The sequence below is a fragment of the Actinoalloteichus caeruleus DSM 43889 genome (assembly GCF_000429185.2).
In the GTDB taxonomy this organism is placed as follows: Bacteria; Actinomycetota; Actinomycetes; order Mycobacteriales; family Pseudonocardiaceae; genus Actinoalloteichus_B; species Actinoalloteichus_B caeruleus.
The window spans coordinates 1,613,957-1,844,642 of the sequence record NZ_AUBJ02000001.1 but is presented as its reverse complement, the minus strand read 5'-3'; the positions used below and the strand labels follow the sequence as shown (position 1 = coordinate 1,844,642).

At 73.3% G+C, this 230,686-nt stretch carries 150 protein-coding genes, 9 pseudogenes and 2 CRISPR repeat arrays (2 of these 161 cut by a window edge); of the genes and pseudogenes, 98 read left to right on the top strand and 61 right to left on the bottom strand.

Annotated features, from left to right (window positions below):
- The 3 genes in view from G443_RS06250 to G443_RS06240 are tightly spaced (at most 26 nt apart) and all read right to left on the bottom strand, a layout consistent with a single transcriptional unit that may run on beyond the window.
- Nucleotides 1-181 carry the beginning of an aldehyde dehydrogenase family protein gene (locus tag G443_RS06250; protein ID WP_253860159.1) on the bottom strand. Its footprint begins 725 nt before the window's first position, so only the first 181 of its 906 coding nucleotides appear in the window; its start codon is at nucleotides 179-181; its stop codon lies beyond the left edge, outside the window.
- The gene (locus G443_RS06245; protein ID WP_253860158.1) at nucleotides 88-645 is read right to left on the bottom strand and encodes a hypothetical protein; all 558 of its coding nucleotides are present in this window, start codon (nucleotides 643-645) and stop codon (nucleotides 88-90) included. The genes G443_RS06250 and G443_RS06245 overlap by 94 nt, the downstream gene beginning before the upstream one ends.
- 26 nt (nucleotides 646-671) lie before the next feature.
- The gene (locus tag G443_RS06240) at nucleotides 672-1,781 is read right to left on the bottom strand and encodes a phenazine antibiotic biosynthesis protein (RefSeq protein ID WP_051314330.1); all 1,110 of its coding nucleotides are present in this window, start codon (nucleotides 1,779-1,781) and stop codon (nucleotides 672-674) included.
- A gap of 1,486 nt (nucleotides 1,782-3,267) precedes the next feature.
- On the opposite strand from G443_RS06240, the gene G443_RS06235 reads away from it, so the two are divergent.
- On the top strand, nucleotides 3,268-4,374 hold the full coding sequence (locus G443_RS06235; protein WP_245588945.1) for a metal-dependent hydrolase family protein: 1,107 nt from the start codon (nucleotides 3,268-3,270) through the stop codon (nucleotides 4,372-4,374).
- A gap of 17 nt (nucleotides 4,375-4,391) precedes the next feature.
- Complete coding sequence (locus tag G443_RS06230; RefSeq protein WP_211237612.1) at nucleotides 4,392-4,922, top strand: helix-turn-helix transcriptional regulator; 531 nt, start codon at nucleotides 4,392-4,394, stop codon at nucleotides 4,920-4,922.
- A gap of 489 nt (nucleotides 4,923-5,411) precedes the next feature.
- On the opposite strand, the gene G443_RS06225 is transcribed toward G443_RS06230, so the two are convergent.
- From G443_RS06225 to G443_RS06200, 6 genes are read right to left on the bottom strand one after another with little or no spacing between them, the layout of a single operon-like run.
- Nucleotides 5,412-6,128 carry a thioesterase II family protein gene (locus G443_RS06225; RefSeq protein WP_035293029.1) on the bottom strand — a complete coding sequence of 239 codons (717 nt, stop codon included), beginning with the start codon at nucleotides 6,126-6,128 and terminating at the stop codon, nucleotides 5,412-5,414.
- Nucleotides 6,125-7,300, bottom strand: coding sequence for an acyl-CoA dehydrogenase family protein (locus tag G443_RS25365; protein WP_081715694.1), 1,176 nt, complete (start codon nucleotides 7,298-7,300; stop codon nucleotides 6,125-6,127). Before G443_RS25365 ends, G443_RS06225 begins: the two co-directional genes overlap by 4 nt.
- Entirely contained in the window at nucleotides 7,297-10,449 is a 3,153-nt protein-coding gene (locus G443_RS06215) for a non-ribosomal peptide synthetase (RefSeq protein WP_026420397.1), read from the bottom strand. Before G443_RS06215 ends, G443_RS25365 begins: the two co-directional genes overlap by 4 nt.
- 9 nt (nucleotides 10,450-10,458) lie before the next feature.
- The gene (locus G443_RS06210) at nucleotides 10,459-17,913 is read right to left on the bottom strand and encodes a hybrid non-ribosomal peptide synthetase/type I polyketide synthase (RefSeq protein WP_026420396.1); all 7,455 of its coding nucleotides are present in this window, start codon (nucleotides 17,911-17,913) and stop codon (nucleotides 10,459-10,461) included.
- Entirely contained in the window at nucleotides 17,910-19,097 is a 1,188-nt protein-coding gene (locus G443_RS06205; RefSeq protein WP_026420395.1) for an FAD-dependent oxidoreductase, read from the bottom strand. The genes G443_RS06210 and G443_RS06205 overlap by 4 nt, the downstream gene beginning before the upstream one ends.
- Before the next feature lie 28 nt (nucleotides 19,098-19,125).
- On the bottom strand, nucleotides 19,126-20,376 hold the full coding sequence (locus G443_RS06200) for a DegT/DnrJ/EryC1/StrS aminotransferase family protein (protein ID WP_030107170.1): 1,251 nt from the start codon (nucleotides 20,374-20,376) through the stop codon (nucleotides 19,126-19,128).
- A 230-nt stretch (nucleotides 20,377-20,606) separates the two neighbouring features.
- Here G443_RS06200 and G443_RS06195 point away from each other — a divergent pair, with 230 nt between their 5' ends.
- Nucleotides 20,607-22,559 carry an AMP-binding protein gene (locus G443_RS06195; RefSeq protein ID WP_026420393.1) on the top strand — a complete coding sequence of 651 codons (1,953 nt, stop codon included), beginning with the start codon at nucleotides 20,607-20,609 and terminating at the stop codon, nucleotides 22,557-22,559.
- A gap of 359 nt (nucleotides 22,560-22,918) precedes the next feature.
- Here G443_RS06195 and G443_RS06190 read toward each other — a convergent pair whose 3' ends face one another.
- A complete protein-coding gene (locus tag G443_RS06190; protein ID WP_245588944.1) occupies nucleotides 22,919-24,034 on the bottom strand; it encodes an FAD-dependent oxidoreductase in 1,116 nt (371 codons plus the stop codon).
- Between the two features lie 275 nt (nucleotides 24,035-24,309).
- Here G443_RS06190 and G443_RS06185 point away from each other — a divergent pair, with 275 nt between their 5' ends.
- The gene (locus tag G443_RS06185; protein ID WP_026420392.1) at nucleotides 24,310-25,881 is read left to right on the top strand and encodes an aspartate aminotransferase family protein; all 1,572 of its coding nucleotides are present in this window, start codon (nucleotides 24,310-24,312) and stop codon (nucleotides 25,879-25,881) included.
- Nucleotides 25,882-25,999: 118 nt separating this feature from the next.
- Here G443_RS06185 and G443_RS06180 read toward each other — a convergent pair whose 3' ends face one another.
- The 5 genes from G443_RS06180 to G443_RS06160 all read right to left on the bottom strand — a co-directional run bounded on the left by G443_RS06180 (nucleotide 26,000) and on the right by G443_RS06160 (nucleotide 34,105).
- Nucleotides 26,000-27,052, bottom strand: coding sequence for a methyltransferase (locus tag G443_RS06180; RefSeq protein WP_245588943.1), 1,053 nt, complete (start codon nucleotides 27,050-27,052; stop codon nucleotides 26,000-26,002).
- 463 nt (nucleotides 27,053-27,515) lie between these two features.
- Nucleotides 27,516-28,739: an acyl-CoA dehydrogenase family protein gene (locus tag G443_RS06175; protein ID WP_051314328.1), complete on the bottom strand. Its 1,224-nt coding sequence runs from the start codon at nucleotides 28,737-28,739 to the stop codon at nucleotides 27,516-27,518.
- A gap of 856 nt (nucleotides 28,740-29,595) precedes the next feature.
- Nucleotides 29,596-31,341, bottom strand: a complete 1,746-nt coding sequence (locus tag G443_RS06170; protein WP_026420389.1) for an ABC transporter ATP-binding protein — start codon at nucleotides 31,339-31,341, stop codon at nucleotides 29,596-29,598.
- Nucleotides 31,338-33,164 carry an ABC transporter ATP-binding protein gene (locus G443_RS06165; protein WP_026420388.1) on the bottom strand — a complete coding sequence of 609 codons (1,827 nt, stop codon included), beginning with the start codon at nucleotides 33,162-33,164 and terminating at the stop codon, nucleotides 31,338-31,340. Before G443_RS06165 ends, G443_RS06170 begins: the two co-directional genes overlap by 4 nt.
- A 389-nt stretch (nucleotides 33,165-33,553) precedes the next feature.
- Nucleotides 33,554-34,105: a TetR/AcrR family transcriptional regulator gene (locus G443_RS06160; protein ID WP_162147338.1), complete on the bottom strand. Its 552-nt coding sequence runs from the start codon at nucleotides 34,103-34,105 to the stop codon at nucleotides 33,554-33,556.
- 124 nt (nucleotides 34,106-34,229) lie between these two features.
- On the opposite strand from G443_RS06160, the gene G443_RS06155 reads away from it, so the two are divergent.
- Complete coding sequence (locus G443_RS06155; protein ID WP_026420387.1) at nucleotides 34,230-35,522, top strand: MFS transporter; 1,293 nt, start codon at nucleotides 34,230-34,232, stop codon at nucleotides 35,520-35,522.
- Between the two features lie 326 nt (nucleotides 35,523-35,848).
- Here G443_RS06155 and G443_RS06150 read toward each other — a convergent pair whose 3' ends face one another.
- Complete coding sequence (locus tag G443_RS06150) at nucleotides 35,849-36,658, bottom strand: class I SAM-dependent methyltransferase (RefSeq protein WP_035293026.1); 810 nt, start codon at nucleotides 36,656-36,658, stop codon at nucleotides 35,849-35,851.
- A 346-nt stretch (nucleotides 36,659-37,004) separates the two neighbouring features.
- Here G443_RS06150 and ykgO point away from each other — a divergent pair, with 346 nt between their 5' ends.
- Nucleotides 37,005-37,127 carry a type B 50S ribosomal protein L36 gene (gene ykgO / locus G443_RS06145; protein ID WP_016698990.1) on the top strand — a complete coding sequence of 41 codons (123 nt, stop codon included), beginning with the start codon at nucleotides 37,005-37,007 and terminating at the stop codon, nucleotides 37,125-37,127.
- Between the two features lie 753 nt (nucleotides 37,128-37,880).
- Here the strand turns inward: ykgO and G443_RS06140 are convergent.
- The 4 genes from G443_RS06140 to G443_RS06125 form a co-directional block, all read right to left on the bottom strand.
- Nucleotides 37,881-41,831: a Dyp-type peroxidase gene (locus G443_RS06140; protein WP_245588942.1), complete on the bottom strand. Its 3,951-nt coding sequence runs from the start codon at nucleotides 41,829-41,831 to the stop codon at nucleotides 37,881-37,883.
- A gap of 799 nt (nucleotides 41,832-42,630) precedes the next feature.
- Nucleotides 42,631-43,806 (bottom strand): bifunctional 2-methylcitrate synthase/citrate synthase, encoded by a 1,176-nt coding sequence (locus G443_RS06135; RefSeq protein ID WP_051314326.1) that lies wholly within the window; start codon nucleotides 43,804-43,806, stop codon nucleotides 42,631-42,633.
- A 54-nt stretch (nucleotides 43,807-43,860) separates the two neighbouring features.
- A complete protein-coding gene (gene prpB, locus G443_RS06130; protein ID WP_026420385.1) occupies nucleotides 43,861-44,754 on the bottom strand; it encodes a methylisocitrate lyase in 894 nt (297 codons plus the stop codon).
- Nucleotides 44,754-46,235: an MmgE/PrpD family protein gene (locus G443_RS06125; RefSeq protein WP_026420384.1), complete on the bottom strand. Its 1,482-nt coding sequence runs from the start codon at nucleotides 46,233-46,235 to the stop codon at nucleotides 44,754-44,756. The genes prpB and G443_RS06125 overlap by 1 nt, the downstream gene beginning before the upstream one ends.
- Nucleotides 46,236-46,514: 279 nt before the next feature.
- On the opposite strand from G443_RS06125, the gene G443_RS06120 reads away from it, so the two are divergent.
- From G443_RS06120 to G443_RS06045, 15 genes are all read left to right on the top strand, one after another.
- Entirely contained in the window at nucleotides 46,515-47,921 is a 1,407-nt protein-coding gene (locus tag G443_RS06120; protein WP_026420383.1) for a short-chain fatty acyl-CoA regulator family protein, read from the top strand.
- Between the two features lie 108 nt (nucleotides 47,922-48,029).
- Nucleotides 48,030-48,308: a hypothetical protein gene (locus G443_RS06115; RefSeq protein ID WP_026420382.1), complete on the top strand. Its 279-nt coding sequence runs from the start codon at nucleotides 48,030-48,032 to the stop codon at nucleotides 48,306-48,308.
- A 495-nt stretch (nucleotides 48,309-48,803) separates the two neighbouring features.
- Nucleotides 48,804-49,115, top strand: coding sequence for a hypothetical protein (locus G443_RS06110; RefSeq protein ID WP_026420381.1), 312 nt, complete (start codon nucleotides 48,804-48,806; stop codon nucleotides 49,113-49,115).
- 274 nt (nucleotides 49,116-49,389) lie between these two features.
- On the top strand, nucleotides 49,390-50,721 hold the full coding sequence (locus G443_RS06105; RefSeq protein ID WP_026420380.1) for a UDP-glucose dehydrogenase family protein: 1,332 nt from the start codon (nucleotides 49,390-49,392) through the stop codon (nucleotides 50,719-50,721).
- Between the two features lie 35 nt (nucleotides 50,722-50,756).
- Nucleotides 50,757-51,950 (top strand): glycosyltransferase, encoded by a 1,194-nt coding sequence (locus G443_RS06100; RefSeq protein WP_026420379.1) that lies wholly within the window; start codon nucleotides 50,757-50,759, stop codon nucleotides 51,948-51,950.
- A complete protein-coding gene (locus G443_RS06095; RefSeq protein ID WP_155886265.1) occupies nucleotides 51,950-53,428 on the top strand; it encodes a glycosyltransferase in 1,479 nt (492 codons plus the stop codon). Before G443_RS06100 ends, G443_RS06095 begins: the two co-directional genes overlap by 1 nt.
- 26 nt (nucleotides 53,429-53,454) lie before the next feature.
- Entirely contained in the window at nucleotides 53,455-54,255 is an 801-nt protein-coding gene (locus tag G443_RS06090) for a GMC family oxidoreductase (protein WP_253860157.1), read from the top strand.
- Between the two features lie 89 nt (nucleotides 54,256-54,344).
- A complete protein-coding gene (locus tag G443_RS06085) occupies nucleotides 54,345-54,884 on the top strand; it encodes a GMC oxidoreductase (protein ID WP_253860156.1) in 540 nt (179 codons plus the stop codon).
- On the top strand, nucleotides 54,884-55,918 hold the full coding sequence (locus tag G443_RS06080) for a Gfo/Idh/MocA family protein (protein ID WP_026420377.1): 1,035 nt from the start codon (nucleotides 54,884-54,886) through the stop codon (nucleotides 55,916-55,918). Before G443_RS06085 ends, G443_RS06080 begins: the two co-directional genes overlap by 1 nt.
- A complete protein-coding gene (locus G443_RS06075) occupies nucleotides 55,915-56,685 on the top strand; it encodes a hypothetical protein (protein ID WP_026420376.1) in 771 nt (256 codons plus the stop codon). Before G443_RS06080 ends, G443_RS06075 begins: the two co-directional genes overlap by 4 nt.
- A 332-nt stretch (nucleotides 56,686-57,017) precedes the next feature.
- A complete protein-coding gene (locus tag G443_RS06070) occupies nucleotides 57,018-57,725 on the top strand; it encodes a helix-turn-helix transcriptional regulator (RefSeq protein ID WP_081715691.1) in 708 nt (235 codons plus the stop codon).
- Complete coding sequence (locus G443_RS06065; protein WP_162147337.1) at nucleotides 57,722-60,493, top strand: helix-turn-helix transcriptional regulator; 2,772 nt, start codon at nucleotides 57,722-57,724, stop codon at nucleotides 60,491-60,493. The genes G443_RS06070 and G443_RS06065 overlap by 4 nt, the downstream gene beginning before the upstream one ends.
- Complete coding sequence (locus tag G443_RS06060) at nucleotides 60,490-62,415, top strand: AAA family ATPase (RefSeq protein ID WP_253860155.1); 1,926 nt, start codon at nucleotides 60,490-60,492, stop codon at nucleotides 62,413-62,415. Before G443_RS06065 ends, G443_RS06060 begins: the two co-directional genes overlap by 4 nt.
- A gap of 592 nt (nucleotides 62,416-63,007) precedes the next feature.
- Nucleotides 63,008-65,914: an AAA family ATPase gene (locus G443_RS06055; RefSeq protein WP_155886262.1), complete on the top strand. Its 2,907-nt coding sequence runs from the start codon at nucleotides 63,008-63,010 to the stop codon at nucleotides 65,912-65,914.
- Between the two features lie 173 nt (nucleotides 65,915-66,087).
- Entirely contained in the window at nucleotides 66,088-66,348 is a 261-nt protein-coding gene (locus G443_RS06045) for a DUF397 domain-containing protein (protein ID WP_245588941.1), read from the top strand.
- 291 nt (nucleotides 66,349-66,639) lie between these two features.
- On the opposite strand, the gene G443_RS06040 is transcribed toward G443_RS06045, so the two are convergent.
- From G443_RS06040 to G443_RS06030, 3 genes are read right to left on the bottom strand one after another with little or no spacing between them, the layout of a single operon-like run.
- A complete protein-coding gene (locus G443_RS06040) occupies nucleotides 66,640-67,089 on the bottom strand; it encodes an NUDIX hydrolase (RefSeq protein WP_026420372.1) in 450 nt (149 codons plus the stop codon).
- A gap of 5 nt (nucleotides 67,090-67,094) precedes the next feature.
- The gene (locus G443_RS06035; RefSeq protein WP_026420371.1) at nucleotides 67,095-68,351 is read right to left on the bottom strand and encodes a DegT/DnrJ/EryC1/StrS family aminotransferase; all 1,257 of its coding nucleotides are present in this window, start codon (nucleotides 68,349-68,351) and stop codon (nucleotides 67,095-67,097) included.
- Complete coding sequence (locus tag G443_RS06030; protein WP_035293017.1) at nucleotides 68,348-69,397, bottom strand: Gfo/Idh/MocA family protein; 1,050 nt, start codon at nucleotides 69,395-69,397, stop codon at nucleotides 68,348-68,350. Before G443_RS06030 ends, G443_RS06035 begins: the two co-directional genes overlap by 4 nt.
- 564 nt (nucleotides 69,398-69,961) lie before the next feature.
- Between G443_RS06030 and G443_RS06025 the strand changes: the two genes are divergently transcribed.
- From G443_RS06025 to G443_RS06015, 3 genes are all read left to right on the top strand, one after another.
- Nucleotides 69,962-70,111: a hypothetical protein gene (locus G443_RS06025; RefSeq protein WP_155886261.1), complete on the top strand. Its 150-nt coding sequence runs from the start codon at nucleotides 69,962-69,964 to the stop codon at nucleotides 70,109-70,111.
- Nucleotides 70,112-70,405: 294 nt separating this feature from the next.
- Nucleotides 70,406-71,851 carry an NsdA family TPR-like regulatory protein gene (locus G443_RS06020; protein WP_155886260.1) on the top strand — a complete coding sequence of 482 codons (1,446 nt, stop codon included), beginning with the start codon at nucleotides 70,406-70,408 and terminating at the stop codon, nucleotides 71,849-71,851.
- Nucleotides 71,851-72,846 carry an o-succinylbenzoate synthase gene (locus tag G443_RS06015; protein WP_026420369.1) on the top strand — a complete coding sequence of 332 codons (996 nt, stop codon included), beginning with the start codon at nucleotides 71,851-71,853 and terminating at the stop codon, nucleotides 72,844-72,846. Before G443_RS06020 ends, G443_RS06015 begins: the two co-directional genes overlap by 1 nt.
- A 393-nt stretch (nucleotides 72,847-73,239) precedes the next feature.
- Here the strand turns inward: G443_RS06015 and G443_RS06010 are convergent, their stop codons facing one another.
- The gene (locus G443_RS06010; protein ID WP_155886259.1) at nucleotides 73,240-73,977 is read right to left on the bottom strand and encodes a VC0807 family protein; all 738 of its coding nucleotides are present in this window, start codon (nucleotides 73,975-73,977) and stop codon (nucleotides 73,240-73,242) included.
- A 381-nt stretch (nucleotides 73,978-74,358) separates the two neighbouring features.
- Here G443_RS06010 and G443_RS24900 point away from each other — a divergent pair, with 381 nt between their 5' ends.
- Nucleotides 74,359-75,357 carry an AfsR/SARP family transcriptional regulator gene (locus G443_RS24900; RefSeq protein ID WP_026420368.1) on the top strand — a complete coding sequence of 333 codons (999 nt, stop codon included), beginning with the start codon at nucleotides 74,359-74,361 and terminating at the stop codon, nucleotides 75,355-75,357.
- Between the two features lie 1,005 nt (nucleotides 75,358-76,362).
- Here G443_RS24900 and G443_RS06000 read toward each other — a convergent pair.
- A complete protein-coding gene (locus tag G443_RS06000) occupies nucleotides 76,363-77,214 on the bottom strand; it encodes an IS3 family transposase (RefSeq protein WP_081715524.1) in 852 nt (283 codons plus the stop codon).
- A gap of 35 nt (nucleotides 77,215-77,249) precedes the next feature.
- Nucleotides 77,250-77,582: a transposase gene (locus tag G443_RS05995; RefSeq protein ID WP_026419258.1), complete on the bottom strand. Its 333-nt coding sequence runs from the start codon at nucleotides 77,580-77,582 to the stop codon at nucleotides 77,250-77,252.
- A 74-nt stretch (nucleotides 77,583-77,656) separates the two neighbouring features.
- A CRISPR array of direct repeats spans nucleotides 77,657-77,931; the repeat unit is 28 nt; unit sequence GTCCTCCCCGCGCACGCGGGGCTGTTCC.
- A gap of 250 nt (nucleotides 77,932-78,181) precedes the next feature.
- On the opposite strand from G443_RS05995, the gene G443_RS05990 reads away from it, so the two are divergent.
- Both G443_RS05990 and G443_RS05985 read left to right on the top strand, forming a co-directional pair.
- Nucleotides 78,182-79,156, top strand: a complete 975-nt coding sequence (locus tag G443_RS05990) for an AfsR/SARP family transcriptional regulator (protein ID WP_272500012.1) — start codon at nucleotides 78,182-78,184, stop codon at nucleotides 79,154-79,156.
- Nucleotides 79,153-80,370, top strand: coding sequence for an ATP-binding protein (locus G443_RS05985; RefSeq protein ID WP_253860154.1), 1,218 nt, complete (start codon nucleotides 79,153-79,155; stop codon nucleotides 80,368-80,370). Before G443_RS05990 ends, G443_RS05985 begins: the two co-directional genes overlap by 4 nt.
- A gap of 15 nt (nucleotides 80,371-80,385) precedes the next feature.
- Here G443_RS05985 and G443_RS05980 read toward each other — a convergent pair whose 3' ends face one another.
- Together G443_RS05980 and G443_RS05975 are read right to left on the bottom strand one after the other, a co-directional pair.
- On the bottom strand, nucleotides 80,386-81,609 hold the full coding sequence (locus tag G443_RS05980; RefSeq protein ID WP_026419198.1) for a 3-deoxy-7-phosphoheptulonate synthase: 1,224 nt from the start codon (nucleotides 81,607-81,609) through the stop codon (nucleotides 80,386-80,388).
- Nucleotides 81,606-82,622, bottom strand: coding sequence for an FkbO/Hyg5 family chorismatase (locus G443_RS05975; protein WP_162147312.1), 1,017 nt, complete (start codon nucleotides 82,620-82,622; stop codon nucleotides 81,606-81,608). The genes G443_RS05980 and G443_RS05975 overlap by 4 nt, the downstream gene beginning before the upstream one ends.
- Before the next feature lie 253 nt (nucleotides 82,623-82,875).
- Here G443_RS05975 and G443_RS05970 point away from each other — a divergent pair.
- The 34 genes and pseudogenes from G443_RS05970 to G443_RS05825 form a co-directional block, all read left to right on the top strand.
- Nucleotides 82,876-84,666, top strand: a pseudogene (locus G443_RS05970) (AMP-binding protein); the annotation flags it as partial.
- A gap of 185 nt (nucleotides 84,667-84,851) precedes the next feature.
- Nucleotides 84,852-89,072 (top strand): annotated as a pseudogene (locus tag G443_RS25990) (type I polyketide synthase); the annotation flags it as partial.
- Entirely contained in the window at nucleotides 89,067-95,222 is a 6,156-nt protein-coding gene (locus G443_RS25985) for a type I polyketide synthase (protein ID WP_443612874.1), read from the top strand. The pseudogene G443_RS25990 and the gene G443_RS25985, both read left to right, overlap by 6 nt.
- 16 nt (nucleotides 95,223-95,238) lie before the next feature.
- Complete coding sequence (locus G443_RS05960; protein ID WP_051314062.1) at nucleotides 95,239-101,499, top strand: type I polyketide synthase; 6,261 nt, start codon at nucleotides 95,239-95,241, stop codon at nucleotides 101,497-101,499.
- A gap of 35 nt (nucleotides 101,500-101,534) precedes the next feature.
- Nucleotides 101,535-104,585 (top strand): annotated as a pseudogene (locus G443_RS05955) (type I polyketide synthase); the annotation flags it as partial.
- A gap of 77 nt (nucleotides 104,586-104,662) precedes the next feature.
- A pseudogene (locus G443_RS26025) lies at nucleotides 104,663-105,073 on the top strand (polyketide synthase dehydratase domain-containing protein); the annotation flags it as partial.
- Nucleotides 104,980-109,539: pseudogene (locus G443_RS05945) on the top strand (type I polyketide synthase); the annotation flags it as partial. The pseudogenes G443_RS26025 and G443_RS05945, both read left to right, overlap by 94 nt.
- Before the next feature lie 187 nt (nucleotides 109,540-109,726).
- A pseudogene (locus tag G443_RS25745) lies at nucleotides 109,727-110,494 on the top strand (SpnB-like Rossmann fold domain-containing protein); the annotation flags it as partial.
- 57 nt (nucleotides 110,495-110,551) lie between these two features.
- Nucleotides 110,552-112,825, top strand: a complete 2,274-nt coding sequence (locus G443_RS05940; protein ID WP_272500011.1) for a type I polyketide synthase — start codon at nucleotides 110,552-110,554, stop codon at nucleotides 112,823-112,825.
- Nucleotides 112,826-112,882: 57 nt separating this feature from the next.
- Nucleotides 112,883-117,550, top strand: a complete 4,668-nt coding sequence (locus tag G443_RS05935) for a beta-ketoacyl synthase N-terminal-like domain-containing protein (RefSeq protein WP_443612873.1) — start codon at nucleotides 112,883-112,885, stop codon at nucleotides 117,548-117,550.
- Nucleotides 117,490-119,220, top strand: a complete 1,731-nt coding sequence (locus G443_RS05930) for an SDR family NAD(P)-dependent oxidoreductase (RefSeq protein WP_253860150.1) — start codon at nucleotides 117,490-117,492, stop codon at nucleotides 119,218-119,220. The genes G443_RS05935 and G443_RS05930 overlap by 61 nt, the downstream gene beginning before the upstream one ends.
- A 32-nt stretch (nucleotides 119,221-119,252) precedes the next feature.
- On the top strand, nucleotides 119,253-125,858 hold the full coding sequence (locus G443_RS05925) for a type I polyketide synthase (RefSeq protein WP_051314271.1): 6,606 nt from the start codon (nucleotides 119,253-119,255) through the stop codon (nucleotides 125,856-125,858).
- Between the two features lie 10 nt (nucleotides 125,859-125,868).
- Nucleotides 125,869-128,439, top strand: a pseudogene (locus tag G443_RS25980) (type I polyketide synthase); the annotation flags it as partial.
- Between the two features lie 160 nt (nucleotides 128,440-128,599).
- Nucleotides 128,600-128,992 (top strand): annotated as a pseudogene (locus G443_RS25975) (KR prefix domain-containing protein); the annotation flags it as partial.
- A 383-nt stretch (nucleotides 128,993-129,375) separates the two neighbouring features.
- Entirely contained in the window at nucleotides 129,376-135,294 is a 5,919-nt protein-coding gene (locus tag G443_RS25970; protein ID WP_443612872.1) for an SDR family NAD(P)-dependent oxidoreductase, read from the top strand.
- A complete protein-coding gene (locus G443_RS05915; RefSeq protein WP_211237594.1) occupies nucleotides 135,291-138,881 on the top strand; it encodes an SDR family oxidoreductase in 3,591 nt (1,196 codons plus the stop codon). Before G443_RS25970 ends, G443_RS05915 begins: the two co-directional genes overlap by 4 nt.
- Entirely contained in the window at nucleotides 138,878-139,744 is an 867-nt protein-coding gene (locus G443_RS05905; protein WP_026420148.1) for a 3-hydroxyacyl-CoA dehydrogenase family protein, read from the top strand. Before G443_RS05915 ends, G443_RS05905 begins: the two co-directional genes overlap by 4 nt.
- Nucleotides 139,745-139,771: 27 nt before the next feature.
- On the top strand, nucleotides 139,772-140,032 hold the full coding sequence (locus G443_RS05900) for an acyl carrier protein (protein WP_026420149.1): 261 nt from the start codon (nucleotides 139,772-139,774) through the stop codon (nucleotides 140,030-140,032).
- Nucleotides 140,033-140,035: 3 nt separating this feature from the next.
- A complete protein-coding gene (locus G443_RS05895; RefSeq protein ID WP_253860148.1) occupies nucleotides 140,036-140,734 on the top strand; it encodes an acyl-CoA dehydrogenase family protein in 699 nt (232 codons plus the stop codon).
- Nucleotides 140,650-141,186, top strand: a complete 537-nt coding sequence (locus G443_RS05890) for an acyl-CoA dehydrogenase family protein (RefSeq protein WP_253860147.1) — start codon at nucleotides 140,650-140,652, stop codon at nucleotides 141,184-141,186. The genes G443_RS05895 and G443_RS05890 overlap by 85 nt, the downstream gene beginning before the upstream one ends.
- The gene (locus G443_RS05885) at nucleotides 141,183-142,259 is read left to right on the top strand and encodes an HAD-IIIC family phosphatase (RefSeq protein ID WP_026420151.1); all 1,077 of its coding nucleotides are present in this window, start codon (nucleotides 141,183-141,185) and stop codon (nucleotides 142,257-142,259) included. Before G443_RS05890 ends, G443_RS05885 begins: the two co-directional genes overlap by 4 nt.
- Nucleotides 142,256-142,993, top strand: coding sequence for a thioesterase II family protein (locus G443_RS05880; RefSeq protein WP_026420152.1), 738 nt, complete (start codon nucleotides 142,256-142,258; stop codon nucleotides 142,991-142,993). Before G443_RS05885 ends, G443_RS05880 begins: the two co-directional genes overlap by 4 nt.
- A 1,031-nt stretch (nucleotides 142,994-144,024) precedes the next feature.
- The gene (locus tag G443_RS05875) at nucleotides 144,025-145,524 is read left to right on the top strand and encodes a CoA-acylating methylmalonate-semialdehyde dehydrogenase (RefSeq protein ID WP_026420153.1); all 1,500 of its coding nucleotides are present in this window, start codon (nucleotides 144,025-144,027) and stop codon (nucleotides 145,522-145,524) included.
- A 9-nt stretch (nucleotides 145,525-145,533) separates the two neighbouring features.
- A complete protein-coding gene (locus G443_RS05870; RefSeq protein WP_026420154.1) occupies nucleotides 145,534-146,673 on the top strand; it encodes an acyl-CoA dehydrogenase family protein in 1,140 nt (379 codons plus the stop codon).
- On the top strand, nucleotides 146,673-147,716 hold the full coding sequence (locus tag G443_RS05865; RefSeq protein ID WP_026420155.1) for an enoyl-CoA hydratase/isomerase family protein: 1,044 nt from the start codon (nucleotides 146,673-146,675) through the stop codon (nucleotides 147,714-147,716). The genes G443_RS05870 and G443_RS05865 overlap by 1 nt, the downstream gene beginning before the upstream one ends.
- Nucleotides 147,713-148,660 (top strand): 3-hydroxyisobutyrate dehydrogenase, encoded by a 948-nt coding sequence (mmsB, locus tag G443_RS05860; protein WP_030107139.1) that lies wholly within the window; start codon nucleotides 147,713-147,715, stop codon nucleotides 148,658-148,660. Before G443_RS05865 ends, mmsB begins: the two co-directional genes overlap by 4 nt.
- Nucleotides 148,657-149,436, top strand: a complete 780-nt coding sequence (locus G443_RS05855; RefSeq protein WP_026420156.1) for an enoyl-CoA hydratase — start codon at nucleotides 148,657-148,659, stop codon at nucleotides 149,434-149,436. The genes mmsB and G443_RS05855 overlap by 4 nt, the downstream gene beginning before the upstream one ends.
- Nucleotides 149,437-150,311: 875 nt before the next feature.
- Nucleotides 150,312-151,940 (top strand): type I-E CRISPR-associated protein Cse1/CasA, encoded by a 1,629-nt coding sequence (gene casA / locus G443_RS05850; protein WP_035292871.1) that lies wholly within the window; start codon nucleotides 150,312-150,314, stop codon nucleotides 151,938-151,940.
- Entirely contained in the window at nucleotides 151,937-152,521 is a 585-nt protein-coding gene (gene casB / locus G443_RS25740) for a type I-E CRISPR-associated protein Cse2/CasB (RefSeq protein WP_081715654.1), read from the top strand. Before casA ends, casB begins: the two co-directional genes overlap by 4 nt.
- A gap of 42 nt (nucleotides 152,522-152,563) precedes the next feature.
- Entirely contained in the window at nucleotides 152,564-153,700 is a 1,137-nt protein-coding gene (cas7e, locus tag G443_RS05845) for a type I-E CRISPR-associated protein Cas7/Cse4/CasC (RefSeq protein ID WP_026420158.1), read from the top strand.
- Complete coding sequence (gene cas5e / locus G443_RS05840; protein WP_026420159.1) at nucleotides 153,697-154,413, top strand: type I-E CRISPR-associated protein Cas5/CasD; 717 nt, start codon at nucleotides 153,697-153,699, stop codon at nucleotides 154,411-154,413. The genes cas7e and cas5e overlap by 4 nt, the downstream gene beginning before the upstream one ends.
- Nucleotides 154,413-155,078 (top strand): type I-E CRISPR-associated protein Cas6/Cse3/CasE, encoded by a 666-nt coding sequence (gene cas6e / locus G443_RS05835; protein WP_081715655.1) that lies wholly within the window; start codon nucleotides 154,413-154,415, stop codon nucleotides 155,076-155,078. The genes cas5e and cas6e overlap by 1 nt, the downstream gene beginning before the upstream one ends.
- A gap of 1,352 nt (nucleotides 155,079-156,430) precedes the next feature.
- Entirely contained in the window at nucleotides 156,431-157,102 is a 672-nt protein-coding gene (locus G443_RS05830; RefSeq protein WP_026420161.1) for a winged helix-turn-helix transcriptional regulator, read from the top strand.
- The gene (locus G443_RS05825) at nucleotides 157,099-157,719 is read left to right on the top strand and encodes a dihydrofolate reductase family protein (RefSeq protein ID WP_026420162.1); all 621 of its coding nucleotides are present in this window, start codon (nucleotides 157,099-157,101) and stop codon (nucleotides 157,717-157,719) included. The genes G443_RS05830 and G443_RS05825 overlap by 4 nt, the downstream gene beginning before the upstream one ends.
- A 120-nt stretch (nucleotides 157,720-157,839) precedes the next feature.
- Here the strand turns inward: G443_RS05825 and G443_RS05820 are convergent, their stop codons facing one another.
- Nucleotides 157,840-158,364 carry a pyridoxamine 5'-phosphate oxidase family protein gene (locus G443_RS05820; protein ID WP_051314272.1) on the bottom strand — a complete coding sequence of 175 codons (525 nt, stop codon included), beginning with the start codon at nucleotides 158,362-158,364 and terminating at the stop codon, nucleotides 157,840-157,842.
- Nucleotides 158,361-158,831: a winged helix-turn-helix transcriptional regulator gene (locus G443_RS05815; RefSeq protein ID WP_026420163.1), complete on the bottom strand. Its 471-nt coding sequence runs from the start codon at nucleotides 158,829-158,831 to the stop codon at nucleotides 158,361-158,363. The genes G443_RS05820 and G443_RS05815 overlap by 4 nt, the downstream gene beginning before the upstream one ends.
- Nucleotides 158,832-158,890: 59 nt before the next feature.
- On the opposite strand from G443_RS05815, the gene G443_RS05810 reads away from it, so the two are divergent.
- Both G443_RS05810 and G443_RS05805 read left to right on the top strand, forming a co-directional pair.
- A complete protein-coding gene (locus G443_RS05810; protein WP_081715656.1) occupies nucleotides 158,891-159,457 on the top strand; it encodes a pyridoxamine 5'-phosphate oxidase family protein in 567 nt (188 codons plus the stop codon).
- 301 nt (nucleotides 159,458-159,758) lie between these two features.
- Complete coding sequence (locus tag G443_RS05805) at nucleotides 159,759-160,376, top strand: SRPBCC domain-containing protein (protein ID WP_026420165.1); 618 nt, start codon at nucleotides 159,759-159,761, stop codon at nucleotides 160,374-160,376.
- A gap of 112 nt (nucleotides 160,377-160,488) precedes the next feature.
- Here the strand turns inward: G443_RS05805 and G443_RS05800 are convergent, their stop codons facing one another.
- Entirely contained in the window at nucleotides 160,489-160,707 is a 219-nt protein-coding gene (locus G443_RS05800) for a hypothetical protein (RefSeq protein ID WP_155886242.1), read from the bottom strand.
- A 667-nt stretch (nucleotides 160,708-161,374) separates the two neighbouring features.
- Here G443_RS05800 and G443_RS05795 point away from each other — a divergent pair.
- A complete protein-coding gene (locus G443_RS05795) occupies nucleotides 161,375-161,830 on the top strand; it encodes a VOC family protein (protein ID WP_026420166.1) in 456 nt (151 codons plus the stop codon).
- A 109-nt stretch (nucleotides 161,831-161,939) separates the two neighbouring features.
- Here the strand turns inward: G443_RS05795 and G443_RS05790 are convergent, their stop codons facing one another.
- Nucleotides 161,940-162,347: a pyridoxamine 5'-phosphate oxidase family protein gene (locus tag G443_RS05790; RefSeq protein WP_030107123.1), complete on the bottom strand. Its 408-nt coding sequence runs from the start codon at nucleotides 162,345-162,347 to the stop codon at nucleotides 161,940-161,942.
- 270 nt (nucleotides 162,348-162,617) lie between these two features.
- Nucleotides 162,618-163,196: direct repeats of the CRISPR family, unit length 28 nt; unit sequence GTCCTCCCCGCGCACGCGGGGCTGTTCC.
- 306 nt (nucleotides 163,197-163,502) lie between these two features.
- On the opposite strand from G443_RS05790, the gene G443_RS05785 reads away from it, so the two are divergent.
- Nucleotides 163,503-163,724, top strand: a complete 222-nt coding sequence (locus tag G443_RS05785; protein WP_155886243.1) for a hypothetical protein — start codon at nucleotides 163,503-163,505, stop codon at nucleotides 163,722-163,724.
- A gap of 259 nt (nucleotides 163,725-163,983) precedes the next feature.
- On the opposite strand, the gene G443_RS05780 is transcribed toward G443_RS05785, so the two are convergent.
- From G443_RS05780 to G443_RS05770, 3 genes are all read right to left on the bottom strand, one after another.
- Complete coding sequence (locus tag G443_RS05780; RefSeq protein WP_026420169.1) at nucleotides 163,984-164,271, bottom strand: GIY-YIG nuclease family protein; 288 nt, start codon at nucleotides 164,269-164,271, stop codon at nucleotides 163,984-163,986.
- 159 nt (nucleotides 164,272-164,430) lie between these two features.
- Nucleotides 164,431-166,275 carry an ABC transporter ATP-binding protein gene (locus G443_RS05775; protein ID WP_026420170.1) on the bottom strand — a complete coding sequence of 615 codons (1,845 nt, stop codon included), beginning with the start codon at nucleotides 166,273-166,275 and terminating at the stop codon, nucleotides 164,431-164,433.
- Nucleotides 166,272-168,005: an ABC transporter ATP-binding protein gene (locus G443_RS05770; RefSeq protein WP_026420171.1), complete on the bottom strand. Its 1,734-nt coding sequence runs from the start codon at nucleotides 168,003-168,005 to the stop codon at nucleotides 166,272-166,274. The genes G443_RS05775 and G443_RS05770 overlap by 4 nt, the downstream gene beginning before the upstream one ends.
- 125 nt (nucleotides 168,006-168,130) lie before the next feature.
- Here G443_RS05770 and G443_RS05765 point away from each other — a divergent pair, with 125 nt between their 5' ends.
- From G443_RS05765 to G443_RS05740, 5 genes and pseudogenes are all read left to right on the top strand, one after another.
- A complete protein-coding gene (locus G443_RS05765) occupies nucleotides 168,131-168,556 on the top strand; it encodes a MarR family transcriptional regulator (protein WP_026420172.1) in 426 nt (141 codons plus the stop codon).
- Between the two features lie 424 nt (nucleotides 168,557-168,980).
- Nucleotides 168,981-170,233 (top strand): annotated as a pseudogene (locus G443_RS25735) (MFS transporter).
- Between the two features lie 488 nt (nucleotides 170,234-170,721).
- Nucleotides 170,722-171,855: a FecCD family ABC transporter permease gene (locus tag G443_RS05750; RefSeq protein ID WP_245588926.1), complete on the top strand. Its 1,134-nt coding sequence runs from the start codon at nucleotides 170,722-170,724 to the stop codon at nucleotides 171,853-171,855.
- 3 nt (nucleotides 171,856-171,858) lie between these two features.
- On the top strand, nucleotides 171,859-172,650 hold the full coding sequence (locus G443_RS05745; RefSeq protein ID WP_026420175.1) for an ABC transporter ATP-binding protein: 792 nt from the start codon (nucleotides 171,859-171,861) through the stop codon (nucleotides 172,648-172,650).
- Nucleotides 172,647-173,666 carry an ABC transporter substrate-binding protein gene (locus tag G443_RS05740; RefSeq protein WP_026420176.1) on the top strand — a complete coding sequence of 340 codons (1,020 nt, stop codon included), beginning with the start codon at nucleotides 172,647-172,649 and terminating at the stop codon, nucleotides 173,664-173,666. The genes G443_RS05745 and G443_RS05740 overlap by 4 nt, the downstream gene beginning before the upstream one ends.
- Before the next feature lie 112 nt (nucleotides 173,667-173,778).
- On the opposite strand, the gene G443_RS05735 is transcribed toward G443_RS05740, so the two are convergent.
- From G443_RS05735 to G443_RS05725, 3 genes are read right to left on the bottom strand one after another with little or no spacing between them, the layout of a single operon-like run.
- Entirely contained in the window at nucleotides 173,779-174,489 is a 711-nt protein-coding gene (locus tag G443_RS05735; RefSeq protein WP_035292873.1) for a glycosyltransferase family 2 protein, read from the bottom strand.
- Nucleotides 174,486-175,772 carry a bifunctional PIG-L family deacetylase/class I SAM-dependent methyltransferase gene (locus tag G443_RS05730; RefSeq protein ID WP_026420177.1) on the bottom strand — a complete coding sequence of 429 codons (1,287 nt, stop codon included), beginning with the start codon at nucleotides 175,770-175,772 and terminating at the stop codon, nucleotides 174,486-174,488. The genes G443_RS05735 and G443_RS05730 overlap by 4 nt, the downstream gene beginning before the upstream one ends.
- Nucleotides 175,769-176,779 carry an acyl-CoA dehydrogenase family protein gene (locus G443_RS05725; RefSeq protein ID WP_245588927.1) on the bottom strand — a complete coding sequence of 337 codons (1,011 nt, stop codon included), beginning with the start codon at nucleotides 176,777-176,779 and terminating at the stop codon, nucleotides 175,769-175,771. The genes G443_RS05730 and G443_RS05725 overlap by 4 nt, the downstream gene beginning before the upstream one ends.
- A gap of 317 nt (nucleotides 176,780-177,096) precedes the next feature.
- On the opposite strand from G443_RS05725, the gene G443_RS05720 reads away from it, so the two are divergent.
- Nucleotides 177,097-178,146 (top strand): uroporphyrinogen decarboxylase/cobalamine-independent methonine synthase family protein, encoded by a 1,050-nt coding sequence (locus G443_RS05720; protein ID WP_026420179.1) that lies wholly within the window; start codon nucleotides 177,097-177,099, stop codon nucleotides 178,144-178,146.
- Between the two features lie 500 nt (nucleotides 178,147-178,646).
- Here G443_RS05720 and G443_RS05715 read toward each other — a convergent pair whose 3' ends face one another.
- From G443_RS05715 to G443_RS05705, 3 genes are all read right to left on the bottom strand, one after another.
- Nucleotides 178,647-179,483, bottom strand: a complete 837-nt coding sequence (locus tag G443_RS05715) for an aldo/keto reductase (protein WP_026420180.1) — start codon at nucleotides 179,481-179,483, stop codon at nucleotides 178,647-178,649.
- A 197-nt stretch (nucleotides 179,484-179,680) separates the two neighbouring features.
- Nucleotides 179,681-180,328: a response regulator gene (locus G443_RS05710; protein WP_026420181.1), complete on the bottom strand. Its 648-nt coding sequence runs from the start codon at nucleotides 180,326-180,328 to the stop codon at nucleotides 179,681-179,683.
- On the bottom strand, nucleotides 180,325-181,446 hold the full coding sequence (locus G443_RS05705; RefSeq protein ID WP_026420182.1) for a histidine kinase: 1,122 nt from the start codon (nucleotides 181,444-181,446) through the stop codon (nucleotides 180,325-180,327). The genes G443_RS05710 and G443_RS05705 overlap by 4 nt, the downstream gene beginning before the upstream one ends.
- Nucleotides 181,447-181,602: 156 nt before the next feature.
- On the opposite strand from G443_RS05705, the gene G443_RS05700 reads away from it, so the two are divergent.
- The 5 genes from G443_RS05700 to G443_RS05680 all read left to right on the top strand — a co-directional run bounded on the left by G443_RS05700 (nucleotide 181,603) and on the right by G443_RS05680 (nucleotide 188,237).
- Entirely contained in the window at nucleotides 181,603-182,535 is a 933-nt protein-coding gene (locus G443_RS05700; protein ID WP_026065685.1) for an ABC transporter ATP-binding protein, read from the top strand.
- Nucleotides 182,532-183,320: an ABC transporter permease gene (locus tag G443_RS05695; protein ID WP_016697019.1), complete on the top strand. Its 789-nt coding sequence runs from the start codon at nucleotides 182,532-182,534 to the stop codon at nucleotides 183,318-183,320. The genes G443_RS05700 and G443_RS05695 overlap by 4 nt, the downstream gene beginning before the upstream one ends.
- A gap of 216 nt (nucleotides 183,321-183,536) precedes the next feature.
- Nucleotides 183,537-184,280, top strand: a complete 744-nt coding sequence (locus G443_RS05690) for an ABC transporter ATP-binding protein (RefSeq protein ID WP_030107101.1) — start codon at nucleotides 183,537-183,539, stop codon at nucleotides 184,278-184,280.
- A gap of 1 nt (nucleotide 184,281) precedes the next feature.
- Nucleotides 184,282-186,834: an FtsX-like permease family protein gene (locus G443_RS05685; protein WP_035292876.1), complete on the top strand. Its 2,553-nt coding sequence runs from the start codon at nucleotides 184,282-184,284 to the stop codon at nucleotides 186,832-186,834.
- Nucleotides 186,831-188,237, top strand: a complete 1,407-nt coding sequence (locus G443_RS05680) for a sensor histidine kinase (protein ID WP_245588928.1) — start codon at nucleotides 186,831-186,833, stop codon at nucleotides 188,235-188,237. Before G443_RS05685 ends, G443_RS05680 begins: the two co-directional genes overlap by 4 nt.
- A gap of 166 nt (nucleotides 188,238-188,403) precedes the next feature.
- Here the strand turns inward: G443_RS05680 and G443_RS05675 are convergent, their stop codons facing one another.
- A complete protein-coding gene (locus G443_RS05675) occupies nucleotides 188,404-189,261 on the bottom strand; it encodes a DUF4097 family beta strand repeat-containing protein (RefSeq protein ID WP_155886244.1) in 858 nt (285 codons plus the stop codon).
- A 734-nt stretch (nucleotides 189,262-189,995) separates the two neighbouring features.
- Here G443_RS05675 and G443_RS05670 point away from each other — a divergent pair.
- On the top strand, nucleotides 189,996-190,664 hold the full coding sequence (locus G443_RS05670) for a response regulator transcription factor (RefSeq protein WP_026420185.1): 669 nt from the start codon (nucleotides 189,996-189,998) through the stop codon (nucleotides 190,662-190,664).
- A gap of 175 nt (nucleotides 190,665-190,839) precedes the next feature.
- Here the strand turns inward: G443_RS05670 and G443_RS05665 are convergent, their stop codons facing one another.
- The 4 genes from G443_RS05665 to G443_RS05650 all read right to left on the bottom strand — a co-directional run bounded on the left by G443_RS05665 (nucleotide 190,840) and on the right by G443_RS05650 (nucleotide 194,728).
- Nucleotides 190,840-191,232 (bottom strand): hypothetical protein, encoded by a 393-nt coding sequence (locus G443_RS05665; RefSeq protein ID WP_026420186.1) that lies wholly within the window; start codon nucleotides 191,230-191,232, stop codon nucleotides 190,840-190,842.
- Nucleotides 191,232-192,314 (bottom strand): serine hydrolase domain-containing protein, encoded by a 1,083-nt coding sequence (locus G443_RS05660; protein WP_081715658.1) that lies wholly within the window; start codon nucleotides 192,312-192,314, stop codon nucleotides 191,232-191,234. Before G443_RS05660 ends, G443_RS05665 begins: the two co-directional genes overlap by 1 nt.
- A 76-nt stretch (nucleotides 192,315-192,390) precedes the next feature.
- Nucleotides 192,391-192,918 carry a winged helix-turn-helix domain-containing protein gene (locus G443_RS05655; protein ID WP_030107093.1) on the bottom strand — a complete coding sequence of 176 codons (528 nt, stop codon included), beginning with the start codon at nucleotides 192,916-192,918 and terminating at the stop codon, nucleotides 192,391-192,393.
- A 355-nt stretch (nucleotides 192,919-193,273) separates the two neighbouring features.
- A complete protein-coding gene (locus G443_RS05650) occupies nucleotides 193,274-194,728 on the bottom strand; it encodes an MFS transporter (RefSeq protein ID WP_026420188.1) in 1,455 nt (484 codons plus the stop codon).
- 207 nt (nucleotides 194,729-194,935) lie between these two features.
- On the opposite strand from G443_RS05650, the gene G443_RS05645 reads away from it, so the two are divergent.
- From G443_RS05645 to G443_RS05620, 6 genes are all read left to right on the top strand, one after another.
- Nucleotides 194,936-195,625, top strand: coding sequence for a TetR/AcrR family transcriptional regulator (locus tag G443_RS05645; RefSeq protein ID WP_030225923.1), 690 nt, complete (start codon nucleotides 194,936-194,938; stop codon nucleotides 195,623-195,625).
- A gap of 399 nt (nucleotides 195,626-196,024) precedes the next feature.
- On the top strand, nucleotides 196,025-197,293 hold the full coding sequence (locus tag G443_RS05640; RefSeq protein WP_051314274.1) for a cytochrome P450: 1,269 nt from the start codon (nucleotides 196,025-196,027) through the stop codon (nucleotides 197,291-197,293).
- Nucleotides 197,287-197,940: a TetR/AcrR family transcriptional regulator gene (locus tag G443_RS05635; protein WP_026420190.1), complete on the top strand. Its 654-nt coding sequence runs from the start codon at nucleotides 197,287-197,289 to the stop codon at nucleotides 197,938-197,940. Before G443_RS05640 ends, G443_RS05635 begins: the two co-directional genes overlap by 7 nt.
- A gap of 41 nt (nucleotides 197,941-197,981) precedes the next feature.
- Nucleotides 197,982-198,182: a ferredoxin gene (locus G443_RS05630; protein ID WP_026420191.1), complete on the top strand. Its 201-nt coding sequence runs from the start codon at nucleotides 197,982-197,984 to the stop codon at nucleotides 198,180-198,182.
- Nucleotides 198,179-199,408 carry an NAD(P)/FAD-dependent oxidoreductase gene (locus G443_RS05625; protein WP_026420192.1) on the top strand — a complete coding sequence of 410 codons (1,230 nt, stop codon included), beginning with the start codon at nucleotides 198,179-198,181 and terminating at the stop codon, nucleotides 199,406-199,408. The genes G443_RS05630 and G443_RS05625 overlap by 4 nt, the downstream gene beginning before the upstream one ends.
- A 69-nt stretch (nucleotides 199,409-199,477) precedes the next feature.
- Nucleotides 199,478-200,701 (top strand): cytochrome P450, encoded by a 1,224-nt coding sequence (locus tag G443_RS05620; protein ID WP_026420193.1) that lies wholly within the window; start codon nucleotides 199,478-199,480, stop codon nucleotides 200,699-200,701.
- A 469-nt stretch (nucleotides 200,702-201,170) separates the two neighbouring features.
- On the opposite strand, the gene G443_RS05615 is transcribed toward G443_RS05620, so the two are convergent.
- Nucleotides 201,171-201,440, bottom strand: coding sequence for a helix-turn-helix transcriptional regulator (locus tag G443_RS05615; protein WP_026420194.1), 270 nt, complete (start codon nucleotides 201,438-201,440; stop codon nucleotides 201,171-201,173).
- Nucleotides 201,441-201,527: 87 nt separating this feature from the next.
- Here G443_RS05615 and map point away from each other — a divergent pair, with 87 nt between their 5' ends.
- A complete protein-coding gene (map, locus tag G443_RS05610; RefSeq protein ID WP_026420195.1) occupies nucleotides 201,528-202,352 on the top strand; it encodes a type I methionyl aminopeptidase in 825 nt (274 codons plus the stop codon).
- Between the two features lie 215 nt (nucleotides 202,353-202,567).
- Here the strand turns inward: map and G443_RS05605 are convergent, their stop codons facing one another.
- Nucleotides 202,568-203,218: a TetR/AcrR family transcriptional regulator gene (locus G443_RS05605; protein ID WP_051314275.1), complete on the bottom strand. Its 651-nt coding sequence runs from the start codon at nucleotides 203,216-203,218 to the stop codon at nucleotides 202,568-202,570.
- Between the two features lie 48 nt (nucleotides 203,219-203,266).
- Here G443_RS05605 and G443_RS05600 point away from each other — a divergent pair, with 48 nt between their 5' ends.
- Both G443_RS05600 and G443_RS05595 read left to right on the top strand, forming a co-directional pair.
- Nucleotides 203,267-203,641, top strand: a complete 375-nt coding sequence (locus tag G443_RS05600; protein ID WP_026420196.1) for a hypothetical protein — start codon at nucleotides 203,267-203,269, stop codon at nucleotides 203,639-203,641.
- Entirely contained in the window at nucleotides 203,638-204,183 is a 546-nt protein-coding gene (locus G443_RS05595) for a hypothetical protein (RefSeq protein ID WP_051314276.1), read from the top strand. The genes G443_RS05600 and G443_RS05595 overlap by 4 nt, the downstream gene beginning before the upstream one ends.
- A 299-nt stretch (nucleotides 204,184-204,482) precedes the next feature.
- Here the strand turns inward: G443_RS05595 and G443_RS05590 are convergent, their stop codons facing one another.
- Complete coding sequence (locus G443_RS05590) at nucleotides 204,483-205,340, bottom strand: NmrA family NAD(P)-binding protein (protein ID WP_308208834.1); 858 nt, start codon at nucleotides 205,338-205,340, stop codon at nucleotides 204,483-204,485.
- 194 nt (nucleotides 205,341-205,534) lie between these two features.
- Between G443_RS05590 and G443_RS05585 the strand changes: the two genes are divergently transcribed.
- Nucleotides 205,535-206,101 carry a TetR/AcrR family transcriptional regulator gene (locus G443_RS05585; protein WP_026420198.1) on the top strand — a complete coding sequence of 189 codons (567 nt, stop codon included), beginning with the start codon at nucleotides 205,535-205,537 and terminating at the stop codon, nucleotides 206,099-206,101.
- A 510-nt stretch (nucleotides 206,102-206,611) separates the two neighbouring features.
- On the opposite strand, the gene G443_RS05580 is transcribed toward G443_RS05585, so the two are convergent.
- Entirely contained in the window at nucleotides 206,612-207,646 is a 1,035-nt protein-coding gene (locus G443_RS05580; RefSeq protein ID WP_026420199.1) for a COG1361 family protein, read from the bottom strand.
- Nucleotides 207,647-207,775: 129 nt separating this feature from the next.
- The gene (locus G443_RS05575) at nucleotides 207,776-209,629 is read right to left on the bottom strand and encodes an alkaline phosphatase (RefSeq protein WP_026420200.1); all 1,854 of its coding nucleotides are present in this window, start codon (nucleotides 209,627-209,629) and stop codon (nucleotides 207,776-207,778) included.
- A gap of 564 nt (nucleotides 209,630-210,193) precedes the next feature.
- On the opposite strand from G443_RS05575, the gene G443_RS05570 reads away from it, so the two are divergent.
- Together G443_RS05570 and G443_RS05565 are read left to right on the top strand one after the other, a co-directional pair.
- A complete protein-coding gene (locus tag G443_RS05570) occupies nucleotides 210,194-211,042 on the top strand; it encodes an SAM-dependent methyltransferase (RefSeq protein ID WP_035292879.1) in 849 nt (282 codons plus the stop codon).
- Nucleotides 211,043-211,527: 485 nt separating this feature from the next.
- Nucleotides 211,528-212,394 (top strand): GNAT family N-acetyltransferase, encoded by an 867-nt coding sequence (locus tag G443_RS05565; protein WP_035292931.1) that lies wholly within the window; start codon nucleotides 211,528-211,530, stop codon nucleotides 212,392-212,394.
- 321 nt (nucleotides 212,395-212,715) lie between these two features.
- Here G443_RS05565 and G443_RS05560 read toward each other — a convergent pair whose 3' ends face one another.
- A complete protein-coding gene (locus G443_RS05560; protein ID WP_026420203.1) occupies nucleotides 212,716-215,175 on the bottom strand; it encodes an MMPL family transporter in 2,460 nt (819 codons plus the stop codon).
- Nucleotides 215,176-215,296: 121 nt separating this feature from the next.
- On the opposite strand from G443_RS05560, the gene G443_RS05555 reads away from it, so the two are divergent.
- On the top strand, nucleotides 215,297-215,875 hold the full coding sequence (locus G443_RS05555) for a TetR/AcrR family transcriptional regulator (protein WP_051314277.1): 579 nt from the start codon (nucleotides 215,297-215,299) through the stop codon (nucleotides 215,873-215,875).
- A 50-nt stretch (nucleotides 215,876-215,925) separates the two neighbouring features.
- On the opposite strand, the gene G443_RS05550 is transcribed toward G443_RS05555, so the two are convergent.
- On the bottom strand, nucleotides 215,926-216,945 hold the full coding sequence (locus tag G443_RS05550) for a DMT family transporter (RefSeq protein ID WP_026420204.1): 1,020 nt from the start codon (nucleotides 216,943-216,945) through the stop codon (nucleotides 215,926-215,928).
- 36 nt (nucleotides 216,946-216,981) lie between these two features.
- On the opposite strand from G443_RS05550, the gene G443_RS05545 reads away from it, so the two are divergent.
- Entirely contained in the window at nucleotides 216,982-217,554 is a 573-nt protein-coding gene (locus G443_RS05545; protein WP_035292881.1) for a TetR/AcrR family transcriptional regulator, read from the top strand.
- A gap of 195 nt (nucleotides 217,555-217,749) precedes the next feature.
- On the opposite strand, the gene G443_RS05540 is transcribed toward G443_RS05545, so the two are convergent.
- The gene (locus tag G443_RS05540; protein ID WP_026420205.1) at nucleotides 217,750-218,352 is read right to left on the bottom strand and encodes a response regulator transcription factor; all 603 of its coding nucleotides are present in this window, start codon (nucleotides 218,350-218,352) and stop codon (nucleotides 217,750-217,752) included.
- Complete coding sequence (locus G443_RS05535) at nucleotides 218,349-219,512, bottom strand: sensor histidine kinase (protein ID WP_051314278.1); 1,164 nt, start codon at nucleotides 219,510-219,512, stop codon at nucleotides 218,349-218,351. The genes G443_RS05540 and G443_RS05535 overlap by 4 nt, the downstream gene beginning before the upstream one ends.
- 317 nt (nucleotides 219,513-219,829) lie before the next feature.
- Here G443_RS05535 and G443_RS05530 point away from each other — a divergent pair, with 317 nt between their 5' ends.
- The 4 genes from G443_RS05530 (at nucleotide 219,830) to G443_RS05515 (ending at nucleotide 223,171) form a co-directional block, all read left to right on the top strand.
- Nucleotides 219,830-220,714: an ABC transporter ATP-binding protein gene (locus tag G443_RS05530; protein ID WP_026420206.1), complete on the top strand. Its 885-nt coding sequence runs from the start codon at nucleotides 219,830-219,832 to the stop codon at nucleotides 220,712-220,714.
- Between the two features lie 38 nt (nucleotides 220,715-220,752).
- A complete protein-coding gene (locus G443_RS05525; protein WP_026420207.1) occupies nucleotides 220,753-221,469 on the top strand; it encodes an ABC transporter permease in 717 nt (238 codons plus the stop codon).
- 180 nt (nucleotides 221,470-221,649) lie between these two features.
- Nucleotides 221,650-222,615: a ketopantoate reductase family protein gene (locus G443_RS05520; RefSeq protein ID WP_026420208.1), complete on the top strand. Its 966-nt coding sequence runs from the start codon at nucleotides 221,650-221,652 to the stop codon at nucleotides 222,613-222,615.
- A 1-nt stretch (nucleotide 222,616) separates the two neighbouring features.
- Nucleotides 222,617-223,171 carry a CGNR zinc finger domain-containing protein gene (locus G443_RS05515; RefSeq protein ID WP_026420209.1) on the top strand — a complete coding sequence of 185 codons (555 nt, stop codon included), beginning with the start codon at nucleotides 222,617-222,619 and terminating at the stop codon, nucleotides 223,169-223,171.
- A 90-nt stretch (nucleotides 223,172-223,261) separates the two neighbouring features.
- Here the strand turns inward: G443_RS05515 and G443_RS05510 are convergent, their stop codons facing one another.
- Together G443_RS05510 and G443_RS05505 are read right to left on the bottom strand one after the other, a co-directional pair.
- The gene (locus G443_RS05510) at nucleotides 223,262-223,579 is read right to left on the bottom strand and encodes a DMT family transporter (RefSeq protein ID WP_026420210.1); all 318 of its coding nucleotides are present in this window, start codon (nucleotides 223,577-223,579) and stop codon (nucleotides 223,262-223,264) included.
- 46 nt (nucleotides 223,580-223,625) lie between these two features.
- Complete coding sequence (locus G443_RS05505) at nucleotides 223,626-224,363, bottom strand: SDR family NAD(P)-dependent oxidoreductase (protein ID WP_026420211.1); 738 nt, start codon at nucleotides 224,361-224,363, stop codon at nucleotides 223,626-223,628.
- Nucleotides 224,364-224,420: 57 nt separating this feature from the next.
- Here G443_RS05505 and G443_RS05500 point away from each other — a divergent pair, with 57 nt between their 5' ends.
- Nucleotides 224,421-225,077 carry a TetR/AcrR family transcriptional regulator gene (locus G443_RS05500; protein WP_026420212.1) on the top strand — a complete coding sequence of 219 codons (657 nt, stop codon included), beginning with the start codon at nucleotides 224,421-224,423 and terminating at the stop codon, nucleotides 225,075-225,077.
- 733 nt (nucleotides 225,078-225,810) lie between these two features.
- Here the strand turns inward: G443_RS05500 and G443_RS05495 are convergent.
- The 3 genes from G443_RS05495 to G443_RS05485 are packed head-to-tail and all read right to left on the bottom strand — an operon-like array spanning nucleotide 225,811 to nucleotide 228,715.
- On the bottom strand, nucleotides 225,811-226,821 hold the full coding sequence (locus G443_RS05495; RefSeq protein WP_026420213.1) for an ABC transporter substrate-binding protein: 1,011 nt from the start codon (nucleotides 226,819-226,821) through the stop codon (nucleotides 225,811-225,813).
- Nucleotides 226,818-227,654: a heme ABC transporter ATP-binding protein gene (locus tag G443_RS05490; protein ID WP_026420214.1), complete on the bottom strand. Its 837-nt coding sequence runs from the start codon at nucleotides 227,652-227,654 to the stop codon at nucleotides 226,818-226,820. Before G443_RS05490 ends, G443_RS05495 begins: the two co-directional genes overlap by 4 nt.
- The gene (locus tag G443_RS05485; RefSeq protein ID WP_026420215.1) at nucleotides 227,651-228,715 is read right to left on the bottom strand and encodes a FecCD family ABC transporter permease; all 1,065 of its coding nucleotides are present in this window, start codon (nucleotides 228,713-228,715) and stop codon (nucleotides 227,651-227,653) included. Before G443_RS05485 ends, G443_RS05490 begins: the two co-directional genes overlap by 4 nt.
- 555 nt (nucleotides 228,716-229,270) lie before the next feature.
- Between G443_RS05485 and G443_RS05480 the strand changes: the two genes are divergently transcribed.
- Nucleotides 229,271-229,813 carry a GNAT family N-acetyltransferase gene (locus tag G443_RS05480; RefSeq protein ID WP_245588929.1) on the top strand — a complete coding sequence of 181 codons (543 nt, stop codon included), beginning with the start codon at nucleotides 229,271-229,273 and terminating at the stop codon, nucleotides 229,811-229,813.
- Between the two features lie 18 nt (nucleotides 229,814-229,831).
- Here the strand turns inward: G443_RS05480 and G443_RS05475 are convergent, their stop codons facing one another.
- Nucleotides 229,832-230,569, bottom strand: coding sequence for a TetR/AcrR family transcriptional regulator (locus G443_RS05475; RefSeq protein WP_051314279.1), 738 nt, complete (start codon nucleotides 230,567-230,569; stop codon nucleotides 229,832-229,834).
- Nucleotides 230,570-230,629: 60 nt separating this feature from the next.
- Here G443_RS05475 and G443_RS05470 point away from each other — a divergent pair, with 60 nt between their 5' ends.
- Nucleotides 230,630-230,686, top strand: partial view of an ATP-binding cassette domain-containing protein gene (locus G443_RS05470; RefSeq protein WP_051314280.1) — the 5' end (the start) only. Its footprint extends 897 nt past the window's final position; 57 of the gene's 954 nt are visible here — the first part of the coding sequence; the start codon lies at nucleotides 230,630-230,632; its stop codon lies beyond the right edge, outside the window.

Sequence of the window (230,686 nt, the reverse complement as noted above, 5' to 3'; positions counted from 1 at the left end):
CCTCGGCGATGATGCCGTCCGCGGCGGCGTGGTCGGTCGGCAACAACAGGAGCTGGTCCGGTCCGAACCCGCTCTCCCGCAGCGCGGTCACCAGTCGGTGCGGCGTGAACGGCTCCCGGCGGGACGGTCGCACCGCCACCCGGTAGCCCAACGCCAGGGCGTCGAGCCACGCGCTGTGCACGGCGGGCGTGTTGGCCGGGGCGTGCACGGCGAGCACGTCACCCCGTCGCACCCACACCGCCGCCCCGGATCGGGCCGCCGGGCCCGCCATCCGCTCACCGCGCCGACGGGGCGGGCCATCCGCGCGGCGTCGAACGCGGCCGCCGCGTAGTCGCCCACCCCCTGGGACGCGGTGCGCACGAAGGTGATCGGCATTCCCGAGGCGGCGGCGACCGCCCGGTGGTACTCCTCGGCGCTCACCCCGCCCACGACCCCCGTGCTGAACAGCGGACCGGCCTGGGTGAGCGCCGCCTCGCGGTCGGACTCACCCGGGCTCTCCGCCTTCGACAGCGTCCGCATCGCGCGTTGGACGAACAGCGCGGGGACCAGGCTGAGTTCGGCGAGTGGACCGCCGCGCACGTCGGCGACCAGCTCGCGGTTGCGGGACACGTAGGGGCCGCGTGGCCCGAGCGCGGCCAGTTCCATCAGGGCAGGGGATGCGGTGGGCACTGTCAGTAGACCCCCTCGATCACCTTCGCCGAACCGAACTCCTCGACGGGCCGCACCTCGGAGAGGGCGTCGCCGGCGTAGCCCAGGCCGTGCTCGTGGCGGATGGCGGTGTCCCGTTCCAGGTTGTTCGGCAGGAACAGGTTCCTGGTCATGTGGTGGGAGACCAGTTGGCCCCGTTCCCCGTAGGGCACGCTGCCGCCGGTCTCCGGGTCGAGGAGGCCGAACATCGAGAACGGCGAGGGCGGGTCGAAGATCGCCGGGTCGGTGCGTCCGCCGCCTGGCCGCTGCGGGATGCCGCAGAAGATCATCGCGCTGCCGTAGATCCCGATGATGTTGACCTCGGGGAACACCTCGGTGGCCATCAGCTCCGCGGTGTCGGCGTCCATCGACGCGCCGCTCCAGGTGATGGTGTGGACCCGCTCGTTGATGATGTCGACCAGGTGTTCCCTGGTGCAGATGGCCTGCAGCAGGGGTGGGGTCGCGGCGATCAGCCCGATGTCCTGGGTGGTGAGGATCCACTCGACCTGGTCCACCAGGTGGTTCACGTACCCCTTCACCGCCTCGGCCGACCCCGACGCCACGCAGCGCTTGGCCCAGCGGGGGTCCAGGTCGAGGGGGAAGTAGATACCGCCGAACTCGGCCGCCGCGTCCTGTGTCAGGGTGCCGATCATGTGCGGCCCCATCGGGACCACGCCGAGCCAGTTCCGGCCGGTGGGCATGTCGTGTTCCCGCAACCGCGACCAGTACCAGCGCCAGGAGGAGTTCAGGACGTCGGGGAGGCTGTAGATCCGCTTGGGACGTCCGGTGGTGCCCCCGCTCTCACCCACGAGGGGGCGCGCGGTGATTCCCGCGATCGAGGCGTAACCCTGGGGGACCATGTCCTCCACGGGGATGTGCCGCAGCTCGTCGACGACGTTCGGGAACAGCGTCAGGTCCTCGACCGTGTGGACGTCGGTCAGCGGGTTGAAGTCCAGTGTCCTGGCCCGCTCGAGCCAGAACCGGGACCCGGTTTTCGGGTTGAAGTGCCACTCGACCGCCTCCCGCACCAGGTCCTGCGCGTCCGGCGGTGTCTGCCACGGAGTGTCCAGCGGTGATGGGGCAGGTGTCGTCAACGTACGTCTCCTTGCCGGCTCGTGCTGATCAGGAGAAGAGGAACCAGCTGCGGGAAAAGTCGGATGTCCCGGCGGCGGCACCGGAGACTTTACCGAAACGGCGATGCCCTGTCTGGAATCCGCGAGGCGCAGAACGGTGTAGTACGCGTGGGGGAGTTCTGGCGGGGAATTCGGCGCGGAACCGCCGTACGGGTGACGGGTGCGGTCGTTTCGGGTGGCCGTCCGGGGCGCGCCTGGCAAGGGGAATTCCCGCTTCCATCGGGTGGCGCGCGTACTGGGTCACCTGGCCCAGTGATCGTTGGGCCCGGGGTGGCGCGCGGCTGACCGTGTGGAACGGTGGCCGGGAACTCGTCAGGACGACGGGAGGTTCTTTCGGGAACTCGGGAAACGGGAGCCACCGGGTCGGGTCGGACTCGGACACCGCTCTATTTCCGCTGGCGGGAAAAGGTGTTGGCCGGGTCGGTGGCGACGGTGCGTCCCGGCCGGGGGCGGTGTTCCGTCCCGGAACGTCCGGTTCGCTCGGTGTCGCGGTCGGTCCGCTCCATTTCCGACGGGAGTGGAACGGACCGGTGTCAGCGGCGTTCCCCGGTTCCGCTTGGCGGGTGGTTCGGGATCTGGCGCCGGGGTTCGGGGTGGTGCGCCCGCACGGGCGGCGGTTCCTGACCGGCGGGCGGGCCGCGCGGCCGCCGTGAACTCGGATCGGCGTGCGGCCCGGGTTCTCGTGCCCCTGGTCGTGGCCTCGACGCCAGGTCACCGGCCCACTACGACCGGCCCTGACCAGCGCGAACGGGTGCCGCATCGGAGGTGGGGTGGCGGTCGGGTTCCGCCGGGGTGACGGCGCGGCTGGGGCTGTGCTCGGCGGGCGCGGGGTGCGGGGCCACCAGGGGACGGGCGCGGGTCACGGGGGCGGGCCTGGAGTCGGCGGGTGGCCTCCGGTGGGTGGCCTCCGTTCGTCGCTCCGCTTCCGTGAGATACCCGCGCAATATCGTCGTGATCGTGTCGTTTCCCGTCCGTCGGCCCGTGGAGCGGTGGCGAACCCCGCGACGCGGGATGCTGTGACAGACTGTGAATGCCCGCCCCGAACTGGTTCGCGGTCCACTCCGGGTGGGGGTGGGGCGTTGTGAAATTCAGGTATGTGACCAGTGTATTTCCGCCGGGAACCGGACAGGGGGTGGACAGGGTGACTGACCGACAGTCATTGACCCTTGCCGCACGGTCACGGTTGGGTTATATTCGATCGAGGATCTGGGGGTGTCCCAGTTTAATCAGGAACCATATCATCGTGTTAAGTGATGGTCAACGGGGGGCCTGAGATGAAGGATTTGTCGTGTACCGCATCCACGCGGGTCTACTGATTCCAGGGCGAGGCGAACCTGTTCCGAACGGCGTTGTGCTGTTCGAGGGTGACCGGATTGGCTATTCCGGCTCCGCTGCGGCCGCGCCACCTCCGAATCCCGACGACGAGATCCACGAGGTCGACGTCGTCATGCCCGGGCTCTGGGACTGCCACACCCATTTCACGGGGCTTCGAGGACCGGTCGGCACCGAACAACTGATGCTGAACCAGGCCGAGGTCGCCGTCGCGCGATCGGTCCGCGACGCCCAGCTCGCCCTCGACGCCGGGTTCACCAGCGTGCGGGAGGTCGGCGGGTACGGGGTCTACCTCGCCAGGGTCATCGACGAGGGCACCGTTCCCGGTCCGACCGTCTACCCCGCCGGCAGTGTGATCAGCCCCACCGGTGGGCACTCCGACGCCCACGGCCTGCCCCACGCCTGGGTCGTGGACCCGCAACGGCGGAACGGGATGCTCCAGGTCGCGGACGGGGTCGACGACTGCCTGCGCGCCACCCGGCTCCAACTGAGGCTCGGCGCCAGGGTCATCAAGGTCTGCGCGTCGGGGGGAGTCCTCAGCGAACTCGACCACCCCGCCCACCAGCAGTTCAGCGACGCCGAGCTCCGGGCGATCGTCGAGGAGGCAGCCAGGTCCGATCGGGTCGTCGCGGCGCACTGCCACGGCAAGGCCGGGATCATGGCCGCGTTGCGGGCTGGTTGCCGGACCATCGAACACGGCACCGACGTCGACGAGGAGGTCGCCGCCGCGATGCGGGAGTGCGGGGCGATCCTGGTGCCCACCCGAACCATCTACGAGGCGATCCTCTCCAGAGCCGACCAGGTGTCGCCCGCCGCCCGCAGGAAGCTGCACGAACTCCAGGAACGGCACCGGGCCGCGATGGCCCTCGCGCACGGTGCCGGAGTCCGCATCGCCATGGGAACCGACCTGGGCACCAGCATGCCCGAGACACCGTTCGGCTGGGGGCACAACGGTGAGGAGTTCGGTTACCTGGTGGCCGCGGGCCTGAGCCCGCTCCAGGCGATCGCCGCCGGCACGGCCGACGCCCCCGCCACGCTCGGTCCACAGGCACCACTGTCCGGGCAGCTGGCGAAGGGATACGACGCCGACGTGATCGCGTTGGCCTCCGACCCGCTCCAGGACATCTCCGTCCTGGCCCGACCAGACACCGTGACCCACGTCTGGAAGGCCGGAACGCTCGTCAAGTGTCCCAACCACACAGGAGGGCGGCTCACCCGGTGATCGACCGTACGAATGTCATGCCAGCGTCCGAGCGACGAGAACCAGCGCTCGAACGACGAGACGAGGACGGTGTCCAGACCGCCCTCGCGGTGATCCACGAAGTGCTCGCCCGATTACAGGAACTCGGGGACTTCGCCCGTCGGGCACGCAGCAGCCTGCCGACGCCCCGCGACTACCGCGAACCGGAGGGAGCGGGACGGGACCTCCCCGAGGGGGCGGCCCAGCCGGAGCGACCTCGTCCCTCCCCCACCACGGACCGGGACGCGGGGGAGACGCCGTCGGAGGCGCCGAACGGGCGCAAACTCCAACTCACCCGACGTCAACAGCAGGTCCTCGACCTGCTCATGCAGGGTTCCTCCAACCGCCGCATCGGACGGTCCCTGCACATCACCGAGCAGACGGTCAAGGCGCACCTCCACATGATCTACCACAAGCTCGGCGCTGCCGACAGAACCGAAGCCGTGGTGATCGCGATGCACCACGGGCTGGTGCCCGAGAGCACCAGCAACGGACCGGTGCGGTCCTGCACGCGGTCCTGCTCGCTCTGACGGCGGCGGGCTGGGCGGCTGGGCCGAGTACCTCACCCTCCTTGAGGACCGGTTGTCCGTGGCGGGAGGACCTCCCTCCCGGACAACCCGGCACCGCCCCACCCCGCGGTGCGCCGGACGTCCCACCTCCGGTCACCCGGTCACCTGGAGCACGTCGGGGGCCAGTCTCGGTACCGACCGGACGACAACGTCGTCGTCCGCCTCCGCCCGCACCCACGTCTCCTGTCGTTCCCGATCCCCGGACCGGTCCCGCTCGGCGCGGGCCGGTCGTTCCCGCTGCCCTCCGCCGGGCGCCCCACCTCCGGCGCTCCACCCGCCCGGGTGGACCGGCGGATCGCCCGTCCACCGCTCACCGGACGTCCGTCGGCGGTCACAGCCCGGGAACCGCCGACGGACGTCGGTGTTTCGCGCCGGGGCGTCGGCGCGTCCAGGGGGAGACCGGCGGACCCCGGACCGGGGTCGCCGTCGGCCTCCGTCGCCGTCCCCGCTTCAGGGGGACGACCGCTGCGGCGAGGTCACCGAGCCCAACTCGGCCGCCACCACCGCCAGCACCGCATCCCGTTCCGAGGACAGGAAGAAGTGCCCACCGGGGAACATCGTCCTGCGGCACGGCCCTCGGGTGTGGCGCTGCCACTCCGCCAGCTCCGTGCCATCGACGTCGGGGTCCTCCTTCCCGCCCAGCGCGACGACCGGGCAGTCCAAGGCCGGGCGGTCCCGGTAGCGGTAGGTCTCCGAGATGGTGAAGTCGGCCCGCAGCACCGGCAGGAGGACCCGGAGGAACGCCGGGCTCTCCAACACCACCGGCGGCGTGCCGTTGAGCTCACGCAGCCGTTCGATGAACTGGTCGTCGGGCAGGTGGTGGATCACCGCCTCCCGCAACGGCAGGTGCGGGGCGCGGTGCCCGGAGACGAACAGGCACCGGGGGCCGGGCAGTCCGGCGTCCCGCAGCCTGCCCGCGGCCTCGAACGCGAGGATCGCGCCCAGGCTGTGCCCGAACAGCGCGTAGGGCACGTCGGTGTCCACTGAGGACAGCACGTCGTCCAACACGGTCGACAGGTCGTCGACCAGCGGATCCCGCAGCCGGTCACCGCGCCCGGGCAACTGCACCGGGCGCACCTCCACCTCCGGGGCCAGCGCCGCCGACCACGACCTGAACATCCGCGCGTCTCCGCCGGCGTGGGCCAGGCAGTACAACCGGGTCGTCACAGCGACCCCGCGATGCTCCGGAGCAGCATGTTCGAGGTCCCCTCGTAGATCTTGCCCGCCTTGACGTCCCGGTAGAACCGCTCCAGCGGGTACTCCCGGGTGAAGCCGTTGCCGCCGAGCACCTCCAAGGCCCGGGAGGCGGCCCGTTCGGCCACCTGGGAGGCGAAGTACTTGGCCATCGCGGTCAGCCGGAGGCGTTCCGCGATGTCCGTCCCCGCCGCCACCGTCCTGGTCACGTCGTAGAGCAGGGCTCGCGCGGCCGCGACCTCGGTGGCGATGTCGGCCAGGGTGAACCGCACCCCCTGGTAGGAGCCGATCGGCTGCCCGAACTGCTCCCGGGTCCTGCTGTAGGCCACCGCCTCGTCCAGGGCGCCCTGGGCCAGTCCCACCATCTGCGCGGCGATGCCGATCCGGCCGATGTCGAGCGCGCCGATCGCCACCCCCTCGCCGCCGCCCGGCCCGCCCACGCAGTCCTGGCGGCGGACGCGCACATCGGTGAGCACCACGTCCGCGGTGGCAGCCGCCCGCACCCCCATCTGCTCGGTGCGGGGGTCGATGCTCAGCCCCTCAGCCGTCCGGTCCACCAGGAACGCCGAGGAACCGTGCCCCTCGGTCCTGGCGAACACCAGGAACACGTCGGCCTGGCCGGCGTTGCTCGTCCACCGCTTCCGGCCGTTGATGCGGTACCCGCCGTCGGAGGTGGGCACCGCCGTGGTCGTGCCCGCGAAGGCGTCGGACCCGGCGTTCTCCTCGGACAACGCGAACGCCCCCACCTGGCGGGTGGCCAGCAGCGGCAACCGGCGCCGCTTCTGGTCCCCGGTGCCCTGCCGGAGCAGGGTCGCCACGACCAGGGCGTTGTGCACGTCGACACCCACCGCCACGCCGGGGTCGACCCGGGCGACCTCCTCGATCGTCAGCACGACCTGGAACAGCGAGCCACCTCGGCCGCCGTAGCGGGCCGGGGCCTCCACCGCCATCAGACCGGCGGAGAACAGCTTCTCCCGCAGCCCCGGGTCGAGGGTGGCGTCCCGGTCCATCCGGTCGGACAACGGGGCGATGTGCTCCTCGGCGAACGCCCGCACATGGGCCCGCCACGCCTCGTCCTCCGGGGAGAGCCGGGTGAGGGGCGGCGGGGCAGCCCCGTTGCCCGTGGTCACCGTCGGTGCGCTCACGCCCGCTCCCTCTCCACGAGCCTGGCCAGGTCCTCCAGGGTGTTGGACACGTACAGCTCCCGCAGCGGGACGGACACGTTCCACCGAGAACGCAGCGTCGTCATCAGCCGCATCATGTGCGCCGAGTGCAGGCCGAGGTCGGCGAACTCCTCCCGCCGTCCCACCGCCGGCAGCGACACCAGACCGGAGAGGACCTCCGCCAGCTCCCGTTCCAGGTCGGTGCGCGGGGCCTCGCCGCGGTCCCCACCGGCGGTGGTCTCCAGCTCGGGCAGCGCGCGCACGTCGATCTTGCCGCCCACCGTGGTGGGCAACGCGTCCAACCAACCGAACGCGGTGGGCACCATGTGCGCCGGCAACCGGCGGGCCGCGAAGTCCCGCACCTCGGACTCCGGTGCGCGGTCGCCGTCGCCCGGCACGCCGTAGCACAGGATCCGCTCCCCGCCCGCGTCCGCGCGGGCGACGGCGACCGAGGAGGCCACCGACGGGTGCGAGCGGAGCACCGCCTCGATCTCGCCCAGTTCGACCCGGTAGCCCCGGATCTTGACCTGCGAGTCGTCCCGGCCCAGGTACTCCAGGGTGCCGTCCGGCAGCGCCCTGGCCTGGTCCCCGGTCCGGTACATCCGCTCAGCGGGGGCCACCGGCTCGACGCCGAACCGGCGGGCGGTCAACTCCTCCCGCGCGTGGTAGCCGGCGGCGACGGCCGGACCGGCCAGGCACAGCTCACCCCGCGACCCGGGCGGTACCGGGCGGCCCCGGTCGTCCAGCAGGTACGCCCGCTGGTTGGGCAGGGCGCGACCGATGGGCAGCGGCGCGTCGGTGCTGACGTTCTCCGAGGTCAGGCGGTGGCAGGTCGACACGACCGCCGCTTCCGTCACCCCGTAGAGGTTGTGCAGCTGGGGCACGTCGTCGCCGTGCCGGGCCAACCACGGCCGCACCGTCGCCGCGTGCAACCGGTCGCCGCCGATGAAGATGTGCCGGAGCGCCAGCGCGGGCTCGCCGTCCGCCGGCGTCGCCGCCTCGTCCGCGGCGGCGAAGTGCTCGAACAGGATCGGCGTCTGGCTGCACACCGTGACCGCCTCCGACCGGAGGAGGGCGTGGAACTCGTCGGGGGAGCGGACCGTCCAGGACGGGACGACGACCAGCCGGCCGCCGTTGCCCAACGCCCCCCAGATCTCCCACACCGAGTAGTCGAAGGAGAAGGAGTGGCTGAACGTCCACGTGTCGCCCGCGCCGAACCCGAACAGCTCCCGCCCGGCGGCGAGCAGGCTCTGCGCGTTGCGGTGGGTCACCACGACGGCCTTCGGGAGACCGGTGGAGCCCGAGGTGTACAGCACGTAGGCGGGCGCGTCGGCACCCACCTCGGGCAGCGGTCGGCCGGTGGGGGACGAGGGCAGCTCCTCGGCCAACGTGAGCACCGGCCCGGTGAAGCCCTCGGTCCGCTCGGCGAGGTCCGGCCCCCGGACCAGCGCGGTGATGCCGGCGTCGTCGATCATCGACAGCAGCCGCTCCGCCGGGTACTCGGGATCGAGGGGGACGTAGGCCGCTCCTGCCTTGAACACGCCGATCATCGCGGCGACCAGGGCGTCGGAGCGTTCCAGGCACAGACCCACCCGGTCCCCGGGCGCCACCCCGCGTTCGACGAGTTCCTCGGCGATGGCGTCGCTGTGCGCGGCCAGCTGACCGTAGGTGAGGCGGCGGTCCCCGAAGACCACGGCCTCGGCGTCGGGGTTGGCGGCGGCCAGGTCGGAGAACGTGGCGTGCAGGGGCCGTTCGTCCAGCGGGGCGGGCGTGTCCCCGGTCGCACCGGGCAGCGGCCCGACGGCCTCGGCCGGCAGCAGTTCGCCCACCGTCAGCTCGGGGGACTCCACGAGCCGGGTGAGGACGGTGCGCAGGTGGTCGCAGAACCGGTGCGCCGCCTCGGGCGAGAACCGGCTCCGGTCGTAGATCACCCGCAGCGGCATGCCCTCACCCGGCATGATCACCATCGTGATCGGGTAGTGCGGCCGCCCGTCGTAACGCATCTCAGTGAGCTTCATCCCGGTCTCGGCGAGCGCGAAGTCGGGCATGGGCATGTTCTCGTAGGACACGCTGCTCTCCAGCAGCGGCACGTCCAACGGCAGGTTCAGCACCCGCTGCACCTCGAACAGGGGGCTGCTGGTGTTCTCCCGCACCGCCGTGATGTGGATCTGGAAGTCCCGCAGCCAGGACAGCGCCGCCCGGGTCGGTTCGAGTCGTTCCCGCACCGGCATCGTGGAGATCAACGGCCCGAGGATGTTCTCACTGCCCCGCAGCTCCGCCGGCCGGTGCGCCATGGTGAAACCGCAGGCCACGTCGGTGGTGCCGTAGTGGTGCGACAACACCACCAGCCAGGCCCCCTGGACGAGGGTGTTCAGCGTCAGCTGGTTCGTCCTGCCGAGGTCGCGGAGCCCGGCCTCCAGCTCGGCCATGCTCAGTTCCACGAACCCGTGGCTGGGTTCCCCGGGAGCCGGGGGAGTGCCGCCCATCCGCAGCTGCTCCGGCGGGGTGAACCCCGCCAGCTCCGAACGCCAGAACGGCAGGCTGCCCTCCGGGTCCCGCTGGCTCCACCAGGCCACGTAGTCGCGGTAGGGCCGCATCGGCCGGCGCTCCGGCTCGTACCCCAGGCACTGGGCCCGGTAGCAGTCGATGAAGTCGCTGACCGCCAACCCGAACGACCAGCCGTCCATCAGCAGGTGCGACAGCCGCCAGGCGAAGATCCACGTCTCGGGTTCGCTGTGGATGACGCTGAGCCGCATGACCGGGGCCTGGGTCACGTCGAAACCCTCGACGCGTTCCCGGTCCAGCCACTCGGTGATCTTCTCCTTCTGCTCGGCGACCGGGATGTGCCGCCAGTCCAGGACCTCCAGTGGCAGCTCGGCGTGCTGGTGCACCACCTGGAGCGGCAGGCCCTCCGGCCGCCAGTGGAAGGAGGTCCGCAGGATCGGGTGGCGGTCGACGACCATCTGCCACGCCCGTTGGAACTCCTCGGGGTGCAGCGTTCCGTCGAAGGTCAGCAGCAGCTGCTCGATGTAGACGCCGGCGTCTCCGTTGGCGAGCTGTTCGAACAGCAGGCCCTGCTGGATCGGGGTGAGTTCGTAGACATCCTCGATGCCCTTTTTCAACTGGCTCATGGACCGGCCTTACTTCTCAAGGGTGGACAGCAGGGCGCTGAGCTCGTCGGGGTCGACACCGGCCAGGGGGAAGTCCGACGGCTCGTAGCTACCGGAACCCGCCTGCCGGCAGTGCTCGGTGATGGTCTCGACCGCCTCGGTGAACGCCTCGGCGAGCGCGGTGGCCTCGGCCGCGTCGGTGGTGTGCCGCCACCGCAGCACCAGCTCCCCTCCGACGACCGCGGCGCCGACCTCGGCGAGCACCTCGGGAGTGGTCGCGGTGGACACGGGTGAGGACAACCCGGCCGGGGACAGTGGCCCGGAGGTGGGACGCCAGTCACCGGACCGCACGTCCCGCAGGTGCACGCGCGGCTGGGCCGGCGCCGGCCGGACCACGTCCCGGTAGGCCCGCTTCACCCCGGTCAGGGTGTCGGCGACGGCCTCGGCCGCCACGTCCAGCGTGGTCACCTCGGTGAACCGGCCCAGCGCCTCGTCGGTCGTCGCGGTCCGCAGCGACCGTTCCACCGTCACCGCCGGTTCCCGCCCAGGCCAGGCCCGAGCGGCCACGGTCAGCGCCGCGGCGACCGCCTCACCCAGCTCCAGGTGGTAGGCGCCGAACGTGGCCTCGGCGAACGCGGTGGTCACGTCCGCGTCCAGCACGGTGCGCAGTTCCCCGGTGAAGGCCACCGTCTCCACCGAGGGGGGCGGTGCCGCGCCCTCCTGGGTGGCGACCCAGCCCAGGACGCTCTCCGGCATCCCGGTCCAGTCGATGGAACCCCGCTCGGCCAGTTGCTGGTAGGCCCGGCCGAACTCGGCCAACAGCAGCCGCCACGACGTGTCGTCCAGGGCGGCACCGGCCGCCAACCACAGCAGCCGCACGTCGTCGGCGCCGGCGCGGACCACGGCCAACTTCACCGGTTCCCGTTCCGCCAGGCCCACCTCCTCCGACATCTCCGCGACGATCTCGGCGAGCGCGTCGTCCCGGGCGTCCTCAGCCAGCCCGCTGAGGTCGATCTCGGAGAACAGGCCGTCCCCCGGGGATCCGCCGTCGTACTGCCCTGGCGTCCCGTCGTCCCGGGTCCCCGACCGCAGTCGCAGCGCGGGGTGCCGGTCGGCGATCTCCCGCAGCGCGCGTTCGGCCAACGCCGGGTCGAGGTCGGAGGCGGCCGCCTCGACCGTGATCCAGTCCACGGCCCCCTCGGCGACCAGGGCCGCCTGGTGCGGGGTGAACGGCGCGACCGTCCCGTCCGCCTCCTGCTCGGAGGTGGCGGTGACCCTGCGGGCCAGGTCGAGGAAGGTGTCGCTCTCGAAGAGGTCCTGCGGGCCGACCTGGAGTCCCTCCGCGGCGGCACGGCTGACGAACTGGATACCCATGATCGAGTCGCCGCCGAGGGAGAAGAAGTTGTCCTCGGCGCCGGCCGCCTCCACCGACAGGCTCTCCGCGGCCAGGGCGAGCAGCCGCTCCAGGGTGTCGGCGAGCCGTTCGTCGACGATCCCGTCGCCGCCGCCGGCGTGCCCGACGCGGTCCGGCGCGGGAAGCGCCGCCCGGTCGACCTTGCCGTTGGCGCTGAGCGGGAGTTCGTCGAGGACCACGATGTCGGCCGGCACCAGGTAGTTGGGGACCGTCCCCGCCAGGTGTTCCCGAACCGACTCGATGAGGTCCTCCGCGGGTTCGGCCGGCACCACGTAGGCCACCAGCCGCTGCTGCGTGCGGGAGCCCAGTGCCGCCGCCACCGCGTTGGCGACCTTCGGGTGCCGTTCGATCGCGTGTTCCACCTCGCCGAGCTCCACCCGGAACCCGCCGATCTTGACCTGGAAGTCCTCCCGGCCCAGGAACTCGATCACCCCGCCCGGCAGGTACCGGCCCAGGTCACCGGTGCGGTAGAGCCGTTCACCGGTGGTGGGGTGGGTGACGAACGACTCGGCGGTGCGCTGCTCGTCGTTCCAGTAGCAGGACGCCAGGCCCACGCCGCCGATGTGCAGGTGCCCGGCCGTCCACACCGGAGCCGGTTCCATCCGGTCGTTGAGCACGTGGAAGGACTGGTTGCGCAGCGGGTAGCCGTAGGGGATCGAGGTCCACTCCCGAGGAACCTCCTCGACGGGGAAGTGGATCGACCAGATCGCCGCCTCCGTGGCACCACCGAGGCTGACCACCCGCAGGTCCCGTGCCTGGGCCCGGGCCCGGTCCGGCAGGCTCACCGGGATCCAGTCGCCGCTGAGCATCGCCAGTCGCAGCGCGACCCCGGTGTCCTCCTCCCGCCCGTTCTCCAGGTAGGTCACCAGCATCTCGAACAGCGCTGGCACCGAGTTCCACACCGTCACGTGGTGTTCGCGGAGCAGGTCCACCCACCGCGCCGGGTCCCGCCGCGCCTCCGGTTCCGGCAGCACCAGGGCCGCCCCCGCGCCGAGGATCCCGAAGACGTCGAAGACGGACAGGTCGAAGCTCAGCGAGGACAGGCCCAACACCGCGTCGGTCTCGGTCAGCCCGAACCGTTCCTGGACGTCCACCAGCGTGTTCAACGCCGCGGTGTGGGTGACGGCCACCCCCTTCGGCGTGCCCGTCGATCCCGAGGTGTAGATGACGTAGGCGATGTCGCCCGGGTCTCCGAGGCACCGCCAGTCGGCGGCCTCGGCGGGCGGGGCGGTGGACCCGTCGGGGACCACCAGCGTCGGGACGCCCTCGGGCCACTCGGTGCCGCCCGCGCCGTCCACCAGCAGGCACTGGACGCCCGCGTGTTCGACGAGCCAGCGCCGCCGCGACTCCGGGAGCTCCGGGTCGACCGGCACGTAGGTGCACCCGGCGGCGGAGGCACCGACCGCGGCGACGACCTGCCGCCACCCCTTGCTCAGGCCGACGCCCACCACGCTGCCCCTGCCGTGGCCCGCCTCGACGAGCCGTCCGGCGAGGTCCCCGGCGCGGGCGGCGAGCTCGGCGTGGGTGAGCACCCGGTCGCCGGCCACCACCGCGGGCCGCCCGGCGGTCACCGGGTCGCGGCCGGCGGCCAACACCCGGTCGGCGAGCAGCCCCTCGGGCACGGGACCGGAGGTGTCGTTGGCCTGGACCCTGGCCCGCAGCTGCTCCTCGGGCAGCGCGACCAGCGGCGGCCGGTCCCACCCCTCCCGGGTCGCGAGGCTCACCAGCAGTTCCTGGTAGGCCTCGAACATCTCGGCCATCATCCCGTCGGGGAACAGCTCGTCGACGGCGTGCCAGGCCAGCTCCAGGCGACCACCCAACTCCAACACGAAGTGGTCGATGGTGACCTGCGGGGTCTGGGAGATGAACCCGGCCTGCTCGCCCAGCCAGTCCAACGGGGAGGGCACCGACGCCGGGTCGGTCTCGGTGGACAGCGCGCTGGTGAACACGATCGGCATCAGCCCACCGGTGGTGTCCCGCCGCAGCCGGTTCAGCTCCCGCAGGATGCGCACCCCGCTGACGTAGCGGTGTTCGAAGTCCTCCCAGCTGCGCCGCTGCACCTGCGTCACCAGTTCGGCGAAGGTGTCCAGCTCGCGGACGTCCACCTCCAGCAGCTCGAAGGAGGCGAACTCCCCGACCGTGGTGTCGACGTCCGGGTGGAACGGCAGCCGGTTGACCGCGGTGAAGTTCAACGTGAAGTGCTGGCTCTTGCTCCACCGGCCCACCGCGGCCGCGTAGGCGGCCAACAGCACGCTGGAGGGGGTGACGCCGTGCTCACCGGCGCGTTCCTTGATGCCCGCCCACACCCGGGGGTCCAGGCTGCCGTGCCGGCGCACGAACTCCGGCGTGACCAGCTCGCCGGGCGCGACCACGGTGGGCAGCTCCGGCGCGGGCGGCAACTGCGCCACCCGTTCCCGCCAGTACTCCAGAGACCGCTCGTACAGCGGCGAGTCGTGCAGGGCCTCCTCCGCCAGCACGTAGTCCCGGAAGGACAGCTCCGGGGGCTCCGAGGACAGCTCCGGGTTCTCGTGGAACTCCCGCCACGACGGCAGGATCTGGTAGAAGAAGCTGGCCACGTCGGCGCACAACAGGTCGAAGCTGATGTGGGTGCGCAGCCGCCCGTCACCCAGCCTCGACACCCGCACCTCCCACAACGGCCAGGTGTCGGCGGGCCGGACCTCGGTGGACATCCGGTCGGACACCTCGGCCAGCAGCGCGCGCGCCTCCTCCGGGTCCACGCCCCGCAGGTCCAGTTCCTCGAACTCGTAGTCGGGAACGTTGTCGAGGATGCGCTGCCGGCCGTCGGCCAACACGACGATGCGCAGCATCTCGTGGCGGCGAACCACCTGCTGCCAGGCCCGTTGCAACCGCGCCGCGTCGAGGGTGTCGCTGTCGAACTCCAGGTACAGGTGCGGCGCCACCCCGCCCATGTCGAAGCTGCCGAGCCGGCCGATCCACTGCGCCTGCTGCATCTCGTTCAGCGGGAACGGCTGGTGCCGGCGCTCGGGGTCGGGCACCAGCACCGGGAGCTTCAGCGCCGGCGCGTCGCTGTCCTCCTGCTCGGCCAGCAGCTCGGCGAGCCCGGCCACGCTCGGCCGGGACAGCAGCTGGCTCGGGGCCACCGAGTGGCCCAGCCGCGACCCCAGCCGGTTGAGGATCTGCGTGGCCAACAGCGAGTGCCCGCCGAGTTCGAAGAAGTTGTCGTGCACGCCGATCGGGGAGAAACCGAAGAACTCCTCCCACAGCTCCACCAGGGTCCGCTCGGCGTCGTCCCGGGGTGCCACGTAGGTGGTGAGCAGGTGCGCCGGCCGACCACCGGCGGTGGCCTCGCCCTCGGCGTCCTCACCCCCGGTGGGGGTGTCGATGACCAGCTCCCCGCTCGCGCCCCCGCCCCGCGGTTCCACCCAGTAGCGCTGCCGCTGGAACGGGTACCCGGGCAGCGCGACCCGCGCCCGCCCAGGCTCCGACCGCGTCCAGTCCACCTCGACCCCGGCGAGCCACAGCCCGGCCAGCGCCGACAGCAACACCTCCACGTCCGGCCCGTCCTGGTCGGCGCGGCGCATCCCGCTGACGACGGACACCGTCGCCGCCGAGTCGACGGCCTGCCGGGCCAGGGTGCCCAGCGTGTTGCCCGGTCCGACCTCGACGAGGACGCACTGCCCGAGGTCGGCCACCGCCTCCCGCACCGCCTGGCCGAAACGCACCGGCTCCCGCATGTGCGTGCCCCAGTAGCCGTGGTCGGTGGCGCCCTCGGCCTCCAGCCACCCACCGGTCACCGTGGACCGGATCGGCAGCTCCGGCGCCCGCAGCGACACCTCCCGCACCTGGTCGGTGAAGGTCGGCACGACCGGGTCGACCATCGCCGAGTGGAAGGCGTGCGAGGTCCGCAGCAGCCGGGTGCTGACCTCCCGGCCCTCCAGGGACTCCCGGAACTCCGCGACCGCCTCGCTGGGCCCGGACACCACGCACAGCGCCGGTCCGTTGACGGCGGCGACCGACAGCTCGGCCGGCAACAGCTCCCGCAGCTCCTCCTCGGGCAGCCCGACGGAGAGCATGTCCCCACCGGGCAGGTCCTGCATCAACCGTCCACGCGAGGCGACCAGCCGCAGCGCGTCGCCGAGGTCCATCACCCCGGCCAGGCAGGCCGCGACGAACTCGCCGAGGCTGTGCCCCACCATCGCGTCCGGCGTGACACCCCAGCTCAGCAACTGCCGGGCCAGGGCGTACTCGGTGACGAACAACGCCGGCTGGGCCAGGCCCGTCTGTTCCACGGCCGTGGCCGCCGCCTCGTCACCCTCCTCCGCCTCGTACAGCGCGGTGCGCACGTCGAGGTCCAACAACGGCAGCAGGATCTCGGCGCACTCGTCCACGGCGGCCCGGAACACCGGCTCCGCCTCGTACAGGCCACGACCCATCCCCGGGTGCTGGGTCCCCTGCCCGGGGAAGAGGAAGACCACCTTGGGCGCGGCCGGGCGGGCCACCGCGCTGGCCACCCGCGACGGGTCCGACCCGCGCAGCAGGTCCACGGCGGTGCCCACCTCGTCGGCCACCAGCGCCCGCCGGAACCGCAGGGAGCCCCGACCCAGGCGGGTCGTGGAGGCCACGTCGGCGAGCCGGGCCGCGTCGGCGGTGTCCCGCTCGGCGTCGAGGTGGTCGGCGAGGTCGGCGGTGGCCTGGTCCAGGGCCTGCGGCGACTTCGCGGACAGCAGCACGACCTGCGGGCGCCGCACCGGCTCCGGTGAGGGACGGCGCGCCGGCGCCTCCTCCAGGATGGCGTGCGCGTTGGTGCCGCCGATGCCGAAGGAACTGACCCCGATCCGACGGGGGTGCGTGCCGTTGCGCCACTCGCTCAGCTCGGTGTTCACGAAGAACGGGGTCTGCCCGAAGTCGATCCGGGGGTTGGGGCTGCGGAAGTGCGGGTCCCCGACCAGTTCCCGGTGCCGCAGCTGGAGCACCGCCTTGATCAGGCTCGCGACACCCGCCGCCGACTCCAGGTGGCCGATGTTCGCCTTCACCGACCCCAACGCGCAGAACCCGGTCTTGGTGGTGTGCTCGCCGAACGCCCGGCTCAACGCGCTGATCTCGATGGGGTCGCCCACCTGGGTTCCGGTGCCGTGCGCCTCCATCGCGGTGATCGTGTGCGCCTCCACCTGGCTGGCGGCCAGGGCACTGGCGATCAACCGCTGCTGCCCGGCCACCGACGGCGCCGTGTAGCCGACCTTGTCGTTGCCGTCGTTGTTGACCGCCGTCGCCCGGATCACGGCCAGCACGTCGTCACCGTCGGCGAGCGCGTCCTCCAACCGGCGCAGCACCACCGCGCCGACACCGTTGCCGAACACGGTGCCCCTGGCGTCGGCGTCGAAGGGACGGCAGTGCCCGTCGGGCGAGTAGATCAACCCCTCCTCGTAGAGGTAGCCGACCTTGTGCGGCACCCGGACGCAGACACCACCGGCCACCGCGGTACCGCAGTCCCCGCTCACCAGGGCCCGCACCGCCTGGTGCACCGCCACCAGCGAGCTGGAACAGGCGGTCTGCACCGACACGGCCGGCCCGTTCAGCCCGAGCAGGTACGCCGTCCGGCTGGCCAGGTAGTCCTTGTCGTTGTGGATCTGGAGCTCGAAGACCGTCGGGCTCATCACGATCCTGCTGCCACCCAGCAGGTTCGACATCAGGTACGCCGACATGCCCGCCCCACCGAACACCCCGACGTCGCTGTCGGTCCCGGGGCCACGGCCGGCGTTCTCCAACGCGTGCCACACCGTCTCCAGGAACAACCGCTGCTGGGGGTCGAGCAGCGCCGCCTCCCGCGCGTTGACGTTGAAGAACGACGCGTCGAACAGGTCCACCCCGTCCAACACCGAGGCGGCCCGGACGTACTCGGGGCGGGAGAACACCTCGCGGGGCACGCCCTCGGCCAACAGCTCCTCGTCGCTGAGCGGGGCGACCGACTCCACACCCCCGCGCAGGTTGCGCCAGAAGGCGTCGAGGTCCGGCGCTCCGGGGAACCGGCCCGCCATGCCGACGACGGCGACGCTCCCCTCGGACGACTCGACGGTGTCATGACCGGTCACTGGGACTCCTCCTGGGGGGCTGTGGGGCTGAGACGGGAGATGTCGTGCGCGGTGCGGCCGTCCAACGCGAGGTCGACGCAGATCTGGCCCAGCAGGGGCACGAACTTGAAGCCCCAGCCGGCGCTGTAGAGCACCAGGTGCTCGCCGTGGTCGACCAGGCCCTGCGCGGTGCCGAGGAAGAACTGGCGACGCGGGTCGCCGGGCAGCACCGCCAGGCAGGTGCCGGTGCGCACCGGTTCCGGGTCGAGCGCCGGCAGGTGCCGGCCGATGAACTCACCGATGCGGCTGATGTGCCGGGGGTTGGGCGTGTTGGTGGCCAGGTCGGCGTGCTCCAGCGCGTCGACCTCGAACACCGGTCCCAGCCGGACCAGTTCGCTGGGCGACCACGGGTTCCGGCCGAACCCGTAGAACAGGTTCGTGTCCTCGGGAGTGGGTTCCTGGAAGACGAACCAGAACGGGAAGTCCACGTCCTCCGAGCGGCGCCGCATCGTCACCAGCGCCATCTCGTACAGCCGGATGTCGATCGACGCGCCCAGCGGCGCGAGGAGGTCGTTGGCGTGGGCCCCGTTGGCCAACACCACCTTCGACGCCCGGTAGCGGCCCCGGTCGGTGCGCAGGCTCACCCCGTCGGCGTCCGGGACGAGTTCCAGCACCCGCTCCCCGCCACGCAGGTCGCAGCCCTCCTCCTGCGCCAGGCCGTAGAGCGCCGCGATGGTGCCCCGCACGTCGATCGTGCCGCCCTGGGGCTGGAGGAAGCCCGCGAAGTGGTCCGGCAGGTTGGTGAACCCGAACCGGCTCTCGATCTCGCGGGCCGTCAGCCAGTCGTAGCCCACGCCGAGCTTGTCCATCATGCGGGCGGTGCCCGCGATCTGACCCTCGTTGGTCTCGACCTCGACATCCCCGAACCACAGGCTGCCGATCTCGTGGATCAGCGTCCGCTCGGCGAGGTCCTCCAACCGGCGCCACTGCGGCAGCGCGGCCAGCGTCAGCTGGAACAGGTCCTCCTGGGTGTACTGGAGCCGCCAGTGCCGCTCCGCCCCGCTGGTCCCCAACCGTTCGTTGAAGAACCCGACGCGGTCCAGTACCAGGGTGCGGCTGCCCCGTGCCGCGGCCTGCCAGCCGCAGGACAGCCCCACGGGGCCACCCCCGATCACGACGACGTCGTACTCGGTCTGCTCACTCACTGCTCAGCGCCTTCCTGCCCGGTGGGCGTCAAGTCCGCGCCAACGCGCGGATGCCGTTCTCCGCCTCGGCCAACGTCCGGTCCAGCACCTCCAGCAGGTGGGAGACCTGCGCGTCGGAGAGACTCGGCTGGCAGGGCAGGTTGATCTGCCGTTCGAACCACAGGCGTTCGACGACCGGGCACTCACCCAGCTCGTGCCCCCTGGCTCGCCACTCGGGCAGCAGGTGCAGCGGGAAGTACCGCAGCCGCATCTCGACCCCCCGCTGGTCGAGGCTGTCGACCACGGCGTCGCGCGCCTGGCCGTCCTCGGTCTCCAGCAGGAACGTGTAGAGGTGGTAGGCGCTCACCACACCGGGTGGCTCCTGGACGGGGCGTGCGAACGAGTAGCGTTCCAGCACGGCGTTGATCTTCGCCGCGATCGCCCGCCTCCGGGAGATCAGCCGGTCCAGCCGGTCCAACTGGGCCAGGCCCATGGCCGCGCCCGGTTCGCACAACGTCGCGTTCGTCCCCGGGTGCCGGATCTCCACGCAGTCATGGGTGAAGGCGTTACCGGGGTGCAACATCCACGCCGAGGCCCGCTTGCGGTCGCCGATGAGCCTGGGGGCGTCGGCGTACACGCTGTCGGACTCGTTGGAGCGCATCAGGTCCAGCCGCTCCGCCCAGTCGTCCCGGTTGACCGTCACCATGCCGCCCTCGCCGAGGGTGGTGATGTTCTTGCTGGAGTGGAAGCTGAAGCACCCGATGTCGGCGAGCGTCCCGGGCCGCCGCCCGTGGTAGACGCTGCCCAGCGCGTGCGCGCAGTCCTCCAGCACCAGGAGGTCGTGCGCGCGGGCGATGCGCATGATCTCGTTCATGTCCGCGACCAGCCCGCCGTAGTGCACCAGCAGGATCGCCCGGGTCCGGTCGGTGATCAACGCCTCGACGCTCCGGGGGTCGGCGTTGAGGGTGTGCGGGTCCACGTCGCAGAACCGCACCGTCACCGGCGCGTCCAACAGGGGTTGCACCGTGGCCTTGTACGTCTGGGGGGTCGCGATCACCTCGTCCCCGGGGCGCAGGCCGAGCAGCGCGATGCCGAGTTGCACCGCCACCGTGCCGCTGGTGACCGACACCGCGTGCCGACTGCCCACCAGATCGGCGAACCGCCGCTCGAAGGCCTCGCGATAACCACCCGCGGACAGAGTCTGGTCTGACCGCAGCGCCTCGCTCACGGCACCGAGCTCCGTGTCGCCGAGCACCGTGCCGCGCGAAGGATAGGGAACCATGTACCGGTCTGCTGGCATACCGCCGTCACTTCTCCGTAGTTCCGGGAACCGCCGTCGCCGCGTTCCGCACACGCGGTCGGTCAATTCACCTGGGCCCGCGATTTCGATCCTCCGGGCCCGTGCCTGGTATGGCTACTGGCCGTTCGGTACTGAAGGTTCTACGACCAGAGTCGGATTTCTCCGGAGCGCCGTCGGCAATACCTTGATCAGGTGTCGGACAATTCCTGCTGCGCGGTGAGGGCGACGTCGTGGAAGAACTGCGAAGGATTCTGACCGAACTCGGTGTCGAGGAGCAGGAGATCGCGCCCGACCTGCGGTTGCGCGCCCACCTCGCGCTCGATTCCACCGAGACCGTGGAACTGGAGGCCCGGCTCGGCCGTGACTACGGCATCGTGGTCGACCTGTGGGACGCACACGACTACACCCTGGGTGAGCTCAGCGCGCGCATCGAGGCCGCCGGCGCCACCCCCGCGGCCGGGGACGAGCACGCCGCCCCCGCGGTCAACGGCGGTGGGGCCCCGGCCACCGACACCGCGGCCCCCGGCGGGGACGCTTCCCGAACCGGCGAGGACGGGCTGGTGCGCATCTCACCGGCGCGGGCGGCCGAGTACCGGTCGGCCGGCTACTGGATCCCCCGCCGCGTCGACCAGATCGTGCTCGACGACGCCCCCGCCGAAGCCGACCAGGTCGCCCTCGTCGCCGGCGAACGCCGGCTGACCCGCGGCGAGCTCCGCTCGGCGGTGAGCGCGACCGCGGCACGGCTGACCGCGCTCGGGGTGCGCGCGGGCGACATGGTCGTCGTGCAACTGCCCAACGAGCCCGAACTCGTCGTGCTGGCGCTCGCGCTGTCCCGCATCGGCGCCACCCCGATCATGACGCCGATCGCCCTCCGGCACTACGAACTCGACCACGTCGTCCGCACGGCCCGCCCGGTGGCGATCGCGGTCCCCCGCCGGCACGCGCGGTTCGACCACCTCGCCATGGCCCAGCGGCTGCGGGAGGAACACGCCTGCCTGGGCACCGTGTTGCTCAGCGGAGAGCCCGACCCCTCCTGCGTCGACCTGGCCGCGCTGTGCGCCCCCGCCGAGGACGGCGCCGGGGGACCGGCGGTCCAGGACACCGCCGAGCCCGCGCCCGACCTCGACCGGGCCGCGTTGTGCCTGCTCTCCAGCGGCACCACCGGACCCCCCAAGGTCATCCCCCGGCTCCAGGAGGCCTACGGCTACCAGCTGCGCCACACCCCCGCCCTGGCCGGTGTCGGACCCGAGTCGGTGTACCTGGCCGTCATGCCAGCCACCCACGGGTTCGTCCTGGGCTGCCCGGGGGTGCTGGGCACCCTCGCCGCCGGGGGACGCGTCGTCCTGGGAGCCAGCACCGAACCGGAACAGGCCTTCGCCCTCGTCGAACGGGAACGGGTCACCCACACCACCCTCGTCCCCGCCCTGGTCGAACGGTGGGTCGACGCGGGCCGCGCCACCACCCACGACCTGTCGAGCCTGCGTGTCCTGCAGGTGGGCGGCGCCCGCCCACGCCGAGGCCAGGTGGAGGAGGTGCCCGCCGTGCTCGGGTGCCAGGTCCAGCAGTGCTACGGCATGAGTGAGGGACTGCTCTGCTACACGGCCCTCGACGACACCGACGAGGTCGTGTTCGACACCCAGGGCCGGCCGGCGTCCCCGGCCGACGAGATCCGGGTCGTCGACGACGCCGGCGACCCGGTGCCACCGGGGGAACTCGGCGCGCTGCTGACCCGGGGCCCCTACACCGTCGCCGGGTACTACGGCGACGAGGAGTCCAACGCGAGCACCTTCACCGCCGACGGCTTCTACCGGACGGGGGACCTGGTCCGGGTGCACCCCTCCGGCTCCCTGATCGTCGAGGGGCGCAACCGGGACGTCATCAACCGGGGCGGCGAGAAGATCTCGGCGGTCGAACTCGAACTGATGGCGGCCGAGCACCCCTCGATCGCGGCGGCGGCGGCCGTCGCCGGCCCCCACCCCCGCTACGGGGAGGAGGTGTGCCTCTTCGTGGTGGCCGACGGGACCCCGCCCACGCTCGTCGACGTCCGCCGGTACCTCGTCCACCGCGGCCTGGCCCGCTACAAGCTCCCGGAGCGCCTGGAGTTCGTCGACGCGCTGCCCTACCTGGGCATCGGCAAGGTGGACAAGAAGCGGTTGCGCGCCCTCGCCGCCGAGGACCGGTAGCGGCGGGGAGGGCCACCCCGCATCCGCACCCCGCCGGGTGGCCAGCGACCACCGGGTTGCCCGCCGCCGACCGAGCGGCCGCCCCGTCGACCGTCGGCCGCGGCGCGGTCGGGGTTGGCCCGGCGGTGCCGACCCCGAACCTCCGGCGGGGCGGGAGCGGCGCGGGCCCCCGGGGATGACGGACCACCGCGCCGACGGAGCGGGACACCACGGAACTCGACCGCCGTCCCCTACCGCCGGACGACGAGGGGGGAGGGGCACGGGCCACCCATCGCGCCACCCGAAACGCCGGGCCATCCCCGGCTCGCCACGCGGCGACGGCGCGATCCGGGCGACCAGCGCCCCCCACCACCGCCGGTTCACCCGCCGCGACGCGGTGGCACCCGGTGGGCGGCGATGTCGAACGCGCTCCCCGGCCACCCGTCCAGCCCAGGGGACCCCGGCCCCGGGTACATGTACGACACACCCCGCACCGACTCCTCCAGGGTCAGGTCCACCATCGGCCGCTGCGCCGCCTCCCACGAGCGCAACCCCGCCTGGACATCCCCCGACCCGTCCACCGAACGCGCCAGGGCCAGCGAGTTCGACAGCGCCGTGCCCGCGCCCTGCCCCAGCGTGGGTGGCATGGCGTGCGCCGCGTCCCCGACCAGACCCACCCGGCCCACCGACCAGGTGGTGAGCCGCAGCGCCTCGTACCGGTCGAACCGAGGCCTCGGCGGCAGCTCGGACAACAGCGACCGCAGCGGGGGGAAGGTCGCGCACCACGGCCCCGGGTCGAGCGGGCGGCGCAACGCCGGATCGGTCTCCTCCGCCCCGAGCAGCAGGTACACGACCTCGTTCCCGCACGGCACGTACAACACGCGCCGCCGGGACCGGGAGTCGCTGAAGTTGACGTACTGGCGCCACATGTCCCCACCACCCGGAACCCGGCCCCAGGGCACCAACAACCGGCACGCTCCAGCGGAGAACACCACGTGCTCGGTCGGCACGCCCAGACTGACCCGCAGCGCGGAGCGGATGCCCTCGGCGCTCACCACCAGGTCCGCCTCCCACCGGTGCCCACCGGCGGTCAGCAACGCGCCGTCGGGGTCCGCGCCCACCGCCCTGGACCTCGTCCGCACCCGCACTCCCGCCTCGCCCGCGGCCGAGAGCAGCGACGTCATGAGACGGTGGCGGGGCAGGGTCACCAGGCGCAGCCCGCCCCGCGCGGCCAGGGGGCGCACGCCGATCCGCTCGCCGGTGGCCGTCCGCTCCTCCCACAGCACGGCCTCGTGGCAGCCCGCCAGCACCCGGTCGACGACCCCGAGCTCCCGCAGGACGTGCAGGCCGTTGTCCCAGAGGAAGATCCCCGCGCCGAAGGTGCGCGGCCGATCGGCGGATTCGTGGACCTGGACCCGCCACCCGAGACGGGCGAGTTCGGTGGCGACCGTCAGTCCCGCGAAGCCGGCGCCCGCGATTTCCGCTGATTTTCGCACCGTACCACTATTCCAGGGAAAATTATGGCGGAACAATATGGCGGTGGTAGGAGTCGCGTTCTATGCCATGCGATGTAGACCCGTTGTACCCGTGGCGGAGAACGACTCTAATGAAGAGGTCGGCACGGCGGAGAATGGTCACGTGACCAGTCCCCCCACGCGTCGCACCGCCGGTTCCGGCATGGTGGGCGACGCGATGCCGAGAACCCCAGCGCCGGCCGTTCCCGGTACCGGTCGGCGGCACGGACGTTCCCCGCACAGGAAAGAGGTTGGTGATGACCCATCCATCCGGTGAGCCCGTCTACGCGGACGCCGTACTGAACGGCTGGCTGACGAGCATGGGACTCGGAGTCGAGTACGTCCGCGCCGAGGGGAACACGGTCTACTACCTCGACGACGAGGGCAGGGAGGTCCCGGTCCTCGACCACGCCTGCGGTTTCGGATCCCTCATCTTCGGGCACAACCACCCCGAGATCATCGCCCACGCCAAGGCCGCCCTGGACGCCGGCACAGTCGTCCACGCCCAGCTCTCCCGACAGCCCCGCGCCAACCAGATCAGCCGCATCCTCAACGACATCATGCGGCGCGAGACCGGCCGTGACGACCGCTACAACGCCATCTTCGCCAACAGCGGAGCCGAGGCCAACGAGATCTGCATGAAGCACGCGGAGCTCGAACGGCAGGAGCGGATCACCGCGCTGTTCGCCGAGATCGATACCGAACTCGACACCGCCAGGGAAGCCCTCACCACCGGAACGGCCACCCTGGACACCGCCTCCCTCCCCCTCGTCGGTGGCGGGGCGGGCGACGTCGACGGCGTCATCGCCGAGATCCACCGCCACAACGACGAACGCCGCGCCGAACGGCCGCTGTTCCTCACCCTGGACGGCTCCTTCCACGGCAAACTCGTCGGCAGCATCCAGCTCACCCAGAACGAACCCTGGCGGACCCCGTTCACCGCGTTGTCGTCACCGGCGCGTTTCCTGCCCGCCGACGAGCCGGAGCTCATCGGCAAGATCGTCGAGGACGAGCGTCGGAGCGTGCTCACCCTGTCCCTCGACAAGGACACCGTCCGGGTCGTCGAACGGGACTTCCCCGTCGTCGCCGCCATCTTCGTCGAACCCGTGCGCGGGGGATCCGGGATGAAGACGGTGACACCGGAACTGGCCGAGGAACTCCACCGGCTCCGCGACACCCTCGGCTGCCCGCTGGTCGTCGACGAGGTGCAGACCGGCATCGGTCGCACCGGGGCGTTCTTCGGCAGCGCGCTCCTGGGCATCCGAGGCGACTACTACACGCTGGCCAAGGCCATCGGGGGCGGGATCGTCAAGAACTCGGTGGCCCTGATCCGCCAGGACCGCTTCCTGCCGGCGATGGAGGTCATCCACAGCTCGACCTTCGCCAAGGACGGTCTCTCCGCCTCCATCGCGCTCAAGGTGCTGGAGATGGTCGAAGCCGACGGCGGGCGCGTCTACCAGCGGGTGCGGGAGCGCGGGCAGCGGTTGGAGGCCATGCTGGAGTCGGTGCGCGCCGACCACTCCGACGTGGTCAGCGCGGTCTGGGGGACCGGGCTCATGCTGGCCCTGGAACTGCGGGACCAGTCGAACGCCACCTCCCAGGCGATCCGGGAGAAGGCGGCCCACGGGTTCCTCGGCTACGTCCTCGCCGGCTTCCTGCTCCGCGAGCACCACATCCGGGTGTTGCCGGCCGGCCCGCGCAGCGGCTTCCTCCGCTTCTCGCCTTCCCTGTACATCACCGACGAGGAGATCGACCGCACGGAGACGGCGTTGCGTTCGCTGTTCACCGCCCTGCGCGACCAGGACGGGGACCGACTGGTGCTGTCGTGACCACCCCGTCCGGGGGCGGCGCCGTGCGCGGTGCCGCCCCCGGACGGCGGTGAACCCCGCCCGAGTGTCGGTGCGACCTCCCCGCGTGCTCGGTACTCGGCGGTGGGTCGCGAACCGGTCAGACCGGGCGGGCCTCCACCAGGCTGAAGTCCACGTCGGCCGGCAGGTCGATGACGCGTTCGACGGCGAAACCGGAGTCGCCGCACAACTTCTCGAAGTCCGTGCGGGTCCGTTCCCGGCCGCCGATGAGGACCATCATGTTCAGATCACTCATGTACGGGTCCTCGGCCGCCTCGATCCGGGCCGTGTCCGAGCTGACGACCTCGGGGAGAACCGGCTCGATGATCAACAACCGGCCCTCCGGCGGGATGCCGGCCCTGACGCGCCGGAGGATCTCGACGCACCGCTCGTCATCCCAGTTGTGCAGCACGCTCTTGATCATGTACAGGTCGGAGCCCGAGGGGACCGAGTCGAAGAAGTCACCGCCCACCACGCCACAGCGGTCACTCAACCCGGCGCCGTCGAGGGTGGCCTTGGCCTCGGCCACCCCCTGCGGGGTGTCGAACAGGACACCCTTCAACGTGGGGAACTCGGCGAGCACCGCGGCGAGCAGGGTGCCGTCCCCGCCACCGATGTCGGTCAGCGAGGTGAACCGGGCGAAGTCGTAGTGCTCGGGCAGCGACCCCGCCACCCCGTCGGACCTGGTGCGCTGGCTCATCGCCGCGTTGAACAACTGCGACAACTCCGGCTTGTTGGCCATGTACTGGAACACCGGCTCGTCGAAGAGGTCCTCGAACGCCGTCCGACCGGTTCGCACGCTCGTTCCCAGGTTCAGCCACGCCTCCTGCATGACCGGCTCGGTGAGCAGCAGCACCAGGTAGTGCAGCGACCGGGGCGTGTCCCGGCGCAGCAGGGAGCCGGCGTCGTTGAGCGCGAAACTCCCCGGGCTCCGCTCCTCGCAGAGCCCCAGGGCGGCCAGCGCTCGCAGCAGCCTGTTCAACCGCTCCGCCGGGATGTCGTAGGCCTTGGCCAGGTCGTCGACGTGTGCCTCCTCGTCACCGATGGCCTCGGCCAGGTTCAACCTGGCGGACACGCCCACGACCTGCGTCGCCATCGTGCCGAACAGCCACTGCATCACCTTGCGACGAGCCGCTACCTCCGCGGCGGTCATTTCCGACATGGTGTCCTCTCTCAGCGGTTGGGGGTGAGCAAAGCCGGAACGCGTCAACGGCCGGATCCGAGCCGCCGCGAACGCCGGGAACACCGGGGCGCTCCGGAGGTCGTACCGGCCGGCCGGCCCTCCGGCTCCCCGCTGACCCGCGCCGCGTTCTCGGGCCGGGCCAGGGGGAGCAGGACCGTGCGGTAGGAGGGACGGGACGAGGGCAGCCTGGGTGACCGCCGGCGGGTCGGTGCTGCCGCACCACACGCCGACCTCCCACCCGAGCGGGACGGCGGAGGGGGGACGACCGGGGGAGCGGCTTCCTGGCGCGAGGGCCACACCGGCGCACGGCACCGGCTGGACCACCACACCGCCGGGGCGAGCGTGCCCGGGCCCGGCCACCGGGGCACGGGCTCGGCCGGCGACCCGATCACCGTCCGCCCCGTACGGGGCGGGGGGAAACCCGCCTGGTCCACTAGTCGGTCGGACGCTCGGCCAGTTCGAAGCTCCACGGCAGGTTCAGCGCCCACCTCCCGAGCGCCTGCCGGGTGACGAACCGTGTCGGTGGGTGGAAGCGCACCGCGTGCACGTCCCGGATGAGGCGCGACGCCGTCCCGCTCGACGAGTAGGAGGCCACCCCCACCAGCTCGGAGGCCATCTCGACCGCGCGGATGGCGATCTCCACCGACTGGTGCTTGAGCGCCATCAGGGCCGGCGCCAGGGTACGAGGGTCCACCCTGTCCTCGTCCAGCTGGCGGGCCAGGCCCACGCAGGCCGCCTCCAACGGCAACACCTCCGCGTAGATGTCACCGAGCGCGGCCTGGAACGACGGCAACGCCGACCTCGACGCGCTCAGGTGGCTGATCGGCGACTTGGCCAGGGCGGCCCGGGCCTGGTCGATCGACGCGGACACCGCACCCAGGTACAGCGCGGTCGCCGTGGTGCAGAACCAGCCGAGCCCCGCGGCGAACACCTCGTCACCCATCGACCCCGGCTCGCTGCGGTGGATCACCATGTCCGAGGTGATCTCGCACTCGGTCAGCCGGACCGCGTCCGACTCGGACGCCCGCATCCCCAGGGTGTCCCAGGTCCGGTCGATCGACACCCCCGGGCTGTTGGTGGGCAACAGCGCCACGACCAGGCTCTCCGGCCCGCCTGCCTCGTCGACCACCTGGAGGCACAGGACGTCGCTCCGCTCGGCCAGCGAGCAGGGCACCTTCACGCCGTTGGCGATCCAGCTGTCACCCACCCTGCGGGCCGGGCAGTTGGACCGGGTGAGCGCGCCGCCCAGCCCCGGTTCGGCGAACGCCGAACCGATCACCAGGTTGTCCCGGGCCACGTCCCGGAGCAGTTGGGCCGACTCGTCCTGGTGTCGACGCCAGTGCTCCACCATGAAACCCAGCGAGAACAGGTGCATGTTCGCGCCGACCGCCAGCGCCGGATCGGCCGCGCCCACCGCCCGCTGCACGGCACAGCACTCCGCCAACGAGGCCCCACTCCCACCGAACTCGGTCGGAATCGGCAGGCCGAAATACCCGGCGGACCGCAGGATGTCCACACTGCGATCCGACAACCGTCCGTTCCTGTCGTTTTCCTCCGCCTCCTCCGACAGTTCCGCGAAAACGGACTTCGGGATCAGGTGGTCAATCTCCGGCCAGATCACGTCGGCGCCGCGCTCGTAAGTGTAAGCCTCATCCATGATTACTTATTCACTTATCATGGGAACGAATTGTCAAGACGTGCGGGAGGTGTACACCTCGTCTCTTCGGTGTAGAACCGGTGCCGCCAGCCAGCGGAGCGATCGGCAGCGCGAGGAGACCACCATCGGCTGCCCGGCCCCTCGACGGCCGGCCGTCCCCCGAGCGGGCCCGACCACTGGTCGGAACGGCCGCATCCGCTCGGTCCGAGTGGAGCCATCCCGGTCACCCCCCATCGTCATTCGTTGACCTGGGATTACCCCCGCTCCAAGCCCTGCGGGCGCCGGACGTCGCCAGCCCGGCCGTGGGCACCTCGCCCGGCACGGGTGTGCCCGGTGATCCCCCGACACGCCCCCTTGGAGGAGGGCGCGTCCCTCGACCCGACGCCGGCCCGAACATGACACGGCCCGCCGACAGTGGGGGCGGCGGCACCCGAAAAGGCGAGCCCTCCGCGTCGCATCCCGCCCACGGTGACGACCCGGGATCGAGTATTCCGCGAGAGTTCGGGTGAGATCCGCGCGAAATCCGGAATGGGTGCCCGTCGAACCCCGCCGCCGGGGCGAGGACCGCCATTTCCCGTTGGCCCACCGACTCGCCCCGGCGACGCGCTTTCCCGCACACGGGCCCGGGAGTGCCCGAGAAAGGGGATGCCGCTCACGCGTCGCCCTTCCCGAACACCAGCCGCCCCATCCCGCAGGCGCGCGCCAGCCGGCACACCGGGCGAGCCGGAGCGCACCGATCCGCCGGACACCCGAGGGGAGATCCGCCGCGTACCACCCCGGTGCGCATCGCGCGGGCACGGGACGGACCCGTCCCGGCCGGGCTGACCTCCCCGGCCGGGACGTCGGCGGTGGCGGATCAGGGGGCCGGTGCCGCCCCGATGTGCCAGCTCCGCGCGTGCTCGTACTGGTTGTACAACCGGGCGAAGGTGCCCCCGGTCGCCCGCAGCTCGCTGGGGGTCCCCGCCTCGGAGACCCGGCCGCCGTCCAGCGCGATCACGTGGTCGGCGGTGGCCAGCGTCGCCGGCCGGTGCGCGATCACGATCACCGTCCGGTTCGGGTCCTGCGACAGGTTCGCGATCGCCTCGCTGATCGCGCCCTCGTTCTCCGGGTCCAGCGCCGACCCGGCCTCGTCGAGCAGCACCACCCGCGCCTTCTTGAGGAACGCGCGGGCGATGGACACCCGCTGCCGCTCGCCTCCCGACAGCTGGGCGCCCCCCTCCCCGACCTTCGTCTGCCAACCCTGCGGCAACCGGGCCACGACCTCGTTGAGCCGGGCCGCCCGCGCCGCCGCCATCAGCTCCTCGTGGGTCGCGTCCGGCTGGGCGATCCGCAGGTTCTCCTCGATCGTCGTGTCGAACAGGTACACGTCCTGGAACACGATGGCCACGTCGCTGAGCAGCACCTGGTGGTCGAGTTCCCGGACGTCCACGCCGCCGACCCGTACGCTGCCGGAGTCGACGTCGAAGAACCGGGCGATCAGCCGGGTGACCGTGGTCTTGCCCGACCCGGACGGCCCGACCAGCGCGGTGGTCGTGCCGGGCCGGCACCGGAAGGACACCCCGGACAACGCCGGCGTCCCTCCGTAGGAGTAGGTGACGTCGGAGAACTCGATCGTCGCGTCCTTCAACTCGCGCACCGGCTTCGGGTGGTGCTTCAACGCCGGGGTGTACAGGATGTTCTCGACCCGGGTCACGGAGTTGTCCATCGCGTGCAGGGTGCCCAGCAGCTCCGTCAGGGTGCCGAGCGGCTCCAGGAACCGCACCGCCAGCACCAGCAACGCGACCGCGTCGGCGACCTGGAGGGTGCCGCTGAGCAGGAACTGCGCACCCAGCACCATCACCGCGACGAACCCCACCATCACCACGGCGGTGTAGGTCAGGTCGGGGACCAGCGAACGACGCAGGCCCTTGCGGTACCGCGTGCGGTGTTCGTCCAGCGCGTGCCGCATCCGGGCGGTGCCGGTGGTGCCGTGACCGGCCGCCCGCAGCACCGGCTGGGCCTGCCCCATCTCGATCGCCCGGCCCGCGATCTCCGTGGCCGCCTCGTCGAGCTCGCGGTCCGCCTCGGCGGTGATCCGCCCGGCGCGCCGCAGGGCGAGGAAGGCCACCGGCAGGATCGCCAGGAACAGCAGCGCCAACCGCCAGTCGACGAAGAAGGTCACCACCACGACCGTCGCCGGCACGACGGTGCCGGTGATCGCCGGTGGTCCGAACGTGGAGGCCAGCTGGGCCACGTTGCCGGCCGACGTGGTCACCGTGCGGGACAGCTTCGCCTTGTTCCCCCCGGTGAACCAGCCCAGCGGCAGGGTCGCGGCGTGCCGCATCAGGCGGTGCCGCAGCTGGGCTGCCAGGCTCATGCTCGCGGCGAAGCCCACCGGGGTGGCGATCATCTTCAACACCCCGTACACGGCGGCGCCCACCGCCCCGGCGACCAGCCACGGCGTGGCGGCGGCGAGATCCGGTTCCGGACGCAGCAGCGCCCGCAGGATCGGCACCAACATGCCGAGCAGCACGCCCTGGAGGATCGCCAGGACCAGGTGCAGCAGTCCCATCCGCACCAGCACCCCGGGATGCGGGTACAGGCGGTACAGGTGGCGGATCATGCCGTGTCTCCGTTCTGCTGGGCCCGCCACATCCGCGCGTACAGGCCGTTGCGGGCGAGGAGGACGGGGTGCGACCCGACCTCGGCGACCCGACCACCCTCCAGGACCAGGATCTGGTCGGCGCTGGCGATGGTGTGCAGCCGGTGGGCGATCACGATCACCGTCTTACCGGCGATCAGGGTGGCCAGCGCGTCCTGGACGGCGGCCTCCCCGTCCGGGTCGAGGGCGGCGGTGGCCTCGTCCAACACCACCACCGGAGCGGCGGCCAGGATCGCGCGCGCGATGGTCAGCCGCTGCCGTTCACCTCCGGACAGCCCGCCACCCACCGCGTCGAGCACGGTGTCGTAGCCCTGCGGGAGGCGTTCGATCACGTCGTGGATCTGGGCCGCCCGCGCCGCCTCGCGCACCTGCTCGTCGGAGGCGCCCGGACGACCGATCCTGATGTTCTCCGTCACCGTGTCCCGCAGCAGCGCCACGTCCTGGAAGACCAGCGTCATCGAGGACAGCAGGGTCTCGGAGGACATGTCCCGGACGTCGACCCCGCCGATGCGGATCGCTCCGCCGGTCACGTCGTAGAACCGGGGGAGCAGGCTGGCCAGCGTGGTCTTGCCCGCGCCGGACGGCCCGACCAGCGCGGTCACGGTGCCCGGCTGGCAGCGCACGCTGACGTCCTCCACCGCGTTGGTGGCCCCGTCGTAGGAGAAGGTGACCCGGTCGAGCTCGATGTCGTGCCCGGTCGGGGTCCTGGGCTCGGCGGGCTCCGGCAGGGCCTCCCGGTTGAGCAGGGCGTCGATGCGCCCCGCCGCCATCCGTGCCTTGCGCAGACCCTGGTTGCCCTGGATCAACGGGGTGAGGGAGGTCGGCAGACCCACGCCCACCACCAGGAACGGCAGGATGTCGACGAAGGTGAGCTCCCCGGCCGTGACGAAACCGAGCCCCGCCGCGAAGACGACCGCGAGGACCGTGACCTCGGAGTTGAAGAGCTGGCACAACGCCGAGCTGTACCGGACCTCGGAGACCCAGGTGCGCATCGCCGCGGTGTGCTCCCGCACGGCGGCGCCGAACCGGTCGAGCAGTCGGCCGTTGATGCCGAAGGCCTTCACGACGCTGATCCCGTCGGCGTACTCGACGCTGGCCGCGCTGATCCGCCCCTCGGCCGCGAGCAGCCGAGCCATGTGGGCGGGCATCGAACGCATCGAGACGCGGTAGGCGAGCAGCATCATCGCCGGGACGGCCAGCGTGATCAGCGCCATCCGCCAGTCCACGAACAGCAGGTACCCGAACCCGACGAGGATCGCCGTCGCCCCGGCGGTGATCTCACCGAGGGCGTGCGCGATCAGCTGGTGCATCTCCTCCAGGTCGTCGGTCATGGTCTTCTTCACCTGGCCGGAGCCGGCCGAGCGGAACCAGCCGAGGGGGATCACCCCCAGCCGCCGCACCAGCCGGACCCGGATGTCCCTGAGCATCTCGGCGTCCGCGTAGTGGCCCACGTGGGAGGAGAAGCCCAGCAGCACCAGGCGCAGCATCGCCCCCAGGCCACCGATCGCGACCCAGGTCCAGACCGTGGGGGCGGCGGCGGCAGCGCTGGGTGCGGTGAGCACCGCACGGGCGATCTCGGCGATGGCCAGGTAGGGGAGGAATCCCGCCGCGGCGGCGAGCGCGGACAGCACCCCGCAGGTGATGAAGTGGCGACGGACCGGCCGGAGGAGGCGAGCCGCCGCGCCGACCCGGACCAGGGTGGGGTTGTCCTCCTCGGCGGGGCCGCGTGGGGGGTTGTCGAGTGGGGCGGTGCGCTCCGCCGTGGTCGTGTCCGTCGTTGTCATGAGCCTTCCTCGTCGTGGAGGTCATGTCGCGTCGCCGCGTGGTCAGGGCGCGGTCGGCGTGCCTGGTCGGCTGCCTGTGTGGCGCCGGGACCGGCCCCGGGGCGACGGAATGACTGGCAGTCAGTCACCACTCAAGGCTAGGCTAACCTAATCGGAAAGGTCGAACCAGGGTCGTCCGCCGGACCGGGCGTTGGGTACCCCGGCGGAGGCCGTGCACACCAACGGGCGAACCACGGGAGCCGGGAGGTGACTTCCGGAGCGAGGCGGTGAGGGCGTTGCGAGACGGCGTGGTGCCGGGTGCCCGACGACGGGTGGGGGCGCGCGCGAGCCCCCGTGGACACCCCGAGGCCCGGCCGGGGCGGGCGGGTCAGGCCCCGGGGCCCGGGTGCTCAGGTCGCGGGCGCGAGCAGGATCCGGCAGAGCCGGGTCACCTCGGCGAGCATGCGGTCCTCGTCCGCCGGTGTGTGCAGGATGTGGTCGGCCGTCCCGTGCATCGCGTGGTAGAGGATCACCGCCGTCGCCGTGGGGTCGGGGATCGTCGCCCCGATCTCGACCAGCAGGTCGCGCAGCGCGTCCACCGCCGGGTTGTCCTCGGGGCCCTCTGGCCGGGACGGGTGGTGGAACAGCAGGTCGTGCAGCCGGACGTCACGCCGGTACTCGTCGATCCCGCTGAGGATCCACCGTTCGATCTTGTCGACACCCCCGCTGGGCTCGGCAGCCTGCCGCTGGTTGCTCACGAACCGCTGGACGTACCGGTCCCGCAGGGCACCGAGAAGATCGTCCTTGTTCGTGAAATGGAGGTAGAAGGTCCCCTTCGCGACGCCGGCACCAACGGTGATGTCATCGACCGTGAGGGAGTCGATGCCGTCCTGAAGCACGCGTGATTCGGCGGCGTCGAGCAATTCACTGCGACGCTGCTCGCCCGGTTTCGTGCGTGCCACCTCATCCCCTTTCGGTCCGGAACAGCGTATACAACGCGATCCCGTGCCGCACACAGCGCTGTTTGCGCGAACTGTTGTATTCACCGTGACTGCCGGTCAGTCATGCCAATTGTAGGGAGAGACGATGCGGGGCACTGAACACGGTGTCGTACCGGAGACCACGACCGGCCCACCCGGGCGGGCCGGTCGATCGGAACCCGGCCAGCTGGGGCGAGCGCACCGGCTCGGCGTCATCACCGCGCTGTTCCTGGTCGCCGACATCGGCTACTCGTTCTTCTTCGGAGCGCTCGGCACGATCCTGCTCGGCCGGGGGGTCTCCCTGGGCACGGTGGCGCTGATCAACCTGCTCGGCGTCGTCTACTTCAGCCGCTTCCTCATCGGTCCGGTGATCGACCGGTTCGGCTCGGTCCGGTTCGGCCACTACCGCACGTGGCTGCTGTCGACGCAGGTCGTGCTCGTCCTGTTACTCGTCGTCCTCGCCGGACTCGATCCCGTGGACAACCTGGGGCCCACCCTGGTGCTGATGACGCTGCTCCTGGTCATCTCGGCCTTCCACGACACCGCGATCAACGGCATGGCGGTCCGCCTGCTGCCGCCGAGCGACTACGGCGTCGCCAACGGCATCCAGGTCGCGGCGGCGAGCCTGTCCATCCTCATCGGCTCCGGCGGCGCCCTGTTCCTCTACTCCCACGCGGGTTGGACGACGACCCTGCTGGCCCTGGCGGCGGTCTTCCTCATCCCCCTCGCCGTGCTGGCGCGGCTCGTCGAGCCGGTCGTGCGGCCCGCCAACCGGTCGGAGCCCTGGCGGGCGCTGCTCAGCTTCTTCCGCCAGCGGCGGACCGCCGTCTGGACGCTGCTGGTGATCCCCGTCTTCCTGCTCGGTGACTGGCTCGCGTCCGCTCCGCAGTCCGCGATGCTGCTGGCGGTCGACTGGTCGCTCGACGAGATCGCGCTGGTCCAGTACACGCTGGCGGTCGCGGCGCAGGCCGCCGTCGCCCTGGTGGCGGGCGCCCTGATCACCCGGTTCGGCCGTTCCGCTCCCGTCGTGGTGACCGGGGTGGTGGGGGCGGTCGCGACGGCATGCCTGCTGCCCCTGGCGTTCGGCGGCGGCGGGTACGGGCTGACGGCCGGGGCGTTGGTGGTCATGGCCGTCGCCTACGGGGCCAAGATGACGTGGGTGTCGACCATCTCGATGGAGCTGGCCAGGAAGAGTTCGGCCGCGACCGACTACACGATCCCGATGTCCATGATCGGGATGTGCCGGATCGTCCTCAGTTCGGTCGGGCTGGGGCTGGCGGGCGTCACCGGGTACCCGGTCATGATCGCCAGCTCCGTCCTGGTCACGCTCGCCGGTGCCGCCGTCGCGCTCGCCTGGACGAGGCGGCACGTGTCCGGCGGAACCACGGCGGGCGGCTGAGCTACCTCGGGGGCGGCGGTCGGCTCAGGTCCGCCCCCGCCGCCCCCGGCGCCGGGATGGAGCGGGCGGACGCTCCCGGCGCCGGTGGTGTCGGCCTCTCCCGGGAAATGCGCCGGGAACATTGTCGGTCGCGGTGGGGAAGGGGAGTTCCGCGCGAGCCGCGCGGCGACAGCCCCGAAACCGGCTTCGCGGCGGGCGCGGGCGAATAGGATGTCGCATCCCGTTTCCGGCTCATGACTCTCGGTGCGGGAATGGTGATTCCTGGAAATGGTTTTCGCACCCGGCCGAGTCCACCGACTTCCTCGGGTGGCGACCGTCATCCGGCCTCAGCGCCGACTCCCGGTGCCCACCAGGGTTGTCGCGTCCAGCTCGGTCACGTCGTCCTCGGCGAGGAGCTCCAGGTAGCGGCCGCGGACCGCCTCGATCCCCTCCTCGTCGAGGGGGTCGAGGGCCGCGCGGAAGCCGGAGCCGAGGACCACGAGCCAGGCGATGTCGGGCGTCATGGGCAGCCGGTGTTCGTGGACCCGCACCACGACGTCGTGCAGGCCCCGGTCCCGCAGCCAGTCCGTGAAGCCCTCGACCGTCCGGATGTCCCGGGCCGGCGGCGGGGACGGGGGCGGCCCGGAGGGCGGGGTCCCGAGCACCTCGGACACGGCCCTGCCCAGGCGCGCGCCCGCCGCCTCCATCGCCCCGCGCCGCCAGACGGTCAACCCCACGCGGCCCCCGACCCGTGCCCGGCTGACGAGGTGATCGGTGCCGGCAGCCATGTCGGGGAAGAAGAAGATGCCGAGCACGGCCTGGACGACGTCGTACCCCGAGGGCTCCCAGGTGGTGACGTCGGCCGAGGAGGCGCGGAGCTGGGGCAGGTCGGAGGCATGCCGCCGCAGGCGGTCGATCATCGGATCCGAGATGTCGACGGCGTCCACGGCGCCGTCCGGTCCCACCAGTCGGGCGCTGGGCAGTGCCGAGGCCCCGGTCCCGCAGCAGGCGTCCAGGACCCGTTCCCCGGGGCGGAGCGCCAGGGCGGCCACCGTGGCCGCCCCGATCGGTTCCCACAGGTGACGTCCGAGTTCGTCGAAGTGGGCCGTCGCCGTGTCGAAGGAGGGGCGGTCCACCGGAAGTCGATGCGCGGTCATGTCGAGAATGATAATCATTTCAGCCCGAAGGCGGGTGTGGCTCCAGTGGGCCAGGGTTCCCGGCCTCCTCCGGCGGTCCGGCGCCGGGTGTTCGCCCCGTCTCGCGCCCGACCCTGGGTGTCGTCGGCCGGGAATGATGAGCATGGATGAAAATGAAAATCGTTGTCGTGTACGGTGTCCGGGGATGCCCTCCCATCCACGACGGTGGTGCCCCGCCCAGGGGCACCACCCGGGGCGCCGCACGGGGACGCCTCCCTCCGCCCCGCAGGGCGGACGAGGGCTCCGCCCCACCGGGTCCCGGTGCCGGGGCACCGCCACGAGGGCCGTCGACACGAAGGAGAAGCTCATGAAGGTCCGCAGGTCACTGCGATCGCTGAAGAAGAAGCCCGGGGCCCAGGTCGTGCGGCGCCGGGGCAAGGTGTACGTGATCAACAAGCGGGATCCCCGCAACAAGGCCCGCCAGGCGTGAACCGCGCCCCGGGGGCGGGAACTCCCGGTCCGTGAAAGGCCGCTCCGGCGGCGGAGGCCGCACCGCCTCCGCCGCACGCGACCCGGTGCCTTCCCCGGGAGGAGCGGCCCGGGGAGGCCCGCGTCTCATGTCGGCCCGGCCCACGACCGCGTCACCACTCGCCAGCGGCGCCCCATCCCGCGATGGCTCGGTGAGGGGCGCCGCCGAGCTGGTGGTGACGCGGGAGCACCCCGAGCGCGGTCGAGCGAACCTGGTCCACGGGCGGCGGGTGGCCGCGACGGAGGTGCCGGCGTCCCGAGTCAGGGACCGAGTCCGCCGCGGTTCCACCCTCGCGCCGCGCCCGTCCTCGCCGGGCCGGAGTGGACGACATCCCACCCGGCGCGAGGCACTCCACGCCAGCCAAGCCCGCCGCCGGACCCCGGGCGACGGCCAGGGGAGACCCAGGCCGGCACCAGGCCCGCCGGCGTTCGCGGCCCAGCCCGCCCTGCAACGACCAGGGCGAGGTGGCCGGGGCACCGGCGCGCGGGGCTCGCCCACCAGCCAGCGATCGTCCGGGCGGCCGCGAACCCGCGACCGCCCCGTTCCTCGCGGTCGCCCCGCCCGGTGGGGCGACGGGACGCCGGGCATCACCGGTCGCGGCTGACCGCCGCACAGCCGGCGACCGGCCGGCGACCGGCCAGCCCACCACCGGAGTGGTGGAGCCAGCCGGCACGCTCGATCCGGTGCCGCCGTCGGCGGCCCGCTGTCCCTTCCTCAGCCCTCCGTCATCACGCTGATCGGACGGCGCTGGTGGGTGCGCTGGTGGGCCGGGAACATCGAGATGAAGAACTCCGACCAGCCGCCCATCCGCACGCGCACCACGTCGTACTTCTCGGGGTCGCGGCACGCGCCCTCGAAGGTCTCCGGGTTGGCGCACGTCACCGTCAGCAGGTTGGACCCCTCACCCGAGGCGAACTCGCGGATGACGCGGGTCAGCGCGTCCAGCCCGAAGTCCTCCCGGATGTTGTAGTCGGTCGGGGCGATGTCCCAGAACGACTCGCTGCCCGCCCCGGTCATCCCGCGCAGCGTGGTCAGGAAGTCGGCCTCCTGGTGGTCCACCGGCCGGTCGGCGGGACTGGGGGTCGGGCTCAGGTCGGTGGCCAACGGTTCGCCGGCCCGCCGCCCCTCGGCGGAGGCACCGCACATCGCACCGAACTCCAGGTAGTTCTCGAAGGTCCCCACCCCCGGCTGGAGCTGGATCCCGAACGGGTGCTCCGGGCTCCCGTACCGCTCCGCCAGCTCGACCAGCGTCCGCGCGGTCGGCTGGGCCGGGTCGGTGAGGGTGCTCATCACGGTGGCGGACACCCGCTGGAGGAACTCGTCGCCGAAGGCGTCGACCTCCTGGTCCCCCCGGCCGTACCGGGGCAGGGCCAGCGCGGCGGCCCGCAGGTCGCGGAACCGCTCCGCCCGCGCGGCGATGCGGCCCTCCCCGGCCAGCGTGCTCACGAAGGGTTCGACCATCGACTCGCCCCAGTCGCACATCAGCGCCTCGACGAGCTCGGGCAGCGAGGTCACGGCGGTCGTCTCGTCGAAGACCAGCTTCCGCACCGCCCACAACGAGTTGATCGTGTTCGGCAACGCCGTGAAGCACGGCCCGATCACGTTGTAGCGGGCCCCGCCGGCGTAGTAGTCCATGCCCTTCTCCAGGCAGTCGTCGACGAAGACCGACAGCAGCGGGGACGGGCAGACCGCGCTCATCTTCCCGTAGACGCCGAGCTGGCCGTCCACCTGCTTGGCGTACGACCAGGACAGGTGCCTGAAGAAGATGTCCAGCACCTCCTCGAAGGAGCCGATGTCGTTCGGCTTCGGCGAGGTGAACGAGACCCGCTGCCCCCGGAACCACATCGGTCCGGCGGTCAACCACGACTTGCCCCGGTTGAGGGTGGCCTCCAGCAGCTGGAGGGTGTTGAGCCCGCCGAGGGTGAACCAGTTCTTGCCGACGAACTGGGGTTCGTAGCACCCGTCGCAGGCGTAGTCGCGGGCGACCTCGAGGGGCACCTCGCTGCTCCAGGAGTCGCCGGCCCTCTCCCGCACCGGGGTGTACTCGCCGGTGTCCGGCCCGTCGCCGATCTCCTCGCCGCTGCGGACCAGACCGGGGATGACCTTCTCGTCGTTGATCAGGATCGGGTGCGCGCCACCGCTGAGCAGGGCCTTGGCCGCCTCCTCCGCGTACTCCGCCGGCATGTCCCGGCGCACCCGCAGGGACAGGCAGGGCGCGTTCAGCGGCAGCCGGCGGGCGGCGCGCAGGCACAGCATGGTCATGCGGTTGTAGGCCGGGTCACCGCTGCCCGGGGAGTCGTTGGCCACCGTGCCACCCACGGTGATCTGCTGCACCCACTGGTTGTTGGCCGCGCCCTGGGGGTAGTTGCCGGCCATCCCGCCCATCGCCATGTTCCCGTCGGGCTGGTGGTCGTCGACGAACATGCGGTTCCACAGCACGTTCCCGCCCAGCTTGACCCACAGGCAGTCGAGGATCTCCTGGGCCTGCTCGTCCTCGTTGGCGGGGCTGAGCACGCCCGAGGCGATGTCGGACTCGTAGAAGGGCTGCAACAGCTGGTCCAGCCGCCCGATCGCCGTCGGCTCCCCGATGAGGTGCAGGCAGGAGTGCATGGTGAAGATCAGCTGGGCCGCCTCCAGCAGCGTCTCCGGGGCGTCGGTGGACAACCGCCGCATCCGTGACTCGACCTCGGCGAGGTTGGCGCGCTCGACCTCCCGCGTGGCCGGCAGGGCGTCCGCCGTGGCCGCCGCGAGCTCCGCGAAGGCCAGGCAGTGGGCGCGGACCCCCTCCAGGGCCAGGTGCACGGCGGTGTAGAACAGCCGGGTGTCCTCGTCCTCGGCGGCGTCCCGCAGGGCGGCGACGTCCTCGGCGAGCCCGCCGAGGCCCCGCCTCAGCAGCTTCTCGTAGCCGGGGACCACGTGGCCCACCCCCGAGGCCGGGCCGAGGTTCTGGAAGAAGTTGGCGAGCTTCTCGTCGTCCCGGGTGTAGTCGATGACGTACTTGCCCTGGCCCAACCCGAGGGTGGGCATGCCGCCGACGATCAGTTCGAGCGGTTCGATGTGGTAGGTGTCGGCGCCGTTGACCCAGTTGCCCTCGGCGTCGCGCCGCCGCCCCCGGAACCCGTACTCCTCGCTGGCGAAGACGCTGCCGAGGCCGAGGCGCACCGTCCACCCCATGCGTTCCATCACCGGCCGCGCCATGATCTCCTCGGCCGCCTCCGCGCCGAGTTCGCGAGTGAGGTAGTACGACAGGTGCTCGGGTTCCTGCTGGACGCGGTCGAAGTACCAGTTGTCCTGCCAGCGGGAGAACGCCGCCGCGACCAGCCGGAGCACCCGCTTGGTGGGGGGCAGGTAGTGGTCGCGGTCCTCACCGGCGGCGGTGCTCATCTGGTAGAGCCAGTCGCGGTGGTTGTAGAACATCAGGCCGTTGGTGGACCGCTCGGTGAAGTGCCGGTCGAGTCGACTCCAGTCCATGCCGGGGAAGTCGTCCCACCCGACCTCGTCGAGGTCGTCCAGGTCGGGCAGGTCCAGCCCCAGCACGGTGGCGCTGGGCACGAAGTAGACGCCGCCGAGGTTGGAGTGGACGGTGGAGAGCAACCGGTCCGCCATGTGACCCTCGTGCGAGCCCACCTGCCGGTCCATGATGGTCTCCAGGATGCCGGCGCGTCGCGCGTAGCCGGCGAAGTAGACCCCCTGCTCGTCGCGGAGGCTGGCGCCCTTGAACCGGAGGTCGTTGTTGGTGGTGGCGTCGCTGCGCCCGTAGGGGAGCCCGAGCCGGAGTATCCGCATCGTGTCGCCCTGGGCGTCCTGCGCCCGGGCGCACTTGATGTGGCTGCGTTCATCCCTGGTGGGGACGATGATGTCCTCCGCGGTGCGCCCGACGAGGTCCTCGATCTGGTCGGGGCCCATGTTGAGGATGTGTTCCCAGTTGAACGCGAACCGCTGGGCCAGTACGAACGAGGACCCGGCGTAGGCCGGGTCCTCGTTGCCGACGATCGTGTGGGTCTCCAGGGTCACCGGATCGGTCGGGTTGTTGAGGTTCTCGGAGAACCGGCAGCCCAGGACCTTGCCGCCCAGCTTCTTCTCACCCGTCGCCTTGGTGTCGGCCCGCTGCTGCTCCCGGTGCCGGGCGACGCACCCCTCCTCGTCGAGGAGACGCTCCAACTCCTGGTAGACCCCGTCGCAGTGCCCCTCCTCGTCGGACTTGAGGTGGAACCACAGGTCGGCGTCGGAGTCGACGAGGGTCCCGCCGGACCGCTCGAACACCGTGGACGTGGGCGACCCGTCCTTCCGTTTCGCGGGCAGGTCGAAGCGCATCCCGGTCGGGGGTTCCATGCCCTCCGCGGCGCAGATCTCGTTCCACAGGCAGAACCCCACGCCGACCACGGCGGTGGTGTTGGCGTCACCGAAGCGGGAGTGGATGATGTCCCGGAGCGAGGACATGACCCGCCGCAGCAGCGCCAGGGTGATCTTGGTGCCCTCCGGCGCTCGCCAGAACGTCGCGAAGAGGGCGTGCGGGGACGGGTAGACCAGACCGCGCTGGACGTGGCGCCACACCTCGTTGCCGCCGAGGACGTCACCGGGGGGAACCGGGCGCGCGAGGGGAACGTTCCTGGGTGCGGGGACCGTCGTTTCCGTGGACTCGGTACTGGTCGTTGAATCGGGCACTGTTTCCCTTTCCGTGGGGAATTCGGAACTGAGGTACTGCTCGGCCGTGTGCGTGTCACCCGTCCGGACGCATCACGGTTCTTCGTGGTGGAGGAAATCTCGCCGCGCGCCACCCGGGTGCGGTGTGAGAACGGGACCCGCGCTCGCGCATGCCGGCCGGTGGCCGATCACCACGCGGCTGACCAGGGGAGACGGGGGTCCCGAAGAGCGAGAACCGTCCTCCGGTTCGTTGGTCCGGAGCGCGGGGAGGAACAGGCAATGCGGCCGTTTCTGTCGTGTGACGGCGGGGTGGGAGGCGGAGAACGGAAATCGTGGATGGTGCGCGCCACCGTCCCGGCGGGCACCCGACAAGATAGCGACGAGGTAACGCGTCAACAATCACTCGACAGTGGGAAAGAATGGGGAAACCCGGGTGACATAGCCCGGTGGTTCCCCTGAAGGGCCGCCACCTTGAGGAGGAATTCGGTGGGGGAGGGCCGGCCGGCGACGGCGTGACCCGCATCAGGAGCCGCGCCACCAGCGATGGGGGAGGACACCGACGACAACCGCGCCGCGCGGGCGGCCCAGCACGCGGTCGAAGGCCCTGCGCCGTTCCGGCCCGTGGCGGTCCCGGTGGCGCGGACCCGGGAACGGTGCTTCGGACCCGTCGCCAGCGGGCCCGGACTCCCCGGGCAGCGGAAGGCCCCGGTCCCGGCGGGGCCAGGACCGGGGCGGGTCGCGGTCGGCGGCGACTACCCGGCGGAGGTGCCGCCCCGACGTCGCCGCACCCGGGGGACCCGGGCGGGTGCGGCGGGCCGGCTCAGCGAACGCGACGGGCGGGGGAGCCGTCCTCCGCGGCCGCCCTCGGCGCGGGCGGCGCACCTCGGCCCACCCGCCGCTCGGCCGGCCCGGTGTAGAGGCTCGTCGGGCGGATCAGGCTGTTGCGGGCCAACTGCTCGGCGATGTGCGCCGTCCACCCGGTGATCCGGGCGGCCACGAAGATCGGCGTGAACGTCGGGGTGTCGAACCCCATCAGGTGGTAGGCCGGCCCCGCCGGGTAGTCGAGGTTGGGGTGCAACCCCTTCTCCCGCAGCATCGCCGAGGCCAGTGCCTCGTACATCGCCAGCAGGTCCTCCCCACCCCGCGCCTCGACGACCTCGCCCAGCGCCGCCCGCATCGTCGGCACCCGGGAGTCGCCGTGCTTGTAGACGCGGTGGCCGAACCCCATGATCCGCCGCTTCTCCGCCAACGCCCGCGACAACCAGCCCTCCACCCGGTCGGCGCTCCCGATCTCGGCGAGGGTCGCCATCACCGCCTCGTTCGCCCCGCCGTGCAACGGGCCCTTGAGCGCCCCCACCGCCGCGGTCACCGCGCTGTAGAGGTCGGAGAGCGTGGAGGTGACCACCCGCGAGGTGAAGGTGGAGGCGTTGAAGCTGTGCTCGGCGTAGAGCACGAGGGAGATCTCGAAGGCACGGACGATCGCCGGTTCCGGCACCTCCCCGAAGGTCATGTACAGGAAGTTCTCCGCGTAGCCCAGGTCAGCCCTCGGCTCCAGCGGCAGCAGGCCCCGGCGCCGCCGCTGGGTGAGCGCGACGGCGGCGGGGAGCGCGGCGAACAACCGGAGGGACTTGGCGTGGTTGGCCGCCGGGGAGTTGTCGTCCTCCCCGGGGTCGTTCGCGCCGAGCACGCTCACGGCGGTCCGCAACGAGTCCATCGGATGGGCGGTCGGGGGCAGCGCGAGCAGGAGCCCGACGAGGTCCGGCGGCAGCGCGCGCAGCCCGCGTTCCTCCGCGTCCTGCGCCGCGAGCTGCTCGGCGGTGGGCAGCTCGCCGTGCCAGAGCAGGTGGGCGACCTCCTCGAACCGACAGTGCTCGGCGAGGTCCTGCACGGCGTAGCCGCGGTAGGTGAGCGAGTTGGTGTCGGGGTTCACCGAGGAGATGCCCGTCGTGTCGGCCACGACGCCGGCGAGTCCCCGGTGGACGGTGGGAGTGGACATCGGTGTCCCCCTTCGGCTGGGGCGCGGCGCCCGGCGGGCAGCCGCGACGAGGGCTCAGACGCGGAAGTCGTGCACGGAGGAGTCGAAGGTCCCGTACCCCGCGTAGTCCACGAGGTCGTACAGCTCCCGGCGGTGCTGCATCCGGTCGAGCAGTTCCGCCTGACCGCCCTGGTCGGCGATGGTCGTCAGGCCGTCCTCCGCCGCGCGCATCGCCAGCCGCAGCAGCGTCACCGGGTAGATGACCAGGTTCACCCCGAGCGATTCCAGGGTGCTGGTGCTCAGCAGCTCGCTCTTGCCGAACTCGGTCATGTTCGCCAGGATCGGGACGTCCACGGCCGAGCGGATGCGCTCGAACTCGGATGCGCCGGCCATCGCCTCCGGGAAGATCAGGTCCGCCCCGGCGTCCTGGTAGGCCCGGGCCCGTTCCACGGCCTCGGTCATCCCGAGCACCCCCCGCGCGTCGGTCCGCGCGGCGATGACGAAGTTCGGATCGCGCCGAGCGGTCACCGCCGCCGAGATCCGCCGCACCGCGGTGTCCCGGTCCACGACCTCCTTGCCGTCGAGGTGCCCGCAGCGTTTCGGGTTGACCTGGTCCTCCAGGTGCAACCCGGCCACCCCGGCGTCCTCCAACGCCTGCACCGTGCGGGCCACGTTCATCGGCTCCCCGAACCCGGTGTCGGCGTCCACCAGCGCGGGCAGGTCCGTCATCCGCGCGATCTGCTGGGACCGGCCGGCGACCTCCGTCAGCGTCGTCAGACCGATGTCGGGCAACCCGAGGTCGGCGGCCAGGACCGCGCCCGAGACGTACACCCCCTCGAAACCGGCCCGCTGGATCAGCCGCGCGGACAACGGGTTGAAGGCGCCGGGGTACCGGAGCAGCCGCCCCGACGCCAGGTCGGCGCGGAACGCCGACCGCTTCTCGGCCGCCGAGGTCGTCGAGTACAGCATCAGAAGATCCCCTTCGTCGCGGGCGCCGGGTCGGAGAGCGAGGGGAGCGCGAGGGCCGCCACCTCCGCCGCGTCGAGCTCCGGCAACCGGGTGACCGCGTCGAGGAAGCGGTCCTGGTCCTCCGAGGGCACCACCCCGTCGGCGAGCTCCCGGAACTTCGCCACGTACTGCTCCCTGGCGAAGGGGCGGGCGCCCGCCGGGTGCGCGTCGGCCACCGCGATCTCGTCGGCGAGCACCGTGCCGTCGGCGAGTTCGACCTCGACCCGACCCCCGAACGCGGGTTCCGGGGCGTGGTAGCGCCGGGTCCACTCCGGGTCCTCCACGGTGCTCACCCGACGCCACAACTCGACGGTGTCCGGGCGGGTGGCGCGGGAGCGTTCGTAGGAGCGCTGGTGGTGCCAGCTGCCGTCCTGCAGGGCGACGGCGAAGATGTAGGGGATCGAGTGGTCGAGGGTTTCCCGGCTGGCGTTCGGGTCGTACTTCTGCGGGTCTCCGGAGCCGGAACCGATGACGTGGTGGGTGTGGTGGCTGGTGCGGATCAGCACCCGGACCACCTTGTCGGTGTCGCCGATCCTCGGACCCAGCCGGCGGGCGAGGTCGATCAACGCCTGGCTCTGGTACTCGGCGGAGTGCTCCTTGGTGTAGGTGGCGAGGATGGCCCGCTTCGGTTCGCCGGGGGCGGGCAGCGGGACCGTGTACCGGGCCTCGGGACCGCCGAGCAGCCAGGCGATGACCCCGTCCTCACCCTCGTAGACCGGGCTGGGCGCGCCCTCACCGCGCATCGCCCGGTCCACCGCCTCCACGGCGACCTTGCCGGCGAAGGCGGGCGCGTAGGCCTTCCACGAGGAGATCTCCCCCTTGCGGGACTGCCGGGTGGTCGTGGTCGTGTGCAGGGCCTGCCCGATCGCCTGGTGGGCGGTGGCGGTGTCCAGGCCGAGCAGGGCGCCGATCCCGCCGGCGGCGGAGGGGCCCAGGTGGGCGATGTGGTCGATCTTGTGCTCGTGCAGGCAGATGCCGCGCACCAGGTTGACCTGGAGTTCGTAGCCGGCGGCGATCCCCCGGACGAGGTCCGCCCCGGTGGCCCCGGTGTGCTGGGCGACCGCGAGCACGGGCGGGATGTTGTCCCCCGGGTGGGAGTAGTCGGCGGCGAGGAACGTGTCGTGGAAGTCCAGCTCCCGGACCGCCACCCCGTTCGCCCAGGCCGCCCACTCCGGCGAGTACCGGCCGGCCGTGCCGAACACCACCGCCCCCGGCGAGGCGGGGTGCCGGGTGGCCTGGTCCCGGGCCGCGAGCACGGGGCGACGCGCCAGGGACGCCGCGGCCACCGCCGCGTTGTCGATGACCCGGTTGATCACCATCTCGGTGACCTCGGGCTCGACGGCCACCGGGTCGGTGGCCACGGCCGCCAGCTTCCAGGCCAGCTGTTCCTCCCTGGGCAGGGGCTCGGCTGACGGGTAGGTGCGCACCACGTGGTCGATCATCACTCTCCCTGAGGTCCCTCGAGTGGGCGGCGGGCGCCGGGCGGTTCGGCGCGGCCACCACCTCGCCGGCCGGTGGCGGAACGCCTCCGAGGAGGACGAGTTCCCCGGCCGGGGCTTCCGGTGGGGGCCCGCTCCTCGGCTGGTTCCCGTCCCTTCCTGTGAAGCTTGTGACGCCCTCACCGAAATCGTGGCACCGCGAACCGGCCGCTGCTACCTCTCCTGGCTGCCAAGTGTTGTGAAAACTTCGCCCTGATCTGTGAAGCTTGTTAACGTCCTCGGGTGGAGAAGATCTACGCGGGAGCCCGGCTCCGGCAACTGCGGCGGGACCGGGGCCTCAGCCAGGTCGCCCTGGCCAGGTCGCTCGACGTCTCGCCGAGCTACGTCAGCCAGCTGGAACACGACACCCGACCGCTGACCGTCCCGGTCCTGCTCCGGCTGACCGAGACGTTCGGGCTGGACGCCGAGTTCTTCGCCCCCCAGGACACGGTGCGCCTGGTCGCCGACGTCCGGGAGGTCTTCGCCGACGCGGCGGTGGCCGACACCCTCTCCGCCGGCGAACTCGACGAGCTCACCGCCAACCTCCCCGGGGTCGCCCGCGCGCTCGTCGGCCTGCACCGCCGCTACCGGGAGGCCACCGAGAACCTCGCGGCGATCACGGGCGGCCGCGATCCGGAGCGGGTCGCCGGCCCCATGCCGCACGAGGAGATCCGCGACTACTTCTACCAACGCCAGAACTACGTCGCCGAGCTCGACGAACCCGCCGAACGCCTGGCGGTGGAGCTCCGCCTGCGGCCAGGGGAGGTGCGCCCCGCCCTCGTCGCCGCCCTCGCCGACCGCCACGGGGTCGAGGTGACCACGCGGGGTATCGAACCCGGATCGGACCAGCACCGCTACGAGCCCGACCGGCGGGTCCTGCACCTCGCGCCGACGCTGCGGCCGGGTCAGGCCGCTTTCCGGCTCGCCTCCCAACTGGCGCTCCTGGAGGTGGGGGAGGTCATCGACCGGCTCGTCGCGTCCTGGGCCTTCGGCAGCGGCACCGCCCGCCGCCTGGCCCGGATCGGACTGGCCAACTACTTCGCCGGCGCCCTGGTGCTGCCCTACCGCACCTTCCTCGGGGTCGCGGAACGGTACCGGTACGACATCGCCAGGATCTGCGACCACTTCGGGGTCGGCTTCGAGACGGTGTGCCACCGGCTGTCGACCCTCCAACGGCGCAACGCGCGTGGCGTGCCGTTCTCGTTCGTGCGGGTCGACCGGGCGGGCAACATCTCCAAACGGCAGTCGGCGACCGGGTTCCACTTCTCCCGCGTCGGGGGTTCCTGCCCGTTGTGGGTCATCTACGAGGCCTTCGGCTCCCCCGGTCGGGTGCTCACGCAGATCGCCGAACTGCCCGACGGCAAGAAGTACTTCTGGATCGCCCGCACGGTGTCCAGGACCACCGGCGGCCACGGCGACCCGGGGAAGACCTTCGTCGTGGGCCTGGGCTGCGAACTCCCGCACGCCCGGCGACTCGTCTACTCCGACGGGTTGGCGCTGGGGGAGGAGGCCCGGGTCACGCCGATCGGTATGGGATGTCGGGTGTGCGAACGCCCCGCCTGCCCGCAGCGGGCGTTCCCGTTGCTGGGCCGGCCGCTGCGGGTGGACGAGAACAGCAGCACCACCCTGCCCTACCCGCCGGCTGGCTGATCCGTCGCCGGAGGACGTGCGCGCCTCCCGTCAGGAGGCCTGCCGCAGCCGGCGACTCTCCCTGGCCCGCAGCCGCCCCGAGTCCACCCTCCGCGGGACCCGGTCGTCGTGGGCGCCGACGACCGCCCACCCGAGATCCCCTACCGACCCCGAGGGCACTGCGCCCAGATCATGGAACCCGACCTGTTCGCCGCCCTCGCCGCCCTCGTCTTTCCCGGCCACACCGCCGCCCACCTCACCCGGGGCCGCACCGACGTGGACGTGTGGACCGCCTGCGGGATCCGGGCACCGGCGGCCGACACCGAACCGCTCAGCCTGCTCACCCCCGGCCTGGAGCTCCGCCTGGCCTGCTGGCTGCCCCGCCACGAGGAGGCGGGACCGTGGTGAACCCCCACGCCCCGCCACCCGGCTCACCCACGCGCTACGCGGGACACCTCGACCCGTCGGCCCCGGTCAGGGTGCTCACCGCCACCGCCTGCCGGGTGCACGACCTGACCGTGTCGGGCGCGGCCGTGCTCGAAGTCGTCGCCGACGGTCCCACCACGGCCAGCGCGGTCCGCCACCAGGTGGGGCTGTCGCACCCGGCGTGGGAGACGGTCCGCAGGCACCTCCAGTGCCGCCACCTGCTGCTGCGGGGCGTGGTCCGTACCAGCCCCGCCCCCGGGGCGCCCGTGCCACGCCGGCACCAGCTCACGGAAGGGGGGTCGGGAGTTGGTGGGCCGGCTGACTCCGCTGCTGATGATCGTGCTGGATCACGTCGAGTTCCGGGACCAGGGCAGCCGTCGTCCCTCCCACGGCAGGGTGTTCGTCCGCCGTCCTCCGCGTTTACCCGCGAGTGGGTGTCCGGTAGCCGCCCGCCATTTTCCGGCGTGGTCGGGCGCGGTGACCATGGCCCACGACGTGACCGGCGCCCGCCGTTCGGTCCTCGCGGAGTTCACGGCCGAGGGAGGGAACCCGATGCGCGCGCTTCCCCCAGCGCCGGACCTCCCGGTCCAGGTTCGCGGACCGCTCACCTGTCACCCGGGTGCGCGACGTCCCGCCGGGGAGGGGCCCTCCACCTGCGTGCGTCGTGACGAGGTCCTCGGCCTGCTCGGATCGGGTGGCACCACGAGCGTCGGCGTGGGCACCACCCGGGTGCTGCGCACCGCCGGTGAGGTCACGACGTCGCGTTCGCGGTGGCCGTGGTGCCGATGACCTCCACCGGTCCGCCCCAGGTCCCCCCGCCGCCGTCCGGTGACCTCCCCGTCGGGCAGGCGGTGTGCGCGCTCACCCCGCTCACCTACGCCAGCGAGCCTCCGCGGGCGGTGACCGCGCTGCCCGTCCCGCGCCTCCCGCTGCCCGTCGCCGCCGCCGTGCTCGCGGCCGCCGCCGTGCTCGCGGACCGCGCGGCGCCCACGGGCTGGGCCGGTGTCCGCGCCACCCGCCGCCGGGCCCTCCAGCAGGCAGTTCCGAGGCAAGGAGAAGCCCCGTGTACCGCTACACCGTCGCCGTCATCGGGAGCGGCTACGTCGGACTCACCACCGGAGCGTGCCTGGCCTCGCTGGGACATCGCGTGCGGTGCGCCGACATCGACTCCGCCAAGGTCGACCGCCTCCGCCGGGGCGAGGTCGACATCCTCGAACCGGGGCTGCCCGAGCTGATCCGGCAGGGCCAGGCCTCCGGGCTGCTCGCCTTCGAGGTCGGGTCGGCCGGGGCGGTCCGCGACGCCGAGGTGGTCATCCTCTGCCTGCCCACCCCGATGGGGCCGGACGGGACGGCCGACCTCACGGCGGTGTCGGCGGTCCTGGCGGAGACCGGAGCACTGCTGGCCCCGGGCTGCGTCCTGGTGAACAAGTCCACCGTCCCGGTGGGGACGGCGCGTGGGATGGCGGAGATCCTGGGCCGCGACGACGTCCACGTCGTCAGCAACCCCGAGTTCCTCCGCGAGGGCAGCGCGGTGGCGGACTTCCTCTCACCCGACCGGATCGTCGTCGGTTCCGACAGCCGCCGCGCGGCCGAACGGGTCCTCGCCCTCTACGCGCGGCTCGGGGCGCCGGCCGTGCTCACCGACGCCACCAGCGCCGAACTGGTCAAGTACGCGGCGAACTGCTTCCTCGCCACGAAGCTGTCCTACGTCAACTCCATCGCCGAGCTGTCCGAACGCCTCGGCGGGAACATCGCCGACATCCTCACCGGCATGGGCTACGACCAGCGGATCGGCCAGTCCTACCTGCGGCCGGGGCCGGGGTGGGGCGGGTCCTGCCTGCCGAAGGACACGATGGCGCTGCTGCGGGTCTCGGAGTCGGTGGGTTTCGACTTCCCCCTCCTCGCCGAGGCCGTCCGCACCAACGAGCGGCAGCGGGAGCGGGTGGTGGACAGGGTCGAGGCCGCCTGCGGTGGGTCCCTCGACGGGCTCCGGCTCGGGCTGTTGGGCCTCACCTTCAAGGCCGGAACGGACGACCTGCGTGACTCGCCCGCGCTGGCGATCGCGGAACTGCTGGTGCGCCGGGGTGCCGAGCTCGTCGCCCACGACCCGGCGGTCGCGGTGACCCGGGAGATCCCCGGTGACGCGGTGGCGGTCACCGACGACCCCTACCAGGCGGCGAAAGGCGCGGACGGGTTGGTGCTGCTCACCGAGTGGCCGTCGTTCCGGGCACTGGACTGGTCGCGGGTGGCCGGGCTGCTGGCCCGGCCCGTCGTCGTCGACACCCGCAACCACCTCGATCCCGACGTGCTCGCCGGCGCGGGGATCACGTTGACCGGTTTCGGTGCCGCCCCCGGGGCGGCCCGTGCCGAGCCCGACCTGGTCCCCGAACCCTGACCGGGTCGACCATCCGAGAAGAGAAGGACACCGCGATGCGCGTGCTCTGCACGATCACCGGAACCCCCTCCCACGCCAGGGCGCTGCTGCCCCTCGCGCGGGGCCTCGTCGCGGCCGGGCACGAGCTCCTGGTCGTCGCGCCGCCGAAACCGGCAGCCGTGTTCGACGGTGAACCGGTCCGCGTCGAACCGGTCCTGTCCGAACTGGCCGACCTGGTGATGCGGGCCCTGGCCGACGGCACCTCCACGGTGCCGGCGGACGTCGACCGGCACCACCAGGCGCTGTGGGTGATGACCGGCTGCGGCCCCCACATCGCAGCCAACCACGAGGCGATCCTGCCCCTGGCCCGGGACTTCGACCCCGACCTGGTGTTGCGGGACGGCACCGACTTCGCTGGCGCCCTGGTCGCGGAGGCGCTCGGAGTCCCCTCGGTGCCCGCGCCGTCGGGGACCGGCCAGTTCCTCGACCCCGCGTTGGTGCACGCCGAGCTCAACGGGCGCCGCGCCGAGCTGGGGCTGGCACCCCTGGACGACCCGCTGGCCATGTACCCGCACGGCCGCCTGGACTGCGTGCCCGCCGAACTCTCCTTCGCCCGGTCGGACGCCGCACCGGCCTTCGCCTACCAGCAGCCGGCGGCGGTGACCCGCGCCGAACGGCTCCCGGACTGGGTCGCCGACCTGCCGGCGGACCGACCGCTGGTCATCGCCTCGGCCGGCACCATGCTCCCCGGGTTCACCCCGGAGCCTGGGCAGCTCCCCGACTCCGTCACCGAGCACCCGTTCGCGGTGGTCCCCGAGTCCTTCATCGCCGGCCTGTCCGAACTGGACTGCGTGGGCGTGGTCGCCACAGGGGGGATCCCCGTCGACCCGGACCTCGCCGGGGAGAACGTGCACGTGGTCGACCACATCCCCCAGCCGTCGCTGTTGCAGTGCGCGCAGCTGTTCGTCACCCACGGCGGCTACAACAGCATCCGCGAGTCGATGCGCGCGGCGGTGCCGATGGCGGTGCTGCCCCTGTTCGGCGACCAGGAGCACAACAGCGACCGGCTGATCGAGCTCGGCCTGGGGGTGCGGGTCGCCGACCCCGAGGGCCACCACGTCGCCGAGGCCTGCCGGACCCTGCTGGACGATCCCGGGTACGAAGCGCGGCTTCGCGGCGCGCAGCGGCGGATGCTGGCCCTGCCGCCGGTGGAGTCGGCCGTGGCCCACCTGGAAGGGCTGGTGCGGTGATGGCCCGTCCCCGCATCCGGCACAACGACCACGGGGTGCTCCACCCACCGGACCCGGGCGGGTGGACGCCGGAGCTGCCCGTGAGCGTCGTCATCCCCGCGCACGACTACCACGACCGGCTGGACCTCACCCTGGCCGCGTTGGCGGCCCAGTCCTACCCGGCTGAACTGCTGGAGGTCGTCGTGGTCGACGACGGCAGCACCCCGCCGGTCCGGTTGCCGGAGATCAGGCCGGAGCGCACCCGGCTGGTGACGGCGGGTCCCGACGGGTGGGGGCCGGGGCACGCGCTGCGGCGGGGCGTCGACGTCGCCGAGGGCACGGTCATCCACCGGCTCGACGCGGACATGATCGCCTGCCGGGAGGAGGTGGAGCTGCACCTGCGGTGGCACCACCTCGCCGACTACCTCGTCGTGCTCGGCCACCGGCTGATGGTGGACTTCACCAGCGGCGACCTCACCCCGGAGCAGGTGCGGGCCTCGGTCGCGGAGGGCCGTTCCGGTGAGCTGTACGACCCGGCCGGCGCCACGCCCAACCACTGGATCGACGCGGTCAGCGGGGAGACCGACGGGCTGCGGGAGGCCGGGCCGAGCGTGGGCACCACCCTGGTGGGCGCCAGCATGTCCGTCCCCGCCGACCTGCTGCGGGCCGCCGGGGGCGTCGACCCGCGCCTGACGCACGGCGAGGACACCGAGCTGGGCTACCGGCTGTCGCAGGCCGGTGCGGTGTTCGTGCCGGAGGCGGGCGCGACGTCCTGGCACCTCGGCGCCTCCGGTCTGCTCCGCGACCCCGAGAGCACGGTCCGGCACAACCGCCCCTACCTGGCGGATCTCGTGCCGACGCTGCGGCTGGCCCGCCGGGGCGTGGCGCGGCAGTGGACGGTGCCCTACGTCGACGTCGTGATCGACACCCGGGGCGCCGGGCACGAGGCGGTGTGCGCGAGCGTGGACGCGGCCCTGGCCGGCGGGGTGCCCGACGTGCGGGTCACGCTGCTGGGGCCGTGGGACGAGTTGGGCGGGGAACGGCGGGACGTGCTCGCCGAGGAGTTCGTCGACGCCCGGCTCACCCGGGTCCACTACCGGGGGGAGGGCCGGGTCCGGTTCGCCACCTCGGCCGGGCGCGACTCGTTCCCCGTCCCGTTCCGGTTCACCTGCCCGGCCGGGTGGCGCCTCCACCCCGGGGCGCTGGCCCGGCTGGTGCGGTGGTCGGACGTCCGGCGCCTCGCGGTCGTCCCGCTCGGCCTCCCCGAAGGGGGCGAGCTCGGCCGGCTCGAACGGACGGCCCTGGTGCGGCGGGCCGCCCTGCTGTCCCCGGATGCGTCCGACCTCGACGGCGTCCTGGACGAGATCGGCGGGGTGGAGGGGGTGGACGCGGCCGAGTGGGGCACCGGGGAACCTCCCGGCCCCGACGACCTGTCCATCGACAACCTGCTGACCCTGCTGGAGGAGCAGGGTCTCCGACCGCCCCGGGCCACGCCGTGACCGACCCACCGGAGGGACCCTCCACCGTGGACCTGCTGGTGGTCGGCAGCGGACCCGTCGGCGCGACCGTCGCCCGCCGCGTCCGGGACCTCGTCCCCGGGGCCTCGGTGCTCGTCGTCGACGCGGGCCCCGCCGTGACCGGGCCACCCGGCCGCAACGTGCACAACCTCCCGGCCGCCGACCGGGCCGAACCCCGCCACCGCTCCGCCGGGCGGTACCCGGCGGTCGGAGCCGGCGCGGTCACGCCCCGGTTCGGGACCGGGCTGCTGCGCCCGGCCGACCCGGAGGGCGACGAGCAGGACGGGATGCCCGCCGCCGCGCTGTCCACCTGCGTCGGCGGCATGGGCGGCCACTGGACCTGCGCCACCCCCCGCCCGGGGCCGGCGGAGCGGTCCCCGTTCGTCGGTTCCGACGACCTCGCCGTCGCCGAGCGGCTGCTGGGGGTGCGCGCCCGGCCCTACGCCGACACCGCCGCCGGCACCCGGTTGCTCGCCGGGCTCCGGGACGCCCTGCCCGGTCAGGACGTCGGGTGGATGCCGATGGCGGGCGGGCCGGGGGAGTGGGGCGGTGTCGACACCGTGCTCGGCGACCTCGACCGCCAGCCGGGGTTCCTGCTGCGCCCCGAGACCCTGTGCCGCCGGCTGCTCCTCGACGACGGCCGGGTGGTCGGCGCGGAACTGGAGTGCCTGCGCGGTGGCCGGCGGTGGGTGGTGCGGTCCGCGCGGTGGCCGTGGCGGCCGACGCGTTCCGAGGACCGCAGCTGTTGTGGGCGTCGGGGTTGCGACCACCAGCCCTGGGCCGGTACCTCAACGACCACCTGGCGGTGATGGCGTGGGCGTTGCTGGACCTCGACGACCCTCCCCGTCACCCCGAACCGGCCGAACCGTTCGACGGGAGTGGCGGGACCTGGTGACCGGTGTCCTGCGGGTCCCCTGGACCAGCGGGCACCCCTTCCACGGGCAGGTCATGCTCGCCGACCTCGGCCCGCTGGGCCCGGGTCGCCGACCCACGGCCCCTGCTGAGCCTGACCTGGTACGCGGCCAAGGAGATCCGTGCCCGGGACCGCGTCACCTTCTCGGCGGAGCGGCTCGACGCCTACGGGATGCCGGCGCCCCGCGTGGAGTACGGGCTCACCCGGGCCGACCGGGCCATCGCCGCCCGCGCCGCCGAACTCGTGTCCACGGTGGCCGCCTCGCTCGGGGAGGCGACCCCCGGGGGTGAGCCCCGGCTGTTGCCGGCGGGCAGCTCCCTGCACTACCAGGGCACGGTGCGGATGGGCGACGACCCGCGCACCTCGGTCTGCGACCGGGACGGCCGGGTGTGGGGTGTGGACAACCTCGTCGTCGGCGGCAACGGGGTCATCGGCTGGCCCACGGCGGCGAACCCGACGCTCACCAGCGCGGCCCTCGCCGTGCGCTCGGCGGCGGCGGTGGCGCGGATGATCCAGGGGGTGTGATGGCGGGAGTCGGCATCATCGGGACCGGTCGTGTTGTACGGAGCGTGCACCTCCCGGTGCTGCGGGAGCTGGCTGACCGGCTCCCCGTGGTCCACGCCGTGGCCGCGACACCCGACTCCGCCAGAACCGCCCTGGAGGGCGCTCAGATGAGCGCTCGGGCGGGGGTGGACGTGGCCGCCCTGCTCGACGACGAGGCGGTCGACGTCGTCGCGGTCTGCGGTCCGCACTGGACGCACGCCGATCACGTCGTCGCGGCCTGCGAGGCCGGCAAGCGGGTCGTGCTGTGCGAGAAGCCGCTCGCGCTGGGCGTCGAGGACGCCCGGCGGATCGCCACCGCCGCCGACCGCGCCGGCACCCGGGTGCTGGTCGGGACCATGCACTCCTACGACCCCGCGTGGCGGGCGGCCCTGGGGCACGCGCGCCCCCGGCTGGGAGGAGCCCGGCGGGTGCGGGTCCGCGCCTGGGTGCCGCGCACCGAGGTGCTGGTCGCCCTGGCGTCCGGCGCCGCACCTCCACCCGCGCCGCCGGCGCCACCGCCCATCACCGACCCCTCGGCCCGCGCCGTCGTGCTCCGGTTCGCCCTGTTGGGGTTGGGTGTCCACACCGCGACCCACCTGCGGGCGCTCCTCCCGGAGGTGGACCGGGTGACCCACGCCAGGCTGCTGCCCTCCGGCGGCTACCTGCTGGGGCTGGCCGGCCCGGGCGGCACCGCCGTCCTCTCCGGGTTCTCCGCCGGGGACTGGCGGCGGCCGGACTGGCATGTGGACGCCCGAGGCGAGGGAGGCCGGCTGCGGGTCGACCTGCCCTCCTCCTACCTGCGCGCCGGGTCCGCCACGGCGCGCTGGACGGCGGCGGGGGAGACCCGGCGCTGGTCCACCCCGCTCGACGGGTACCGGGCGATGTGGGAGAACGTGGCCGAGGTCGCCGCCGGCACCGCCGAACCGGTGCTGCCCCTGGACGAGGCCGTCGCGGACCTGGACTACCTGCTCGGGATCGCCGACGCGGCCGCGCCCCTGCTCGGGGACCCGTCGTGACCGGCCCGGTCACGGTGGCGCTGGGCGGCGACCCTGGCGCGGACGAGTGGCACCGGCGGGCCCTGGCCGGCCTCGGTGGCGCGTTCCGGGTGGTGGCGGGACCGGCCGGGGCCGAGGTCCTGCTGGTCGACTGCGGCGTCCCCGGCTGGTCCGACCGGCTCCGGGAGCGCTCCGACCGCACCCGTGTGGTCGTCCTCTCCCGGCCCGTCGCCGCCGTCCTGCCCCTCGTCGAGGGCCTGACGGCCAGGTCGGTGCGCTGCGTGCTCGACGCTCCCCGGCCCACCCTCCCGGGCTGGGCCGCCCGTGCTCCGGGCGGTCGGCTCCCGCTGGCCGGTGCGGAACTGCTCGACCTCGACATCCGCCTCCCGGCAGGCGATGCGCACACGGCCCTGGCGACCCAGCTCGCCGTGGCGCGCGGGCTGGTCCCGGGCCTCGGCGCGCTGGCACCCGTCGAACTCCGACCCGACGGGTACTCCCTGGTGTCCCACCGGGCGGACCACGACGTCCTGCTCACCGGCGGCGTCGACGGGGACGGGCCGGTGCTCGTGCTCGACGCCGTCGGGTCCGCCGTGCGCTGGTCGGTGACCCTCGGCCCCCGCTCGACCCTGGTCCGGCACGACCCCGCCGGTGTCCGGTGCGACGCGCTGCCCGAGGTCAACGACCGTCGCGGCCTGTGGGAGGCGGTCCGGGCGGTCCTCGCCTCCGGGGCGCCGAGCCCCCTCGACACCCTCCCCGTCCTCCAGGAGACCGCCGCGCTGCTCAGATGAGCGGCTCACGGCGCGGCGCTCGGCGGGCCGCGACGGCGCGGGTACGGCCATCTCCCAGAACCAGTTGCTCCGTTCGGAGTCCGGCATTGCTCCGTTGGGGCCCGTACGAATGCGGGAGCAGGTGGTTGAGGACCGAACCAAAGGGGGACGGGACCACAAGGTTAGGCAACGGGAACGTGCTCGCGTTGCCGCTCTCCGTGATCGCTTCATAGGATCGGCGCAACGATCACCGGTGATCTTGGAGCCCGTTCCGACTCCCTGACCCCGGCTCGTGAAGCTCCGACGGCGAGGGGGAATCGCGGGTTCGCGTGCTGGCGGGAAAAGGAGGCAGTGTGTCCGAGACCGATGTCCGCACCCCGGACCTGGCCGAGCTGGACGCCACCGGCACCCACCCCGAGGTGGACCCGCCGCCCGACCGCACCGACGTTCCCCCCGGCCTCTTCCACACCCTCCTGGAATCCTCCACCCTCTGCATCGCCTGGTCCGACCTCACCCTGCGGGTGCTCGGCGTCAGCCACGAGTTCTCCCAGGTGGTGCGACGACCTCCCGGCCAGGTGCGGGGCCACGACATCGCCGCCCTCGTCGAGCCCGGCTTCGCCGTCGACATCCGCCGCCGCGCCGAACACCTCGCCGACGGCAGCGCCACCCGCTTCACCGAGAACGTGCTGATCCGCCGCGCCGACGGCGCCCTCGTCCCCGGCCACCTCACCGGCACCGCCCTGTGCGGGGCCGACGACCAACCCCGCATGCTCGTCGTCGTGTTCACCCCGGAACGGGGCGAGCGGCCCGGCGGACGGGGGGAACCGCGGCTCAGCCGCGCCGGCAGCCGCGTGCTCGAGGCCGTCGCCGCCGGCCAGTCCACGGCGTGGATGTCGGCCCACCTCTACCTCAGCCGGCAGGGCGTCGACTACCACGTCCGCACCCTGATGCGGAAGCTGGACGTGCCCAACCGGCCGGCGCTGGTCTCCAAGGCCTACAGCCTCGGCATGTTGCGCCCGGGAGCCTGGCCACCCCGAGTCGCCCCGGAATGGGTCCGGTGATCGTCGGGCGCGAGCGGGAGTTCGACCAGCTCGCCGCCCACACCGACCACGTCCGCGCCGGCCTGGCCCGGCTCGTCGTCGTCACGGGAGCCGCCGGCACCGGCCGCACCGTCGTCCTCGACACCCTCCGCCGGCGACTCGCCGCCGACTTCACCGTCCTCCGGGCGGCCTGCCGACCCTCCTCCGCCACCCGCCACCGCGGCACCGTCCACGCGCTGCTCGCCCCCCTCGGACACCACCCGGGGCCCGCCGACGCCGGCGACGACACCCACGAGGCCCTGCACGCCCCCTACCGGCGGGTCAGCCAGCTGATGCGCCACCGCCCGCTCGCCCTCGTCATCGACGACGCCCAGTGGTGCGATGCCGCGTCGCTGCGCTGGCTGGACTTCCTCCTCCGGCGGACCACCCGGGGACCGCTGCTGGTCGTCCTCGGCTGGCACGACGCCGTCCGCGCCCCGGCCGACCCGGTGCTCACCCGCCTGCTGCGCGGCCCCGGCGCCGCTGGCCTGCCCCTCCCACCGCTGACCGAACCCGCCGTGGCCGAACTGGTCCGCGAGGCGTTCGACGGCCCCGGCACCCCGAGCTTCGTGCGCCGCTGCCACGACCTCACCGGAGGCAACCCGGCACTGCTGCGGCGGCTGCTCGACGAACTCCACACGGCCGGGATCACCCCGGACGACCGCGACGCGCACCGGGTGACCGAGCTGGGAGCCGAGGTCCGTCGGCGATCAGCCCTGATCCGCCTCGACACCCTGCCCGACCACGTCCGGGTGGTCGCGAGGGCCCTGGCCGTGCTGGAGGACCCCGGACCCGGGGCCACCCCCGGGATCGGGCTGGTGGCCGCGCTCGCCGGCGTCCCGGAACACGTCGCCAGCCATGCCATGACCGCACTGGCGCGGGCCGGGCTCGTCACCGGCGGCCGGTTCACCCACACCACCGGCCGGCTGGCCGTGTTGACCGCGCACCCCGCCGACGAACTGCCACGCCTGCGGGACCGGGCCGCCCGCCTGCTCAACGACGCCGGCCGCCCCGCCGAGGAGGTCGCCCTGCGACTGCTCGAACGGAACGGCCCCCTCGAACCGTGGATGACCGGGGTGTTCCGGGAGGCCGCCGACGCGGCCCGCCGCCGCGGCGCCCCCGAGGACGCCGCCAGCTACCTCGCCAGGGTGCTGGCCGCCGGCGGGCCGCTCACCCCACCGGTGCAACTGCGCATCGAGCTGGCCCGCCCGCTGGCCCAGGTGGACCCCGCCGCCGCCCTCGCCCACCTCGCCCCCGCCCTCGCCGGAACCACCGGGGCGCGGGACCGCGCCAGCCTCGCCGTCCAGGTAGGACTGACGGCCGTCAGCGCGCAACGCGCCCCGGAGGGGACCCGGGTGCTCGCCGACGCACGAGCCGAACTCATCGCCGCGGTGGGCGACAACCCGGGACCCACCGACCGGGAGCTGCGCGCCCAGGTGGAGTCCACCCTCCTGCTCACCGGCATCCAGGAGGCCAGCACCCTGGCGGAGACCCGGGCACTGGCCCGGAGCATCCCCGCCCCGCCGGGGCGCACCCCCGGGGAACGCCAGCTCCTGGGAGTCCTGGCCGCCCTCGACGCGGGCGGGGGAACCGACCTGCCGCGCAGCCTCGACCTCGCCGAACGGGCCGTGCGGGTCCCCGAGGGCACCGGGGACTGGGCACTGGTCAGCGCCACCTTCGCCCTGCACCTCGCCGACGAGCTGCCCACCGCGCTGACCGTGCTCGACCGGCTCACCGACCCCGCCCGCAGACGGACCCACTCCGGAACCCTCAGCGTCGCCCTCGCCAACCGGGCCCACGTGCTCTTCGCCGCCGGACGCGTCCGGGACGCCGTCGCCGACGCCCGCGACGCGGCCGAGGCGGCCGCCCGCAACCCCCGGCGCACCAGGGCCGCCTGGCCGAACACCATGCTCGCCGTGACCCTCGTCGCCCACGGCGACCTCCCCGGAGCCGAACGCGCGCTGCTGCTCGCCCGCCGCCCCGGGGCCGACCGGGTCGTGTGGAACCACCCCTACCACCTGCTGGCCCGGGGACGAGCCCGCTGGCAGAGCGGCGACACCGAAGGCGCCCTGCACCACCTGCGGCGCTGCGGCGACCACCTCGACCGGACCGGCATCACCAACCCCCTGTTCGCGACCTGGTGGGTGGACGCCACCGCGATCCTCGTCGAACTCGGCCGGCGCACCGAGGCCGGTGAACTGGCCCACCGGCAGCACGAGCGGGCCCTGCGCTGGGGCGCGCCCCGCGCCATCGGCCTCGGGCTGACCGCCCTCGGACTGGCCGAGTCCGGGCGCCGCGCGGTGGCCCTGCTGTCCGACGCGGTGGACCTGCTCGCCACCTCCCCGGCGCGGCTGTGCCTGGCCAACGCCCGCTTCCGGCTGGGGGAGGCGCTGCTGCGGGTCGGCCGGAACCGGCAGGCCCGCGAACACCTGCGCGCCGCCCTCGACCTGTCCACCCAGTGCGGGTCCCAGGCGCTGTTCCTCGCCGCGAGCCGCCGCCACGCCGCCGCCGGCGGCCGCCGGCGCTCCACCGGACCCGCCGCCGTGGACCTCCTCACCGGCGCCGAACGGCGGGTCGCCGCCCTGGCCTCCGCCGGCCACACCAACCGCGAGATCGCCGACGCGCTGTTCGTGACGGTCCGGACCGTCGAGGTGCACCTCACCAACACCTACCGCAAGCTCGACGTGCCAGGGCGGGCCGCGCTGCGCGCCGTCCTCCCCGAACCCGACCCGACCGGCCAACACCGATGAACCCAGACCAGCCCGCCGCGCCGCCGGCGACCTCCGCCGCGTCCGTGCTCACCGGACGGCGCCACTGGCAGGACCAGGCCGCCAGGGCGCACCTGCTCGACCGCGCCCCCCAACTGGCGATCCTGCGCCGGATCGTCTCCCAACTCCTCGCCTCCACCCCGTCGGTCGGGGTCGTCGAGGGAACCCCCGGCAGCGGGCGCTCCGCGCTGCTGCTGCACGCGGCCGCCGCCGCCGAACGGCGCGGCGCCAGGGTCGTGCTCGCCAGGGGGACACCCGCCGAGACCCGGCTCCGGCACGGCATCACCTCCCAACTGCTCGGCGCGCTCACCCCACCCGGCAGTTCCCTGTGGACCTCGCCGGTGTGGACCGACCCCGACCGCGACGCCGAACTCGTCCCGCTGCTGTGCCGGGACTTCCTCTCCGTCGCACGCCAACAACCCCTGCTGGTCGTGGTGGACGACGCCCACTGGGCCGACCGGTGGTCGGTGGGCTGGCTCGGCGCGCTCCGCAGGCGCCTGCGGGACGTCCCACTGGCACTGCTGCTCGCCGGCGACACCGGAGCCGTGCCGCTGTCCCCCCGCGCCGAGGGCGCGCCGCACGGCCCGGACCGGGTCACCGCGCCACACCTGCTCGCCGTGGGTCCGCTGACCCCCGAGAGCGTCCGGACCGCCCTCGGGCGGGCCGGTGCGCCCGCGCCCGAGACGCTCGCGCGGGCGGCGACCGACGCCACCGGCGGCAACCCCTGGTTGCTCGACGTCCTCCGCCGCCACCTCGGATCCGCCAGCGTCCCCCCGGAGGACCTCGCGGCCACCGACGTGTGGCGTGTCGTCGCGGCCGCCCACGGCGACCGCGTCACCCGGCTCGCCGCGACCCTGGAGGCCGAACCGGCGGGACTGCTCCGCGCGCTCGCCGCCACCGGGGGCCGCCTGCCGTTCCGGCTCGTCGCCGCACTCGCCGGCCTCCGCGACGTCTCCGAGCGCGTCGTCCTCGACCGGCTCGCCGGAATGGGCCTCGTCCGGGGGCGCGGCGGCCCCGACGACCGCCCCGACGTGGTCGGACCGATCGTCCGCGACCGCGTGCTCGCCGAGATGCCCACCCACGACCGGGAGGACCTGTACGCGCGGGCCGCCGACCTCGGCCACCGGTCCGCCGTGGACGACGTCGACGTCGCCGAACTCCTGATGCGCGCCCCATCCGGCGGCGGGGGCTGGGCCGTCGGGGTGCTGCGACGCGCCGCCCACCAGGCCCGCGCGACCGGCCACCCCGACGACGCCGCCCGCTACCTCGACCGGGCGCTGCGGGAACCCCTGGCCCCGACGACGCGGGTCAACACCCTGATCGAACGGGCGGCGGTCAGCGCCACGGCGGACACGGGAGAGCGCTACCTCGCCGACGTCCTCGCCGACGCCGGCGGTGGACGAGCCCCCGGCGAGGCGACCCTGCGCGCGGCCGACCTGCTGCTGGCCGGGGGACGCGGACGCACCGCCTACTGGCAGCTGTCCGCGCTCGCCGACGCCCACCACGCCGACACCACCCCCGAGGAGATCCACGCGCCGTTCACGGCGTTGTGCCAGCTCGCCCACGCCACCCAACGCGGTGAACCCGGCGGGCTCGTCGAGCTCGCCCCACCCCCGCTGCCACCGGACCCCGGCGACCCCGCGCGGAGCGCGGCGCTCGCCCACGCCCTCGCCGTGGCCGGAGTGGACCTGACCAGGACGGTGGACCTCGCCCGCAGGGCACTGTCCCCCGACGGGCAGCCGGCCACCAGCGCACCCCTCACCGCCGCCCTGACCGCCCCCGGTTGGCCGCCGCCCGCGCGCTGTCCCTCGCGGGCCGGGACGAGGAGGCCCTCGACGCCATCGACACCGTCCTGGCCGAGGCCCGCCGCCAGGCCCCGTCCTGGGTGGTCGCCCGGGTGCTGACCGTCCGAGCCGGAACCGCGCTGCGCGCCGCACTGCCCGCCGAGGTCGACCGGACGCTGGCCCTGATCAGCGACGCCCTGCCGGCCGTGCGACGGTCGAGGAGCCTCGCCGCCCAGGTGGCCTCGGTGCGGGCCCTCCACCACCTCGACGTGGGTGACGTGGCCGACGCGGAGCGGGCGCTCCGCACCTGTCCCCCCGACGTAACGATCGGCGGGGAGATCGGAGCCAGGGTGCTCTACACCCGAGGTCGGCTCAGCCTCGCCCTCGGCGAGCCGGGGAAGGCGCTCGCCGACCTCCGCCAGTGCGGCTGGCGGCTGTTGGCCCGCCAGGAACCCAACCCGGCGCTGCTGCCGTGGCGCGGACACACCGCCACCGCCTGCCTGGCCACCGGCGACGTCGCGCAGGCCACCCGGCTCTTCGACGAGGAACGGGAGCTGGCCGGCAGGTGGGGAGCGCCGGCGCCGCTGCGGCGCACCGAGGAGCTCGCCGCACGGGCGTGGTCGACGCTGCACCGCACGCGACGCCGTGACCTCGTCGAACCCGGGTACCCACTCGGTCGCCGCTCGGGGGAACCGGGGCGGGAGGACGTGCGGTGACCCCCGACGGGCACGTCGTATCGTCCAGCGGGAGGCGAGAGGCGATGCGGCTGTGCGAGCGCGAGGGTGAGGTCGCGGCGATCCGCGCCGCCGTCCGCGCCGCCCACGCCGGCCACGGTTCCCTGACCGCCGTCGTCGGCCCGCTCGGCATCGGCCGGACCGCCCTGCTGCGCTCGGTCGCCGACCAGCTGGAGGAGACCGCCGACACCCGGGTGGTGCTGGCCAGCGGGGCACCGCTGGAACGGGAGTTCGCGCACGGCGTCACCCGGCAACTGTTCGAACCCGCCATCTGGTCGGCCGACCCGGAGCGCCGGTCCCGCTGGTTCGCCGGAGCCGCCGCCCCCGCCGCCCCGCTCCTCGACGCCGACCCCGGCCCACCCGACCCCGGCCCACCCGAGCCCGTCCCACCGGCGACGCTGTGGCCGGCGCTGCGCGCGCTGGCCGCGAACCTGGCGGCGGAACGGCCGCTGCTGGTCGTCGTCGACGACCTCCAGTGGGTCGACACCGAGTCCCTGCGCTGGCTGGGTTACCTGGCCCGCCGGTTGGCCGGTGTCCCGGTGACCGTCGTGGCCGCCGCCTGGGACGTCGGCTGCTGGTCGGAACGCCCCGACGTCCAGGACGTCCTCGCCGCCGCCACCCGCACCCTCCGGCCCCGACCGCTGGGCGTCGACGCCGCCCGCACCCTGGCCAGGGACCGCTTCGGCGCACCGGTCGAGGAGGAGTTCGTCACCCGGGCCCACGCCGCGTCGGGGGGCAACCCGATGTTCCTCACCGGAATCCTCGACGCGGTCGCGTCCTCGGGGGCACCCGCCACCGCCGACCAGCTCACGGCGGAGGACAGCCCGTGGTCCGGGCTGCTCGGCGACCGGCTGACCACCTGGTTGGACGCCGTCGTCGCGCCCGTGCGGGACGTGGGCCGCGCGGTGCTGGTGCTCGGCGAGGAGGCGACCCCCGAACTCGTCGCCGACCTCGTCGGACTCGACCAACTCACCTGCGACCGCTCGCTGCACGTCCTGGGCCAGCTGGGACTGGTCCACGTCGACGGCACCTGCTCCTTCCGCCACCCCTGCGCCAGCGCCGCCGTCGACCGCGCGATGGGCGTCGCCGAACGGGAACGCCTGCGCCAGGCCGCTGCCCTCCTGCTGCACCAGCGGGGCCGACCCCCCGAACGCGTGGCCGAACACCTCCTCGCCGTCACCACCCCCCAACACGCCTGGGCCACCAGGGTCCTGCGGGAGGCGGCGGACACCGCGCTCCGGCGGGGAGCGCCGAGAAAGGCGGCCGACTACCTGCGGCGGCTGCTGCTCGACGTGGACGACGGGGTGGTGCGCGCCCGGCTGCTGGTGGAACTCGCCCTCGCCGAACGCGAGTTCGACCGGGCCGCCGCGCGACGACACCTCACCCAGGCCGTCCCCCTGCTGCCCCACCCCAGGGAACGCGCGGTCGCGGCCACCCGACTCGCCCCGGAACTCCTCGACGAGGTGACGCCCGCCGTCCGCGAACTGCTGGGCCGCGCCGAGGCGGACCTGCGGTCAGGGGAACCGCTGACCGGGCAGGACCCGGAGATCGCGCTGCGGGTGGAGTGCCGGGTCCGCCGCGCCGGACTGGCACCCGACACCGAGGACTCCGTCCTCGACCGGCTCCGCGACCTCGACGTCGTGCCAGGCGGCCGCACCCCGGCCGAACGGGAACTGGTGTCGGTGCTGCTGCACCAGGCCACCGGCGGACTCCTGCTGTCCTCCGACGCCGTGGGGCGGATCGGCCGGGCCGTGCTCGCCGGCGAACCCGCCGCCGCCCGGCATGTCCACACCGGACTGGTGCTGCTGCCACCCACCCTGGTGGCCGCCGACGCCGCCGAGGACGTCGGCACCTGGCTCGACATCGCCCTCGACCAGGCGCGGCGGCAGAACTCCGTCGTCGCCCGCGTCCTCGTGTCGGTCGGCCTGGTCAGCGTGCGGCTCGGAGCGGGCGACGTCACCGGGGCCCGGACGTGCGGGCTGGACGCGGTCGCGCTCGCCGAGTCGGAGTGGCCGGACGGCCTACCGCTGTGCCTGGCGGCGCTGGTGCCGACGGCGTTGCTGCCCCGCGACGCGCGCATGGCGCGCTGGCTGCTCGACCGGTTGGAGCGGCACGCCACCGGTTCGGAGGGCGCGGCCTACCACCACGACGCGCTGCTGCCGCTGCGCGGGTTCCTCCGCTCCCACGCCGGGGACCTGCCGGGAGCCCTCCACCACGTCCAGGAGTGCGGCCAGCTGCTGGCCCGCGCCGGGCGCCGCAACCCGGCGCTCAGCCCGTGGCGGCACTGGGCCACCTCCCTGCACCTGCGGATGGGGGACCCGGCGGCGGCCAGGGCGGTGGCCGCCGAGGAGTACGACCTCGCCGTCCGGTGGGGTGCCCCCGCCACGCTGGGCGCCGCGCTGCGGTTGCTGGGGACTGTCACCGACGGCAGGAGGGGCATCGAACTGCTCAGGGAGTCCCGGCGGGTGCTCGCCGGTTCGGGGAACCGCCTCGAACTCGGCCGCACCCTGGCGGAACTCGGCAGGGCACTGCTGCGGGCGGGCGACCCGGCGGCGGAACCGGTGTTGCGGGAGGGCCACGACCTGACCGCCGACCGAGGGATCGACTGGCTCACCGACCGTTTCCGGTTCGACCTGGCCGCCTGCTCCCGGGCGTCGGGGGTGGACCTGGTGCTCACCAGGGCCGAACTGCGGGTGGCGGTGCTGGCCGCCGAGGGCAGGACGAACAAGGAGATCGCCGACACCCTCACCGTGAGCGTGCGCGCCGTGGAGAAGCACCTCACCCGGGTGTACCGCAAGCTGGCCGTCGACGGCCGTTCCGGGCTCGCCGCCGCACTCGTCCCCGTCTCCACCGGCCCCGGCGACCCGAGCACCCGAGCCTGCTGACTCCCGCCACCCGCCCCGGATTTCGGCTACGCCGAGGGATCCGGCGGAGCGGCGTACATCGAGGACCGTGACGCGGTCCGCGCTTGTATTCTGAAGTGGGCTGTCCTCACCGAGCGAGCGCTTCCCCACACCGACTCGGTGGATCTGGTCAGGAAAGCCGTGAAGGAGTACCAGTGATCCACGACGAAGGGGGACGCCAAGTGGTGGACAACGACGCCTTGGCTCACGCCGCGTGGCGCAAGAGCAGCTTCTCGGGCAGCGGTGGCCCAGGGGGCGGCAACTGCGTCGAGGTCGCCCCGCTCGCCAACGGCACCATCGCGATGCGCAACAGCAAGCACCCCGACGCGGGCGTCGTGTTCTTCACCCGCGCCGAGATGGCCGCGTGGATCAAGGGCTGCAAGGCCGGCGAGTTCGACGACCTCGACACCCAGTGACCTGGAGCAGGCGCACCGGGACACGGTGCGCCTGTCCCCAGCGAGCCCACCGTGACCGCCACCGGGAGCGGGAGCACGACCACCAACGGCCCCCGCAGCGCGGCCTCCGGGACGAAACTGATGCCACGCGGTAGCTGCCCGTGCGCGGGTTCGTGATGTGGGTTCCGTCTCGTTGAGCCGTTTTACTTGGATCTTTCCGAGAGTCGTGGCTTGGGGTGCCAGCTTCCTCGTCTCCGGATAGCCCATGCTCCCCGCGTCCTTGAGGCGACGTGGGGAGCATGGAGAGCGGCCTCAGACAGCACGCAGCTGCTTGTACTTGTCGAACACTCCCTTGACGGCGTCGGTCACGGGCAGGTCCTCGTTCAGTGCAGCCCACACGTAGGCGTCGTGTTCGCTGAGCCTGACCTCATCGGCATCAGCCACGACGACGGCGAAGTTGAACTGCCTGCTCTTCTTTCCGCTGCCCGAGGTGTAGTCGAAGCTGCCGATGTAATCGGTGATATCAGTGGTGGCGAGACCGGTTTCCTCCTGGACCTCGCGGACGGTAGCAGTGTCAAGGTTCTCGCCACTCTCCACCTTGCCGCTGGGCAGCTCGAAGATGCCGCCCATGAAGTCGTCTGCGGGACGCTTGAGAAGCAGCACCTTGTTGTGATTCTGTACGATCGCGCCGACGACGAGTTGCTGAACGCCGTCCTCAGCGGCCTGAGTGGTGAGTTGAGCGAGCACGGAAGCGTCGATCATGGAACCTACCCTAGTAGTTCGGTGTGGTGTTCGATCACCTTGCGCAGTCCATCGATGTAGCGATCTACCAGCGGCAAGTCCTCCTCCCGGTGCCAGACGGGCAGCTTCAGGGTGTGCTGCCAGATCTGCTCGGCCACGGGAAACTGCCCCTCGCGGTATGCCACCCGTTTCCGGTGCGGGTAGTGCGGGAACACCGGCGCGGGGTCGCGGAACAGCGGGAACCGACTGAGTGGGCAGATTGAACCGGGCTGATCAACCTCCTTGAGTCCTTCCGCGAGCAGCGCTTCATGAAAGCGCTTGACCGGGAGGCCTCCCAGTTCCTCTGGAACGTAGGTCAGCGGTAGGCCGTACCAGGCGGGCCGTACGCCGTCCGGGGTCCTCGGCACGGCGATGCCGGGGAGCTCGCCGAGCTGGTTGCACAGGTAACGGGCGACGTTCTCCCTTCCGTTGAGGTAGTCGTCCAGCGAACCGAGCTGGTCGAGAGCGATGGCCGCGGCCAGTGGGTGGATGCGGAACTTCAGCCCCATACCGGTTACGGCGTAGGGGTGCATCGGGCTGGTGGCGGGGATCTCGTTTCGGCACCGCTTGTTGTAGTGACCGTGTAGCAGGACGCGGTGGTACACATCGTCGTCATCGGTCAGCACGAAGCCGCCTTCGCCTGCCGACAGGGGCTTCGGACCGTTCATCGAGAAGGCGGCTGTGTGACCGAACGTGCCAACCTTCTGGCCGTGGACGGTGGCGCCGTGGGCGTGCGAGGCGTCCTCTAGCAGGGCTAGGCCGTGACGGTTGGCCAGAGCGAGCAGTGCGTCGATGTCGGCCGGAGTACCCCAGAGGTGCGTCACCATAATCGCCGTGGTCTTGTTGGTGATTCGCGCTTCGACCTCTGCCACCGACATGTTCCCGGTCTCGTCGGAGTCGGCCAGAATTGGGACCGCACCGAGGTGGAACAGCGGCGTCGCAGTGGCGAGGAAGGTATATGCCGGGACGATCACCTCGTCACCCGGCTCGACGCAGGTGGCTGCGTAGGTCGAGTGCACCGCTGCTGTCCCCGAACTAGTGAGCACGGCGTGCCGGACACCAAAGTACTCCTGGAGTGCGTCTTCCAACTCCGCGATCACGCCTGAGCGGTCATAGATCGAGACAGTCGTCGTGAGCTGGTCGAGCACGGCTTTGGTCGTCGCGTGCGTGATCGGTGGCCAGGAAAAGTGGGAGCCAAGCTGGGAGATGACCGGCGACCCGCCGGTGAGTGCCAGTGCGTTCACGCCAGTTCCTTTGGGTTGATGGACGTACGGGTGCGGGCCGACTCGTAACAGCCCTCGACGAAGCTGAGATGCGCCAGATTCTCGCGCGGCCCGCTGGCGTTGGGGCGCACTCCTTCGATGACGCGGCAGAAATGATTGATCTGGCTGACGGCTGCAGACGGCCAGGCTTGTTCGCGGGCAAGTGACTCCACGACGTCGCCGCCGTTGGTGAGTCGCCTGATCCTGCCGCGTTCCAAGTGTACGATGCCTTTACTGCCGACGAGTCGAATTTGTTCCGACTTCGGTCCGATGAACCGTGAGAGAAGCAGTGAACCGTACAGGCCGCTGTCGTAGCTGAAGTGGATAAGTGCGGTGTCCTCGGCATCGTAGCTGCGGTCCGGTCGAGCAGTCGTGGAAATGTTGGCTAGCAATCGATCCGGCAGACCGAAGTACCAAAGCAGCATGTCGATCAGGTGGTACCCCATGTCGATCACGCAACCGCCGCCTGCCTTGGTGGCTTGGCCGCGCCATCCTTCGGACGGATCGGTGATGTGCAGCGTGTACGCCGCATTTACCACGAACGGTGTTCCGATCTGGTCGGCAAGTTGGGTGAAGCTGGTGTAGATTGGGTTGAAGCGTCGTTGCAAGGTCACCATCAGGTGGATGCCGGTGCGCTCGCACAGCTCGGCCAGTTCCTTGGCCTCCGTCAGTGTCGTAGCGAACGGCTTCTCCTTGAGGACGTGGACGCGGCGTTCGGCAGCGGTATGGATGATCGCTTGCCCGGCGTTGTGCGGCACGCACACCACCACGAAGTCGAGCTGTTCGGCAGTGAACATCGCCTCCACGTCGGTGTAGCCCGCGACCCGAAGTTTGTACCGCTGTTCCCTGACGATCTCGGTGTCCTCGTCGCAGACGGCGACCAGCTCCGCTGCGTCTGAGCTGAGGAGTGCCGGAATGTGGTCGTCCAGCGCTTGTTTGCCCAAGCCGACTACGCCTGCCCGGAGCTTCGTCCATGTGCGGCTTTTTTGTCCATTTTCCGTAAACCGACATGGTGTCAGTTCGGTCATACCTTCCCCTTGTTTCGAGTTTCGTGCGGACTATGACAGAACGTCTTGAGTGGTGGCGCTTACCGGTCGTAACCCGTTGTCCATTACCAGAACTTTGGCTGGGGCAGTCTGTGTTTCCGTGCGCATCAAGCGACCACTGAATCAGGGGCGATGCCGTCCGGGTTCACCTCGTACGGGTGGTCCTCGGTCAAGTGGCCTCCGGCTCCTGATCTGCTCCACTCTCACGTTCAGCGCTACGTCCACGCACGCCGTCAAGGCCGACTGGTCCTGAAGGTTGCTGACCAACATGCTCAGTTAGGTCAGCGTGCGAGACTCCGTAGCGAGATCGTGTGGACAATGCGGGCTTGGGTGCGACCAGATCGTTCGCGAATGCCCGACCAGTGACGTGTTTTTCGAGGTAGTAGAGATCGGCTACGATGTCGAGCGTGCGGGGCAGACGCGGCTTCCCATCCCGTCGGACGCAATAACCCTATACGTGGTGGTCGTTCGCCAGCGAACGCGATGAAAAGTCGATAGTCAGAACCTCACCTCGCTGATTCCGCTCTCCTGGCCGGAGGGTGGCTGGTGCTCAAGTTCGTTGGCGGAGTGTTGCCGTCGGTGACCTTCAGGCTCGATGAGAATGATTTGGTCAACATCCCCAGGATCGCCGCCGGCGATGAGTTGCCAGCAACAGAGGCACATCGTCTCGGCTTCACCCGGTCGCAAGGTTCGTGAATCAGCCCCGCACGGTGCTAGTCACATCAGCAGGGGGTGCCCGTCCCGCGGTGTGGTCGTCCCCGTGGATCAGCACTTCTCGCTCCTCTGGTGACGATAGGTGGTGCACTCGCTACTACCAGTAAATCGATGGCAGTGGGCGACTGGCAGTCTTGGATCAGTGCGATTACGACCGGTCGACTCTCAGGGGTCGCACTTGGGTCCCACTTGGACGGGAAGGCTTCACAGCGTAGGAGCAGTAGGCCAGGATCAACTACCAGCAGCGGTCAGGCCAGCGTGCGGGATGGGACCCGGGTGAGCAGTGAGAGTGGCGCGGGCAGCGACAACCATGTTCTGCGTGCCTTGCTGGACGAAGCGGGCATGAGCAACGCCGCACTAGCACGCGCGGTGGTGGCTGCGGGAGCCGAGGAACGCGTCTACGTCGGAACCAACACGACCTCGGTGACCCGGATGCTGTGCGGGTCGCAACCACGCTGGCCCGTGCCGAGACTGGTAGCCAAGGTGCTGTCCCGCCAGCTGCACCGTGAGATCAGCATCAGCGAATGCGGGTTCACGGATCGTGCTCCCGTGGCCGGCGATCGACACGATGGACTGAACTGCTCGGGCACACTGGACGGCACAGTCCGAACGGTCGTCGAACTGGCCGGACGGGATAGGGACCGGCCTGGTTTCCTGCTGGGCTCCGCTTTCACAGCGGCCGCCTTCTCCGAACCAGCGCTGTACGCGATCACGGTGCCCCCGGCCGAGAGCACCGCGCGAGCGGCGGGAAAACGCATCGGTACTGCCGATGTCGAGATCATCGTCGAGCACATCGCCCACCTCCGACGACTGGATCACCGCTACGGCTCGGGTCGTGTCCGTGAGCAGGTGGTTCAGGTGCTGCACCGCGAAGCCAACACGGTCATGCACGGCAGCTACTCGGAATCGACCGGCAAGGCCCTTCTGGACGCAGTCGCACAGGCGTCGTGGCTGGCCGCATCGATGGCCGCGGATGTCGGCCGGCACTCGCTGGCTCAGCGCTACTACATCCAGACGCTCAATCTCGCCATGGGCGCTGGTAACCGGCTCTACGCGGCGAACGTCCTGTCCCACATGAGTCGCTTCACCGTCCAGTTGGGACTTGCCGCGGTGGCGGAGCACGAGCGGCTCTGCCACGCCCGGCAAGGCGTCGCGTTGGCTCGTGCGGGGCAGAGCGTGGCTAACGGCAAGGCCACGCCGGTGCTGTCGTCCCTGCTGCATGCTGTCGAGGCGCGGGGACACGCGCTGTCCGGCGATACCACCGCCACCCGCACGGCCGTGTTGAAGGCCGAGCGGCACTACGAGCGTGCGCGCATCGACGAGGAACCCGCCTGGCTGGCCTTTTACGCCGAAGCCGAACTCGCCGCCGATCTCGGCCGATGTCTGCGCGACGTGGGCGACCCAGACCAAGGCGCCAGTTTGATCAAACAGGCGTTGGACACCTATGAACCGTGGCGGGTGCGCAGCCGATGCTTCGTCCAGGCTGACCTCGCCCTCGCTCACCTGGCCAGCCGAGATCTGGAACAGGCCGCCTCCGTGGGACGGGACGCCGTGCGCATGGCGCGGCAGGTCAGCTCCAACCGTGTCCTCGACAGGCTCCGTATGCTCCAACGGCGGGTTCGTCCGCTGAGCAGCACCTCACCGGACGCGCGCGAGCTGGACGACCGCATCACCGACCTGACCCGCACCCGTACCCACCGAGACGAGGACACCGCCACCTGATGACCACCGGAATCGACTTCGAGGGTGCCCGCATCTACGCGATTCCCATGCGTGCCCGCTTTCGGGGCATCACCGTCCGCGAGGGGATGTTGCTCGAAGGTCCTGCCGGGTGGGGCGAGTTCTGCCCCTTCTCCGACTACGACGACACCGTGTCGGCGGGGTGGTTGTCGACGACCATCGAGCAGTGCGCCATTGGCTGGCCGCCAGCCGTGCGTGACCGCATCCCCATCAACTGCACCGTGCCCGCCGTCGGCCCCGAACGGGCCTATGAGATCACCGCGAACTCGGGGTGTCGGACCGCCAAGATCAAGGTCGCTGATCACCCCGAGTCGCTCCCGGAGGACCTCGCTCGTGTGGAAGCCGTTCGTGCCGCACTCGGGCGGGACGGCGCGATCCGGGTCGATGCCAACGGAGTCTGGGACACCGACACCGCCGTGTCCCACATCCGCCAGCTGGACAAGGCCGCCGGCGGGTTGGAGTACGTCGAACAACCCTGCCGCACCATCGAGGAACTCGCCATCGTCCGGCGGGCTGTCGAGGTCCGGATCGCCGCCGACGAATCCATCCGCCGCGCCGACGACCCACTACGGGTGGCCGTCGCGGGCGCAGCGGACGTCGCGGTGATCAAGTGCACCCCACTCGGTGGCGTCCGTCGCTCGTTGCGGGTCGCCGAAGCCGCCGGGCTTCCCTGCGTGGTCTCCTCCGCACTCGAGACCAGCGTCGGTCTCGCCGCACAGGTCGCCCTCGCCGCCGCACTGCCCGAACTGGACTTCGCCTGCGGTCTGGGCACGCTGTCGCTGTTCGAGAGCGATCTCGTGTCCGGCCCCGGCTCCCTGCGGGCAGTGGACGGCTTCCTTCCCGTGCCTCGCACGCCACCAGCCCCGGACCCCTCCTTGCTCGCTACCTACGAACTCGTCGAGCCCGAACAAGCCGGGTGGTGGCGCGACCGGCTGGCCCGCGTGCGCGCGGTGCACGGCGCGGACCGGTCCGGCTGATACGAGCGTGAGGGCGGCGGTCCGCGCGGAAACACCCGAGGAGCTGATCGTCCCTGCTGGGTTCCGCGTTGGTGCGGTTCGGGCCTCGCTGATCCTTCCAGCTTGTCGTGCGCCCAAGGGCAGAGGAGGGCGCACGACCAGGACGTCGCGTGGGCCTCGGCGCTCCTCCTCATCCAGCAGCGCAAGGGCCGCTGCTCGTCGGTGGTGTGCGGAGTGGCGGTGGCACGCTCGTCCAGCGTGTCCGCGAAGGGCCGTGTCCGGTGCCTCGCATCCCGCGCAGCGGCGACAGGGCGGGGTGTGGGTCGCTTCCTGCATCGGCGCGCACTCGACGTGCTTCGGTGGGGGCGGGGAGGCCGGGGGTGCCAGCGGGTTCGGGTGCCCCGCACCGGCCGGTCAGCCGCTCGTCGTCCAATCCCGCGCCTCGGTGCCGGCTGGGAGGGCGTTCTCGCGATCCGTTCCCGCCGCTCCGGCGGCTTCGGCGCGTTCGATCTCCTGGACCCGGAGTTCCCGGCGGGGCCCGTACCACAGCGTCCACCCCAGCAGGCCCACGATGAGCACGGGTGTGCCGAGTGAGCCCACCGTGGCCACCACCGGGATCGGGAGCAGGAACACCAACGGCACCCGCAGCACCGCCTCCGCGACGAATCCCAACCCCCACACGATGGTGGTGCGGTAGAAGAGCCGGCGGAAGTGCGGGCTGGCCCGCCACCGCTCATCCCACGCCGTCGACTCCGCCGCGTCGAGACCGGCGAAGCGCTTGGACGCCGCGTAGAGCAGCGGACGGCGCAGCAGGCAGGTCAGCAGGAACAGCAGCCCGGTGACGGCGGTGCCCACCGACTCCTTGAGCAGCAGGAACCGGGCGTCTCCCGTGACGAACGACAGGCCGAGGCCCACCGCGAAGGTGGCCGTCATGAACAAGGCGAACGCGTCGAGCCGCCGGGTGCGCAACAGCACCCAGCCCAGCCGCAGACCGGCGACGACGGTCCCGGCCAGCAACGCCAGGTAGTCACCGGCCCCGGCCCACCGGAACACCAGGTACGCCGACACCGACAGGCCGGCGTCGAGGAACACCCCGCCCAACACCCGCGCGGGGCGAACCGGCGAGCGAGGACGCCGCTCGTCTCCGCCCACCCGGCCTCCTCCCACGGTTTCCCCGGCCCCGACCATTGTCGAACGGAGCGCCGCCCGGTACCCGGGAGATCCTCCACCGCTCGGTCAGTGACCGCCCACCGGTTACCGCCCGCTGACCCCACCGGTGGAAGCACGCACTGTCACCGGGTTGGCACGGATGGCTAGCGTGCCCGGTCCACGGGGCCACCGCAGTTCCGGTGACCGGCGGTGGCCCTCCCAGCGGGGCACCGCGCTCCGTAGGCGCCGGCCGCGACGGGGCGGGGGAGCGGGACGGCGGACCCACGACACCGCGCCGGGCGGGCACGGCAGCGCGGGACGACCCACCACGACGGCGGAGCGGCGGCACAGCACCGACGCCTGATCCGAAAGCGGGGCCGAAGGATGCGAATTCGTGTACTGGGCGCGGTCCGGGCGGAGGCGCGGGGAACGGCCCTGCTGCTCGGCGGGCCCAAGCACCGGGCGGTCCTGCGCTACCTGGCGTTGCGGGCGAACTCCGTGGTGTCGATCGAGGACCTGCTCGCGGCCCTGTGGCGCGACGAACCCCCCAGGACCGGGCGGAAGATGATCCAGAACACCGTCTCCGAGCTCCGGGGTGTGCTGGCCCAGGACGACGACCCCTCGGGCGGCGCGGTGCTCCTCACCCACTCCCCGGGCTACCTCCTGCGCATCGACCCCGACCGGGTCGACGCCGGGCGCTTCGCCCGGCACGCCGAGGACGGGCTCCGCCTCCTGCGCGACGGCGACCGGAGGCAGGGACTCGACCGCCTCCGCTCCGCGCTGGCGGTGTGGCCGCCCGAGACACCCCAACCAGCACCGGGGTCCCTGGAGGCGGAGTGGGCCGAGTGGCGGGACCTCCTGCGGCTGCGGCGCGCCGTGGAGGAACGGATCGTCGAGGAGTCCGAAGCGGGCGGTGCCCTCGCGGCCCGCCCCGAACCGGACCGTCCTCCCCGGGAGGTGATCCGACCGGACGGTGGTGGGCTCGGCACGAGCAGCGTGCTGTTGGTGACCGCCGAGTCCCCGGCCACACCCGGTGAGTCCCCCGCCGAGACGACCCACCGGGAGGCGTGGGCCGCCGCCCGGGTGCACGCGCATCTGCGCGCCGCCGGAGGGCGGGTCCACGTCGAGTTCGGGTCGCTGGTCATCGCCGTCCTGCCCGCACCGCCCGCCGAGGCCCGTGCCGTCGCCGGCCGCATCCGGGCGGACCTGATCGGCCGGGAGGGCGGTCGGGCCCGCACCGTCTCAGCGGTCGTGCTGCCCGCCGGGCCGGCGGAGGAGCCCGTACCGGCCGCCCTGGTCGACGAGGGGGTCCGCCTGCTGTCCGAACGCGAACGGGGAGTGGAGGCGGCACCGGCGGAGTTGCCGTCGGAGGTGAGGGCGTGACACTGCTGAACCATCGCCTCCGAGGTCGGCCAGGCTCCCACCCGTGAGCGCGTCCCGGTTCCCGCGCCGCGTCAACCTCGCCTGGAGGCCGTGCTCGGCTGTCCCCGGCGGTGGGGGTGCTGGAAAAGCCGGTTGAGCGCATGCTCCCCAGCGTGGGGCTGCCAGCGAAGTGAGGGACCGTTCGGCCACGGGCGGTGGTGTGGCCGAATTCAGGGCAGTTCGTGACCTGAATTGCCAGGGATGGGTAGGCCTGCGGGCGCCGGAGGGCGGCCGGAACTGTGCTTCGCCGCCGAACGGCAGGGAGTGGACAGCCCGCGCCGGTCACGTGAGCGAGTGGTCGTGCGGACCGCTTCTTCGTGGTTCGAGGTACGAACGGGCGAGAACTCGCAGGTCAGATGGTGGCGCGAGGTGTGAGGGACGGCGGGGAGGGCGGGAACGGCAGTTGTTGTGGATGTTTCACCAGGTATGGCGCGATGTGGTGGCTGACGGGAATTGCGGACAGTTTCGTGCTGGTGGGCGGCGCGTGGTCGAGCGGTGCGAATGTCCTCGCCGTCGCGGGAGGGCGGCGGCGGGTTGTGGGGACGCCTGGTGGAGTCGTTAAGGGCCTGCTGGAGGGCTGTGGCGGGGGGACGGGATACTGTGGGCAGGGAGGATCTGTGGGATGCGGGAGACCGTCGGGAAAGTGAATGAGAATCGGTCGTGTCGCTCGTAACGCCGCCGGTCAAGAAGTGTCGTCCCCGCGCACGCGGGGCTGTTCCACCTCTTCTGGGCGTCATCGGCGGCCGCCCTGTGTCGTCCCCGCGCACGCGGGGCTGTTCCCCACGGCATCGCCCCGGCCAGCTCGTTGTTCGAGTCCTCCCCGCGCACGCGGGGCTGTTCCCGTCGTCCGCGGTGAACCCTCCCCGCACCTCAGCGTCCTCCCCGCGCACGCGGGGCTGTTCCATGTCTACCCCCCTGGACCGCCCCGGTGGTGTTGGAGGCCGTGCCTCCCACGCTCGTGTGCGTTCAGACCGCTGTGGCCTGTCGCCAGTGTCGTTCCTCGTACTCCAACGGTGGCCTATTCCCACACCAACTATGCAGCCTGTGGTGATTGTACCAGTGAATCCACTCCGCAGTAGCAGCGCGGACGTCCGCAACCCCCTTCCACGGGCCTTTCCGGTAAATCAGCTCCTTCTTGTACAACGCGTTGACCGACTCCGCCAGCGCATTATCGTAGGAATCACCCCGACGCCCAACCGACCGCGCGATCCCCGACCGGCTCAACCGCTGACTGTAACGCAACGCCGTGTACTGCACCCCCCGGTCGGAATGAGCCACCAAACCAGGAGACAGACGACTCCTCCGCGCCCACAGCGCCATATCCAACGCATCCAACGCCAGCGACGTATCAGCGGTATCCGACACCTGCCACCCCACAATCGCCCGCGAGAACGCGTCCACGACCAACGCCGAATACACGAACCGACTCTCCCCGAGCCGAACGTAGGTCAGATCCGTGACCCACAACCGGTTCGGCCTCGGTGCCCGGAACACCCGCTCGACCAGGTCACCGGGCTGGCCCTCGACCTGCCCGGGCAGCATCGACCGCGGCCGGCGGGACCGGGTGACCAGCCCGGTCATGGCCTCGGACCGCATCAGCCGTTCCACGGTGCAGCGGCCCACGGTCACGCCTTGGCGGTGCAGTGCCGCCCAGACCTTGCGTGCCCCGTAGAGCCGGTGCGAGTCCTCCCAAATCCGGCGGATCACCGCAACGAGTTCCCGGTCGCGGCGGTGCCGGGCGGAGGGGTTCGTCCGTCGGTTGCGAATCGCGTAGTAGGTGGACACGCTCAGCCCTACTGTGCGGCAGGATACTTCCACGGGGAACCGGTCCCGGTGGTGGTCGACGAACTCGGTCAGCTCGGTGGGCGGGGGTCCATCTCCCGGGCGAAAAAAGCCGAGGCAGCCTTGAGGATTTCGTTGGATCGGCGGAGTTCGGCGTTTTCCCGTTCCAGCCGTGCGATCCGGTCCCGGTCCGACTCCCCGGTATTCGTGGAGTCCGCCGAGCCGGTGTGGGTGCTGGGTTCACCGTTGCGGACCCAGTACCGCAGGGCCTCGGGGTGCACTCCGAGTTGGTCGGCTACCCGGGCGATGGCTCCACGTCCGGGTCCCCACTGCCCCTCCAGTTCACGGACCATCTCCACCGCGCGTCGCCGCAACTCCTGGGGGTATTTCTTCGCGGAACCCATGCTCCTCATCCTTCCTGGGGTGCAGGGCCTCCAACAAACCCAGTACGGTCCACCCCTCTTGGGTCCTTAACGTTCGTCCTCCCCGCGCACGCGGGGCTGTTCCCTCCACCACGCCACCCGCCGCACGGCCCGTGCGGTCCTCCCCGCGCACGCGGGGCTGTTCCGCACTGCTACGCCGACGCCGTGAAGGCCGCCAGGGTCCTCCCCGCGCACGCGGGGCTGTTCCGCTCCTGTTGGACCCGGAGATGATCTTGTCCAGGGTCCTCCCCGCGCACGCGGGGCTGTTCCCGACTGGGTGAGAAACAGCCGCTGCCCGTCGAAGTCCTCCCCGCGCACGCGGGGCTGTTTCCAGGTGGCGGCCGTCCGTCAACCCGCCACGTCGTCCCCGCGCGAAGCTGGTCCCGAGGATTGATGGGGTCTCCGCGCTCAGCTGCGAAGCGGAGAGCGACGGCCCACCCGCACGTCGTCACCGACGGTGAGAGTCAGTCGGTCGATGTTGCCGACTCACCGATTCGCCAACGAGGTAGTGAGGTTTTCCTTACTGGTCCCGGACATAACGTCCCCCAACAGGGGGACGTCGTACCGACAGGAGGAGGACCATGGAGTTCGGAATACTGGGGCCGCTGTCGGTGTCGCGAGGCGGCGCGCCGCTCCCGGTGTCCGGAGTGCACCAACGTGCCGTTCTCGCCTACCTGCTGCTCCACGGCAACGAGGTCATCCCCACCAGCAGGCTCCTGCGCACCATGTGGGGCGACAACGCGCCACGCACCGCCCGGAAGATGTTGCAGAACGCGGTGTCGGGGCTGCGCGGGCTGCTCGCCGCCGAGGAGGACGCGCCGATCCTGCTCACGCACGCCCCCGGCTACCTGCTCCAGGTCGACCCGGTCCGCGTCGACCGCCACGCGTTCACCGACCTGGCCGAGCGGGGCCGCGCCGCCCTGCGGTCCGGCGATCCAGCCGGCGCGGCCGAGTCCCTGCGCCTGGCCCTCGGGCTGTGGCGGGGAGATCCGCTGGCGGACCTCGTGGAGCTGGGGTTCGACTGGCCGGAGCTGAACGTGCTCCGGGAGGCCCGCGCCTCCGCCGTCGAGGACAGGTTCGAGGCGGAACTGGCCAGGGGACGGCACCAGGACGTCGTCGGGGAGCTCGAACTGGCCGTCACGGCGGACCCCCTGCGGGAACGCCTGTGCGGGCTGTTGATGCTCGCCGCGTACCGGTGCGGGCGCCAACACGAGGCGCTCGCCGCCTACCGCTCCCTGCGCACCCGGCTGGTCGCGGAACTCGGCGTGGAACCAGGGGAAACCCTGCGCACCCTCGAGCGGGACATCCTCAACCAGCGGCCCGAGCTGGCGGCACCCTCCACTCCCGGGGCAGCAGCCGGGGTGCCCGGGCCCACCGTCGTCCCCGGCGCCGCTCCGTCGCCCGCCCTCGCGCCCGCGCCACGGCACAACGGTGGCGCGTCGGCGACCCGGCTCGGCGCCCCGGCCCCGCCGGAGCCGGCCCGCCCGGCCCCGCCCCCGTCCCGGAGAACGGGGCGGTCGCCGAACAGCGGGCCCTCACGGTGGTCATGGTCATGACCACCGCCGAGCACGCGGCCACCGTGGAGGGGTTCGTGTGCCAGCAGATCCGCCACCACGGCGGGCAGCCCGCGCCCGGCCCCGGTTCGTCCTGGTGCGGCTACTTCGGCGCGTCCGGCAGGCAGCCCGACCACGCCGACCGCGCGCTCGCCGCCGCCGGCGCCATCGCCCGCCGCTCGGTGGTCGACTTCCACCCCGCCGAGGTCCGGGTGGCCGTGCACTCCGGGGAGGCGGTGGTCACCCGGCTCGTCGACGGGGACACCGCCGTGCCGAAGGTCGCCGCCGTCGTGCTCGACAGCTGCCGACGGCTCGCCGCCGCCGCCACCCCCGGCCGGGTCGTCCTCAACACCGCCCCACCCGAGGGACCGGTCGGACACGGCCCCTTCGCGGCACGACCACGACCCACCGGGGCACCGGCGGAGCTCCCCAGCTCCTGGCACGGCCCCACCCCCTTCGTGGGCAGGTCCTTCGAACTGGACCTGTTGCAGCGCACCGCGGCCCGCACCCACGCGACGGGACGACCGGCGATGGTGACACTGCTCGGCGCCCCCGGCGTCGGCAAGACACGGCTGGTGTCCGAACTCGTCGACCAGCTGCGGGACGGCACGCTGAACACCACCCGGGTCCTGCGCACCCGAGTGCGGCCCGGCCACGGCGACGCCGGCACGGTCCTGTCCGAACTGGTCCGGGACCAGCCGGGCGGCGGGGTGGAGGCGTTGCGGTGTCTCGCCAGTCGGCAGCCCGCGCTCGTCGTCGTCGACGACGCGCACCACGCGGACGACGACCTCCTCGCCGCGCTGGCCGCCCTCGTCGACACCCCTGACCCGCTACCGCTGATGATCGTGACCACCGCCAGGGACGCGTTCTCCCGTCGCGTGTCCGAGAACGCCACCGGCCCGAACTCGTTGAGCTTCGTCCTCGACCGGTTGACCGACAACGCGGTCACCCGGCTGCTGGACGTGGTGCTCAACCCGCGTCGCCGCCAGTCGCACCTCGGCCCGTCCCAGCCGTCGGCCGCCACCGGCGAGTGGCGGGAGCTGCTCGGCGAGATCCGGGGCTGCCCGCTGCGCGCGCTGGAGTACGCGGCCCGGTTCAACGCCGCCGGGGACGACCAGGCCGCCCACCGCGAGGGCATGGCCGGTTTCGCCCGGTTCAACCCGCGTGGGGCGGAGGCCGGGGTACCGGTCCCGGCCGTCGCCGCGATCCCGGGCTGATCGCCCGCGTGACGGTCAGAACCCGGCCCGGGCGACGAGTTCCGCTGCCTGGGCCGGGCTGAGCCTCGGATCGCACAGCGTCTCGTAGCGGGCGTCCAACGCCTCGACGTCGGGCACGGGCCCGCCCACGCACTCGGTGACCTCCTCGGCGGCCACCTCCAGGTGCAGTCCGCCGGCGTGCTCGCCGTGGTCGCGGACGATCCGGGTGAACCAGCCGACCTCCTCGACCATCGCCGTCAGGAACCGGGTCTTCCGACCGCCGGGTGCGGCGACGGTGTTCGCGTGCATCGGGTCGCTGACCCACACCACCGGGTGGTGGACCGCGCGCACGGCGCGCAGCAGCGGCGGCAGGGCCGAGGTGATGGCCGGCACCCCCATCCGCACCACGAAGGTCAACCGGCCCGGGGTCCGGTCGGGGTTGAGGACCTCGCACAGCCGGACCACGTCCTCACCCGTCGCCCCGGGGCCGAGCTTGCACGCCACCGGGTTGCCGGCCGAGGCCACCAACCGGACCTGCCCGTGGTCGAGTTGGCGGGTCCGTTCCCCGACCCAGGGGAAGTGGGTGGACCCCAACACCAGCTCCCCGGTGTCGTCCGGGCGCAGGAACGCCGATTCGTAGTCCAGGACCAGTGCCTCGTGGCTGGACCACGGCCCCCACCCGTCGGGGCGTGACGCCCGGTGGGCGGCGAGCCTGCGGTGGGCCGAGGCGGCCAACCGGTAGCCGGTCAGCATCCGGCGGGGGTCGGGGCGCCGGGCGCGCGCGTCGGCGATCTCGGAGTTGACGAGGTGCCCCCGGAACGGCGGCAGCGGCACCCCGTCGACCACCTCCTCCGACCGCGACCGGGGTTTGGCGAACTGGCCACCGATCCGGCCCACCCGCAGGACCGGGCGCCCACCTCCGAACCCGGCCGCCAACCGGTCCAGGACCGCCACCACCGCGTCGGTGCGCGGGTCCGAGGCCGCGTGGAAGCTCTCCGCGCAGTCACCGGCCTGCACCAGCACCGCGTCGCCCGAGCAGACGGCGGCGAGCCGGGTCGACAGTTCCCGGACCTCCGCCCCGGTGACCAGCGGCTCGGCCGCCTCCAGGGCCCGGAGGACGGGTGCGTGGGACTCGTCCCACCGCCAGTCCGGCTGCTGGAGCGCGGGCACCCCGTGCCAGTCCACCCCGGCGGGGAACCCGCCCCGGCCAACCGCCCCGACGGGCAGGGCGCCCGCCTCCCCGACCTCGCCGGAGGTCACGTCGCGACGCCCTCGACCTCGACGAGCAGGTCGGCGCGGCAGATGTCGGCCCGCAGGTAGGCGACCCGGCCGTCGGCGGGCAACAGCTCGGCGCAGACCTCGCGGACGGCGGGCAGGTCCTCGGCGTGCCGCACGTACACCTTCGCGGCCCGCAGGTCAGCGAGCCCGTAGGCGTGGTCGACGCCGTGGCGGCCCAGGTTCTCCGGGCCCACCAGCAACTCGACGTTCCCCAGGGCGGTCCGGCACTGCGCGCGCACGTCGCCCACGTGCCGGGTCTCGTGGCCGATGATGCTGGCGGTGCCCGAGACGAGGACCGAGCCCCGCGCCGCCGGGTCGCCGTGCCGGGGCAGGTAGGTGGCGCGGGCGAAGTTCGGGGCGCGCCGCCCGTACCGGGACGGGTAGTGGTAGGCCGGGACCTGCCGGGGGTTCTCCACGTTGACCGGGTCGACACCCCGGGTGGCGATCAACGACAGCTCGACGCCGCCGGCCGCCGCGCCGATCACCGTCGTGGCCGGCATGTCGCTGAGCATCCCCAACTCCTCCAGGGCCAGGCTGCGGCCCACGCAGAAGTCGCGGTAGGTCTCCTCACCGGTCCCGGTGCGGTCGTTGATGCCGGCGATGTGGTTCCAGACCCGGACCAGCCGGGGGTAGTCGAGGCGGGCCAGCAGCGCGAACAGCTCCCGGTACATCCGGCCGACCTCCCGGGCACCGGAGCCGGAGCCGGGCAGCCGCGCCGAGCAGAACAGGAAGCGGTCCGAGTGGGCGTACCGGATGCCGCCGTGGTCCCCGGAGCGGACGGGGCCGTCGGCGGGCCACACCTCGGCGACCTCGTCGGTCGGGGCGGCCAGCGGCACGGTCATGCCCGGGTGCGTCGCGTCCGCCGGGGCCGACGCGACGTCCAGGTACCGGTTGACGCCGAGCACCGGGCCGTCCTCGGCGGACGCCGAGTCGGAGTCGGGGGCGAGCAGCAGCGGGGCGAGCGCGCCCACGGGCTGGACGGGCGAGCGAGTCATGGACCACCCCAGCAGTGGAGTTCCGACGGCTGTCGGCCCCGACGCTAGGAACCAGGCCAGTCCCGGCGCAGTGCCGGACTTCCACCTGTCGGTAACAGCGGGCTGGTGAGCGGCCGCCCGGATTCCCGGGGGATGGCCGTGCGGTGGGCTTCTTCCGCAGCGTGCCGACGGTCGCCGTTCGTAACGTGGCCGCCTGTCGCGCCCCGCTCCCCGCGCCGGGCGGCCCCGACCCCAGTGAGCGAAGTGTGGTGACATGCTCAGGACCGAGTTGATCCGCCCCGTCCACGAGCTGGTGCGCGACCACGCCCGCGACATCCCGGAGCGCACCGCCTACTCCGACGCCCGCCGTTCCGTGAGCTACGCGGAGCTGTCCGCCCGCACCGGGCGGCTCGCCGGGCACCTGGCCGCCCTCGGGGTGGCCCCGGGGGAGCGGGTGGCGTTCGTGCTCGGCAACGGCGTGTCCCTCGTGGAGAGCTACCTCGCCACCGCCCGCGCCTCGGCGGTCGGGGTGCCGGTCAACCCCCTGTCCAGCGACGACGAGCTGGCCCACCTCCTGGCGGACAGCGGCGCCGTCGCCGTCATCACCGACCCGGCGCGGATCGCCAGGCTCACCCGGGTGGCGCCCGCGCTGACCACTGTCCTCGCCGACGAGGTCGACCCGGTGGACTGGGACGGCCCCCGGTTCGAGGACCTCGCCACCAGCCCCGCGCCGGAACCCGCCCGCGACGATCTCGGGGTGGACGACTGGGCGTTCATGCTCTACACCTCCGGGACCACCGGCCGACCCAAGGGTGTGCGTTCCTCCACGCGGAACTCGCTGTGGACGATCGCCGCCTGCTACGCCCCGATCCTCGGCCTGAGCGGCGAGGACCGCGTGCTGTGGCCGCTGCCGCTGCACCACTGCCTCGGCCACCACCTCGGCACCCTCGGCGTGCTGGCGGTGGGCGCCAGCGCCCACGTCACCTCCGGCTTCGCCGCCGAGGAGGTGCTGGCGGGGCTGGCGGCCGGGGAGTTCAGCGTGCTGGTCGGGGTGCCCGCCATGTACCAGGAGCTGCTGCGGGCCGCCGACGCCGACGGCATCGTCGCCCCCGGGCTCCGGCTGTGCCTGACCGCCGGCGCGGTCGGCGGCGCCGAGCTGCCGGCCCGCGTCGAGGCCCGGTTCGGTGCCCCGCTGATCGACAGCTACGGCACCACCGAGACCTGCGGGCCCATCACCACGAACTGGCCCGGTGGCACCCGCGTCCCCGGGTCGTGCGGGCTGCCCGTGCCCGGCCTGTCCGTGCGGCTGGTCGACCCGGGCACCCGCACCGACGTGCCGGTCGGCGAGGACGGCGAGGTGTGGGTGCGCGGCCCCAACGTCATGGCCGGCTACCACCGGGACCCCGAGGCCACGGCGGACGCGCTGCCCGGCGGCTGGTACCGCACCGGCGACCTGGCCCGCCGCGACGACCACGGCTACCTGACCGTCACCGGCCGCATCTCCGAACTCATCATCCGAGGTGGGGAGAACATCCACCCCGCCGAGGTGGAACAGGTGCTGCTGGGCGCTCCCGGCGTCCTCGACGCCGCCGTGGGGCCCGCGCCCGACCCCCGGCTCGGGGAGGTGCCGGTCGCCTACCTCGTCGCCCGGGACGACCTCGACCCCGAGGAGGTCCTCCGCGTCTGCCGGGAGAAGCTCGCCGGGTTCCGGGTGCCCACCCAGCTGCGCGCGCTCGACGCCCTGCCCAGGACGGCCGCCGGCAAGGTGACCCGGCACCTGCTGGCCGAGCGGCCGTGGCGGCTGCTCGCGGAGGTCCCGACCACCGCCGAGGAGCCCGCGCCCGGCGCCGACGAGGGGCGCGCGGACGGCCTCCGCGCCAGCCTGCTCCCGTTGTCCCGCCGGGAACGGCACCGGCGGCTGCTCGGCCTGGTCCGGGAGGGCACCGCCGCCGCGCTCGGCGTCGACCGGGCCGACGTGACCGACGACCGGCCGTTCGGGGAGCTGGGGCTGACCTCGCTCACCGCCCTCCTGGTGCGCGACGCGGTGGTGCGCCGCGCGGGCGTGCCGCTGCCGGCGACCGTCGTCTTCGACCACCCGACCCCCGACTCCGTCGCCCGCCTCCTGCGGGACCGGCTGTTCGGCACCACCACCGCCACCACGGTCACGGCCGGGGGACCTCGTCCCGGCCCGAGCCGCGCCGCCGGGCCGCACCGGCCGAACCCGACGACGACCCGGTCGTCATCGTCGGCATGGGGTGCCGCCTGCCCGGCGGGGTCGACGACCCGGCGGACCTGTGGCGGCTGGTCGTCGACGGCGTCGACGCCACCGGTGAGTTCCCCACCACCCGGGGCTGGCCCCTGCACCGGCTGCACGACCCCGACCCGGACCGGCCGGGGCGCTCGATCACCACCCGGGGCGGTTTCCGCGCCGACGTCGAGGACTTCGACGCCGAGCACTTCGGGATCTCCCCGCGCGAGGCGCTGGCGATGGACCCGCAACAGCGGCTGCTGCTCGAAGTGGCCTGGCGGACGCTGGAGAACGCCGGCATCGCCCCGGACTCGCTGCGCGACCGGGAGGTCGGGGTCTTCACCGGGGTCATGCGCCACGAGTACGGAGCCGGCATCGACCCGCTGCCGCCCGAACTGGAGGGCTACCTCGACGTCGGCAAGCTCGGCAGCGTCGCCTCCGGCCGCATCGCCTACACCCTGGGGCTGCGGGGACCCGCCCTCACCGTGGACACCGCCTGCTCCTCCTCCCTGGTCGCCCTGCACCTGGCCGCCCGGTCCCTGCGGGCGGGGGAGTGCGAGCTGGCCCTCGCCGGGGCGGCCACCGTCATCAGCACACCCCAGTTGTTCGTGGAGTTCTCCCGGCAACGCGGGCTCTCCCCGGACGGCCGCTGCCGGTCCTTCTCCGCCGACGCGGACGGCACCGGCTGGGCCGAGGGGGCCGGACTGCTGCTCCTCCAGCGGCTGTCCGCCGCCCGGCGGGACGGCCGGGAGGTGCTGGCCGTGCTGCGCGGCTCCGCCGTCAACTCCGACGGCGCCTCCCACGGGCTGACCGTGCCCAACGGACAGGCCCAACGCGCCGTGATCCGCCGGGCCCTCGCCGACGCCGGGTTGGAACCGTCCGAGGTGGACGCCGTCGAGGCGCACGGCACCGGCACCGTGCTGGGCGACCCCATCGAGGCCAACGCCCTCGCCGACACCTACGGCGCCGACCGGGACCACCCGCTGTGGTTGGGATCGCTGAAGTCCAACCTCGGCCATACCCAGGCGGCCGCCGGCGTGGCCGGCGTGATCAAGGTGGTGCTGGCCCTGCGCGCCGGCCGACTGCCCCGCACCCTGCACGTCGACCGGCCCTCCCCCCACGTGGACTGGGCCACCTCCGGGTTGGCGCTGCTCACCGAGGAACAGCCGTGGCCCGACCACGGCCGCCCCCGCCGCGCCGGCGTGTCCTCCTTCGGGATCAGCGGCACCAACGCCCACGTCGTCCTCGAACAGGCGCCCGCCCCGCCAGAGGCGGCCCCCACCACGCGGACACCCCCACCGCTGGTCCCCCTCGTGCTGTCCGGCCGCGACGACCAGGCGCTGCGCGCCCAGGTCGACCGCCTCACCGACCACCTCCGCGGGTCCGGAGGGGCCGACGCCAGCGACCTGGGGTTCTCGCTGGCCGCCGGCCGGGCCACCCTCGACCACCGGGGCGTGCTGCTCCTCGGCGCCGACGAGGACCCGGCGCGGGCGCTGCGCGACTGGTCGGACCGCGCCGTCACCACCACGGTGGGCGGAGGAGGGGACGGCGTCGTCCTCGTCTTCCCCGGCCAGGGCTCCCAGTGGGCGGGCATGGGCACCCGGCTGCTGGCGGTGTCCGCACCGTTCCGCGCGGAACTGGCCGCCTGCGATGACGCCCTCCGCCCCCACCTGGGGTACTCCGCCCTCGACGTCCTCACCGGCGCCGAGGGCGCCCCGGGCCTGGACACCGTCGACGTCGTCCAACCCGTGCTGTGGGCGGTGATGGTGGCCCTGGGCCGGCTCTGGACCTCCCTCGGGGTGCGCCCGGACGCGGTCATCGGGCACTCCCAGGGAGAGCTGGCCGCCCTCTGCGTGGCCGGCGGGCTCGACCTGGGCGACGCCGCCAGGATCATCGCGCTGCGCGCCCGCGCCCTGCGGGAGATCGCCGGCGACGGCGGCATGGTCTCGGTCCCGCTGTCCGCCGCCGACACCGAACGCCGACTGCCCCCGGGAACGGTCGTCGCCGCCAGCAACGGGCCCCGGTCCACCGTGGTCTCCGGTGACGGCGCGGCCCTCGACCGGCTCGTCGCCTCCTGCGCGGATGATGGCATCCGCGCCCGACGCATCCCCGTCGACTACGCCTCCCACTCGCCGAGGATGGAGGCCCTGCGGGACCGGCTCGTGGACCTCGCCGCCGACATCCGCCCCCGCGCCTGCGACACCCGCTTCTACTCGACGGTGACGGGCACCCGCGTCGACACCGCCGACCTGGGACCGGAGTACTGGTTCCGCAACCTGCGCGACCCCGTGCGGTTCCAGGACGCCGTCGAGGCCGCCCTCGCCGACGGGCACCGCGTGTTCGTCGAGTCCAGCCCGCACCCCGTGCTCACCGTCGGCCTCACCGACATCCTCGACGAGCGGGAGGCCACCGGGGTCGTCACCGGCTCGTTGCGCCGCGACCACGACGACCTCACCCCCCTGCTCACCGCCGCCGCCCAGCTGTGGACGGCCGGGGTCGACGTCGACTGGACCTCCTGGTTCCAGGGCAGCGGCGCCCGCCGCGTCCCGCTGCCCGGGTACGCCTTCCGCCGCCAGCGGTTCTGGCTGCCCCCGGCCGGCGGCGGGACCGGTGACCTCGGCTCCGCCGGGATCACCGCCGCCGACCACCCGCTGCTGGGCGCGTCCGTCGACCTGCCCGACGCCACCGTCCACACCGCGCTGATCTCCCTCACCACCCACCCGTGGCTCGCCGACCACGCCGTGCGCGGCACCGCCCTGGTGCCCGGCACCGCCGTGCTCGACCTGGTGGCCACCGTCGCCGCCGGGCACGGCTGCGACCGGATCGAGGAGCTGACCCTCACCGCCCCCGTGGCCGTGGAACTCGACGTCCCGGTCACCCTCCGGCTGGTCGTCGACCAGCCCGACGCGGACGGCCGCCGCCCGGTGGCCCTGCACGCCCGCGCCGGCGACCGCCCGTGGACCACCCACGCCACCGGGGCCGTCGCCGCCGCCGGCCCGGGCCCCGCCCCGGCCGCCTGGTCGACCGGGGCGGCGGAGCCGGTCGACCTCGACGGTGCCTACGACCGGCTCGCCGACCGGGGCTACGAGTACGGGCCGCTGTTCCGGGGCTTGCGGGCGCTGTGGCGCACCGGCACCGGGCCCGGCGCGGAACTCCACGCCGAGGTCGAACTGCCCGAGGACACCGGCGGGGACTTCACCTGCCACCCCGCGCTGCTCGACGCGGTGCTCCAGGCCATCGGCGCCAGCGGCGCGGACGTCGGGGGAGCGGGCACGCCACTGCCGTTCGGCTTCACCGGCGTGGAACTCCGCGCCCCCACCGGCCGCGCCCTGCGGGCCCGGCTCCGCGTCCTCGACGCCACCACCGTCGAGGTCGTCGCCGTCGACCACACCGGCCGGCTCGTCGCCCGCGTCGAGGCCCTGACCCTGCGGTCCCCCGCCGCCGCCGCGCCGGCACCGCACCGCCTCGACCATGTGCCGGTCGACCACCCGGCCGCGACCGACGTCCGGGTCGCGGCGCTCGACGCCGACCTGACCGCCCCGCACCCGGTGCCGGACCCGGTGCCCGTCGAGGACGCCGAGTTCGTCCTGGTCCGCGCCCCCGCCGGTGACCCGGGCACCGCCACCCGCGCCGCGCTCGCCCTGGCCAAGGACTGGATCGGCCGCGACGCCACCCTGGTCGTGCTCACCCGGGGCGGCGGGCCGGTGACCGGGCTGTTCCGCGCCGCCGCCACCGAACACCCCGGCGCCTTCGCCACCGTGGACGGTGACCCCGGCCCGGCCTGGCCGGCGGTGTTCGGCGCGCTGCGCGCCGGCGAGTCCGACCTGGCCGTGCGGGACGGGGTCGTCACCGCCGCCCGGCTGCGACCGGCCAGCGCCCCACCACCCACCGACCCACCGCCGCTGCCCGTGCCCGACGGGCCGTGGCGGTTGGCGATCGGCGGAACCGGCTCCCTCGACGACCTCGCCGCCGTCCCCGCGCCACCCGACCCCCTGCGGCCCGGCCAGGTCCGGATCGCGGTCCGCGCCGCCGGCGTCAACTTCCGGGACGTCCTGCTCGCCCTGGGCGTGGTCGCCGTCACCGACGACGTGCTCGGCGGCGAGGCCGCCGGGGTCGTGGTGGAGACCGCCGCGGACGTCACCCACCTCCACCCCGGCGACCGCGTGTTCGGCGTCGTCGACGGTGCCTTCGCGCCCCGGGTCGTCGCCGACGCCAGGATGCTCGCGCCGATCCCGGCCGGGTGGTCCTTCGCCGACGCGGCGGGTGTGCCCATCGCCCAGCTCACCGCCCACTACGGCCTGTTCGACGTCGCCGGCCTCCAACCCGGGCAGACCGTGCTGGTCCACGCCGGGACCGGCGGGGTGGGCATGGCCGCGATCGCCCTCGCCCGTCGCCACGGCGCGCGGGTCCTCGCCACCGCCAGCCCCGGGAAGTGGTCGGTGCTGCGGGACCTCGGCATCCCCGAGGACCACATCGCCTCCTCCCGGGACACCGGCTTCGAGGAGCGGTTCCGCGCGGTCACCGGCGGCCGGGGAGTCGACGTCGTCCTGAACTCCCTCACCGGCGAGTTCGTCGACGCCGGGCTGCGCCTGACCGCGCCCGGTGGCCGCTTCGTCGAACTCGGCAAGACCGACATCCGCGACCCCGGCACCGCACCCGGGCTCACCTACCGGGCGTTCGACCTGCTCACCGATGCCGGGCCCGAGCGGATCGGGGAGATGCTCGCCGCGCTGACCACCGACGGCCCCGGGCCCCTACCCACCCGGGCCTGGGATGTCCGGCACGCCCGTGCCGCGCTGCGCGTCATGGCAGCCGGCCGGCACACCGGCAAGAACGTGCTGACCGTGCCGGCACCGGTCGACCCCGGCGGCACGGCCCTGATCACCGGCGGCACCGGTGTCCTCGGCGGACTCGTCGCCCGCCACCTGGCGGCCCGGCACGGCATCCGCCGCCTGGTGCTCCTCAGCCGCGGCGGCCACGCCGCGCCGGACCTGCTCGCCGACCTCGCCGAGGCCGGGGCCGAGGTCCGGGTGGTGGCCTGCGACGCCGCCGACCGCGCGGCGCTGCGGGCGCTGCTGGCCACCGTGGACGACCTGGGCGTGGTCGTCCACGCCGCCGGGGTCCTCGCCGACGCCACCGTGGCGAACACCGACCCCGACACCCTGCCTGCGGTGCTGGACCCGAAGATCGCCGCCGCCCGCCACCTGCACGAGCTCACCGCCCACACCGACCTCGCCGCGTTCGTGCTGTTCTCGTCCATCGCCGGCACCCTCGGCGGCGCCGGGCAGGCCGGCTACGCCGCCGCCAACGCCGCCCTCGACGCGCTCGCCGTGGAACGGCGGGCCGCCGGCCTGCCCGCCGTCTCGATCGCCTGGGGAATGTGGGCCGAGGTCAGCGGGATGACCGGCCACCTCACCGACCGGGACCGGGAACGCCTGCGGCGGGGCGGTGTCCTCCCGATGGACACCGACGCGGCCCTCGCCCTGTTCGACGCCGCCCTCGACTCGCCCGACCCCTGCGTGGTGGCCGCCGCGCTCGACCCGCGCTCCGCGCGCCCCCTGCCACCCGCGATGCGCGCCCTGGTCCGGGGCCGGCCCGTCGACCGGCCCGCCCGGGGCGGCGGGGCGCGGCTCGGCGACCTGCCGGCGGCCGACCGACCGGCCGCCGCGCTCGCCCTGGTGCGCGCGGAGGCCGCCGCCGTCCTCGGCCACCCGGGCCCGGCGGCCGTCGTCCCCGACCGGGCCTTCTCCGAGCAGGGCTTCGACTCCCTGACCGGGGTGGAACTGCGCAACCGGCTCCAGGCGGCGACCGGGCTGCGGATGTCCACCACCGCCGCCTTCGACCACCCCAGCCCGGCCGCCCTGGCCACCCACCTGCTCACCGCGCTCGACGGGACCCCCGCACCGGCCCGGACCGCCACGAGGGCGGCCCCGGCCGCCGAGGACGAACCGGTGGCGATCATCGGGATGAGCTGCCGGTTCCCCGGGGGCATCGCCTCGCCGGAGGACCTGTGGCGGGTGGTGGACGACGAGGTCGACGTCGTCGGCCCGTTCCCCACCGACCGGGGCTGGGACCTCGCCGCCCTGTTCGACGAGGACCCGGACCGGACCGGCACCAGCTACGTCCGGGCCGGGGCGTTCCTCGACGACGTCGCCGGGTTCGACGCGGCGTTCTTCGGGATCTCCCCCCGGGAGGCGACCGCGATGGACCCGCAGCAGCGGCTGCTGCTGGAACTGGCCTGGGAGGTCTTCGAGGACGCCGGGATCGACCCGACCGCGCTGCGCGGCAGTCCCGTCGCCGTCTACGCCGGGCAGATCCACCACGACTACGTGGGCCGGTTGCGCACCGTCCCCGGGGAACTGGAGGGCTACCTGGGCCACGGCACCGCCGGCAGCGTCGCCTCCGGCCGCATCGCCTACACCTTCGGTCTGGAGGGTCCCGCCGTCACCGTCGACACCGCCTGCTCGTCGTCGCTGGTGGCCCTGCACCTCGCCGTGGGGGCCCTGCGGTCCGGCGAGTGCGACCTGGCGCTGGCCGGCGGCGCGTCCGTGATGTCCTCCCCCACACCGTTCGTGGAGTTCTCCCGGCAACGGGGCCTGGCCCCCGACGGCCGGTGCAAACCCTTCGCCGCCGCCGCCGACGGCACCGGGTGGTCCGAGGGCGCCGGGTTGCTGCTCGTGGAACGGCTCTCCGACGCCCGCCGCCACGGCCACCCCGTGCTGGCCGTCGTGCGGGGGACCTCGGTCAACCAGGACGGCGCCTCCAACGGGCTGACCGCCCCCAACGGACCCGCCCAGCAACGCGTGATCCGGCAGGCGCTGGCATCCGCCGGCCTCGCCGCGCGGGACGTCCACCTCGTCGAGGCCCACGGCACCGGCACCCGGCTCGGTGACCCCATCGAGGCCGAGGCCCTGCTCGCCACCTACGGGAGGGACCGGGACGCCCCGTTGTGGTTGGGCTCGGTCAAGTCGAACCTGGGCCACTCGCAGGCCGCCGCCGGGGTCGCCGGCCTGATCAAGGTGGTGCAGGCGATGCGGCACGCCCGGATGCCCAGGACCCTGCACGTCGACCGGCCCACCGGGCACGTCGACTGGACCGCCGGCGCCGTCGAACTCCTCACCGAGGCCAGGGACTGGACGGGGGAGGCGCCACGACGGGGCGCGGTGTCGTCCTTCGGGGTGAGCGGCACCAACGCCCACGTCATCCTCGAACAGGCCCCCGACGAGCCCGGACGGCCCGACCCGGCACCCGACATCGGACCGTCCACGGCGGCGCCGCCGCTGCTGCTCTCCGCCCGGTCCGGGGCCGCGCTCACCGAGCAGGCCGGCCGCCTCGCCCGCCTGCTCACCGACGACGACGTCGACGTCACCGACGTCGCCCACGGACTGCTGACCCGGCGGGCCGCCCTCGACCGGCGCGCCGTCGTCCTCGGCGCCGACCGCGACGGGCTCCACGCCGGGCTGCGCGCGCTGGCCTCCTCACGTCCGACGCCGTCGGTGGTCACCGGGGTCGTCGACCCCGACGCGCGGACCGTCCTCGTGTTCCCCGGGCAGGGGGCACAGTGGCCCGGCATGGCCCGCGACCTGCTGGCCGAGAGCCCGGTGTTCGCGGCCAGGATCGCCGACTGCGCCGCCGCCCTCCGCCGGCACGTCGACCTCGACCTCGAGGCGGCGCTGCGCACCGGGGCCGGCCTGGACCGGGTCGACGTCCTGCAACCCGCGCTGTTCGCGATGATGGTGTCCCTCGCAGCCGTGTGGGAGGAGCACGGCGTCCGACCCGACGCCGTCATCGGCCACTCGCAGGGGGAGATCGCCGCCGCCTGCGTCGCCGGTGCCCTCTCCCTCGACGACGCCGCCCGCGTCGTCGCCGTCCGCGCCCGCGCCCTGCGGGACCTGGCGGGCACCGGCGGGATGCTGTCGGTGGGGCTGTCCGCCGCCGACGCCGCCGACCACCTGGCACCCCACGCCGGCCGGGTGAGCGTGGCGGCCACCAACGGCCCCCTGGCCACCGTCCTCGCCGGACCGCCCGAGGACCTGGACGCCCTCGCCGCCGCCCTCCACTCCGCCGGGGTGCGGGCCCGCCGCATCGCCGTCGACTACGCCTCCCACAGCCCGGCCGTCGACACGCTCCGGGACACCCTGGTCCGCGACCTCGCCGACATCCACCCGGGACACCCGACCGTGCCGATGCGCTCGACGGTCAGCGGCGACTGGGTGCGGGCCGGGGAACTCACCGCCGACCACTGGTTCCGCAACCTGCGCGAACCGGTCCGCTACCTGCCCGCCACCGAGGCACTGCTCGCCGGGGGCCACCGCACCTTCGTGGAGGTCAGCCCGCACCCGGTGCTGCTGCCCGCCACCGGCGACATCGCCGAGGCCGCCGGCGTGCCCGTCGGACTCGTCGCCACCCTCCGACGGGACCACGGCGGCCACCGGCAGGTGCTCACCGCCGTCGCGGAGGCCCACGTGCGGGGTGTCCCCGTCGACTGGTCGACGGTGATCGCCAGGCGCACCGCCCGGCCCGTCGCCCTGCCGACCTACCCCTTCCAACACCGGCGCTACTGGATCGACGAACCGGACACCCCCCAGGAGCGGGACGACGACTTCTGGACCGCCGTCCACGACGGCGACACCGAGACGCTCCGGACCCGGCTCGGGCTGGCCGACGTCGAGGACCTCCACGCCCTCGACCGGCTGCTGCCCGCCCTGGCCACCTGGCACACCCCGGCCGGCGCCGACCTGTGCCACCGCGTGGAGTGGCGGCCCCTCCCGCACCGACCCGCCACCACCCCGCCCGAGGGCCGGTGGCTGGTCCTCACCCCGAGCTCCGTCGAGGTCCCCGCCGGCATCCCGGCCGGGTTCGAGGTGCGCACCGCCACCGACACCTCCCGCGCGGGCCTGGCGCGGCTGCTGGCCGACGGCGAGACCGCCGGCGTGGTCTCCCTGCTGTCCCTGGCCGACGAGGGCACCGCCACCGGCGGCCTGTTCGCGACCGTCCACCTGGTCCAGGCCCTCCCGAAGGGCGTTCCGCTGTGGATCGTCACCCGCGGCGCGGTCTCGGCGGCACCCGGGGACGACGTGCCCAACCCCGGGCAGGCCGCCCAGTGGGGGCTGGGACGGGTGCTCGCCGCCGAGCGCCCCGACTCCTGGGGTGGACTGGTCGACGTCGTCGACCTCGACGCGCTGACCTGGCTGCCGACGGCCGTGGCCGGCGACGAGGACGAACTGGCCCTGCGGGCGGGCCGGGCGTGGACGCGCCGGATCCGGCCCGCGCCCGCCCCGCCCACCCCGGGCCGGTGGCGGCCGGCGGGCACCGCCGTGGTCACCGGGGGAGAGGGCACCACCGGCCGCCTCGTCGCCACCTGGCTGGCCGCCCTGGGGGCCCCGCGCGTCCTCCTGCTGACCGACCCGGCCACGCCCCCACCCGAGGACCTGCCCTCGGCCGTCCACCCCGTTCCCTGCGACCCGGCCGACGAGGACGCCCTGCGGGCCGCCCTCGCCGACGAGACCCCCCGCGTCGTGGTGCACACCGCCGGGGTCCTCGACGACGCGATGCTCACCGACCTCACCGACGCCCAGCTCACCCGCGTGCTGCGCGCCAGGGTCACCGCCGCCACCGCCCTCGACCGGGTGAGCCGCGACCACGAGGTGGACGCGTTCGTCCTGTTCTCCTCGGTCGGCGGCACCCTCGGCGCGTCCGGGCAGGGCGGCTACGCCCCCGGCCACGCCGTCCTCGACGCCCTCGCCGCCCGCCGCCGAGCCCAGGGCCTGCCCGCCACCTCCGTCGCCTGGGGCCACTGGGCCTCCGACGGCGACCACGGCCGCCGCCCCGGGGTCCGCGACCTCGACCCCGAGCGCGCGTTGGCGACGCTGCGGCGGATCCTCGACGCCCCCGCCGACACCCTCGTCGCCGACCTGGACTGGGCGGTCGTCGCCGGCCCCACCCCGCCACCGCTGCTGCGGGACCTGCTGCCCGCCGCCGAGGACACCGCCGGCCCCGCCGACCTGCTCGCCCGGTTGCGGGCCGCCGACCCGGCGGCCCGGCACCGCATCGTGCGCGCCCTCGTCCTCGACACCACCGCCGCCGTCCTCCAACACGGCGAGTTGGACTCCGTCGACCCGGGCCGGGGATTCCGCGAACAGGGGTTCGACTCACTGGCCTCGGTCCGGCTGCGCGACGGCCTGAACACCGCCACCGGGCTCCGACTGCCCGCCACCGCCGCGTTCGACCACCCCACCCCGGACGCGCTCACCCGCCACGTGCTCGCCGAACTCGATCTCGACGACGCGCCAGGGGCCGGTGGGGCGGACATCGAGTCGGCCAGCGACGAGGAACTGATCGCGCTGCTCGACGCCGAGTTCGGCATCTCCTGAGGAACGGAGGCAGGACGTGACCGACGACGACCGCATGCGGCGGCTGCTGAACAAGGTGACGGTGGAACTGCGCCAGGCGCGGGCCCAGCTCGCCGCGCGGCCCGAGGACCCGGGTCGGGAACCCGTCGCCATCGTCGCCGCCAGCTGCCGCTACCCCGGCGGGGCCGACAGCCCCGAGGCGCTGTGGGACCTCGTCGCCCAGGGCCGGGACGCCACCGGGGACTTCCCCACCGACCGGCACTGGGACATCGAGGGCCTGCACACCGAGGACCCGGGGACGCCCGGGGGCATCACCACCCGGCGGGGCGGGTTCCTGGCCGACGTCGCCGGCTTCGACGCGGACCTGTTCGGCATCTCCCCCCGGGAGGCGCTGGCGATGGACCCGCAACAGCGGCTCCTGCTGGAACTGACCTGGGAGGCCCTGGAACGGGCCGGTATCGCCCCCGACGGCCTGCGCGGCGAACGGGTCGGCGTCTACACCGGCATCAGCGCCACCGAGTACGGCGCCCGCCACGCCGGGGTGCCCCACGACCTGGAGGGGCACCTGGGCACGGGGAAGGCCGGCAGCGTCGTCTCCGGGCGGCTGTCCTTCGCCTACGGGTTCGAAGGGCCCTCGCTGACCGTCGACACCGCCTGCTCCTCCTCCCTGGTGGCCCTGCACCTGGCGACCCGCGCCCTCCGGGCCGGCGAATGCCGGCTGGCCGTCGCCGCCGGGGTCGCCGTCATCGCAGAACCGGCGGTGTTCGTGGAGTTCTCCCGGCAGCGGGGCCTCGCCCCGGACGGCCGCTGCAAGGCGTTCTCCGCCGCCGCCGACGGCGCCGGGTTCAGCGAAGGGGCCGGCGTCCTGCTGCTCGCCCCCCTGTCGGAGGCCCGCCGCGCCGGGCTGCCCGTCCTCGGCCTCGTCCGGGGGAGCGCGGTCAACTCCGACGGCGCCTCCAGCGGGCTCACCACCCCCAACGGACCCGCCCAACAGCGGGTCATCCGCGCCGCCCTCGCCGACGCCGGCCTCCGACCCTCCGACGTGGACCTCGTGGAGGCCCACGGCACCGGCACCCGCCTGGGCGACCCGATCGAGGCGCGGGCGCTGCTGGCGACCTACGGGCAGGACCGGGACACCCCGGTGTGGCTCGGCTCGGTCAAGTCCAACCTCGGCCACGCCCAGGGCGCGGCCGGGATGGCCGGCGTCATCAAGGCGCTCGGCGCCCTCCGGAACGGGGCACTGCCCCGCACCCTGCACGCCGACACCCCGACCCCCGAGGTCGACTGGACCGCCGGCCGGGTCGAACTGCTCACCCAGGCCCGGCCCTGGCCCGCCGGCCCCGGGCCGCGCCGCGCCGCCGTGTCCGGGTTCGGCATGAGCGGCACCAACGCCCACGTCGTCCTCGAAGCGGCCCCCGAACCCGAACCCGAACCCGTACCCGTATCCCCGCCCGTGGTGGCCGCCGGCGACCCCACCGGTGGACCCACCCCGCCCGCCGTGCCCTGGCTGCTGTCAGCCCCCAACCCCCCGGCCCTGCTCGCCCAGGCGAGGACCCTGGCGGACTTCCTCACCGCCCACCCCGAGCTCCGCCCGGCCGACGTCGGCCTGACCCTGGCCACCCGCCGCGCGCTGCTCCCGCACCGCGTCGTCGTCACCGGTGGGCTCGACGAACTGCGGTCCCTGCCGGCGGACGCCGGGGAGCACGGCCACGGCGGCGGTATCGCCTTCACCTTCACCGGGCAGGGCGCGCAGCACCCCGGCATGGGACGCGAGCTGCGCGCCGCCCACCCCCGCTACGCCGAGGCCTTCGACGAGGTCTGCGCCGAACTGGACCGCCATCTGGGGGCGGCCACCCCGCTGGCCGACCTGGTGCTCACCGGTGTCGACGACGGCCGGCTCGACGACACCGGCCACGCCCAGGCGGCGCTGTTCGCCGTCGAGGTCGCCCTCTTCCGGCTGCTGGAGTCCTGGGGCGTCCGCCCCGACGTCCTGATCGGGCACTCGGTCGGCGAACTCGCCGCCGCCCACGTCGCCGGGGCGTGGGACCTGCCCGACGCCTGCCGCGTCGTGGCCGCCAGGGCCCGCCTCATGGCGGCGCTGCCCCCCGGCGGGGCGATGGTCGCCGTCGCCGCTCCCGAGGCCGAGGTGTCGGTGGAGGTGGCGGGCACCGCCGTCAGCGTCGCCGCCGTCAACGGCCCCGCCTCCGTGGTGATCTCCGGTGAGGCCACCGAGGTGCGGGCCCTCGCCGCCCGCTGGGCGGGGCGCGGCACCAGGACACGGGAACTGCGGGTGTCCCACGCGTTCCACTCGGCGCTCGTGGAACCGGTCCTCGACGAGTTCCGCGCCGTCGTCGCCGGCACCACGGCCCGCGAACCGTCGATCCCGGTGCTGTCCAACCGCACCGCCGCCCCCCTCACCGCCGACCAGGTGGCCTCCCCCGACTACTGGGCCGACCACGCGCGGGGAACCGTGCGCTTCGCCGACTGCGTCGCCGCCGCCGAACGAGGAGGGACCACCACCTTCGTGGAACTGGGACCGGGCGGCGTGCTCTCCGCGATGGTCCCCGACACCCTCCGTCGCCCCGGTGGCGCCGCCATCGCCCTGCTGCGCCACGACACCCCCGAGACCCGGTCGGTGGCGGCCGGAGTCGGCCGGCTCGTCACCCGGGGCCACGACGTCACCCTGACCCCGCTGTTCACCGACCTCGGCGCCACCCCGGTCGAGCTGCCCACCTACTCCTTCCAGCGCACCCCGTACTGGCTCGGTGCCCCCGCCGCCGCCACCGGGGCCGCCGCGCTCGGACAGGACACCACCGGCCACCCCCTGGCCGGCGCGGCCGTCGACCTGCCCGACGGGGGTGTCCTGCTCACCGGACGGCTCTCCCGGGCCGACCAGCCCTGGCTCGCCGACCACCGGGTCCTGGACCGGGTGCTGGTCCCCGGCACCGCCCTGGTCGATCTCGCCGTCCGCGCGGGCGACGAGCTCGGCGCCAGCACGCTGGAGGAGTTCGTCGTCCACCGCCCACTGGAACTGCCCGACCGAGGCGCCGTCCGGATCCGCGTGGTCGCCACCCCCGGTGAGCCGGCCACCGTGTCCGTGCTGGCCCGCCCCGACCACCCCGGCGGCACCTGGACCGAACACGCCAGCGGAACCCTCACCGACGGCCACGCCGAACCCGACCCGCTCACCGACTGGCCCCCCAGCGGCGGGCGGGCCCTGTCCACCGGCGACGTCTACACCAGCCTGCGCGCCGTCGGCGTCGACTACGGCCCCGGTTTCCGGGGGCTGCGCGCGGCCTGGCGCCGGGACGACGTGGTGTTCGCCGAGGTCACCCTGCCCGCCCCGGCGGAACCCGACGGTTTCGCGGTGCACCCCGCGTTGCTCGACGCCGCCCTGCACACCCTGCGGCTCACCGGGTTCCTGCCCGCCGACGCGGCCTTCGTGCCCTTCTCCTTCGCCGGGGTGCGCGTCCACGCCACCGGTGCCCGCACCCTGCGGGTTCGCGTCACCCACCTGGGCGGGCAGGCGGTGCGCCTCGTCCTCGCCGACGCCGGGGGCGCGCCCGTCGCCGAGATCGCCGCGCTGACCGTGCGCAGGCTGGGCGGCGACCCCACCACCCGGGACCCCGCCGTGCTCGACCACCTGCTCCGCCCCGGCTGGACCCCGACCAGCGGGACCGAGGAGGACCCCGCCCGGTGGGCGCCGCTGGGGGAGGACCGGTTCGGCCTCGGACCGGGCGAGGGCACCGACGCCCAGGTGCGGATCTGGTCACCCCCGACCGGGGACGTGCGGACCGCCACCACCGCCGCCCTCACCACCCTGCGGGACTGGCTGGCCACCGACGACGGGACCCGCCTGCTCGTGCTCACCACCGGCGCGGTGTCCACGGCACCGGGCGAGGACGTCCCCGACCTGGCCGCAGCCGCCGTCCACGGCCTCGTCCGCTCCGCCCAGTCCGAACACCCCGGCCGGCTCGTCCTCGTCGACGTCGACACCACCACCGCCACCACCCGGGACCTCCCCGGCGCGCTGCGCCGCGCCCTCGCCACCGGAGAACCCCAGATCGCCGTGCGGGAGGGCCGGCCGCTGGCCGCCCGGCTCACCCGGTTCACCTCCGACGGGGTCCTCGCGCCGCCACCGGGGGAGCCGGCGTGGCGGCTGGGCACCAGCGGCACCGGCACCGTGGAGAACCTGCGGATCGACCCCTGCCCCGACGTGCTCGACACCCCGCTCCCGGCCGGGCGGGTCCGCATCGACGTCCGGGCCGCCGGCGTGAACTTCCGCGACGTCTTCACCGTGCTCGGGCTGTTCCCCAGCGTCACGGGCCTGTTGGGCGGCGAGGCCGCCGGCGTCGTCCGCGAGGTCGGCCCCGGGGTCACCGACCTCCGCCCCGGCGACCCGGTCACCGGCCTGGTGTTCGGCGGGTTCGGCCCCGTCGCCGTCGCCGACCGCCGCCTGCTCACCCGGTTCCCCGACGGGTGGACCTTCGAGCAGGCCGCCGGGATGCCCCTGGTGTTCCTCACCGCCTACCACGCCCTGGTCGACCTCGCCGACCTCGCCCCGGGGGAGTCGGTGCTGGTCCACGCCGCCGCCGGCGGGGTCGGCATGGCCGCCACCCAACTCGCCCACCACCTCGGCGCCACCGTCCTCGGCACCGCGCACCCCCGCAAATGGGACACCCTGCGGGGGAACGGGATCGCCGAGGAGCGCATCGCCTCCTCCCGCACCCTCGAGTTCGAGGACGCCTTCGCCGACGGGGTCGACGTCGTCCTCAACTCGCTGTCCGGCGAGTTCGTCGACGCCTCCCTGCGGCTGCTGCGCCCCGGCGGCCGGTTTCTGGAGATGGGCAAGGTCGACATCCGCGACGACGCCACGATCGCCCGGGACCACCCCGGCGTCCGCTACCGGGACTTCGACGTCCTCGACGCCGGCCCCGACCACATCCAGCGGATGTTCACCGCGCTGCTCGACCTCTTCGACCGGGGCGCGCTCGCCCCGCTGCCGGTGACCACCTGGGACGTTCACCGGGCGCGGGAGGCGTTCCGGCACGTCCGCGAAGGCCACCACACCGGCAAGGTGGTGCTCACCCTGCCCCGGCGTCCCGACCCGCACGGCACCGTCCTCGTCACCGGGGGGACCGGGGACCTCGGTGGGCTCCTGGCCCGCCACCTGGTCGACGCCCACGGGGTGCGGCACCTGCTGCTGCTCTCCCGCCGGGGCCCCGACGCCCCCGGCGCCGCCGCCCTGACCGAGGACCTCACCTCGGCCGGCGCCCGGGTCCGCGTCCTGGCCTGCGACGTCGGCGACCGGGACGCCCTCGCCGAGGCGATCGCCACCGTGCCCGCCGACCACCCCCTCACCGGCGTCGTCCACACCGCGGCGGTCGTCGACGACGCCGTGATCGGCTCCCTCACCCCGGACCAGCTCGACCGGGTGCTGCGGCCCAAGGCCGACGCGGCGCTGCACCTGCACGAACTGACCAGCGACCTCGCGCTGTTCGCGCTGTTCTCCTCCGCCGCCGGGGTCCTCGGCGGGCCCGGCCAGGGCAACTACGCCGCCGCCAACGCCGTCCTCGACGGGTTGGCCGCCCACCGCCACGCCCACGGACTGCCCGCCACCTCCCTGGCCTGGGGGCTGTGGGAACAGGACAGGGGAATCACCGCCGGGCTGAGCGCCACCGACCGGGCCAGGATGCGCCGCGACGGGCTGCTCCCACTGGGCCGGTCCGAGGGCCTGGACCTGTTCGACCACGCCGTCACCACCGCCGAACCCCGGTGCCTGCCCCTGCGCCTGGACCTGGCGACCGTGGCCGGCCGCCCGGTGCCCCCGCCGCTGGCCCGCCTGGTGCGGCCCACCCGGCGGGCCGCGTCCGAAGGGGACACCGCCCCGGCGGCCCTCGCCGACCGCCTCGCGGCACTCCCGACCGCCCGGGCCGGCGCCGCCGTGCTGGACGTGGTGCGGGAACACACCGCGAGCGTCCTCGGGCACGGGGAGACCACCGACATCCGACCCGACCAGGGCTTCGGCGACCTGGGATTCGACTCGCTGACCGCCGTCGAACTCCGCAACCGGCTGGTGCGGGCCACCGGTGTCCGCCTCACCGCGACCGCCGTCTTCGACCACCCGACACCCGAGGCGCTGGCCGACCACCTGCTCGACACCCTGCGGCCACCCACGGCCGACCCGGGCACCGACCCGGGCACCGCGACGCCACCCACCGAGGACGCCGAGTCCGAACTGGACTCCCTCGACCCGGACGAACTGATCCGCCGGGCCCTGGCCGGCGCCGGCGACTGACCCGCCTGGCGGAGTGCGCCGGCAATGCCCCCGGGGTGGACGCGTGCCATTGGTCCACCCCCCACCCCGACCTAGCGTGCTGCTGGACGGCTCGACCCCTGCGGAGGAGACGCGGAATGGCGGAGGCTGACGAGCGGCTCGTCGAAGCGCTGCGGGCGTCGCTCAAGGAGAACGAGCGCCTGACCCGCCGGGTGCGCGAGAGGGACGAGACCGAGGCGGAGCCCATCGCCATCATCGGCGCCGCCTGCCGCTTCCCCGGCGGCGTCGACTCCCCCGAGGACCTGTGGCGGCTGCTGGCCGAGGGCCGCGACGTCACCGGGCCCTTCCCCACCGACCGGGGATGGGACCTCGACCACCTCTTCGACAGCGACCCGGCCGCCTCCGGCCGCACCTACGTGGACCGGGGCGGGTTCCTCGCCGACGCCGCCCTGTTCGACGCCGCCCTCTTCGACATCTCACCCCGCGAGGCGCTGGCCATGGACCCCCAACAACGGGTCCTGCTGGAAACCGCGTGGCGCGCCGTCGAACACGCCCGCATCGACCCCCGGTCGCTGCGCGGCACCCCCACCGGGGTGTTCGTCGGCGTGTCCGGGCAGGACTACGACCGCGACGCCCGCCACGGGGTCCCCGAGGTCGAGGGCTACCTGCTCGCCGGGAACACCACCAGCGTCGCCTCCGGGCGCCTGGCCTACACGCTCGGCCTCGAAGGCCCCGCCCTCTCGGTCGACACCGCCTGCTCCTCCTCCCTGGTCGCCCTGCACCTGGCCGCCCGGTCCCTGCGGTCGGGGGAGAGCCGCCTCGCCCTCGTCGGCGGCGCCACCGTCCTCACCTCCCCGCACCTCTTCGTCGAGTTCGCCAGGCAACGCGGCCTCGCCCCCGACGGGCGCTGCAAGTCCTTCGCCGACGCCGCCGACGGCACCGCCTGGTCCGAGGGCGCCGGGCTGCTGCTCGTGGAACGGCTCTCCGACGCGCTCCGCCACGGCCGCCGCATCCTCGCCGTGGTCCGTGCCACCGCCGTGAACTCCGACGGCGCGTCCCACGGGCTGACCGCCCCCAACGGGCCGGCCCAACAGCGCATGATCCGCACCGCGTTGGCCGCCGCCGGGCTGGAACCCGCCGACGTCGACGCGGTCGAGGCCCACGGCACCGGTACCGCCCTCGGCGACCCGATCGAGGCGCAGGCCTTGCTCGCGACCTACGGGCAGCGGCGGGACACCCCGCTGCTGCTGGGGTCGGTCAAGTCGAACCTCGGCCACACCCAGGCCGCCGCCGGCGTCGCCGGCGTCCTGAGGACCGCCCTGGCCCTGGGTCGGGGCGTGCTGCCCCGCACCCTCCACGTCGACCGGCCCACCAGCCACGTCGACTGGACCTCCGGCGCGGTCACCCTCACCACCGAGGACACCCCGTGGCCCGAGCACGACCGGCCCCGGCGGGCCGCCGTGTCCTCCTTCGGGATCAGCGGCACCAACGCCCACGTCATCCTCGAACAGGCGCCGCCCCCGCCACCGAACGCGGCACCCGGCCGGGTGCGCGGCCCGCTCACACCCCTGGTGCTCTCGGCCCGCACCCCCGAGGCGGTGCCGGTCCAGGCACGGAACATCGCCGAGGTGCTGCGCGACGGCGCCCAGCCCGCCGACCTCGGCCACTCGTTGGCCACCACCCGCGCCAGCCTCGACCACCGGGCGGTGGTGCTCGGGAGGGACCGCGCCGACCTGCTGGCCGGCCTCGCCGAGGTCACCGCCCCCCGCCCCACCCGCCCCGGGCGGCTGGCGGTCCTCTTCGGCGGGCAGGGCACCCAACGGCCCGGCCTGGGCCGGCGGCTCCACGCCGCCTACCCGGCCTTCGCCGCCGCCCTCGACGAGGTCTGCGCCGCCCTGGAACCGGAGCTCGGGTTCCCCGTCCGCGACCTCGTCCTCGGCGAGACCAGCCCCGCCGACGCCGCGCGCCTCGACCGCACCGGCCACGCCCAGCCCGCGTTGTTCGCGGTGGAGGCCGCGCTGCACGCGGTGGTGTCCTCGTGGGGGGTCCGGGCGGAGGTGGTGGCCGGTCATTCCGTGGGGGAGTTGACGGCCGCCTACGTGGCGGGGGTGTGGGACCTGCCCGACGCCTGCCGGGTGGTGGCGGCCCGGGCCCGGCTGATGGACGCCCTGCCCGACGGCGGCGCGATGGCCGCCCTCAACACCGACCGCGGAACCGCCGAGGCGCTGCGCGTCGACGGGGTGGAGATCGCCGCCGTCAACGGCCCCGAGGCCGTGGTGGTCTCCGGCCCGGCGCACGCGGTCGACGCCGCCGTCCGCACCGCCGCCGCGCGCGGCATCCGCGCGACCCGGCTCCGGGTCTCCCACGCCTTCCACTCCGCGCTGGTGGAACCAGCGCTGGCGGACCTCCGCGCCGCCCTCGACGGCGTCACCTTCCACGAACCGGGCCTCACCGGGCTGTCCAACGTGACCGGAGGGACCGCCGAACGGTGGACCGACCCCGACTACTGGGTCGAGCACGCCCGGGCCACCGTCCTGTTCGGTGACCTGGTCGCCGCCCTGCCCGGCCTCGGCGTCACCGCCGTGCTCGAACTCGGGGCGGACTCCACCCTCACCGGCCTCACCGGTCTCGTCCTCGGCGACGCGGTCCCGGCCGTCCCCGCGCTCCGCCGGGACCACGACGAGGCCGAATCCCTGCTCCGCGCGCTGGCCGACCTGCACGTCGCCGGGGTCCCGGTGGCCTGGCGGGAGTTCTTCGAGGACGCCAGGACGCTCGACCTGCCCGGCTACCCGTTCCACCGGCGCCACTACTGGCTCACCGCCCCCGGGCCGCGCGCCGACGGCACGGGTCTGGGCGTCCGCGCCGCCGGGCACCCCCTGCTCGGCGGTGTCGTCGACGTCCCCGGCTCGGACGAGGTGCTGTTCACCGGGCGGTTGTGCCCCGACACGCCGCCGTGGCTGGCCGACCACCGGGTGCTGGGCCGGACCGTGGTGCCCGGCGCGGCCCTGGTCGACCTGGCCCTGCGGGTGGGCGACGAGGTCGGCCACCCCCAGGTGACCGAACTGACCAGCCTCGCCCCGCTGGTGCTCGACGGTCCCCTCGTGCTGCGGGTCGTGGTGGCACCGGCCGACGCGACCGGTCACCGGCCCTTCACGCTGCACGCGCGCCCCGAGTCGGGCGACGAGTGGACCCGGCACGCCACCGGCACCCTCGGCGTCGCCGGCCCCCGCCGACCCCCGCGCCCCCGCCGGCGGCGCCGGACCCGGTCGACACCGCCGCGCTCTACGCGGAACTCGCGGAACGCGGCCTGGACTACGGGCCGAGCTTCCAGGGCCTGCGGGCGGCGCGCCGCGACGGGACCACCGTCCACGCCTCGGTCGAGGTCCCCGGCCCCGCCGAGGGCTTCGGGCCGCACCCCGCCGTCCTCGACTCCACCCTGCACGCCCTGCACCCCTCCGGGCTGCTGCCCGACCACGACGGCGCGCCCCTGGTCCCGTACTCGTGGCGCGGGGTGCGCGCGCACCACCCGGGCACCACGGCCGCGCGGGCCACGATCACCCGGCTCGACGACTCCTCGGTGTCGCTCCTGCTCACCGACGGCACCGACCGCCCGCTGCTCACCGTCGACCGCCTCACCCTCCGCCCCGCCACCCCACCGCCCGCCGCCACCTCGGGCGGTCACCTCCACGCCACGGACTGGGTGGAGGTCGCGCCAACCTCCACCGCGCCCGCCGCCGCCACCGAGTGGGCACCCAGCGGCGACGCCGCCGAGGAGCTGCCGACGCTCCTCGACCTCCTCGACCGGCCGGACCGCGTCGTGGTGCGCACCCGGGGCGCCGTGGACCTCGGGGACGAACCGGTCGTGCCCGAGGCGGCGGGCCTGTGGGGCTGGTGCGCTCCGCCCAGGCCGAACACCCCGGCCGGCTGGTCCTCCTCGACGCCGACGACAGCGCCGAGGCGGTGCGCCTCGCCCTGGCCACCGGGGAACCGCAGGTGGCGGTCCGCGACGGCCGGGTGTTCGCCCCGCGCCTCACCCCGGTCGCCGAGGACACCGCCGGCCGGCGGTCCCCGACGGCCCACGGCACGGTGCTGGTGACCGGGGGAACCGGGGGAGTCGGCTCCCACGTCGTCCGCCACCTCGTCCACCAGTGGGGCGCCACCCGGGTGGTCGTCGCGGCCCGCTCCGACACCGGGGTCGCCGACCTCGTCGCCGACTGCGGCGAGGCGGTCCGGTTCGTGCCCTGCGACGTGTCCAACCCCGACGAACTCGCCGGCCTGCTCGCCACCCTCGCCGACACCCTCGCCGGCGTCGTCCACGCCGCCGGCGTGCTCGACGACGGCGTGCTCACCTCCCTGACCCCCGACCGCCTGCGGCGGGTCGCCGCGCCCAAGGCCGGCGCCGCCCGCACGCTCGACCAGCTCACCCGGGACCTCGACCTGGACTTCCTCGTCGCCTTCACCTCGGCGGCGGGCGTGCTCGGCGCGCCGGGGCAGGCCGCCTACGCCGCCGCCAACGCCGAGGTCGACGCCCTGATGGCCCGGCGCCGCCGGCAGGGGCTGCCCGGGCAGACCGTGGCCTGGGGGTTGTGGGCGGACACCGGCATGGCCCGCACGCTGACCGCGTCCGAACGCCGCCGACTGGTCACCACCGGGTTCCCCCCGCTCGACCCGCCCCGCGCCCTCGAACTCCTCGACCTGGCGATGACCCGGGCCGAACCCTCCCTGGTCGCCCTCGACCTCGACCCGGGGCAGCTCGCCAGGCACCCCGACCCGCCGGCCCTGCTGACCGACCTGCTGCCCGCCGCCCGCCCCCGCACCGCCGAACCCCCGCCCCCGCCGTCCGACCCGCTCGCCCTGGTCCGCGCCCACCTGGCCGCCGTGCTGGGCCACGACGACCCCCGGCGGGTCGACGCCCACCGGGGCCTGCGGGAACTCGGCGTCGACTCCCTCGCCGCCGTCGAACTGCGCAACCGGCTCAGCGCCGCCACCGGCCGGCCCCTGCCCGCCACCCTCGCGTTCGACCACCCCACCGCCGAGCGGCTCGCCGCCTTCCTCGCCGCCGACGGGCACCCCGAGGAAACCCCGGCCGCCGCCCCCACGGCGGGCTCCTCGGACGACCCCATCGCGATCGTCGGCCTGGCCTGCCGCTACCCGGGCGGGGTGCGCGGCCCCGACGACCTGTGGGACCTGCTCACCGCCGAGGTCGACGCCATCGGCCCGTTCCCCACCGACCGGGGCTGGGACCTCCACCGCGTCCTCGGCTCCGACCCCACCCGGCCCGGCACCAGCTCGGTGGGCGAGGGCGGGTTCCTCGACGACGCGGCCCTGTTCGACGCCGGGCTGTTCGGGATCTCCCCCCGCGAGGCGTTGGCGATGGACCCGCAGCAACGCCAGCTGCTGGAAACCTCCTGGGAGGCCCTCGAACACGCCGGCATCGACCCCCGGTCCGCGCGGGGCAGCCGGACCGGCGTCTTCACTGGCATCATGTACCACGACTACGGCCCCGGTTTCGCCGACGCTCCCCCCGAGGTGGAGGGCCTGCTCGGCGCCGGGACCACCGGCAGCGTCGCCTCCGGCCGGGTCGCCCACGTCCTCGGTTTGGAAGGGCCGGCCCTCACCGTCGACACCGCCTGCTCCTCCTCCCTGGTCGCCGTGCACCTGGCCGCCCGGTCGCTGCGCACCGGGGAGAGCACCCTGGCCCTGGCCGGGGGAGCCACCGTGATGAGCACCCCGGCCGCGTTCGTCGAGTTCTCCCGGCAGGGCGGGCTCGCCGCCGACGGCCGGTGCAAGTCCTTCTCCGAGGACGCCGACGGCACCGCCTGGTCGGAAGGCGTGGGCGTCCTCGTCCTCGAACGCCTCTCCGACGCCCGACGCCACGGCCGCCACGTCCTCGGCCTGCTGCGCGGTTCCGCCGTCAACCACGACGGGGCCGCCAGCGGGCTCACCGCCCCCAACGGCCCGGCCCAGCGGCGGGTCATCCGCGCCGCCCTCGCCGACGCCGGCCTGACCGCCCGCGACGTCGACGTCGTGGAGGCGCACGGCACCGGCACCGCCCTGGGCGACCCCATCGAGGCGCACGCCCTGCTGACCACCTACGGCGCCGACCGGGAGGCGCCGCTGCTGCTGGGAACGGTCAAGTCGAACCTCGGCCACACCCAGGCCGCCGCCGGCGTCGCCGGCGTCATCAAAGCGCTGCTGGCGATGCGGCACGGCACCGTGCCCCGCACCCTGCACGTCACCACCCCCACCTCGCGGGTCGACTGGTCCGCCGGCGCCGTGCGGCTGGCCACCGAGACGAGGCCGTGGCCCGACACCCCCGGGCCCCGCCGCGCCGCCGTCTCGTCGTTCGGCTTCAGCGGCACCAACGCCCACGTGGTCCTCGAGGCACCGCCGCCCACACCGGCCCGCGAGGAACCCGGGAGGACGGAGAACCCGGTCCCGCTCCTGCTGTCCGGGCGGACACCGTCGGCGCTGCGCGCCCAGGCGGCCCGGCTGGCCGAGCTCGTCGACACCCGCCCCGAGGTCCCGCTGGGCGCCCTGGCCCGGTCGCTGGCCCACACCCGGGCCCGGCTGGACCACCGCGCCGTCGTCCTGGCCGACGACCGGCCGGCCGCGTCGGCCGCGCTCGGCGCGCTCGCCCGAGGAGAAACGAACCCCCGACTCGTCTCAGGAGTGGTCCCGGTGCACCAGTTGGCTGTCGTGTTCGGCGGGCAGGGCTCGCAACGCATCGGGATGGGCCGGGAACTCCACGACCGGTTCCCCGTCTACGCCGACACCTTCGACCGGGTCTGCGCCGCCCTCGACGCCGAACTGGCCGCCGACCGCCCCCTGGCCGAGGTCGTGTTCGGTGCGGACGCCGACGCGCTGGACCGCACCGGCTGGGCGCAACCGGCGTTGTTCGCGGTGGAGGCCGCGCTGCACGCGCTGGTGTCCTCGTGGGGGGTCCGGGCGGAGGTGGTGGCCGGTCATTCCGTGGGGGAGTTGACGGCCGCCTACGTGGCGGGGGTGTGGGACCTGCCCGACGCCTGCCGGGTGGTGGCGGCCCGGGCCCGGCTGATGGACGCCCTACCCGACGGCGGCGCGATGGTCGCCGTGGCCGCCGGGCGCGGAGAGGTCGAGGAACTCCTGGTGCCCGGCGCCGGGGTCGGCGCCGTCAACGGCCCCACCTCGGTGGTCGTCTCCGGGGAGTCCGGCGCGGTGGCCACGGTCGCCGAGGCGGCCGAGGCCCGGGGACTGCGGACCAGGGCGCTGCGGGTGTCCCACGCCTTCCACTCGCACCTGGTGGAACCGGTGCTCGCCGACTTCGCCCGCGTGCTGCGGGAGGTGCGGTTCGCCGCCCCGACCCTGCCGGGGCTGTCCAACGTCACCGGCGGACCGGCCGACCGCTGGACCGACCCCGACTACTGGGTCGACCACGTGCGGGCCCCCGTCCTGTTCGCCGACGACCTCGCCGCGCTGGAGGCGTCGGGAGTGGACGCGGTGCTGGAACTGGGCGCCGACGCCACCCTCACCGGGCTGGCCGCGACGGTCCTCGCCGAGCCGGGGCGCGCCGTGGCCGCCCTGCGCCGGGACCGACCCGAGGCGGCGTCGCTGCTCGCGGCGGTCGGCGAACTGTACTGCGCCGGGGTCCCGGTGGAGTGGGACGACCTGTTCGGCGCCGGCGACTGGGTCGACCTGCCCACCTACCCGTTCGACCGGGAACGGTTCTGGCTCACCGGGACCTCCCGGCCCGCCGCCGACACCAGCGGGCTCGGTGTCACCGGCACCGACCACCCGCTGCTCGCCGCCGCCGTGGAGGTGCCCGGAACCGGCGCGGTGGTCCTCACCGGCGCCCTGTCCACCACGAGCCGGCCCTGGCTGGCCGACCACCGCGTCCTGGGGCAGGTCGTCGTCCCCGGCGCCGCCATCGTGGAGATGGCCGTCCGCGCCGGCGACGAGGTGGGCCGGGGCACCGTCGACGAACTGGTCACCACCGCGCCCCTCGTGCTCTCCGACCACGAACCCACCCAGCTGCGCCTCGTCGTGGCCCGGGAGAACGACCAGGGACACCGGCCGTTCACCCTGCACGCCCGCCTCGAGTCCGAGGGGGAGTGGCGGGTCCACGCCACCGGCGCCCTGTCGGCCGGCCCGGACCACGCGCCGGCCCGGACGCCGACCTCGCCCGCCGCGCCCCCGTGTCGGCGGGGACCGACGGCGTGTACGAGACCTTCGCCGCCGCCGGCCTGGACTACGGCCCCGCCTTCCGGGGCTGCGCGCCACCCGGCGCGACGGCGACCACGCCCTCGCCTCCGTGGAACTGCCCGAACCGGAACACGCCTCGGCCACCGCCTTCGGCGTGCACCCGGCCCTGCTCGACGCCGCCCTGCACGCCGTCGGCGCCGCCCAGCTGCTGCCCGCCGGGGACGGCGGCCCGCTGCTGCCCTACTCCTGGCGCGGGGTCACCCCGCACGCCTCGGGAGCGACCGCCGTCCGGGTGCGGGTCTCCCGGCTCAGCGACAACACCGTCTCCCTGCGCGCCGTCGACGCCGAGGGCGTCCCCGTCCTCACCGTCGACCGGCTGATGCTCCGCGCCGCCTCCCCCGAGGGTGTGCGCGCCGCCGCGGCCACCGGGGGCGCCCTGCACGAGGTGGCGTGGCGGGCGGTGGAACGCCCCACCGAGGGCACCGTCGGCTGGTCGTGGGACCGCGTCACCGGCGCCGACGCCCTCCGCGACCTCGACACCGCACCCGACGTCCTGTTCTGGGAGGCGGCCAGCGGCACCGGCCCGGTCGCCGCCCTCGACCTCGTCCAGACGTTCCTCGCCGCCGACCGGTTCACCCGCACCCGGCTCGTCGTCCTCACCCGCGACGCGGTCACCGCCGACCCGGACGAGGGCCTGGCGGAGGCACCGGTGGACCCGGCCGCCGCGGGGGTGTGGGGGCTGCTGCGCTCGGCGCAGTCGGAGAACCCGGGGCGGATCCTGCTCGTCGACACCGACCGCCCCCTGTCGGTGAACGCCCCCGAGGTCCGGGGCGCGGTCGCCGCCGGCGAACCGCAGCTGGCGTTGCGTTCCGGTCGGCTCTGGGCACCGAGGATGCGCCCCGTCGACGGCGGGCTGTCCCTGCCGGGCACGCCGTGGACGGTTGGTACCGAACCCGGCGGCTCCCTCGACGGGGTCCGGGTGGACACCGCCCGCCGCGAGGCGCTGGGCCTCGGCGAGATCCGGGTGTCGGTGCGGGCGTCCGGGGTGAACTTCCGTGACGTCATGACCGTGCTCGGCATGTACCCGGGCGAACCCCTGCCGTTGGGCCTGGAGGCCGCCGGGGTCGTCACCGAGGTCGGACGCGGGGTGGACGGGTTCGCCGTGGGTGACCGGGTGATGGGCCTGTGCGAGGGCGGGTTCGCCTCCGAGGTGGTCGTCGACCACCGGATGTGGTCCCGGTTCCCGGGGTCGTGGTCGTTCGCGGAGGCGGCGACGGTGCCGGTGACGTTCCTGACCGCCTGGTACGGGTTGCGGGACCTGGGCCGGTTGGTCGAGGGGGAGTCGGTGTTGGTGCACTCGGCCGCCGGTGGGGTGGGGATGGCGGCGGTGCAGTTGGCCCGGGAGTGGGGTGCGGTCGTGTACGGGACGTGCGGGCCGGTGAAGCGGGGGTTCGTGGAGGCGTTGGGGGTGGCCCCGGAGCGGGTGGCGTCCTCGCGGGACACCGGGTTCGCGGAGCGGTTCGGGCGGGTGGACGTGGTGCTGAACTCGTTGGCGGGGGAGTTCGTCGACGCCTCAAGGGGGTTGTTGGGCGAGGGTGGTCGGTTCGTGGAGATGGGCAAGACCGACCTGCGGGACCCGGGGGAGTTCCCGGGGGTGGAGTACCGGTCGTTCGACCTGTTGGAGGCGGGTCCGGTGCGGATCCGGGAGATGTTCACCGAACTCCTCCCCCTGTTCGAGGACGGCTCCCTCACCCCCCTGCCCGTGTCCACCTGGGACATCCGCCGGTGCTCCGAGGCCCTGCGGTTCATGAGCCAGGCCCGGCACGTCGGCAAGATCGTCGTCACCGTGCCCAGGGCCTTCGACCCCGACGCCCCCGTCCTGGTCACCGGCGGCACCGGCGGGGTCGGCGCGCACCTCGTCCGCCACCTGGTCAGCGCGTGGGGCGCCCGGCACGTCGTCGTCGCCAGCCGCCGGGGCCTGGACGCCCCGGGAGCCGCCGACCTCGTCGCCGACCACGACGGCGCCGTCACCGTCACCGCCTGCGACGTCACCGACCAGGACTCCCTGACCGCGCTGCTGGGGGCCCACCCCGATCTGCAGGGCGTGGTGCACGCCGCCGGGACCGTCGACGACGGTGTCCTCGGCTCGCTCACCGCCGACCGCGTCCGAGCGCTGCTGGCGCCCAAGGCCGACGCGGCGGAGCTGCTCGACCAGGCCACCCGCACCCACGACCTGTCCTTCTTCGTCGGGTTCTCCTCCTCCGCCGGGGTCCTCGGAGCCCCCGGGCAGGCCGGCTACGCCTCGGCCAACGCCACCCTCGACGCCGTCGCCCTCCGCCGCCGGCAGCGGGGCCTGCCCGGCCAGTCCCTGGCCTGGGGCCTGTGGGCGGACACCGGCATGGCCGGCGACCTCACCGACACCGACCGCCGCCGCCTCGCCGAACAGGGCTTCCCGCCACTGACCGCCGACCAGGCGCTCGGACTGTTCGACCAGGCCACCCGGCGACCCGAGGCGCTGCTCGTCCCGCTGCGGGTCGACCCCCGCCGGCTCGGGGCCGCCGCCCCGCCGCTGCTGCGGGACCTGGCCGGACCGGTGCGCCGCACCGCCACCACCACCGCCCCCGCCCCCGACACCTCCACCCTGGTCCGGCAGCTGGCCGGGCTGTCCCCCGCCGAGGCGGCGGAACGGCTCACCGAACTCGCCGTCGACCGCGCCAGCGCCGTCCTCGGTCACGACGGCACCCGCCGGGTCCAGCCGGACGAGGCCTTCGCCGACCTCGGGTTCGACTCGCTCCTCGCCGTCGAGTTCCGCAACGGGCTCAACGCGGCCACCGGCCTCACCCTGCCCGCCACCGTCACCTTCGACCACCCCACACCCAGGGCCGTCGGCCGGGCGCTGCTGGCGGAACTGGACCTGGACGGCGTCCCGTCCACCTCCGCGCTCCTCGCCCAACTCGACCGGATCGACGCCGCCGTCGACGCGCTCGGCGCCGACGAGTCCGGCCGGGCCGCGCTCGCCGCGCGGCTGCACGCCCTCGCCGAGCGGCTCACCACCCCCGACACCGAGGCCGGGGCAGCCGGGGCCGTCGGCGTCGGAGACCGGATCGCCGACGCCTCCGCCGACGAACTCGCGGACCTCCTCAGCGAGGAGTTCGGCATCTCCTAGCGCGGCCCGCCCCAGAGACCAGCGACAACCAGCGCGAACCCAGCGAGGTCCCCCATGGTGGAACAAGACAGGATGCTGCACCTGCTCAAGCAGGTGACCTCGGAGCTGCACGAGACCCGCAACCGGCTCAAGCGCATCGAGGACCGCTCGACCGAACCGATCGCCATCGTCGGCATGGGCTGCCGCTACCCGGGTGGCGTGGTCGACCCGGACACCCTGTGGGACCTCGTCGACACCGGCCGCGACGCCACCTCGGACTTCCCCACCGACCGGGGTTGGGACCTGGCCAACCTCTTCGACGACGACCCCGCCGCCGTGGGCCGCTGCTACACCCGGCGCGGCGGGTTCCTCACCGGGGCCGCCGACTTCGACCGCGAGTTCTTCGGCATCTCCCCCCGCGAGGCGTTGGCGATGGACCCGCAGCAGCGGATCCTGCTGGAGACCGCCTGGGAGACCTTCGAACACGCCGGGATCGACCCGACCGGCCTGAAAGGCAGCGACGCCGGCGTCTTCGTTGGCATCCCCGCCGCCGAGTACAACCACCGCAGCAGCCCCCGCGACGACGTCGAGGGCTACCTGCTCACCGGCAACGGCTGCTCGGTCGCCTCCGGGCGCCTCGCCTACACCTTCGGGTTCGAGGGTCCCGTCGTGTCCGTCGACACCGCCTGCTCCTCCTCCCTGGTCGCCCTGCACCACGCCGTGCGGTCGCTGCGCGCCGGCGAGTGCTCGATGGCCCTCACCGGCGGCGTCACCGTGCTGTCGGTGCCCACCATCTACGTGGAGTTCGCCCGCCAACGCGGCCTGTCCCCGGACGGCCGCTGCAAGTCCTTCTCCGACGACGCCGACGGCACCGCCTGGTCGGAGGGCGCCGGCATGGTGCTGGTGGAGCGGCTGTCCGACGCCCTCCGCAACGGGCACCGGGTGCACGGCGTCATCCGGGGGACCTCCATCAACTCCGACGGCGCCTCCAACGGCCTCACCGCCCCCAACGGGCCCTCCCAGCAGCGGGTGATCCGCTCCGCGCTGGCCTCGGCTGGCCTGTCCACCGGCGATGTCGACGTCGTCGAGGCGCACGGAACCGGCACCGCGCTCGGCGACCCCATCGAGGCGCAGGCGCTGATCGCCACCTACGGGCAGGGCCGCACCCCCGACCGCCCCCTGCTCCTGGGCTCCATCAAGTCCAACATCGGGCACTCGATGGCCGCCGCCGGCGTCGCCGGCGTCATCAAGATGGTGCAGGCCATGCGCCACGGCAGGGTGCCCCGCACCCTGCACGTCAGCGAACCCAGCAGCCACGTCGACTGGTCCGGCGGCACCGTCGCCCTGGCCAGCGACCCGACGGCGTGGCCGGACACCGGCCGGCCCCGCCGCTCCGCCGTGTCCTCCTTCGGGATTAGCGGCACCAACGCCCACGTCGTCCTCGAACAGGGCCCGCCGGTCGAACCCGCCCCGGCCGCCCCGGAGACGTCCCCGGCGCCGCTGGTGGTGACCGCCCGGTCGGAGGAGGCGCTGCGCGCCCAGGCCGGCCGGCTCGCCGCCCACCTCACCGCCCACCCCGAACTGCCGCTGGGCACCGTCGCCCGCAGCCTCGCCACCACCCGGGCGCGACTGGACTTCCGGGCGGTCGTACTGGCCGAGGACCACGCCGGGGCGCTGGCCGGCCTCGACGCGCTCACCCGCGACCAGCCCGACCCCCGGGTCCGCACCGGGACCGCCGTGCCCCCACGGCTCGCCGTCCTTTTCGGCGGCCAGGGCACCCAGCGGGCCGGCATGGGCCGCGAGCTGCACGCCCGTTTCCCCGCCTACCGGGACGCCTTCGACGAGGTGTGCGCCGCCCTCGACCCCGAGGTCGGGTTCTCGGTGCGCGACGCCGTCCTCGGCGCCGACCAGGACCTGCTCGACGACACCGGCCACGCCCAGCCCGCGCTGTTCGCCGTCCAGACCGCCCTGTACCGGCTGCTCGCCTCCTGGGGAGTGCGCCCGGACATCGTCGGCGGCCACTCCATCGGCGAGGTGACCGCCGCGCACGTCGCCGGGGTGTGGGACCTGCCCGCCGCCTGCCGGGTCGTCGCCGCCCGCGCCGGCCTGATGCGGCGGCTACCCCCCGGCGGCGCGATGGCCGCCCTTGCCGCCACCCCGTCCACCGTGGACGCGTTGCTCGTCGAGGGCGTCGAGGTGGCCGCCGTCAACGGCCCGACCTCGGTCGTGGTCTCCGGCGACGCCGACGCCGTGGAGCAGGTGGTGGCCGCCGCGACCGGGCGGGGCGTGAAGGCCACCCGGCTGCGGGTGTCGCACGCCTTCCACAGCGCCCGCATGGACCCGGTGCTGGCCGAGTTCACCCGTGTCCTCGAGACCCTCGAGTTCCGGGAACCCCAGCTCGTCGGGCTGTCCAACGTCACCGGTGGCACCGCGGACCGGTGGACGGAGCCGGCCTACTGGGCCGAGCACGTCCGCTCCACCGTGCGGTTCGCCGACAACCTCGCCAAGCTCGGTGACCTCGGGGCCACCGCCGTCGTCGAGGTCGGTGCCGACTCCACCCTGGCCGGGATGGCCGGCCTGGTGCTCGACGAGACCGTGCCCGTCGTGTCCACCCTGCGGCGCGACGGCGACGAACCGGCGCACGTGCTCACCGCGCTCGGCGCCCTGTTCTGCGCGGGCACCCCGGTCGGCTGGGACACCGTGCTCGGGCGCGGCGAGGTCGTCGGCCTGCCCACCTACCCGTTCCAGCGGGAACGGTTCTGGTTGAGCGGCTCCGACCAGTCCGCCGACCCCCGTGGTCTCGGCGTGGCCGCCGCCGACCACCCGGTGCTGGGCGCCGTCGTCGACCTCCCCGGGGACGGCGGGGTGGTGCTCACCGGCCGGCTCGCCTCGGGAACCCACGGCTGGTTGGCCGACCACCCGGTGCGCGGGCGGGTCGTCGTCACGGTCGGCGCGCTGCTGGAGGCCGCCGTCCGGGCCGGCGACGAGGCCGGGCACGACACCGTCGCCGAGTTCCAGGTGGCCGAACCGCTGGCGGTCCCCGACGCCGCCGACGTCCACCTCCGGGTCACCCTCGTCCCCGACGGCGACGCGGCCAGCGCCCTGTCCGTCCACGGCCGGGTCGAGGGCACCACCCCGTGGACCGAGCTGGCGACCGGACGCCTGACCAGCGGCGGCGCCGCCACGGTGCCCTCGCCCCCGGAGACCGGCGACGTGGAGGAGCTCTCCGTCAGCGAGGGCGGCGCGCTCCGCCGCCTGCGGCGCTCCGAGGACCTGGCCCTCGCCGACCTCGACCTGCCCGCCGACCACGCCCGGGACGCCCGGCACTTCGACCTCCACCCCGCCCTGCTCGACACCGCCCTGGCCGCCGCCCGCACCGCCGGCCTGCTCGGGGCCGACACCGTCACCGCCACCTGGGCCGGGCTGCGCCTGCACGCCGTCGGCGCAGCCGAGGTCCGGGCCGTCCTCCACCGCCTCGGCACCGGCGAACTGGACGTCCTGCTCGCCGACGGCGCCGGGCAACCGGTGCTCACCGGGCGGGTCACCGCGTTCCGGGAGGCCACCGTGGCCACCCCGGAGGGGACCACCGCCGCCGAGGAGGACCCGCTCTACCGCGTCGAGTGGACCTCCGCCAGCCCCACGGCCACCGAGGACACCGGCAGCTGGCACGTCCTCGACGAGTTCGCCCCCGCCGACGCACTCGCCGCCGTCGACGGTGAACCCGACACCCTGGTGTGGCCCGCCTTCCCGCCGGCCGACGACGAACCCCGGTCGGTGCGCGCCGCCACCCACGCCACCCTCGCCGTGCTCCAGACCTTCCTCGCCGAGGAGCGGTGGTCCGGGGCCCGCCTCGTCGTCGTCACCCGGGGCGGGGCCGCCACCCACCCCGCGCACCACGCCCCGGTGACCGCGACCGCCGCCGCGGTGGGCGGCATGGTCAGGTCCGCCCAGTCCGAGGACCCCGGCCGGATCCTGCTCGTCGACCTGCCCCCGGGCAGCGGGGTCCCCCTGGACGAGGTCCGGTCCGCCGTCGCCGTCGGCGAACCCCAGACCGCCGTCCGGGACGCCGCGGTGTGGGTGCCCCGGCTCCAGCCGTCCCCCGCCGCCACGGTGGCCCCGCCCCCCGAGGGGACCTGGCGGTTGGCCGCCGACGGGCGCGGCAGCGTCGACGGCGTCGCCCCCGAGGCCACCGAGCCGGTCGAGGACCTGCCCGAGGGCGCCATCCGGGTGTCGGTGCGGGCGTCCGGGGTGAACTTCCGCGACGTCATGACCGTGCTCGGCATGTACCCGGGCGAACCCCTGCCGTTGGGCCTGGAGGCCGCCGGGGTCGTCACCGAGGTCGGACGCGGGGTGGACGGGTTCGCCGTGGGTGACCGGGTGATGGGCCTGTGCGAGGGCGGGTTCGCCTCCGAGGTGGTCGTCGACCACCGGATGTGGTCCCGGTTCCCGGGGTCGTGGTCGTTCGCGGAGGCGGCGACGGTGCCGGTGACGTTCCTGACCGCCTGGTACGGGTTGCGGGACCTGGGCCGGTTGGTCGAGGGGGAGTCGGTGTTGGTGCACTCGGCCGCCGGTGGGGTGGGGATGGCGGCGGTGCAGTTGGCCCGGGAGTGGGGTGCGGTGGTGTACGGGACGTGCGGGCCGGTGAAGCGGGGGTTCGTGGAGGCGTTGGGGGTGGCCCGGAGCGGGTGGCGTCCTCGCGGGACACCGGGTTCGCGGAGCGGTTCGGGCGGGTGGACGTGGTGCTGAACTCGTTGGCGGGGGAGTTCGTCGACGCCTCAAGGGGGTTGTTGGGCGAGGGGGGTCGGTTCGTGGAGATGGGCAAGACCGACCTGCGGGACCCGGGGGAGTTCCCGGGGGTGGAGTACCGGTCGTTCGACCTGTTGGAGGCGGGTCCGGTGCGGATCCGGGAGATGTTCACCGAACTCCTCCCCCTGTTCGACCAGGGCCGGATCCACCCGCTGCCCGTCTCCTGCTGGGACGTCCGCCAGGCCGGGGACGCCCTGCGGTTCATGAGCCAGGCCCGGCACGTCGGCAAGGTCGTCGTCACCGTGCCCCGACCCCCCGACCCCGAGGGCACGGTGCTCGTCACCGGCGGCACCGGCGGCGTCGGAAGAGCCGTGGCCGAACGCCTCGTCACCCACCACGGCGTCCGCCACCTGCTGCTCACCGGACGCCGGGGCCCCGACGCCCCCGGCGCCACCGACCTCGTCGCCCACCTGGCGGACCTGGGCGCCACCGCCACCCTCGTCGCCTGCGACGTCGCCGACCCCGACCAGACCCGGGCCCTGCTGGACGGCATCGACGCCGCGCACCCCCTCACCGGGGTCGTCCACGTCGCCGGGGTCGTCGACGACGGGCTGCTCGGCACCCTGACCCCCGACCGCGTCGACGCCGTCCTCGCGCCCAAGGCCGACGCCGCCCACCACCTCGACCGGCTCACCGCCGACCTCGACCTGTCCTTCCTCACCCTGTTCTCCTCGGCCGCCGGCCTGATGGGAGCGCCCGGCCAGGCCAACTACGCCGCCGCCAACGCCGCCGTGGAGGCGGTGGCCCTCCGCCGGGCCGCCACCGGCCGCCCGGCCCGCGCGCTGGCCTGGGGCCTGTGGGAAGGGATCGGCATGGGCGCCGGGCTGTCCGAACAGGACGTCGCCCGCATCTCCCGGGGCGGGATCACCCCGCTCCGCCCGGAACGGGCGCTGCCGCTGCTCGACACCGCCCACCGCTCGACCAGCCCCGTGGTGGTGCCCATCCTCGTCGACACCGCCCGGCTGGAAGCCACCGCCGGGACCGCGCCCCCGATGCTGCACGGCCTCGTCCGGCGCACCGTTCGACGCCAGGCCAGCGCCGCCACCACCGGGTTGGACACCGCCTGGACCGAGGAACTCCCGGGCCTGTCCGGCATGGAACGGCAGCGGGTGGTGCTCGACGTCGTCACCACCCAACTCGCCGTCGTCCTCGGCCACGCCGACCACCGGCGCATCCGCCCGCAGCAGCCGTTCACCGAACTCGGCCTCGACTCCCTCACCGGCGTCGAACTCCGCAACCGGCTCGCCGCCGCCACCGGCCTGCGGCTGCCCGCGACCCTGGTGTTCGACCACCCCAGCCCGCAGGCCGTCGCCGGTGCCCTGCTCACCGAACTCGTCGGCGACGCCGGCACCGACGCCCCGCCCGCCGACCGGGCCGCCCCGCTGCGCGAGCGGATCCACCGCCTGGAGGAGCTCCTGGCCTCCGCCGACCCCACCGACGAGGCCTACTCGGGAGTGGAACCGGCCCTGCGGCGGCTGCTGTCCACCTGGTCGACCCGGGCCGCCGCCCCCGGCGGCCCCGACGGTGACGCCCGCGGCCACGACGACGTGACCGACGCGTCCGCGGAGGACATGTTCGCCCTGCTCGACAGCGAGCTGGGCACCTCCTGAGCCGCCCGTCCCCGCCCGCAAGGAGAACCCCCGTGGCCAGCGAAGAGAAGTACCTGGACTACCTCAAGCGCGCGACGGTGGACCTGCGCCACGCGCGCCGCCAGCTGGCGGAACTGGAGGACAGGGCCCACGAGCCGATCGCGGTCGTCGGCATGGCCTGCCGGTTCCCCGGCGGGGCCGACACCCCCGAGGCGCTGTGGCGGCTGCTCGCCGACGGGCCCGACCCGGTCGGTCCGTTCCCCACCGATCGGGGCTGGCGGCTCGACGACCTGTTCGACGACGACCCCACCAACCCGCGCACCACCTACGCCCGGAGCGGGAGCTTCCTGCGCGACGCCGGCTGGTTCGACCCGGACCCGTTCGACATCGGCGAACGGGAGGCGCTGGCGATGGACCCGCAACAACGGGTCCTGCTGGAACTGGCCTGGGAGAGCGCCGAACGCGCCGGCATCGCCCCCACGTCCCTGCGGGGCGGCGACACCGGCGTCTACCTGGGAGTCGTCGCCCAGGAGTACGGGAGGGGCGCGCCGGAGGCCGCCGACGTCGCCGGGCACGTCATGACCGGCCGCACCACCAGCATCGCCTCCGGCCGCATCGCCTACACCCTCGGGCTGGAGGGCCCCACCGCCACCGTCGACACCGCCTGCTCGTCGGCGCTGCTCGCCCTGCACCTGGCGGTGCGGGCGCTGCGGGCCGGGGAGTGCTCGCTGGCGCTGGCCGGCGGCGCCGCCATCCTCGGCCAACCCGACATGCTCGTCGAGTTCGGCACGTTGCGCGGCTCCGCGCCCGACGGCGTCTGCCGGCCCTTCGCCGAGGACGCCACCGGCATCGGCTGGGGCGAGGGAGCCGGCATGGTCCTCGTGCAACGGCTGTCCGACGCCCTCGCCCAGGGCCGGCCGGTCCTCGCCGTCCTGCGGGGCTCCGCCGTCAACTCCGACGGCGCGTCCAACGGGCTCACCGCCCCGCACGGCCCGGCGCAGCGCCGCGTCATCCAGGCCGCGCTCGACGACGCCCGACTACCCGGGACCGCCGTCGACGCCGTCGAGGCGCACGGCACCGGCACCCCGCTGGGGGACACCATCGAGGCCCACGCCCTCCAGGCCACCTACGGGCGGGACCGGGACGACCCGCTGCACGTGGGCTCGGTCAAGTCGGTGCTGGGCCACACCCAGGCCGCCTCGGGCATGGCGGGCCTGCTCTCGATGGTCATGGCACTGCGGGAGGGAACCCTGCCCCGCACCCGGCACACCGAGCGGCCCACCACCCGCGTCGACTGGCGCACCGGGGCGCTGCGCCTGCTCACCGAGCCGACACCGTGGCCAGCCCGGGACCGCCCCCGGCGCGGCGCGGTGTCCTCCTTCAGCTTCAGCGGCACCAACGTGCACCTGATCCTCGAACAGGCACCCGGAGCCCCCACGCCCCCCACCGCCACCACCGCCCCGACCACCACGGTGTGGCCGGTGTCCGCCCGCACCCCCGACGGAGTGCGCGCGCAGGCCGCGCGGCTGCGGGACGCCCTCGACACCGCCGCCGACGTCGACCCGCACGCGGTGGCGTGGACGTTGGGCACCGGTCGGGCCGCGCTGGAGACCCGGGCCGTCGTCCTCGGCGACGACCTCGCCAGCCTCCGCGCCGGACTCGACGTCCTCGCCGCCGAGGGCACGGCCGCCCCAGCCGGCGCCGCCCTGCTCGTCGGAACGCAGGAGGTCGAGGACCCGGCGGTCGCCGTCGTGTTCACCGGGGAACTCCCACCCGGCCAGGCCGAGGACCTCGCCGCCCGGTTCCCGGTGTTCGCCGCCAGCTACGAGGAGCTGCGCCCGGCGGGGGAGCGGATCGCCCACCAGATCGCCCTGTTCGACCTGGTCGTCTCCGCCGGCATCACCCCCGAGGTGGTCGCCGGCGCCGGCGCCGGCGAGTACGCGGCGGCGGTCGCCGCCGGGTTGTGGTCCAGGGCCGACGCCCTCCGCGTGCTGACCGCCACCCCCGACCAGCACCGCGCCGTCCTCGACGCGGTGACCTTCCACGAACCCGACCTGCCGGCGGTGGCCGAGCGGCCGGTGTCCACCCGGGACTGGCTCGACCCCGCCTACTGGTCCGACCGGCCGGGCCCGTCGACCGGCACCGCCGGGGCGGTGGACCTGGCCGCGCTGGCCGGGGAGGGCACCACCGTCCACCTCGTCCTCGGCACCAGCCCCCCGGCCACCTCCCCAGGCCCCGACATCGTCGTGTCCGTCGAGGACGGTCCGCTGGCCGCACTGGCCCGGCTGCACACCCTGGGCCGCACCGTCGACTGGCGGCGGGTCCTCCCGGCCCGCCACCCCGTCGACCTGCCCACCTACGCCTTCCAACGCCGCCACTACTGGCTCGGCGGCGGCCTGGAGCCGGCGGCGACCGCCGGGACGACCGACCCCACCGGCCGTCCCGCCGCGCCACCGGACGCGGACGCCACCTCCGGAGCCGGCGGGGACGACTCCCCAGAGCGGGCGGCGCGCCGCGCCGCCACCCGCGACCGGCTCGCCGCCCTCCCCTCGGCCACCCGGGAACGCCACCTGGTGCGGTTGGTCACCCGGACCGTCGCCGACGCCCTGGACCAGCCCGCCGGGGGCACGGTCCCCGCCCGCCGGTCGTTCACCGACCTCGGGGTCGGCTCGCTGGCCGCCGTCCGCATCCGCGACGCCCTCGCCGCCGAGACCGGGGTGTCCCTGGCCGTGTCCGCCGCCTTCGACCACCCCACCCCCCGCGACCTGGCCCGGCACCTGCTCGCCGCGCTGTTCCACGAGGACGTCGCCGAGCCACGCCCACCCCGACGGCCCGAGGCCGCACCGGCGACCGGGGACACCGTCGCCCTCGTCGGCATGGCCTGCCGCTTCCCCGGCGGTTCCGACAGCCCCGACGCCTACTGGCGGCTCCTCGTCGAGGGCACCGACCCCGTCACCGACGTACCCGCCGGCCGGTGGGACGCCGCCGCCTACCACGACCCCGACCGCGCCGCCCCCGGCCGCGCCTACACCCAGCGCGCCGCCTACCTGCCCGACATCGCCGACTGGGACGCCACCCTGTTCGGCTACACGGCCCGCGAGGCGGTACGGCTCGACCCGCAGCACCGGATGGTGCTGGAACTGGTGTGGTCGGCCCTGGAGGACGCCGGGTTGTCCGCCGACCGGGTGCGCGGCAGCCGCACCGGTGTGTTCCTCGGCATGACCGACTCGCAGCAGTACCAGGCGCGGCAGGCCGAGGCGGAGGGCCGGTCCCTCGCCGACGACCCCCTCTTCGCCCTGGGCACCTCGGCCAGCGCCGCCGCCGGCCGCATCGCCTACCACCTCGACCTGCGCGGCCCCTGCCTCACCGTCGACACCGCCTGCTCCTCGTCCCTCGTGGCCGTGCACCTCGCGGTGCGCAGCCTGCGGGCGGGCGAGTGCGACACCGCCATCGTCGCCGCCAGTTCGGCCACCCTCAGCCCCGAGGTGTTCGTGCAGGCCTGCAAGTCCCACATGCTCGCCGAGGACGCGCACTGCAAGGTCTTCGACGCCGCCGCCGACGGCTACGTCATCGGCGAGGGCGGTGCGGCGGTGGTGTTGCGCCGGTCCCGGGACGTGCGCCCCGAGGACGCCCCACCGCACGCGGTGCTGCGCGGCACGTCCACCAACTCCGACGGGCACACCAACGGCCTCACCGCGCCCAGCGGCGCGGCCCAGCGGGCGGCCATCACCGACGCCCTCGCCGACGCCGGGCTCCGCCCCGGGGACCTGGACTTCGTCGAGGCGCACGGTTCCGGCACCGCCCTCGGCGACGCCATCGAGTTCGGCGTCCTGCGCGAGGTGTTCTCCCGCCGGGACGACGACCGGCCGCTGCTGGTCGGAGCCGCCAAGAGCAACGTCGGCCACCTGCTCGTCGCGGCGGGCATGGCGGGCCTGGTGAAGGCGGTCCTGGCCCTGCGGGCCCGGCGGCTCCCCCCGAACCAGCACCTCACCACCCCCAGCGACCAGGTCGACCTCGACGGGCCGGTGCGCCCCGCCACCGGCACCCACCCCCTCCCGGGGGCGCCCGGCCAGCCGCTGAGGGCCGGCATCAGCTCCTTCGGCTGGTCCGGCACCAACGCCCACCTGGTCCTGGAGGCCGCGCCCGACCCCACCCACCACCACCAGGACACCGGGCACCCCGGCCCCCACCTGCTCACCGTGTCCGGAGCCACCCACCAGGCGGCGCGGGACAACGCCGTCGCCCTCGCCGACCACCTCGACGCCCACCCCGAACTCCGGCTCTCCGACGTGGCCCACACCCTGGCCGCCGGCCGGGCCGCCCTCGCCCACCGCCTCGCCGTCGTCGCCTCCGAACCCACCGAGGCGGTCACCGCCCTGCGCGCCGCGGCCACCCGCACCACCACGCCCACCACCGGCGACACCCCGCACGCCGTCGAGGCCACCGACGACGCCCGCCCGGAACTCGCCGAGCGGCTGGCCGCCTGGGGCCTGGGCCAGGACGCCTCCGACCCCGCCTCCGACCCCGACCCCGAGGTCGAGGCCGGGACCGAGGTCGTCCTGTCCACGACGGGAACCGGGGAGTTCCCCCTGCCCGACGCCTCCGACGAACGCGGCTGGCTCGACCTCGTCGGCCGGCTCTGGGAACGGGGGATCGGCGTCGACCTGACGCCACTGAGCCGCCCCGGTGCCCGCACCCTGCGGTTGCCGACCTACCGCTTCCACCGGGTCCGCCACTGGCCGGAGACCACCGGCCACGCCGACACCCGACCAGGTGCCCCCGCTCCCGGGATCACCTTCCACGGACCCACCTGGCACCGCGACGAGTCCCCGCGCGCCCTGGCACCGGCCGAACCCGGCACCGTGCTCGTCCTCGCCCACGACGACGCCCTCGCCGACGGGCTCCGCGCCACCGGCCACACCCCGGTCGCCATGCGCCCCGGGCAGGTCCTCCGCCTCGACGGGCACCCGCCGCACGAGCTCGACCCTGGCGAGGCCGACCACCTCCGCCAGCTGCTGTCCGAGGTGGACACCGGAACCGGTCCACTGCGGGTCGTGCACGCCCTCGGCCTGCGCCCCGCCCCCGACACCCCCACGGCCCTGCGGGACGGCCCGCACAGCCTCGTCGCCCTCGTCCAGGCCGCCTCCGCCGTCGCCCCCACCCGACCGCTGCACCTGCTCGTCGCCAGCACCGGCGCCGCCGACGTCCTCGGCGGGGAGACCCTCGACCCCCTCCGCGCCCTGCCCGCCGGGCTCAGCCGAAGCATCCGACGCGAGTACCCCTCGGCCCGCGTCTCCTGCGTCGACCTCGACCCGGACGCCACCGACCACGCCCGCCACGTCCACATCGAACTGTCCGCGCTGGCCGCACCCACCCCACCCGACACCGCGCACGCCTGGCGGCGCGGCCGGCGGTGGCGCGCGGTGCTGGACCCCCTCACCCTGCCCGCTGTCCCCACCCGGCGGGTGTGGCGGGAGGGCGGCACCTACGCGATCACCGGCGGGACCGGTGAACTCGCCCTCGCCCTCGCCGCCCAGCTCGCCCCGCTGCGCCCGCGCCTGGCCCTGCTGCACCGCCGCACCCTGCCCCCGGCCGACCGGTGGGACACCGTGCTGGCCGAGCACCCGAGGGGCGAGGACGCGAGGGTGATCGGCGAGCTCCGCGCCCTGCGGGCCGCCGGCGTCGAGGCGCACCCCTTCACCGCCGACGTCACCGACCCCGACGCGGTCTCGGCCGCGTTGGAGGAGGCCCACGAGCGCCTCGGCCCCCTCGACGGCGTCCTGCACCTCGCCGGTGTCGCCGGCGGCGGCCTCCTCCAGCACCGCACCCGGGAGCGGGCCGACGCCGTCCTCGCCCCCAAGATCGCCGGCACCCTCGCCCTGGCCGAGGCGCTGCGCCGCCGCCCCGTCCCCCTGCTGGCCCTGTTCTCCTCGGCCGTCACCGCCGTCGGCGGCTTCGGCGAGACCGACTACGCCGCCGCCAACGCGTTCCTCGACGCCTTCGCGCTCGCCCACGACGGCACCGGGGCGATCGCCGACCGCGTCGTCTCCGTCGCCTGGGGACCGTGGCGACGCGACCGGTGGCAGACCGAGGCGCTGGCCGACGCCCCCGAACTCCGCGCCAGGATGCTGCGCTACCGCGCGCGGTCCGGCATCAGCGACGCCGCCGGCCTCGACGCCCTCACCCGGGTGGTCGCCGCCGGCCCCCCGCACGTCTACGCGCTCGGCGACACCCTCGACGGCCTCACCGCCCAGGCCACCGGCACCGGCCCCGAGGTCGAGGCCGCCGCCGGCGGCGTGCCAGCGGAGCGCCGCCGCCCCCGGCCCACGCTGCGCACCCCCTACCTGGCGCCCCGGGACGACACCGAACGGCACATCGCCGAGGTCTGGCAGGACCAGCTGGGCGTGGACCGCGTCGGCGTCCACGACCCCTTCTTCGAACTCGGCGGCACCTCCCTGGTCGGGCTGTCCGTGGTGGCCCACCTCTCCAGCCACTTCGGCATCGAGTTCGCCCCCGCGAACCTGTTCGAGCGCCCCACCGTCGCCCGGTTCGCCGAACTCGTGCGCGACCCCGACGACCACACCCCCGAACCGGGCACCACCCGGGCGGCGCGCCGAGGCGAACGCCGCCGGGCGGTGGCCGCCCGTCGCCGCCGGTAGTTACTTCGAGATGGGCACCCGGTGGACGCGCCACATTGGGGCAGGTCAGGAGCCAGACCTAGCCTCTGCCGAGATCAGGCGTTCCGGTGACGAGATCACGATAGGTGAGTCATCCATGACCGAAAGCGCACGCGAGTCGGGCGACACCGGAGCGGACATCGCCCTCGTCGGGATGGCCGGCCGGTTCCCCGGCGCCCCGGACGTCCGCCGACTGTGGACGAACCTGCGGTCCGGTGTCGAGTCCATCTCCCGGTTCACCGACGAGGAGCTGCGCGCCGCCGGGGTGCCCGCCGACCAGCTCGCCGACCCCGACTACGTGCGCGCCGGGTCCGTGCTCGACGACATCGACCTCTTCGACGCCGGGTTCTTCGGCTACACGCCCCGGGAGGCCCAACTGCTGGACCCGCAGCAGCGGCTGTTCCTGGAGAGCTCCTGGCACGCCCTGGAGGACGCCGGCGTCGACCCGGCCCGGTTCGACGGCACCATCGGCGTCGTGGGCGGGGCCGCGCTGAGCACCTACCTGACCCACCACCTGCTCGGCCACCCCGACCTGCTGGAACTGCTCGGGCAGGTCCAGGTGGGACTGGCCAACGACAAGGACTCGCTGGCCACCCGCGTCGCCCACGCCCTCGGCCTCACCGGACCCGCCTACGCGGTGCAGAGCTACTGCTCCACCTCGCTGGTCGCGGTGTCCCTCGGCTGCTCCACCCTCCTCGCCGGCGAGGCGGACCTCGTCCTGGCCGGCGGCGTCACCGTCTCCCTGCCCCACCGGGTCGGCTACCTCTACCAGGAGGCGGGCATGTCCTCCCGGGACGGCAGCTGCCGGGCCTTCGACGCCACCGCCACCGGAACCCCCGTCGGCAGCGGCGTCGGCGTCGTCGCGCTGCGCCGGCTGGAGGACGCGCTCGCCGACGGCGACCGCGTCCACGCCGTCATCCGGGGCTGGGCGGTCAACAACGACGGCTCCGACAAGGTCGGGTTCACCGCCCCCGGCGTCGCCGGACAGGCCGCCGTCGTCGCCGAGGCCCTCGCCGCCGCCGGGCTCGAACCCGCCGACCTCGACTACCTGGAGGCCCACGGCACCGGCACCCCCCTCGGGGACGCCGCCGAGATCTCCGCGATCCAACAGGTCTTCGACACCGAGGGCGTGCGGCTGCGCATCGGCTCGGCCAAGACCAACCTCGGCCACCTCGACCGCGCCGCCGGCGTCACCGGCCTGATCAAGACCGCCCTGGCCCTGCGCCACGAGGAGATCCCCGCCACCCTCCACCTCACCACCCCCAACCCGCAGCTGGCCCGCTCCGGCGACCGCATCCGCGTCGTCACCGACCGCCAGCCCTGGCCCCGGTCGTCCCGGCCCCGGCGGGCCGGGGTGAGCGCCTTCGGCATGGGCGGCACCAACGCCCACGTCGTCCTCGAGGAACCGGCGGACACCACCCCGACCGCCCCGCTGCCCGCCCGCCGCCACCAGGTGTTGGTCTGGTCCGGGCGGGACGCCGCCGCCGCCGACGAGTCCACCGCCCGCCTGGCCACCTACCTCCAGGGCACCCCCGACCTGCCCTCGGCCGCCTACACCCTCCAGACCGGCCGGGCCGTCCTGGAACACCGCAGGGCCGCGGTCGTCACCTCCGCCAGCGACGCCGCCGACGCGGTGACCACCCAGGCGGCCCAGCGGCTGTCCACCCGGGTCGACGCCACCACCGGCCGTACCACCGGTTTCCTGCTCGCCGGGGTCGGCGAGCACTACCGGGGCATGGTCGCCGGCCTCCACCGCACCGAACCCGTCTTCGCCGAGGCACTCGACGCCTGCCGCGCCGTGTTCGCCCGCCACCTCGACGGCGACCCCGTCGAGGAACTGCTGCGGGACCGGGAGACCGGCGGGAACGACCTCGCCCGGTTGCTGGGCCGGGACACCGGGCCCGCCGCCGCCGACGACGACGGGGACCTGGCCCGCACCGAGGTCGTGCAGCCGGCCATGTTCGCCGTCGACTACGCCCTGGGCCAGCTCGTGTCCTCCTGGGGAGTGCGGCCCCGCGTCCTGCTCGGCTACAGCATCGGCGAGTTCGCCGCCGCCTGCCTCGCCGGCACCCTCACCCTCGACGAGGCCGCCAGCCTCGTCGCCGTCCGCGCCACCCTCATCTCCCGGCTCCCCCGGGGCGCGATGGCCGCCGTCCCGCTGTCCTCGGACGAACTGCGCCACCGGTACGGCACCACCGGCCTGGGGGTGGACATCGCCGCCGAGAACGGGCCGAGGTTCGTCGTCGTCTCCGGGGCCACCGACGCCGTCGACCAACTCGCCGACCGCCTCGCCCGCGACGGGGTCCCGCTGCGCCGGCTCCGTACCCGCCACGCCTTCCACTCGGAGGCCCTGCGACCGGTCGCCGACGACCTCACCGACTGGGCGCGGCGCAACCTGAGCCCCCGGCCCCCCACCATCCCCTACCTGTCCAACGTGACCGGTCAACTCGTCACCGAGTCGCAGCTGGCCGACCCCGGCTACTGGGCCCAGCACATGGTGAGCACCGTCCGCTTCGCCGACATGCTCGGCACCGTCCTGGCCGGCGGGGACGACGTGCTCCTCGAACTGGGACCAGGCCAGTCCCTCGGCGCGATGGCCCGCAACCACCCGGACTGCGAGCCGAGGCGCTGGCCGCTGCTCGTGCCCACCCTGCCCGCCGAGGCCGACCCGGCCACCGACGAGGCCGTGCTGGCCAACGCCGTCGCCCAACTGTGGCTCGCCGGTGCCGACGTCGACTGGGCCGCCTACCACCGGGGCCGGGGCGCCAGGAAGACCACCGTCCCCGACTACCCGTTCCAGCGCCGCCGGTACTGGATCGAGGCCAGCCCCGCCACACCCCCGGGCCCCACCACCCGGCCGGGCGCGGCCCCCGACCCGGCCGGCCACACCCCGGCCGCGCCGCCGGGACACCACCCCCGCCACCCGAACCCCCACCGCCACTGGTGGCCCGGAGATCCTGCGGCCGCACTGGACACCGGCGCCGCTGCCGGCCACCCCGCCACCCGCCCCGACCGGTCCGGTGTGGATCCTCGCCGACGACCGGGGGATCGGCGCCGCCCTCGCCGACCGCCTGCCCGACCACACCTGCGTGCTGGTCCACCCCGGCGAGGAACCCGACGAGGACAACGGGGTCCTCCGCCCCGACGACCCCGCCGACTACCGGCGGCTGCTGGACCGCACCGGGCTCCCGGCGGCCGTCGTCCACCTGTGGGGCGTCGACACCCGCACCGCCGGGGACGCCACCCACGCACTCCGCCTGGGCTTCGACAGCCTGTGCGCGCTGGCCACCGCCCTCGGCGCCGCCGCCGGGCCCCGCTGCCGGTCACCGTGGTCACCGACTCCGCCCGCGCCGTCGCACCGGGCGACGTGCCCGTCGCCGAACGCGCCACCGCCTTCGGCGCCTGCCTGGTCATCCCCCAGGAGTACCCGTCGCTGCTGGTGCGGGCGGTCGACGTCCGGCTGCCCACCGAGGACCTGCCCGCCCTCGTCGCCGCCGAGATGTGGGCGACCGGGACGGACCGCTTCGTCGCCCACCGCGACGGCGTCCGCTCCACCCTGGACCACCGGCCGGCCGAGCCCGCCGACACCCCCACGCCGTGGCGGCCCCGCGCCGACGGCGTCACCCTGGTCACCGGCGGCCTCGGCGCGGTCGGACTCCGCCTCGCCGCCCGCCTCGGCGGCCACGTCGTCCTCACCACCCGCCGCGCGCTGCCCGCCCGCGAGGACTGGCCCGCCGTCCTCGACGCCGCCGAGGACCCCGCGCTGCGCGCCCGGCTGCGCGGCCTCACCGACCTCGCCGAGCAGGGCGCCAGCGTCGAGGTCGCCACCGTCGACATCACCGACGAGGACGCCATGCGCGCCCTGGTCACCACCCTGACCCACCGCCACGGCCGCCTCGACGCCGTGATCCACCTCGCCGGCCTCACCGACCCGGCCGCGTTCGGGGTGCTCGCCGAACTCGACCCCGCGGTGCGGGCCCGCCACTTCGCCCCGAAGGTGCGAGGCACCCGCGTGCTCGAACGGGTCCTCGCCGACGTCGACGTCGACCGCTGCGTGCTGTTCTCCTCGATCTCCACCACCCTCGGCGGCATCGGCTTCGCCGCCTACGCCGCAGCGAACTCCTTCCTCGACGCCGTCGCCGCCCGCAACACCGGCTGGAGCGCCATCAACTGGGACACCTGGGCCAGCACCGCCGACGCCCTCCGCGACCAGGACTTCGGCAGCAGCCAGGTCGAGCACTCCCTCACCGAGGACCAGGCGCTGACCGCCCTCGACCGGGTGCTCGCCGCCCCCGTCACCCGCACCCTGGTCAGCGCGGGCGACCTCGCCGGCCGGATCCGGCAGTGGGTCGACCAGGGCGACGACCCGACCACCCCCGGGGACCGGTTCCCCCGCCCCGACCTCGCCCAGCAGTTCGTCCCGCCCCGGGGAGAGGTGGAACGCCGCCTGACCAAGGTGTGGGAGGACGTGCTCGCCATCGACGGGGTCGGCTCCCACGACAACTTCGCCGACCTCGGCGGCACCTCCCTGATGGCCCTGCAACTGGTCAAACGGGTGCAACGCGTGTTCGGCATCGCGCTCTCCGCCGTGTCGCTGTTCGAGGCCCCCAGCGTGCGCACCATGGCCGCCCTGCTGGAACGGGCCGGTGGCACGGCCGAGGAGGAACCAGCCGACCCGCCCCCGGCCCCCGCCCCCGACCCGACCGGGGCCCCCGACCCGATCGCCGTCGTCGGCATGGCCGGCCGTTTCCCCGGCGCCCCCGACCTGGGCACCTTCTGGGCCAACCTCGCCGCCGGCGTGGAGTCCGTCACCGAGTTCACCGAGGACGAACTCCGCGCCTCCGGCGTCCCCGAGGCCGACATCCACTCACCGGACTACGTGCCCCGCCGGCCCGTCCTCGACGACATCCGGGGTTTCGACGCCGAGTTCTTCGGCTACAGCCCCCGCGACGCCAGCATCACCGACCCGCAGCACCGGCTGTTCCTGGAGTGCTGTTGGGAGGCCCTGGACGACGGCGGCTACGGCTCCGCCCGGGGTCGCGACCGCGTCGGGGTGTTCGGTGGGTCGAACCTCAGCGCCTACATGGCCCGCCGGCAGGACGCCGTCCGTGACGGCGGCGAAGCCGACCTGTACGCCTCGCTGATCGGCAACGACAAGGACTCCCTGGCCAGCGGGGTGTCCTACAAGCTCGGCCTCACCGGGCCCAGCATCAGCGTCCAGACCTTCTGCTCCACCGCCCTGGTCGCCCTGCACCTGGCCTGCCAGAGCCTGCGGGCCCGCGAGTGCGAACTCGCCCTCGCCGGCGGTGTCGCCATCCACGTGCCCGACCGGGTCGGGCACCGCTACCAACCGGGCGGCATGGAATCCCCCGACGGCCACGTCCGCACCTTCGACGCCGCCGCCGCCGGGACCCTCTTCGGGGACGGCGCCGGCGTGGTGCTGCTCAAACGGCTCGCCGACGCCCTCGCCGACGGGGACACCGTCCACGCCGTCATCCGGGGCTCCGCCGTGAACAACGACGGCTCCCTCAAGGTCGGCTACACCGCGCCCAGCGTCGTCGGCCAGGCCCGCGTCGTCTCCGACGCCCTGCGCGCCGCCCGGGTCCGCCCGGAACAGGTCGGCTACGTCGAGGCGCACGGCACCGCGACCGAACTCGGCGACCCGATCGAGGTGGCGGCGCTGGCCAGGGCGTTCGGCGAAGGCCCCCCTCGCCAGTCCTGCCCCATCGGGTCGGTCAAGACCAACATCGGGCACCTGGCCGCCGCAGCGGGGGCCAGCGGGCTGATCAAGACCGTGCTGGCCCTGCGGAACCGCCAGCTCCCCCCGAGCCTGCACTTCACCACCCCCAACCCGGAGATCGACTTCCCGGCCAGCCCCTTCCACGTCACCACCGCCCTCACCGACTGGACCCCACCGCCCGGCGGCCGGCGCATCGCCGGCGTCAACTCGCTGGGCATGGGCGGCACCAACGTGCACGTCGTCGTCGAGGAGGCCCCCGACCCCGAGCCTCGGCCCGGCACCGGCCACCGCCGCTACCAGCTGGTCCCGCTCTCCGGGCGCACCGCCGAGAGCGCGGACGCCGCCGTCGACCGGCTCCGCGACCACCTCGCCGCCCACCCCGGACTGGACCTGCGGGACGTAGCCCACACCCTCCAGGTCGGTCGGGAGACCTTCGAACACCGGCGGGCCCTCGTGGTCTCCGCCACCGACGACCTCGCCGCAGGAGGCACCGCGCCGGCCACCCCCCTCCTCCGCCGCGACCCGGCCCGGGACCGCCCGGTGGCGTTCCTGTTCGCCGGCGTCGGCGAGCAGTACCCCGGCATGGTCCGGGAGCTGTACCACCGCGAACCCCGGTTCCGCGCCACCGTCGACGAGTGCGCCGCCGAGCTGGCCGACCTCGTCGACGTCGACGTCGTCGCCCTGCTCACCGGGCCCCGCACCGGCCCGGACAGCCCGGAAGCCAGCGAGCTCACCCGCACCGAGGTCGCCCACCTCGCGGTGTTCGTCGCCGAGTACGCCCTCGCCAGGCTGTTCCTCGACTGGGGCGTCACCCCCGCGGTGATGCTCGGCTACTCCCTGGGGGAGTACGTCGCCGCCTGCCTGTCCGGTGTGCTCAGCACCCGCGACACCCTCCGGCTCCTCGTCCACCGCGCCGCCCTCATCGACACCCTGCCCGGCGGGGCGATGCTCACCGTCGCGTTGGCACCGGACACCCTCGACCGGCGGTTCGGCCCCCTGGCCGACCGGGGAGTGGACGTGTGCGCCGTCAACGGCGAGGAGATGACCGTCGTCGGCGGCACCGTCGAGGCGGTGGACGCCCTCACCCGCCTGCTCGACGAGGCCGGGGAACCGCACCGCCGGTTCCCCAGCGCCCACGCCTACCACTCCCGCCTGCTGCGCCCCGCCCACGAGGAGCTCACCCGCTGGGTGGCCGAGAACCTGAGCCCCCGCCCACCCCGCATCCCCTACCTGTCCAACGCCACCGGCGCCCCCGTGACCGCCGACCAGGTCACCGACCCCGAGTACTGGGCACGGCACATGGTGTCCACCGTGCGGTTCGCCGACGGGCTCGGACACCTGCTGGCCGACCCCGACCTGGTGCTGCTGGAACTCGGCCCGGGCCGGTCCCTGGGCGCGATGGCCCGCGCGCACCCGGACTGCGACCGCGACCGGGGCCCGCTGATCGTGCCCGTCCTCCCGGCCGCCGTCGACACCGACGCCGACGACCACACCCTGATGGGCGGCCTCGCCCGGCTCTGGCTGTCCGGAGTGGACCTCGACTGGTCCGCCCACCACCACGGCGAGGCCCGCCGGGTCCCACTGCCCTCCTACCCGTTCCAGCGGCGGGAGTACTGGCTGGAGGAGTCCCCCCGGGCCAGCCACCCCGGCTCCCCGGCACCGGAGGGCGCACCGCTGGACATCAGCGCCCTGCCCCTGCTGGAGGAACCGGACTGGCTGCACACCGAGGTGTGGCGGCAGACCCCACCCCGGCCCACCCCACCCCCGGCCGCCCGGTGGCTGCTGCTGGTCGACGACCCCGACGCCCCGCTCACCCGGTCCCTCGCCGAGTCCCTGCGCGCCGCCGGCGGCACCGTCCGCTTCGCCCGCCCCGACGACGACGCGACCGAACCCCGCTGGGACGGCGACACCGCCACCCTCCGCCCCGGCGACGCCGACCAGCTGCGGGCCGTGCTGCGCCACACCCGCGAACTCGACGAACTCCCCGACCGCGTCGTCCACCTGTGGTCGCTCCCCGACCACGCCGCCGACGGCGACCAGGCGCACGACCCCGCCGGCGCCGTGGACACCGCCCTCACCCGGGGCCTGCACACCCTTGTCGGCCTCGCCGTCGCCTTCCGCGACCTCGGCTCCACCTCCTGGGCGCTGGACGTCGTCACCTCCGGGGTCTGCTCCGCCACCGGCACCGAGGCGCTGCGACCGGCCTGGGCCACCCTCACCGGACCCGTGCGGGTCGTACCGCTGGAATACCCGGGCGTCACCTGCCGGCTGGTCGACCTGGACCCCGCCGAACCTGCCGCGTCGCCCCGACTGGCCAGGGCCCTCACCGCCGAACTCGCCGCCGACCCCGCCGACCCGGTGGTCGCCCTGCGCGGCGGGCGCCGCTGGCTGCCCGAGCACGACCGGATCCCCCCAGCCCAGCCCGACACCGACGCGCGGACCACCGCCGGCCAGGGCGCGCCGCGGGAACGGGGCGTCTACCTCGTCACCGGCGGGCTCGGCGGCATCGGCCTGGCGATGGCCGAACACCTGGCCACCACCTGCCAGGCCCGGCTCGTCCTCTTCGGACGCACCGGCCTCCCACCCCGCGACACCTGGGACGACATCCTCGCCGACCCCCGCACCGGCGAGGAGGTGCGCCGCCGCGTGGCCGGCGTCCGACGCCTGGAGGGCACCGGTGCCGAAGTCCTCGTCGTCACCGGCGACGTCAGCCTCCCCGAGGACACCGACCGGGCCGTCCGCGCCGCCCTCGACCGCTTCGGCGCGCTGCACGGCGTGCTGCACGCCGCCGGTGTCCCCGGCATCGGGCTCATGCAGTTCAAGACCCGGGCCGAGATGGCCAGGGTGCTCGCCCCCAAGGTCGCCGGCACCCTCGCCCTGACCCGCGCGCTGCGCGCCGTACCCGACCTGGACTTCCTCGTCCTGTTCTCCTCCATCACCGCCACCACCGGCGGCGGACCCGGCCAGGTCGACTACTGCGCCGCCAACGCCTTCCTCGACGCCCACGCCAGGGACCCCCGCCGCGCCACCGAGCCGTGGCGCACCCTCTCCGTCGGCTGGGGGGAGTGGCGGTGGAACGCCTGGGAGGCCGGCCTCGCCGGCTACGACTCCGCGCTCCAGGACTACTTCCGGGCCAACAGGGCCCGCCTCGGCATCGACTTCGACGCCGGCTGGCGCTCCCTGCTGCGCGCGCTGGCCACCGACCAACCCCACGCGGTCGTCAACACCCAGGACTTCACCACCCTGGTCCGCGCCAGCTCCCAGTTCACCGTCGACGCCGTCAACGGACCCCGCCCCACCGACCAGCCGAGCCCCCGCCACCCCCGCCCCGACCTCGTCACCCCCTACGTCGCCCCCACCGGCGACGTCGAGACCGCCGTCGCCGAGGTGTGGGCCGAGGCCCTCGGACTGGACCGCGTCGGCGCCCAGGACGGCTTCTTCGACCTCGGCGGCAACTCGCTGGTCGGCATCAAGGTGCTGGCCGACATCCGCCGACGCCTCGACGTCGACGACCTCGCCCCCCACGTCCTGTACCAGGCGCCGACCGTCGGCGCCCTGGCCCAACTGATCGCACCCGACCAGGCGCCCCCGACCCCGGCCGTGACCGAACCCGGCGGCGACCGAGGCCAACGGCGGCGCGCCGGTCTGCGCGCGGCGCAGCGGAGGAAGAACGCATGAACGAGGTGGACATGCCCGAGGACGACACCCGGATCGCGATCGTCGGCATGACCGGCCGCTTCCCCGGCGCGGGCACCGTCGAACAACTGTGGAGCAACCTCACCGGCGGCCCGACGGCGATCCGGGAGATCACCGAGGAGGAACTCGCCGCCGCCCGCGTCCCACCCGCCATGCTCGCCAACCCGCAGTACGTGCGACGCGGCGCCCCCCTGGACGACCCGGGGCTCTTCGACGCCTCCTTCTTCGGGTTCAGCGCCCGGGAGGCCGAGGCCACCGACCCCCAGCACCGGTTGTTCCTCGAATGCTGCTGGGAGGCCCTGGAATCCGCCGGCTACCAGCCCAACCGGGTCCCCGGCCGGGTCGGGGTCTTCGGCGGCGTCGGCCACAGCTTCTACGGGCTGCGGCACGTCCTGGCCAGCCCCGAGGTCATGGACACCATCACCCGAGGCCAGTACGCGATGGGCACCGCCCCCGACTCGCTGTGCATGGTCGTCTCCTACCGGCTCGGCCTCGACGGGCCCGTGTTCTCCGTCCAGTCCTCCTGCTCGACCTCCCTGGTCGCCGTGCACGTCGCCGTGCAGAGCCTGCTCACCCAGGAGTGCGACACCGCGCTGGCCGGGGCGTCCCGCATCGAGGAACCCGTCCCCGAGGGCTACCTGTTCGAGGAGGGATCGCTCACCAGCCCCGACGGGATCGTGCGCAGCCTCGACGCCGACGCCAACGGCACCGTGCTGGGCAACGGCGTCGGCGTCGTCGTCCTCAAACGACTCACCGACGCCCTCGCCGACGGCGACCACGTGCACGCCGTGATCCTCGGCAGCGCCGTGAACAACGACGGCTCCGCCCGGGCCGGCCTGGTCGCCCCCTCCGTCGAGGGCCAGTCCACCGTGATCAGCGACGCCATGTCCGTGGCCGGGGTCGACCCCGGCGAGATCGACTACGTCGAGTGCCACGCCCCCGGCACCCGGCTCGGGGACTCCGTCGAACTGGCCGCGCTGGACCGGGCCTTCCCCACCGCCCGCGACACCCCCTGCGTGCTGTCCTCCACCAAACCCGACCTCGGGCACCTCGACCGGGCCTCCGGCATGGCCGGGCTCATCAAGGCCGCCACCGCCGTGGAACGGGCCCAACTCCCCGCGACCCGAGGCTTCCGGCAGCCCAACACCGCCCTGCCCCGCGACCGGTTCCGCGTCCTCACCACCTACCAGCCCTGGACCACCCCCGGCGACACCCCCCGCCGCGCCGGGGTCAGCTCCTTCGGTGCGGGCGGGACCAACGCGCACGTCGTCCTGGAACAGGCACCGCCCCGACCCGCCGCCGACCCCCTCCCCGGGCCGCACGTGCTCGTCCTGTCCGCCCGCACCGCCACGGCCCTGACCGCCGCCCGGCTGGCCCTGCGGGACCGCCTGGCCGACGGCACCCTCACCGACACCGACCTGGGCGACGTCGCCTACACCCTCCAGCTCAGCCGCGCCGGCTTCGGCCACCGCCTGGTGTGCGTCGCGGACGACCTCGCCGACGCGGTGGCCGCCCTCGACGACCCCACCCGCCACCGCACCGCCCACCCCTCGTCGCGCGGCGCCCCAGCGACGCGGCCAGGCACCCTCACCACCGCCGCCGACCAGTGGCTCGACGGGGCCGACGTCGACTGGGCCGCCCTGCACCGGCGCACCGTCCGCCGCGTCCCCCTGCCCACCTACCCGTTCGAACGGCGGGAGTACTTCATCCCCCGCCCCGCGTTGGGAGCGGCCGCCGCCCGCGAGGACGCCGGACTGCCCGGCCATCGACTGCCCGACCGCGCCGACTGGATCAACCACCCCTCGTGGCGCCGCGTCCCCCTGCCCTCGGTCCGCGACCCCGGGCACGCCCGCGCCCTCGGCCCGTGGCTCGTCGTCGCCGACGACGAGGTCGGCGCGGCAGCAGCCGCCCTGCTGCGCGCCGACGGAGCCGAGGTCGCCCTCGTCGACCCCGCCACCGTGGCCACCCCGACGGACGCCGCCGCGTTCCTGCGCGAACACGGCCGCCCCCGCGCCGTCCTGCACACCGCCAGCCTCGCCGCGCCCCGCCCCGAGGACCCCGCCGCCCGGTTCGCCGCCGCCCAGGACCGCGGGTTCCACTCGGTCCGCGCCCTGGCCAAGGCCCTCTCCGAACACCCCACCCCCGGCGACGTGGACCTGCTGGTGTGCACCGGCGGCGCCGTCAACGCCACCACCCACGACCTCACCGCCCCCGAACAGGCCACCCTGCTCGGCCTGCTGCGCGTCATCGCCCAGGAGGTCGGCGACCTCGACTGCCGGCTCATCGACGTCGACGTCACCGGCTGCGCGGCCGCGCTCGGCGGGACGCGGGAACTCGCCGCCGCCGTCCTCACCGAACTCGGGGTGGACCTCGTCGAACCGGTCGCCCTCCGAGGCACCGACCGCTGGGTCCGCCACTTCGACCGGCTCCCGCTGCCCGCCCCACCCGCCCGGGGACGCCGCATCCCCGAGGGCGGCACCGTCCTCATCACCGGCGGCCTCGGCGCCGTCGGCCAGATCCTCGCCGAACACCTGGTGACCACCCGCCACACCCGCCTCGTCCTCACCGCCACCACCCCGCTGCCACCCGAGGACCAGTGGGACGAGCACCTCGCCCACCACGACCCGGCCAGCGACCGCACCGCCCAGCACATCACCACCCTGCGTCGCCTCACCGGCCTCGGCGCCGACGTGCTCGCCCTCGCCGCCGACGCCGGCGACCCGGTGGCGATGGCCGCCGCGCTCGACGTCGCCCGCCAGCGCTTCGGCCCCCTCGACGCCGTCATCCACGCCGCCGGCACCATGCGCTCCGACCGGTACGGGCCCGTCGTCGACCTCGACCGCGCCGCCTGCGAGGAACACTTCCACTCCAAGGTCACCGGGCAACGGGTCCTGCACGACCTGCTCCACGAAGGGGAGGCACCCGTCCGGCTCGCCGTCTCCTCGATGTCCACCCTCCTCGGCGGGCTCGGCCACGGCCCCTACGCCGCCGCCAACGCCGCCCTCGACGCCCAGTCCGTCGCGCTCACCGACACCACCCCGGCACGCTGGCAGACCGTCGACTGGGACACCTGGCTCACCGACGGCGTCGACCCGCGCACCCTGGCACCGGCCATCCGCGACTACACCCACGACCGGGCCGAGGGCACCGACCTGTTCGAACGGGCGCTGTCCCTGTTCGACCGGGCCCCGCACCTGGTCGTCTCCTGCGGCCCCCTCGACGAACGCATCACCAACCTCACTGACTCCCGGGGCGCCGACAAGGCCCCCACCCTCCGCCACCCCCGCCCCGAACTCGACATCCCCTACGAGGAACCCACCCCCGGCGACGAAACCCACCTCGCCGCCATCTGGTGCGAGGTCCTCGGCCTCGACCGCGTCGGCGCCAACGACGACTTCTTCGACCTCGGCGGCCACTCCCTCGCCGGTGTCCGGGTCATGACCCGCGTCCGCGCGCGCTTCGGCGGCACCAAGGCCGACGTGCTGATCGCCAACCCGACCGTGCGGCGCCTGGCCACCGCCCTCGCCGCCACCGCAACCGCAACCGCAGGAACAGGAGACCAACCGTGACCCACGTCGGTGTGGTCGGCGCCGGAGTCATGGGGGCCGGCGTCGCGCAGAACCTCGCACGCCACGGGCACCCCGTCGTGCTCGTCGACTCCGATCCCCACGCCCTCACCAGGGCCAGGGAGACCATCGACCGCGACTGCCGGATGTCCCGCTTCCTCGGCGGCCCCGACCTCGACGCCGAGGAGGTCCTCGGGCGCATCACCACCAGCGAGGACCTCGCCGCGCTCGCCGACACCGAGGTCGTCATCGAGAACATCACCGAGAGCTGGGACCTCAAGAAGGACCTCTACCCCCGGCTGGACGCGGCCGTCCGCGCCGACGCCGTGTTCGTCGCCAACACCTCCGCCATCCCCATCACCCGACTCGCCTCGCTCACCCGCCGGCCCCGGCGGTTCGTCGGCGTGCACTTCATGAACCCGGTGCCGATGAAACCCGCCGTCGAGATCATCCCCGGCGAACACACCTCCGCCGAGGCACTGGCCACGGTGCGGGCCCTGCTCGACTCCATCGGCAAGAAGGCCATCCCCGTCAACGACGCCTGCGGATTCGTCTCCAACCGCGTCCTCATGCTCACCGTCAACGAGGCCGCGTTCCTCGTCCACGAGGGAGTCGCCGACGCCGCCACCGTCGACGAGGTGTTCCGCAGCTGCTTCGGCCACCCGATGGGACCACTGGAGACCGCCGACCTCATCGGGGTCGACACCATCCTGCACAGCGTCGAGGTCCTCCACGACCACTTCGCCGACAGCAAGTACCGGCCCTGCCCGCTGCTCAAACGCATGACCGACGCCGGGCACCACGGCCGCAAGACCGGCCGGGGCTTCTACACCTACGACGGCGCCGCCGCGCCGGCCAACCCCTGACCCGCCACCCCAGGAGGACCCAGACCCATGGCCCAGGACGTCCGCGCCGAGGTCCGCCAGTTCATCACCGGCCGTTTCCCCCAGATCACCCTCGACGACGACCAGGACATCTTCGCCCTGGGGTTCGTCAACTCCCTGTTCGCGATGGAACTCGTCATGTTCGTCGAGCAGCGACTCGGCGTCCGGGTGCCCAACGACGAACTCCGCCGGGAGAACTTCAGCTCGGTCACCGCCATCGCCGCCCTGGTCGACAGGGTCGGCACCGGCACCGAGGCCCCGGCGGGCTGAGCCGTGACCGCCGCCGACACCCGAGAACCCGCGCCACCGACCGCACCCGACCCGACCCTGGTCCGCGACTTCGTCGACACCGAGATCCGCCCCAGGGTGGAACGGTACGACGAGGACGAACGGGTACCCGACGACCTGCTGCGCCGCGTCACCGAACTCGGCCTGTGGGCCCCGTTCCTCCCCGAGGAGCACGGCGGCACCGGCACCAGCACGGCCACCCTCGCCCGGATCCACGAGGAGATCGGCCGGGGCTGCTCCTCCCTGCGCAGCCTGCTCACCGTGCACGGCATGGTCAGCTGGTCGGTGTGGCGCTGGGGCGACCAGGGCCAGCGGGACCGCCTGCTGCCCGGACTCGCCGCCGGCCGGCCGCTCGCCGCCTTCTGCCTCACCGAACCGGAGGGAGGCAGCGACACCTCCGTCGCCGCCACCCGCGCCGAACCCGACGGCGACGGCTGGGTCCTCACCGGGCACAAGAAGTGGATCACCGGCGGGCAACTGGCCGGCCTCCTCCTCGTCTTCGCCGGCACCGGGGAGGCGATGACCGCGTTCCTCGTCCCCGCCGACGCCCCGGCGTCACCGTCACGCCCCTCTCGGGCGTCCTCGGCACCCGCGCCAGCATGCTCGCCGAGATCCGCTTCGACGACGTCCGGCTCGGCCCCGACGCCGTGCTCGGCCCACCCGGCTGGGCCGCCGCCACCGTGATGACCTCCGCCCTGGACCTCGGCCGGCTCAGCGTCGCCAGCGGCAGCGTCGGCATCATCTCGGCCGCCCTCGAAGCCTGCGCCGACCTCACCGCCACCCGCCCCTCCGGGGACGGCGTCCTGGCCGACCGCCAGCTCGTCCGCCGCATGCTCAGCGACATGATCACCAACCGGCGGGCCGCCCGCCTGCTGTGCGCCGAGGCCGGGCGGCTCAGGGACACCGACGACCCCGGCGTCATCACCGCCACCTGGGTCGCCAAGTACTTCGCCGCCACCGCCGCCGCCCGCGCCGCCAGCGACGCCGTCCAGATCCACGGAGCCCTCGGCTGCGGACCGCGCTCCCCGGTCGCCCGGCTCTACCGCGACGCCAAGGTCATGGAGATCATCGAGGGCTCCACCGAACTCCAACAGACCGCCATCGCCGACCACGCCCACCGGGAGGTAGCGCCGTGACCAGCACCCCGACCGCCGGCGAGGCCACGACCACCGCACCGACCTCCCGCCCCGGGCGGATCAAGTGCGTCGTGTGGGACCTGGACGACACCGTCTGGGAGGGCGTCCTGCTCGAGGACGAGCAGGTCACCGTCCGCCCCGAGGTCGTCGCCGAACTCCGCCGCCTCGACCAGCTCGGCGTCCTGCACTCCATCGCCAGCCGCAACGACCCCGACCTGGCCATGGACCGACTACGAGCCGAAGGGCTGGACCACTACTTCCTCCACCCGAAGATCACCTGGAACCCCAAGTCCTCCTCCATCGAACGCATCGCCGCTGACCTCAACATCGGCCTGGACGCCATCGCCTTCGTCGACGACCAACCCTTCGAACGCGAGGAGGTCCGATTCGCGCTGCCCGAGGTGACCACCGTGGACGCCGCCGACATCACCGAGGTGCTGCGCCGCGACGAGTTCCACCCCCGTTTCGTCACCGACGAGTCCCGGCACCGCCGCGCCATGTACCAGAGCGCCGCCGTCCGCGACCAGGCCGAACAGGACCACCAGGGCACCAGCGAGGAGTTCCTGGCCACCCTCGACCTCCGCTTCACCATCTCCCGCGCCGAGGAGGCCGACCTCCAACGCGCCGAGGAACTCACCGTCCGCACCAACCAGCTGAACTCCACCGGCCGCACCTACTCCTACGAGGAACTCGACCGGCTCCGCCGCTCCGAGGACCACCTGCTGCTCGTCGCCGCGCTGACCGACCGCTACGGCGACTACGGCAAGATCGGCCTGGCCCTCGTCGAACGCGGCGACGAGGTCTGGCACCTCCGCATGATGCTGATGTCCTGCCGCGTGATGGCACGTGGCGTGGGAACCGTGCTGCTCAACCACGTCATGCGACTGGCGGGGGAGGACGGCGCCAGGCTGCGGGCGGATTTCGTGGAGACGGGCCGCAACCGCATGATGTACGTGACCTACGCCTTCGCCGGGTTCCGCGAACTCACCCGCGACGGCGACTCCGTGGTGTTCGAGTCCGACCTCGAGGTGGTGCAACCCATGCCCGGGTACCTGACGGTGGAGACACGATGACTGGTTCCCGCTGGTTGCCGTTCGGGGTTCCGGACCGCGCCGCGCCCCGGCTGTTCTGCTTCCCGCACGCCGGCGCCGGCGCCGCCGCCTTCGCCGAGTGGCGTCGACTGGCGCCCCCCGAGGTCCAGGTGTGCCCGCTCCAGCCTCCCGGCCGGGCCGAACGCATGGCCGAGACCGCGCACCACGACCTCGACGCGCTGCTGGACGACCTGCTCGACGACATCGGCGACGAGTTCACCGGCCGCTACGCGCTCTACGGGCACAGCATGGGCGCGCTGGTCGTGTTCGAACTGACCCGACGGCTCCGCGCCAGGGGAGCGACCCCACCGGCGCACCTGGTGGTGTCCGGTCGCACCGCCCCGCAGCGCCGCAACCCCCGGCGGGTCCTGCACACCTTGAGCACGGCGGAGTTGGTCCCCGAACTGCGGCGCATCGGCGGCACACCCGAGGAGGTCCTCACCGAACCCGCCCTGCTGGAACTGTTCCTCCCCACGCTGCGCGCGGACTTCGCCGTCAACGAGAACTACCGGTACGCCGAGCAGGCACCGTTGGACGTGCCGTTGACGGTGTTCGGTGGCGACGACGACCCCCGGGCCACCGAGGAGGAGCTGGGGGAGTGGACCGCGCAGGCCGGGGCCGGATGCACGGTCCGGGTCCTGCCCGGTGACCACTTCTTCCTGGTCCCGCACGCCAAGGAACTGGTGACCACCGCGACCGGGACGCTCCTGGGCTGACCCGGGTCGTGCCCGGACCGGGGCGCGGCCCGCCCCGGTCCGCGTGCCCCAGCCGGACGCGGGCTCCCGACCCCGTCACCCGCGTCAGGGTGCCGGTGCTCGGGTTCCTCCGTCTGGCTGGAACGGCTGCGCCCATCGGCGTGCCCGCCCCGGTCGGCCAGGACCCTCGCTCCCAGCGGCTCCGAAACATCGCCAGCCGCCCGCCGGGGGACCGGAGCGCGAACCGGACTGGCCGTGGTCACGGCCAGTCCGGGGCAGATCCGGTGCTTCTGGTCCCGCCGGAGACCGTGGGTGTCACCAGCGGGTTCGCGAGGAGGAAGGTGTCCGGCACCACGGGCGGGCCGATGAGCAGGAGCCGACCACCCGGATGCTCGCCGCGCGGCCGGCTACACCTTCCTGATCGTCTTCAGCGGCATACCGGTCCCCGTCACCGCCACCAGCGCTCCCGCCCTCCCGGCGGCCACCCTCGCCCCGGTGCCCCCAGGCCGTCGGGATCGGCGCGAGCGGGCGGTCGTCGATCTCGCGGCGTGGGAGAAGCCGAGTGCGGGTGGGATGTCGTGTGCTGGTGGCGCCCAAGGTCGGCGCGGGGGCACCCGACCGAGCCGGGACACCGCACATGGTCCACAACGGACACGCCCTCGTCCTGGTCTCACCGGGCTATCGACATACTTTGACTTCCTACTATATGGTGTCCACGGAGCTCGTGAGGTGGGAGGAACCGGGGCGACCCGGAACGTCCCCACCCCCGTGACCGGCAACGACGCCACGTCGCGGACCACCGGCCCCGCCCGAGGGCGGAAGCCGGCGACGCTGGCAGGCGCCGGACCACCGGCCACCGGACCGCCGCCGCTCGTCCACGAGGAGGGAGAGCACCGCATGAGGAGCCCTCGTCGACCAGCCCGCCGCAGCACCCCACCGCCGGCCCGCCGGTAGCCCGGCCCCGCAACCCCACCCAGTCCCGGTGGCGGGAGCCAGGCCCCACGCCCCGTCACCCCTTCCCGATCCAGCGCCAGGAAGAAGAGGTGACCCGCGTGACCGCAGAACTGCGCCACTTCCGGTCCGGAGAAACCGTCCCAGGCACCTCCGGTCGCTTCGCCGACGTCCACGACCCCAGCACCGGCGCCGTCCGGGCCCGGGTCCCCCTGGCCAGCGCCGACGAGGTCCACGCCACCGTCGCCGACGCGGCAGCCGCGCAACGGGAATGGGCCCGCTGGAACCCGCAGCGCCGCGCCCGCGTCCTGATGCGCTTCCTCGAACTCGTCCGCGCCGAACAGGACGACCTCGCCCGCCTGCTCTCCACCGAACACGGCAAGACCCTCGCCGACTCCCACGGCGACATCCAACGAGGCCTCGAGGTCGTCGAGTTCGCCGTCGGCATCCCCCACCTGCTCAAGGGCGAGTACACCGAGAGCGCCGGGACCGGCATCGACGTCTACTCCATGCGCCAACCACTCGGCGTCGTCGCCGGCATCACCCCGTTCAACTTCCCGGCCATGATCCCGCTGTGGAAGGCCGCCCCCGCCATCGCCTGCGGCAACGCCTTCGTGCTCAAGCCCTCCGAACGCGACCCGTCCGTGCCCCTGCGCCTGGCCGAACTCCTCATCGAGGCCGGGCTCCCGCCGGGCGTGTTCAACGTCGTCAACGGAGACAAGGAAGCGGTCGACGCCCTGCTCACCCACCCCACCATCCAGGCCGTCGGCTTCGTCGGATCCTCCGCCATCGCCGAGTACGTCTACGCCACCGCCGCCGCCCACGGAAAACGCGCCCAGTGCTTCGGCGGCGCCAAGAACCACCTCGTGGTCATGCCCGACGCCGACCTCGACCAGGCCGTCGACGCGCTCGTCGGCGCCGGCTACGGCTCGGCGGGGGAACGCTGCATGGCGGTCTCCGTCGCCGTCCCCGTCGGCCAGGCCACCGCCGACGCCCTCGTCGAACGCCTCGCCGACCGGGTCCGCGCCCTCCGCGTCGGCCCCGCACTCGACGACACCGCCGACTTCGGACCCCTCATCACCGCCGAGGCCGTCACCCGGGTCCGCGACTACGTCGACCTCGGGGTCAGCGAAGGCGCCACCCTCGTCGTCGACGGCCGGGACGTCACCGTCCCCGACCACGAGAACGGCTTCTACCTCGGCGGCTGCCTCTTCGACCACGTGCGCCCCGAGATGCGCATCCACCAGGAGGAGATCTTCGGACCCGTCCTCTCCGTCGTCCGCGCCACCGACTACGAGGACGCCCTCCGGCTCCCCAGCGAACACCAGTACGGCAACGGCGTCGCCATCTTCACCCGCGACGGCGACACCGCCCGCGACTTCACCTCCCGCGTCAACACCGGCATGGTCGGCGTCAACGTCCCCATCCCGGTGCCCATCGCCTACCACACCTTCGGCGGCTGGAAGCGCTCCGGATTCGGCGACCTCAACCAACACGGCCCCGACTCCATCCGCTTCTACACCCGCACCAAGACCGTCACCTCCCGCTGGCCCTCCGGAGCCAAGGAAGGCGCCTCCTTCGTCATCCCCACCATGCACTGAGGACCGACGATGCCACTCACCGACGAACAACGCGCGCTCCGCGAGACGGTCGCCGACTTCGCCACCGAACACCTCGAACCCCACGCCGTCCACTGGGACCAGACCAAGCACTTCCCCGTCGACGTGCTCCGCACCGCGGCCCAACTCGGCCTCGGCGGGGTCTGCGTCCGGGAGGACGTCGGCGGCTCCGACCTCACCCGCACCGACGCCGTCCTCATCTTCGAGGCACTGGCCACCGGCTGCCCCTCCATCGCCGGCTACGTCTCCATCCACAACATGGTCGCCCGCATGATCGACCAGTACGGGACCGACCAGCAGCGGCACCGCCACCTGCCTGCCCTCTGCCGCATGGACACCCTCGGCAGCTACTGCCTCACCGAACCAGACGCCGGCTCCGACGCCGCCGCGCTCACCACCCGCGCCCGCCGCGACGGCGAGCACTGGGTGCTCGACGGCGTCAAGCAGTTCATCTCCGGCGCCGGCACCTCCGGGGTCTACGTCGTCCTCGCCAGAACCGGCGGCCCCGGCGCCGCCGGGATCTCCGCGTTCCTCCTCGAACCCGACACCCCCGGCCTGTCCTTCGGACCCAACGAGGTCAAGATGGGGTGGAACGCCCAACCCACCCGGCAGGTCATCCTCGACGGCGCCCGAGTGCCCGCCGACGCCCTGCTCGGCGGCGAGGGCGGCGGGTTCCGCATCGCCATGTCCGCCCTCGACGGCGGCCGGCTCAACATCGCCGCCTGCTCCCTCGGCGGGGCAGAAGCCGCCCTCACCAAAGCGGTCCGCCACCTCACCGAACGCTCCGCGTTCGGTGGCCGCCTCGCCGACGCCCAGGCACTCCAGTTCCGCCTGGCCGACATGCGCACCGAACTCGAAGCCGCCCGCACCCTGCTGTGGCGGGCCGCCGACGCCCTCGACCACGGCGAACCCGACGCCACCCCGCTTTGCGCGATGGCCAAGCGCTTCTGCACCGACGCCGGGTTCGACATCGCCAACCAGGCCCTCCAACTCCACGGCGGCTACGGCTACCTCACCGAGTACGGCATGGAGAAACTCGTGCGGGACCTGCGGGTCCACCAGATCCTGGAGGGCACCAACGAGATCATGCGGGTCATCGTCTCCCGCTGGATGCTGCGGGAGGCCGCCTGATGACCGACGTGCTCCGCACCGTGCGAGGCCACCTCGGCCGACTCACCCTCAACCGGCCGAAGGCCCTCAACGCGCTCACCCACGACATGGTCCGCGCCCTCCACGCCGCGCTCGACGACTGGGAGCACGACGACACCGTGCGCACCGTGCTCGTCGACGGAGCCGGGGACCGGGGGCTGTGCGCCGGCGGCGACATCCGCTCCATCCACGACGACGCCCGCGCCGGCGGCACCGCCTCCCTCGACTTCTGGGCCGACGAGTACCGGCTCAACGCCCGCATCGCCCGCTACCCCAAGCCCTACGTCGCGCTGATGGACGGCGTCGTCATGGGCGGCGGCGTCGGCATCTCCGCCCACGGCCGCCACCGCGTCGTCACCGAACGCTCCCGCATCGCCATGCCCGAGGTCGGCATCGGCTTCATCCCCGACGTCGGCGGCACCTACCTGCTCTCCCGCGCCCCCGGACAACTCGGCACCCACCTCGCCCTCACCGGGGCACCCGTCAGCGCGGCCGACGCCCTCCACTGCGGACTCGCCGACCACCACGTCCCCAGCGACCGCCTCGCCGACCTCACCGAAGCCCTCACCCAGGCACCCGCCGCCGAGGCCATCCAGGCGCACGCCACCCCGGCACCGGCCAGCGCACTCGCCGCCGACGCCGGCTGGATCGACCACTGCTACGCCGCCGGCACCGTCACAGACATCCTCCGGCGGCTCCGCGACCACGGCGGCCCCGCCGCCGAGGCCGCCGCCACCCTCGACACCAAGTCACCCACGGCCCTCGCCGTCACCCTGCGGGCACTCCGGTCGGCCGCCACCCTGCCCGACCTGGAGGCAGTCCTCCGCCAGGAGTACCGGACCTCCCGGGCCGCCCTGCGCTCCGCCGACCTCGTCGAGGGCGTGCGCGCCCAGATCATCGACAAGGACCGCTCCCCGCGCTGGTCACCGGCCACCCTCGCCGAGGTCGACGAGGCCACCGTGGCCGCCTACTTCACCGCAGACGACTCCGACGAAGCCAGGCTGGAAGGAGTGTGGTCCCGATGAGCGTCGCGTTCCTCGGACTCGGAAACATGGGCGGCCCGATGGCCGTCAACCTCGCCAGGGCCGGACAGCGGGTCGTCGGCTACGACCCCGTGCCCATGGCACGGGACCGCGTCTTCGCCGCCGGCGTGACCACCGTGGAGGAACCCGGGGCCGCCGTCGCCGACGCCGACGTCGTCATCACCATGCTGCCGGGCGGCGGCCACGTCCTGGACTGCTACCAGGAGGTGCTGCCCCTCGCCGCCCCCGGAGCGCTGTTCCTCGACTGCTCCACCATCGACGTCGCCGACGCCCGTGCCGCCGCCGAACTCGCCCTCGTCGCCGGCCACCCCGCCGTCGACGCCCCCGTCTCCGGGGGAGTCGTCGGGGCGGAGGCCGCCACCCTCACCTTCATGGTCGGCGGGGAGGACACCGCGTTCACCGCCGCCGAGCCCTACCTCCGGCTGATGGGGGCCAGGGCCATCCACTGCGGAACATCCGGCGCCGGCCAGGCCGCGAAGGTCTGCAACAACCTCATCCTCGGCGCCTCCATGATCGCAGTCAGCGAGGCCTTCGCCCTCGGAGAGAAACTGGGCCTGACCAACCAGGCCCTCTTCGACGTCGCCTCCACCGCCTCCGGCCAGTGCTGGGCGCTCACCACCAACTGCCCCGTCCCCGGACCGGTGCCCAAGAGCCCGGCCAACCGCGACTACGCGGGCGGCTTCGCCAGCGGCCTGATGCTCAAGGACCTCGGCCTCGCCATGGCCGCCGCCGAACAGACCGGCACCACCACCGCCCTCGGACGGCGGGCCGCCGAACTCTACGCGGCCTTCGTGGCCCAGGACGGGCCGGCGCGGGACTTCTCCGCCATCATCACCGCCATCCGCGACGGATCCCTCGACCCAGGCACGCCCGCCACCGCCGAGCCCGTCGTCGACGACACCCGCAACCAGGACGGAACCCCGTGAACGACCTCCACACCATCACCCTGGAACGGCCAGCCGACCGCGTCGCCCTCATCACCCTGAACCGCCCGAAGGCCAAGAACGCGCTCAACCTCCAGACCATGCGGGAGATCACCGACCTCACCGCCAGGCTGGACGCCGACCCCGACGTCGGCGCGATCATCATCACCGGTTCGGACACCGTCTTCGCCGCCGGCGCCGACATCAAGGAGATGCGCGACCTCACCTTCAGCGAGGTCCACGCCCAGGACTGGCTCGCAGGCTGGACCGCCCTCGCCGACGTCCGCACCCCCCTGATCGCCGCCGTCGCCGGCTACGCCCTCGGCGGCGGCTGCGAACTCGCCATGATGTGCGACCTGCTCATCGCCGCCGACAACGCCAAGTTCGGCCAACCCGAGATCACCCTCGGCGTCATCCCCGGCATGGGCGGCTCCCAACGCCTGACCCGGGCCGTGGGGAAGGCCAAGGCGATGGACCTGTGCCTCACCGGCCGCATGATGGACGCCGAGGAGGCCGACCGCTCCGGACTGGTGTCCCGGGTGGTCCCCACCGCGACCCTGCGGGAAGAGGCGCTCACCGCCGCCACCCGCATCGCCGGCTTCTCCGCCCCGGCGGTCGCGATGGCCAAGGAGGTCGTCAACCAGGCCTTCGAGACCGGCCTCGCCGAGGGCCTGCTCTTCGAACGCCGCGTCTTCCACTCCACCTTCGCCACCGAGGACCAGAAGGAGGGCATGGCCGCCTTCAGCGAGAAGCGCGCCCCCCAGTTCCGCCACCGCTGAGGGAGGGAAGGCCGCCGCCGAGCTGGCCGCCCTCATCGGGTTGAGGCAGGGCGGGGCAGATACGGAAGTCTTGCGCCCTGGTCCCGGTACCCGGCCCAGTTCGCAAAAAGTCCGGAAGGGGGCAGGGATCGGGCTCAGTGCTGCTGATGTGTGAGGCGCCGAGTTGACCCCGCACGCTCGCATGTGCCATGATCACACCGTCCTGACCACAGGGTCGGGCTGACCCAGGGGCCGGACTTCGGGCTCAGTGGGCATGTGAGTGGTCCCCGTACACACGGGGTTGGCGAAAGGTGGCAGTCGCCGCAGTGGACGGCGGCTCTCGTTGCCGCGAGAGCCGCCTTTCGCCCCTGGTGTTCCGTTATCCATATGGAGGCAGTGCAATGATACCTGATCCATCCCCCAGTCAGGTGCGTACTCTGTCCATTTTGGCGCTGTCGCTTCCAGTCGCGGGTTGTCTGGCGGTCGCGGCTGGAGGGGTTGCCTGGGGCCTCAGCGCGGGGTTGGAGCCTGAGCGTCAGGTCCCGTTCATGCTGGGTCTCGTCGCGATCAGCGCCGTCAACGGATTTCTCTCCACGGCGCGTCTTCTCAACGCCTGGGTAGGAAGAAGGACCGACAGCTGACCTTCCGCGGGCATCTGATCTGACCACGGTGAGTCCCGTGTCCATGTCCATCCTGGCGGTTTGCCAAGCGCGCCGGGTGTATTCCACGAGGGCGGGCACCTCCAGAGTACGTGGAAGCTGACAGGGAGTGCGCTGGAATGCCCTGTTCAGCAGAGGACACCGGCTGCGACCGTGGGCCTACGTGCTCCACGTTGCTGCCTTACGTCGTCCTCTTTGCCACCCTCTCACCAAACTACTATCGCTTTGGATCCGAACGTGAATCCGCGCGGAAGTTTCGACCTCGTGGAGCGGCCCTGGCTGCTCGTGCGTGACCTCGACGGCGAGGTGACGGAGAAGTCCCTGCTCGACACCCTCACCCAGTCCGAGACTCTCGCTGGCCTGGTCGGGGACATCCCGACCCAGCAGTTCGCCCACCTCCGCCTCCTGCTCGCGGTGTGCCATCGGGCCTTCGGTCGGGGCCTGGACGACGACGGCTGGAAGCGGTTGTGGGACGAGGGCGTCCCGCAGGACCAGATCAAGGACTACCTGGAGCGGCACCGTTCCCGCTTCGACCTCTTCCACCCCGTGGAACCGTTCATGCAGGTGGCGACACTTCGCACCGCCAAGGACGAGGTGTTCGAACTCAACAGGATCGTCGCCGACGTCCCCAACGGACACCCCTTCTTCAGTACGAGGCTCGAGCGGGACCTCACGCTCTCCCCGGCGGAGGCCGCGCGCTGGTTGGTCCACTGCCACGCCTTCGACCCGTCCGGCATCAAGTCCGGCGCCGTCGGCGACAGCCGGGTCAAGAACGGTAAGGGCTACCCGATCGGCACCGGGTGGAGCGGACGACTCGGAGGAGTGGCCCCGGAGGGGGACACCCTCTGGCGCACTTTGCTGCTCAACCTGGTGCTCCCCACCCGAGAGAACGACCTACCAGCCTGGGAGCAGGGCCAGCGCGGCCCACTCGGGAAGGAACGGGAGCCCACCGGCCCCGCCGACCTCTACACGTGGCAGAGCCGGCGCATCCGCCTGGTCGGAACCGGGGACCGCGTGACCAAGGTCCTCGTCTGTAACGGTGATCCACTCGGGCCGCAGAACCAGCACAAGCACGAGACGCACACGTCGTGGCGGCGCAGCGAGACCCAGGAGAAGAAGCTCAAGTCCAGCACCCCGGTGTACATGCCCTTGGAGCACAGCCCGGAACGGGTGATCTGGCGCGGGCTGACTGCGATGCTGCCGCAGACGGTCACCAGCAATCAGCAGTCGGAGGCCTCCGATCGCCTGGCCCCCGGCGTGCTCGACCAGATAGCCAGACTGACGAGTGACCGACGGCTGCCCGGCGATTATCCGCTTCGCCTGCACACCATCGGTATGACCTACGGCAGCCAGGGCGCCACGACGGCCGAGATCGTCGACGACGCCATCTCACTGCACGCGGCGCTGCTCGACCGAGAACTGGCCCACCTGAAGGAGGTCGTGCTCGGCTGCGTCCGCGACGCGGAGAAGGCCGCCTACGCCGTGGGCGACCTCGCGCTGAACCTCGCGAAGGCCTGCGGTTCCCGCGAGGAGCCCAACGTCAACAACCGACTGGGGCCGAAGGATTCCGCCCTCGAACTCGCCTACGCCGCGCTGGACCCGGCGTTCCGCCGCTGGCTCGCCGCTCGACTCCCCGGGGATGACCCGATCGATGTCAAGGAGCAGTGGCACGTCGCGGCCCGAGCGGAGATGCGGGCGGTGGGCAGCCGCCTCATCGCCGAGGCACCCCCCGCAGGGTGGACCGGCCGGCTCGTCAAGGACAAGTGGATGACCATCTCGATCGCCGAACGCTGGTTCACCTTCGCGTTGCACCGAGCACTGCCCATGGCATCCCCCGCGCAACTGTCCGAGAAGGAAGAAGAATGACAGGCCAGCAACTCGACGTTGAAGGTATGCGAGGGCTCGTTAGTGAGCGCGTCGCTGTTCTTCAGGACGGTTACCTCAAAGGCCGCTCGAGTGCGATGCTGGAGATCGCCCGAATTCGGCGAGCATTCGGACACAGCCCAGGTGTCGATCTATCGATCTTGAAATGCACCTTCACTCCGGAATTGGTAAGTGGTTGGTATAGTGACCGACCTAGCCCGCAAGAAATAGCCGCGCACCATGCGATCACCCTCTATGCACTGCACCAACACGTGCGTGGTAAACCGATGCACGCGCCAGGTTGGGGTGTCGGCCGCGCCGTACGAGAGCTGTATCCCGGCAGTGAACTGGGGCCGAGGGGGGTGGTAGCCAGAAAGTTCGGCATGTTGATGAACGACCCTGACCTTGAGGTGCTGGTCCACCACCTAGGAGGACTGGTGAGGTTGCTGCGAGGACGGGCCGTACCTCTCGATTATGGGAGACTCGCCGACCAACTACTGCGATGGCAGATTTACGAGGATGGTCGAAACCGGATCCTTCGCGTGTGGGGACGCGAGTACCACCGTACGTGGTCCTCAGATTGACATGCTCGTAGCGAGCGAAGACGAGAGTATCGAGGTTTTCCAGTGTTCCGCACCATCATCGACCTGCACGTCATCCAGACCGTCCCGCCGAGCAACATCAACCGCGACGACACCGGAACCCCGAAGACCGCCATGTACGGGGGTGTCCGGCGCGCCCGGGTGTCCAGCCAGGCGTGGAAGCGCGCCACCCGGGTCGCCTTCGAGGCCCTGCTCGACAAGGAGAACCTGGGGGTCCGCACCAAGCGGATCGTCGAACTGGTCGCACAGACCATCGGCGAACGCTCCCCCGAACACGCCGACCGCGCCCAGGAACTCGCCAAGTCCGTGCTGGAGGCCGCCGGTTTCAAGCTGAAGGCACCACGGAAGGCCCTGGAGGGTACCCCGGACGAGGCCGAGTTTCTGGTCTTCCTCTCCCGCGCGCAGGTCACCAACCTCGCCGACCTCGCGGTGGAGGCGGCGCGGGAGGCCGGCGACGGTAAGACCAAGATCGACAAGTCCGAGGCCAAGGCCCGCGCCGACCGGTCCCACTCCGTGGATGTGGCCCTGTTCGGCAGGATGGTCGCGAACCTCCCCGATCTCAACGTCGAGGCCGCCACCCAGGTCGCGCACGCCCTCAGCGTCCACGGGGTCACCAACGAGTACGACTACTACACAGCCGTCGACGACCACAAGAAGGCGGTCGAAGAGGAGGACGCCGGGGCCGGCATGATCGGCACCATCGAGTTCAACTCCTCCACGCTGTACCGCTACGCGACGATCGACGTGGACCAGCTCCAGGAGAACCTGGGGGACGTCGAGGCCACCCGCCGGGCGGTCGAGGCGTTCGTCCGTGCCTTCGTCTCCAGCATGCCCACCGGCAAGCAGAACACCTTCGCCAACCGCACCCTGCCCGACGCCGTGCTCGTCGTCGCCCGCGAGACGCAGCCCATCAACCTCGTCGGTGCTTTCGAGGAGGCGGTGACCGCCCGGGAGCAGGGCGGGCGGATCAGCGGCTCGATCCGTCGCATCGCCACCCACGCCACCGAAATCCACGCGGCCTTCGACGAGACACCCCTGCGGGCGTGGAGCTTCGGCGTCGGTGAGCGCGTCGAGCCGTTGGCCGAGATCGGTAAGCGGGTCAGCCTCGACGTCGCCGTGAAGGGGGCCGGGCAGCTGGTCGCCGAGCGGCTCGCCCCGTGACCGCCCTCGTCCTGCGGTTCGCCGCACCGCTCCAGTCCTGGGGGACCAGCAGCCGGTTCACTCGCCGCAACACCGACCTCGCACCCAGCCGCAGCGGGGTCATCGGACTGCTGGCCTCCGCCTGCGGGGTCCGCCGCGCCGACGACCTCGGAGCGTTCACCCACCTCAGGGTGGGGGTCAGGGTCGATCAGGAAGGCCAACTGGAACGCGACTTCCAGACTGCCAGCAGCCCAGACGGGTCACAGACCATGCCGCTGTCCACCCGCTTCTACCTGGCCGATGCGGTGTTCTGCGTCGCCGTGGAGGGTGACGCGGAACTGCTGGACAGGGTGCGTGCCGCGCTGCGCAGGCCGGCCGCACCCCTGTTCCTGGGCCGCCGCTCCTGCCCGCCCGCCGGCCGCCTCGTGGAGGCCGTCGTTGACGGCGATATCAGGACGGCGCTCACCACCGTCCCGTGGCTTGCGTCGCCGGTAGTCCGCAGGAGTCGTGCTTTCGACCGGGAGGTGACGGTGGACGCCGTCCTCGACTGCGCACCCCACAACCCGGAAAGCAAGGTCGTGCGGGATGTCCCGGTCAGCTTTGGCCCCCGGCACCGCCAGTACTCATGGCGCAGCGTTCACCGAGTTGCGATGGCCATACCGAATCCTGACTACCGTCCGATTCCGGACGAGTCGCCACATGATCCCATGGAACTGCTCGGGGGCCAGGACTGATGTATCTCACCCGTTTGGAGTTGAACCCAGCCCGTCGCGGAGCCCGTGCGTTGCTCACCTCACCGCATCGTCTGCACGGCGCAGTGATGAAGGCCTTTCCCGCCGCGGACCGCAGGCCGACTGGTGAAGGCAGAATTCTTTGGCGGGTGGATGAGCACTCTCACCAAACCCTGCTGTACATCCTGAGCCCACGCCGACCCGACCTGACTCATCTGGTGGAGGACGCTGGATGGCCGGCAACGGCCACTTGGGACACAAAGTACTATGGGTCTCTGCTTGAACAGCTGGCCGACGGTCAGGAGTGGGCCTTCCGTCTCACGGCGAATCCGACGCGCTACGTGCGCAAGAAGGATTCTGACTCTCACACGCGTCGTTTCGGACATGTAACCGTGGGTCAGCAGATCGACTGGCTGTTGACTCGTGTCGCAGGTTCAGGATTCGCCATCGTGCCAGCCCGCATTAACGAGCCTGACGTGCTGATTCGGGAGCGTGACGTGCGTCGGTTCGACAGGTCAGGGCAACGAGTCACGCTCGCGATCGCGACATTCGAGGGCAAACTTCGGGTCATCGACGTTGACAGGCTCCGTCATGCGCTTACGCACGGGATCGGGCATGCGAAGGCATACGGATGTGGCTTGTTGACCCTAGCTCGGCTCAGGGCGTGATGGAGGGAATGGGAGTGGTGTCAGGACGCTGGACGCGTAGGTGAGACTCGAGTCTGGTTATGCCATGGTGGTCACTGTCGTGGGGCGCATTTCGAATCCGGTGTTTCAGTGAATTCTTCCATATGTCGGAATAGGAGATCAGTGTTGAATCGGCGGGCGGCCTGGGAGGTGGTTGTGACGCTGCCGCCGTAGTCGGGAACTGAATCGAGTTCGCCTCGCGAGAATGGCACCCTCGCTGTTATGGGAGGCCTCCTCCTTGCGTGCGTAGGAATTCGTTGGGTGGAGCTGCGTGGCGGTCGTGGGCTGGTTCGCCTCCTTGTTTGGTCGGTCACTACGAACCGTTACTGGGGTTGATTTCGAGGGCGACGGCGCGCGTCAACCGCAGCGTTGGGAAGATCCTGTGGCGCTGGTCACGTTCGTACGCAGGGTCGAAGGCGCTAGCCCTCAGTACCGCGCGGTCGATGCGACCGCTTTGCTTAGGCGCCCGGGACCGGCAGGAGGCTTGGGCCCACCCGTCCCTCCCGCCAGGAGCGCTGGACTCCGTTAAACAGGTCGATGTCCTCCATGTTCCAAATGCGGGGCGTCCCAAAAGTGATCCGCAGCCTGACCTTAGGTTGCGACCTCGGCGATGCTCCGCAGGGAGCGGCGCACCGCTGCTGGCTCCTTTCTCCCCGGCGACAGCGAGCAGGGACCCGAGTAGCGCTGCAGGCCGGAAGCCACTTCGCCCGCGCACTCCTCGTCGTACAGCGCGGCCGCTTTCTCCCGGGCGTACTGGCGGGTGCCGTGGTTCTGGCGAGCCCAGGCAAAGGCATTCTGCATTCCCCCGGATGCCCACAACCCGTATGTCCGGCACGGCCTCTCTGTGCGGCCCGGGCCGCATGGTTCGAGTGGCGCTCCGGCGAGGAAGGCGGGACGCACCCGGTCAGATGTCGGGCCAGCATGCGGAGCGCGGTCACCGCGCCGAGGGAGAACCCGACGAGGTTGAACGGGCCGTCGACGCCCTGGCTGTCCGCGCGGGCAACCAGGTCGTCGGCCATCGCGTCGAGGCCCGGCCTGACCGGCCCGGCTGCCGAATCTCGGCAGGTCCAGTCTCCGCACCGTCCGGTCGTCAAGTGCTGGTAGTTGGGTTCCCACATCTAGCGGGCCGACGCTGGACCCGCGCAGCATCAGCAGGGGGCGGGTGCCGGTGGTCGTGCCTGATCGCGCCGCGTGGTGGCCGGCGGTGGTGCCGTTCGCGCTGGCGTAAGCAGGCCTGTCCTGACGTCATCCGTTCCCGGGTCATGGGGGCTGGGTAGCGACATGCCCGGAACCACTGCTCTCGAAAAACAAGTGTGGGGTTGTATGGTGCCAGCATGCGGACGTACGGGGACGCGTGCGGGATCACCCGGGCGCTGGACGCGGTGGGGGAGCGGTGGGCGCTCCCGGTCGTGCGGGAGCTGGTGTTCGGGCCACGGCGGTACTCGGATCTCGCCGCCGCGCTGCCCGGCGTGAGCACGAACATCCTGGGCACCCGGCTGCGGGAGCTGGCCGAGGTCGGGGTGGTGGTCCGGCGGCGCCTCCCGCCACCCACGCCGGTCGCGGTCTACGAACTCACTGCCTGGGGGCGCGCGCTCGAGCCGGTGCTGATCGCCCTCGGGCGGTGGGCCGCGCACACTCCGGTGGACCTCGCCGCCCAGGTCCTCAGTCCTTCCTCCTTCGCGTTGGCGCTGCGCACCACCTTCGACGCGTCCCTGGCCGGCGAACGCGCGGTCGCGGTGCGGCTGGAGATGGGCGAGGACGTGTTCGACACGCAGATCGAGGAGGGCGTGTTCCAGATCGCCCGGGCTACCCCCGCGTCGCGTCCGCCCGCCGCGCGCGTGGCGGCCACGCCGGTCGTCCTGTCGGACCTGACGTTCGGCTCCCTTGCGGTCGAGGACGCCGAGCGCCGGCAGCTCGCCGTGGTCAGCGGTCCGCACGCGGACGTCAAGTCCCTGTTGTCCTGTTTCGTTCTCCCCGATCCACCCACTGAGGAAGGACATTCGTGAGCAAGGTCGTCGTGGACATCTCCATGTCGTTGGACGGTTTCGTCACCGGCCCGAACGCCGGTCCGGACCAGGGCCTGGGGGAGGGCGGTGAGCCGATCCATCGCTGGGTCATGCCGGAGGAACCCTCGCCGGAGGACTCCGCGCTGTTGGATGCCGCGTTCAGGGCGACCGGGGCCGTCGTGATGGGTCGGCGGACGTTCGACGTGATCGACGGTGCCGCCGGCTGGAAGGACGACCTCGGCTACGGCTACGAGCAGGACCAGTCCCAGGCTCCCCCAAACTTCGTGGTGACCCACGAGCCCCCGGCGAACCCGCGCCACCAGACCGGTTTCACCTTCGTGACCGAGGGCGTGGCAGCGGCCGTCGCGGCCGCCCGGGAGGTCGCCGGCGACCGGGAGACCGTGATCATGGGTGGCGGGGACGTCTGCGCTCAGGCGCTCGCGCTCAACCTCGTCGACGAGCTCCGCATCCACCTGTCCCCGGTGTTGATGGGCTCGGGCACGCCACTCTTCGCCCACATCGACCAGCGCGTCCTGCTGTCGCAGTCGACGGTCACGGTGACGCCGAACGCCACCCACCTGACCTACCAGCTGCCTCGGGACGAGCGCGGGGCCTGACCCGCCGGCCAAGCTCCGCCTCCTTCGGAAGCCCAGCGTGCCACCACCGGGTAGCACGGTGAGGCGCCGGGGCGGGGGTTCGGCCCCGCCCCGGCGCGGTAGGCCGCCCAACGAGTCGGCTCAGGAGTGGTCGGGGAAGACCCAGCGGGTGGAGCGGGCCCCGTGGTCCTCGTCGGTGCCGAAGGCGTACGCCCGGCGGGGCGTGATCCGGTAGACCTCGTACGGCGGCTGGCCGGCGGTCGGCGCCCCCTCCGCACCGCCGAGCGCGTCCCCCAGGACGCTCGGGGACCAGCCGTACTTGGTGGCGTAGGCGGTGGCGACCGCGTGCAGCGTGGCCCGGTCGGTGACGCGGCTCGTCGTGCCCTCGACCACGGTGTCCGCGATGTCGGTCTGACAGGCCAGCGTGGTCGTCGGGTTCGTGTCGAGGGGGCGGCTCTTGCGGGTGGCGGGGCTGGTCGAGACGTGCGGCGCGCCGTCGACCCACACGGACAGCACCGGGCGCAGGGTGGGGTGGTCGCCGCTGGCCGTGCTCCACCAGTAGGTGCTCGCAGTGGCGAATCTGTCGCGCGCCTCTTCCCAGGGGATCGGTGTGGAGCCGGGTGGCGCGTCCCGCCCGATGAGGGTGGCGCGTGCTGGGGTAGTCACGGTGTCTCCTCCCGTGCCGGTGCTCCGGGGCCGTCGAGCACGTCGACGTCGGCAGCGGTCATTGGCTGGTCGCAGTGGGAACAGTGCAGCGTCACGTTGCTCGCCTCGCCACAGCTCCGGTGTCGGAACAGCGCGGGAGGGCCGTCCTCGCCGGCCAACCACCGGTCTCCCCACCCGGCCAGCACGAGGAGCGCGTCGCAGAGTTCGGCGCCCCGAGGGGTGAGCACGTACTCGTGGCGCGTGGGCCTGTTCGTGTACGGGTGGCGGTCGAGGACCTGCTGGTCGACGAGCCAGGCGAGGCGTTCGGCGAGCACCTTGCGTGAGATGCCCAAGGACGCCTGGAGGTCGTCGAACCGTCGTACGCCGACGTAGATGTCGCGCAGGATCAGTGGCGACCACGGCTCACCGATGACGTTCCAGGTCCGTGCGATCGAGCAGGGCATGTCACCGAAACGGGTCCGCTGCATTTACCCATCTTAACCAGCTAAGTTCCTTGAGGGAACTCGGTGGGCTAGAGTGCGACGGCATGGAAACCGAAACACCCGTCGGTGGTGCCGCCGACCTCGTCTCGTGGGAGGAGGGCGGCGGACCTCCCTCGCGGACCGAGCCCCTGTTCGGCCCCTCCGATGCCAGCCCGTTCGACGCCCAGGCGCCGCTGACGCCCTGGTCCGAGGCGGAGCGGCGGCTGGCGGCGGCCTCCACGGTGTGGTTGGCGACCACCCGGCCCGACGGTCGGCCGCACGCCGTGCCCGTCTTCGCGGTCTGGGTCGACGGCGCCCTGTTCGTCACGCTCCGGCCGGGCTCCCGGAAGGGGAGGAACCTCGCAGTGAACCCCCAGGTCAGTGTGATCGTCAGCTCTGACGAGCTGGAGCTGGTGCTGGAGGGGCGGGCGGAGCGGGTTCGGGAGGTCAGGGGGCTTCGTCGGGTCGGCGACGCGCTGGCCGGGAGGTTCGGGTGGCGGCTCGCCGTCGCTGACGACGGGGGCGTGACCGACCCCGACCTGCCCGGCGAACCCGAGTACGGGATCTACGGCGTGGTGCCCCGGGTGTCGTTCGGGTTCGCCGAGGTCTCGGCCACCCGCTGGTCGTGGTAGGTGCGCCCCCACGAGGGTCGCCCGTATGGCGCCGCTCGGTCACGGGCTGGGACGAAGGGGGAGGTGGGCATAGTTCAGGTTTTACTTATATAAGTCGCTGCCGTAATTTGTGCGCGGGTCCTGGAGCCAGGTGATGAGCCGGCGTCCGCCGCCGCTCATCGTCCTGCTGAGAGCGACGCGGTTGGGTACTCCCTGAGGGGATGGCCGAGCAGGCGGGCCAGCTGTGGGACCCGGTGGAACGCCTCGGCGACGACGAGGCCGTACCCGCGGCAGCGGGGCGGCGGACAGGGGGAGAGCGGCGATGGACCTTCTCGACCACATCAACCGGACCCACCGCGCGGTCAAGCGGGGCACCGAGATGAACTCGGTGATCCTCACCCGCGCCTACGACACCACGCTGCCCGACCTGTGGGACGCCTGCGTCAACCCCGAACGGCTGCCGCGCTGGTTCGAGCCGGTCAGCGGTGACCTGCGCGAAGGAGGCAGGTACCGCCTGGAGGGCAGGGGCATCGAGGGCACGATCGAGGTCTGCGTGCCGAGGGAGCGACTGCGGGTGACCTGGGAGGACTCCGGTGCTGGCAGTTTCGTCGAGGTGAGCCTGCGCGAGGAGGGCGACCAAGCGGTCCTCCGCGTCGAGCACGTCCAGGCCGGCGGCGACTTCTGGAACACGTTCGGCCCCAGCGCCACCGGTGTTGGCTGGGACGGTTCCGTCCTCTCCCTCGCGCTGCACCTCGCCGGCGACCCGCGTGCCACCCCCGAGGAGATGGCCAAGGTGGGAGCCAGCGAGGAAGGGGTCGAGTTCATGCGGCGCACCGCCGCCGCCTGGGCGGACGCCGACGTCGAGGCCGGGGCCGATCCCGACCACGCCCGGCAGACCTCGGATCGCACCTTCGCCTTCTACACCGGCGCCGAGCAGTAGCCGCCCAGGGCACGACCACGCCGGGGCGGGCGGACGGAGACGCTCGCTGCCCCGCTTCGGCGTGGCCTGTGCCAGCCCTGCGCCCGGCCCCGAACGTTGACGACATCGTCGCTCATCCCTCTGGTGAGGGCGCCTCTCCAGGACCTCGACGGTTCATCCAGGTCAGGAGTTCCCGCTCCCAGCAGGTGACGCAGGGTTTCCCGCCGGTGCCGTGCGGCACCCCGCGAACCTCGCCCGCGTCGAAGACCCTGCCGCACCACACCGCGACGCGGGTCGTCGTCCGGTCGCGAAGCCGGTGCAGGACGCCCAAATCCGGGTTCTCAATCCACATCGGACACCGTCCTCCTCGGGCCGGTCCGTTGCTGGCACGACGCCCGCCGCCTGGCCGGGCGGTGGGGCCCGGCACCGGCACCGCCCACGTGGGCGGAAGCGCCGACCGGCGCCCGGCTCGTTCGCCGCGTGAGGAGGGGGATGGGAAGCACCAGCCGCGAGCACCCGGAAGCCGCTGGTGGCAGGGCGGGCGGCGGCCCGCCGGTGAACCGTTCACCAGCCCGCCACTCGGCGGAGTTCGCACCACACGACCGCGCTCCCCACTGGAGACGGAACGGACCCCGGTCCGTGCGCCACGATCCCCCGCCCTCCAGGAGTGGGTACCAGCACAACGAGACCGGGGAGAAGGGGTGATGACCTGGCCGTGGGGTGAAACCTCGCGGATGGCCCCCGATCGAAGGTCCCTGGCCGAACCCAGGGCCGCACGCTCCGGAAAACGCCGGTCCGAGCCGTGGTCAACGTCCGGGAGGTCCGGCCTCCTCCAGCGGTGGTCCAGACCTCGGCCGTGAGTGGGATGTGGGCGCGATGATCGTGCGGCGACATCGCGGGCCGACGCACGACGTGGGCGCGCCGCGATCGCAGCGGACGTCCTTCGCCGGGACCTGGCCGCCCCTGGGACCTCTCAGCGAAGTCGGTGTCCTGTCAGCCTGGTCTGGGATGCTCCGCGCATGGAGATGACGGTGCAGCTGACGATCGACTGCTCCGATCCGCCGAGAATGGTGACGTTCTGGGCCGAGGCCCTGGGCTACGTGCCCGAGCCCCCTCCTGCCGGGCACGCCACCTGGCGCGCGTACTGGGCGGCGACGGGGGTGCCCGAGTCAGAGCTACCGGCAGGCGCCGGGGATGTCCCGGAGTCGATCGTCGACCCAACTGGACGCGGACCGAGGGTGTGGTTCCAGCAGGTTCCCGAACCGAAGGTTGGCAAGAACCGGTGGCATCTCGACCTGAAGGTCAGTGGTGGCCGTGACGTCCCACTGGAAGTCCGCGCGCAGCGGGTCAAGGCTGCCGTCGAACGGCTGGTCACAGCTGGTGCCACGCTGCTGCGGATCAAGGATGAGCCGCACATGGGGCTCTACACCGCCGCCATGCGGGACCCCGAGGGCAACGAGTTCGACGTCGTCTGAGGCCGTCGCGGCGGTGTCGCCCACAGCCACCAGCTCCCAGCCGCGAGCAACGCCGCTAAGCGAGCGATCGGTTCCTGCCTGGGCGACCCCGCCGGTCGCACGGTCTGACCTACCAACCCCAGGAGTGGGTGGGCGTGATGGTGATGCGGGCGCTGAGCGCCGCGTCGAAGGTGTGACGGGTGTAGCCAGTGGCGGGGTAGAGGTGTTCGTACTTGTCCAGGAATTCCGGGATCGAGGACGGAGGCGGGCCGTCGAGGCTCACCTCGGCCCGGCCGGAGACGACACGGATGTGCCCGGCGCTGGGGTCCGAGTGGAAGGTCATCACGACCTCCGGATTCGCGAGCAGGTGGCGCACCTTGGCGGCGTGCGGCTCACTGAAGACGACGAGTTTCTCCTCCAGGTAGACGAACCAGACGGGGCGGAGTGCTGGCCGGTTGCTGGGGGTCACGGTGCCGAGCCAGAGAACTCGGTCCTCGGCCTTCTCCGACAGGCCTTCCAGTGGCGAACCAGTAGTCATGCAACAACGCTAGGAGTTCCACTTTGCTTGAGGTCAAGGTCATAGTGGTGGATGGGCGTCAGTGCTCCGTCTTCGGCAGACGGGTGCGCCCGGGGTTGGAGGCAGGGGAGAGGAGGGGGCAATGCGGACAATGACGAGTGCTCCTGCGAGGCGCTTCCGGTTCGTCGAGACGGTTCGGCGGCACTCAGGGAACCGGAGCATCCCGTATGGTGACGGAACAAAGTGAATGAGAATCGGTGTGGGCGCACCTAACGCCGCAGGTCAGGAAGTGTCCTCCCCGCGCACTCGGGGCGGTTCCCGCCTCGTCGGCGCACCGCTCGACGACCGCGGCGTGTCCTCCCCGCGCACGCGGGGCTGTTCCGCAGCCCAGGATGCGAACCTTCTGAAGCTGGCCGTCCTCCCCGCGCACGCGGGGCTGTTCCCGCGTCGTCTCCCCGTGGCGATGTGATTCCTCCGTCCTCCCCGCGCACGCGGGGCTGTTCCGCAGCTGGCCTGCTTGGCGGACGTCCGCGTGCAGTCCTCCCCGCGCACGCGGGGCTGTTCCGTTCCCCGGAGCCAGGCTGTCCCAGCCCGAATCGTCCTCCCCGCGCACGCGGGGCTGTTTTTGAGATCCGCGCCATCAAGGCGCTCAGTACGGAGTCCTCCCCGCGCACGCGGGGCTGTTCCGCTCCTGTCGGAAATCCGGCTGAACGAATCGCTGTCCTCCCCGCGCACGCGGGGCTGTTCCGCACGGCTGCCGGTGCCCAGCTTGCACATGGGCGTCCTCCCCGCGCACGCGGGGCTGTTCCGAGCCCAAGCTGGTTCGGGTCCACCACCTCGACGTCCTCCCCGCGCACTCGGGGCGGTTCCCTCGTCCACAGGGGCGGCCGGTGCGGACAGCCGGTCTCCCCGCGCATGCGGGTCTGCTCGTGATGTTGGCTGCTTCCGGGGGCTGCCGAGTTCACGCATCGGTCCCCGTCGTCGACCAGCCGCCGTTCGGGTGGGCACGTTCACCGACTGCTGCTAGCCCCAAAGGGTGAACTCTGTGCTGCGTGAGCGTGATTCGAGCTGGCACTCCTACAGTCCTGGCATGGCCGCATGGCACCAGCCCCCATGTCCGGGTGTGGCAACTCTCCGCATTTCTCCCGACCAGGCTCCCCCCACCTCGTGCCGGTGTTGAGCAGGAGGGTCATCTGCCCGTGCGGCAGCATGACCCTGTTCGAGCCGCCCAACTGCCAGCGGCGGTCCTGCCTCCGCCGTTGGACGTGGCTGTGGTGCGTTCCGGCGCTCGTCCTGCTGGTGCTCATCATCCCGCTGACCGTGGCGGTGTGGGGCGACTCCTCGCCCTGTGACGAGGGGTTCCGATCGCTCGGCCCGCAGGTCTGCGTGCGGGAGTAGACGTCCTGATCGCTTTCCACCGGGTTGGTGGTGGTGACGGCACCACCCTGCCGGCCCTGCCGACCCAGCCGTGCGGGGTCGGAGGCCGGCGTTCCGCCGGAATCGCGGGGCGACTCCGACATCCCCGTTCGTTCCTGGTGTGGCGGGCACCGGGAAGCCCGGGTTTCCCGGTGCGGTGCCGGTCGGGAGCGGGTCGACGGGGCGCCGGCGCCCCGTCGTCAGCGGTTCGGGGCGGGCGCCGGCGGCCTTTGGTCCGCCCTCATCCCCGGAACTTCGGGGTGCGGTTGTAGCCGATGTCGGGGTTGTTCGACTGGAGCGTTTCGATGTACTGGCGTTTCCACGCCAAAACCTCGGTCGGTTCCGCCGTCTGCGACTCCCACAGGACCTGCTTGCGCACGGTGAAATCGCGCAACTGCTCCGGTGTGTGTTCGGCGGCCACGAGTTTGTCGTTCCCGGTTCCGAAGAAGGTGACCGTGCCGGTCACGTCGGAACCCACGTAGATCTTGCCGTTGGGGTAGGTGATCTTGTAAACGACCTGTGTTCGCACCGGACGATCCCACCGAAACCGGCGGTGGGGGGTCAAGGAGATGGCGCGAACGCCGCCGGAAAGAGCGATGCGCCCGAGGTGTCCAGGCGGTTTCGAGAGGGCGGAAACCGTTCCGGGCCTGGTGCGGCGCACCAGGCCCGGAACGCCGGGGCCTCCGGTTCAGCCGGTCTCGACGACGGGCTGCTCGAACTGCGCGGCGTAGAGGCGGGCGTAGGCGCCGCCCGCCGCGAGGAGTTCGTCGTGGGTGCCCTGTTCGACGATGGCGCCCTCCTCCATCACCACGATCCGGTCGGCGTCCCGGATGGTGGAGAGGCGGTGGGCGATGACGAAGGCGGTCCGGCCGCTGCGCAGCTCGGCCATCGCCCGCTGGATGAGCACCTCGGTGCGGGTGTCCACCGAGCTGGTCGCCTCGTCGAGGACGAGGATCGACGGGTTGGCCAGGAAGGCCCTGGCGATGGTGATCAGCTGCTTCTCGCCGGCGCTGACCCCGCCGCCCTCCTCGTCGATGACGGTGTCGTAGCCCTCGGGGAGGGTGCGGGCGAAGTGGTCGACATGGGCGGCCTTCGCCGCCGCGATGACCTGTTCCCGGGTGGCGTCCTTCGCGCCGTAGGCGATGTTCTCGGCGATCGTGCCGCCGAACAGCCAGGTGTCCTGGAGGACCATCCCGGTGGTGGCCCGCACGTCGGCCCGCGTCATCGTGGCGGTGTCGACCCCGTCGAGGGTGATCCGGCCGCCGGTGACCTCGTAGAAGCGCATCAGCAGGTTCACCAGGGTGCTCTTGCCGGCCCCGGTTGGGCCGACGATCGCGACCGTCTGCCCGGGTTCGGCGACGAGCGACAGGTCCTCGATCAGCGGCTTCTCCGGGTCGTAGCGGAAGGAGACGTGCTCGAACTCGACGCGGCCCCGCACGGTCGGCAGCCGGTGTGGCTCGGCGGGGTCCGGTTCCTCCTCCTCGGCGTCGAGGAAGTCGAAGACCCGTTCCGCGGAGGCCACCCCGGACTGCACCAGGTTGGCCATGCTCGCGACCTGGGTGAGCGGCTGGGTGAACTGGCGGGAGTACTGCACGAAGGCCTGCACGTCGCCGATGGTGAGCTGGCCTGAGGTGACCCGCAGGCCGCCGACGACCGCCACCAGCACGTAGTTCAGGTTCGACACGAACATCATGCTCGGCTGGATGAGGCCGGAGATGAACTGGGCGCGGAAGCTTGACCGGAAGAGTCGTTCGTTGCGCTCGCCGAAGACCTCGGCGGCCTCCCGCTGGCGGCCGAAGGCCCGCACCAGCGCGTGCCCGGTGTACATCTCCTCGACGTGGCCGTTGAGGTCACCGGTGCTCTTCCACTGCTCGGCGAACTCGGGCTGGGCCCGCTTGCCGATGAGGGCGGTCACCAGCACCGCCGCCGGGATGCTGAGGAGGGCGATCAGCGCGAGCAGCCAGGAGATGGAGAACATCATCGCCAGCACCGCCACCAGGGTCAGCAGGGAGACGATGACCTGGGAGAGCACCTGCTGGAGGGACTGGGCGACGTTGTCGATGTCGTTGGTGACCCGGCTGAGGACCTCGCCCCGGGACTGGCCGTTGAAGTGCCGCAGCGGCAGTCGCGCGAGTTTGGCCTGGGCGTCGCGGCGCAGCCGGCCGGCGGTGCGCTGGACGGCGCCGTTGGTGAGCCGGCCCTGGACGATCCCGAAGCCCGCCGACGCCACGTACACGGCCAGCACCCACAGCAGGACGGTGCCGAGGGCGCCGAAGTCGATTCCGGCGGCGTCGGGTCCGAAGGCGCCGTCGACCACGAGGTCGGTGGCGTAGCCGAGGATGCGGGGTCCCGCGACGCTGAGCGCCACGCTGGCCAGGGCCAGCACGAGGACCACGACCATCGCGGTGCGCTCACGGGTCAGCAGTCCGAGCACCCGCCGCCCGGAGCCGAGGAAGTCGCTGGACTTCTCGTTGGGGGGCCGGCCGGCGCTCTGGGGTGCGGGCCGGTCCTCGCTGGTGGTTCGGGCGCTCACGCGGCCTCCTCCTCGGTCAGCTGGGAGAGGACGATCTCCCGGTAGACGTCGTTGTCCGCCATCAGTTCCGTGTGCGTTCCCGAGCCGACGACGCGGCCGGCCTCCAGCACGAGGATCTTGTCGGCGTCGCGGATGGTGCTGACCCGCTGGGCGACGATGACGACGGTCCGGTCGCTGGTTTCCTGGGCGAGCGCGGCCCGGACCCTGGCGTCGGTGGCGTAGTCGAGGGCGGAGAAGGAGTCGTCGAACAGGTACACGGCGGGGCGTTGGACCACGGCCCTGGCGATGGCCAGGCGTTGTCGTTGTCCTCCGGAGACGTTCGTCCCGCCCTGGGAGACCGGTGCCTCCAGCCCTTCGGGCCGGGAGCGCACGAAGTCGGCGGCCTGCGCGATCTCCAGCGCCCGCCACAGTTCCTCGTCGGTGGCGTCCGGGTTGCCGTACCGGAGGTTGCTGGCGATGGTCCCGGAGAACAGGTAGGGGCGTTGGGGGACCACGGAGACGGTGCGGGCCAGCAGCGCCGGGTCCAGGTCGCGGACGTCGGTGTCGTCGACGAGCACCGCGCCGCCGCTGACGTCGGCCAGGCGTGGGACGAGACTCAGCAGGGTGCTCTTGCCGCTCCCGGTGCTGCCGATCACGGCCGTCGTCTGCCCGGGGCTGGCGAGGAAGCTGACCTCGCGGAGCACCGGGTCCTCGGCCCCGGGATAGCGGAACTCGACGTCCCGCAGTTCCAGGCCGCCGGTTCCCGGGAGCTCCCGCACCGGGTCCTCGGGCGGTCGTACGGTGCCCTCGGTGGTCAGCACCTCCTGGATGCGGTCGGCGCAGACCTCGGCGCGCGGCACCATCATGAACATGAAGGTCGCCATCATGACCGCCATCAGGATCTGCATGAGGTAGCTGAGGAACGCCACCAGTGCGCCGACCTGCATGGCGCCGCTGTCGATCCGGCCGGCGCCGAACCAGGTCACGGCGACGGTGGCGAGGTTGACGACGAGCATCACCAGCGGGAACATCACGGCGATCAGCCGGCCGATGCGCAGCGCGGTGTCGGTGAGCGCGGTGTTGGCGGTCCGGAAGCGGTCCCGTTCGTGGTCGTCGCGGCCGAAGGCGCGGATGACCTGGAGGCCGTTGATCTGTTCCCGCAGGACCCGGTTCACGCCGTCGATCCGCTCCTGCATCGTGCGGAAGAGGGGGCGCAGCCGGGAGGCCAGGGCGACGACGACCAGGCCGAGCGCCGGTACGAGTGCCACCAGCAGGCCGGAGAGCGGGACGTCCTGGTTGAGGGCCAGCACGATGCCGCCGACGCACATGATGGGGGCGGTGACCATCAGCGTGCAGGTCATCAGGACCAGCATCTGGACCTGTTGGACGTCGTTGGTGGTGCGGGTGATCAACGAGGGGGCGCCGAACTCGCCGAGTTCGCGGTTGGAGAAGGACTGCGTCCGGTGGAACACGGCGGCGCGGATGTCGCGGCCCACGGACATCGCGGTGTGGGCGCCGAGGTAGACGGCTCCGGCCGCGCAGGCGACCTGGAGCATGGTGGCGCCGATCATGACGGCGCCGACGGTGAGGATGCGGCCCTGGTCACCGGGGATGACGCCGTTGTCGATGATGTCGGCGTTCAGCGTGGGCAGGTAGAGGGTGGCGACGGTCTGGACGAGCTGGAGCAGCACGAGTAGACCGAGTCGGCCGGTGTAGGGCCGTAAGTGGACTCTGAGCAGCGCGATGAGCACGCGGTCTCCACGTGTCGGGCGCGACGGGTCGCGCGTGTGGTGGGTGGCGGTCGGAAGGTCAGCACAGGTTACATCACAAGTGATGCATCATCGGTGATGAGTGTCGGCTGTTGTAGCGTGAGCGCGTGGACGGGTTCGTGCTCTACCTACTCGGGCGCAGGCTGATGAAACTGGGTGAGGACGCCATTCCCGAGGGCGGCTTCCACGGACTGCCGGCCAGTGCCCGCACCATCCTGCTCGACGTGATCGAGCACCCGGGCAGTTCCATCGGTGACATCACCGAGCGCACCGGGTTCCTCCAGAGCCAGGTCTCGGGCGCGGTGGCGCGGTTCCGGGCCGAAGGGGTGCTGGAGACCACCGTGGACCCGGCCGACCGGAGGCGGACGCTCGTCGCGCCCTCGGCCAACATCCGCGAGTGGGGCCGGAGCCGTCCGGTGGCACCGATCGACCACGTCATCGACCGCGCTCTCGGCGGTGACGACGTGGAGGCGCGGGCCGAGGTGCTGGCGATGTTGGACGGGCTCGCGCGGCGGTTGTGCGTCCGTTCCTGAGCTGGGGGAGCGGTGCGGCGTTCGTCCATCCGGAGTGCCCGGCCGGTGGGCCGCGAGGAGGATCCACCCCGGGATCCTCGCTCCCGTTCGAGGGGCGCGCACCCCGTTTTCCGAATCTCGGCGCTCTCCTCCTCGTCCTGACCGCTCGCCACCGTCGGTGCGCCGGTTGGTTGCCGGCCGGTGGCCACCGCGGAGGGAGGGTGAGGCCCTGCCCCGGGTGCCGCTCCGGGGTCCCCCGTCGGGTGACGTCATCGGTGGTGTTGGCGCGGGGCGGAAGCCCGCCCCAGATAGCGATAATCGTTTTCAGTATGCTGGTGGTCCCCGCGAGCGCCGGAACGTCGCCGGGAGGCGACCCGGTACGAGTCCAGGGCCCTCGGTCCGACCGCGCCGCACGTCGACCGCGCAACAGTCGAGGAGCAGACCGATGGTCGCCCCCGTGGCCGAACACCCCACGCCGCCGCCCGACCAGGGCCGCCCGCTCCGCCGGGACCCCGCCTTCCTCCGGCTCTGGTGTGGCGCGACACTGTCCGGCCTTGCCACCTGGGCCCTGCCGTTCCTCCTGGGGTTCGCCGTCGTGGACGGCACGCTCGGCGTCGGGCAGCTTGGCGTGGTCCTGGCCGCCCGAACGGTCGGATTCCTCGCCGCCGTCCCCGTGGGCGGTGTGCTCGCCGACCGGCATTCCCGTCGCGCCACCGTGCTCTGGTCCGGGTTGGCCGCGACCGCCGCCACGCCCCTGGTCGTGGTGGGCCTCGGGTGGTCGACCACGGTCACCGCGATCGCGGCCGCCGTCGTCGGCTGCGGCCAGGGCGCCTGCCGGCCCGCCTACCAGGCGCTGACGGCCGAGGTCGTCGTCGAGGAACGCCGGCAGCGGGCGAACGCGGCGATGAGCCTGGCTGTGCGCGGCACCACCCTCGCCGCCCCGGGGCTGACCGCGATGCTGGCGGTCCTCCTGGACACGTCGGCCCTCATCCTGGGCACCGCGCTGATGTGGTTGGGGGCCGCGCTGCTGCCGCCCGCCGGCGCCTCCGCGCCCCGGCCCGAGCGGAGGCGGGGAGGTCCGCCTCCGTCGTGGGTGAGTTCCTCGACGGCCTGCGGGAGGCGCGGCGGCACCCGTGGTTCCTGGCCGGGCTCGCCGCGCTCTCGGCGGTGATCGCCACGGGTTACTCCGCGACCGGCGTGATCCTGCCCCTGGTCAGCCGCGACCACTACGACGGCGAGTTCGTGCTGGTCGCCGCCACCACCGGCTACACGCTGGGGGCCCTGGGATTCGCGGTCGTCGTCGCCAGGTGGCGGCCCCGGTCGCCGGGGTGGGCCTCCCTGTTCGGGCTGGGTCTCTACGGCTTCGCGCCGCTGGCGATGATGCTGGAGGCGCCGCCGGCGGCGGTGGTCCTCGCCTACGTCCTCGCGGGGGTGGGCATCGAGCTGTTCAACGTCCTGTGGTTCACCGCCATCCAGCGCGAGGTCGAACCCCGACTGCTGGCCCGGGTCTCCTCCGTGGACTTCCTGTTCTCCTACGGTCTGGCCCCGGTCGGCCTGGCGCTGATCACCCCGGCCGTGGCGGCGGGCGGGGTGTCGACGACCCTGGCGGTGTGCGCGGTGGTGTGCTTCCTCGCACCGGCCCTGGCGGCCTGCGCTCCGGGAGCGCGCCGCTACTCGCGCCGTTCCGTCGACCGCTGACCCGACCGCTGAGTCCGGCCGCTGAGTCCGGCCGCTGAGCCCGCCGACGGGGTGGTGGCCCCCCGGCGGGGGAAGGGTATGCCGTTCGACTCCGGCGGATCCCACGCGGACCCGGACGGGCTCCCGTGTTCCGCCCGTCGGGTCGGCGGCCGCTCCTCCCACCGTCCATCGAGGACGATCCGCGCCATCGCCCGGTCGGTCGCCGGCGCGGGGGATGGGGTGCGCGGTGATGCCAGCGGGAACGCCGGTCCCCCACGTCGTTCGCGGTGCAACGGCCGGACGGCCCGCCGTGGGGCTCGGGCCCTGGGCGTCGAGTGCGGACCGGGGCGAGGTCCGGCGTGACGACGGCGCATCCCCAACGACGCGACCGCCGCTCCAGCCCGACGACGATCCCGAGGTCGAGGCAGCGGAGTGGCGCTGGTCACTGTGGAGCCGGGATCACCCGTGCTAGCTTAATGAAAACGGAAATCAAATCTATTGGAGCGCGGGTGACCTCCACGACCAACACGCCGGAGGACCGTCTCCCGGCCCACGACGACGCCCCGGAGCGGACGGAGGGCCAGCACCCGCCACCACGTCCCGCCCCGAGCTGGACCGGGCTGGCCGTCGGCGCCGTCGGACTCCTCGTGCTCCTCGCCGGCTCCGTGGTGCTGGCCATCGGCCTGGGCCCGAGCGTCATCTCGCCCGCTGACACCGCCCGGCACCTCTGGGCAGCCCTCACCGGCGGCACCATCCCCGCCAGCGAGGTCACCGTCCAGCAGATCGTCTGGCAGGTCCGCACCCCCCGGGTGCTGCTCGCCGTGGTCGTCGGAGCCGGCCTGAGCCTCGTCGGCGTCGCCATCCAGGCGATGGTCCGCAACGCCCTCGCCGACCCCTTCATCCTCGGCGTCTCCTCCGGGGCCTCCGTCGGCGCCGTCAGCGTCTCGGTGTTCGGCGGCCTGGCCGTGCTCGGTGTCCACGCGGTCTCCGCCGGCGCGTTCCTCGGCGCCCTCGGCGCCTCCGCCCTCGTCTACCTGGCCGCCCGCTCGCGCGCCGGGGTGACCCCGCTGCGCCTGGTGCTGACCGGGGTGGCCCTGTCCTTCGGGTTCCAGGCCGTGATGAGCCTGCTCATCTACCTCGCGCCCAGCGGGGAGGCGACCAGCATGGTGCTCTACTGGACGATGGGCAGCTTCGGGGCCGCGACCTGGAGCACCCTCCCCCTGGTCGCGGTCGCCGTCCTGGTCGCGGTCGTCGTCCTCGTCAGGAACGCCCGACGCCTCGACGTGCTCTCGCTCGGGGACGAGACCGCCGTGAGCCTCGGCATCGACACCCACCGGCTCCGCGTCGGCCTGTTCGTCCTCACCTCGGTGGTCACCGGCGCGATGGTCGCCGTCAGCGGGGCCATCGGCTTCGTCGGACTGGTGATCCCCCACCTGACGCGGATCGTCGTCGGCGCCAGCCACGGCAGGGTCCTCGTCATCGCCCCCCTCGTCGGCGCCGTCCTCATGGTGTGGGCGGACCTGCTCGCCAGGACCCTGGTGGCCCCCCGCGAGCTGCCGTTGGGCGTCATCACCGCCCTGGTCGGCGTCCCGGTGCTGCTCACCCTGATGCGGCGCCGCGGCTACCTGTTCGGAGGACGTTGACCCGTGGAACTCACCCTCGACCGCCTCTCCGTCACCGCCAACGGCACCACCCTGCTCCGCGAACTGAGCCTGGACGTCCCCGGCGGGGGCGTCGTCGGGCTGGTCGGGCCCAACGGCTCCGGCAAGTCGACGGCGTTGCGCTGCGTGTACCGGGCACTGCGACCCCACACCGGCACGGTGCGGATCGGCGGCGACGACCTCCACGCGCTCCCACTGCGCGACAGCGCCCGCCGGCTGGCGGCGCTCACCCAGGAGAACACCGTCGACCTGGACTTCACCGTCCGCGAACTCGTCGCGCTCGGCCGCACCCCCCACAACGCGGGCAACCAGGCGCTCAGCCGCCGGGAACGGGACCTGTGCGAGTGGGCGATGGAGCGGATGGACGTCGCTCGCCTCGCAGACCGAGGCGTGCTCACCCTCTCCGGAGGGGAACGCCAACGGGTGCTCGTCGCCAGGGCGCTCGTGCAGGAGCCGAGCGTCCTCGTGCTCGACGAACCCACCAACCACCTCGACGTGCGACACCAGATCCAGCTGCTCTCCCTGCTGCGCGGCAGCGGGCTCACCGTGCTCGTCGTGCTGCACGACCTCAACCTCGCCTCGGCCAGCTGCGACCGGCTCGGTGTCCTGCGGGACGGCCGCCTGGTGGCCGCCGGTCCGCCGACGGAGGTCCTGACCGCCGAGCTGGTCCGCGACGTCTTCGGCGTCGAGGCCACCGTCGTCACCCACCCGGTGACGGGGGACCCCCAGCTGCTGTACGCGCTCACCACCCACGACTCCGGAAGGACCACCCCGTGACCGCCCCCGCCCGCCGAACCAGCACCCGTCGCCTCCGCACCAGGACGGCCGCCCTCGGTATCACCGCCGCCTCCGTGCTCACCGCCGCCTGCGGCGCCACCGTGGAGGAGACCGCGACCGGCGGCGGCACCGTCACGGTCCCCCGGTGCGGCGAACAGGTCGAGTACCGGTTACCGGAACGCGCCGTCGCCTACGAGGCCGGCAGCGCCGACAAGCTGTTCGTCCTCGGCCTGACCGACCACGTCCACGGCTACGTCATGCCGCCGGCCAACCCGCCCGTCGAGGAGTCCCCCTTCGCCGAGGACTACGCGGCCGTCGAGTTCCTCAGCGACGACCTGCTCAACCGGGAACTCGTCGCCGACGCCCGTGCCGACCTGGTGGTGGCCGGCTGGAACTCGGGGTTCAGCGACGAGCGCGGCATCACCCCGGAGATCCTCGACGGGTTGGGCATCCAGAGCTTCATGCACACCGAGAGCTGCTACAACTACCCGGGCCACCCGGAGCGGGTCAGCCCGTTCGACGGGCTCTTCACCGACCTGGAGCGGCTGGGCGCGATCTTCGGGGTGCGGGACCGCGCCGACGAGGTCGTCGCCGAGTTGCGGAGCCGGGTCGAGGCGGTGGAGGAGAACGTGCCCGAGGGCGAGGGGGTGCCGGTCTTCCTCTACGACTCGGGGACCGCCGAACCCATGACCGCCGGGAACCAGGTGCCGCCGAACGACATCATCCGCATCGCCGGCGGGCGCAACATCTTCGAGGACGTCGACGCCCGCTGGAGCACCGTCGGGTGGGAGTCCGTGGTGGAGGCCGAACCGGAGGTCGTGATCATCCTCGACTACGGCGACCAGCCCGCCGAGGAGAAGATCGACTTCCTGCGGTCCTTCCCCGCCACCACCGACCTGCCCGCCGTGGTCAACGACCGGTTCTTCGTCCTCGACTACAACGAGGGCATCAGCGGCCCCCGCAACGTCGACGGCCTGGAGAAGTTCGCCGACTACCTGCGCGACCTCGACCTCTGACCCGCCACCTCGCCACCGCTCCGCCCGTCAGCCCGTTGACCACCCGCGGACCCGGGGGATCAGCGGGTGGCACCCGCCTGTCCCGAGCACCGCGCCCGGTCCCGCGCTGGCCTCACTCGACGGCGAGTGAGGCCAGCAACGCGGCCAGCCCCGACGGCGCCCGCCCGACCACCCGACCACTGGTGATCACGGTCGCGGCCGAGTCGTAGCGGACGCGGAAACCCCCGGCGTCCAGCCGTCGCCAGAGGCCGTGGTCCTCGCCGTGCGCCACCGCGCCGAACCCACCGACCGCCTCGAAGGCGTCCGCCCGCACCCCGAGGTTCGCGCCGTACACGTTGCCGTGGCCCTCCGGTCGACGGGCCCGCTCCAGCACGTCCCGGTAGCGGATGCGCGCCAGCCGCGACGTCGGGGGACTGGACAGCCGGGCCGCGCCAGCCACCGCGTGCGCGCCCTCCGCGCACCGGGCCAGGTGTTCCGAGGCCCACCTCGGGGTGACGACGGTGTCGGCGTCCGTGTGCAGCAGGAGCGTGCGCTCGGCCGGGTGCGCCGACAACAGGGTCCGCACCCTGTCCACCCCCAGGTCGCGAACCTCCCCGATCGTCAGCTCCGCGTCGTTGCCGAGCACGACCACCCGGCGGTGGCCGGCCAGGGCGTGGCGAGCCACCACCTCGGTGGGGTCGGCGCACCGGTCGGCCACCACGCACACCGCCCACTCCACACCCGGCGGGAGCGCTCGCACCGACCGCAGCACCGACCGCAGGCACGCCCCGACGAGCTCCGCCTCGTCCCTGGCCGGAACGACGACCCCGACCGCGCCGATCACCGCCGCTCCAGCACGTGCGTCACGAACTCCTCGTCCTCGTGCGCCACCAGGCACCGGAGTTCGGGGCGGGACACCAGGCGCCGGTGGGCGTCCCACCCGCTCCTCGGGGCCTCGGGCGCCCACGGCAACCAGTGCGCGGCGAGGAGGTGCCCGCCGGGGCGCAGGACGGTGACGGCCCCGTCCAGGGTGGCCGTCAGGTCCTGGTCGTCGAGGTAGTAGAGGATCTCGCTGAGCACCACCAGGTCCACCGGGCCGGCGGGCAGGCCCGCCGGCAGCCTGCCGTCCCGGACCCGCACCCCCGGCAGGTCGGAGGTGGCGCGGCGGGCGGCGCGGACGGCCGCCGGAACGGCGTCGAAGGCGTCCACCCGGTCGCACCGCCCCGCCAGGGCGCGGGTCAGGTGGCCGGGTCCGCAGGCGGGTTCCACCGCGTGCCCGTAACGCTCGCGCGGCAACGCCGAGAGGAGCACCGCCCGGCGCCGTCGTTCGTACCAGCCGTTCCCGTCCCACGGGTCGGCCCGGCGCTCGTACAGCTCGACGAAACGGCCCTGGGGAGCCGTGTTGCCCCGGGGTTCGCGGAAGAGCACCTCACCGTCGCGGTCGAGGTGGCTGAGCATGTCCTCGTCCAGGATCGGGTCCTCGCCGCGCGGCCCTGGTTTGAGCTGGGACGTGAACTCGGCGATGGCGGCGCCCCTGGCGGCGCGGTCATCCGAGGACAACGGGTGGAGCAGCGCCCGGTCCCACGGGATCGACCGGTCCTCGGGTGCGCGCCAGTGCCACAACCAGATCGGGTAGGACCACCGGTGGGCCCCCACCGGCGCGGCGGCCGCCGCCGCCCGCCCCGCGGCCCGGTGGTCCGGGTGCGGGTCGTCGGGCCAGGGGAACAGGCAGAGGTCGCTGTCGGCCATCAGCTCCCGCAACACCGAGACCAGGGCGTCCTCGTGCTCGGCGAGCCCGCTGTCCGGCAGCCCCAACCACACCGGGTCGACCCCGTCCAGGCCCATCCGGTCCAGGGCGGCCCGCAGCTCCCGGCGGCGGATCCCGGCCAGCTCCGCCCGTTCGTCGGCTGGGGAGTCGGGGAACGCGGCCTCGCCGTCCGTGGCCACGACCAGCACCACCTCGGTGCCCTGCCGGTGCAGGTGGCGGACGACGCCGCCCGCGCCCAGCGTCTCGTCGTCCGGGTGCGCGGCCACCACCGTGGCCCTCCTGGGCGCGGGAAGCCGGCGTCGGGGAACACCGGCCAGCGCGGGACGCCAGCACGCCTCCACCGTGTGGTCGCCGGTCATCGGGCACCCCCGTCGACGACGTGCCGTCCGAGGGAGGCGAGGTCCCGTTCGCCGTGGTGCTGCCGGACGTAGACCTGGAGATCGGCCAGCCGCCTCGGCAGGTCGCGGTCCCGGGTCAGCCCCACCGGGCCCACGACCCGGGGGGCGCGATCGAGTACGTCCCTGGCCGTCGACTCGGCCGCCGCCCTGGCGAGATCCACCACGAGCGCGGTCCCCGCGTCCCCGGAGCCCCCGGCCCGGCCGTCGTCGAGCTCCCCGGCCGTGCGGACCAGCAACGCGTCGGTGGCCGCGATGGCGGTGCGCAGCGCGCCCAGGTGGGCGGCCTGGTGGTCGTCGACGTGACCACGATCCCGGAGGAACTCGACCACGCGATCCACCACCCCCACCGCGCCGCCCAGCCACACCGCCGCGACGCCGGCCCCACCCAGCGCGAAGCCACGCCGACGCACGTACCAACCCCGGCCGCCGACGGTCCGCTCGACGGGGACGCCGTCGAGGACCACGTCCCCGCTGTCGGAGACGTCCATGCCCACCGCCCGCCACGTCTCGGGGTGGGCGTGGACCCCCTCGTGCCCGAGGTCCACCTCGACGAGCCGCTCGTCGGCGACGACCAGGGCGCGGTCGAGCGCGCTGCTCCCCGAGCAGAAGCGGACCAGCCCGGAGGCACGGCCGTCGACCAGCTCCGCGCCCGTGCCGCCCGAGCGGGAGGCCCACACGCCGTAGAGGGCGTTCGGCTCGGGCACCGCACCGGCCTCCGCGAGGATGGCGGTGGCGTCGGTGTGGCCCTCGGCGAGACGGGCCAACACCAGGTCACGCCTGCCCAGCTCGCACAGGGCCGACCACCGGGCGGCGGTGTCCCCCTCCCCGGGGAGGGGCAGGTCAAGCGTCCCGGCGGTGACCAGGGACCGCAGCTCCTCGGCCACCGTCATGACGGTGCGGGGCTCGGCGAGACCCTTCGGTGGTAATTCGGCGACAAGGCTCCTCGGTGGCGGGTTCTCCTGGTGCATGGGAGCGGCATACCCGGTCGCCTGGTGAACTACCCGTCACCCTCCCCGTCGTGTGACACGCCACCCGACGTGGGGCAGGGTCGGCAGGCCGCCCGGAGAGGGATGACGAGGTCCGCCAGTGGCCCCCCGGTTGGTCACCGGCGTCGGCCAGCCGGGGGGCACTGGCCCGGAACATGACCGTTCCACCGCGGGTGCCGGCACTTCACCCCATCAGGTGGTTGATCTTGGCGGAGCCGGGTGAAGGCCGCGCTGTCTGGTAGTTCTTCCGGTGCCACTCGGCGGGCTTGGCTCGCACACAGCCTGGAAGGACGTTCCGGATGACCATCCCCACCGAACCGATCGGGAGCATCCCCCGGACCCCGGAACTGCTCGCCGCGATGAGCGCGAGCGACGCCGGCGCGCTGGCAGCCGCCCAGGACGCCGCCGTCCGCGACACCATCGCCCGGCTGGAGGAAATCGGCTCCCCGGTCGTCACCGACGGCGAACAGGCCAAGCCCAGCTTCGCCACCTACCCGGTCGCCGGGCTGCCGGACCTGTCGCCGGAGGGAGTGGTGATCCCGTTCGCGGACGGCCACACCCGGCAGCTGCCCCAGCTGACCGCCGGGCCGTTCCGCTACGCCAACCACGCGGCCGACTACCTGCGCGCCGCCCGGAAGCACACGAACTCGCCGGTCAAACAGGCCGTCATCGCGCCGTCCGCGCTGAGCCTGCTGTACCCCGCCGGCGGAATCGACGGCTACCCCCGGGAAGCGTTCCTGGAGGACCTGGTGAACGAGGCGGAGGCCGACATCCGGGCCTGCCTGGACGCCGGCGCGCACGTCGTCCAACTGGACTTCACCGAAGCACGGCTGTCTCTCAAGCTGGACCCCTCCGGTGGCCTGCTGGACAGCCTCATCGCGGTCAACGACCAGGTGCTGGAGCGCCTCTCCGAGGACGAGCGGGCCCGCGTCGGGCTGCACACCTCCCCCGGAGCGGACCAGGGCTCCACCCACAGCCTCGACGTCGACTACGCCGAGCTGCTGCCCAAGTTCCTCCGGTCGCGGGCGGGCACCTTCTACCTCCAGCTGGCCAGCGAGCCCGACCCGGACCGGGTGCTGGGTGTCGTCGCCGACCACCTGCCGCAAGGAGCCCGCGTCCTCGTCGGCGTGATCGACCCGCTCGACCCGGCCGTCGAGACGCCGGAGCAGGTCCGCGACCGGGTCCTCACCGCCGCCAGGTACCTGCCGGTCGACCGGCTCGGCACCTGCGACGACAGCGGCTTCGCCCCCTTCGCCGACGACACCTCCACCTCCCGGGACACCGCCTTCGCGAAGATCCGCGCCCGGATCGAGGGCACCGCCCTGGCCGCCGAACAACTCGGCCTGTGAGGACACCGGGGCGGGGCCGCTCGGCTCCGCCCCCGGAACGGCACGGAGACGAGGACCTTCCCACCGCAAGTCCGCGTGCCCCCACGACCCCGACGTCGACCGCGAGCCAGCGCCCGCCTTCCGACGACTCACGCCAGCTGTGACTCGTGCCAGGTCCCGGTGAACGCGACGAGATCGCGCCGCTGTCGGGGTGAGGAGCCGGCCCCAACCGGCTCACGAACCAGGCCGAGGACGCGGTGGGGTACCGGCTGGTCGAGTCGCTCGGCCGGTGGTTCGGCGTTTCGGCTCGCGGACGGTCCACCCCCGCTCCGCCCGCCGGGATGCCCCCGAACTGGGCGAGCGGCCAGGGCGGCAGCACCGCCGGCCGCGCCTCCGCCCTGCCACCCTCCCTGTCGGACCAGCGGGTCGAATCCCGCTCCGCCGACGCGGGAACGGCCCAGAACGGGCGCCCCTCCGACCCGCCCGCGCGAGGAACGCGCGGCGAGCGGATCGTGGCCCCGTCAGAGGACCTCCAACGGCACCGGCCGGTCGGGAGCCGGGAACCTGGCGTCGAGCTCGGCAAGGTCCTGCCGGGTCAACCGGATGTCCAGGGCACCCCGGTTCGCCGACACGTGCTCCAAGGCGGCCGCCTTCGCCACCGCCAGCAGCTCGCCGCCCCGCAGCACCCAGGCCAGGGCCACCTGTGCCGGCAGGACACCGTGCCGCCCGGCGACCCCGGTGAGCACCGGGTCCTCCAACAGCCGGCCCTGCTCGATGGGGGAGTAGGCCATCACCCGGAGGCCCCGTTCGCGACACCAGGGGAGGAGGTCAAGCTCGATCCCCCGCCGCGTCAGGTTGTACAGGACCTGGTTCACCGCGCACTCCGGCCCGCCGTCGACGAGCCACAACTCCTCCAGGTCGGAGACATCGAGGTTGCTGACCCCGAACGCCCCGATGAGACCCCGGTCCCGCAGGCGGAGGAACGCGTCCACGGTCTCCGCCAGGGGAGTCGCCCCCCGCCAGTGCAGCAGGTAGAGATCGATGTGGTCGGTGCCCAGCCGACGCAGGCTCCGCTCGCACGCCTGGACCGTTCCCCGGCGGTCGGCGTGGTGGGGGAGCACCTTGTCGACCAGGAACACCTCGTCCCGGCGGCCCGCCACCGCCTCCCCGACCACGGACTCCGCGCCGCCGTCGGCGTACATCTCGGCCGTGTCGATCAGGGTCAACCCCAGGTCCAGACCGTGTCGCAACGCGGCGACCTCGGCCGCGCGTTCCGCGTCCCGCTGGCCCATGCCCCACGTGCCCTGGCCCAACGGCGCGGTCTCCCGCCCGTCCGGCGAGTGCGGCTCCCGTGCCATCCGGCCTCCGATCCTCCGCGCCGTCCCGCCGACACCTCGGCCGGTGCCAGCGGCTGGGCAGGTGACATGCCCGATTCAAGTGCCCACCGCCGCGCCCCGCGCGCGTACGCGGACACCTCCAGCGCGGGTAGGCCTCCTCCCGGCTACCCGCCGGCCGGCCGGATACGCGGGGCGGAGCGGAGCCGACCCGCCCACCCTCAGCGCAGCAGGCCCAGGTGCAGCGCCCGCAACACCGCGCGGGTCCGGTCCCGGGTGCCCAGTTTCAGCAGCACCGACGAGACGTGGTTCTTCACGGTCCCCTCGGCCAGGAACAGCGCCTCGGCGATCTCCCGGTTCGCGTATCCGGAGGCCAGCAGCCGCAGCACCTCCAGCTCGCGTTCGGTGAGGTCCTCGACCCGCGTCACCTCCGAGTCGAACGGCACCTCGCGGGACCGGACCGCCCGCAGCAGGCGGTCGGTGATCGCCGGCTGCACCAGGGTTCCCCCCGAGGCCAGGGTGCGCACCGCGCCCACCAGTTGCTCCAGGGTCACGTCCTTGAGCAGGTACCCCCGGGCACCCGCCCGCAGCGCCCGCAACACCAGCTCGTCGTCGTCGAAGGTGGTCAGGACCAGCACCGGCACGCTGATCCCCGACTCCCGCAGCGCCTCCAAGGTCCAGATGCCGTCCTGCCGGGGCATCCGCAGGTCCAACAGCACCACGTCGGGTGTCGTCTCCTCGATGACGGTCAGGGCTGCCATCCCGTCGTCGGCCTCCGCGACCACCTCGATGTCCTCGGCCAGCGACAACAGACCTCGGATGCCCTGTCGGACCAGGGTCTGGTCATCCACCACGCACACGCGGATCACGCGGCCGGCACCTCCGCCTCGACCCGGAAACCGTTGTCGGACCGGAACCGCGCCCGTCCGCCGAGTTCCTCCACCCGCTCCACCATCCCTCTCAGCCCGTTGCCCAGCACCAGGTCCCCCGACCCCCGCCCGTCGTCCTGCGCGACCAGGCGCACCTCGCCGTTCTCCCCGCTGCTCACCGTGATCCACAGCTCCTTCGCGTCGGCGTGGCGGATGGTGTTGGTGATGATCTCCTGCGCGCAGCGCACCACCGCGGCCGCCCGCGTCTCGTCCAGCCGGACGTCCTCGTCCACCCGGACCGTCACCAGCGGCTGGGGCAGGTCCCGCACGATCCGGTCCAGGGTGTCCCGCAGGTCCGGGGCGCGGCGGCGCAGCTCGCCGACGGTCGCGCGCACGTCGCCGAGCAGTTCTCCCGCCACCTTCCTGGCACGGACGACGTGCTCCAGGGCCGGTGGGGTGCTCTTGTGCGCGGCGACCTCCAGTTCGAGGGTGAGCACCGTCAGCTGGTGGCCGATCAGGTCGTGCAGCTCCCGGGAGATCCGGAGGCGCTCGTCGCCCCGGGTCGTCTCCGCGAGGATCGCGCTGGCCGCCCGCAGCTCGGTGTGGGCGACCGCCAGGCGTTCCCGCGACTCGATGTCCCGTTGGTGCGCGGTGGCGCTCAGCGCGGTCCCCACCTGGAGGAACGCGTAGAGCATCGCCGTGAACAGGACGTTGTGCATCTCCTGGCTGGCCTGGGACGCGGCGACGAGCACCACCAGCGTGTTGAGCACGATGATCGCGAGCGTCACGCGCCAGGGCACGATGTAGCAGCTGATGGCGGCCACGTACACCAGCACGATCTGCGTCCACCCGGCGCCCGGCGCCAACAGCATGAGGGCGCAGCCGAGCACCACGGCACCGGCGAGGGACCACCGGGAACCCCGCGACGCCTCCTCGGACTGCATGGCGGAGGCGACCAGCGAGGTCACGAAGCCGAGGTAGACGAGCCACCACAGCCAGAGGGGACCGACCGTCACCTCCTGCCCGTTGAGCTGCGTCAGCAGCACGGGAAGCCCCGCGGTCAGGCACACCACGAGTCCGAAGATCGCCGACCAGGTGTCGGGGTCCAGCCGTCTCACCCGGCCATCGTAGGAACCCGGCCCAGGCCGCCGCCCCTGCCACAAGTCATGGGTGGTCGTCATGACCTCTGGCACGCGCGGGGGAACCCGCCCGCGCAATAGCGTCAGCGGTATCCCCCGGACGAGGGAATCCACCAGCCGACAGGAGAAGCGTTCTTGCAAGCGATAGAGGTCAACGAACTGCACAAACGATACGGATCCACCGTCGCGGTGCACGACGTCAGCCTGTCCGTGCGGCAGGGGGAGATCTTCGGCATCCTCGGGCGCAACGGAGCCGGCAAGAGCACGACCGTCGAGTGCGTGGCCGGTCTGCTCCGGCCGACCTCGGGAACGGTGCGCGTCCTCGGGCTCGACCCGCACCGCGACCGCGACCGGGTCCGCCAGGTCCTGGGCGTGCAGCTCCAGTCCAGCGACCTCCACAACGCGCTCACCGTGCGGGAACTGGTGCGGCTGTACCGCTCCTTCTACGGCGACGGCGCCGACCCCGACGAGCTCATCGACCGCGTCGGGTTGACGTCGCGGCGCGACCACCGGTTCGAGAACCTCTCCGGGGGGCAACAACAGCGGCTCTCCGTCGCCCTGGCCCTCGTCGGCAACCCGAGGGTGGCCCTGCTCGACGAGCTCACGACCGGTCTCGACCCGCAGGCCCGCCGGGACATCTGGGCGCTGGTGGAGGACCTGCGGTCCGACGGGGTGACCGTCCTGCTCGTCAGCCACCTCATGGAGGAGATCGAGCGGCTGTGCGACCGGATCGCCATCATCGACGCCGGTCGGATCATCGCCCTCGACACCCCGGCCGGCCTGGTCTCCGGCGCCGGACTCGGCCAGCGGGTCCGGTTCCAGGTCAACGGCCCCTTCGACCAGGCGGTCCTCGACAGGCTTCCCGAGGTCACCTCGGTCCGCGTCGAGGGCGGTCAGGTCACCGTGCGAGGTGACGGCGACCTGTTGCAGTCGGTCAGCCGCGCCCTCGTGCACGGCAACATCATCGCCACCGAGACGCGTCTCGAACGGCCGAACCTCGACGACGCCTTCCTCGCCCTCACGGGGCGTGCCCTCAACGACGACGCCACCACGGAGGACTCCCGGTGACCACCCCGACGACACAGCCCGAGATCACGGCGCGCCCGCCCGGGTTCGGCGCCTGGATGGCACTCGTCCTGGCCGAGTCGAAGATGGTCATGCGGGACACCGCGGGCCTGCTCATCCCCATCGGACTGCCCATGCTGCTCCTGGTGATGCACGGCATCAGCATGGACAACCAGGTCCTGCCGGGAACGGACGGCCTGACGGTCATGGAGGTGTTCGTCCTCCCGCTGGTCATCACGATGGTCGTCGCGACCGTCGGCGTGGTGAACATGCCCAGCTTCCTGTCGTACTACCGCCGGTCCGGGGTGCTGCGGCGGCTGGCCGTGACGCCGATGAAGCCGATGATGATCCTGGTCGCCCAGGCCGTGGTCAGCGTCATCCAGAGCGTCATCGGCATCGCCCTGGCACTCACGCTCGCCCTCGCGGCCTTCGGCGGCAACCTGCCCCGTTCCCCGCTGGTCGCGCTCGGCGTCTTCGCCCTGACCATGTTCGCGATGTACGCGGTCGGCATGCTCGTCGCCGCCCTGGCCCCCACGGCCAACTCCTCCGTCGCCATCGGGCTCGTGCTCTTCTTCGCGATGGGAGCCACCGGCGGCATGTTCGGCTCCCGGGAGGCGCTGCCCGACCTGATGGCCACGATCGGCGAGTTCCTCCCCTTCGGCGCGGCGGCCGAGGCCCTCGGCGCCGCCTGGGCGGGGCAGTCGGTGGAAACGACCCACATCCTCAGCCTGCTCGGTGCCACGCTGATCGGTTCCCTCGTCGCCGCGAAGTTCTTCCGCTGGCAGTGACCACCGAACCCCGCCCGCTCCGCCCCAGCTGAGGGAGCCGCCCGCCACCCGAGCGGGGGCTGGGGGAGGAGGACCCGACCACGACCGTCCACCAGATTCGGGGCGGCGTGGTCGGGTTCTCTCTACCAGCAAGTGGAGTGCGTACTCCAGTGAGTTCCCGGCCCCGTGCTGATTGACTCGATCTCGCGAACAGCGTGGTGCTACGCGGGAGGTCAGATGGAGCCGGAGGTCACGGAGGATGTCCCCCTGTGGGGGTCGAGACTCCGGAAGGTGTACGGGAAGGGCGAGAACAGGGTGCCCGCGCTCCGCGGCGTCACCGTCAGCTTCCCCCGGGCGTCCTTCACGGCCGTGATGGGGCCGTCCGGTTCGGGCAAGAGCACCCTGCTGCGCTGCCTCGCCGGCCTGGAACGGCCAACCGAGGGCGAGGTCGTCCTCGCGGGCACCACCATCAGCGTGCTCGGGGAACCCGACATCACCCGCCTGCGGAGGGACCGGGTCGGCTTCGTCTTCCAGTCCTACAACCTGCTGCCCGCGCTGACCGTCCGCCAGAACGTCGAACTCCCGATGCGACTGGCCGGCCGCCGCCCGCTGCGGGCCGACGTGGAACTCGTCCTCGACCAGGTGGGCCTCGCCGACCGGGCCACCGCGCGCCCGGCGCAGCTCTCCGGGGGCCAGCAGCAGCGGGTCGCGGTGGCCCGGGCGCTGGTGTCCGAACCGTCCGTGCTCTTCGCCGACGAACCGACCGGAGCGCTCGACACCAACTCCAGCCGGGACGTGATGGCGTTGCTCAGGGACGCGGCGGACCGGCACTCGCGGACGGTGGTCATGGTCACCCACGACCCCGTGTCCGCCGCGTGGGCGGACCGCGTGGTCTTCCTCTCCGACGGGGAGGTCCACGGCGAACTGGTCGCCCCCTCGGCCGCCGCCGTCGCCGAACAGATGACGACGTTGGGCGGGTGACATGCTGAGGGTCGCGCTGCACACGCTCTGGGCCAGGCGAGGACTGCTCGTCGGGTCCTTCGTCGCGCTCTGCCTGGGAGTCGCCCTGTTGGCCTCGACCGGCCAGCTGCTCTCCGCCTCCACCAGCGGTTCCGGGCTCGGTGGGATCGGTCGTTACGATGCCGCCGCCGTGGTCGTCCGCGCCGACCAGGAGGTGCCGGTCCAGGTCGGCGATCGCACCGTGCACCCCACGGCACGGGAGGAACGGGGCGTTGACCCGGAGGTCGCGGACCGGCTCCGCACCACCCCCGGGGTCACCGACGTCGTCGCCGACGGCTCCTTCGCGCTCGGCCTGATCTCCGAGGACGACGCGGACACCCCCTTCCGGGACCTGGTCGGCGCACCCTGGTCCAACGCTCCTCTGACCCCCTTCACCGTGGTGGAGGGAGAGGAACCGGTGGCACCCGCGCAGGCCGTGGTGAGCCGGTCGTTGGCCGACGCCGACGGCATCACCGTCGGGTCCACGCTCCGGATCTCCGCCCCCACCGGCCGCCAGGACGTCGAGGTGGTCGGCGTGGCCGAACCACCCGGTGGCACCGGGATACCCGGGGAGGCCACGGTCCTCCTCGACGACGCCACCGCCGCGTCGCTCGTCCCCGACGGACAGCTCCCCGTGGCCCTCGGGGTGTTCTCGGAGGAGGACCCCGCCCGGCTCGCCGAGACGATCCGCCAGGAGTTCGCCGACGAGGGGCTCCGCGTGCTGCACGGGCCGGCCAAGGGCGGCGTCGCCCAGGACGAGATCTACCAGCAGGGCACCCAGGACATCACCGCGCTGCTGGCGATGATGGCCGTCATCGCGCTGTTCGTGTCCACCTTCGTGGTGGCCGGGACCTTCGGGTTCGCGGTGTCCCAACGCACCGGGGAGCTCTCCCTGCTAAGAGCGTTGGGGGCCACCGCCCGGCAGCTCCGGGTGATGCTCGTCGGGGAGGCGCTGATCCTCGGCGTGCTGGCCTCCGCCGTCGGGGTGTTCCTCGGAGCGGCGGCCGCCGGCCAGGTCGCCGCGCTGCTCGTCGACGCCGGGGCCGCCCCGCCGGGGTTCCACGCGCCCACAGCACCCGGTCCGCTGGCCCTCGCGTTCGTCCTCGGGCTCCTCGTCGCGTTGGCCGGTGTCGTCGGGGCGTCCCGGCGGGGCAGTGGCATCTCGCCCACCGAACCTCCGAGACTCGGCCAGCTCGACGACAGCCGCATGACCCGCGGCCGTTGGATCACCACCGGGGTGTGCGCGGCACTGAGCGCGCTGATCGCGTCGACGATGCCCACCGCGGCCGCCGACGGGGTGGTGGTCTTCTCCTTCCTGCTGGCGGTGTTCCTCGTCCTGACCCTGGTCAGCCTCGCACCGCTGTTCGTGCCCGCCCTCGCGGCGATCGTCGTGACCCCCTTCGCCTCGCTCAGCAGGTCCAGCGGATTCCTGGCGTCGCGCAACCTGCGCACCGGGATGCGCCGCACGGCCTCGACCACGGCACCGGTGATCGTCACCGTCGCACTGGCCGGAACGGTTTTCGGGGCCACCAGCATCACCAGCGCCACCACCGCCCGGGACAGCGAACGCAACCTCGCCGCCGACGTGATCGTCCACTCGACCACCGCGACGGGCCTGCCACCGGAAGCCGCCGAGGTGGCCCGCGCCGCGCCCGAGGTCGTCGGGCTCGCCTCGGTGACCCGCACCCGGGGCTGGGTGCCCACCGCCACCTACGCCCGGGCGACCACCATCGGCGGCGTCGACCCCACGGCGGTGCGGCACACCTACCGGCTCGACGTCACCGAGGGGGACCCGGCGACCCTTGACGGGGAGAGCGTCGTCGTCTCCCAACCAGTCCTCGACGACACCGGGTGGGAACACGGGCAGGTCGTCCCGGTGCACTTCGGTGACGGCCGGGTGCGGGAACTGCGGATCGCCGCCGTGCTGCGGAACTCGGTCGACCTCCCCGAGATCCTGGTCACCCCCGAGCTGGTCGCCCAGCACTCCCGCGACCCGATGACCGCCGAGCTGTACCTCACCCTCGACCGCACCCCGGCCGACGACGACCCCCTGACCGAGCTGAACGACGCCCTCGCCCCCGTCGGAGCCGTCGCCACGCCGGGCGCGCGCTGGTTGTGGGAACGGGAAGTGGACAACGCCCAGGAGAGCCGGGTGTTCGCGTTCGTCCTCATCGGAATGGCCGTGCTCTACACCAGCATCGCCATCGCCAACACGCTGCTGATGTCGGCCGGCGGGCGGATCCCGGAACTCGCCCTGCTGCGCGACTCGGGGGCCACCCGCGCCCAGCTGGTCCGCATGATGAGCTGGGAGGCCGTCGGGGTGGTCCTCACCGGAGCGCTGCTGGGAGTGCTCGCGGCGGCGGTCAGCTGGACCGGCGTGTACCTCGCCCTGGCCAGGACGGTCGACGCCGCGCACCTCGCGATCCCGTGGGGCGACCTGGGCGTGGTGGCGGGGGCCTGCCTGCTGGTGGCGCTGCCGGCGAGCCTGCTGCCGGTCGCGTTGCTCGGACGTGGACGAGCGGGGGCGGGACCGTGAACGCGAGGCCCACCGAGGTACCGGCGGAGGCGGACGTGGAACCGGGCACCCCGGGGGGTGCCGGCGGTGGCCAGGGCACCGGGGAGGCGTCAGCCCACCCGGGGCGTCGCGCCTCCCGGCGTCCCGCCAGCCTCGCCGCCGCGCTGACCGGTAACCCGCTGCGCTTCCTGTTCTCCTGGTGGCCGCTGCGCTCACTGGCCTACCTCGCCGTCGGAGCGGCCTGCGGGCCCGTTCTGCTGGTGCTGTTCGCGGTGTCGCTGTTCTTCGGCCTGCTCCTCGCTCCCGTCGCGGTCGGCGTGCCCCTGCTGGTCGGGGGAATGCTGCTGGGCATCCCGATGGCGGTGGTGGAGCGGTACCGGCTCCGACTGGTGGAGGACTCCCACTCCCTGCCCCTGCGGACGGCGCACCGCCCCCCGGCGGAGTCGGGACTCCGGCCGTGGCTGACCTGCCGGCTGCGGGAACGAGCGACGTGGCGGGAGCTCGCCTACGCCCTCGTCGTCGCCTTCCCGCTCGCCGTCGTCAACGCGGTGGGGCTCATCCTGCTCGCTGGCGGGTTCGGCCTGACCGTCCTGCTCGTCGTCCTCGGCGTCGACGACCCCGCCTCCGGGGCGCTGGGCTGGGCCGCGCTGGGCCTCGTGCTGACCCCGGTGTCGCTGTACCTGGCCTCGGCGATCGCCCTCGGGCAGGCGGCCCTGACCCGACTGCTGCTGTCCCCCACCGAGGAGGAACTGGGGGCCAGGGTCCGGGAGCTGCGCACCTCGCGGATGCGACTGGCGGACGCGTTCGAGGCCGAACGCAGGCGCATCGAGCGGGACCTCCACGACGGCGCGCAGGAACGCCTGGTCGCGTTGATGATGAGCCTGGGCATGGCCAGGCTGGAGATGGCCAGGACCGGGGACGAGCGCGGCGTCCGCCTCGTCGACGAGGCCCACGACCAGGCCAGGGCGGCGCTCACCGAACTGCGTGAACTGGTCCGGGGAATCCACCCCAGGGTGCTCACCGATCTCGGCCTCGGGGCCGCGGTCGAGGACCTCGCGCAACGGTGCCCGGTCCCGGTCACCGTCGATGTCGAACTGGGACGTCGGCTGCCGCCCTCGATCGAGGCGACCGCCTACTTCGTGGTGCGGGAGGCCCTCACCAACGTCGTCAAGCACAGCCGGGCGGAGCGGGCTGAGGTGACCGGTCGGCTGCACCGGGGAACGCTCACCGTCACCGTCACCGACGACGGGGTGGGAGGAGCGTCCGCGACCCGACTGGGAACCGGGCTCGTGGGGCTCCAGGACCGGGTCGCGGTCGTCGACGGTCGGCTGGAGGTCACCAGCCCGACCGGGGGACCGACCACCCTCACGGTCACCATCCCCTGCCCGCCGCCCCGCACCGGCGACGCCGCCGGTGCGAGCTGACCACCACCCGGGCTCGGTGCCGTGACCCGGAACCGGGCAGCGCGGTGCCCCTCCGGGCAGGCTCCCGCGCCCGGCACCCCGCTGGACCGCGGCTGGGGCCCGTGGCGGCATCGTGCTTCGCGGACCTCGTCGGCGCCCCGGGTGGACCCGGTCGACCCGGGCCGGGTCACGCGTCCCGAGTCAGGCGAACGGTGCTTCCGGCCACGGAGATCAGCCGGTCGCTCGCGGGGTCGTGATCCACGTCCGACTCCAGCCGCCGGGCCTCGGTGACGACCTGGTAGGTCTCCTGCCCCGATGGCAGTGCCACGTGCACGTCGCCACTTCCCGCCGAGGTGGCCCTCACCCGCCGGGGCGCCTCGGCGAACACCAGCCTCGCGTCCCCGCTCCGGGTGTTGGTCGTGACCTCCGGTGACCTGATGCCCCGCACGACGAGGTTGCCTGACTCGCTGCTCAGGTCCAGCGGCCCCCTCGCGTTCCGGATCTCCATGTGGTTGGTGGTGATGCTCGCCCGGAGGGAACCCGAGGTGTTGTCCGTCCTGATGTGCCCGGAGCGGGCCGCGAGGTCCAGGTCGCCCGAGGTGTCGGAAACGTCGATTGTGCCGTTGTCGAGACTGGCCGTGACCGGGCCGGTCAGGCCGGTCACGGTGACGCTCCGGCCCCGCCCCGTCAGCTCGATGGCGGTGCCCACGGGCACGGTGATGGCGTAGCGGCCCGAACAGCCGGGGGTGAAACCGGTGCAGGTGGTCTCCACCAGGAGGCTGTCGCGCTCCACCGTCCAGCTGGCGTTGCCCTCGCTGGCCGCGGCACCACCGAGGTACTGGTCGAAGCTCACCGAGTCCACATCGGACTCGCGAAGCTCGACCGCACTGCCGACCACCTCGACGATGAGGCGCTCGCCGGTGAGCGGGAACTCGTGGCTGGATGTCAGCGTCTCCTGGTTCGTCGTGGGCGAACAGCCGGCCGAGACGGCAGCCGCCGCCACGAGCGCGATGGCCATCACTGGCGGAGCCGCCTTGTGGCCCATTCCTTCTCCCTTTCTCCGCCCGATTTCCTTTCCCCCTTCCGCGTTTCGGGGGACAGGGAATCAAACTAGCGTCGCACCCACCGCCGAGGAATCCGGGAAAACCCCGAATCGCGGGTATAGCCTGCTGTAGTCACGGCTGTCCCACATCCTCTACCGCGTCGACGGCGCCATTCCCGCGAGCGGTCCGCCGCCACTCGGGCAGGAGCGGATGAGCGTGGAGTACCGGCAGGTCAGGTGCCTTCCAGTCGGGACCAGCCGACAGGAGCGGGCGGACCGGGACCGGTCAGGGCGGCGATAGCCGCTCGCCGCCCGCGGCTCGATGTCGCCAACGCGCCCAGGGCGCGGTCGTGCCGAGCACGAGGAATCGCTTCACGACCACGACCGCGGCCGACTGGCAGTACGCCAACGTGTGCGATCTCGGACTCGGATCGGACCGGGAGGACATTCCTGGTCCGAGGATCACCGCGGCCGACGATCAGGTTGGGCGGGGGAAGTCCGACGCACCGGCGGTCCCGGATCTGGTGGCCGGCGCCCGCGACGGCCGAGGACCGGTACCCGAGGACGTGGGTGGTGCCGTGCCGACCGCTCCTGCGATGAGGTGGACTCACGACGACGGCGAACCAGCAGCTGGCTCACCTGGACGCGGGATCCGACACAAGGGTGAACGTAGCTGACGGGCATACTGTGCGTGATCATCCGTACCCCTCGTCCCGAGCGTCCACGGTGGAGCACCGATGTCCAGTCGTCCCGTCCGAATCGTCCTCGCGGAGGACTCACTCCTGATCAGGGAGGGGCTGACCGGACTGTTGACCCGCCTCGATCATGAGGTGGTGGCCGCCGTGGAGAACGTCGAGGGGCTGGTGGCCGCGGTCGACGAACACCGGCCCGACCTGGTCATCACCGACGTGCGGATGCCCCCCGGCTACTCCGACGAGGGACTCCGCGCCGCCGTCAGGCTGCGGCGTGACCATCCGGATCTGGCCGTCCTGGTGCTCTCCCAGTACGTCGCCACCGCCTATACCGTCGAACTGTTCGGCGGCACCAGGACCAGCACCGCCGGCCTCGGCTACCTGCTCAAGGACCGGATCGGGGAGGTCGGGGAGTTCGCCGAGGCGATCAGCCGCGTCGCCGGCGGCGGGATGGTGATCGACCCCGAGGTCGTCAGGCAGATGATGTCCGACCGCCGGAAGCAGCAGTCGCTCGCCGCGCTGACGGCCCGGGAACTCGAGGTGCTCGGGCTGATGGCCCGGGGCGGCACCAACAACATGATCTCGCGGCAACTCCACATCAGCGAGGCCGGCGTCGCCAAGCACGTGGGCAACATCTTCCACAAGCTCGGGCTCAACGCGGACGACGGTCACCGCAGGGTGCTGGCGGTGCTGACCTACCTGCGGGACGCCTGACCGAGGCGGTCGACCGGGGTTTCCCTCACCTCAGCGGGCGCGGAGCCATCGGGGGCGAGTCGACTACCCGATGCGCCTGGAGCGGATGCGCCGCCGGGGTGGACGCGGTGGCGTGCGACGGCGGGGCGGACCGGTGAGCGAGCGCGCGCCCGGTCCGTGGGCCGAATGACGCCGACTAGCTGACGAGCACGACGAGTGCCGCGCCCGCCGCCACGTAGGCGCCACTGAGCACTCCGCGCAGGCGGGGGCGGGGAGCGCGGTCCGCCCTGGTGGGCGCGTCCCAGGGCAAGGACCGCCAGCGCAGGCAGGCGCCCGCGACCCCGACGCCGATCGCGCCGCAGGCAGCGACCCAGCCCCAGCTGATCGCCCACCCCCAGGACGTCATGCCGTGGGGTGCGACGAGCACCCGCGCCACCGAGGCGATCACGACGGCGTCCACCGTTCCGCTCACCAGGGCGTACCTGTCCCTGGCCGCGGCCTTCCCGCGACCCCACGCCCTGGTGAGGAGCACCCCGATGAACACGAGGGCCACGAGGGCGGGGACCGCGCCCAGCAGGGGTGCCTCCATCAGAGTTCTCCCGACCTCGCCAGCAGTTCCCAGCCTGCCGCGTCGACCCACTGCCCGGTCGCGGACACCAGGGCCACCCCGGTCCCCGCCTCCCGGTCGACCCCGAGGAACGCGGCGAACCCGGACGTGTGGCCGTTGTGCCACACCACCTGCCGTCCGTCCTCGGTCTCGGTGGTGATCCACGCCCAGCCGATCCGGTCGGGCCCCAGCTCACCACGGGGTTCGAGGGCGTCCATGCCCGGTGCGGTCCCGTCCAGCAACGCCGACAGCAGGACGGCCAGGTCGTCGGCGTGGATCCGCAGGCCACCCGCGGGTGCCATCGACTCGCCCGCCCAGGCGGCGACGGTCCGACCGGACGCGTCCTCCCCGAGGAGGTCCCGCCGGTCCAGTTCGGCCGGGCTGGTCGGGATGTGCGCGTCGGCCAGGCCGACCGGGTCGAGGACCCGGTCCCGCGCGAGCTCCGGGTAGTCCTGGCCGGCGACCTCGCCCAGCGCGGCTCCCAGGACCTCGAACGCCACGTTGGAGTAGGTGCCGGGTTCGGAGTCCGCCGCGAGCTCGGCGACCTCGGCGAGCCGGTCCTCGGTGCTCGACGGGTAGGGGAACGATCCGGTCCAACTCGCCCACAGGTTCAGCAGGTACTGGCGGCGGGAGGGGATCTGCGGTGGCAGTCCGGAGGTGTGGGTGGCCAGTTCCGCCAGGGTCGCCTCCCCGGCCGGGGTGCCCTCGAGCTGGTCGAGCAGCGTCCCGACGCGGGTGTCCGCCGTGACCTCGCCCCGGTCGATCGCGTCGGCCAACAGCAGGCCGGTGATGCCCTTGGTGATGGAACCGGCCTCGAAACGGGAGTCGTGGTCGGTGCCGATGACGGTCGTGTGGCGGCCTTCCGGTGTCACGACGGCGGCGGCGAGCGCCCGGTGGTCCTCGCCGGCGATCTCCAGCACGAGGTCGGTGAGCTCTCGCCCGCCGTGCGCGTCCTCGGGCAACTGGGACGGGCCTGGCGCGGTGTGGATCCCGATGCTCAGCGCGGCGGTGGTGACCAGCGCGACCACGGTCGAGGAGCGGGCGGGTAGCGGTAACGAAGGCATGGCTGTTCCCCCTGGTGTCGGTGCGCGGATGTCGTGGAACCTGGGTGTGGACGGCGTCGGCGGCGGGAACGCGTCGTCAGCGCGCCGCCGCGAGGGCGAGCAGCAGCGGGATGACCCTGGCGGGCGGAACCTCCAGCGCGCCTCGGCCCACCGACCGCAACCAGCCGGCGGCGGTCAGGATGCGGACGTGGTGGTAGACCTGCCCCTTGGTGCCCATCGAGTCCAGCGATGCCAGCTCCGCCGCGCTGGTGACGCCGTTGAGCACCTCGCGGAGCAGGCGCAGCCGGACCGGTGAGCCCAGCGCGGCGAGGCGGTCCGCTGTGGACTCCGCGTCCGGGCTCTCCAGTGCCAACAGCTCCTCGGAGGAGTGCCCGTACTGCCACTCCACCGGAGTGGCGGCGTCCCGGAGGACGCCCGCGTAGACCAGCCCTCCGGCGTCGGCGGGCATCCGTTGGCGCAGGCCCCGCAGCACCCAGAACCGTTCGGCGAGGTCCGCTGCCTCAGGTGCCGAGGTGGCGTCCTCGGCCCAGCGGGCTTCGAGGGCTCGCACCCTCTCCTCCAGGGCCGCGAGGCGCTCCTCGGTGGACCCGGATTCGTCCGTCATGGCCACGAGTATTACGTAAGTCCGTACTTTTTGCAACTGGTGGGTGTCATGGGAGGGGGCTGACGATGGCCAGGGGCGCTGGTTTCGGTGTACCTGGTGGTGGGCGGGCTTGATCGGCGCCGATCCCCGGGCGAGGTGGGGATCTCCATGTTCAACAAGTACGTACTTCCCCGTGCTGGTCGGCGGTCACGTTCCGAGGGCGGGCACCCCAGGAAGGGGTGCGGCCCGGTGCCATGTCCGGTGTGGGGTGCCAGCGGGACCCGGGAAGTCCGCGTGCCAGCGGCGAAGCCGGAGGCCGGGCGATCAGCGACGGCCTCCGGGCGCACCAGGGGATGGGTGACGGGGAGGTGGTCCCTCAGCCTCGGGCTGCGACTGGGGCCGGCCGGTCGGTGGCCGGGGTGGGTCGGCGGCCGGGGATCAGGGCCGCGACGGCGGCGGCCGTGAGGGCCGCACCCGCCCCGATCGCGATCACCAACCGGAACGCGTCCTGCGACGGCAGGGTGTCGGACCCGAACGAGATCGTCATCCGGGCGAGCGCCACCCCCGCCACCGCGCTGGACACCGAGGTGCCGATCGAGCGCATCAGCGTGTTCAGGCTGTTCGCGGCCGCCGTCGCCGTCACGGGAACCGCCGCCATCACCAGCGAGGGCATCGCGCCGTAGGCCAGGCCGACGCCGGCGCCGATGACGCTCGACACCAGCACGAGGTGCCAGATCTCCGTCATCAGCAGCAGGTTCAGCGCGTAGCCGGTCGCCACGACGAGTGCCCCGACGATCAGGGTCGTCTTCGGCCCCCTGGTCCGGGAGATCCGGGCCGACACCGGTGCCATCGCCATCATGACCAGCCCCGAGGGCGCCATGACCAGGCCGACCGCCACCATCGACTGGCCCAGTCCGTAACCGGTACCGGTGGGCAGTTGCAGCAACTGCGGCAGCACCAGCGACATCGCGAACATCGAGAAGCCGAACACGACCGAGGCCAGGTTGGTCATCAACACCGGTGGACGCGCGCTGGTGCGCAGGTCCACCAGGGGGCCGGGGGTCCGCAGCTCCCACCAGCCCCAGGCGGCCAGCAGGGCGGCGGTGGCGGCGAGCAGGCCCGTGGTGGTTCCGCTGCCCCAGCCCCAGTCCGCTCCCTTGGAGATGGCCAGGAGCAGGCAGACCAGCGCCGCCGAGAGGCCAAGCGCGCCGACGAGGTCGAAGCGGCCGCCCGAGCGCACCGAGGACTCTGGGACCAGTGCCAGCACCAGGACCAGCGCGAACGCCCCCAGGCCGGCCGCCGTCCAGAACAGGACGTGCCAGTCGAACTGCTCGGCGAGCAGGGCCGCGGCGGGGAGGCCCAGCGCGCCACCCACGCCGAGGGAGGCGCTCATCAGCGCGGTGGCCGAGCCGAGCCGCTCGGCGGGCAGTTCGTCGCGCATGATGCTGATGCCCAGCGGGATGACCCCGGAGGCCAACCCCTGGAGGACACGTCCCGCGATCATCGGCGACAGGCTGTCGCTGAGCGCGCACACCACCGAGCCCGCGACCAGGAGCGCCAGGCTGATCAGCAGCATCCGCCGTTTGCCGTACATGTCACCGAGACGGCCCATGGTCGGCGTCGCGACGGCGGCGGCGAGCAGGGTCGCGGTGATCGCCCAGGCCGTGTCGGCCGCGGGAGCTCCCAGGAGGTTGGGCAACTGCGGGACGAGCGGGATCACGACCGTCTGCATGAGCGACACGACGATGCCCGAGAAGGCGAGCACGGCCACCACGGTGTTCGCCGGTGGTCGGTCCGTCGGGTCGGCGGAGCGGACGGGTGCGGTGGACATGGCGGAGCCTCCGTCGGGAAGAGGGGAGCGAACCGATGTTAAATCAGTTGCTTGACTTAGCCTAGTCCCGCCGGATTCACTGGGGCGTCACCGGGCGGAGACCAGGGAGGTCACGATGTCGGATCGGATCGTCGGAGTGGTGGTCGGGCACGGGGTGGGGAACCGAAGATCGAGGGTCCGAACACCCCGTGAGCTGCCTGTAGGGTGGTGACCGTGGTGGCGGATGTCGACAGGCGACCGAGGGCGGCGCAGGCCGAGGTCACGCGACGTCAGATCCTCGCCACGGCGGAACGGCTGTTCGCCGAGGAGGGCCTGTACGCGGTGTCCAACCGCCAGATCAGCGCGGCGGCGGGACAGGGCAACAACGCGGCGGTTGGCTACCACTTCGGCACCAAGGCCGACCTGGTCCGCGCCATCGCCCGCCGGCACACCGAGGCCATCGAGGAGCTGCGGGTGGCGTGCGTCTCGGCCGTGCGGGGTTCGCGGGAGGTCCGCGACTGGGTGGACTGCCTGGTGCGTCCGGTCACCTCCCATCTGTCCTCGTTGGACGGGCCGACCTGGTTCGCCCGGTTCGCCGCGCAGGTGATGACCGATCCCGCCTTCCGCCCCGTCCTCGCGGAGGAGTCCCTGGCCTCGCCCTCGCTGCGCGAGGTGCTCGACCAGCTGTCGTCCTGCCTCCCGGAGGTCCCGCCCGACGTGCGGGCGGACCGCGCGGACATGGTCCGACACCTCATCCTCCACGTCTGCGCGGAACGCGAGCGGGCGCTGGCCGAAGGAGAGGTCACCCCTCGTGCCGGGTGGGACGGAGCCGCCACCGGTCTCGTCGACGCCATCGTCGGGCTGTGGACGGCGCCCCACGCGGGTGAGCGCTCCCGGCCGAGGCCGCCGGGGCTGTGATCGCGGCCCTCGGGTGCCCGCCCGGCACCGGTCCTCCACGTCCGGCTGGGACGGGTGGGCGGTGGTGGCCGGGGTGCTCCCGCGAGGTCCCGACACCCGGCGGCGCGGCCCGCGTCCCTGGTTGAGCTGCTTCCCCGCGCGGGCCCCGATCCGGGTGGTGCTCAGGAGGCTCAGCCCGTGGAAGCCGTCCCCCGTGGTGGTGTCGGCGTGCCCGCGTTCGACCGAGGTCCGAAGGGGATGGTGGTGCCCGGTCACCCCCTCGGGGCGTAGTGGTCCGGGCGATCCGGTCGCCGCGGGGCTGGACCGTTCGGCTCGGGGGACTGGACCTGTCCGCGGTGCTGCCGTCACCCTGTGTCATGGTGATCACCTCCAGAAGTCGTAAGTCAGTCGCTTGACTCAATGGGGGGATTTCGTTTAGCTGGACCGGAGGACATCGACACCCAGGAGGACGCGGTGGCACTCGGCGACGCCGACCAGAAGCTGGACTACCCCATCCCGGCCCCGGCCGCGTTGGAACCACCGACGGAGTGGACCGAACTGCGAGGGCGGTGCCCGGTCGCCCCGGTCACCCTGCCGAGCGGCGACACGGCCTCCCTGCTGACCCGGTACGACGACGTCAGGCAGGTGCTCTCCGACCCCCGGTTCACCCGCCACCTCAACGCCCCCGACGCCGCCCGCATCGCGGCGAACGAGTCCGGCGGGGTCTTCAACGGCGCACTCGCCAGCGCCATGCCCGAGGAGACCCATCAGCAGTGGCGGCGGCTCGTCGGCAAGTGGTTCACCGCCAAGCGCATGACCCAGCTCCGCCCGGGGATCGAGGCCATGACCGACCGCCTGGTCGATGCCATGCTGGAGCACGGCGCTCCCGCCGATCTCAGGTCGATGGTCGGTTTCCCGCTGCCGGTCTGGGTCATCTGCGACATGCTCGGCGTGCCGGAGGCCGACCGGGACCGCTTCGCCTACTGGTCCAACACCCTGCTGAGCCTGACCCGCTACGAGCAGGACGAGATCGACGCGGCGCAGGCCGAGTTCCGCGCCTACATGGTCGGCCACATCGCGACCACCCGGGAGAACCTGGGGGAGGACCTGATCAGCGAGCTGATCGCCACCGCGGAGACCCACGGGCACGTCATGCCGGACGAGGCGCTGCTGGCGACGGCGCAGGGCTTGCTGGTCGCCGGCCACGAGACGACGTCGAACATGATCGGCAAGATGGTGGGCATGCTGCTCGTGGACCGGGGACGCTGGGAGGCGCTGGTCGCCGACCCGTCCCTCGTGCGGACCGCCGTGGAGGAGCTCCTGCGCATGGACGCCAACGGCGGCTTCGGGATCCCCCGCTACATCACCGAGGACGCCGAGGTCGGCGGCACCCTCGTGCCCAGGGGCACCACCGTCGTCTGCAACCTCAGCGCCGCCAACCGCGACGAGCGGGTCTTCCCCGACGCCCACCAGCTGGACCTCACCCGCAGCCCCAACACGCACCTCGCCTTCGGAGCGGGCGGCCACTCCTGCCTCGGGCAGTCCCTCGCCCGCACCGAACTCCAGGCCGTGCTCTCCGTGCTGCTGCGCCGCCTCCCCACGCTCGAGCTCGCCGTCGCCCCCGAGGACCTGGCGCGGGTGGAGGGGCTGGTGGTCGGCGGGCTCCAGGAACTACCGGTTCGATGGTGACCACGGGACACGGGACCCGACGCGCGGAGGACACCCGGGAGCTGATCCTGACCACGGCCGAGCGGCTCTTCGCCGAACGCGGGATCTCCGCCGTCTCCAACCGGCAGGTGGGTGAGGCGGCCGGCCAGGGCAACAACTTCGCCGTCGGGTACCACTTCGGGAGCAGGACCGAGCTGGTGCGGGCCATCATCGGCAGGCACTCCCGTGCCATCGAGGCGACCAGGGAGCGGATGCTCGCCCGCATCGAGGGCAGCCACGACGCGCGCGACTGGGTGGCGTGCCTGGTGTGGCCGTTCACCGACCACCTGGACCGGCTCGGCACTCCCTCCTGGTACGCGCGTTTCAGCGCCCAGGCGCTGACCGACCCCGCGTTGCGCAGGATCATCATGGAGGACGCGCTCACCACGGAGGCCCTGCGTCGCATCGTGGAGGGCTTCAACCGCTGCCTGCCCACCCTGCCACTACCGGTCCACCTCGAACGCGGGGTGATGGCCCGCACCCTCCTGTCCCACCTGTGCGCCGAACGGGAGGCGGCCCTCGCCGACGGCAGGCCGACCCCGAAGGCCACCTGGGACGGCGCCGCGGCCGCGCTCGTCGACGCCATCGTCGGGCTCTGGTACGCACCCGTCACCTCGGCCACCGGCTGAGGAGACCACCCACCACCACGAAGGACGAAGGAGCGAGAACGATGAAGGTGTCCGTCGACGAGGACAAGTGCTGCGGGGCGGGATCGTGCGTGCTGGCGGCCCCCGACGTGTTCGACCAGCGCGACGAGGACGGCGTCGTCGTCCTGCTGAACGCGGAACCGCCGGCCGAGCTGCACGACGCCGTCCGCGAGGCCGCCGACGTCTGCCCCGCCGCCGCGATCACCCTGCGGACAGCTCCGTGAACACCCCGGCGGAGGTGCTCGTCGTCGGTGCGTCCGCCGCCGGGCTCGCGACGGTCGAGGCCCTGCGCCGCCGGGGGTACACCGACGGGGTCACCCTCCTCGGAGCGGAGACCCACCCGCCCTACGACCGGCCTCCGCTGTCCAAACAGGTCCTCGCCGGGGCCTGGGCACCGGACCGGGTGCGGCTCCGCCAGGAGGACGCTCTGGACGCCTTGGACGTCCGGGTGGTCCTCGGCGACCCGGCGGTCTCCCTCGACGCGGGCAAGCGGGTGGTGCGGACCGCGTCGGGACGGCTGCTGCGCTCGGACGTCGTGGTGCTCGCCACCGGGGTCCGACCGAGGACGTTCCCGGGGCAGGACGGTCTCGCCGGCGTCCACGTGCTGCGCACCCTCGACGACTGCCTGGCGCTGCGCGAGGACCTCCGACCCGGGACCCGGCTGGTCGTGGTGGGGGACGGCGTGCTGGGGGCGGAGGTCGCCGCGACCGCCCGCGCCGCCGGGCACGACGTCACCCTCACCGGGCCCCAGGCGGCGCCACTGGAGGCGCAGCTGGGCCCGCTGGTGGCCGGCCTGCTGCGCCGGACCCACGCCGACAACGGGGTGCGGCTCCGGTTGGGCCGGGCCGTGACCGGGCTCGTCGCCCGGGAGGGGCGGATCACCGGGGTGGCCCTGGAGGGCGGCGAGGAGATCCCGGCCGAGGTCGTCCTGGTGGCCCTCGGATCGGTGCCCAACACCGACTGGCTGGCGGGCAGCGGGCTCGACCTGACCGGCGGAGTGCGCTGCGACTCCCGGTGCCGGGCGGCCGACGGGGTCTACGCCGTCGGCGACGTCGCCCACTGGTTCCACGAGGGCCTGGGCGTCGGCATGCGACTCGAGAACCGCACGAACGCCACCGAACAGGCCGGGGTGGTCGCCCAGAACATCCTGGGTGCCGACCGCCCGTACACCCCCGTGCCCTACTTCTGGACCGACCAGTTCGACGCCAGGCTCCAGGTCCACGGCCTGCCGCCCCGCGACGCCGAGGTCACCGTCGAGGACGGCGAACTGGGGTCCCGCGGGTTCGTGGCCGTCTACCGGCGGGAGGGCCGGCCCGTGGGCGTCCTCGGCTGGAACATGCCCAAACAGGCCAGGCGACTGCGGCAACGCCTCCTCGGGCCACCACCAGCGCGTACCGCGCCGACCGCGGTGGACACCGGCCAACCCGCCGTCGCCCCCACGTCCGCCTAGCCCGCGCCGCCGGCCCCACCGACACCCCCGCCGCCGGGAAGGCGGGGAGCCCGCCACGGAAGGAATTCGATGACGAGCACCCTGGACCCCGCCAACCACCCGCCGGCCGACGCGCCCGACTACCCGATGTCCCGCGCGGAGGGCTGCCCGTTCGACCCGCCCCCGCGGCTGGAGCGACTCCGCGAGGAGACGCCCCTGGCCCGGGTTCGGCTCTGGGACGGCACCACCCCGTGGTTGGTCACGCGGTTCGCCGACCAACGCGCCGTCCTGTCCGACCGGCGGGTCAGCGCAGACATGACCCACCCCACCTACCCCCGGTCGGCCCCGGGCCGGGCCAGTCTCAGCTTCATCGGCATGGATGATCCCGAGCACGCGCGGCTGCGGCGGATGGTCGGGTCGGCCTTCACCGTGAAGAACGTCGCCGCGATGCGGCCCGCCGTGCAGCGCATCGTCGACGAGGCGGTGGACGGCCTGCTCGCCGGCCCCCGCCCCGTCGACCTCGTCGAGGCGTTCGCGCTCCCGGTGCCCTCCCTGGTCATCTGCGACCTGCTGGACGTGCCCTACGCCGACCACGACTTCTTCCAGCGGAACAGCAGGACGATGGTGCACCGGAAGTCCACTCCGGAGCAGCGGGCGGAGGCCTCCGGGGAACTGGCCCGCTACCTGGGGGGACTCGTCGGGGAGAAGCTGGGGGAACCCGGCGGCGCCGACCTGCTGTCCCGGCTGGCCCGGCGGGTGGCGGCCGGGGACCTCACCATGCGTGAGGCCACCGAGATGGCCGTGCTCCTGCTCATCGCCGGGCACGAGACGACGGCGAACATGATCGCGCTGAGCACGCTCCTGCTGCTGCGCAACCCCGACCAGCTCGCGCTGCTCCGCGACTCCGACGATCCGACCGTGGCGACGCGGGCGGTCGAGGAACTGCTCCGGTACCTCAACATCACCCACGGCGGGCGGCGCCGCGTCGCGGTGGAGGACATGGAGGTCGCGGGGTGCCCGGTGCGGGCGGGGGAGGGGCTGATCCTGCCGAACGACGTGGCCAACCGGGACCCACGGGCGTTCGACGACCCCGACGAGCTCGACATCACCCGGGAGGCCCGGCACCACGTGGCGTTCGGCTTCGGGGTGCACCAGTGCCTCGGCCAGCCCCTGGCCAGGCTCGAACTCGAGGTCGTCTACCGCACGCTGTACCGCAGGCTCCCCGAGCTCCGCCTCGCCACCGAGTTCGAGACCATCCCCTTCAAGCACGACGGCTTCGTCTACGGCGTCTACGAGCTCCCGGTGACCTGGTAGGCACCGGGTGCGTCACCGGCGGTCGCCCCGTGGCCGGCACCCGCCGGGAGGGCGCGCCCGGGCCCGGCCCTGGTCCGGCCGGGAACCGCCTCGGGGCGGCCGGGGGCGGCGCCTCCCCGCCGAGGTGCCGTGCCTGGCCGACCACCGGGGGAGGCGTACGGGGAGCTCCGCCGACGGCCACCCACCGGTGGCAGGTCGGTCCCGGCACGCGGTGCGGAGTGGGCCGGGACCGTTCGTCCTGCTCCCGCCGCTCCGCCGAGCCGCCCTCGCGGGAGCCCCGCGTGTCGAGCGAGCCGTCCCACGCGTCGACGGTTCGCTCACCGGAACGTTCGGCCCGGTGGCTGTCAGCCAGCCAGCACGTCGCACCCGGTGCGCCGCTGGTTCCCCTTCTCGATCCTGGACCGCCGCGCGGTCGGACACCGGCTTCTCGCCCTCGGTGTCGGCGGGGTCCGGTGCGCGGGGGGAACGGCTAGGACACGGCTCCCAGGGGCAGGCCGCTGCCGCGCCAGGTGGCTGCCAACCGCTCCACGGAGAGGTCCAGCGCCTCGGCGAGGCAGATGATCGTGCCGAATCCCGGGGAGGGCAGCCGGCCGGTCTCGATCTTGCGCAGGGTCTCCGGTGAGATGCCGGCCGCGCGCGCGACGTCCGTCAGGTCCCGCTCCGCTCGCGCCTGCCGCAGCAGGGCTCCGAGGCGCCTGCCGGCTTCGATCTGTTCGGGGGTGAGCGGGTGGCGGACCATGTTCCCAGCCTAGGGTTGGTATTAGTATACCGTCAAGTGCTAGGGTGGCGGGTATAGTAATACCACTACCTGTGACGCGAGGTGCTCGTGATCGAACTGAAGACGCCTGCGGAGATCGACCGCATGCACGTGACCGGGCGTTTCGTCGCCGAGGTGCTCACCGAGGTCGGCCGTCTCGCCGACGTGGGCGTCAACCTGATGGACCTTGAACACCACGCGCGCGGCATGATCGCGCGGTGCGGAGCCGAGTCCTGCTACTGGGACTACACCCCGTCCTTCGGTCGAGGACCGTTCCGCAACGTCATCTGCCTGTCGGTCAACGACGCCGTCCTGCACGGACTCCCCCACGACTACACGCTGCGGGACGGGGACGTCCTCAGCGCTGACCTCGCGGTCAGCATCGACGGCTGGGCGGCCGACTCGGCACGCACCGTCATCGTGGGCACGCCAGCCGAGGAGGACCTGCGGATCATCCGCGCCACCGAGGAGGCACTGGAGGCGGCGATCGCGGTGGCGCACCCCGGCAACCGCCTTGGGGACATCTCGGCGGCGATCGGAGAGGTGGCCCGCGACTACGGCTACCCGGTGAACACCGAGTTCGGTGGGCACGGCATCGGCCGGACCATGCACGAGGACCTCCACGTCCCCAACGAGGGGCGGGCCGGTCGTGGCCTGACGCTCCGCCCCGGGCTCACCCTCGCGCTGGAGCCCTGGTTCGCGCGGACGACCGACCGGATCGTGTACGACCCGGACGGCTGGACGATCCGCTCGGCGGACGGCTCACGCACGGCCCACTCCGAGCACACCGTCGCGATCACCGAGGATGGCCCCCGGGTGCTCACCCGGCGCGAACCCGAGGCCGCCGCGACGGCCGGCGGTTCCGGCGGGCCTCCCGGCGCGAAGGACGCCTGACCGGTCCGACGCGGGCGGCTCCTCCGACCCGCCGCCCGCGCCAGGCGCACCCGGTGGCCGGATGGGCGCGATCCCTCGGGGCTGGCGTGCGGACCACGCGCCGCCCGGCGGCGGCACCCACTCGACCCGAAGCGCCCCGAGGGGGGCGGATCCGCGTGACGTGGAAGGTCACCGCGACCGAGCGGGATGGTGGCAGCGCCGATCGCGTCGGTTGGTCACGCTCCTCGGTCCGGTGCCGGTTCGTCGCGCCGTTCCTCCTGTGGCGGGGAGAGGTCGAGGGCCGCGACGAGGCGCTGGGCGAGGGCCGTCGGGTCGGGTACCGGCTCGCCCGTGTAGGCGGCAAGGAACGCTTCGTGCAGCGCGGCGCCGGTGAGCAGGCGTGCGACGGCGTCGGCGTCAAGGTCGCGCAGCCGGCCGAGTCGGACCTCCTGGTCGAGGTAGCGGGCGAGGCCAGCCGAGGGGCCGTGGGGGCCGGCGCCGCGGGTGACCATCGCTTGTCGGTGAGCGCGCAGGAGTTCGGTGTTGCCGAAGATCGATGCGGCGATCGGAAAACCCTGCTCGTAGAACCGCAGCAGGTTCGCGACGAGATGTTCCAGGTTGGCGGTGACCGTGCCGGTGCCAGCCAGTCCCCCGGCCAGATCGAGCCGCGGTGAGCGGTTGGTCAGCACTCGCAGGAAGATGTCGCGCTTGTCGGGGAAATGCTTGTAGAGCAACGCCTCCGAGCAGCCGGCCTCGCGGGCGATCTCCTTGGTGGTGGCGCGCATGAGCCCGTCGCGGCGCATGACGACCGCCGCCGCGTCCAGGATGCGTTCGTAGGCGGACGGTGCGTCGCCGCGCGGAGTCGAAGTTGACCTGGGTAGCGGCATACTGCCACTCTAGGGGTGAGTGAATACTTACTCACCCCTAGGAGGAACATGTCGCTGTTAGAGATCACGCGCCTCGCGCTCCTGGTCGCCCACTTCCTCGGCCTCGCGGCCCTGATCGGTCCTTTCCTCCTGCAACTCCGCAGCCGGGAGGCGTTCCGCCTGCGCCTGATGCTCACCGGCGCGATCGTGCAGGTCGTCACCGGCAACGCCCTCATCGCCGCGCGGCGCCTGCAGGGGCTCGATGTCGACGAGGTCAAGGTGATCGTCAAGCTCGGCATCGCCCTCGTCGCTCTCGGGGCGCTCGTCGCCGCGCTCATCGCGCGACGCCGTCGGGGAGCGGACACCGCCTCGGTGCGACAGCTGTTCCACGCCGCCGGCGGGCTCGGCGTCACCGACGTCATCGTCGCGGTGGTGTGGACATGACGCGCCGGACGCTCATCTGGCCGGTCGTCGCCTTCGTCGTGCTGATCGTCGAACTCGGGGCGACGATCGGCACCGTCACGGGCGACCCGTTCACCCCGGCGGCGGGGTGGGGCCCGACCCGCCCGGTCGACGCCCTCGCCTTCGCGATGGTGGTTCTCGGGTGCGTCGCGCTCGCGTCGTTCGCCCGATTCCCGCTCACATCCACGCTGATCGCGACCGCTTCCTACGTCGTCTTCATCGTGCGCGACCACGAACTGGGCATGTTCCTGCCGCCGATGGTCGCCGTCCTGGGGCTGGCCGCGTGGGCGCGGCACCGCCTCGCCGCGATGCTCTGCGCCCTGGCGAGCCTCGCGGCGGCCGCGATCTGGGTGGGCCACCGCACCGCCTCGATCGCGGACTCCGGGGTCGCGCTGCTCTCCTGGGTGGCGTTCGGCACCGTGCTCGCCGTGTTCTTCCTCGGACCTCTCCTCGTCGGCGAGATCGTCCGCGCCCGATCGGAGCTGCGCGAAGCGCGAGCGTCCGCTGATGTCGCCCGGGCCTGACGGGTCGACTGCGGACCGAATGCACGGTCCCCCACCGCGCGTCCGGCGAGCGCCTACCCATCAGGAGCGGGCCGGGTAAGCCCCTGGAGCTGGTCCTCGTGCGGGCGGTCTCGGTCACCTCGCCCGGCGAGGACCACTGGCAACGCGGCTCCACGCGGCGGCGTCGCCAGGCAGGCGAACGAGGCCACCGAGACCGGCATCCCACTCGGACGTCGCCCTGACGGGGGCGCGGACCCATGCCTCCACGCCACCTCGAGCCCGCTCCGCGCTGGCTCGGGTCCGGTCAGGGGGTGCGTCCCTCAGACGGCGGGAGAACCGGGGGCCTGCCCCACCTCGGCCCGCATGTGCTCCAGGGCCCAGTCCTCGAAGCTGGTGAGCGGGATGCCGAGATCCCGCGCGAACCGGGGGCGGCCCGGCTGGCCGGCGGCGTTGAGCCACTTGTGCGAGGCACCCATCGGCGGCATGCCGGCGGCGACGGCCTCCTCCTCGGTCATGTCCGGGGCCGACAACCGCCTGCCCAGGACGCGGGAGAGGACCTCGGCGACCTCCGCCATCGACAGGTAGTCGCTCGCCAGTTCCAGTTCGACCCCGTCGAACCGCCGCGGTGCGGCGATGGCGGCGGCCGCCGCCCTGCCGATGTCGGCCACCGCGACCACGGGTATCCGGACCTCGGGGCGCAGGAGGGTGACCAGGCCGCCCTCGATGCCGCGCGGGAAGAGGTAGGCCATGGACGGGAGGAAGTTCTCCATGAAGAAGACCGGCTTGAGGATGGTCCAGTGCGGGAAGCCGGCCGCGCGGACCTGGTCCTGGACCGCGCACTTCGCGCCGAGAGTGGGTTCCATCCAGGACCAGTGGCCTTCGGCCCAGCCGGGGGTCCCGGTGTGCTGGCCGGCGCCGGAGACCGACGTGTGCACGAACTGGGGTACTCCGGCCGCCTTCGCGCCCTCGACGAGGTTGCGGCCCTGGACCACCTCCCCGGCGAAGTCGACCCCGTCCTCGCTCATGCGGGGCATCTGCACGGAGAAGACGGCGCGGGCTCCCTCGGCCGCGCGGATCACCGAGTCGCGGTCGTGGAGATCGCCGGTGACCAGTTCGGCGCCGAGTTCCTCCACGGCCTTCGCTCGGTCGGTCGCGGGGTCGCGCACGAGGGCACGCACGGGAACGCCGTCGGCGAGCAGGGCGCGGGCGGTGGCGCCCCCTGCCTGCCGGTGGCGCCGGTGACCAGGACGGGCGCGGGATTCGTGGGCATGCTGCTCCTCGACTGGGTGGAGACATAAGTGGCGGGTCCCGCCGTTTGTGTTCGGGTACGATACGGCGGGCCCCGCCACTTGGCAAACCTGGAGGTGACGACATGCCCGAGCGCCAGCGTGCCGACGCCAGGCGCAACTACGCGCACATCCTCGCGGTGGCCGAGGACGAGGTCGCCACCCGTGGCGCCGACGCCTCCATGGAACAGATCGCCCGCACCGCGCGGGTTGGCTCGGCGACCGTGCGCCGGCATTTCCCCACTCGCCGAGCGCTGTTGGAGGCGGTCTCCCGGAAACGGATCGAGGCCCTGTGCGTCCGCGCCCACGAACTGGCCGGCGCGGCCGACAGCCGGACCGCGCTCGTGAACTGGCTGGGCGAGGTCGTCTCCTACTGCGTCTCCGCCCGGGGACTGGCGGTCGCGCTGGCCTACGACGGAGCCGAGTCGGCCCAGGCGCACGGCAACAGCTGCTCGGACGCCCTGGAGGAAGCCGCCGCCCCGCTGCTGCGCGCTGCCGTGGAGGACGGGGCCGTGGCCGAGGACGTCACCGTCCCGGACCTGATCACGCTGGCCGTCGGCATCGCCCTGGCCACGGAGCACCACCCTGACCCCGGTGCCCAGGCGGACCGGTTGTTCCGGTTGGCCGTCACGGGCCTGAGCCCTCGGACCTGAGCGAGCCCTGGGGACGGACCAGGTCCGTCCCACGCTCAGGCGTGGACCGCGTGCGGAGTCAGTCCGCCGGACGGGGAACGGCCCACGTCCCCTGGCCCGGGTCGCCGTCGCCGGCAGGAGGATGCGAACCGGTCTGGTGGCGGAGCGGGATTCCCCGGCGCGGCGCGGACGACCGACACGATGCCTCCGGTGGTGTGCCGCACACCGACGCGTCACGCGGAGCGGGTGCGCTCCTCGGAGGGAACGGCCCACGGCGGGTTGCACGAAGTCGTCGGCGATTCCTCCTCGACGGTGTCGCCGTCGGCTCACGTCCCGACGCTCCGGCGCTCGTCATGGGTGCCGTGGGGAGGGGAGTTCGGCGACGCGCGGGGGTGGGGCCGAGGGCCGTCGTCGTTCGCTCACCGGCGGTGGATGGAGGCGGGTCGCTCCGCTGACTGCCCTACCCGTGGCCGCGCCGGACTGCGGGCCGCTCGCCCACCTCGCCCGTCGCGTGCCGAGGATCGCGTCCGGTCAGGACTCCGCACCCTCGCCCACCGGCGCGCTCGCGGTCGCCGCTGCCATTCGGGTGCGCCGGCGCCGGGCCAGCGCCATCCCCACCACGCCGGCCAGCACGACGACAACCGCCAGTTCGGTCCAGGGCACGGCCGTCCGCGTGAACCCGTGGGAGGCGACCTCCGGCGGGGACACCTCGTCCTCACCCACGGCCAACGCGGTCACCGACAGGTCACCGAAGAGCAGGAACCAGGGCGAGACCTCGACGTCGACGGACCGGGACACCACGTCGCCCGGGAGCAGCTCGTCCACCCCGTCCGAGTCCCGCGCCGATCCGAGGCCGAAGAGGCCCTCCGCGTCGAGCGTGGTGGCCGCCCCCAGCCGCACGTTGCCCTCGTTGGCGATCTCGTAGTCGACGACCAGCGTTCCCGGGGAGAACGGCACCCACGACGAGCGGCGGTACGAGGTCCCCTCCGCGCTGACCGCCAGCGCGGGTTCCAGCTCGCCGGCCACCTGGAGGTGCAGTCGGACGCCGATCCGGCGCTGGACGGTGATCCCGTCCTCGTCGGTGGACACCCCCACCGCGATGCCCGCCGGGTGGTCACCCGGCGTCGCGTCCTCGGGGACCTCCACGATCACCGGCAGCACCGCCGTCTCGCCACCGGGCACGGTCACGGTGCCCTCGTCGAGCCCTCCGACGCTGATCCAGCTGCCGGACCCCGTCGGTTCCCCAGTAGCGATGTCGAAGACACCGCTCTGCCCGACCACGCCATCCCCGACCGCCACCGCGAACTCGGCCGGCTCCGTGCCGAGGTTGGTCACCGCGACGGCGTCCGACACCTCCTCGCCGGGATCGGCGACGTGCCGCAGCGACAGGCGACCGTCCGGGCCGTCCCCGGTGGCCGGGGCGACGCTCCACCGCACGGGCGCCTCCGCATCCCCGGCGGCCGTGCCTACGCCGAGACCGAGGAACGCGGTGGTCAGGGCCAACGCGGCGAACGCCCGTCCGGGACGGGACCGGAACTGGCGTGGTGACTGCGGGGTGGTGGACACACCCGGCTCCTTCCTGCCGCGCGTCCGCGCGGCGCTCCACCTCGTCCCGGCCGGAGGACCAGCTCCGGACCGGGAAACGGAAGACGGGGTGGAGCAGGGTGCGTCCCCGCTCCACCCCGCCCACGTCGATCAGTCCTTGGCGAACAGCGTCAGCGTGATCTCGCTGCCGTAGCGACCACCACGGGCCTCCTCCGGCACCACGAGGCCGAGGTCCGCGCCCAGGACGGTCGTCCCGAAGCGGCTCACCCGGTCGGTGTCGGCCAGGGCGGCCGGACCGTCGAAGGCGGCCTCCGGGCCGGCCGAGGCGCCGGACTCGGACTCGACCACCTTCGGGCTCCAGCTCAGGTTCTCCGCGCCGAACCGGCGGTTACCGGCGACGAACTCGCTGGCGCTGCCGGAGACCGTCCAGCCCTGACCGCGCGACTGCACCTCGTCGCGGGTGTCGGTCACGGTGACGTGCGGCAGGGAACCGGACTGGCCGCGCGGGTCGCCCTCGAGGACGACGGAACCGGCGTCGGCGACCGACATGCTCAGGGCACCACCGGTGGTGGGCAGCGGGACGCTGGCCTCCAGCGCCACCGAGGAGTCACCCGAGGCGGGGGCGTGACCGAGGAAGTCGAAGACGGCCTCGCCGATGTCGGTGTTGTCCAGGTAGGCCCCCCGGACGATGTCCCACTGGTTGGCCCGGGCCTGGAGGACCTCCGAGCCGGCGCCCTTGGCGTAGAAGGGGACGAGGCCGTTGGTGTGGCCACCGGAGTGCCAGGAGACGTTGGGCAGCGCACCCGCCTCACCGGTGATGGGGGTCCAGGTCGGGTTCGAGTCCGGGCCGGCGAGGTAGCCGGTCTCGTGGTCGGCCGTGACCATCACCAGGGTCTCGTCCCAGCTGCTGTTGGCCTCGACCCACTCGTCCACGGCCTCCACGGCGCGGTTGAAGTCGATCTGCTCCTCCACCGTGCGGGTGGTCTGGTTGGCGTGACCGGCCCAGTCGACCGCACCGCCCTCGACCATGAGGAAGAAGCCCTCGTCGCCCTGCTCCAGGACGTTGAGCGCACCCTCGGTCATGGTGTCCAGGCCGGGAACGGCGTTGAGCGGGTCGCTCCAGGGGAGGACGTCGTCGTTCTCCAGCCCGGGACGGTTGTACTGGAGGGTCTCCGCGACCTGGGCGAGGCCGAAGACCTTCTCCGGGACCGTCCCGCCCTCGGCGAGGGAGTCGAAGTCGGACCGCTCCTCGATGTAGGTGAAGTCGGTTCCGCCGGTGCTCACCCGCTCGAAGTCGTCCTGCGAGATCCACGTCCAGTCCGATGCCCGGCGGGTGTGGGCGTCGGTGAAGTTGGGGTGGCCGCCGCCCATGAGGACGTCGACACCGCTGTCGATCATCTCGGTCGCCAGACCCTGGTAGTCGTTGCGGTCGGCGTTGTGCGCGATGAACCCGGCGGGGGTGGCGTGGTTGAAGGGCACCGAGGTGACCAGGCCGACCTTCTTGCCGACCTCGATGGCCTGCTCGCCGACGGTCAGCAGGCGGTCCCCGTCCGGCGTGTAGCCGAGGACGCCGTTGTTGGTCTTGACACCCGTGCCCAGCGCGGTCCCGGCGGCGGCCGAGTCGGTGGCGCCGGAGGCCACCCAGTCGAACGAGCCCCAGGCGTCCTCGGTCACGTACTCGGCGCGGCCGTTCGCGGAGTGGTGGGACTGCCCGACCTGGACCGGGTACGACTCGTACACCTGGCTCGCGGTGCCGGGCACGTGCTCCACGGCGCCGGTGGCGGGGTCGACGGAGGCCTGACCGTAGCTCTGCCCCTGCTCGTAGAGGCTCGGCAGGTCGAAGTGGCCGTAACCGCCGCCGTCGGAGATGAGAAGAATGATGTTCTTGGGCACGGGTGTCTCCTCCGCGCCCGCGACGCCGGTCGACAGGGGAGCGGCGGCCATGCCCAGGGCCGCTCCCGTGACGACGAGACCGCGAGTGCGCTTGAGCACTCTGCTGCTCATTGCTTCCTCGTTCCGTGTCAGTGGGTCCGATGCCGCGTGGACGTGGCTTACGCGGCCCTCGCACGTTTTCTGCCGAAGGTGACGCGGACACGATCGGTAGCCGGCTTCCGGGTGAACCTCTGCCGACGTGGTGACTGATCCAGACCGTCTGTTCCGTCGTGAGCACGGCGGGTGGCGCCTCGGCCGTGCCCCGCGGGGGTGTCCTCGGGCTCACCGGTGGTCGCCAGGGGCCCCATGCCGGCCGCCCGCGCGGAGCGCGCGGGACACCGAGCTCCGGGAGTGCGGAGCTGATGGCCGTCAGGCCGGCCGGGCCGGGCCGCTACGGGAACGCCTCCTCGCAGTCCGGGGCGTGGGAGCGTTCGTCGCCCCTGGGGCCGCGGTGGGTCGGGGGAGCGGCCCGTCATCGGGGTGTGTTCCGGGCGTCCGGCCCGCCACCACACGGTCCACGTCGGTCGGACGTCCTCCACACCGTCGGGCCCATGCCGCCCGGTGGGAGTGGGCCGGTGCGTCCCGCCGTCACCGACTCCATACAATGGAAATCATTTTCATCTACGGAGGTTTCGCATGACGGAGTTGCGGCGGACCGGGCTGGTCACCTACCTGCTGAGCAACAGGGCTTTCGTCGCCCCAGCGGTCGAGCGGGCGGTGGAGACCCTGGGCCTGTCCGGGCGTCGCAGGCTGCTCGACGCCGGCACGGGCGCGGGCGGCGGACTGGTGGCCCTCGCGCGCGCGGCCGGGCCGGACTCCGAGGTCCTCGGGGTGGATCTCAACCCCGACGTGCTCTCGTTGGCCCGGACCCACGCCGAGGAGGAGGGGGTGGCCGACCGCGTCCGCCTCCGCGCCGGGGACCTGCTGGCCACCCTCGACGAGGCCACCGGATCGGGAGTGGCCTTCGATGCGATCTGGGGCAGCGACGTCGTCTGGCCTGGCAACTTCGAGGACCCCGCCGCCGTCGTCGCGGCGATGGCCGGCGCGCTGGCGCCCGACGGGGTCCTCGGGCTCTTCACCAGCAACTACTACCAGTCGATGTTCCTGCCGGGCCACGCGCGGCTGCAACGCGCGCTGCGCACCGCCTCGGAGCTGAACTGGGGCCTGCCCGGCGGCGGGGAACGGCACTACGACCGCCACGTCCACTGGATGGTCGCCGCCGGACTGCGCGACATCCGGGTCCAGGTCTTCCCCCGCGTCGCTTTCCCCGTCGACGACGACCCGACCGCGCGCCCCTACCTGGAACGGGTGGTGTGGCCCGAGCTCCTGGAGGCCGCCCGCTCCCGAGGAGCCGAGGCGGGCCTGGGCGACGAGGACATCCGACTCCTCGGCACCCTGCTCACCCCCGGCGGCCAGGGGTACGTCCTCGACGACCCCGGCTACTACCTGGTGCACCCGACACTCCTCGTGACCGGCCGCCGCTGACCGTCCCCGGGGTGGTCCGGCGCCGTGGATGGGAGGAGGCACGGCAGGTCCACGATCGTCGTCGACGCTGGTCGCGCGGCTGCCTCCACGCTCCGCTCGTCGTCGGCCAGGACAACGAGGCGACCAGACCTGCCCCGCGCACGGCCCGTGAGTGCGCATCCCGCGGGCCGGGGGCACCCGTCGGCGACCCGGCCGTCGTGGACGCGCCGAGCCCACCACGACCGCCCGGCGTCGATGCCTTCTCGTGGGCTGGTGGGCGTGGGCGTCGATGCCCGTGGAGTGGCGCCCAGGTGGACCCGACGGCCGAGGACCAGGCGCCGGCAGCACGCCCGCACCGGACACCGGGCCTGGGCTCCGCAACCGGGGCTGGCGTGGCCACACCACCACGCCACCCGCGTCGAGTTCTCCCCGCGCGTTCCAAGCGCCACCAGACCGGGCGGCAAATCAGGTGCGGCGGCTCGGTCCGGTGGGGTGTGATCGGTGGTGTGACGTTTCTCCTGGGTACTCCGGAAGTCGACGGCTTGAGCGCGGTAGCGCACGTACTGCGGGCGTGGCAGGACGACGGGGCGCCGGAGCGGCCGCACCCCGGGGACCTGGGCTGGTTCTGGCGGTTCGGCGCGGAGGCCACCGCCCGAGCGGTCCGGACCTGGAGCCGAGGCGGCCGGGTCCTCGCGATGGGCCTGCTGGACGGCCCTGACCTGGTGCGACTGGCGATCGCGCCACACGTCGAGCGGGACGAGGAGTTGGCCCGACGGCTGGCGGAGGACGTGACCGACCCGGCGTGCGGGGTCCTGGGGGAGGGTGAGGCGTACGTGGAGGCCCCACCTGGCGCGTTGGTCCGCGACCGGCTGGCGGAGCGGGGCTGGGTGCCCGGCGAAGCGTGGACGCCGCTGCGCCGCGACCTCGCCGACCCGGTGCCGGCCCCCGGCCCTCGGATCGAGGTGACCACACCGGACCGGGCGTGGGTCCGCGCCGCCGTCCAGCGGGCGTCCTTCGACGGGTCGACGTTCACCGAGGACCGCTGGCGGGCGATGGCGGCCGGCGCCCCCTACGCCGACGCCCGTTGCCTGGTCGCCCACGACCGTCAGGGCAGGGCGGTGGCGGCCGCGACGGTGTGGTCGGCCGGGCCGGGGCGGCCCGGGTTGCTCGAACCGATGGGAGTGCACCGGGACCACCGCGGCCAGGGGCATGGTCGGGCGATCGTGGTCGCGGCGGCGGCCGCGTTGCGGGAACTGGGTTCGTCGAGCGCGGTCGTCCGCACCCCGAGCGCCAACCTCGCCGCCGTAGCGACCTACGCGTCGGCCGGCTTCCAGCGATCGCCCGAAACCCGGGACCTCCGCCGGGCTCCCTAGCCCGGGCACCGGACGGGCACGGGTCGCGTTCGCCCGGCGCCGGCGGTCGCGCCCGCCGGAGGACCGCCGACGGGCGGCGGAACCGCGTCGGGGAGGGGCCACCTCGAACGGCTCCAGGAACCGGGGCCGCGCGGGTGTCCTGGCCGGGGGCCGGCGGTCCCGTCGCCCCACCCGCCCTCGCCCTCCCTTGGCGGTACGACGTCCCCCGCGCGCCCGTCAGCGCGCCGACACCGACGAGGGACCCGGTGCCGCGTGGAACGGGTACCGGAACGACGAGGGCCCGCCCGGACCGAGGTCCGGACGGGCCCGTCGAGCACGAGGTCAGGAGGTCGCCGCGCTCCCGTTCGGGGAGTGCGCGCGCTCCAGGGAAGCGCCCTCGACGTCGACGTCGGGCATGATCCGGTCCAGCCACTTCGGCAGGTACCACGCCTTCTCGCCCAGCAGGTGCATCAGGGCGGGCACCAGCACCATCCGGACCACGAACGCGTCGAAGAGGACGCCGATCGCCAGGCCGAACCCGAGCGGTCGCACCATCCCGAGCTCGCTGAAGACGAAACCGCCGAAGACGGAGATCATGATGATCGCCGCCGCGGTGACCACGGCCCGGCCCTGGCGCAGCCCCTGCACGACGGCTGCCCTGGCCGGCATCCCGTGGACGTGCGCCTCACGCATCCCGGAGACCAGGAAGAGCTGGTAGTCCATCGCCAGCCCGAACAGGACACCCATGATGATGATCGGGCCGAAGCTCAGCACCGGTCCCGGCTCGTGCACGCCGAAGACGTCGGACAACCACCCCCACTGGTAGATGGCGGTGACCGCCCCCAACGCGGCGAACAGCGACAGGACATAGCCGGCGGTGGCGATCAGCGGCACCAGCAGCGACCGGAACACCACGATCATGATCAGCAGGGAGAGGCCGACCACGACGACCAGGTAGATCGGCAGCGCGTCGGCGAGCTTCTCCGAGACGTCGATGTTGCCCGAGGCCTGTCCCGCCACGCCCAGGGTGGCTTCCCCGGACAGCGGGGCCATCCCGCGCAGGTCCCGGACCAGGTTCTCCGTCGACTCGCTCGAGGGGCCCTCCACGGGGAGCACCTGGAACAGGAACACGTCGCGCTCGTCGGAGACGACGATGGGCGCCACCGCGCTGACGTCCGCGTGCTCCATCAGCTCCGAGGCGACCCCGGCCTGGGTGGCCGTCACCTCGTTCTCGTCCACGCCGCCGGGCAGTTCGGCGACCACGATCAGGGGGCCGTTCACCCCCGCTCCGAACTCCGACTCGATGGTCTTGAAGGCCTGGTACTGCGTGGTGTCCGGTGCCTCCGAGGAGCCCTCGGGCAGGCCGAGGCGCATCGAGAGGGCGGGGACGGCCAGCACGAGCAGTCCGAGGGTCGCCAGGGCGACCGCGCCGAGCGCGCGCGGGGTGCGCAGCGGCCGGACCTCGGTGTCGGTGTGCCGCTGGTCGCCGATCGTCTCGCGCGCCTTCCGGCCCAGGGCCCGCGTCCCCAACAGCCCGAGGAGGGCTGGGGTGAGGCTGATCGAGACGAGGACCGCGACCAGCACGCAGGCCGCGCCGACGACGCCCATCGTGGCCAGGAACGGGATCCCGGTCACGCCCAGCGCGACCAGCGCGACGATGACGGTGCTGCCGGCGAACACGACGGCGTTGCCGGCGGTGCCGTTGGCCAGGCCGATGGACTCGTCCACGTCCATGCCGGCGAGCAGCTGCTTGCGGTGCCGGTTGAGGATGAACAGCGAGTAGTCGATGCCGACGGCGAGGCCCAGCATCACCCCGAGCACCGGAGTGATGGAGGCCATCGGGACGAGACCGGAGAAGGCGAGCGAACCGGCGACGCCGACGCCGACGCCGACCAGCGAGCTGATCAGCGGGGTGATCGCGGGCAGGAACGCGCGCATCATGATCAGCAGCACCAGGCCGGCGACGATGACGCCGATGACCTCGCCCGGACCCATGATGCCCTCGGTGGAGGTGGTGATGGTCGAGGACCAGTCGATCCGCACGCCGTCGATCTCGGCGGCGGAGAGCACGTCGACGACCTCGGCCTTGACGCTGTCCGGCAGCTCGAACATCGTCTCCTCGAAGGCGATGGTGGCGATCGCCGTTCCACCGTCCTCGGACACGGTGCGGACGGTGGAGGCGAACTCCATGAGCGCGGCGCCGTGTTCGAGCTCCGCCTCCTGAGCCTCGATCTCCCGCAGGCCCTGTTCCAGCTGCTCGCGGCCGGCGTCCAGCTCGGCCTGCTGCCGTTCGAACTCCTCGGCGGCCTGCTCGTAGGCGCCGGCTGCCCGCGCCTGCTCGATCGCGGCGTCGAGCTGTGCCTGCCCCGCCTCCAACTCGTCGGAGGAGGACTCGAGCTCCGAACGCGCGCCCTCGATCATCGCCTGGCCGCCGGTGACCTGGCCCTCGGCGGCGTCGCGTTCCGCCTCGGTCTCGAACGGGTTCGTCACCGCGGTGACGCCGTCGACCTCGGTCAGGTCGTTGAGGAGCTCGTCGATCCGCTCGCGCTCCGACTCGCCGAACTCGCCGTCGGTGGCGAACACGACGGAGGCGGTGGCACCGGTGAGCTCGGGGAACTGCTCGGTGAGGCTGTCGTTGACCCGCTCGGTCTCGGTGCCCGGGATGGAGAAGTTCGTGGCCAGGGAGCCGCCGAGCGTGAGGAAGGCACCGGCCGCGACCGCGAGCGCGAGGATCCACGTGGCGATGACGGCCCACGCGCGTCGCGCGGATAACCGTCCGAGCCGATACAGGAGGTTGGCCACCGTACGCCTTTCGTCGGAATGGACTGTTGCTGGCCGCCAACTTATCCGACGACTGTCGGTTATCCAACGTGTGTCGGATAACTGTCCCGGGTGGCGCTGGACACGTGAGACGATGCCCGCCATGGATCCCCGCGTTGCCCGCACCCGAGCGAGCCTCCGGCACGCTCTCCTGGAGCTCGCCCGCGAGCGACCACTCGACGAGGTCACGGTCAGCGACATCACGGTCCGCGCCGGGGTGAACCGCAGCAGCTTCTACCAGCACTACGCCGACAAGGAGACGCTGCTCGCCGACGCACTGGAGGACGCCCTCCACGACGTGTCGACGCAACTGCCCGAGGTGTCGGTGGCCGCCGGGACCCCGAGGATGCCGGTCGAGCTGCTCACCTACCTCGAACACATCGCGTCCCACGCCGCCCTCTACCGGCGGGTCCTCGGCGACCACGGGTCGACGCTGGTCACCGCCCGGTTGCGCAACCGGATCGAACTCATCGTCATCGACGCCGTCGGCACGGCCCGACCGGCGGCTCTCGTCGACCTGCCCGTCGACGTCTTCGCCTCCGGGATCGCGGGCAGTGCCCTCGGGGTGATCACCGCCTGGGTGGCGCGTGACCCCTTGCCCTCACCGGTCGTCGCGGCGGACTGGCTGTGGAAGGTGCTGCTGGGCATCGGCGCGTGGCGGGAGCCCGAGGACGTCGGATGAGTGCCACCCCGCTGGCGGCGCGCCGCGTCACGCCTTCCCGGCCCAGCCGGTCATGACCAGGCGCGGTCCCGCTCGGCTCCCGGTTCCACGAGGGTCGGGGGCGGTGCCGGATCAGCGCCGCCCGCCTGCCGGGAGGGGCGCCCGCCGGGGCGCCGTCCCAGGCCACCCGAGGCGCGGGTGACCAGCCAGGTGGCGGCCAGCGCGAGGGTGAGGCCCACGGCGGTGCCAGCGGTGAGGGGCTCGTCGAACATCAGCCCACCCCACAGCGTGGTCACCGGCGGCACGAGGAACATGAGCGTGTTCACCTGGGTGACCCCGACCCGGCGGAGCAGGTACCAGTACAGGCCGTAGCCGCCGAAGGTGGAGAAGACGACCAGCCAGGACATCGCGATCCAGAACTGGCCCGAGGTCGGCAGTGCCGCCGTGCCGGTCGCCAGGGCGATCGCGGAGAAGATCACCGCCGAGGTCGCGCAGTGCACGGCGAGCGCGCGCATCGGAGGCGTGGAGGTCGGAGCCCGCCTCTCCAGGAAGGTGGCCGCGACCAGGCAGAGCATGCCGGCGAAGGGCACCAGGTACGCCCAGGTGGGGACGTCGTTGCCGGGGGCGGTGGCATCGGACCAGGTGACCAGGACGACACCGACGAAGCCGAGGCCCAGGCCGGTCCACTGCCGTCCGGTCACGGCGGCACCCAGCAGCGGGCCGACCAGGGCGGCCACGACGAGGGGTTGCATGCCGTCGATCAGCGCGGTGGTCCCGGTGCTGACCCCGAGGCCGATGGCCCAGTACACCGTGAGCAGGTAGCCCGACTGGGAGAGCGCACCGATCGTGACCTGCCGTCCCAGGTCGCTCCGCGCGTCGGTGCCCCGGGTGCCGGCTCGACGGAGCAGGAACGGGGCGAGGGCCACCGCCAGCGGGACGAACCGCCACATCAGGACGGTGGCGACCGGGGAGTCGGACGCGCCGAGCTTCGCGCCGATGAAGCCCGAGGACCAGCACAGCACGAACAGGGCACCCAGGCCGACGGTGAGGAGGGTGTGCCCTTCCTTTGGTATACCGATCTGTTTACTCACATCCGTCACGGTATACCGACCTGTATAGTTTGTCAGGTGGGAACCGACATCGAATGGACCCCCAAGGCACGCGCCGTGCTGGCCGCCGCGAACGAGCTCTTCTACGCGCAGGGCATCCACGCGGTCGGCGTGGACGCGATCGCCGCCCGGGCCGGCGTGACCAAGAAAACCCTCTACGACCGCTTCGGCTCCAAGGAACGGCTCGTCGTGGAGTACCTCGCCCAACGCGACCAGCGGTGGCGGGCGTTCCTCGCCCCCAGGTTGGAGGCGGCGGGGCCCGACCCGCGCGCCCGCCTCGCCGCCGTCTTCGACGCCTCCGCCGACTGGGCAGCCGAGGAGGGTGGCAAGGGGTGCAGCACGATCAACGCGCACGCCGAGATCAGCCAACCCGACCACCCCGCCTACGCCTCGATCGTCGGCCAGAAGCGGTGGATGCTCGACCTCTTCACCGACATCGCCGGTGCCGCAGGGGCGGCCGACGCCCAGGCGACCGCCCGCTCCGTCATGCTCCTGCACGAGGGCGCGCTGGTGACCGACGGGATGCGCGTCATCGACGAGGCCTACGCCCGCGCCCGTGACCTCGCACTGAGCCTCCTCACCACCCCGTGAGCCGCGCCAGGGGAGAAGTCGGACCCGGGCGGAGCCACCAGCCCGCGCCCGGAACGGGCGCGCGGGAACCGGCCGGCCACGGTGGACGGTCCAGCCTCCCCGCCCGACCCATCCCGCCACCGCTCCGACCCGCCACCGCCGGGCGGGACGGGATCGGGACAGGTGCCACCCCGGTTCACCACCCCGGTCGTGCGCCTACAGCCAGTCGTGTTCCCTGGCGTGGCGGGCCGCCTCGTGCCGGGTCCGCGTCTGCGTCTTCCGCATGGCGTTGGAGTGGTAGTTCCGCACGGTGCCCTCCGCGAGGTGGAGCTGCGCCGCGATCTCGGCGACCGAGTACCCCTGGGAGGTCGCCCGCAGCACGTCGAGCTCGCGTTCGGTGAGGGGGCAGTCGTCGACGAGGGCGAGGGCGGACACGTCCGGGTCGATCCACCGCTTGCCCTCGTGCAGGGCGGTGATGACCGAGGTGATGTGCTCGGGTTCCGCCGACTTGCTCACGAAGCCCTGCACACCCAGCTTCAGCGCCCTGCGCAGCACGCCTGGCCGGGCGTGACGCGTCAGCATGAGGACCACCTGCTCGGGCAGCGCGCGCCGCACCTCCGCGACGGTGCCGAGACCGTCCATGCCGGGCATCTCCAGGTCCACCACGAGCACGTCCGGGCGGTGCCGCAGGGTGGCCTCCACGGCCTGCCGCCCGTCGGCGGCCTCGGCGAGCACGGTGACCTCGCCCTCCAGGGGGAGCAACGCGGCCAACGCCTTGCGCAGCAGCACCTCGTCATCGGCCAACACCACGGTGGTCATCGGTCGTCCCTCCCGCCGCTCCCCTGACCGGCTCGCGGAGCGGGGAGGGTCGCGGCGGTCACGAACCGGCCGTCCCGCTGCCGCACCGCCAGCTCCCCTCCCTCACCCGCGACCCGTTCCCGCAGGGTGCGGAGCCCGCGCAGCTCCGGCGAAGGCCCCTCCCGCACCCCGTCGTTGACGATGGAGATCCCCGCCTCGGACAGGGTGATCCGCACCCGCGTGGCCTCGGCGTGCCGCAGGATGTTCGTCGTCGTCTCCCGGAGCACCTGGCCGAGCAGTTCCCCGGCACGCGGATCGACCTCGGCCTCCCGGTCGACGCGCACCTGGATGCCGGCCGCCTCGAACAGGTTCTTGGCGTTCTCCAGTTCCGTGGCCAGGTTCAGCCGCCGCTGCGCGTACGCGAGCTCCTTGGTCTGGCTGATGGTGTCCCCGACCAGGGCGTGCACCTCCCGGAGCTCCTCCCTCGCCCGCCCGAGATCGCTGCGCAGCAACTTCTCGGCCAGGGTGATCTTCAGCTTGACCACGTGCAACGTGTGGCCCTGGATGTCGTGGAGGTCGCTGGCGAACCGCATCCGTTCCCTGACGACGGCGAGTTCGGCCTCCCGTTCCCGTGACTGCTCCAGTTCCCGCAGGAGGTCGGAGAACCCCTTGTTGGGGAAGGCGAGGGCGGCTCCCACCAGGGTGAGGGTGGCCGGGATGATGGCGTAGGAGATCAGCGTGTCGCGGACCGGGTCATCGGACACCAGCAGCCTCGTCACGCCCGTGACGGCGACGAAGGCCACCAGTGCCACCGAGGCGGTCCCCCTGTGGCGGGACAGCTGCTGCACGACGAGGGGGCCGGTCAGGGCCACACCCCAGAACGCCCTGGGGGTGTCCAAGACGAGCACCCCGAGGGGCCACACCGCGCCCGTGACCAGCAGGCAGGGCACCGCGACGCGGAGGACGTCGCCGGCGGCCCACCGCGCGAACGCGACGAGGGCGGCCAGCACGCCCAGGCTCAGGGCGATCCCGTGCCACCAGGTCTCGGCGTCGACGACCACCAGCAGCACCCCGACGGCGGCGAGCGGGGGGAGCAGCACGGTGAGGTTGAGGCTGCGCAGCTGGGCCCACGTCCCCTGGGGACGTTCGCGTGGTCGACGCGCCAGTCGGCGCGGCCTCATCGGACCTGCCAGGGGCGGCGGCCGGCGTGTCCGACCCGTCCCCCCGCGCGGTGGGGTTCCGGCGGGAGCCGGCGGCCCGCCCCCCTCGGGGCGACCGGTCGGGGGAGCGAGGTCCCGGTGGCCGCCGTCGGGCGAGGCGGTGGCTCGGTGGGCATCGGTGGTTCTCCGAGGTCAGGCGGCGGGGACGCTCCAGTGTCCCGCCGGCGACCACCAGGCACCAGTGACACGGTGTCACGGCCCACCCGGGTGCAACGTCACGGCGAGGTGGTGACGGGAGCGCACTGGTCGAGGAGGGCACGGCCGGGTGGGATCGAGGCATGTCCACGACACCAGTGATCGACGTCGACCGCCTGGGCGTCACCTACGGCGACTTCCACGCGGTCAGCGACCTGTCCTTCCAGGTCGAGCGCGGCGAGTTCTACGCCCTGCTCGGCACGAACGGTGCCGGGAAGACCTCGACCCTGGAGGTCGTCGAAGGCCACCGCGACCCCACCTCGGGCTCGGTGCGGGTGTTCGGGCGCGACCCCGGCGACCGGAGCGCGGTGCGGCCCCGGATGGGCATCATGCTCCAGGAGAGCGGCTTCGCACCGGACCTGACCGTTCGGGAGACCGTGCGGCTGGTCGGCGCCCTCAGTCAGCGGGCGGACAGCGTCGACCGGGTGCTCGGCGTCGTCGACCTCACCCGCACGGCGGCCACCAGGGTGTCCCAGCTCTCCGGCGGGGAGAAACGGCGCCTGGACTTCGCCACCGCCGTCTACGGCTCACCGGAGCTCGTCGTCCTCGACGAGCCCACCACCGGCCTGGACATCCAGTCCCGGGACGACCTCTGGCGGGCCGTGGACCGGTTGCGGGATGAGGGAGCCACCATCGTCCTCACCACGCACTACCTGGAGGAGGCGCAGGAACGCGCCGACCGCATCGGGCTCATGCACCAGGGCGGTCTCCACCGGGAGGGCACCGTCGCCGAGCTGACTCGAACCCTGCCATCGGTGATCCGCTTCTCCCTGCCCACCCCCGAGGTGGCTCCGCCGCCGCACGTCCACCGGGACGGCGACGGGGCGTTCGTCATCGAGACCTTCACGATGCAGCGCGACCTGCACGCCCTGCTCGACTGGGCGCGGGACAACGCGGTGGAACTGGGGGACCTCCACGCCGGTCCGACCCGCCTCGACGACGTCTTCCGCTCGATCGGCGCCGAGTAGACCACCCGACCAACCCCACCCCAGGAGGAGACCGCTCCATGTTCCCCATCGCGCTCGGCGAGCTGGTCCAGCTCTTCCGGAACCGTTCGGTTCTGGTCACCATGTTCGTACTTCCCGTGGCGTTCAGCGCCCTCTACATCTACCTGCACGAGACCGTCGCCGTGTTCGACCTCGGGGCGATCGCGGCGATCCTGCTGTTCCTCGTGCTGGCGATGGGTTTCTACACGACCACGGTGACCACGTTGGCCGCGCGCCGGCAGAACCTCTTCCTCAAGCGGCTGCGCTCCACGGCGGCGAGCGACACCCGCATCCTCTCCGGTCTGCTGCTGCCGGTGACGGGCGTCGCGGTGCTCCAGGTGACCGTGATCCTGACCGTGTTGGGCGTGGTCGCCGGCGCGCCGAGCGACGTCCTCCTCCTGGTGGTCGCCGTGGTCACCACGGTGGCCATGATGCTCTGCCTGGGGCTGGCGACGGCCGGGGTGACGAACTCCCCGGAACACGCCCAGGTGACCACGCTGCCCGTCCTCATCGGCACGATGGCCGTTTCCGGCTGGGTCGGTTTCACCGGGACCGAGGAACTCACCATCGTCAAGCGGCTGCTGCCCGGCGGCGCGGCCAGCGAACTGGTCGTCGCCGCGTGGAACGGCGGCGTCGCGCTGGCCGATTCGCTGGTGCTGCTGGCGCCCACCCTGAGCTGGGTCGTCGTCTCGGTGGCCCTGGCCGCCCGCCTCTTCCGCTGGGAACCACGCCGGTGACGACCCGGGCGGGACGTCGTCCGGGCCCGCGGGACTGGCGAGGGTGCCAGACATCGCCCGCCCCCGGCGCTCCGGGTCCTCGGCGGGGTGGCTGACGGCCTCCTCGACGCGGACGAGGGATCCCCCTGGTGTGGTAACGGCTCTATGGCATGATGAGCGTTACCTGATCGGGGGTGGGACATGGGTGTTCTGGTGTACGGGGCGGGCGGGGTCGGCCTGTACCTGGCGGCGCGTCTCGCATCGGCCGGTGAGCCGGTGACGGTCAAGGGCCGCCCGGCCACGGTGCGCGCCGCGGCCGGCGGTGGCGTGGAGATCCGGAACGAGAACAACACCGAGGTCGTCTCGAACGTCGAGTTCGTCGACGACCTGGCGGGGCGCCGCTTCGACTTCGCCATCGTGGCCACCAAGTCCTGGCAGGTCGAGGAGGCCGCCGCCGAGATCGCCCCGGCGCTCGAACCTGGCGGCAGGGTGCTCACCACCCAGAACGGGGTGGACGCGCCGGCCCGCGCCGCCGCCCACGTGCCCTCCGACGCGGTGTACGGGGGGACGGTCGTCGTCATCGTGCGGCGGGTGGCGCCGCTGGCCGTGCGACTCGTCGGCTCCGAGGCCCGCGTGGTCCTCGGCTCCCTGCGGCACTCCGAACCCGACGCCGCCGGGCTCCGACTGGTGGAGGTGCTGCGGAGAGCCGGAGTGGACGCGCGGTGGACCGAGGACGTCCGCACCGCGTTGTGGCGGAAACTGGCGCTCATCGCGTCCTACGGGGGAGTGGGCGCCCTGGCGGACGCCCCGGTGGGGCGGACCAGGTCCGTGCGCCCCACCCGGGACCTGGTGGAACGGGCGATGCGGGAGGTCATCGCGGTCGGCAACCGGTCGGGGGCCCGCCTGGGCGAGGATGATCTCGCCGAGATCCTCGACGTCTACGAGCACGGCTTCGCGCCGGAGACCACCGCATCCCTCCAGCGGGACCTGCGTGCGGGCCGCCCCTCGGAGTTGGCCGACCAGAGCGGCGCCGTGGTGCGGCACGCCACGGCGCTGGGCATCCCCGTTCCCGTGCACGAGCTGATCTGGGCCACCCAGCTGCCCAGGGAACTGGCCGCCAGGGAGGAGCGGTCCGACGTCGGCCCGGGACCCGTGGTCGAACCGTGAGATGACCGGACCACGCTCGTGGCTGCCCGTGCCGCCACTGCCGGTCGGGGTGGCGGTCGAGCTCGTCAACGAGTGGGCGGTCACCCCGCGCCAGGCGTCCGCCCGACCCTGGGGCGGTCACCCCGCCCCGGACTCCCCGTACCGGATGCGGCTGCACGAGACCTGGCCCGGGGGGAGCCGCCTGGCGGACGAGGAGATCAGCTCCGCCGCGGAGGAGATCCACGCCGTCTTCGCCGCTGAGCCGGGCGAGGCACGCGACGCGGTCGTCGATGCCCTCGTTGACCGCGTCGGGCTCGTCCCGCGTCTCGACAGCCGGGGGGCCCCGCCCCGGTTGGGGTGGCGAGCGGCGGCGGACGCGCCTCCGCTGCTGGCCGCGATGCTCGCCACCGTCCTCGACGCGCTCACCGACCCGGCGACCCGGTCGGCCGGCCTGTGCGCCGCCGAGCGGTGCGCGGACGTCTACCTCGACACCTCGCGCCGTGGGCACCGGGTCTACTGCTCGACCCGCTGCCAGACCCGCGAACGGGTCCGAGCCCACCGCCAGCGCCGCTCGTGACCCCCGGGACGAGGCGCGGCCGGTGGACCGGGTGCGGGGTTCCCCGGGCGTCGTTCGGCACACGGGTCGGGGGATCATCTCGCGCGGCGGTCAGCTCTCGAGGAACTTCAGCCCGGCGACGCCCACCACGATCAGGCCGAGGAAGAGCACCCGGCCCGGGCTGAGGGTGTCACCGAACCAGACGACGCCCGCCACCGCCACGCCGACGGCGCCGATGCCGACCCACACCGCGTAGGCGGTCCCGAGGGGCAGGTCCCTGACCGCGAGGGTGAGGAGTGCGAAGCTGGCGAGTGCTCCGCCGATCCCTAGGACGCTGGGCCAGAACCGGGTGAACCCGTGGGACTCCTTGATGGCGCTGGCCCAGCCGATCTCCAGGAGCCCGGCCGCGACGAGGAGCAACCATGAGATCACGTCGCCTCCGATCGTCGTCGCTCCCCGGTGGAGAACCCGCCGGTCATGCGTTGTAACCGCCGTCCACGGTGAGGGCGGTGCCGGTGACGTAGCGACCGGAGTCCCCGGCGAGGTAGGAGACGGCGGCGGCGATGTCCCGAGGCTCGCCGTAGCGGCCCAGTGGGATGGCGGGGAGCTCCTCGGCGGCCTCGGGAGCCGAGGCCGGGTTCATGTCCGTGTCGATGTTGCCCGGGTGCACCGCGGTCACGGTGATGCCCCGGTCGCCCAGGTCCCGGGCGAGCCCCCGGGTCATGCCCTCGACGGCGGCCTTGGTCATGGAGTAGAGGGTGACCCCGGGGTAGGGGGTGCGGTTGGCGAAGGAGCTTCCCACGGTGATGATCCGGCCCCCGGGGCCCATCACGCGCGCGGCCGCCTGGCTGAAGAGGAACGGCGCCCTGACGTGGAGGGCGAGGGCCGCGTCGACCTCGTTCCCGGTCACCTGGGGCAGCGGACCGTTCGGGAAGGTGCCCGCGCTGTTGACGAGGATGTCGAGCCGTCCGAACTCCTCGAACACCGCGTCGACGGCGGTCACCGCCGCCGTGGGCGCCGCGCTGTCGAGGGCGATCGCCGTGGCGCGGCGGCCGAGGGCGCGGATCTCGCGGATCACACCGTCGGCCGCTGCCTCCGACGACAGGTAGGTGATCGCGATGTCCGCCCCGTCCTCGGCGAGGCGTCGGGCGATCGCGGCGCCGATCCCCCTGCTCCCTCCGGTGACCAGCGCGACCTTGTTCCGTTGCGGCATCAGGTTCTCCCAGTGGTGTTAATTTTGTAGTGAACATTAAAAATATACACTGGGGGCATGTCCAGCACGCACCGCGCCACCGACGCCACCGGCCAGCCCCGGCGGCGGGGGCGGCCCCGCGCCTTCGACCGGGAGACGGCGCTCCGCCAGGCGATGGAGGTGTTCTGGGAGCGCGGCTACGAGGGCACTCGCCTGACCGATCTCGTTCAGGCGATGCGGATGAACCCCCCGAGCCTGTACGGCGCGTTCGGGTCGAAGGAGAAGTTGTTCCGCGAGGCCGTCGAGTTCTACAACTCGCCCGACCGCTCGACCACCACGCTCGCCCTGGAGAGGCCCGGTCCGGTGCGGGACGCGGTCGAGGCGCTGCTACGTGACAACGCCAGGGCCTACGTCGACCCCGAGACCCCGCACGGATGCCTGGTCGTCCTCTCCGCGATCTCCTACTCCCCGGAGAGCGAGGGCCTCCGCGACCTGCTGCGTTCCCTGCGCGAACAGGACCGGGACCGGCTGCGCGCCCGTCTTCGCGCCGCGAGGGCCGACGGCGGCCTGCCCGGCTCGGTCGACGTCGACCGGCTCGCCTCGTTCCTGATGTCCGTGCTCTTCGGCCTGTCGATCCAGGCGCGCGACGGCGCCACCCTCGCCGAACTCGACGGAGTCGTGGACATCACCCTCGCCTCCTGGGACCACCTCGTCGACACCGCGCGCGGCGGGTGAGAGGCCTCGCCGCCGATCGGGATCCGGCGCTGGACAGGGGAGACCCGAGTTCGCGCGGGTCTCCTGGCGGTGTCCCGAGGGCGTCGGTCCTGGACGGTCGACGATCCGCGCGGGGGGCTCGCGCACCCGTGGGTGACCTCCGGGGGAAGTCGGCGTCACATCGACGAGCGCGCCGGGAAACACGCGGCGGCGCGGGGATCCTCCGCCCGGACCGGGTCGCGCGCGTCCACCGGATGAGGCGGACCGTGGACCGGAGGCGGGAGGGACGGGAGAAGGACGAGATGGCGGGCAGGCTCGGTCCCGGTCGGGAGGTCCGGCGCGGTGGGTCCGGGCGAGACGCCCGTACCGGTGTCCGCTCCGGACCCCCGGAGGTGGAGGGGACGCGGCGCGCGGCGGCGCCCCGACCTGGTCGTCCACCCACGTGACGAGCAGGGTTGAGGAGCGGGGGCACGGTGAGCCCAGCCGGACCAGTCCCGCGCACCGGGGAGCCCGGTGCGCGGTGGACCAGTGCCGGCCAGGCCACTTCCGTGTCCGCCCGGGGCCGTCAGGCGTGCCGCTGGCGAGGCGGGCCCCCGACTGCCACCCCGGGCCGGGGACCTCGGCGGATCACCCCACGCTGGGACCGTCCGTCCGGCTCGGGGAGCGGCGGCGCCCCGCCCCTGAGCCCGCGGCCGCCTGGTGCCGCCGCGCCGGTACCGGCCGGGCGGAGGGCACTCCGCCCCAGCGGGTCCGGTCACCGCCCGTCGAACCGTTCCGGGTGCAGCCAGCCGGCCAGTTCCTCCAACCCGTCCAGGGTGTGCGCGCCGCCCGAGGCGAAGGCGGAGGCGGCGGGGAGGAGCAGCACCCGGTCCTCGGCCACTGAGGGGAGGTCGGCGACGGCCGGGTGGGCGAGCAGGCTGTCGAAGGACTCGCGACCCGCGCCGGTCACGTCGACCAGCACGACCGCGTCGGGCGCGGCACCGACGACGACCTCCGGGTCGACGGGACCGGTGCGGCGCACGCCGGCCCGTTCGGCCGCCGAGGCACCGCCCGCCAGCTCGACCAGGCCGGTGGTGAAGGAATCGGGGCCGAGGACGAACGGCACGCCGGCCTGGTTGCTCAGGACGAGCACGGAGGGGCGATCGACGCCGTCGACGGCATCGCGCACCGCGTCGCGCCGACTGGCCATGTCCGCCACGAGGCTCTCGGCGCGGTCCTCGACCCCGAGCGCCTCACCCAACAGCGTCAGGTTCCCCGCGACCTCGTCGAGGTCGTCCCAGTGCTCCAGCGCGAGAACGGGGACGCCGCTCTCGTCGAGCAGGGACAGCGCGTCCTGCTCGCCGTCGTGGCGGGGGGTGACCAGGACCAGGTCCGGGTTCAGGGACAGCACCAGCTCGGGGTCCGGGTTGGTCCCCGGCGGCAGGTGCTCCGACACCGCCGCCGCATCCTCGACGTGGTTGCCGAGGTGGGCGCCGGTCACGCTCGCCGGCACCGCCACCAGCCGCTCCGCCCCCACCAGCGCCAGCGCGGCCTCGGCGGCGTCCGGTGACAGGGCGGCGATCCGGGTCGGTTCCGAGGGGATCGTGACCGGCTCGCCCTGACCGCCGCCTCCGACGGTGCGCGGGTAGGAGGCGGCGGCACCGGGCGGCGCGGAGGACGGCGCGGGCACGGGTTCGTCCGCCGGGGTGGTCGCGCAGCCGGCGAGCAGCACCACCGCCAGCGACGTGGTGCCGAGGAGTGAGCCTCGGCGTACCGGGTTGGTCATCGGGTGTCTCCTGATCCTTCGTCGATGTCCAGGGGGACCACGCGTGGGCTCCGGGTGTCGGGGTCGTGGCGGACCACCACCCGCACTCCGTAGGCGACGGCGATGTTCTCCCTCGTGAGCGTCAGTTCCGGGGGGCCGTCGGCGAGCAGACCGCCCTGGTGGAGCAGCGCCACCCGGTCGCAGAACCGGGCGGCCTGGTTGAGGTCGTGCAGCACGGCCACGACGGCGGTTCCGCGTCGGGCCAGTTCGCGGAGCAGGCGCAGCACGTGGAGCTGGTGGCGGAGGTCGAGGGCGGCGACCGGCTCGTCGAGCAACAGCACCCGGGGTTCCTGCGCGAGCGCCTTCGCGATGTGCACGAGTTGCCGCTCGCCGCCGGAGAGCGTCGTCACCTCCTGGTCGGACCAGCGGTCGGCTCCCGCGTCGCGCAACGCCTGGTCCGCGATCCGCTCGTCCTCCGGGCCCACCGGGGCGAACCGGCGGAGGTGGGGGTGCCTGCCCAACAGCACGACCTGCCGGGAGGTGAACTCGAAGTCCAGTGCGGTGTCCTGGGGCACGTGGGCCAGGGAGCGCGCCAGGACCCGGGGACGCAGCGACCGCGTCGGGGTCCCGTCGAGCCGGACGTCCCCGCCCTCCGGCCGCCGGAGGCCCGCGAGGACGGAGAGCAGCGTGCTCTTGCCGGCTCCGTTGGGACCGACCAGCGCCATCACCTCGCCGGTTCGCACGCGCACGGTGACGTCGACGAGCACCGGACGACCGTCGATGACCACGCTCACCTCCTCCGCGACCAGCGGCAGGTCGTCCGGGGCTCCGTGGCGGGGAGGGGGACCGGTCACCGCGCACCTCGCCGTCCCCGCCGGAGGACCAGCAGGAGGAAGACGGGCGCGCCGATCAACGCGGTGAGCGTCCCGGTCTGGAGCACGACCGGGCTGAGGAGCATCCGGGCGCCGAGGTCGGCGAGGACGAGGAAGGACCCGCCGAACAGCGCGGCGGCGGGGAGCAGCAGCCGGTGATCGGGCCCCACCACCAGGCGGATGACGTGGGGCACGACGAGGCCGACGAAGCCGATCGCTCCCGCCACCGCGACCGCGCTCCCCGTGATCAGGGCGGCCAGGGTGAGCAGCAGGCGGCGGGTGCGGAGCACGTCCACTCCGGAGGACCGGGCCGCGCTCTCACCGAGGAGCAGCATGTTGAGGTCGCGGGAGAGGAGCAGGACGCCGACGACGCCCACGCAGACGGGTGGGAGCGCCAGCGCCACGTGCTCCCAGGTGCGCGCGACCAGATCACCGTTGAGCCAGAAGACGATGCCCCGCACGTCCCGGTCGTCCGGCACGTTCGCCAGCACCGCGCTGATGACCGCGCCGAGCAGCGCGTTGAGCGCGATCCCGATGAGCAGGAGGGTCGAGGCCGACCGGTCGCGCCGCGCGGCCGCGACCAGGTGCACGACGACCAACGCCGCCAGCGCGCCCACGAACGCCGCCGCCGGCAGCACCCAACGGCCCAGGACCGTGGCCCCGGTGGCCAGGACCAGCACGGAGGCGGCGGCCGCGCCGCTGGAGACCCCGGTGACACCGGGATCCGCGAGGGGGTTGCGGAACAGGGCCTGCATGACGGTCCCGGCCACGGCGAGCGCCGCCCCGACCACCAGTGCCACCAGCACCCGGGGGAGTCGGATGGTCTCCACGACCAGCTCGTACTGGCCCGCCGATGCCACCACGCCCAGCCGGTGCAGCAGCACCAGCACGGTGTCCCGAGGAGGCACCGGGATCGGGCCGAGCGACACCGCCGCGACCACGACGACCAGCAGCAGGGCCGTCAGTCCGGTCAGGACGATGGCGGCACGCGGGGGGCCGCGCCGCGCGCGCCGAGCCGGGGACGCGGCAACGGAGGTCTTCACAGGGCTCACCTAGCGGGACCGAACCGGCCCAGAAGAAATGAAAATCATTGTCGACCGGATCGTATGTCGTCGGCGGCGCGCGCTGTCAACGGAACGTGAGCCGCGACGCAGCTCCCGCGCTCGGTTCCCTCGGCGTCCCGGAGGCGCCGCGTGTCGCGCGCCAGCCGAGGGTCTCGGTCCGCGACCGGACGACTCCGCGCGGGAGGGTGGTGCCAGGCGGCCACCCGCCGCGCACGCGGTCATCTCCGTGCGTGGTCGGGAGGACCGCACCGGCCGAACCGGACTCGCGCCCCGACCGCCCCCTGATCCGGGCCGTCGCCCGGGCGAGGAACCGCCGCGCGTGACGAGAGGGGTGAACGGTGGCGGGTGGACCCGCTGGTGGCTGCCACCTCGGGTCTCGGCGGCCGGCCCCGTCCCGCGCCAGGGAGGCCGGGACGTCGACGGCGGTAGCCGGTGGGTAGGAGGTGGACCGCGCGGCCGGGACGGTCCGCGGCTCCGAGTGCGAGGCGGTAAACCGGTGGCCCCGGGACCGGCGCGTCTGGGAGCCTCACGTCCGTGACCGCCCACCTCCTCCGGCGGGTGCGGATCGTGCACCTGTCCGGCCCGGTGTTCCGCGCGCTCGCCGCCGGCGACCTCGACGGCGCGAACGCCATCGCTCCCGTGCCCGTCTCCCCCTACTTCGCGGGGCCGGCCTGGCGGGGCGTGTGGCGCCGCCGTGCCGAGCGGGTCGCCCGGGAGCCGGCGAGCGCGGCATGGGTCACCGGGCTCATCTGGGACGAACGACGACGGCTGGCCGTGGGCCGGGCCGGGTACCACGGACCTCCCGACGAGTCCGGCATGGTGGAGATCGGCTACGCGGTCGAGCCGGCTCACCGCCGCCAGGGCTACGCGGCGGCCGCGCTCGAGGTCCTGCTGGACCGCGCGGCCACCGAACCGGGGGTGCGCACGGTGCGGCTGAGCATCAGCCCGGACAACCTGGTCTCCACCCATCTCGCGACGCGGTTCCACTTCACGCGGGTGGGGGAGCAGTGGGACGACGAGGACGGCCTGGAGATCCGCTACGAGCGGCCCGCCGGGGGTTCCGCCGGCTCGGGCTGACACCCCCTCGCGGGGCCGCTACCTCTCGGTGGGGGGTGTCAGCCCGTCGAGGACGATGGAGATCGCGGCGTCGAACTCGTCGTGGTCGCTCGCTGTCGATGCCGCCTCCTGTTCGAGGGTGGCCAGCACCCTGGGCAACGCGTCGCCGGTGAGGGCGCGCAGGCGCGCGGCGAGGACCTCGTTGACGCCCGTGGCCGCCTCCTCCGCGAGGGTGGCGAGTTGGGCGGACTGCTCCACCTCACCCCGGGTGTAGGTCCACAGCATGGTCAGCACGGTCACCGCGCGCTCGCCGGAGATCCCGGTGGGTTCCAGGCACGCCAGTCCCGACTCCAGGCGGTGCAGGTAGGACGGCAGCAGCGGTTCCGTCCCGACGGGGATCGCGGTCAGCCACGGGTGCCGTTCGTAGGCCTCGCGCAGGTCGCGGACCCAGGCGCGAAGTCGGTCCCGCCAGCCCGCGCCCTCGGGGGCGCCACCCGGGCCGAGGGCGTGGTCGGCCGCGAGGATCACCAGGTCCTCCCGCGACTCCACGTACCGGTACAGGGACATGGTCCCGCTGCCGAGTGCCTTGGCGAGCCCGCTCATGGTGATGGCGTCGATGCCCTGCTCGTCGCCGAGCCGGACGGCCGCCGCCAGCAGCTGCTCGAGCGTCCACCTCGGCCGGGGCCCCTTCGTGGTGGCGGGTGACCGGCCCCAGGCCAGCAGAACCGCTCGGGGGACCTGAGGGGGAGCCAGGTTCCCCTCGTGCTCGTTCGCCATGCGGCCATCCTACTGCGTAACCCTTGCGCATTCATACTGCGTAACTGTTACGCTGTACGCATGACGAGGTCATCACCCCAGCTCACACCACCATTCGTAGATCGCCCGACCGCCGAC

Excerpts from the sequence above, each read along its gene's own strand:
- G443_RS06245 (WP_253860158.1), bottom strand. The coding sequence starts at position 645 with ATGGAACTGGCCGCGCTCGGGCCACGCGGCCCCTACGTGTCCCGCAAC.
- G443_RS06235 (WP_245588945.1), top strand. The coding sequence starts at position 3,268 with ATGCCCGGGCTCTGGGACTGCCACACCCATTTCACGGGGCTTCGAGGA.
- G443_RS06230 (WP_211237612.1), top strand. The coding sequence starts at position 4,392 with ATGCCAGCGTCCGAGCGACGAGAACCAGCGCTCGAACGACGAGACGAG.
- G443_RS06215 (WP_026420397.1), bottom strand. The coding sequence starts at position 10,449 with ATGAGCCAGTTGAAAAAGGGCATCGAGGATGTCTACGAACTCACCCCG.
- G443_RS06200 (WP_030107170.1), bottom strand. The coding sequence starts at position 20,376 with ATGCCAGCAGACCGGTACATGGTTCCCTATCCTTCGCGCGGCACGGTG.
- G443_RS06185 (WP_026420392.1), top strand. The coding sequence starts at position 24,310 with ATGACCCATCCATCCGGTGAGCCCGTCTACGCGGACGCCGTACTGAAC.
- G443_RS06180 (WP_245588943.1), bottom strand. The coding sequence starts at position 27,052 with ATGACCGCCGCGGAGGTAGCGGCTCGTCGCAAGGTGATGCAGTGGCTG.
- G443_RS06175 (WP_051314328.1), bottom strand. The coding sequence starts at position 28,739 with ATGGATGAGGCTTACACTTACGAGCGCGGCGCCGACGTGATCTGGCCG.
- G443_RS06170 (WP_026420389.1), bottom strand. The coding sequence starts at position 31,341 with ATGATCCGCCACCTGTACCGCCTGTACCCGCATCCCGGGGTGCTGGTG.
- G443_RS06165 (WP_026420388.1), bottom strand. The coding sequence starts at position 33,164 with ATGACAACGACGGACACGACCACGGCGGAGCGCACCGCCCCACTCGAC.
- G443_RS06155 (WP_026420387.1), top strand. The coding sequence starts at position 34,230 with ATGCGGGGCACTGAACACGGTGTCGTACCGGAGACCACGACCGGCCCA.
- G443_RS06150 (WP_035293026.1), bottom strand. The coding sequence starts at position 36,658 with ATGACCGCGCATCGACTTCCGGTGGACCGCCCCTCCTTCGACACGGCG.
- ykgO (WP_016698990.1), top strand. The coding sequence starts at position 37,005 with ATGAAGGTCCGCAGGTCACTGCGATCGCTGAAGAAGAAGCCCGGGGCC.
- G443_RS06135 (WP_051314326.1), bottom strand. The coding sequence starts at position 43,806 with ATGTCCACTCCCACCGTCCACCGGGGACTCGCCGGCGTCGTGGCCGAC.
- prpB (WP_026420385.1), bottom strand. The coding sequence starts at position 44,754 with ATGCTGTACTCGACGACCTCGGCGGCCGAGAAGCGGTCGGCGTTCCGC.
- G443_RS06125 (WP_026420384.1), bottom strand. The coding sequence starts at position 46,235 with ATGATCGACCACGTGGTGCGCACCTACCCGTCAGCCGAGCCCCTGCCC.
- G443_RS06100 (WP_026420379.1), top strand. The coding sequence starts at position 50,757 with ATGCGCGTGCTCTGCACGATCACCGGAACCCCCTCCCACGCCAGGGCG.
- G443_RS06095 (WP_155886265.1), top strand. The coding sequence starts at position 51,950 with ATGGCCCGTCCCCGCATCCGGCACAACGACCACGGGGTGCTCCACCCA.
- G443_RS06080 (WP_026420377.1), top strand. The coding sequence starts at position 54,884 with ATGGCGGGAGTCGGCATCATCGGGACCGGTCGTGTTGTACGGAGCGTG.
- G443_RS06060 (WP_253860155.1), top strand. The coding sequence starts at position 60,490 with ATGAACCCAGACCAGCCCGCCGCGCCGCCGGCGACCTCCGCCGCGTCC.
- G443_RS06040 (WP_026420372.1), bottom strand. The coding sequence starts at position 67,089 with ATGATCGACGCTTCCGTGCTCGCTCAACTCACCACTCAGGCCGCTGAG.
- G443_RS06030 (WP_035293017.1), bottom strand. The coding sequence starts at position 69,397 with ATGACCGAACTGACACCATGTCGGTTTACGGAAAATGGACAAAAAAGC.
- G443_RS06015 (WP_026420369.1), top strand. The coding sequence starts at position 71,851 with ATGACCACCGGAATCGACTTCGAGGGTGCCCGCATCTACGCGATTCCC.
- G443_RS24900 (WP_026420368.1), top strand. The coding sequence starts at position 74,359 with ATGCGAATTCGTGTACTGGGCGCGGTCCGGGCGGAGGCGCGGGGAACG.
- G443_RS05995 (WP_026419258.1), bottom strand. The coding sequence starts at position 77,582 with ATGGGTTCCGCGAAGAAATACCCCCAGGAGTTGCGGCGACGCGCGGTG.
- G443_RS05990 (WP_272500012.1), top strand. The coding sequence starts at position 78,182 with ATGGAGTTCGGAATACTGGGGCCGCTGTCGGTGTCGCGAGGCGGCGCG.
- G443_RS05985 (WP_253860154.1), top strand. The coding sequence starts at position 79,153 with ATGACCACCGCCGAGCACGCGGCCACCGTGGAGGGGTTCGTGTGCCAG.
- G443_RS05975 (WP_162147312.1), bottom strand. The coding sequence starts at position 82,622 with ATGACTCGCTCGCCCGTCCAGCCCGTGGGCGCGCTCGCCCCGCTGCTG.
- G443_RS25985 (WP_443612874.1), top strand. The coding sequence starts at position 89,067 with ATGCTCGCGCCGATCCCGGCCGGGTGGTCCTTCGCCGACGCGGCGGGT.
- G443_RS05940 (WP_272500011.1), top strand. The coding sequence starts at position 110,552 with ATGCGCCCCGTCGACGGCGGGCTGTCCCTGCCGGGCACGCCGTGGACG.
- G443_RS25970 (WP_443612872.1), top strand. The coding sequence starts at position 129,376 with ATGTGGGCGACCGGGACGGACCGCTTCGTCGCCCACCGCGACGGCGTC.
- G443_RS05915 (WP_211237594.1), top strand. The coding sequence starts at position 135,291 with ATGAACGAGGTGGACATGCCCGAGGACGACACCCGGATCGCGATCGTC.
- G443_RS05900 (WP_026420149.1), top strand. The coding sequence starts at position 139,772 with ATGGCCCAGGACGTCCGCGCCGAGGTCCGCCAGTTCATCACCGGCCGT.
- G443_RS05890 (WP_253860147.1), top strand. The coding sequence starts at position 140,650 with ATGCTCGCCGAGATCCGCTTCGACGACGTCCGGCTCGGCCCCGACGCC.
- G443_RS05880 (WP_026420152.1), top strand. The coding sequence starts at position 142,256 with ATGACTGGTTCCCGCTGGTTGCCGTTCGGGGTTCCGGACCGCGCCGCG.
- G443_RS05870 (WP_026420154.1), top strand. The coding sequence starts at position 145,534 with ATGCCACTCACCGACGAACAACGCGCGCTCCGCGAGACGGTCGCCGAC.
- G443_RS05865 (WP_026420155.1), top strand. The coding sequence starts at position 146,673 with ATGACCGACGTGCTCCGCACCGTGCGAGGCCACCTCGGCCGACTCACC.
- mmsB (WP_030107139.1), top strand. The coding sequence starts at position 147,713 with ATGAGCGTCGCGTTCCTCGGACTCGGAAACATGGGCGGCCCGATGGCC.
- casB (WP_081715654.1), top strand. The coding sequence starts at position 151,937 with ATGACAGGCCAGCAACTCGACGTTGAAGGTATGCGAGGGCTCGTTAGT.
- cas6e (WP_081715655.1), top strand. The coding sequence starts at position 154,413 with ATGTATCTCACCCGTTTGGAGTTGAACCCAGCCCGTCGCGGAGCCCGT.
- G443_RS05830 (WP_026420161.1), top strand. The coding sequence starts at position 156,431 with ATGCGGACGTACGGGGACGCGTGCGGGATCACCCGGGCGCTGGACGCG.
- G443_RS05815 (WP_026420163.1), bottom strand. The coding sequence starts at position 158,831 with ATGCAGCGGACCCGTTTCGGTGACATGCCCTGCTCGATCGCACGGACC.
- G443_RS05810 (WP_081715656.1), top strand. The coding sequence starts at position 158,891 with ATGGAAACCGAAACACCCGTCGGTGGTGCCGCCGACCTCGTCTCGTGG.
- G443_RS05805 (WP_026420165.1), top strand. The coding sequence starts at position 159,759 with ATGGACCTTCTCGACCACATCAACCGGACCCACCGCGCGGTCAAGCGG.
- G443_RS05800 (WP_155886242.1), bottom strand. The coding sequence starts at position 160,707 with ATGTGGATTGAGAACCCGGATTTGGGCGTCCTGCACCGGCTTCGCGAC.
- G443_RS05795 (WP_026420166.1), top strand. The coding sequence starts at position 161,375 with ATGGAGATGACGGTGCAGCTGACGATCGACTGCTCCGATCCGCCGAGA.
- G443_RS05790 (WP_030107123.1), bottom strand. The coding sequence starts at position 162,347 with ATGACTACTGGTTCGCCACTGGAAGGCCTGTCGGAGAAGGCCGAGGAC.
- G443_RS05730 (WP_026420177.1), bottom strand. The coding sequence starts at position 175,772 with ATGACCGGCGACCACACGGTGGAGGCGTGCTGGCGTCCCGCGCTGGCC.
- G443_RS05725 (WP_245588927.1), bottom strand. The coding sequence starts at position 176,779 with ATGCACCAGGAGAACCCGCCACCGAGGAGCCTTGTCGCCGAATTACCA.
- G443_RS05720 (WP_026420179.1), top strand. The coding sequence starts at position 177,097 with ATGACCATCCCCACCGAACCGATCGGGAGCATCCCCCGGACCCCGGAA.
- G443_RS05715 (WP_026420180.1), bottom strand. The coding sequence starts at position 179,483 with ATGGCACGGGAGCCGCACTCGCCGGACGGGCGGGAGACCGCGCCGTTG.
- G443_RS05690 (WP_030107101.1), top strand. The coding sequence starts at position 183,537 with ATGGAGCCGGAGGTCACGGAGGATGTCCCCCTGTGGGGGTCGAGACTC.
- G443_RS05685 (WP_035292876.1), top strand. The coding sequence starts at position 184,282 with ATGCTGAGGGTCGCGCTGCACACGCTCTGGGCCAGGCGAGGACTGCTC.
- G443_RS05675 (WP_155886244.1), bottom strand. The coding sequence starts at position 189,261 with ATGGGCCACAAGGCGGCTCCGCCAGTGATGGCCATCGCGCTCGTGGCG.
- G443_RS05670 (WP_026420185.1), top strand. The coding sequence starts at position 189,996 with ATGTCCAGTCGTCCCGTCCGAATCGTCCTCGCGGAGGACTCACTCCTG.
- G443_RS05665 (WP_026420186.1), bottom strand. The coding sequence starts at position 191,232 with ATGGAGGCACCCCTGCTGGGCGCGGTCCCCGCCCTCGTGGCCCTCGTG.
- G443_RS05660 (WP_081715658.1), bottom strand. The coding sequence starts at position 192,314 with ATGCCTTCGTTACCGCTACCCGCCCGCTCCTCGACCGTGGTCGCGCTG.
- G443_RS05655 (WP_030107093.1), bottom strand. The coding sequence starts at position 192,918 with ATGACGGACGAATCCGGGTCCACCGAGGAGCGCCTCGCGGCCCTGGAG.
- G443_RS05650 (WP_026420188.1), bottom strand. The coding sequence starts at position 194,728 with ATGTCCACCGCACCCGTCCGCTCCGCCGACCCGACGGACCGACCACCG.
- G443_RS05640 (WP_051314274.1), top strand. The coding sequence starts at position 196,025 with ATGGGGGGATTTCGTTTAGCTGGACCGGAGGACATCGACACCCAGGAG.
- G443_RS05635 (WP_026420190.1), top strand. The coding sequence starts at position 197,287 with ATGGTGACCACGGGACACGGGACCCGACGCGCGGAGGACACCCGGGAG.
- G443_RS05630 (WP_026420191.1), top strand. The coding sequence starts at position 197,982 with ATGAAGGTGTCCGTCGACGAGGACAAGTGCTGCGGGGCGGGATCGTGC.
- G443_RS05620 (WP_026420193.1), top strand. The coding sequence starts at position 199,478 with ATGACGAGCACCCTGGACCCCGCCAACCACCCGCCGGCCGACGCGCCC.
- G443_RS05615 (WP_026420194.1), bottom strand. The coding sequence starts at position 201,440 with ATGGTCCGCCACCCGCTCACCCCCGAACAGATCGAAGCCGGCAGGCGC.
- G443_RS05605 (WP_051314275.1), bottom strand. The coding sequence starts at position 203,218 with ATGCCGCTACCCAGGTCAACTTCGACTCCGCGCGGCGACGCACCGTCC.
- G443_RS05600 (WP_026420196.1), top strand. The coding sequence starts at position 203,267 with ATGTCGCTGTTAGAGATCACGCGCCTCGCGCTCCTGGTCGCCCACTTC.
- G443_RS05595 (WP_051314276.1), top strand. The coding sequence starts at position 203,638 with ATGACGCGCCGGACGCTCATCTGGCCGGTCGTCGCCTTCGTCGTGCTG.
- G443_RS05585 (WP_026420198.1), top strand. The coding sequence starts at position 205,535 with ATGCCCGAGCGCCAGCGTGCCGACGCCAGGCGCAACTACGCGCACATC.
- G443_RS05575 (WP_026420200.1), bottom strand. The coding sequence starts at position 209,629 with ATGAGCAGCAGAGTGCTCAAGCGCACTCGCGGTCTCGTCGTCACGGGA.
- G443_RS05570 (WP_035292879.1), top strand. The coding sequence starts at position 210,194 with ATGACGGAGTTGCGGCGGACCGGGCTGGTCACCTACCTGCTGAGCAAC.
- G443_RS05555 (WP_051314277.1), top strand. The coding sequence starts at position 215,297 with ATGGATCCCCGCGTTGCCCGCACCCGAGCGAGCCTCCGGCACGCTCTC.
- G443_RS05540 (WP_026420205.1), bottom strand. The coding sequence starts at position 218,352 with ATGACCACCGTGGTGTTGGCCGATGACGAGGTGCTGCTGCGCAAGGCG.
- G443_RS05535 (WP_051314278.1), bottom strand. The coding sequence starts at position 219,512 with ATGAGGCCGCGCCGACTGGCGCGTCGACCACGCGAACGTCCCCAGGGG.
- G443_RS05530 (WP_026420206.1), top strand. The coding sequence starts at position 219,830 with ATGTCCACGACACCAGTGATCGACGTCGACCGCCTGGGCGTCACCTAC.
- G443_RS05525 (WP_026420207.1), top strand. The coding sequence starts at position 220,753 with ATGTTCCCCATCGCGCTCGGCGAGCTGGTCCAGCTCTTCCGGAACCGT.
- G443_RS05520 (WP_026420208.1), top strand. The coding sequence starts at position 221,650 with ATGGGTGTTCTGGTGTACGGGGCGGGCGGGGTCGGCCTGTACCTGGCG.
- G443_RS05515 (WP_026420209.1), top strand. The coding sequence starts at position 222,617 with ATGACCGGACCACGCTCGTGGCTGCCCGTGCCGCCACTGCCGGTCGGG.
- G443_RS05505 (WP_026420211.1), bottom strand. The coding sequence starts at position 224,363 with ATGCCGCAACGGAACAAGGTCGCGCTGGTCACCGGAGGGAGCAGGGGG.
- G443_RS05500 (WP_026420212.1), top strand. The coding sequence starts at position 224,421 with ATGTCCAGCACGCACCGCGCCACCGACGCCACCGGCCAGCCCCGGCGG.
- G443_RS05495 (WP_026420213.1), bottom strand. The coding sequence starts at position 226,821 with ATGACCAACCCGGTACGCCGAGGCTCACTCCTCGGCACCACGTCGCTG.
- G443_RS05475 (WP_051314279.1), bottom strand. The coding sequence starts at position 230,569 with ATGGCGAACGAGCACGAGGGGAACCTGGCTCCCCCTCAGGTCCCCCGA.